At 56.1% G+C, this 226,094-nt stretch carries 218 protein-coding genes, 8 tRNA genes, 1 other RNA gene, 3 pseudogenes and 1 other annotated feature (2 of these 231 cut by a window edge); of the genes and pseudogenes, 124 read left to right on the top strand and 106 right to left on the bottom strand.

Annotated elements, in window-relative coordinates; translation table 11 throughout:
* The 3 genes in view from sdhA to sdhC are tightly spaced (at most 3 nt apart) and all read right to left on the bottom strand, a layout consistent with a single transcriptional unit that may run on beyond the window.
* On the bottom strand, positions 1–1,440 hold the 5' portion of the coding sequence (gene sdhA / locus ACVWZ0_RS07230) for a succinate dehydrogenase flavoprotein subunit (protein WP_253454880.1). 327 nt of this gene lie to the left of the window's left edge; 1,440 of the gene's 1,767 nt are visible here — the first part of the coding sequence; its start codon is at positions 1,438–1,440; its stop codon lies off the left edge, out of view.
* Positions 1,441–1,443: 3 nt separating this feature from the next.
* Positions 1,444–1,791 (bottom strand): succinate dehydrogenase membrane anchor subunit, encoded by a 348-nt coding sequence (gene sdhD / locus ACVWZ0_RS07225; RefSeq protein WP_125288605.1) that lies wholly within the window; start codon positions 1,789–1,791, stop codon positions 1,444–1,446.
* Positions 1,785–2,174: a succinate dehydrogenase cytochrome b556 subunit gene (sdhC, locus tag ACVWZ0_RS07220; RefSeq protein ID WP_253454881.1), complete on the bottom strand. Its 390-nt coding sequence runs from the start codon at positions 2,172–2,174 to the stop codon at positions 1,785–1,787. Before sdhC ends, sdhD begins: the two co-directional genes overlap by 7 nt.
* Before the next feature lie 607 nt (positions 2,175–2,781).
* On the opposite strand from sdhC, the gene ACVWZ0_RS07215 reads away from it, so the two are divergent.
* Positions 2,782–4,062, top strand: coding sequence for a citrate synthase (locus tag ACVWZ0_RS07215; RefSeq protein ID WP_253454882.1), 1,281 nt, complete (start codon positions 2,782–2,784; stop codon positions 4,060–4,062).
* A 42-nt stretch (positions 4,063–4,104) separates the two neighbouring features.
* Here the strand turns inward: ACVWZ0_RS07215 and nei are convergent, their stop codons facing one another.
* From nei to pxpB, 7 genes are all read right to left on the bottom strand, one after another.
* Entirely contained in the window at positions 4,105–4,896 is a 792-nt protein-coding gene (nei, locus tag ACVWZ0_RS07210) for an endonuclease VIII (protein ID WP_253454883.1), read from the bottom strand.
* A gap of 12 nt (positions 4,897–4,908) precedes the next feature.
* Positions 4,909–5,550 (bottom strand): pyroglutamyl-peptidase I, encoded by a 642-nt coding sequence (gene pcp / locus ACVWZ0_RS07205; protein ID WP_253454884.1) that lies wholly within the window; start codon positions 5,548–5,550, stop codon positions 4,909–4,911.
* A gap of 7 nt (positions 5,551–5,557) precedes the next feature.
* Complete coding sequence (locus ACVWZ0_RS07200) at positions 5,558–6,550, bottom strand: DUF979 domain-containing protein (protein ID WP_253461069.1); 993 nt, start codon at positions 6,548–6,550, stop codon at positions 5,558–5,560.
* The gene (locus tag ACVWZ0_RS07195) at positions 6,547–7,275 is read right to left on the bottom strand and encodes a DUF969 domain-containing protein (RefSeq protein WP_253454885.1); all 729 of its coding nucleotides are present in this window, start codon (positions 7,273–7,275) and stop codon (positions 6,547–6,549) included. Before ACVWZ0_RS07195 ends, ACVWZ0_RS07200 begins: the two co-directional genes overlap by 4 nt.
* An 89-nt stretch (positions 7,276–7,364) precedes the next feature.
* The gene (pxpA, locus tag ACVWZ0_RS07190) at positions 7,365–8,102 is read right to left on the bottom strand and encodes a 5-oxoprolinase subunit PxpA (protein WP_253454886.1); all 738 of its coding nucleotides are present in this window, start codon (positions 8,100–8,102) and stop codon (positions 7,365–7,367) included.
* Complete coding sequence (gene pxpC, locus ACVWZ0_RS07185; RefSeq protein ID WP_253454887.1) at positions 8,092–9,024, bottom strand: 5-oxoprolinase subunit PxpC; 933 nt, start codon at positions 9,022–9,024, stop codon at positions 8,092–8,094. The genes pxpA and pxpC overlap by 11 nt, the downstream gene beginning before the upstream one ends.
* Positions 9,018–9,674 (bottom strand): 5-oxoprolinase subunit PxpB, encoded by a 657-nt coding sequence (gene pxpB, locus ACVWZ0_RS07180; protein WP_253454888.1) that lies wholly within the window; start codon positions 9,672–9,674, stop codon positions 9,018–9,020. Before pxpB ends, pxpC begins: the two co-directional genes overlap by 7 nt.
* A gap of 144 nt (positions 9,675–9,818) precedes the next feature.
* On the opposite strand from pxpB, the gene ACVWZ0_RS07175 reads away from it, so the two are divergent.
* Positions 9,819–10,004: a hypothetical protein gene (locus ACVWZ0_RS07175; RefSeq protein WP_253454889.1), complete on the top strand. Its 186-nt coding sequence runs from the start codon at positions 9,819–9,821 to the stop codon at positions 10,002–10,004.
* Positions 10,005–10,051: 47 nt separating this feature from the next.
* Here the strand turns inward: ACVWZ0_RS07175 and ACVWZ0_RS07170 are convergent, their stop codons facing one another.
* The 6 genes from ACVWZ0_RS07170 to seqA all read right to left on the bottom strand — a co-directional run bounded on the left by ACVWZ0_RS07170 (position 10,052) and on the right by seqA (position 16,450).
* A complete protein-coding gene (locus tag ACVWZ0_RS07170; RefSeq protein ID WP_253454890.1) occupies positions 10,052–10,795 on the bottom strand; it encodes a type 2 GTP cyclohydrolase I in 744 nt (247 codons plus the stop codon).
* Positions 10,796–10,859: 64 nt separating this feature from the next.
* A complete protein-coding gene (phrB, locus tag ACVWZ0_RS07165; protein WP_253454891.1) occupies positions 10,860–12,278 on the bottom strand; it encodes a deoxyribodipyrimidine photo-lyase in 1,419 nt (472 codons plus the stop codon).
* Positions 12,279–12,292: 14 nt separating this feature from the next.
* Positions 12,293–13,249: a YbgA family protein gene (locus ACVWZ0_RS07160; protein ID WP_253454892.1), complete on the bottom strand. Its 957-nt coding sequence runs from the start codon at positions 13,247–13,249 to the stop codon at positions 12,293–12,295.
* A gap of 299 nt (positions 13,250–13,548) precedes the next feature.
* Positions 13,549–13,755: a DUF2517 family protein gene (locus ACVWZ0_RS07155; RefSeq protein WP_253454893.1), complete on the bottom strand. Its 207-nt coding sequence runs from the start codon at positions 13,753–13,755 to the stop codon at positions 13,549–13,551.
* Between the two features lie 475 nt (positions 13,756–14,230).
* Positions 14,231–15,871: a phosphoglucomutase (alpha-D-glucose-1,6-bisphosphate-dependent) gene (gene pgm / locus ACVWZ0_RS07150; protein ID WP_253454894.1), complete on the bottom strand. Its 1,641-nt coding sequence runs from the start codon at positions 15,869–15,871 to the stop codon at positions 14,231–14,233.
* 24 nt (positions 15,872–15,895) lie between these two features.
* Positions 15,896–16,450 (bottom strand): replication initiation negative regulator SeqA, encoded by a 555-nt coding sequence (gene seqA, locus ACVWZ0_RS07145; RefSeq protein ID WP_253454895.1) that lies wholly within the window; start codon positions 16,448–16,450, stop codon positions 15,896–15,898.
* Positions 16,451–16,686: 236 nt separating this feature from the next.
* Between seqA and ybfF the strand changes: the two genes are divergently transcribed.
* From ybfF to fur, 4 genes are all read left to right on the top strand, one after another.
* A complete protein-coding gene (gene ybfF, locus ACVWZ0_RS07140) occupies positions 16,687–17,451 on the top strand; it encodes an esterase (RefSeq protein ID WP_253454896.1) in 765 nt (254 codons plus the stop codon).
* A gap of 145 nt (positions 17,452–17,596) precedes the next feature.
* Positions 17,597–17,878 (top strand): LexA regulated protein, encoded by a 282-nt coding sequence (gene ybfE / locus ACVWZ0_RS07135; RefSeq protein WP_125288637.1) that lies wholly within the window; start codon positions 17,597–17,599, stop codon positions 17,876–17,878.
* Between the two features lie 141 nt (positions 17,879–18,019).
* Positions 18,020–18,550 carry a flavodoxin FldA gene (fldA, locus tag ACVWZ0_RS07130; protein WP_125288585.1) on the top strand — a complete coding sequence of 177 codons (531 nt, stop codon included), beginning with the start codon at positions 18,020–18,022 and terminating at the stop codon, positions 18,548–18,550.
* Between the two features lie 348 nt (positions 18,551–18,898).
* Positions 18,899–19,342, top strand: coding sequence for a ferric iron uptake transcriptional regulator (gene fur, locus ACVWZ0_RS07125; protein WP_253454897.1), 444 nt, complete (start codon positions 18,899–18,901; stop codon positions 19,340–19,342).
* A 57-nt stretch (positions 19,343–19,399) separates the two neighbouring features.
* On the opposite strand, the gene ACVWZ0_RS07120 is transcribed toward fur, so the two are convergent.
* From ACVWZ0_RS07120 to nagE, 4 genes are all read right to left on the bottom strand, one after another.
* Positions 19,400–22,057 carry a beta-N-acetylhexosaminidase gene (locus ACVWZ0_RS07120; protein WP_253454898.1) on the bottom strand — a complete coding sequence of 886 codons (2,658 nt, stop codon included), beginning with the start codon at positions 22,055–22,057 and terminating at the stop codon, positions 19,400–19,402.
* Positions 22,058–22,159: 102 nt separating this feature from the next.
* Positions 22,160–23,563, bottom strand: coding sequence for a chitoporin ChiP (gene chiP, locus ACVWZ0_RS07115; protein WP_437177810.1), 1,404 nt, complete (start codon positions 23,561–23,563; stop codon positions 22,160–22,162).
* 255 nt (positions 23,564–23,818) lie between these two features.
* Positions 23,819–25,486 carry a glutamine--tRNA ligase gene (glnS, locus tag ACVWZ0_RS07110; RefSeq protein WP_253454899.1) on the bottom strand — a complete coding sequence of 556 codons (1,668 nt, stop codon included), beginning with the start codon at positions 25,484–25,486 and terminating at the stop codon, positions 23,819–23,821.
* A gap of 141 nt (positions 25,487–25,627) precedes the next feature.
* Positions 25,628–27,574 (bottom strand): PTS N-acetyl glucosamine transporter subunit IIABC, encoded by a 1,947-nt coding sequence (nagE, locus tag ACVWZ0_RS07105; RefSeq protein WP_253454900.1) that lies wholly within the window; start codon positions 27,572–27,574, stop codon positions 25,628–25,630.
* 321 nt (positions 27,575–27,895) lie between these two features.
* Here nagE and nagB point away from each other — a divergent pair, with 321 nt between their 5' ends.
* From nagB to ACVWZ0_RS07045, 12 genes are all read left to right on the top strand, one after another.
* Positions 27,896–28,696 (top strand): glucosamine-6-phosphate deaminase, encoded by an 801-nt coding sequence (gene nagB, locus ACVWZ0_RS07100; protein WP_125288579.1) that lies wholly within the window; start codon positions 27,896–27,898, stop codon positions 28,694–28,696.
* Positions 28,697–28,737: 41 nt separating this feature from the next.
* The gene (gene nagA / locus ACVWZ0_RS07095; protein ID WP_253454903.1) at positions 28,738–29,886 is read left to right on the top strand and encodes an N-acetylglucosamine-6-phosphate deacetylase; all 1,149 of its coding nucleotides are present in this window, start codon (positions 28,738–28,740) and stop codon (positions 29,884–29,886) included.
* A 7-nt stretch (positions 29,887–29,893) separates the two neighbouring features.
* Positions 29,894–31,114 (top strand): DNA-binding transcriptional regulator NagC, encoded by a 1,221-nt coding sequence (gene nagC, locus ACVWZ0_RS07090; RefSeq protein WP_253454904.1) that lies wholly within the window; start codon positions 29,894–29,896, stop codon positions 31,112–31,114.
* Between the two features lie 32 nt (positions 31,115–31,146).
* Positions 31,147–31,899 (top strand): HAD-IIA family hydrolase, encoded by a 753-nt coding sequence (locus ACVWZ0_RS07085; RefSeq protein WP_253461076.1) that lies wholly within the window; start codon positions 31,147–31,149, stop codon positions 31,897–31,899.
* 289 nt (positions 31,900–32,188) lie between these two features.
* On the top strand, positions 32,189–33,856 hold the full coding sequence (asnB, locus tag ACVWZ0_RS07080; protein WP_253454905.1) for an asparagine synthase B: 1,668 nt from the start codon (positions 32,189–32,191) through the stop codon (positions 33,854–33,856).
* Positions 33,857–34,063: 207 nt separating this feature from the next.
* Positions 34,064–34,140: transfer RNA gene (locus ACVWZ0_RS07075), tRNA-Met, on the top strand.
* A 10-nt stretch (positions 34,141–34,150) separates the two neighbouring features.
* Positions 34,151–34,235: transfer RNA gene (locus ACVWZ0_RS07070), tRNA-Leu, on the top strand.
* Positions 34,236–34,254: 19 nt separating this feature from the next.
* Positions 34,255–34,329, top strand: a tRNA-Gln gene (locus tag ACVWZ0_RS07065).
* A gap of 37 nt (positions 34,330–34,366) precedes the next feature.
* Positions 34,367–34,441: transfer RNA gene (locus ACVWZ0_RS07060), tRNA-Gln, on the top strand.
* A gap of 36 nt (positions 34,442–34,477) precedes the next feature.
* Positions 34,478–34,554 (top strand) — tRNA-Met (locus tag ACVWZ0_RS07055).
* 7 nt (positions 34,555–34,561) lie between these two features.
* Positions 34,562–34,636 (top strand) — tRNA-Gln (locus ACVWZ0_RS07050).
* A gap of 41 nt (positions 34,637–34,677) precedes the next feature.
* Positions 34,678–34,752, top strand: a tRNA-Gln gene (locus ACVWZ0_RS07045).
* A gap of 221 nt (positions 34,753–34,973) precedes the next feature.
* Here ACVWZ0_RS07045 and ubiF read toward each other — a convergent pair.
* Positions 34,974–36,152 (bottom strand): 3-demethoxyubiquinol 3-hydroxylase, encoded by a 1,179-nt coding sequence (ubiF, locus tag ACVWZ0_RS07040; RefSeq protein ID WP_253461079.1) that lies wholly within the window; start codon positions 36,150–36,152, stop codon positions 34,974–34,976.
* Positions 36,153–36,315: 163 nt separating this feature from the next.
* Here ubiF and miaB point away from each other — a divergent pair, with 163 nt between their 5' ends.
* The 10 genes from miaB (at position 36,316) to ACVWZ0_RS06990 (ending at position 45,642) form a co-directional block, all read left to right on the top strand.
* Positions 36,316–37,740: a tRNA (N6-isopentenyl adenosine(37)-C2)-methylthiotransferase MiaB gene (gene miaB / locus ACVWZ0_RS07035; protein ID WP_253454906.1), complete on the top strand. Its 1,425-nt coding sequence runs from the start codon at positions 36,316–36,318 to the stop codon at positions 37,738–37,740.
* Positions 37,741–37,952: 212 nt separating this feature from the next.
* Positions 37,953–39,014 carry a PhoH family protein gene (locus tag ACVWZ0_RS07030; protein ID WP_253454907.1) on the top strand — a complete coding sequence of 354 codons (1,062 nt, stop codon included), beginning with the start codon at positions 37,953–37,955 and terminating at the stop codon, positions 39,012–39,014.
* Positions 39,011–39,481, top strand: a complete 471-nt coding sequence (gene ybeY / locus ACVWZ0_RS07025) for an rRNA maturation RNase YbeY (protein ID WP_253454908.1) — start codon at positions 39,011–39,013, stop codon at positions 39,479–39,481. Before ACVWZ0_RS07030 ends, ybeY begins: the two co-directional genes overlap by 4 nt.
* A gap of 67 nt (positions 39,482–39,548) precedes the next feature.
* Positions 39,549–40,427, top strand: a complete 879-nt coding sequence (gene corC, locus ACVWZ0_RS07020) for a CNNM family magnesium/cobalt transport protein CorC (protein ID WP_125288572.1) — start codon at positions 39,549–39,551, stop codon at positions 40,425–40,427.
* A gap of 7 nt (positions 40,428–40,434) precedes the next feature.
* The gene (gene lnt / locus ACVWZ0_RS07015) at positions 40,435–41,967 is read left to right on the top strand and encodes an apolipoprotein N-acyltransferase (protein ID WP_253454909.1); all 1,533 of its coding nucleotides are present in this window, start codon (positions 40,435–40,437) and stop codon (positions 41,965–41,967) included.
* 136 nt (positions 41,968–42,103) lie between these two features.
* Positions 42,104–42,325: a hypothetical protein gene (locus tag ACVWZ0_RS07010; RefSeq protein WP_253454910.1), complete on the top strand. Its 222-nt coding sequence runs from the start codon at positions 42,104–42,106 to the stop codon at positions 42,323–42,325.
* A 79-nt stretch (positions 42,326–42,404) separates the two neighbouring features.
* Positions 42,405–43,307 carry a glutamate/aspartate ABC transporter substrate-binding protein gene (locus tag ACVWZ0_RS07005; RefSeq protein WP_253454912.1) on the top strand — a complete coding sequence of 301 codons (903 nt, stop codon included), beginning with the start codon at positions 42,405–42,407 and terminating at the stop codon, positions 43,305–43,307.
* Between the two features lie 191 nt (positions 43,308–43,498).
* Complete coding sequence (locus ACVWZ0_RS07000) at positions 43,499–44,239, top strand: amino acid ABC transporter permease (RefSeq protein ID WP_253454913.1); 741 nt, start codon at positions 43,499–43,501, stop codon at positions 44,237–44,239.
* On the top strand, positions 44,239–44,916 hold the full coding sequence (gene gltK / locus ACVWZ0_RS06995; protein ID WP_253454914.1) for a glutamate/aspartate ABC transporter permease GltK: 678 nt from the start codon (positions 44,239–44,241) through the stop codon (positions 44,914–44,916). The genes ACVWZ0_RS07000 and gltK overlap by 1 nt, the downstream gene beginning before the upstream one ends.
* Positions 44,917–45,642: an amino acid ABC transporter ATP-binding protein gene (locus ACVWZ0_RS06990; RefSeq protein WP_253454915.1), complete on the top strand. Its 726-nt coding sequence runs from the start codon at positions 44,917–44,919 to the stop codon at positions 45,640–45,642.
* Positions 45,643–45,746: 104 nt separating this feature from the next.
* Here the strand turns inward: ACVWZ0_RS06990 and ACVWZ0_RS06985 are convergent, their stop codons facing one another.
* On the bottom strand, positions 45,747–46,229 hold the full coding sequence (locus tag ACVWZ0_RS06985; RefSeq protein WP_253454916.1) for a zinc ribbon-containing protein: 483 nt from the start codon (positions 46,227–46,229) through the stop codon (positions 45,747–45,749).
* Between the two features lie 241 nt (positions 46,230–46,470).
* Between ACVWZ0_RS06985 and leuS the strand changes: the two genes are divergently transcribed.
* From leuS to lipA, 14 genes are all read left to right on the top strand, one after another.
* Positions 46,471–49,053, top strand: a complete 2,583-nt coding sequence (gene leuS, locus ACVWZ0_RS06980; RefSeq protein ID WP_253454917.1) for a leucine--tRNA ligase — start codon at positions 46,471–46,473, stop codon at positions 49,051–49,053.
* Between the two features lie 14 nt (positions 49,054–49,067).
* Positions 49,068–49,661 carry an LPS assembly lipoprotein LptE gene (lptE, locus tag ACVWZ0_RS06975; protein ID WP_253454918.1) on the top strand — a complete coding sequence of 198 codons (594 nt, stop codon included), beginning with the start codon at positions 49,068–49,070 and terminating at the stop codon, positions 49,659–49,661.
* Positions 49,658–50,689, top strand: coding sequence for a DNA polymerase III subunit delta (holA, locus tag ACVWZ0_RS06970; protein ID WP_253454919.1), 1,032 nt, complete (start codon positions 49,658–49,660; stop codon positions 50,687–50,689). The genes lptE and holA overlap by 4 nt, the downstream gene beginning before the upstream one ends.
* Positions 50,682–51,341, top strand: a complete 660-nt coding sequence (gene nadD / locus ACVWZ0_RS06965; RefSeq protein WP_253454920.1) for a nicotinate-nucleotide adenylyltransferase — start codon at positions 50,682–50,684, stop codon at positions 51,339–51,341. Before holA ends, nadD begins: the two co-directional genes overlap by 8 nt.
* A gap of 161 nt (positions 51,342–51,502) precedes the next feature.
* Positions 51,503–51,652, top strand: a complete 150-nt coding sequence (locus ACVWZ0_RS06960) for a hypothetical protein (protein ID WP_370734487.1) — start codon at positions 51,503–51,505, stop codon at positions 51,650–51,652.
* Between the two features lie 397 nt (positions 51,653–52,049).
* Positions 52,050–52,367, top strand: a complete 318-nt coding sequence (gene rsfS, locus ACVWZ0_RS06955; protein WP_253454921.1) for a ribosome silencing factor — start codon at positions 52,050–52,052, stop codon at positions 52,365–52,367.
* Between the two features lie 3 nt (positions 52,368–52,370).
* Positions 52,371–52,841: a 23S rRNA (pseudouridine(1915)-N(3))-methyltransferase RlmH gene (gene rlmH, locus ACVWZ0_RS06950; protein ID WP_253454922.1), complete on the top strand. Its 471-nt coding sequence runs from the start codon at positions 52,371–52,373 to the stop codon at positions 52,839–52,841.
* Positions 52,842–52,869: 28 nt separating this feature from the next.
* Entirely contained in the window at positions 52,870–54,774 is a 1,905-nt protein-coding gene (mrdA, locus tag ACVWZ0_RS06945; protein ID WP_253454923.1) for a peptidoglycan DD-transpeptidase MrdA, read from the top strand.
* Positions 54,775–54,776: 2 nt separating this feature from the next.
* The gene (gene mrdB / locus ACVWZ0_RS06940) at positions 54,777–55,889 is read left to right on the top strand and encodes a peptidoglycan glycosyltransferase MrdB (RefSeq protein WP_253454924.1); all 1,113 of its coding nucleotides are present in this window, start codon (positions 54,777–54,779) and stop codon (positions 55,887–55,889) included.
* A 9-nt stretch (positions 55,890–55,898) separates the two neighbouring features.
* Positions 55,899–57,038, top strand: coding sequence for an endolytic peptidoglycan transglycosylase RlpA (gene rlpA, locus ACVWZ0_RS06935; RefSeq protein ID WP_253454925.1), 1,140 nt, complete (start codon positions 55,899–55,901; stop codon positions 57,036–57,038).
* Between the two features lie 133 nt (positions 57,039–57,171).
* The gene (dacA, locus tag ACVWZ0_RS06930; RefSeq protein WP_253454926.1) at positions 57,172–58,383 is read left to right on the top strand and encodes a D-alanyl-D-alanine carboxypeptidase DacA; all 1,212 of its coding nucleotides are present in this window, start codon (positions 57,172–57,174) and stop codon (positions 58,381–58,383) included.
* A gap of 109 nt (positions 58,384–58,492) precedes the next feature.
* On the top strand, positions 58,493–58,756 hold the full coding sequence (gene ybeD, locus ACVWZ0_RS06925) for a DUF493 family protein YbeD (protein WP_013201269.1): 264 nt from the start codon (positions 58,493–58,495) through the stop codon (positions 58,754–58,756).
* A 76-nt stretch (positions 58,757–58,832) separates the two neighbouring features.
* Positions 58,833–59,483 carry a lipoyl(octanoyl) transferase LipB gene (gene lipB / locus ACVWZ0_RS06920; protein WP_253454927.1) on the top strand — a complete coding sequence of 217 codons (651 nt, stop codon included), beginning with the start codon at positions 58,833–58,835 and terminating at the stop codon, positions 59,481–59,483.
* A gap of 139 nt (positions 59,484–59,622) precedes the next feature.
* A complete protein-coding gene (gene lipA / locus ACVWZ0_RS06915; RefSeq protein ID WP_253454928.1) occupies positions 59,623–60,588 on the top strand; it encodes a lipoyl synthase in 966 nt (321 codons plus the stop codon).
* Positions 60,589–60,661: 73 nt separating this feature from the next.
* Here lipA and tatE read toward each other — a convergent pair whose 3' ends face one another.
* The 6 genes from tatE to ACVWZ0_RS06885 form a co-directional block, all read right to left on the bottom strand.
* A complete protein-coding gene (gene tatE, locus ACVWZ0_RS06910; protein WP_125288552.1) occupies positions 60,662–60,868 on the bottom strand; it encodes a twin-arginine translocase subunit TatE in 207 nt (68 codons plus the stop codon).
* Positions 60,869–61,148: 280 nt separating this feature from the next.
* Positions 61,149–61,952 (bottom strand): deaminated glutathione amidase, encoded by an 804-nt coding sequence (locus ACVWZ0_RS06905; RefSeq protein WP_253454929.1) that lies wholly within the window; start codon positions 61,950–61,952, stop codon positions 61,149–61,151.
* Complete coding sequence (locus ACVWZ0_RS06900) at positions 61,952–62,407, bottom strand: GNAT family N-acetyltransferase (RefSeq protein ID WP_253454930.1); 456 nt, start codon at positions 62,405–62,407, stop codon at positions 61,952–61,954. Before ACVWZ0_RS06900 ends, ACVWZ0_RS06905 begins: the two co-directional genes overlap by 1 nt.
* Before the next feature lie 673 nt (positions 62,408–63,080).
* Positions 63,081–63,290 (bottom strand): transcription antiterminator/RNA stability regulator CspE, encoded by a 210-nt coding sequence (gene cspE, locus ACVWZ0_RS06895; RefSeq protein WP_004156612.1) that lies wholly within the window; start codon positions 63,288–63,290, stop codon positions 63,081–63,083.
* Between the two features lie 150 nt (positions 63,291–63,440).
* Entirely contained in the window at positions 63,441–64,016 is a 576-nt protein-coding gene (pagP, locus tag ACVWZ0_RS06890) for a lipid IV(A) palmitoyltransferase PagP (RefSeq protein ID WP_253454931.1), read from the bottom strand.
* 806 nt (positions 64,017–64,822) lie between these two features.
* Positions 64,823–64,906 carry a small membrane protein YohP gene (locus ACVWZ0_RS06885; protein ID WP_445084017.1) on the bottom strand — a complete coding sequence of 28 codons (84 nt, stop codon included), beginning with the start codon at positions 64,904–64,906 and terminating at the stop codon, positions 64,823–64,825.
* 426 nt (positions 64,907–65,332) lie between these two features.
* On the opposite strand from ACVWZ0_RS06885, the gene ACVWZ0_RS06880 reads away from it, so the two are divergent.
* Positions 65,333–65,578: a hypothetical protein gene (locus ACVWZ0_RS06880; protein ID WP_253454932.1), complete on the top strand. Its 246-nt coding sequence runs from the start codon at positions 65,333–65,335 to the stop codon at positions 65,576–65,578.
* A 32-nt stretch (positions 65,579–65,610) separates the two neighbouring features.
* Here the strand turns inward: ACVWZ0_RS06880 and ACVWZ0_RS06875 are convergent, their stop codons facing one another.
* On the bottom strand, positions 65,611–66,024 hold the full coding sequence (locus ACVWZ0_RS06875) for a CesT family type III secretion system chaperone (RefSeq protein ID WP_253454933.1): 414 nt from the start codon (positions 66,022–66,024) through the stop codon (positions 65,611–65,613).
* 18 nt (positions 66,025–66,042) lie between these two features.
* Positions 66,043–66,951: a hypothetical protein gene (locus ACVWZ0_RS06870; protein ID WP_253454934.1), complete on the bottom strand. Its 909-nt coding sequence runs from the start codon at positions 66,949–66,951 to the stop codon at positions 66,043–66,045.
* Between the two features lie 131 nt (positions 66,952–67,082).
* Here ACVWZ0_RS06870 and ACVWZ0_RS06865 point away from each other — a divergent pair, with 131 nt between their 5' ends.
* Positions 67,083–68,027, top strand: a complete 945-nt coding sequence (locus ACVWZ0_RS06865) for a lytic transglycosylase domain-containing protein (protein ID WP_253454935.1) — start codon at positions 67,083–67,085, stop codon at positions 68,025–68,027.
* 48 nt (positions 68,028–68,075) lie between these two features.
* Here ACVWZ0_RS06865 and ACVWZ0_RS06860 read toward each other — a convergent pair whose 3' ends face one another.
* The gene (locus ACVWZ0_RS06860; RefSeq protein WP_253454936.1) at positions 68,076–68,708 is read right to left on the bottom strand and encodes a hypothetical protein; all 633 of its coding nucleotides are present in this window, start codon (positions 68,706–68,708) and stop codon (positions 68,076–68,078) included.
* A gap of 404 nt (positions 68,709–69,112) precedes the next feature.
* On the opposite strand from ACVWZ0_RS06860, the gene ACVWZ0_RS06855 reads away from it, so the two are divergent.
* The 11 genes from ACVWZ0_RS06855 to ACVWZ0_RS06805 all read left to right on the top strand — a co-directional run bounded on the left by ACVWZ0_RS06855 (position 69,113) and on the right by ACVWZ0_RS06805 (position 76,097).
* Positions 69,113–70,072, top strand: a complete 960-nt coding sequence (locus ACVWZ0_RS06855; RefSeq protein ID WP_253454937.1) for a sigma 54-interacting transcriptional regulator — start codon at positions 69,113–69,115, stop codon at positions 70,070–70,072.
* Positions 70,073–70,179: 107 nt separating this feature from the next.
* Complete coding sequence (locus ACVWZ0_RS06850) at positions 70,180–70,410, top strand: hypothetical protein (RefSeq protein WP_253454938.1); 231 nt, start codon at positions 70,180–70,182, stop codon at positions 70,408–70,410.
* A 73-nt stretch (positions 70,411–70,483) separates the two neighbouring features.
* Entirely contained in the window at positions 70,484–70,846 is a 363-nt protein-coding gene (locus ACVWZ0_RS06845) for an EscI/YscI/HrpB family type III secretion system inner rod protein (protein WP_253454939.1), read from the top strand.
* A 6-nt stretch (positions 70,847–70,852) separates the two neighbouring features.
* On the top strand, positions 70,853–71,626 hold the full coding sequence (gene sctJ / locus ACVWZ0_RS06840) for a type III secretion system inner membrane ring lipoprotein SctJ (RefSeq protein ID WP_253454940.1): 774 nt from the start codon (positions 70,853–70,855) through the stop codon (positions 71,624–71,626).
* 3 nt (positions 71,627–71,629) lie between these two features.
* Entirely contained in the window at positions 71,630–72,208 is a 579-nt protein-coding gene (locus ACVWZ0_RS06835) for a type III secretion protein HrpD (protein WP_253454941.1), read from the top strand.
* On the top strand, positions 72,195–72,785 hold the full coding sequence (gene sctL, locus ACVWZ0_RS06830; protein ID WP_253454942.1) for a type III secretion system stator protein SctL: 591 nt from the start codon (positions 72,195–72,197) through the stop codon (positions 72,783–72,785). The genes ACVWZ0_RS06835 and sctL overlap by 14 nt, the downstream gene beginning before the upstream one ends.
* A 96-nt stretch (positions 72,786–72,881) precedes the next feature.
* On the top strand, positions 72,882–73,109 hold the full coding sequence (locus ACVWZ0_RS06825; RefSeq protein ID WP_253454943.1) for a type III secretion protein HrpF: 228 nt from the start codon (positions 72,882–72,884) through the stop codon (positions 73,107–73,109).
* A complete protein-coding gene (locus ACVWZ0_RS06820; protein WP_253454944.1) occupies positions 73,096–73,479 on the top strand; it encodes a type III secretion system chaperone in 384 nt (127 codons plus the stop codon). The genes ACVWZ0_RS06825 and ACVWZ0_RS06820 overlap by 14 nt, the downstream gene beginning before the upstream one ends.
* Before the next feature lie 13 nt (positions 73,480–73,492).
* Positions 73,493–75,586 carry a type III secretion system outer membrane ring subunit SctC gene (gene sctC, locus ACVWZ0_RS06815; RefSeq protein WP_253454945.1) on the top strand — a complete coding sequence of 698 codons (2,094 nt, stop codon included), beginning with the start codon at positions 73,493–73,495 and terminating at the stop codon, positions 75,584–75,586.
* Between the two features lie 11 nt (positions 75,587–75,597).
* Complete coding sequence (gene hrpT, locus ACVWZ0_RS06810; RefSeq protein ID WP_125288536.1) at positions 75,598–75,783, top strand: HrpT family type III secretion system protein; 186 nt, start codon at positions 75,598–75,600, stop codon at positions 75,781–75,783.
* Positions 75,780–76,097 (top strand): hypothetical protein, encoded by a 318-nt coding sequence (locus ACVWZ0_RS06805; RefSeq protein WP_253454947.1) that lies wholly within the window; start codon positions 75,780–75,782, stop codon positions 76,095–76,097. Before hrpT ends, ACVWZ0_RS06805 begins: the two co-directional genes overlap by 4 nt.
* 278 nt (positions 76,098–76,375) lie before the next feature.
* Here ACVWZ0_RS06805 and sctU read toward each other — a convergent pair whose 3' ends face one another.
* Positions 76,376–77,461 carry a type III secretion system export apparatus subunit SctU gene (sctU, locus tag ACVWZ0_RS06800; RefSeq protein WP_253454948.1) on the bottom strand — a complete coding sequence of 362 codons (1,086 nt, stop codon included), beginning with the start codon at positions 77,459–77,461 and terminating at the stop codon, positions 76,376–76,378.
* Positions 77,461–78,261, bottom strand: coding sequence for a type III secretion system export apparatus subunit SctT (gene sctT, locus ACVWZ0_RS06795; protein WP_253454949.1), 801 nt, complete (start codon positions 78,259–78,261; stop codon positions 77,461–77,463). The genes sctU and sctT overlap by 1 nt, the downstream gene beginning before the upstream one ends.
* Positions 78,262–78,665: 404 nt before the next feature.
* On the opposite strand from sctT, the gene ACVWZ0_RS06790 reads away from it, so the two are divergent.
* Positions 78,666–80,435, top strand: a complete 1,770-nt coding sequence (locus tag ACVWZ0_RS06790) for a hypothetical protein (RefSeq protein ID WP_253454950.1) — start codon at positions 78,666–78,668, stop codon at positions 80,433–80,435.
* Positions 80,436–80,718: 283 nt separating this feature from the next.
* On the opposite strand, the gene sctS is transcribed toward ACVWZ0_RS06790, so the two are convergent.
* Genes sctS through sctW form a run of 9 tightly spaced genes read right to left on the bottom strand, consistent with a single transcriptional unit; the run spans position 80,719 to position 89,238 of the window.
* Complete coding sequence (sctS, locus tag ACVWZ0_RS06785; RefSeq protein ID WP_253454951.1) at positions 80,719–80,979, bottom strand: type III secretion system export apparatus subunit SctS; 261 nt, start codon at positions 80,977–80,979, stop codon at positions 80,719–80,721.
* Between the two features lie 7 nt (positions 80,980–80,986).
* Positions 80,987–81,640: a type III secretion system export apparatus subunit SctR gene (gene sctR / locus ACVWZ0_RS06780; RefSeq protein WP_125288530.1), complete on the bottom strand. Its 654-nt coding sequence runs from the start codon at positions 81,638–81,640 to the stop codon at positions 80,987–80,989.
* Positions 81,641–81,644: 4 nt separating this feature from the next.
* Positions 81,645–82,664 (bottom strand): FliM/FliN family flagellar motor switch protein, encoded by a 1,020-nt coding sequence (locus ACVWZ0_RS06775; RefSeq protein WP_253454952.1) that lies wholly within the window; start codon positions 82,662–82,664, stop codon positions 81,645–81,647.
* A complete protein-coding gene (locus ACVWZ0_RS06770; protein ID WP_253454953.1) occupies positions 82,661–83,263 on the bottom strand; it encodes a type III secretion system HrpP C-terminal domain-containing protein in 603 nt (200 codons plus the stop codon). The genes ACVWZ0_RS06775 and ACVWZ0_RS06770 overlap by 4 nt, the downstream gene beginning before the upstream one ends.
* The gene (locus ACVWZ0_RS06765; RefSeq protein ID WP_253454954.1) at positions 83,260–83,721 is read right to left on the bottom strand and encodes a type III secretion protein; all 462 of its coding nucleotides are present in this window, start codon (positions 83,719–83,721) and stop codon (positions 83,260–83,262) included. Before ACVWZ0_RS06765 ends, ACVWZ0_RS06770 begins: the two co-directional genes overlap by 4 nt.
* Positions 83,705–85,048 (bottom strand): type III secretion system ATPase SctN, encoded by a 1,344-nt coding sequence (gene sctN, locus ACVWZ0_RS06760; protein ID WP_301289735.1) that lies wholly within the window; start codon positions 85,046–85,048, stop codon positions 83,705–83,707. The genes ACVWZ0_RS06765 and sctN overlap by 17 nt, the downstream gene beginning before the upstream one ends.
* 14 nt (positions 85,049–85,062) lie before the next feature.
* Positions 85,063–85,959: an FHA domain-containing protein gene (locus ACVWZ0_RS06755; RefSeq protein WP_253454956.1), complete on the bottom strand. Its 897-nt coding sequence runs from the start codon at positions 85,957–85,959 to the stop codon at positions 85,063–85,065.
* A gap of 10 nt (positions 85,960–85,969) precedes the next feature.
* The gene (gene sctV, locus ACVWZ0_RS06750) at positions 85,970–88,078 is read right to left on the bottom strand and encodes a type III secretion system export apparatus subunit SctV (RefSeq protein ID WP_253454957.1); all 2,109 of its coding nucleotides are present in this window, start codon (positions 88,076–88,078) and stop codon (positions 85,970–85,972) included.
* Positions 88,075–89,238: a type III secretion system gatekeeper subunit SctW gene (gene sctW, locus ACVWZ0_RS06745; RefSeq protein ID WP_253454958.1), complete on the bottom strand. Its 1,164-nt coding sequence runs from the start codon at positions 89,236–89,238 to the stop codon at positions 88,075–88,077. The genes sctV and sctW overlap by 4 nt, the downstream gene beginning before the upstream one ends.
* Before the next feature lie 281 nt (positions 89,239–89,519).
* Here sctW and ACVWZ0_RS06740 point away from each other — a divergent pair, with 281 nt between their 5' ends.
* From ACVWZ0_RS06740 to ACVWZ0_RS06730, 3 genes are all read left to right on the top strand, one after another.
* The gene (locus tag ACVWZ0_RS06740; RefSeq protein ID WP_253454959.1) at positions 89,520–90,062 is read left to right on the top strand and encodes an RNA polymerase sigma factor; all 543 of its coding nucleotides are present in this window, start codon (positions 89,520–89,522) and stop codon (positions 90,060–90,062) included.
* Between the two features lie 192 nt (positions 90,063–90,254).
* A complete protein-coding gene (locus ACVWZ0_RS06735; RefSeq protein ID WP_253454960.1) occupies positions 90,255–91,745 on the top strand; it encodes a PAS domain-containing sensor histidine kinase in 1,491 nt (496 codons plus the stop codon).
* Positions 91,742–92,383 carry a response regulator gene (locus tag ACVWZ0_RS06730; protein WP_253454961.1) on the top strand — a complete coding sequence of 214 codons (642 nt, stop codon included), beginning with the start codon at positions 91,742–91,744 and terminating at the stop codon, positions 92,381–92,383. Before ACVWZ0_RS06735 ends, ACVWZ0_RS06730 begins: the two co-directional genes overlap by 4 nt.
* Here the strand turns inward: ACVWZ0_RS06730 and ACVWZ0_RS06725 are convergent.
* Positions 92,361–93,482, bottom strand: coding sequence for a hypothetical protein (locus tag ACVWZ0_RS06725; protein ID WP_253454962.1), 1,122 nt, complete (start codon positions 93,480–93,482; stop codon positions 92,361–92,363). The genes ACVWZ0_RS06730 and ACVWZ0_RS06725 overlap by 23 nt on opposite strands.
* Positions 93,483–94,184: 702 nt before the next feature.
* Between ACVWZ0_RS06725 and ACVWZ0_RS06720 the strand changes: the two genes are divergently transcribed.
* Positions 94,185–94,406 carry a hypothetical protein gene (locus tag ACVWZ0_RS06720; RefSeq protein WP_253454964.1) on the top strand — a complete coding sequence of 74 codons (222 nt, stop codon included), beginning with the start codon at positions 94,185–94,187 and terminating at the stop codon, positions 94,404–94,406.
* 777 nt (positions 94,407–95,183) lie between these two features.
* Here the strand turns inward: ACVWZ0_RS06720 and gntT are convergent.
* Positions 95,184–96,503, bottom strand: a complete 1,320-nt coding sequence (gntT, locus tag ACVWZ0_RS06715; protein ID WP_253454965.1) for a gluconate transporter — start codon at positions 96,501–96,503, stop codon at positions 95,184–95,186.
* Between the two features lie 315 nt (positions 96,504–96,818).
* Positions 96,819–97,163, bottom strand: a complete 345-nt coding sequence (locus ACVWZ0_RS06710) for a hypothetical protein (RefSeq protein ID WP_253454966.1) — start codon at positions 97,161–97,163, stop codon at positions 96,819–96,821.
* A 590-nt stretch (positions 97,164–97,753) separates the two neighbouring features.
* Here ACVWZ0_RS06710 and ACVWZ0_RS06705 point away from each other — a divergent pair.
* The 5 genes from ACVWZ0_RS06705 (at position 97,754) to ACVWZ0_RS06685 (ending at position 102,507) form a co-directional block, all read left to right on the top strand.
* The gene (locus ACVWZ0_RS06705; protein WP_125288515.1) at positions 97,754–99,178 is read left to right on the top strand and encodes a cytochrome ubiquinol oxidase subunit I; all 1,425 of its coding nucleotides are present in this window, start codon (positions 97,754–97,756) and stop codon (positions 99,176–99,178) included.
* A gap of 1 nt (position 99,179) precedes the next feature.
* Entirely contained in the window at positions 99,180–100,187 is a 1,008-nt protein-coding gene (gene cydB, locus ACVWZ0_RS06700; protein ID WP_125288514.1) for a cytochrome d ubiquinol oxidase subunit II, read from the top strand.
* A 22-nt stretch (positions 100,188–100,209) separates the two neighbouring features.
* Positions 100,210–100,359: a DUF2474 domain-containing protein gene (locus ACVWZ0_RS06695; protein ID WP_125288513.1), complete on the top strand. Its 150-nt coding sequence runs from the start codon at positions 100,210–100,212 to the stop codon at positions 100,357–100,359.
* A 216-nt stretch (positions 100,360–100,575) separates the two neighbouring features.
* On the top strand, positions 100,576–100,830 hold the full coding sequence (locus ACVWZ0_RS06690) for a CsbD family protein (RefSeq protein WP_125288512.1): 255 nt from the start codon (positions 100,576–100,578) through the stop codon (positions 100,828–100,830).
* A gap of 345 nt (positions 100,831–101,175) precedes the next feature.
* Positions 101,176–102,507, top strand: coding sequence for a carbohydrate porin (locus ACVWZ0_RS06685; protein ID WP_253454967.1), 1,332 nt, complete (start codon positions 101,176–101,178; stop codon positions 102,505–102,507).
* A gap of 85 nt (positions 102,508–102,592) precedes the next feature.
* Here ACVWZ0_RS06685 and ACVWZ0_RS06680 read toward each other — a convergent pair whose 3' ends face one another.
* From ACVWZ0_RS06680 to pqqU, 3 genes are all read right to left on the bottom strand, one after another.
* Positions 102,593–103,696 (bottom strand): ABC transporter substrate-binding protein, encoded by a 1,104-nt coding sequence (locus ACVWZ0_RS06680; RefSeq protein ID WP_253454968.1) that lies wholly within the window; start codon positions 103,694–103,696, stop codon positions 102,593–102,595.
* A gap of 172 nt (positions 103,697–103,868) precedes the next feature.
* On the bottom strand, positions 103,869–106,262 hold the full coding sequence (locus ACVWZ0_RS06675) for a glucose/quinate/shikimate family membrane-bound PQQ-dependent dehydrogenase (RefSeq protein ID WP_253454969.1): 2,394 nt from the start codon (positions 106,260–106,262) through the stop codon (positions 103,869–103,871).
* 148 nt (positions 106,263–106,410) lie between these two features.
* Positions 106,411–108,522 (bottom strand): TonB-dependent receptor PqqU, encoded by a 2,112-nt coding sequence (gene pqqU / locus ACVWZ0_RS06670; protein WP_394148856.1) that lies wholly within the window; start codon positions 108,520–108,522, stop codon positions 106,411–106,413.
* Positions 108,523–108,985: 463 nt separating this feature from the next.
* On the opposite strand from pqqU, the gene ACVWZ0_RS06665 reads away from it, so the two are divergent.
* From ACVWZ0_RS06665 to ACVWZ0_RS06655, 3 genes are all read left to right on the top strand, one after another.
* On the top strand, positions 108,986–109,366 hold the full coding sequence (locus tag ACVWZ0_RS06665; RefSeq protein WP_253454970.1) for a hypothetical protein: 381 nt from the start codon (positions 108,986–108,988) through the stop codon (positions 109,364–109,366).
* A 41-nt stretch (positions 109,367–109,407) separates the two neighbouring features.
* Positions 109,408–110,544: an iron-containing alcohol dehydrogenase gene (locus ACVWZ0_RS06660; RefSeq protein ID WP_253454971.1), complete on the top strand. Its 1,137-nt coding sequence runs from the start codon at positions 109,408–109,410 to the stop codon at positions 110,542–110,544.
* A 305-nt stretch (positions 110,545–110,849) separates the two neighbouring features.
* A complete protein-coding gene (locus ACVWZ0_RS06655) occupies positions 110,850–111,242 on the top strand; it encodes an RcnB family protein (RefSeq protein ID WP_253454972.1) in 393 nt (130 codons plus the stop codon).
* 100 nt (positions 111,243–111,342) lie between these two features.
* Here the strand turns inward: ACVWZ0_RS06655 and ACVWZ0_RS06650 are convergent, their stop codons facing one another.
* The 11 genes from ACVWZ0_RS06650 to ACVWZ0_RS06600 all read right to left on the bottom strand — a co-directional run bounded on the left by ACVWZ0_RS06650 (position 111,343) and on the right by ACVWZ0_RS06600 (position 125,129).
* Positions 111,343–111,540 (bottom strand): hemolysin XhlA, encoded by a 198-nt coding sequence (locus tag ACVWZ0_RS06650; protein ID WP_253454973.1) that lies wholly within the window; start codon positions 111,538–111,540, stop codon positions 111,343–111,345.
* A 365-nt stretch (positions 111,541–111,905) separates the two neighbouring features.
* The gene (locus tag ACVWZ0_RS06645) at positions 111,906–112,349 is read right to left on the bottom strand and encodes an RcnB family protein (RefSeq protein WP_253454974.1); all 444 of its coding nucleotides are present in this window, start codon (positions 112,347–112,349) and stop codon (positions 111,906–111,908) included.
* 188 nt (positions 112,350–112,537) lie between these two features.
* Positions 112,538–112,942 (bottom strand): type III secretion system chaperone, encoded by a 405-nt coding sequence (locus ACVWZ0_RS06640; protein ID WP_253454975.1) that lies wholly within the window; start codon positions 112,940–112,942, stop codon positions 112,538–112,540.
* 11 nt (positions 112,943–112,953) lie between these two features.
* A complete protein-coding gene (locus tag ACVWZ0_RS06635; protein WP_253454976.1) occupies positions 112,954–118,050 on the bottom strand; it encodes an AvrE-family type 3 secretion system effector in 5,097 nt (1,698 codons plus the stop codon).
* Positions 118,051–118,335: 285 nt separating this feature from the next.
* Positions 118,336–119,589 carry a c-type cytochrome gene (locus tag ACVWZ0_RS06630; RefSeq protein ID WP_253454977.1) on the bottom strand — a complete coding sequence of 418 codons (1,254 nt, stop codon included), beginning with the start codon at positions 119,587–119,589 and terminating at the stop codon, positions 118,336–118,338.
* Positions 119,590–119,595: 6 nt separating this feature from the next.
* Positions 119,596–121,365 carry a GMC family oxidoreductase gene (locus tag ACVWZ0_RS06625; protein WP_125288500.1) on the bottom strand — a complete coding sequence of 590 codons (1,770 nt, stop codon included), beginning with the start codon at positions 121,363–121,365 and terminating at the stop codon, positions 119,596–119,598.
* A 34-nt stretch (positions 121,366–121,399) separates the two neighbouring features.
* Positions 121,400–122,125, bottom strand: a complete 726-nt coding sequence (locus tag ACVWZ0_RS06620; protein ID WP_253454978.1) for a gluconate 2-dehydrogenase subunit 3 family protein — start codon at positions 122,123–122,125, stop codon at positions 121,400–121,402.
* A 303-nt stretch (positions 122,126–122,428) separates the two neighbouring features.
* Entirely contained in the window at positions 122,429–122,923 is a 495-nt protein-coding gene (locus ACVWZ0_RS06615; protein WP_253454979.1) for a DUF1198 family protein, read from the bottom strand.
* 98 nt (positions 122,924–123,021) lie between these two features.
* On the bottom strand, positions 123,022–123,288 hold the full coding sequence (locus ACVWZ0_RS06610; RefSeq protein WP_253454980.1) for a hypothetical protein: 267 nt from the start codon (positions 123,286–123,288) through the stop codon (positions 123,022–123,024).
* Between the two features lie 193 nt (positions 123,289–123,481).
* Positions 123,482–124,441, bottom strand: coding sequence for a chemotaxis protein (locus ACVWZ0_RS06605; RefSeq protein WP_253454981.1), 960 nt, complete (start codon positions 124,439–124,441; stop codon positions 123,482–123,484).
* A 322-nt stretch (positions 124,442–124,763) separates the two neighbouring features.
* Positions 124,764–125,129: a helix-turn-helix domain-containing protein gene (locus ACVWZ0_RS06600; protein ID WP_253454982.1), complete on the bottom strand. Its 366-nt coding sequence runs from the start codon at positions 125,127–125,129 to the stop codon at positions 124,764–124,766.
* A 158-nt stretch (positions 125,130–125,287) separates the two neighbouring features.
* Here ACVWZ0_RS06600 and ACVWZ0_RS06595 point away from each other — a divergent pair, with 158 nt between their 5' ends.
* The 5 genes and pseudogenes from ACVWZ0_RS06595 (at position 125,288) to ACVWZ0_RS06575 (ending at position 127,943) form a co-directional block, all read left to right on the top strand.
* On the top strand, positions 125,288–125,416 hold the full coding sequence (locus tag ACVWZ0_RS06595) for a hypothetical protein (protein ID WP_301252397.1): 129 nt from the start codon (positions 125,288–125,290) through the stop codon (positions 125,414–125,416).
* A 346-nt stretch (positions 125,417–125,762) separates the two neighbouring features.
* Positions 125,763–126,545, top strand: coding sequence for an ATP-grasp domain-containing protein (locus tag ACVWZ0_RS06590; RefSeq protein WP_253454983.1), 783 nt, complete (start codon positions 125,763–125,765; stop codon positions 126,543–126,545).
* 26 nt (positions 126,546–126,571) lie between these two features.
* Entirely contained in the window at positions 126,572–126,934 is a 363-nt protein-coding gene (locus ACVWZ0_RS06585) for a tlde1 domain-containing protein (protein ID WP_253454984.1), read from the top strand.
* Positions 126,935–127,399: 465 nt separating this feature from the next.
* Positions 127,400–127,504 (top strand): annotated as a pseudogene (locus ACVWZ0_RS06580) (DUF3289 family protein); the annotation flags it as partial.
* Positions 127,497–127,943 (top strand): DUF943 family protein, encoded by a 447-nt coding sequence (locus ACVWZ0_RS06575; RefSeq protein ID WP_253454985.1) that lies wholly within the window; start codon positions 127,497–127,499, stop codon positions 127,941–127,943. The pseudogene ACVWZ0_RS06580 and the gene ACVWZ0_RS06575, both read left to right, overlap by 8 nt.
* Positions 127,944–128,016: 73 nt before the next feature.
* Here the strand turns inward: ACVWZ0_RS06575 and hxsD are convergent, their stop codons facing one another.
* Complete coding sequence (hxsD, locus tag ACVWZ0_RS06570) at positions 128,017–128,265, bottom strand: His-Xaa-Ser system protein HxsD (RefSeq protein ID WP_301252392.1); 249 nt, start codon at positions 128,263–128,265, stop codon at positions 128,017–128,019.
* A gap of 370 nt (positions 128,266–128,635) precedes the next feature.
* Between hxsD and ACVWZ0_RS06565 the strand changes: the two are divergent.
* Positions 128,636–128,913, top strand: a pseudogene (locus tag ACVWZ0_RS06565) (tyrosine-type recombinase/integrase); the annotation flags it as partial.
* A 15-nt stretch (positions 128,914–128,928) separates the two neighbouring features.
* Here ACVWZ0_RS06565 and ACVWZ0_RS06560 read toward each other — a convergent pair.
* Positions 128,929–129,005 (bottom strand) — tRNA-Arg (locus ACVWZ0_RS06560).
* A gap of 183 nt (positions 129,006–129,188) precedes the next feature.
* Between ACVWZ0_RS06560 and folD the strand changes: the two genes are divergently transcribed.
* Positions 129,189–130,055 carry a bifunctional methylenetetrahydrofolate dehydrogenase/methenyltetrahydrofolate cyclohydrolase FolD gene (folD, locus tag ACVWZ0_RS06555; protein ID WP_253454987.1) on the top strand — a complete coding sequence of 289 codons (867 nt, stop codon included), beginning with the start codon at positions 129,189–129,191 and terminating at the stop codon, positions 130,053–130,055.
* Positions 130,055–130,267: a ribosome-associated protein YbcJ gene (gene ybcJ, locus ACVWZ0_RS06550; RefSeq protein ID WP_253454988.1), complete on the top strand. Its 213-nt coding sequence runs from the start codon at positions 130,055–130,057 to the stop codon at positions 130,265–130,267. Before folD ends, ybcJ begins: the two co-directional genes overlap by 1 nt.
* A 91-nt stretch (positions 130,268–130,358) precedes the next feature.
* On the opposite strand, the gene cysS is transcribed toward ybcJ, so the two are convergent.
* The gene (cysS, locus tag ACVWZ0_RS06545) at positions 130,359–131,747 is read right to left on the bottom strand and encodes a cysteine--tRNA ligase (protein WP_253454989.1); all 1,389 of its coding nucleotides are present in this window, start codon (positions 131,745–131,747) and stop codon (positions 130,359–130,361) included.
* A 231-nt stretch (positions 131,748–131,978) separates the two neighbouring features.
* Here cysS and ppiB point away from each other — a divergent pair, with 231 nt between their 5' ends.
* From ppiB to ACVWZ0_RS06515, 6 genes are all read left to right on the top strand, one after another.
* Entirely contained in the window at positions 131,979–132,473 is a 495-nt protein-coding gene (ppiB, locus tag ACVWZ0_RS06540) for a peptidylprolyl isomerase B (protein ID WP_125288486.1), read from the top strand.
* Positions 132,473–133,198, top strand: coding sequence for a UDP-2,3-diacylglucosamine diphosphatase (gene lpxH, locus ACVWZ0_RS06535; protein ID WP_253454990.1), 726 nt, complete (start codon positions 132,473–132,475; stop codon positions 133,196–133,198). Before ppiB ends, lpxH begins: the two co-directional genes overlap by 1 nt.
* A gap of 266 nt (positions 133,199–133,464) precedes the next feature.
* Positions 133,465–133,974 (top strand): 5-(carboxyamino)imidazole ribonucleotide mutase, encoded by a 510-nt coding sequence (purE, locus tag ACVWZ0_RS06530; RefSeq protein WP_253454991.1) that lies wholly within the window; start codon positions 133,465–133,467, stop codon positions 133,972–133,974.
* Entirely contained in the window at positions 133,971–135,050 is a 1,080-nt protein-coding gene (purK, locus tag ACVWZ0_RS06525; protein WP_253454992.1) for a 5-(carboxyamino)imidazole ribonucleotide synthase, read from the top strand. The genes purE and purK overlap by 4 nt, the downstream gene beginning before the upstream one ends.
* 159 nt (positions 135,051–135,209) lie before the next feature.
* On the top strand, positions 135,210–135,437 hold the full coding sequence (locus ACVWZ0_RS06520) for a hypothetical protein (RefSeq protein ID WP_253454993.1): 228 nt from the start codon (positions 135,210–135,212) through the stop codon (positions 135,435–135,437).
* A gap of 48 nt (positions 135,438–135,485) precedes the next feature.
* On the top strand, positions 135,486–136,229 hold the full coding sequence (locus tag ACVWZ0_RS06515; RefSeq protein WP_125288482.1) for a helix-turn-helix transcriptional regulator: 744 nt from the start codon (positions 135,486–135,488) through the stop codon (positions 136,227–136,229).
* On the opposite strand, the gene ACVWZ0_RS06510 is transcribed toward ACVWZ0_RS06515, so the two are convergent.
* The 3 genes from ACVWZ0_RS06510 to ybbA form a co-directional block, all read right to left on the bottom strand.
* Positions 136,197–136,850 (bottom strand): acyl-homoserine-lactone synthase, encoded by a 654-nt coding sequence (locus ACVWZ0_RS06510; protein ID WP_253454994.1) that lies wholly within the window; start codon positions 136,848–136,850, stop codon positions 136,197–136,199. The two genes, ACVWZ0_RS06515 and ACVWZ0_RS06510, sit on opposite strands and share 33 nt — an antisense overlap.
* 159 nt (positions 136,851–137,009) lie before the next feature.
* Positions 137,010–139,427 (bottom strand): putative ABC transporter permease subunit YbbP, encoded by a 2,418-nt coding sequence (gene ybbP, locus ACVWZ0_RS06505; protein ID WP_253454995.1) that lies wholly within the window; start codon positions 139,425–139,427, stop codon positions 137,010–137,012.
* A complete protein-coding gene (gene ybbA / locus ACVWZ0_RS06500; protein ID WP_125288479.1) occupies positions 139,424–140,110 on the bottom strand; it encodes a putative ABC transporter ATP-binding protein YbbA in 687 nt (228 codons plus the stop codon). The genes ybbP and ybbA overlap by 4 nt, the downstream gene beginning before the upstream one ends.
* Between ybbA and tesA the strand changes: the two genes are divergently transcribed.
* The 5 genes from tesA to ACVWZ0_RS06475 are packed head-to-tail and all read left to right on the top strand — an operon-like array spanning position 140,081 to position 143,883.
* Positions 140,081–140,704, top strand: a complete 624-nt coding sequence (gene tesA / locus ACVWZ0_RS06495; protein WP_253454996.1) for a multifunctional acyl-CoA thioesterase I/protease I/lysophospholipase L1 — start codon at positions 140,081–140,083, stop codon at positions 140,702–140,704. The genes ybbA and tesA overlap by 30 nt on opposite strands.
* A 31-nt stretch (positions 140,705–140,735) precedes the next feature.
* Positions 140,736–141,533 carry an SDR family oxidoreductase gene (locus tag ACVWZ0_RS06490; protein WP_253454997.1) on the top strand — a complete coding sequence of 266 codons (798 nt, stop codon included), beginning with the start codon at positions 140,736–140,738 and terminating at the stop codon, positions 141,531–141,533.
* Positions 141,534–141,587: 54 nt separating this feature from the next.
* A complete protein-coding gene (locus tag ACVWZ0_RS06485; protein ID WP_253454998.1) occupies positions 141,588–142,445 on the top strand; it encodes a co-chaperone YbbN in 858 nt (285 codons plus the stop codon).
* Positions 142,446–142,498: 53 nt separating this feature from the next.
* A complete protein-coding gene (locus ACVWZ0_RS06480; RefSeq protein WP_253454999.1) occupies positions 142,499–143,413 on the top strand; it encodes an SPFH domain-containing protein in 915 nt (304 codons plus the stop codon).
* Positions 143,413–143,883 carry an NfeD family protein gene (locus ACVWZ0_RS06475; protein ID WP_253455000.1) on the top strand — a complete coding sequence of 157 codons (471 nt, stop codon included), beginning with the start codon at positions 143,413–143,415 and terminating at the stop codon, positions 143,881–143,883. Before ACVWZ0_RS06480 ends, ACVWZ0_RS06475 begins: the two co-directional genes overlap by 1 nt.
* A gap of 47 nt (positions 143,884–143,930) precedes the next feature.
* Here the strand turns inward: ACVWZ0_RS06475 and cueR are convergent, their stop codons facing one another.
* The gene (cueR, locus tag ACVWZ0_RS06470) at positions 143,931–144,341 is read right to left on the bottom strand and encodes a Cu(I)-responsive transcriptional regulator (RefSeq protein WP_253455001.1); all 411 of its coding nucleotides are present in this window, start codon (positions 144,339–144,341) and stop codon (positions 143,931–143,933) included.
* A 153-nt stretch (positions 144,342–144,494) separates the two neighbouring features.
* Between cueR and copA the strand changes: the two genes are divergently transcribed.
* The 3 genes from copA to ybaK all read left to right on the top strand — a co-directional run bounded on the left by copA (position 144,495) and on the right by ybaK (position 148,533).
* Complete coding sequence (copA, locus tag ACVWZ0_RS06465; RefSeq protein WP_253455003.1) at positions 144,495–146,996, top strand: copper-exporting P-type ATPase CopA; 2,502 nt, start codon at positions 144,495–144,497, stop codon at positions 146,994–146,996.
* A gap of 87 nt (positions 146,997–147,083) precedes the next feature.
* Entirely contained in the window at positions 147,084–147,884 is an 801-nt protein-coding gene (locus tag ACVWZ0_RS06460; protein ID WP_253455004.1) for a TraB/GumN family protein, read from the top strand.
* Positions 147,885–148,047: 163 nt separating this feature from the next.
* Positions 148,048–148,533: a Cys-tRNA(Pro)/Cys-tRNA(Cys) deacylase YbaK gene (gene ybaK / locus ACVWZ0_RS06455; protein ID WP_125288471.1), complete on the top strand. Its 486-nt coding sequence runs from the start codon at positions 148,048–148,050 to the stop codon at positions 148,531–148,533.
* Here ybaK and ACVWZ0_RS06450 read toward each other — a convergent pair.
* A complete protein-coding gene (locus tag ACVWZ0_RS06450; protein ID WP_253455006.1) occupies positions 148,530–149,396 on the bottom strand; it encodes a LysR family transcriptional regulator in 867 nt (288 codons plus the stop codon). The two genes, ybaK and ACVWZ0_RS06450, sit on opposite strands and share 4 nt — an antisense overlap.
* An 85-nt stretch (positions 149,397–149,481) precedes the next feature.
* Between ACVWZ0_RS06450 and ACVWZ0_RS06445 the strand changes: the two genes are divergently transcribed.
* On the top strand, positions 149,482–149,916 hold the full coding sequence (locus ACVWZ0_RS06445) for a multidrug/biocide efflux PACE transporter (protein ID WP_253455007.1): 435 nt from the start codon (positions 149,482–149,484) through the stop codon (positions 149,914–149,916).
* Here the strand turns inward: ACVWZ0_RS06445 and ushA are convergent.
* Positions 149,905–151,650 carry a bifunctional UDP-sugar hydrolase/5'-nucleotidase UshA gene (gene ushA, locus ACVWZ0_RS06440; protein WP_301289738.1) on the bottom strand — a complete coding sequence of 582 codons (1,746 nt, stop codon included), beginning with the start codon at positions 151,648–151,650 and terminating at the stop codon, positions 149,905–149,907. The genes ACVWZ0_RS06445 and ushA overlap by 12 nt on opposite strands.
* A 434-nt stretch (positions 151,651–152,084) precedes the next feature.
* Here ushA and ybaL point away from each other — a divergent pair, with 434 nt between their 5' ends.
* Positions 152,085–153,770, top strand: a complete 1,686-nt coding sequence (gene ybaL / locus ACVWZ0_RS06435; protein WP_253455010.1) for a YbaL family putative K(+) efflux transporter — start codon at positions 152,085–152,087, stop codon at positions 153,768–153,770.
* Between the two features lie 261 nt (positions 153,771–154,031).
* Here the strand turns inward: ybaL and ACVWZ0_RS06430 are convergent, their stop codons facing one another.
* The 7 genes from ACVWZ0_RS06430 to dnaX form a co-directional block, all read right to left on the bottom strand.
* Positions 154,032–155,336 (bottom strand): inosine/guanosine kinase, encoded by a 1,305-nt coding sequence (locus ACVWZ0_RS06430; RefSeq protein ID WP_125288466.1) that lies wholly within the window; start codon positions 155,334–155,336, stop codon positions 154,032–154,034.
* Positions 155,337–155,411: 75 nt separating this feature from the next.
* Positions 155,412–156,371 (bottom strand): ferrochelatase, encoded by a 960-nt coding sequence (gene hemH, locus ACVWZ0_RS06425; protein WP_253455011.1) that lies wholly within the window; start codon positions 156,369–156,371, stop codon positions 155,412–155,414.
* A gap of 116 nt (positions 156,372–156,487) precedes the next feature.
* On the bottom strand, positions 156,488–157,132 hold the full coding sequence (gene adk, locus ACVWZ0_RS06420) for an adenylate kinase (RefSeq protein ID WP_253455012.1): 645 nt from the start codon (positions 157,130–157,132) through the stop codon (positions 156,488–156,490).
* A gap of 378 nt (positions 157,133–157,510) precedes the next feature.
* Positions 157,511–159,385 (bottom strand): molecular chaperone HtpG, encoded by a 1,875-nt coding sequence (gene htpG, locus ACVWZ0_RS06415; protein ID WP_253455013.1) that lies wholly within the window; start codon positions 159,383–159,385, stop codon positions 157,511–157,513.
* A 96-nt stretch (positions 159,386–159,481) separates the two neighbouring features.
* Positions 159,482–160,087, bottom strand: coding sequence for a recombination mediator RecR (recR, locus tag ACVWZ0_RS06410; RefSeq protein WP_125288462.1), 606 nt, complete (start codon positions 160,085–160,087; stop codon positions 159,482–159,484).
* On the bottom strand, positions 160,087–160,416 hold the full coding sequence (locus tag ACVWZ0_RS06405) for a YbaB/EbfC family nucleoid-associated protein (RefSeq protein ID WP_125288461.1): 330 nt from the start codon (positions 160,414–160,416) through the stop codon (positions 160,087–160,089). Before ACVWZ0_RS06405 ends, recR begins: the two co-directional genes overlap by 1 nt.
* Positions 160,417–160,469: 53 nt before the next feature.
* Positions 160,470–162,419, bottom strand: coding sequence for a DNA polymerase III subunit gamma/tau (gene dnaX, locus ACVWZ0_RS06400; protein WP_253455015.1), 1,950 nt, complete (start codon positions 162,417–162,419; stop codon positions 160,470–160,472).
* Positions 161,064–161,125: a sequence feature (DnaX frameshifting element), on the bottom strand. (Overlaps the previous gene by 62 nt.)
* A 474-nt stretch (positions 162,420–162,893) precedes the next feature.
* On the opposite strand from dnaX, the gene ACVWZ0_RS06395 reads away from it, so the two are divergent.
* Positions 162,894–166,451 carry an autotransporter outer membrane beta-barrel domain-containing protein gene (locus ACVWZ0_RS06395; RefSeq protein WP_253461309.1) on the top strand — a complete coding sequence of 1,186 codons (3,558 nt, stop codon included), beginning with the start codon at positions 162,894–162,896 and terminating at the stop codon, positions 166,449–166,451.
* Positions 166,452–166,497: 46 nt separating this feature from the next.
* On the opposite strand, the gene apt is transcribed toward ACVWZ0_RS06395, so the two are convergent.
* A complete protein-coding gene (gene apt / locus ACVWZ0_RS06390) occupies positions 166,498–167,049 on the bottom strand; it encodes an adenine phosphoribosyltransferase (RefSeq protein WP_253455016.1) in 552 nt (183 codons plus the stop codon).
* Positions 167,050–167,318: 269 nt separating this feature from the next.
* Between apt and priC the strand changes: the two genes are divergently transcribed.
* Genes priC through rsmS form a run of 3 tightly spaced genes read left to right on the top strand, consistent with a single transcriptional unit; the run spans position 167,319 to position 168,328 of the window.
* Positions 167,319–167,852, top strand: a complete 534-nt coding sequence (gene priC, locus ACVWZ0_RS06385) for a primosomal replication protein PriC (RefSeq protein WP_253455017.1) — start codon at positions 167,319–167,321, stop codon at positions 167,850–167,852.
* A 51-nt stretch (positions 167,853–167,903) separates the two neighbouring features.
* Positions 167,904–168,149: a GlsB/YeaQ/YmgE family stress response membrane protein gene (locus ACVWZ0_RS06380; protein ID WP_253455019.1), complete on the top strand. Its 246-nt coding sequence runs from the start codon at positions 167,904–167,906 to the stop codon at positions 168,147–168,149.
* Between the two features lie 14 nt (positions 168,150–168,163).
* Positions 168,164–168,328: a pleiotropic regulatory protein RsmS gene (gene rsmS, locus ACVWZ0_RS06375; protein WP_253455020.1), complete on the top strand. Its 165-nt coding sequence runs from the start codon at positions 168,164–168,166 to the stop codon at positions 168,326–168,328.
* Here rsmS and acrR read toward each other — a convergent pair.
* On the bottom strand, positions 168,325–168,966 hold the full coding sequence (gene acrR / locus ACVWZ0_RS06370; protein ID WP_253455021.1) for a multidrug efflux transporter transcriptional repressor AcrR: 642 nt from the start codon (positions 168,964–168,966) through the stop codon (positions 168,325–168,327). The two genes, rsmS and acrR, sit on opposite strands and share 4 nt — an antisense overlap.
* Positions 168,967–169,108: 142 nt before the next feature.
* On the opposite strand from acrR, the gene ACVWZ0_RS06365 reads away from it, so the two are divergent.
* The 4 genes from ACVWZ0_RS06365 to ykgO all read left to right on the top strand — a co-directional run bounded on the left by ACVWZ0_RS06365 (position 169,109) and on the right by ykgO (position 174,279).
* Complete coding sequence (locus tag ACVWZ0_RS06365) at positions 169,109–170,293, top strand: efflux RND transporter periplasmic adaptor subunit (RefSeq protein WP_253455023.1); 1,185 nt, start codon at positions 169,109–169,111, stop codon at positions 170,291–170,293.
* Positions 170,294–170,310: 17 nt separating this feature from the next.
* On the top strand, positions 170,311–173,457 hold the full coding sequence (gene acrB, locus ACVWZ0_RS06360; RefSeq protein ID WP_253455024.1) for a multidrug efflux RND transporter permease subunit AcrB: 3,147 nt from the start codon (positions 170,311–170,313) through the stop codon (positions 173,455–173,457).
* Between the two features lie 420 nt (positions 173,458–173,877).
* A complete protein-coding gene (locus ACVWZ0_RS06355; protein WP_253455026.1) occupies positions 173,878–174,129 on the top strand; it encodes a type B 50S ribosomal protein L31 in 252 nt (83 codons plus the stop codon).
* Between the two features lie 9 nt (positions 174,130–174,138).
* Entirely contained in the window at positions 174,139–174,279 is a 141-nt protein-coding gene (ykgO, locus tag ACVWZ0_RS06350) for a type B 50S ribosomal protein L36 (RefSeq protein WP_125288450.1), read from the top strand.
* Positions 174,280–174,558: 279 nt separating this feature from the next.
* On the opposite strand, the gene ACVWZ0_RS06345 is transcribed toward ykgO, so the two are convergent.
* From ACVWZ0_RS06345 to ACVWZ0_RS06335, 3 genes are read right to left on the bottom strand one after another with little or no spacing between them, the layout of a single operon-like run.
* Entirely contained in the window at positions 174,559–175,437 is an 879-nt protein-coding gene (locus ACVWZ0_RS06345; protein ID WP_253455028.1) for a metal ABC transporter substrate-binding protein, read from the bottom strand.
* Entirely contained in the window at positions 175,434–176,300 is an 867-nt protein-coding gene (locus ACVWZ0_RS06340) for a metal ABC transporter permease (protein WP_253455030.1), read from the bottom strand. Before ACVWZ0_RS06340 ends, ACVWZ0_RS06345 begins: the two co-directional genes overlap by 4 nt.
* The gene (locus ACVWZ0_RS06335; protein ID WP_253455031.1) at positions 176,297–176,959 is read right to left on the bottom strand and encodes a metal ABC transporter ATP-binding protein; all 663 of its coding nucleotides are present in this window, start codon (positions 176,957–176,959) and stop codon (positions 176,297–176,299) included. Before ACVWZ0_RS06335 ends, ACVWZ0_RS06340 begins: the two co-directional genes overlap by 4 nt.
* A 411-nt stretch (positions 176,960–177,370) precedes the next feature.
* On the opposite strand from ACVWZ0_RS06335, the gene ACVWZ0_RS06330 reads away from it, so the two are divergent.
* The 3 genes from ACVWZ0_RS06330 to ACVWZ0_RS06320 all read left to right on the top strand — a co-directional run bounded on the left by ACVWZ0_RS06330 (position 177,371) and on the right by ACVWZ0_RS06320 (position 178,495).
* Positions 177,371–177,724: a hypothetical protein gene (locus ACVWZ0_RS06330; protein WP_253455033.1), complete on the top strand. Its 354-nt coding sequence runs from the start codon at positions 177,371–177,373 to the stop codon at positions 177,722–177,724.
* Positions 177,725–177,867: 143 nt separating this feature from the next.
* Positions 177,868–178,248: an Hha toxicity modulator TomB gene (gene tomB / locus ACVWZ0_RS06325; RefSeq protein WP_125288630.1), complete on the top strand. Its 381-nt coding sequence runs from the start codon at positions 177,868–177,870 to the stop codon at positions 178,246–178,248.
* Positions 178,249–178,276: 28 nt separating this feature from the next.
* Complete coding sequence (locus ACVWZ0_RS06320) at positions 178,277–178,495, top strand: HHA domain-containing protein (protein WP_125288446.1); 219 nt, start codon at positions 178,277–178,279, stop codon at positions 178,493–178,495.
* A gap of 42 nt (positions 178,496–178,537) precedes the next feature.
* On the opposite strand, the gene ffs is transcribed toward ACVWZ0_RS06320, so the two are convergent.
* Positions 178,538–178,634, bottom strand: an RNA gene (ffs, locus tag ACVWZ0_RS06315) — signal recognition particle sRNA small type.
* Between the two features lie 189 nt (positions 178,635–178,823).
* Between ffs and ACVWZ0_RS06310 the strand changes: the two genes are divergently transcribed.
* Complete coding sequence (locus tag ACVWZ0_RS06310) at positions 178,824–179,135, top strand: MGMT family protein (protein ID WP_253455034.1); 312 nt, start codon at positions 178,824–178,826, stop codon at positions 179,133–179,135.
* A 27-nt stretch (positions 179,136–179,162) separates the two neighbouring features.
* On the opposite strand, the gene ACVWZ0_RS06305 is transcribed toward ACVWZ0_RS06310, so the two are convergent.
* Entirely contained in the window at positions 179,163–179,723 is a 561-nt protein-coding gene (locus ACVWZ0_RS06305; protein WP_253455036.1) for a YbaY family lipoprotein, read from the bottom strand.
* 199 nt (positions 179,724–179,922) lie between these two features.
* Between ACVWZ0_RS06305 and tesB the strand changes: the two genes are divergently transcribed.
* Positions 179,923–180,783: an acyl-CoA thioesterase II gene (tesB, locus tag ACVWZ0_RS06300; protein WP_253455037.1), complete on the top strand. Its 861-nt coding sequence runs from the start codon at positions 179,923–179,925 to the stop codon at positions 180,781–180,783.
* A gap of 59 nt (positions 180,784–180,842) precedes the next feature.
* Here the strand turns inward: tesB and amtB are convergent, their stop codons facing one another.
* From amtB to ACVWZ0_RS06280, 4 genes are all read right to left on the bottom strand, one after another.
* Positions 180,843–182,144 carry an ammonium transporter AmtB gene (gene amtB / locus ACVWZ0_RS06295; RefSeq protein WP_437177811.1) on the bottom strand — a complete coding sequence of 434 codons (1,302 nt, stop codon included), beginning with the start codon at positions 182,142–182,144 and terminating at the stop codon, positions 180,843–180,845.
* Between the two features lie 20 nt (positions 182,145–182,164).
* Complete coding sequence (gene glnK, locus ACVWZ0_RS06290) at positions 182,165–182,503, bottom strand: P-II family nitrogen regulator (RefSeq protein ID WP_125288441.1); 339 nt, start codon at positions 182,501–182,503, stop codon at positions 182,165–182,167.
* Positions 182,504–182,753: 250 nt separating this feature from the next.
* The gene (locus ACVWZ0_RS06285; RefSeq protein ID WP_253455041.1) at positions 182,754–184,508 is read right to left on the bottom strand and encodes a SmdB family multidrug efflux ABC transporter permease/ATP-binding protein; all 1,755 of its coding nucleotides are present in this window, start codon (positions 184,506–184,508) and stop codon (positions 182,754–182,756) included.
* Positions 184,495–186,270, bottom strand: a complete 1,776-nt coding sequence (locus ACVWZ0_RS06280; RefSeq protein WP_253461084.1) for a SmdA family multidrug ABC transporter permease/ATP-binding protein — start codon at positions 186,268–186,270, stop codon at positions 184,495–184,497. The genes ACVWZ0_RS06285 and ACVWZ0_RS06280 overlap by 14 nt, the downstream gene beginning before the upstream one ends.
* A 571-nt stretch (positions 186,271–186,841) precedes the next feature.
* On the opposite strand from ACVWZ0_RS06280, the gene queC reads away from it, so the two are divergent.
* Entirely contained in the window at positions 186,842–187,537 is a 696-nt protein-coding gene (gene queC / locus ACVWZ0_RS06275) for a 7-cyano-7-deazaguanine synthase QueC (RefSeq protein WP_253455042.1), read from the top strand.
* Here the strand turns inward: queC and ACVWZ0_RS06270 are convergent.
* From ACVWZ0_RS06270 to clpX (ACVWZ0_RS06245), 6 genes are all read right to left on the bottom strand, one after another.
* Positions 187,529–187,930, bottom strand: a complete 402-nt coding sequence (locus tag ACVWZ0_RS06270) for an acyl-CoA thioesterase (RefSeq protein ID WP_253455044.1) — start codon at positions 187,928–187,930, stop codon at positions 187,529–187,531. The genes queC and ACVWZ0_RS06270 overlap by 9 nt on opposite strands.
* Positions 187,931–188,033: 103 nt before the next feature.
* A complete protein-coding gene (locus ACVWZ0_RS06265; protein WP_253455045.1) occupies positions 188,034–188,369 on the bottom strand; it encodes a ComEA family DNA-binding protein in 336 nt (111 codons plus the stop codon).
* A 139-nt stretch (positions 188,370–188,508) separates the two neighbouring features.
* A complete protein-coding gene (gene ppiD, locus ACVWZ0_RS06260; protein WP_253455046.1) occupies positions 188,509–190,380 on the bottom strand; it encodes a peptidylprolyl isomerase in 1,872 nt (623 codons plus the stop codon).
* Between the two features lie 200 nt (positions 190,381–190,580).
* Complete coding sequence (gene hupB / locus ACVWZ0_RS06255; protein ID WP_125288435.1) at positions 190,581–190,853, bottom strand: nucleoid-associated protein HU-beta; 273 nt, start codon at positions 190,851–190,853, stop codon at positions 190,581–190,583.
* 211 nt (positions 190,854–191,064) lie between these two features.
* Complete coding sequence (lon, locus tag ACVWZ0_RS06250; RefSeq protein WP_125288434.1) at positions 191,065–193,419, bottom strand: endopeptidase La; 2,355 nt, start codon at positions 193,417–193,419, stop codon at positions 191,065–191,067.
* 187 nt (positions 193,420–193,606) lie between these two features.
* Complete coding sequence (clpX, locus tag ACVWZ0_RS06245; protein WP_253455047.1) at positions 193,607–194,884, bottom strand: ATP-dependent protease ATP-binding subunit ClpX; 1,278 nt, start codon at positions 194,882–194,884, stop codon at positions 193,607–193,609.
* Positions 194,885–195,192: 308 nt separating this feature from the next.
* On the opposite strand from clpX (ACVWZ0_RS06245), the gene ACVWZ0_RS06240 reads away from it, so the two are divergent.
* Both ACVWZ0_RS06240 and ACVWZ0_RS06235 read left to right on the top strand, forming a co-directional pair.
* Positions 195,193–195,777 (top strand): ATP-dependent Clp protease proteolytic subunit, encoded by a 585-nt coding sequence (locus ACVWZ0_RS06240; RefSeq protein WP_253455049.1) that lies wholly within the window; start codon positions 195,193–195,195, stop codon positions 195,775–195,777.
* A 412-nt stretch (positions 195,778–196,189) separates the two neighbouring features.
* Positions 196,190–197,245, top strand: coding sequence for an acyltransferase family protein (locus ACVWZ0_RS06235; RefSeq protein ID WP_253455050.1), 1,056 nt, complete (start codon positions 196,190–196,192; stop codon positions 197,243–197,245).
* A gap of 123 nt (positions 197,246–197,368) precedes the next feature.
* Here ACVWZ0_RS06235 and clpX (ACVWZ0_RS06230) read toward each other — a convergent pair whose 3' ends face one another.
* From clpX (ACVWZ0_RS06230) to bolA, 4 genes are all read right to left on the bottom strand, one after another.
* Positions 197,369–198,643 (bottom strand): ATP-dependent protease ATP-binding subunit ClpX, encoded by a 1,275-nt coding sequence (clpX, locus tag ACVWZ0_RS06230; RefSeq protein ID WP_253455051.1) that lies wholly within the window; start codon positions 198,641–198,643, stop codon positions 197,369–197,371.
* A gap of 88 nt (positions 198,644–198,731) precedes the next feature.
* A complete protein-coding gene (gene clpP, locus ACVWZ0_RS06225; protein WP_125288429.1) occupies positions 198,732–199,355 on the bottom strand; it encodes an ATP-dependent Clp endopeptidase proteolytic subunit ClpP in 624 nt (207 codons plus the stop codon).
* 326 nt (positions 199,356–199,681) lie between these two features.
* Positions 199,682–200,986: a trigger factor gene (gene tig / locus ACVWZ0_RS06220; RefSeq protein ID WP_253455053.1), complete on the bottom strand. Its 1,305-nt coding sequence runs from the start codon at positions 200,984–200,986 to the stop codon at positions 199,682–199,684.
* A gap of 320 nt (positions 200,987–201,306) precedes the next feature.
* Positions 201,307–201,621 (bottom strand): transcriptional regulator BolA, encoded by a 315-nt coding sequence (bolA, locus tag ACVWZ0_RS06215; protein WP_253455054.1) that lies wholly within the window; start codon positions 201,619–201,621, stop codon positions 201,307–201,309.
* A 285-nt stretch (positions 201,622–201,906) separates the two neighbouring features.
* Here bolA and ACVWZ0_RS06210 point away from each other — a divergent pair, with 285 nt between their 5' ends.
* The 8 genes from ACVWZ0_RS06210 (at position 201,907) to ACVWZ0_RS06175 (ending at position 211,039) form a co-directional block, all read left to right on the top strand.
* Positions 201,907–202,485, top strand: coding sequence for a lipoprotein (locus ACVWZ0_RS06210; protein ID WP_253455055.1), 579 nt, complete (start codon positions 201,907–201,909; stop codon positions 202,483–202,485).
* A gap of 44 nt (positions 202,486–202,529) precedes the next feature.
* Positions 202,530–204,005 (top strand): muropeptide MFS transporter AmpG, encoded by a 1,476-nt coding sequence (ampG, locus tag ACVWZ0_RS06205; protein ID WP_253455057.1) that lies wholly within the window; start codon positions 202,530–202,532, stop codon positions 204,003–204,005.
* Positions 204,006–204,788: 783 nt separating this feature from the next.
* Positions 204,789–205,718 carry a cytochrome o ubiquinol oxidase subunit II gene (gene cyoA / locus ACVWZ0_RS06200; RefSeq protein WP_125288424.1) on the top strand — a complete coding sequence of 310 codons (930 nt, stop codon included), beginning with the start codon at positions 204,789–204,791 and terminating at the stop codon, positions 205,716–205,718.
* 4 nt (positions 205,719–205,722) lie between these two features.
* Complete coding sequence (cyoB, locus tag ACVWZ0_RS06195) at positions 205,723–207,714, top strand: cytochrome o ubiquinol oxidase subunit I (RefSeq protein WP_253455059.1); 1,992 nt, start codon at positions 205,723–205,725, stop codon at positions 207,712–207,714.
* On the top strand, positions 207,704–208,318 hold the full coding sequence (locus ACVWZ0_RS06190; RefSeq protein WP_253455061.1) for a cytochrome o ubiquinol oxidase subunit III: 615 nt from the start codon (positions 207,704–207,706) through the stop codon (positions 208,316–208,318). The genes cyoB and ACVWZ0_RS06190 overlap by 11 nt, the downstream gene beginning before the upstream one ends.
* Positions 208,318–208,647, top strand: a complete 330-nt coding sequence (locus tag ACVWZ0_RS06185; RefSeq protein WP_125288421.1) for a cytochrome o ubiquinol oxidase subunit IV — start codon at positions 208,318–208,320, stop codon at positions 208,645–208,647. The genes ACVWZ0_RS06190 and ACVWZ0_RS06185 overlap by 1 nt, the downstream gene beginning before the upstream one ends.
* Positions 208,648–208,660: 13 nt before the next feature.
* Entirely contained in the window at positions 208,661–209,548 is an 888-nt protein-coding gene (cyoE, locus tag ACVWZ0_RS06180; protein ID WP_125288628.1) for a heme o synthase, read from the top strand.
* A 126-nt stretch (positions 209,549–209,674) separates the two neighbouring features.
* Positions 209,675–211,039, top strand: a complete 1,365-nt coding sequence (locus tag ACVWZ0_RS06175) for an MFS transporter (protein ID WP_253455063.1) — start codon at positions 209,675–209,677, stop codon at positions 211,037–211,039.
* A gap of 175 nt (positions 211,040–211,214) precedes the next feature.
* Here ACVWZ0_RS06175 and ACVWZ0_RS06170 read toward each other — a convergent pair whose 3' ends face one another.
* Positions 211,215–211,706 carry a YajQ family cyclic di-GMP-binding protein gene (locus ACVWZ0_RS06170; RefSeq protein WP_253455064.1) on the bottom strand — a complete coding sequence of 164 codons (492 nt, stop codon included), beginning with the start codon at positions 211,704–211,706 and terminating at the stop codon, positions 211,215–211,217.
* Positions 211,707–211,856: 150 nt separating this feature from the next.
* Here ACVWZ0_RS06170 and panE point away from each other — a divergent pair, with 150 nt between their 5' ends.
* Positions 211,857–212,771, top strand: a complete 915-nt coding sequence (gene panE / locus ACVWZ0_RS06165; protein ID WP_253455066.1) for a 2-dehydropantoate 2-reductase — start codon at positions 211,857–211,859, stop codon at positions 212,769–212,771.
* A complete protein-coding gene (yajL, locus tag ACVWZ0_RS06160) occupies positions 212,731–213,330 on the top strand; it encodes a protein deglycase YajL (RefSeq protein ID WP_253455067.1) in 600 nt (199 codons plus the stop codon). Before panE ends, yajL begins: the two co-directional genes overlap by 41 nt.
* Positions 213,331–213,495: 165 nt before the next feature.
* Here yajL and thiI read toward each other — a convergent pair whose 3' ends face one another.
* Positions 213,496–214,944 carry a tRNA uracil 4-sulfurtransferase ThiI gene (gene thiI / locus ACVWZ0_RS06155; RefSeq protein WP_125288416.1) on the bottom strand — a complete coding sequence of 483 codons (1,449 nt, stop codon included), beginning with the start codon at positions 214,942–214,944 and terminating at the stop codon, positions 213,496–213,498.
* A 231-nt stretch (positions 214,945–215,175) separates the two neighbouring features.
* Here thiI and xseB point away from each other — a divergent pair, with 231 nt between their 5' ends.
* The 4 genes from xseB (at position 215,176) to ACVWZ0_RS06135 (ending at position 219,260) form a co-directional block, all read left to right on the top strand.
* The gene (xseB, locus tag ACVWZ0_RS06150; RefSeq protein WP_125288415.1) at positions 215,176–215,418 is read left to right on the top strand and encodes an exodeoxyribonuclease VII small subunit; all 243 of its coding nucleotides are present in this window, start codon (positions 215,176–215,178) and stop codon (positions 215,416–215,418) included.
* Positions 215,418–216,317, top strand: a complete 900-nt coding sequence (gene ispA / locus ACVWZ0_RS06145; RefSeq protein ID WP_253455069.1) for a (2E,6E)-farnesyl diphosphate synthase — start codon at positions 215,418–215,420, stop codon at positions 216,315–216,317. Before xseB ends, ispA begins: the two co-directional genes overlap by 1 nt.
* 19 nt (positions 216,318–216,336) lie before the next feature.
* A complete protein-coding gene (gene dxs, locus ACVWZ0_RS06140; RefSeq protein WP_253455070.1) occupies positions 216,337–218,202 on the top strand; it encodes a 1-deoxy-D-xylulose-5-phosphate synthase in 1,866 nt (621 codons plus the stop codon).
* An 83-nt stretch (positions 218,203–218,285) separates the two neighbouring features.
* Positions 218,286–219,260 carry an aldo/keto reductase gene (locus tag ACVWZ0_RS06135; protein ID WP_253455071.1) on the top strand — a complete coding sequence of 325 codons (975 nt, stop codon included), beginning with the start codon at positions 218,286–218,288 and terminating at the stop codon, positions 219,258–219,260.
* Positions 219,261–219,587: 327 nt separating this feature from the next.
* Here the strand turns inward: ACVWZ0_RS06135 and pgpA are convergent, their stop codons facing one another.
* The 6 genes and pseudogenes from pgpA to nrdR form a co-directional block, all read right to left on the bottom strand.
* Positions 219,588–220,088, bottom strand: coding sequence for a phosphatidylglycerophosphatase A (pgpA, locus tag ACVWZ0_RS06130; RefSeq protein WP_253455072.1), 501 nt, complete (start codon positions 220,086–220,088; stop codon positions 219,588–219,590).
* A pseudogene (thiL, locus tag ACVWZ0_RS06125) lies at positions 220,072–221,044 on the bottom strand (thiamine-phosphate kinase). The gene pgpA and the pseudogene thiL overlap by 17 nt, the downstream one beginning before the upstream one ends.
* 54 nt (positions 221,045–221,098) lie before the next feature.
* A complete protein-coding gene (nusB, locus tag ACVWZ0_RS06120; protein WP_125288408.1) occupies positions 221,099–221,518 on the bottom strand; it encodes a transcription antitermination factor NusB in 420 nt (139 codons plus the stop codon).
* Positions 221,519–221,534: 16 nt separating this feature from the next.
* Positions 221,535–222,005, bottom strand: coding sequence for a 6,7-dimethyl-8-ribityllumazine synthase (gene ribH, locus ACVWZ0_RS06115; protein ID WP_125288407.1), 471 nt, complete (start codon positions 222,003–222,005; stop codon positions 221,535–221,537).
* Between the two features lie 89 nt (positions 222,006–222,094).
* Positions 222,095–223,195, bottom strand: a complete 1,101-nt coding sequence (ribD, locus tag ACVWZ0_RS06110) for a bifunctional diaminohydroxyphosphoribosylaminopyrimidine deaminase/5-amino-6-(5-phosphoribosylamino)uracil reductase RibD (RefSeq protein ID WP_253455074.1) — start codon at positions 223,193–223,195, stop codon at positions 222,095–222,097.
* Between the two features lie 3 nt (positions 223,196–223,198).
* A complete protein-coding gene (gene nrdR, locus ACVWZ0_RS06105; RefSeq protein WP_125288405.1) occupies positions 223,199–223,648 on the bottom strand; it encodes a transcriptional regulator NrdR in 450 nt (149 codons plus the stop codon).
* Positions 223,649–223,841: 193 nt separating this feature from the next.
* Between nrdR and lysM the strand changes: the two genes are divergently transcribed.
* Positions 223,842–224,282, top strand: a complete 441-nt coding sequence (gene lysM, locus ACVWZ0_RS06100; protein WP_125288404.1) for a peptidoglycan-binding protein LysM — start codon at positions 223,842–223,844, stop codon at positions 224,280–224,282.
* A 6-nt stretch (positions 224,283–224,288) separates the two neighbouring features.
* Entirely contained in the window at positions 224,289–224,837 is a 549-nt protein-coding gene (locus ACVWZ0_RS06095; RefSeq protein WP_253455076.1) for a SadB/YajI family lipoprotein, read from the top strand.
* A 45-nt stretch (positions 224,838–224,882) separates the two neighbouring features.
* On the opposite strand, the gene secF is transcribed toward ACVWZ0_RS06095, so the two are convergent.
* A complete protein-coding gene (gene secF, locus ACVWZ0_RS06090) occupies positions 224,883–225,851 on the bottom strand; it encodes a protein translocase subunit SecF (RefSeq protein WP_253455077.1) in 969 nt (322 codons plus the stop codon).
* 10 nt (positions 225,852–225,861) lie between these two features.
* A protein-coding gene (secD, locus tag ACVWZ0_RS06085) for a protein translocase subunit SecD (protein WP_125288401.1) crosses the window boundary here: on the bottom strand, positions 225,862–226,094 show its 3' portion. The gene runs 1,615 nt beyond the window's last position; only the last 233 of its 1,848 coding nucleotides appear in the window; the start codon falls outside the window, past its right edge — the gene reads right to left on this strand; it ends in the stop codon at positions 225,862–225,864.

The following is a 226,094-nucleotide window of genomic DNA, read 5'->3' as shown; positions in this document are numbered from 1 at the left end:
CATCGCGTCGCCTTCGCGGAATACCGAGAAGTTGTTCTGCATGCAGGTTTGCAGCGCTTTACGCAGCTCGGCAGGATCTTCGCCGGTTTCGTTATTGTTCCAGCGGTTCAGGCGCGCCAGCGAGGCGTCGATCTCTTCATCGGTAGCGTCCAGCAGCTCGCCCTGCTCCAGCATCGACTGCTGTAAATGCAGGCCAGCCGCGCGGCCAAATACCACCAGATCCAGCAGCGAGTTGCCGCCGAGACGGTTAGAGCCGTGTACGGATACGCAGGCGATTTCGCCTACGGCAAACAGACCCGGCACCACGACGTCTTCGCCCTGCTCGTTCAGCGTTATCGCCTGGCCGGTCACTTTGGTCGGAATGCCGCCCATCATATAGTGGCAGGTCGGGATAACCGGGATAGGCTCTTTGACCGGATCGACGTGGGCAAAGGTGCGGGAAAGCTCCAGGATACCCGGCAGACGCGCTTCCAGCACATCTTTACCCAGATGGTCGAGCTTCAGCTTGATATGCGGGCCCCACGGGCCTTCGCAGCCGCGGCCTTCGCGGATTTCGATCATCATCGAGCGGGCAACCACGTCGCGTCCGGCCAGATCTTTGGCGTTAGGCGCGTAGCGTTCCATAAAGCGCTCGCCGTGCTTGTTCAGCAGGTAGCCGCCTTCGCCGCGACAGCCTTCCGTCACCAGCACGCCCGCGCCAGCAATGCCGGTCGGGTGGAACTGCCACATTTCCATATCCTGCACCGGCACGCCGGCGCGCAGCGCCATGCCCACGCCGTCACCGGTATTGATGTGTGCGTTGGTGGTGGACTGATAGATACGGCCTGCGCCGCCGGTCGCCAGCACGGTGGCTTTTGCTTTAAAGTAGACGACTTCGCCATCTTCGATATTCAGTGCGGTACAGCCGACCACCGCGCCGTCGGCGTTTTTCACCAGATCCAGCGCATACCACTCGGAGAAGATGGTGGTCTTGTTTTTCAGGTTCTGCTGATAGAGCGTATGCAGCAGCGCGTGGCCGGTACGGTCAGCCGCTGCCGCGGTACGTGCCGCCTGCTCGCCGCCGAAATTTTTCGACTGGCCGCCGAACGGACGCTGATAGATACGGCCATCGTCCAGACGGGAGAACGGCAGGCCCATATGCTCCAGCTCCAGAATCGCTTCCGGGCCGGTTTTGCACATATATTCAATGGCGTCCTGGTCACCGATATAGTCGGAACCTTTCACCGTGTCGTACATATGCCATTCCCAGTTGTCTTCATGACTGTTGCCCAGCGCGACGGTAATACCGCCCTGCGCGGACACGGTGTGGGAACGGGTCGGGAATACTTTAGATAACAGGGCACAGGTCTGGCCCGATTGGGAAATTTGCAGTGCGGCACGCATACCTGCACCACCTGCGCCGACTACGACGGCATCAAATTCTCTGACTGGCAACTTCATTTTTTACACACCCCACACAACGACGGTTCCATAAATCGCATAGACAAACAGCACTACCACAATCGCCATCTGCAACAGCAGACGCGTCGCCAGATGTTTAATGTAGTCTGTCAGCACCTGCCACATCCCTATCCAGCCATGCATCAGAATGGAGAACAGCGTCAGCAGCGTGAACACTTTCGTTACGGAGGAGGCAAAAAAACCGCGCCAGATGTCGTAAGTCAGCGTGTCCGTCATTACGATAAAGCCGAGGATGTAAAGGATGTAGAGCGTCATCACAATAGATGTGGCGCGCACCAGCAGCCAGTCGTGAACGCCGTTGCGTCCTAATGCGGAAGCGTTGCTTAACATACGAGGACTCCAGCCAGAATTGAAAGCACGACGGTGATACCAAAGCAGATTTGCGCCGAACGCGTTCCCACCACCTGCGTCTCTGCCAGGTAGCCAAAATCCATTAACATATGACGTATCCCGCCGACGGTATGGTACGCCAGCGCGGTGAGAATGCCCCACATGATGAATTTAACGAAGAAGCTTTGCATAACGGCAGACGCCTGCAAAAAGCCTTCGGGCGACGACAGCGACAGGCCCAATAACCAAAGCAGTATGCCCAAGGCAACAAACGTAATGACGCCGGACACGCGGTGGAGAATGGACGCGATTGCGGTAACGGGAAACCGGATCGTTGAGAGATCCAGGTTGACAGGTCTTTGTTTTTTCACGGTTTTGCCCACAGAGCCTTTCTTATTTTGCTTCCTCCGGTCCTGAAGGTGACAGCCAAATACATAAGCATTCGGACTGTGAACCGGCACCAAAACAGCAACATCCAGTGTTAATTGTGGCGCTAAAACGCTGGGTGGCTCCTGGTGTCAGGGTATTCCGGAGACCTGGCGGAAGTATAGGTCGATCACAATCTCATTACAATTCCCCTACAAACATCTTGGTGAAAAATAGATGGAACAGTGATCTCACTCACGTTTTTCACAAATTGTACAAATTTAATTATCTGATTTGACAAAACTTCAACATTTTTGTTACAAACTGAGCGCGGAAAGTTCTATGATGCACAAAAGTTATGGGGATACACTTTCCCCTAAGCACAAGTTATGTAACATTGGTGAGCTAAACTTATTAAGCATCAGGTTAACAAGTTACGACCATACCGAATCTTTAACAACTGCTAAACAAAGCCTGATTGTGCCCTTCCGGCCCATAGGCGCCGTCACTCTGTACCCTGCACGTAATAAGATGCCACAGAGTTGATACTGCTTACCCGCAGCGGTGGACATAACGGCGTTTCAGATGTCATAGATTCATCGACAAGGCGCTAAGGAGACTTAAATGGCTGATAAAAAAGCAACGCTTAACCTGCCCGGCGAAGACGCTATCGAACTCGACGTACTGAGCGGCACGCTAGGCCAGGAAGAGATCGATGTCCGTAGCCTCGGTTCTAAAGGTTATTTCACTTTTGACCCGGGCTTTACCTCCACCGCCTCTTGCGAATCCAAAATTACCTATATCGACGGTGACGAAGGCGTTCTGCTGCACCGTGGATACCCTATCGACCAGCTGGCGCTGCACTCTAACTACCTGGAAGTGTGCTATATCCTGCTGAATGGCGAAGCGCCAACCAAAGAGCAGTTTGAAGAGTTCAGCACTATCGTTACCCGCCACACCATGATCCACGAGCAGATCCACCATCTGTTCCGTGGCTTCCGTCGTGATTCCCATCCGATGGCGGTCATGTGCGGCGTAACCGGCGCGCTGGCGGCTTTCTATCACGATGCAATGGACGTGAATATCGAGCGTCACCGCGAAATCGCCGCTTTCCGTCTGCTGTCGAAAATGCCGACTGTGGCCGCCATGTGCTACAAGTATTCCATCGGCCAGCCGTTCGTCTATCCGCGCAACGACCTTTCCTATGCCGGTAACTTCCTGAACATGATGTTCTCTACGCCTTGCGAAGAGTACGTGGTCAACCCGGTGCTGGAACGCGCCATGGATCGTATTCTGATCCTGCACGCGGATCATGAGCAGAACGCCTCCACTTCTACCGTGCGTACAGCTGGTTCTTCCGGCGCTAACCCGTTCGCCTGTATCGCTGCGGGCATCGCTTCCCTGTGGGGACCGGCGCACGGCGGCGCCAACGAAGCCTGCCTGCGTATGCTGGAAGAGATCAAAACGGTTGAGCATATCCCGGAATTCCTGCGTCGTGCGAAAGACAAGAACGACTCTTTCCGCCTGATGGGCTTCGGCCATCGCGTGTATAAGAACTACGATCCGCGCGCCACGGTGATGCGTGAAACCTGTCACGAAGTGCTGAAAGAGCTGGGCATGAAGGACGACCTGCTGGAAGTGGCCATGGAGCTGGAGCATATTGCGCTGAACGACCCGTACTTTATCGAGCGCAAACTCTATCCGAACGTCGATTTCTATTCAGGCCTGATCCTGAAAGCGATGGGTATCCCATCCTCTATGTTTACCGTTATCTTCGCCATGGCGCGTACGGTCGGCTGGATCGCCCACTGGAAAGAGATGCACGACGACGGCATTAAAATTGCCCGTCCGCGTCAGCTTTACACCGGCTACGATCAGCGCGATTTTAACTCGTTGACCAAATAAGGCTAACGTTGCTATGAGAAGCGCCGCAATGCGGCGCTTTTTTTATGTCTGACAGCCCGGACACCAGTAAAAAGGCCGTGAAGAGAGCGAGGTTTTCTCAATGATGCCACCGCAGCGCTCGCACGGTTTGCCCGCCCGATGAAAAACTTTAAAGCTGAACAGCGCGCCATGATGCTTGTTTTCTTTTGCCACGCCACGCGTCTGGTAAGAAAGCCGCGGGATGGCCAGCAGCGCTTCCGCCAGCTTGTCCAGCTGCGCCTCGTCTAAATCCTGTGCCTTATGCTGCGGCGCCAGACCGGCGTGCCAGAGGATCTCTACCCGCAGATAGTTGCCTAAACCCGCCAGGAAAGCCTGATCCAGCAGCAGGCCGCTGAACTGGCGCCGCCGGAAGCGCGGTGACAGCAGGCGCGCCTTGACCTCTTCCACCGTCAGCGTCATATCCAACACGTCCGGGCCGACGCGTAGCAAAAAAGGATGAGCCGCCAGCGTGTCCTGCGTCAGCAGTTCAATATCAGAGGCGCTATACAGCAGCAGCGTTTTATCTTCTGCCGCCAGCCTCACGCGCAGTATCCGATTGCTCTGCGGCTCGGTGCCGCTTTTAATCACGCGCCAGACGCCGTAAAGCTGGTTATGGCTGTAGAGGATCAATCCGTTGGAGAAATGCGTCAGTATCGCTTTGCCGCGCGTTTCGATCGCCTCTACTCTTTCGCCAATCAGCGAGGATTCGTAGGTTTTCAGTTGGGGAAAAGCAAACCAGACGTCGGTGAGCGTCTTGCCCTTAATAGCTTTTTCCAGCTTGTCCGCCGCGCGGCGGATCTCAGGCCCTTCCGGCATGGTGTCTCCTTGTTATTGTGTGGCGCCGCCTTCCAGCTTTTTGTCCTCTTCCACGGTCAGCGCGATGCTCAGCGCCATCTCCAGCGCCAGCACTACCGTCTGGAGCGGCATACTGGCCGCGCCCGGATGCCTCACCGCCTGCTGCGGCAAATACGGCACGTGGATAAACCCACCGCGACCGCCCTGCTGCGCCTGGCGATGCAGCAAACCGTAAAGCACATGATTGCAAACGAAAGTCCCGGCCGTTTGGGATACCGCCGCGGGGATATCCGCCTCGCGGATACCTTCGACGATCGCCTTAATCGGCAGCGTGGCGAAATAAGCGGCCGGGCCGTCCGCAACGATGCGTTCATCAATCGGCTGTCTGCCCGCATTATCGGGAATACGCGCGTCGTCAATATTAATTGCCACGCGCTCGACCGTGATATTGGGCCGGCCGTTCGCCTGGCCGACCACGATCACCAGCTCCGGCTCCAGCTCATCCATCGCGTCGTTTAATACCTGAAGCGATTCACCAAATACGCAAGGCAGCTGTTTCGCCACCACGTGCGCGCCGCAGATCATTCTTTCATGCAGCTGGCTGACCGCTTCCCAGGAGGCGTTGACCAGCTCGCCCTCGAATGGCTCAAACGCCGCCATTAATACTGTTTTCATTGCCGCCTCACCGAAACATCAGAAACCAGAGAAGAAAAATATTGGTTATTAACAATAGCACGCCGGTCGGTATCTGAGCCTTGATCACCGCATTACGATCGGGCAGCTCCAGCAGCCGGGCGGGTACGATATTGAAGTTGGCGGCCATTGGCGTCATCAGCGAGCCGCAATAGCCGGAGAACATGCCGATCGCCGCCATCACGGCCGGGTTGCCGTGGTGCTGCAAGACCAGGATCGGGATGCCGATACCGGCGGTGACGATAGGGAAAGCCGCAAAGGCGTTGCCCATAATCATGGTCAGCAGCGCCATGCCTGTAGCGTAGGCCGCTACGGCGATAAAACGGTTGTCCACGGCAAGGTAAGTTTCCGTCAGATGCGCAATCGCCGTGCCCACCCCGGCGGTAGTAAACAGCAGGCCCAGCGTGGCGAGGATCTGCGGCAGAATAAAGGCCCAGCCGATAGCATCAAGCAGGCGGCGCGCTTCCTGTACGGACTGCGCGGGCGCTTCATGCGTCATTTTCAGCGCGATCAGCCAGCCCACCACGCAGCCAACCATCATAGAGAAAAGCGTGACCAGCGTGGCCTGATTGCCTTCCCCAAACAGCGCCACCCGTGCGCCCGGCAAATTATTAAACAGCAGCACGCCGACAACCGTAACCACCGGGATGGCCAGCGCAGGCATAAACAGCCGGTTGCGCAGGCGTTTGGCGCTCGCCTCGCGCTCCTGATGGCTGCGCTGATGGTAGGAGCCCAGCTTTACGCCGCCCAGACCGGCAATCAGCGCCATAATCACCACCACCACGCCGATAGCAATATGGAGCGAACGCGCGCCGAACCATGCCGATGCCCCGTCGCTGACCAGAAAAACCAGGCCGTAGAGCGCCCAGAACAGGCCGGTAGTCAGACGACGCGGATTAGCTTTGTCTCGCCAGGACATCACGGCGACCACCAGCAGGATCAAACCCGCCAGCCAGTAAAGATACTGTTGCTGAAACATCAGCGCCCTCCTTTGGCTTTCTGCGCCTGCGCATTCAGCGCGGCAAGCTCTGCCGCCAGGGTTTTATCCAGGCGACGCAGGCGAAAGGCGTGGATCAGAAAAGCGCAAACGGCGGTCGGGATGCCCCAGAGCGCTATCTGTAGCGGATCGGTCTGGATGCCCGCCGACTGCTGCATAAAATTATGCATAAAGATGATGGCGCCAAAAGCGACAAAGATATCCTCGCCGAAAAACAGCCCGACGTTATCGGTCGCCGCCGCCATAGCGCGCAGGCGATGACGCACTTCCGGCGGCAGCTCGCCGTAACGATTTTCGGTAGCGCCTTCCGCCATCGGCGCCAGCAGAGGACGCACCATTTGCGGATGGCCGCCCAGGCTGGTCAGCCCCATCGCCGCCGTCAGCTCACGCACCAGCAGGTAGACAATAAGCAATCTTCCCGCCGTAGCGCTTTTGATCTGCGCAATCCAGGCCTGGGCGCGCTCTTTCAGCCCGTGGCGCTCCAGCAGGCCTATCACCACTAAAGGCAACAGCAGGATCAGCGGCAGGTTGCGGGTATTGAGAAAGCCAGAGCCCAGTTTTTCCAGAATATCGCCGATCGGCATTTTTGCCGCCAGCCCGGTGATTAAACCGGCGACCAGCACCACCAGCACCGGGTTAAAGCGCAGTAGAAAACCAACCACGATGGCAGCGATGCCGGCCAGCGGCCAGAGATTAACGACAGGATCCATTTATCCTCCTGATAAAGGCTGAAGCTTCCCGCTGCGTGCAGGAGCAATAAGGGAGACGGCCAGGCAAGTGGGCCGTCCGTAGCGATACGTCAGCCGTAGCTGACTGCAATATCTCGTGCGGCGAACGCCTCACGGAGCTGGCGGGCAAAGGCCAGCGCATGGGCACCGTCGCCGTGCAGGCATACGGTTTCCGCATTGACGCTGACCCATTCGCCGCTGACGGCCCGCACTTTCCCCCGCTGCACCATCGCGAGCGTTTGTGCAATAGCCTGCTCGTCGCTCTCTATCAGCGCGCCGGGCTGCGAGCGAGGCACCAGCGAACCGTCCGCCTGGTAGCCGCGATCGGCAAAAACCTCCTCTCTGGTGGTCAGGCCCGCTGATTTAGCGGCGCGAACAGATTCGCTGCCCGCCAACCCCACCAGGATCAGGTGCGGATCGGCAGCCCTGACCGCCTGCGCGATAGCTTCCGCCAGCGAGGCGTCCTCAGCGGCCTGGTTGTAAAGCATCCCGTGCGGCTTCACATGCGTCACCTTGCCGCCTTCGCTGCGGGCAATAGCCTGGAGCGCGCCAATCTGATAAAGCGTCTGCGCATAAATCGTTTCAGCAGGCAGTGCCATACGCGTGCGGCCAAAGTTTTCGCGATCGGGAAAGCCGGGATGCGCCCCAATCGCCACGCCATACTCCAGCGCCCAGCGCACGCACTGCCGCATGGTTTCCGCGTCGCCCGCGTGAAAACCACAGGCGATATTGGCCGAGGAAACCAGCTGTAATAAGGCGCGATCGTTGCCGCAGCCCTCACCCAAATCGGCGTTTAAATCAATTTTCATGCGCTAATCCCCATGCCATTTGTTCCAGTACCCGATCGCGCTCGCGCTTCGCCTGCAGCGCTTCTTCCAGTGTGCAGTGCACAAAATGGATCGGCTCGCCCAGACGGATCTGCGCCAGATGATAGAGGTCGGCTTCAATCACGCAGGCGATACGCGGGTAGCCGCCGGTGGTTTGCGCATCCGCCATCAGCACAATCGGCTGGCCGTTAGGCGGCACCTGCACCACGCCGGGGATCAGCCCGTGCGACAGCATATCGCGCCCGGCTTCGCGCACCAGCGCGCGGCCCTGTAAGCGATAGCCCATACGGTTGCTCTGCGGGCTGAGCTGCCATCCCGTCCGCCAGAACAGCTCCCGGCTTTCGCGGCTGAATTCGTGGTATTCCGGGCCGGCCATCGCGCGAACGCGGTTACCAAACAGCAGCTGACGCACGCCCGCCGGTTTGCTGAATGTGCGCGCGGGCTCGCCCAGCGGCAGCCTGTCGCCGTCTTCAATCTGCCGTCCCGCAAAGCCGCCCAGGCCCGTTTTCAAATCGGTGCTGCACGAGCCGAGCACGGGCACGGCGGCAAAACCGCCAGCCAGCGCCAGGTAGCTGCGCATCCCGCGCTGCGGCATTTTCAACGTCAGGCGCGATCCTTTGCGTACGGCGAGGCGCCAGCCCGTCCACACCGGTTTGCCGTCCAGCTCGGCGCTACAGCCCGCGCCCGTCAGCGCCATCCAGCCGTCCCGGGTAAACTCCGCGCAGAACTGGCCGAGCGTAATTTCCAGCACCGGGCTGTTTTGCTCATTGCCGACCAGCAGATTGGCCGTCGCCATTGCCGGATAGTCCAGCGCGCCGCCGCTGCTGACGCCGAACTGACGCCAGCCGATACGGCCTGCGTCCTGTAAGGTGGTACTCATGCCAGCCCGAATAATATTCAGCACAGGCCCTCCTTTTGCGGAATAAAGCGTACCTGGTCGCCGGGACGTAAAAGCGTCGGCGGCTGCTGTTCAGGCGTAAACAGAGCGATACTCGTCTGGCCAATTAGCTGCCAGCCGCCCGGCGCGGCAAGCGGATAAACGCCCGTCTGGCTACCGCCGATGCCCACGGATCCGGCCGGCACCTTCAGGCGCGGCTCCGCCCGCCGGGGCGTATGCAGCCGCTCGTCCAGGCCCGCCAGGTAAGGGAAACCGGGCTGGAAGCCGATAAAATAAACGGTATAGCGCCCCGCCGCATGGGCTTCCACCACCTGCTGCGGCGTCAGTCCGCTTTGACGTGCCACCTCGTCCAGATCCGGCCCTGCTGCGCCGCCGTAGATAACGGGAATGGCGATATCCCGCGTTTCCAGCACCAGCGCTTCGCTTGTTTCCCACCAGCCCTGGAGCCACTCGATGGCGTCCAGCGCGTGCTGTTGCGGGTTGCTTAAAATCACCGTGATATTGTTCATGCCGGGAATGACTTCCGTGACTTCCGGCCGGCCGGTCAGGCGCGCTGACAGGCCCCAGATACGCTGCTGGCTGCTGAGAGAGACAGGGGGTTCCAGCTCAAGCACTACCGCGCGCTCACCTGAAAGGTAACAACGTGCTCGTTGCAAAACACTCTCCCGGCCCGTTGATAAGGCCACCGTTTTCCAGAAAGAAGAAATAGTTATGCGGAAATGTCAGAGAAGTGTCAATAATCGATTAGCCAGGCGCGACACAGTGGCTACTATTACGGTTTCTGCATAAAGGAGGTAGCGATGAGCACGACATTCAAAATTCATTACGAACATCAGGCCGAAGGCCATCTGCATTCCGAAGAAGTGCTGTTGGAAAGCGAGGGCGAACCGACAGAGGAAGCCGTACAGGACGCGGTGCGCCAGGATATTGCGAAGCATCACGGCGCGGCAGAGTTTACGGTGATCTCAGTCGCGCCCTACCCTTAAGCGGGCGTTGAGGTTAACAGGCGGCCACCGGGGCCGCCTGTCTGCTGTCAGGCGGGGTTGTCGATATCGATAAAGGTGACGTCCAGGCCATGCTGTGCCGCCAGCCATTCACCCAGCGCCTTGATACCGCCGCGCTCGGTAGCATGATGTCCGGCCGCAAAAAAGTGCAGGCCCTGCTCGCGCGCGCTGTGAATGGTTTGCTCGGAAACCTCGCCGGAGATAAACGCGTCCACGCCGAATGCCGCCGCCGCGTCGATAAAACCCTGGCCGCCGCCGGAGCACCACGCCACTTTGCGGATCAGCACTGGCGCGTTATCGCCGCAGTGCAGCGGGTCGCGATGCAGGGTCTGACCAATGCGTGCGGCAAGCTGCTCGCCCGTCAGCGGCTCCTGCAGCTCGCCCCAGAACACCAGCGGCATCACTTCGCCTTTGACCTCAATCCCAAACAGTTTCGCCAGCTGCGCGTTATTGCCCAGCTCGGGATGCGCGTCCAGCGGCAGATGCCAGCCGTAAAGGTTGATATCGTTCGCCAGCAGCGTTTTCAGCCGGTTGCGCTTCATGCCCTTAATCACCGGCGCTTCGCTTTTCCAGAAATAGCCGTGATGCACCAGCACCGCGTCCGCCTGTAAACGTACGGCCTCATCCAGTAGCGCCTGACAGGCGGTCACGCCGGTAACGATTTTCTGTACCTGCTCGCGCCCTTCTACCTGAAGACCGTTCGGCGCATAGTCGCTGAAGCTCGCGGTATTCAGCTGCTGGTTAACGATGTTTTCTAATTCACTGTTTTGCATAGGGCGTACACTCTTTTGCCGTTCTCAATGCGGCTACTTTAGCAGAGGGCGGCAAAACGCGCGGCTATTTCCTTGCCGCCTCGTAGGCCGCCAGCGCACGTTTGCGGGCCTCTTTGTGGTCAACGATCGGGTGAGGATAATCGAGCTGAACGCCGTTTTTCCGCGCCCATTCATGCGGCTGGTGAATATGCTGAACGGGCACCGCCTTCAGTTCCGGTAGCCATTGCCGAATGAATTCGCCTTTTTTATCAAAACGTTCGCCCTGCGTAGTAGGATTGAAGATGCGAAAGTAAGGCGCCGCGTCGTTGCCGCTGGAAGCGGCCCACTGCCAGCCGCCATTGTTCGCCGCCAGATCGCCGTCGATCAGCTGTGACATAAAATAGCGTTCGCCGATCCGCCAGTCGATCAGCAGATCTTTAATCAGGAAGCTGGCGGTAATCATCCGCAGGCGATTATGCATCCAGCCAAGACTGTTCAGCTGCCGCATAGCGGCATCCACTATCGGATAACCGGTTTTGCCCTGCTGCCAGGCGGCCAGCTGGTCATCATTGCGCTGCCATTGCACCTTTTTTGTCCAGCTGATAAAGGGCTGATGTTTGCAGAGCGCGGGCCAGGCGACAATCAGGTGCCGGTAGAACTCGCGCCAGATAAGCTCGTTAAACCAGCTGAATATTTTGTCGTTTTCTAACGCGTCGGGATGCTCGCGCAGCAGGCGATGCAGGCACTGGCGCGGCGACAGCACCCCGGTAACCAGATAAACGGACAGGCGGCTTGTGCCGTCAATGGCCGGCGTGTCTCGCCTGGCCGCATACTCCGCGACCGGCTGCTGACAGAACTCGCGCAGACGTTGGATAGCCGTTTTCTCCCCTACGGGAAAAAGGTCGGTATTAAAATCTTCCTGCGGATAATCAAATGGTTCCAGAGCGGGTAGTTTTTCCAGCGGCGCCTGAGCGCGCGGTTTGGGCGCGGGCGCGCATTCCGGCATCCCTTCATGCAGTCGGCGAACAAAAGCTTTGCTGAATGGCGTAAAGACTTTAAACATTTCCCGATTGCCTGTCAGCACGCTGCCGGGCGGCAGCAGACCGTCATCGAAGCCCTGCACAACTATATCCAGCTCGCTCAGTTCGCGTTCCGCTTGCGCATCGCGCTGGCGCTCATTGACTTCGTGCTGATAGTTATAAAACAGGCTGTCGACATGATGCTCACGGCAGAAATCTTTCAGCGCTTCAACGGAGGCGGAAAAATCATCGCGCTGTAAATAGTGCAGCGGGATGCCTTTTTCTGCCAAAGCACCCTGGACATCGTGCAGGCTTTGATAAATAAAAGCGGCCTGCTTCGGTGACATATCATGCGATTGCCACTGTTTTGGCGTGGCGATATAGAGAACGAGCACTTCCGCATTGACATCGCTGCAGGCTGCATAAAGCGCGTAGTTATCGTGGATGCGCAGATCGTTGCGCATCCAGACCAGATGGGTGGCCATAGCTTTCCCTGTAATTAATGGCCGTAACGCAGGCGAAGCGCTTCCGGATAAGGCTCAAAATAGCGTTGCTGGGTAAGGTAAGGATCGGGATATTCCGACATATAGTGTTTGAGCAGCGTCATCGGCGCCAGCAGCGGTTGTAAGCCCTGACGATAATGATCGATCAGCGAGGTCAGCTCCTCGCGCTGTTTGGCGTTCAGCTGCGGTCGGAAATAGCCCTGTACGTGCATCATCACATTAGTGTGGTTGCCGCGCGTGGCTTTATGCTTCAGCAGATCCATCAGGCGCTGACGATACTCAAAAGCAAAGGCTTCCAGTGAAGGCCACTGCTCAATAGCCGCCACAAAGCGACCAATCTCGCGATATTCCGGCTGTGAATGCGCCAGCAGCGTTAGCTTATAGCGGCTGTGAAAGGCAATAAGCTTGCCGCGCGTCAGGCCGCTGCGCCACAGCTGGTTAAATTCATGCAGCGTGTAAATGCGCTCAACAAAGTTCTCGCGCAGCACGGGATCGTGCAGCCTGCCGTCTTCTTCGACCGGCAGCCACGGCATTTGCTTCATCAGTTCACGCGTAAAGATGCCAACGCCTTCTTTACGGTTGTTGTTATTTTCTGGCTGGTAGACGCGCACCCGCTCCATGCCGCAGCTGGGCGATTTGGCGCAGACGATGTAGCCGCAAAGGTGATGCAGGCTGGCGATTTTTTTCTCGGAAAAGCTTTGCATTTCCTGGGTCAGCGGATCGCCTTTCCCGTTGCTGAAGCAAAGCTCAACGCTATTTTCGGCCGTTTCGGTCAGGCGCAGGGCCGGACGCGGCGTGGGCAGACCAATCGCCATTTCCGGGCAAACCGGTTCATAACGCATAAAAGGCGCCAGATCTTCGGCGGCAAAGGCGCAACGTTTGTGGCCGCCATCAAAGCGGACACTGTCGCCAAGCAGGCAGGCGCTGATGCCTACCGGAATTTTCTCACTCATACCTTTCTCCCCTTCGCTACTTTCATCATTAAGTGTAGCGGTTAAATCTGTACAAGACAAAATAAGTTGTACAACTTTATGGAAAGAATTGCTACCGGTGATTTATCGAAAAAAGGCCGGCCCACGAAAAACCTTATGGAACAAGGCAAAGCGGCAGGAAGAAAAGAAAAATGCCCCTAAAACGGGGCATTAACAGCGGTCTGAAGGCGGTGGAAAGATAAGAAGCATGCCCCGAAACCGGAGCATTAAGAAAAATCTAAAGCATGAGGATAAGGCGGCGTTAAAGCATGCGGGCGCGATTAATAAAAATCGGCAGCGGCCCTTTCCGCCTGCGCCAGCCACACGGGCTGCGTACTGGTTTTGCACCAGCAGCGATGCAGGTAGCTGTAAAAGCGCGAGCGGTCGCGATAAAAAAGCATAAAAGGCAGCGCGACAACACCGACCGCAAGCGTTGCCAGCCGACGCAGTAGAAGATGAGGCAGCGAGTATTGATGATAGAGATTCATACGCCCTCCGGAAAAGTAAAAGTCTGGCTAAAATAATACCGATCTGGCGATATATTTACCACTCATCCGACCAGATTAAATTAAAAATTATCCAAGTAAAGGCAATAAGTTAAATTAAAGTTAATTTAAATTAAATAAATAACAACTACGTTACATTGCATCTGTTTAAATATGGCCATAACCACCGCCCCGCGCCGTTGCAGCAAGCCTGTAGCCGCATGGCCACTGCCTGAAGGGGTTTAAGCAGTTTTGTACAGGGTAAATGCATTATTGTTCAACTGTTTAAGCTTGATGCTGTTTTATCACTGCGCCCTGTTTGTTCCAGCCACTCCCGGAACAGACGGCTTGGGTATACGAATAAGGGAAGTTCACAGCTTTAAAATCGGCTGAATTATTCGGGACATCCCGAAACAGGCAAAATTGGAATATAAAAAAGGCGCTAATAAATTAGCGCCTTTTATTTTCAGCCCTGATATCAGGCGTTTTTCAGTACTTCGCTAACAATTTCTACCGCTTCTTTCTCAATCTTCTCGCGGTGCTCGGCACCCAGGAAGCTTTCGCAATAGATTTTGTAGGCGTCTTCCGTACCGGACGGACGCGCTGCGAACCAGCCGTTCTCGGTCATCACCTTCAGGCCACCGATTGATGCGCCGTTGCCTGGCGCCGCCGTCAGGCGAGCGGTGATAGGATCGCCCGCCAGCGTATCGGCGCTGACCATTTCCGGCGACAGCTTCGACAGCGCCGCTTTTTGCGCGGAGGTCGCAGAAGCCTGCAGACGGTTATAGCTTGGTGCGCCAAAGCGCTCCGCCAGCTCGTTATAGTGCTGCTGCGGATTTTTACCGGTCACAGCGGTGATCTCGGCGGCCAGCAGGCACATGATGATACCGTCTTTGTCCGTTGACCAAGGCGTACCGTCAAAACGCAGGAAGGAAGCGCCCGCGCTCTCTTCGCCGCCGAAGCCGAAACTGCCGTCGAACAGGCCGTCAACGAACCATTTGAACCCTACCGGCACTTCCACCAGCTTACGGCCGATGTCGTTGACCACGCGGTCGATCATCGCGCTGGAGACCAGCGTTTTGCCGACGGCAACCTCTTTGCCCCACTGCGGACGGTGCTGGAACAGATAGTTAATAGCAACGGCCAGGTAATGGTTAGGGTTCATCAGGCCCGCAGGCGTAACGATGCCGTGGCGGTCATAGTCCGGGTCGTTGGCAAACGCCAGATCGAACTTATCACGCAGCGCCAGCAGGCCCGCCATCGCGCTTTCGGATGAGCAGTCCATACGGATCACGCCGTCTTTATCCAGGTGCATAAAGCGGAACGTCTGGTCGACCGAATCGTTAACGATAGTCAGATCCAGATTGTAATATTCCGCGATACGCTGCCAGTAGGCGATGCCGGAGCCGCCAAGCGGATCGACGCCGATTTTCAGGCCCGCTTTCTGAATAGCCGGAATATCGATGATCTGCGCCAGACCTTCGATATAAGGCTGGATCAGATCTTTTTCCTGCAGATGGCCGCTTGCCCAGGCTTCGTCCAGCGCCATGCGCTTAACATCTTTCAGGCCGTCTTTAATCAGCTGGTTAGCGCGATCTTCCACCACTTTAGTGACGTTAGTATCGGCCGGGCCACCGTTTGGCGGATTGTATTTGATGCCGCCATCTTCCGGCGGGTTGTGCGAAGGCGTGATAACGATGCCGTCAGCCTGCGCGCCGCCCGCCTTGTTATGCTCAAGGATAGCGTTAGAGATGGCAGGCGTCGGCGTGTAGCCGTTGTCCTGCTGTACAATCACATCCACGCCGTTCGCCGCCAGCACTTCCAGTACGGAAATAATCGCCGGTTCGGACAGCGCGTGCGTATCTTTACCCACGTAGCAAGGGCCGGTAACGCCGTTCTTTTTGCGCTCTTCCGCAATCGCCTGCGCGATAGCCAGAATGTGCGTCTCGTTGAAGCTCTGTCGGCCTGCGCTACCGCGATGGCCGGACGTGCCGAATTTCACCGCGTGTTCCGCGTTGCCTGTTTCCGGCTGCAGGACGTAATACTGCGAGGTCAATTGTGCAACGTTAATCAAATCGCTCTGCTGTGCTGGCTGCCCGGCACGGGGGTGACTGGCCATTGGCGCTTCTCCCTGACGCTGTGTTTAGAGTGTGCCGCAAACCTTGTCCGCCAGTTCCGTCGGGAACTGCATGGACGACATGATATGTTCAATCATGCTGCGTTTACGGCCTGTGTTGGTGTTGGTGATCACCCAATACGGCGTGCCGGGAATATGCTGCGGCTTGGTATGGGTGCCGTTCTGTACCAGGGTTTGCTGATTGCCTGCAAAGTAGACGCGCGTACGACCATGCAGTGACTCGGTCGCCGCGGCAAATGCTTTGGGATCCAGATTGTATAAAGTCGACAGGATCAGCATAAAACGGTTTACCGCTTTTTTCTGCTCCGCATACTCGTCCGACAGCAGCAGCTCGCGCACGGCGCGAACGCGATCCTGCGGGCGAGACGTCTCTTTCACCACGGTTTCCTGTACGCTGGCGACAGGCGCGGGCGCAGCCGTAACAGCAGGTGCCTTCGGCGCTGCCTGACCAGCAGAAAATTTCAGCATACGACGTAAAATGTCGGAGGCGCTTTCACCAATATGCTGAGTGTGGCTGGCGATATAACGGTAGAGCTCTTCGTCGACTTCAATAGTTTTCATCTTGATCCAGTACGATTATTGCTGATAAGAGCCGGTTAGCGACCTGTTTTACCCAGGCGCGGACGGACCAGCTCTAACACGAGGATTATAAAGTTAAATCCTGCCGGGTTGTAGCGCCAGCCCCAATTGCGGACAAAAGTCGGAATATGCCGTAAAAAGATCGGGTCTGTCGCGGCGGCAGAAAATCGCTGTTTTATGATAACCTAACCCCTCGTTTCCTCCGTAAGAAGTTTGCCATGAAATTGAATTTCCGCCTGCAATCTGAACAAACGACCGTTTCTGACGCGCCCGTGGTGCTTATTCACGGCCTTTTCGGCAACCTGGATAACCTTGGGGTGCTGGCGCGCGACCTGAAAGCGGATCGCCGCATTATTCAGGTGGACGTCCGAAATCATGGCCTTTCGCCGAGGTCGGATGAAATAAGCTATGCCGCAATGGCGCGCGACGTGCTGGAAACGCTGGATGAGCTTGATGCCGACCGGTTTGATATTATAGGCCATTCCATGGGCGGGAAAATCGCCATGACGCTGGCTTCCCTTGCCCCGGAACGCGTCGGGCAGCTGGTGGTTATCGATATTGCGCCGGTGGCCTACCGGGAACGCCATCACGACGCGATTTTCGCCGCGCTGGCCGCCGTCAGCGAAGCGGGCATTACCCGCCGGAGCGAAGCCGCCGCGCTGATGCGTCAGACCATAGAGGAAGAAGGCGTCATTCAGTTTCTGCTTAAATCGTTTCAGGACGGCGAATGGCGTTTCAACGTGCCGGCGCTCTGGCAGCACTACGATCGGATTATCGGCTGGGAAACGCTGCCCGCCTGGCCACATCCCACGCTGTTTATTCGGGGCGAACATTCGCCTTATCTACAGGAAGCGTATCGTGACGCGCTGCTGGCCCAGTTCCCTGCCGCCCGCGCCCACGTGATTACCGGCGCGGGTCACTGGGCGCATGCCGAGAAACCTGATGCCGTTTTGCGCGCCATCCGCCGTTTTTTTGCCCTGTGAAAACAAATGTTTCAGTAAAAGGCTAAATAATTGTCGTCGCGACTTTCGCTGGGGTATGATGGCGCGCTAAAATTTGTCGACGGCACCGGCCGCAAACGCTAACGGCTCAATCCATCAGAACTCCAGCCTTCAGTATCACGATTCTATGGCAAAAGAAAACACGGACCGCACCACGATCGATCTGTTCGCAGACGAGCGTCGACCGGGACGACCCAAAACCAATCCACTGGCACGTGATGAGCAGTTGCGCATTAACAAACGCAACCAGCTTAAGCGTGATAAAGTGCGCGGGCTGAAGCGCGTAGAACTGAAAATGAACAGTGACGCAGTTGACGCCCTGAACCAGCTCGCCGAGCAGCGTAATATGAGCCGCAGCGAACTGATAGAAGAGATGGTCATGGCGCAGTTAGCCAGGCCTGAGCGCTGAAGCACGCGCTACGGTAAAGCACAAAGCGACAAATACAGGCGGATTAGCCGTTTATCCCCCTGTTGCTGTCTGCTATTATTGCCCTTAACATTTTCAGGCTAGCCGCCGCATATCATTAAGTTTCAAGAGGTTATTAAACTCATGGCAATCGTAGGCATTTTCTTTGGCAGCGATACGGGCAATACGGAAAACATTGCAAAAATGATCCAGAAGCAGCTCGGTAAAGAGGTGGCTGAAGTTCATGATATCGCTAAAAGCAGCAAAGAAGACCTTGAAGCCTTTGATATTTTGCTGCTGGGCATCCCGACCTGGTACTACGGTGAAGCGCAGTGCGACTGGGATGATTTCTTCCCTACGCTGGAAGAGATCGACTTCAACGGCAAGCTGGTCGCGCTGTTTGGCTGCGGCGATCAGGAAGATTACGCGGAATATTTCTGCGACGCGATGGGCACCATTCGCGACATTATCGAGCCTAACGGCGCGGTGATCGTCGGCCACTGGCCGACAGAAGGCTATGATTTCGAGGCCTCTAAAGGCCTGGCGGACGATACCCATTTCCTTGGCCTGGCCATTGATGAAGATCGCCAGCCGGAGCTGACCAACGAACGCGTTGAAAAGTGGGTCAAACAGATTTCTGACGAGCTTCAGCTCCAGGATATTCTCGAAGCGTGATAGCATTGGCCCGCTGTACGAATCCACAGCGGGCCAATGGTTTTTCCTATAGAAGTGATAGATACATATTTGTAACTTTTACCGTCAAAACGGTAGAATAGCACTGCTCCGCCTCCGCTTCTGCGGCGCCGAAAACCAGGCAGAGCGAACTGACAACCCAGCGTAAATGGGTGCTTGCTTTTCCGGACGTAACGACTTCTTATCCTTACATCCCCTGATGGTTTTGCATCTCCGCTGTGGTTTCTTCAAGGCATCGGTTCTATAATGAGACGCTCAGCTTTTGCGTCGACCGATGCTCACGGCTTCTCAGCCACTTAGTGACCAGCAAAGTAACAGGACAATATCCGCATGACTGACAATAACACCGCATTAAAGAAGGCCGGCCTGAAAGTCACGCTTCCTCGACTGAAAATTCTGGAAGTGCTTCAGGAACCAGAGTGCCATCACGTCAGTGCGGAAGATTTGTATAAACGCCTGATCGACATGGGCGAAGAGATTGGCCTGGCGACGGTTTACCGCGTTCTGAACCAGTTTGACGATGCGGGGATCGTGACCCGTCATAACTTCGAAGGCGGCAAGTCCGTGTTTGAACTGACCCAGCAGCAGCATCACGATCACCTGATCTGCCTGGACTGCGGCAAAGTAATCGAATTCAGCGACGAGTCTATTGAATCCCGCCAGCGTGATATTGCGACGAAGCACGGTATCAAACTCAGCAACCACAGCCTCTATCTTTACGGCCACTGCGCCACCGGCGACTGCCGTGAAGACGACACGCTGCACGATAAGTAATCGATTTCAATAAAAAACCGGCGATCGCTCGCCGGTTTTTTTTTGCCTGCGCCCCGCCTATTTCAGGCTTTCCACGCGGCTGAAGCGCTTGCCGTCGCTACTGACGGCGCGGATCAACACCTCGCCGGAAACCGACGGACGGGCGCTGTCATGATAGCGCTGCCAGCTGTTGCCACCGTCCAGCGAGTAGTCAATAGCCACGCCCGGCAGGGCGATATTGGCTGCCAGCTTGCCCGCGACAAGACGTGCGCCCGGCTGCGGCAGACGATAGTGGATCCCGGCTTTATCCATTTTCGGCAGCTCGCGCTGGCCCAGCAGGTTTGCATAACGCTGCCAGTCCTTATGCAACGCCGCCCGATCGACATGCCGCGTTTCGCCGCCTTTATACTCACGTCCGGCCTGGTAAGTCTGCTCCCAGGCAGCACGATGCCAGCCGCGCTCCGCCACGGCCAGCGCGCGTGGGAAAATCATCCATTCCATCTGCTCGTCGGTACGTACGGTTTCGCTCCAGAGCTGGGCTGAAATCCCATACACGCCCGGCCAGGGCTTATCGGATTTAGCATCAAAGAAGTTACCGTCGCGATCCACCGATGTCTCTGCATTCTGCGGCATATTGTCCGGCGCGAAGCTGAACATTTTGCGCTCGTCGTTGAAGCGGGTGCCCCAGTAATAGCCTCTTTCCAGCGGATTGACCTCGTACGGGAAATCCATATAAAGGTAATCCGGGTTGGAGACGGTGACTTCGTAGCCTTTGTTAGCCCAGTCGTTAATGCTGTCAAAGCCGCCCCAGAAAAGCGTATCCCAGAAATTAACGCCGATGCGTTTGGTCGCAAAGTCTTTAGGGCCCTTCGCATCCTTCAGGCCATCCTGCCACGCCTGCATCTTTTCAATACCGTGCGCGTTTACCCGCTCGCTGACCTTTTTGCCAAAGTAGCTGGGCAGATGATCCATATCCGCGACCTTGCCCGATTTCACCAGTGCCTGACAAACCTGCGATTTCGCCCAGGGTTTATCTTCCTTGCTCAAATCGACCCTGCCCTTGCCTGCTTCGGGACTGGCCGCATCGGTATAGCCAACGCCCAGGCGGATGTTTTTCGCCTCGTCGCCGCCAAAGTGCCAGGTGGTTAACGGCGTGCCAGCCGCCTGATGCATCGCCTGGATTTCGCTAATCACCTTATCAACAAAACGCATGGAGGAATCCAGGCAGGGATTCAGATAGCTGGTGCGATCGTAAAACTGTACGGAGGTGGTGTTCGAAGTATCGGTTGGATCGACCAGGCGATACTCGTTTGCCTCTTTGGTCTTACCCTCTTTCATCAGCCGGTTGTAGCGGGCTTCCATAGAAATCACCGCCGCCCTGGCATGAGCAGGCATATCGATTTCCGGGATGACTTCGATGCCGCGCGCTTTGGCATAGCGCAGGATAGCAATGTAGTCGTCGCGGGTCAGATAGCCATTGCCCTGCGTGTCGGCGAAAGGCCCGGATCCCAGCTGCGGCAGCAGACAGCGCTGCTCCGTGAGATCGTGGCAGCGTCTGGCACCAATATCAGTCAGCTCCGGCAGGCCGGGGATCTCAATACGCCAGCCTTCATCATCGCTCAGATGAAAATGGAATTTATTGAGTTTAACCGCCGCCATCTGATCCAGCAGGCGCAGCACCGCCTCTTTGCTGTGGAAGTTACGGCCGATATCGAGAAAAATACCGCGATAGGCCATGCGGGGCGCATCGGTGACGTCCAGGGTAGCGATCTTTTGTTCGCCGCTGGCCGGCAGCAGCGACAGGATGGACATCATGCCGTAGTAGATGCCCGCCTCGTCAAAACCTTCTACCTGCGCTTCCTGCGCGCGGACGCTCAGCCTGTAGGCGCCGGAAACCGCCTCGTTGCCCGTGAAAGCGGCGGGTGCAAGCCTGCTTTTAATCACGTAGCCCTGCCCATTTTCTGCCAGACCCAGCAGCGCAAAACGATCCCTTACCGCTTCTGCAGAATCGGCGTTAAGCCCGGTCAGCTCGAATTGCACGCCCCGGCTTAAATCGGCATCTTCTGCATGAAGGGTAGTATGCAGCGGCGTCGGCAGGATCTGTCCGCGCAGCGCTTCGCCAGCGAGCTGCGCCGTATCACTGTTTTTTTCAAAGCGGCTGACAGGCGTCATCAACACGTTGCGATCGTCGGCCGTCCGCTTCCAGTAGTTATCCATTGGCGAGACAAACGAGGTCAGATCTTCCGTATCGGTGCTGGCAATGATTTTAGGCTGGGCGTTTTCAGAAGTAACGTACCAGCGCGGCATCACGTCCGTGATAAACAGCTGCCAGTATTCGTTAACAATGGGAATATCCACCGATTCACCGGCGGCGAAACCCTTGAATTTTTCGGTTGGCTCCAGCCGCGTCAGATCGCCTACCACGTGCACCATGCGGAACTGGTCGTTGTCCACCCGCAGCGTCTGACGAATATTGGGCAGCCAGATAACCCAGTCTTTACTGGTTAGCGCTTCGCCGGGGTTAGTTAAGGTAATCGTTGCCCGATTGCAGGAGGCCCAGTCGGCCCCCAGCGCGGCACAATCAACGCCGTGCAGCGCGGCATGGTTATCGTTAACGGTATACTTTACGCCAAACTGGCTGATTTGATCGACGACGCGTTGATCCGCAACGGCGCTGCCGCTGGCCATCGCCATCATCAGCGCTGTCGCCACCAGTGTTAATCTCACTTTTTTCATCTCTTTCCTCATCCGCTAGTTAAATTTTTTGCCGTTAGCGGAAAAGCGCTTATTCCCCGTCTGATGCGCTTTTGCCGCGGCCGGGTCTGGCAGCATGGGGCATCAGAACACGGTGAAAGGCGCGATCACGGTCAGCCTCACGTCCTTCTCATCCTGGAACATATTGCCGTAGCCGTTGCTGAAGCTCGGGATATCAGAGTGGTTTTTGTAACGGGTATAGTGCAGGTTGACCTGCGTATCTTTGGCGCGACCATGCTGTACCGTGTAGCGCAGATCCATGTTCCAGGCGGATTCGCGGCGGCGCATGCTTTGATCGTAAATCGGATCCGTGGACGGACGGGCATCCCAGCCGTAAGCGTAAGAAGTACCTACCGCCCAGCCCGGCATTTGCCAGCCTTTCAGGTCATACATCACTCCTCCATACAGCGCCTTCTGCCCGTTGGCGTTAAAGTCGCTGCGGGAATCCCACCAGACGTCGTTACGTCCGTTGGAGGTCGCCCCTACCGGCGTCATGCGCGCCAGAAAAAAGCCCTGGTTGCCATGGGCTTTTACCATGGTGCCCTCAACGCGAAAATCGAACGGGCCGGTTTTGTAGTTCAGCGTCACGGCCTGGAGCCAGGCCAGGCCATCATAAACATTATTGATATTGTTTACGCCGCCCTGTTCCTTATTACGCGCGCCGTAAAATTGCCAGCTGGTATGCAGATCGTTGCCGGCAACAGGAAACGCCCACGACACTTTGCTAAAATACTGCTCCATATAATTTTCGGCCTGGCCCAGCGCCCCTTCCAGCACCAGTTTGTTTTTAAAATCGTACTTTATGCCGATGGAATGAAGATATTTTATTTCAGTTTTTAAATCAGGTTTACGAAAATTATACATTTTACGATACCAGGGCGCTTTATATTCATCCGTCCACATATAGGAGAGGGAAAGCGCGCCCGCATTGTCAAAATCATAAACCGAGCCGACTTCAAATCCGCGATAGGTGCCGGGTACAAACCCCCATTGCGGCGCGATTAATGTTTGTCCCTGCGGCTGAATATAACCGGCTCTTAACCAATAATTATCATGCTTCAGCTTAATAGCGGCTTTATAAAAGGAAGCACCGTCGGCGTCGCCATCAAATCTTTCGTCCCAGCGGCTTTTTGCGTTGCTGAAAGCAATTTCATTCGGCGCGGCAGGCCCGGTTCCCGCCAGCTGTAGCGAACCATTCACGCCCAGCTCTATACCAATAAAATCGGCCGCATAGCCTGAAGAGAAATCGAGGCTGCCGTTAAAAGTTGAATGGTGAAGATTTCCTGTGTACTGGCCATACTTATTATGAACCGGATCCATCTCTTTTCTGTCGCGTTGCCGCTGCCAGTAATAAATACCGCCCGTCAGCGTCGAGTCATCAATAAACCCGGCGGCGGAAGCAGCAGGAACATAAAAGTTTCCGGCAAGAGCAGATCCGCAGGCGACAGCCATCGCCAGCGCTTTTCGCGCTAAATTAACAGAGTGCATTGAGAAATCCTTCTCGAAAGAAATATAAACAATAAATAAATAATCGTAAAATATAAAAAATAACAAACAGTAATTAACCGACTGCGCGCTGATTATATTTACTGGTGAGGCAGCTGGCAATTAATAACAATTATTGTCGTTGTAAACTATGATGCAAAACAGGTTGTATTATATTTGTTTTTTAGCCGTTAAGCAGATTAATATATTATCCAAAAAAAAAGCAGCCTGAAGGCTGCTTTTTTATTAAATTATGACTTATTCACCGCTTTTAGCCCAGGTATCGCGCAGGCCTACCGTGCGGTTAAACACCAGATGGCTGCTGCTGGAGTAAACGCTGTCCGCGCAGAAATAGCCTTCACGCTCAAACTGGAACGGACTGGACGCTTCGGCAGCCTTCAGGCCAGGCTCGACAAAGCCCTGACGGATAACCAGCGAGTCCGGGTTGATCGTGGTCAGGAAATCCTCGGCGCCGCCAGGATTCGGCACGCTGAACAGACGATCGTAAAGACGAAACTCGGCCGGCAGCGCATGCTCGGCGGATACCCAATGGATAACGCCTTTCACCTTACGGCCGTCAGCCGGATCTTTACTCAGCGTATCGACGTCGCAGGTGCAGAACAGGCAGGTGATGTTGCCTGCTTCATCTTTAGCCACGCGCTCGGCTTTGATAACGTAAGCGTTACGCAGACGAACTTCTTTACCCAGCACCAGACGCTTGTAGTGCTTATTGGCTTCCTCACGGAAATCCGCACGATCGATATAAATCTCACGGCTGAACGGCACTTCACGCGTTCCCATCTCCGGCTTGTTCGGATGGTTCGGCATGGTGATGATTTCTTCATAGTTGGCCGGCAGATTCTCGATCACCAGCTTAACCGGATCGAGAACGGCCATAGCACGCGGCGCGTTTTCATTGAGATCGTCGCGGATACAGGATTCCAGCGAGGCCATCTCAACAATGTTGTCCTGCTTGGTGATACCAATGCGACGGCAGAACTCGCGGATCGAGGCGGCCGAATAGCCGCGACGACGCAAACCGGAAACGGTCAGCATGCGCGGATCGTCCCAGCCTTCCACGATTTTTTCGGTTACCAGCAGGTTCAGCTTGCGCTTGGACATGATGGCGTATTCAAGATTCAGGCGCGAAAACTCGTACTGGCGCGGATGCGTCGGGATGGTGATATTGTCCAGCACCCAATCGTACAGGCGACGGTTGTCCTGGAATTCCAGCGTACAAAGCGAATGCGTAATGCCTTCCAGCGCGTCGGAAATGCAGTGGGTAAAGTCATACATCGGGTAGATGCACCACTTGTTGCCGGTCTGATGATGTTCGGCAAACTTGATGCGATAAAGCACCGGATCGCGCATGACGATAAAGTTAGAGGCCATATCGATTTTGGCACGCAGGCAGGCGCTGCCCTCGGCGAATTCGCCGTTGCGCATTTTCTCAAACAGCGCCAGGTTCTCTTCTACGCTGCGATCGCGGTACGGGCTGTTTTTACCCGGCGAGGTCAGGGTGCCGCGATACTCACGGATCTGCTCCGGCGACAGCTCGTCTACATAGGCCAGGCCTTTATTAATCAACTCAACGGCATAGTGATGCAGCTGGTCAAAATAGTCAGAGGAATAACGGACCTTGCCGCTCCATTCGAAGCCCAGCCACTGTACGTCACGCTTGATTGATTCGACATACTCCAGGTCTTCTTTGACCGGGTTAGTATCGTCAAAACGCAAATTACACTCGCCCTGGTAATCCTGAGCGATGCCAAAGTTCAGGCAGATTGATTTGGCGTGACCAATGTGCAGATAGCCGTTCGGCTCCGGCGGGAAGCGAGTATGCACGCTGGTGTGCTTACCGTTCGCCAGATCTTCGTCGATGATCTGACGAATAAAGTTAGTTGGGCGGGCTTCAGCCTCACTCATCTTAATATCCTCTGGAATACTTTAGTGCGTGAAATAACGGAGTATGATCCACAAAGCCGTTCAGGGAAACAACCGTTTGTTAGCGTATCGCATAAAAAAGGGCGGGAATCGCTTCCCGCCCTCGTTTTTTTACCGCTGCCGTCAGCCGGTAATTTCGCAAAGTGGACTTTCGCCCGCAATGACGGTATCGCCCGCAACCAGCCTGATACCGCTAAAATCTTCAATATTGGTGACCACGACCGGACTGATCATCGATTTCGCATGGCTGTTAAGCCAGGCCAGATCCATCTCCAGAATTGGTTCACCCGCTTTAACCTGCGCGCCCTCTTCTACCAGCCGCGTAAAGCCCTTTCCTTCCAGCGCGACGGTGTCGATGCCCATATGCACCACCACTTCCAGGCCTTTTTCCGTTTCCAGACAGAAAGCATGGTTGGTGTTGAAGATTTTCAGGATGGTGCCGCTGGCAGGCGAAACCACCGTACTGCCGGTTGGCCTGATGGCTACGCCCTCGCCGACCGCCTTGCTGGCGAAAGCCTCATCCGGCACCTGCTCCAGCGCCACAACTTCTCCACTTACCGGCGCCAGCAGCGTTTCAAGCACGCCCTTTGCAGCAGCAGCCGGTGCAGGCGACGTGGTTGGCGCGACGGTCGCGGCGACGGTGCTGACCGCAACTGGCGCAACCGGCCCTTTGGCAATGATTTTTTTCATCGTCTCCGCTACGGATTCCGCTTTGGCACCGATAATAACCTGAATGGTTTGCTTGTTCAGCTTCACCACGCCCGAAGCGCCCAGACGCTTACAGGCCGCATCGTTTACCTGCGCGGCATCTTTTACGGAAAGACGCAGGCGGGTGATACAGGCATCAATAACGTTCAGGTTTTCCGACCCGCCGACGGCGGCAATATAGTGGCGGGAAAGCTGTTCCAGACCCTCTTCCGTGTTGCTGTTAGCCTCTTCCTCCGGCTGCACGGTCGCATCCTCACGGCCCGGCGTTTTCAGATTCATCATGCGGATAACCGCGCTGAACAGCGCAAAGTAAACCACAAATGCGATAGCGCCCATCACCAGCAGCACCCAGACATTGCTGCTGGCCGCCGGCAGGTTATACATCAGCACATAGTCGATTGCGCCCGCAGAGAAAGAGAAACCGGCATGGATACCCAGCGCCGTCGCTATATAAAGGCTAATGCCCGTCAGGATGGCGTGGATCAGATAAAGCATCGGCGCCAGGAACATAAACAGGAATTCCAGCGGCTCCGTCACGCCGGTCAGGAAAGCGGTAACCGCCACCGAAAGCAGCATACCGCCAACCATAGGACGACGCGCTTTCGGCGCGGCCATATACATGGCCAGCGCAGCGCCGGGCAGGCCAAACATCATGATTGGGAAGAAGCCGGACATAAACATGCCCGCCGTGCCGTCGCCCGCATAGAAACGGTTGATATCGCCATGGAAAACGGCGCCAGCGGCGTTGGTGAAATCGCCGATCTGGAACCAGGCGATGGTATTCAGTACCTGATGTAAACCCGTTGGGATCAGCAGGCGGTTAACGAAACCGAAGACGCCTGCGCCAAACGCGCCAGCCGAGACAATCCACTCGCCGCCCGCATGAATGGCGTTTTGCACTGGCGGCCAGACGTAGCCAAACACAGCAGCCAGGATCAGACAGAAGAAGCCGGTTGCGATAGGAACGAAACGCTTGCCGCCGAAAAAGCTGAGAAAATCAGGCAGCTTGATATCCGCCCAGCGGTTATAGGTGGCGCCCGCTACCAGGCCAGTCACGATCCCCGCCAGCACGCCCATATTGATCGCCGGATTAATGGTGATCATCGCTTTGGTCAGAATAAAGTAGCCCACGGCGCCTGCCAGCGCGGCGGCGCCTGCGTTATCTTTAGACCATGTAGAAGCCACCCCGATAGCAAAGATTAATGCCAGATTGTCAAAAATCGCCCCGCCAGCCTGCGCGATAAACGGCATATTCAACAGATCGGGCTGACCAAAGCGCAACATCAGCGCCGCCACTGGTAATACGGCTATCGGTAGCTGTAAAGAGCGCCCCAGCCTTTGAAAGAACCCTAAAATATTCACTATTCCCCCTATGAGAGCCGCCAGGCGCCCGTTGTGCAGTTTTTATTGAGCGGACTGCTCTGAATGCCACCAATCATTAGTCGACGCAGTGTAAGGAAAAATTAATTCGCTGCGCAAATTAAAACCATAGCATTTGTGATATTTATCACCAAAGAAGCTATTTTAACGCGGTTTATGCTGGCGAACCCCGCCCACTTATTTTATGATGAAAAAAATGATCGTGGTGCTGTTTCGCGCCCGTTACTGATTATGCAGATTACGCTTACTACAGTGAAACCGGTGTAAAATATTTCCTTAAATTGCTTATAACGAGGTAAAAAAATGAGATTGATCCCTCTTGCGACGCCAAACCAGGTCGGTAAATGGGCCGCCCGCCATATTGTAAACCGTATCAACGCGTTTCAACCTACCGCAGAGCGTCCGTTTGTGCTGGGTTTACCCACGGGCGGCACGCCGCTGGAAGCCTATCGTCATCTCATTGAAATGCATAAAGCGGGCCAGGTCAGCTTTAAACACGTCGTTACGTTCAATATGGACGAATATGTCGGCCTGCCGAAAGAGCATCCGGAAAGCTATCACAGCTTTATGTACCGCAACTTTTTCAATCACGTTGATATTCAAAGTGAAAATATCAATCTTCTTAATGGCAACGCGCCTGATATTGACGCAGAATGTCGCCAGTATGAAGAGAAAATCCGCGCTTACGGTAAAATTCACCTGTTTATGGGCGGCGTAGGTAACGACGGACATATCGCTTTTAATGAACCCGCTTCATCGCTGGCTTCCCGTACCCGTATCAAGACGCTGACGCACGATACGCGCCTGGCGAATTCCCGCTTTTTTGACGGCGACGTCAGCCAGGTACCGAAATATGCGCTGACCGTTGGCGTGGGCACGCTGCTGGACGCGGAGGAAGTGATGATTCTGGTGACGGGACACCTGAAAGCGCAGGCGCTGCAGGCAGCCGTCGAAGGCAACGTTAATCATATGTGGACCATCAGCTGCCTGCAGCTGCATGCCAAATCGATCGTGGTTTGCGACGAGCCCGCGACGATGGAACTGAAAGTGAAAACGGTTAAATATTTCCGCGAAATGGAAGCGGAAAATATGGAAAATCTGTAACTCATCTGCACAAGGCTATCGGCGCTGGCCGGGAGAAAATTATGTATGCTTTAACCCATGGCCGTATCTTTACCGGCTACGAAGTACTGGATAATCACGCCGTCGTCATCGCCAACGGCCTGATTGACCGTGTTTGCAGGCTGGAAGAGCTGCCTGCGGATATCACCCGGCGTGATGTAAACGGCGCGCTGATTGCTCCCGGCTTTATCGATTTGCAGCTTAACGGCTGCGGCGGCGTGCAGTTTAATGATGATATCGCCGCTATCAGCGTTGAAACGCTGGCGATTATGCAAAAAGCTAACGAGAAGTCGGGCTGTACCAGCTTCCTGCCGACGCTAATCACCAGCAGCGACGAGCTGATGAAACGCGCGGTGGAAGTGATGCGCGCTTACCTGGCGCAAAACGCTAACCAGGCGCTCGGCCTGCATCTGGAAGGCCCCTGGCTGAATCCACTCAAAAAAGGCACGCATAATCCGGCGCTGATCCGTCCCCCGGAAAAAGCGATGGTCGATTATCTGTGTGAAAACAGCGATGTGATTGCCAAAATCACCCTGGCACCGGAACAGGTTGATTCTGCCGTGATCCGCCAGCTGCATCAGGCGGGCATCGTGGTTTCCGCTGGCCATTCCTATGCCACCAGCGAAGAGGCGCGCCAGGGCATTGCCGCCGGCATCAGTTTTGCCACCCATCTGTATAATGCTATGCCGCCGTTGACCGGCCGTGAGCCAGGCTTAATCGGTACGCTTTTTGACTCGCCCAACGTCTACTGCGGCATCATCGCCGACGGTTTACACGTCAACTACGTTAATATTCGTAATGCAAAACGCCTCAAAGGCGACAGGCTAATCCTGGTCACCGATGCCACCGCGCCGGCGGGCGCGCAGATTGACCAGTTCATTTTTGCAGGAAAAACAATATACTATCGGGATGGACTCTGCGTTGACGAAAACGGCACGCTCAGCGGCTCTGCGCTGACCATGATTGAAGCTGTCGCGAACAGCGTCGAACATGTCGGCATTGCGCTGGATGAGGCGATCAGGATGGCAACGCTGTACCCAGCCCGGGCTATGGGTGTGGAGGATAAGTTAGGTTCCGTCGAAGCCGGAAAAGTCGCGAACCTGACGGTGTTCACCCGTGACTATCAAATAATCCAGACTGTCGTTAATGGTGACGAAGTCTTAAGCGAGTAGAAACTGAATGACCACTGGCGGCCAGGCTCAAATAGGAAATGTCGATCTTGTTAAGCAACTCAATAGCGCGGCCGTTTACCGGCTTATCGATCGGCAAGGCCCTATATCGCGCATTCAGATTGCCGAACATAGCCAGCTAGCGCCCGCCAGCGTCACCAAAATCACTCGCCAGATGATAGAGCGCGGCCTGATCAAAGAAGTGGATCAGCAGGCCTCTACCGGCGGCCGCCGCGCTATCTCTATCGTCACCGAAACCCGCGGCTTCAATACTATCGGCATCCGTCTGGGCCGCAATGACGCCACGCTTACCCTGTTCGATCTGAGTGGAAAAGTGCTGGCGCAGGAGGACTACGCGCTGCCGGAACGCACCCAGGAAACGCTGGAACATGCGCTGTTCAACGCTATCGCCAGTTTCTGCGAGCAGTATCAGCGCAAGCTGCGCGAGCTGATCGCCATCGCCGTTATCCTCCCAGGTCTGGTCGATCCTAATAACGGCGTTATCCGCTATATGCCACATATCGCGGTTCATCACTGGCCGCTGGTCGCCAATCTGCAAAAGCGTTTCAACGTCACCAGCTTTGTAGGTCACGATATCCGAAGCCTGGCGCTTGCCGAGCACTATTTTGGTGCGTCTCGCGACTGTGCTGACTCGATTCTGGTGCGAGTCCATCGCGGTACAGGCGCAGGCATCATCACCAATGGTCATATCTTTTTAGGCAGTAACGGCAACGTGGGCGAACTGGGCCATATCCAGGTCGATCCTTTGGGCGAGCGCTGCCACTGCGGTAATTTCGGCTGTCTGGAAACCCTGGCGGCCAACAGCGCGATAGAAAATCGCGTCCGTCATCTGCTTACCCAGGGTTATCCAAGCACGCTGACGCTGGATGATTGTCTGATGCCGAAAATTTGCAAGGCCGCCAACCGCGGCGACGCGCTGGCAGCCGAAGTGATAGAATCCGTCGGACGCCACTTAGGCAAGGCGATCGCTATCGCCATTAATCTGTTCAACCCGCAAAAAGTAGTGATTGCGGGCGAGATCACTGAAGCAGATAAAATCCTGCTGCCCGCTATTGAAGGCTGTATCAACACTCAGGCGCTGAAAGCTTTCCGCCAGAATTTACCGGTGGTGCGTTCTGAGCTCGATCATCGTTCTGCCATAGGCGCTTTCGCGCTGGCAAAGCGTGCCATGCTTAACGGCATCCTGTTACAACATTTAATGGAAAGTTGATGAGCGCTCTAACCCTGAACGACAGCGAAAAAATAGCTATCAAAAACGTCATCTGCGATATCGACGGCGTTTTGATGCACGATAATACCGCCGTACCCGGCGCTAACGATTTCCTGCAGCGCATCCTGGCTAAAGGGATGCCGCTGGTGGTGCTGACCAACTACCCTTCGCAAACCGCGCTGGATCTGGCTAACCGCTTCTCTTCGGCGGGCATCGATCTGCCGGAAAGCGTGTTTTATACCTCAGCGATGGCTACCGCCGATTTTTTACGCCGTCAGGAAGGCAAGAAAGCCTATGTGGTTGGCGAAGGGGCGCTGGTGCATGAGCTGTATAAAGCCGGTTTTACCATTACCGACATCAATCCCGATTTTGTTATCGTGGGCGAAACGCGCTCGTTTAACTGGGATATGATGCATAAGGCCGCCTATTTCGTGGCGAACGGCGCGCGCTTTATCGCAACTAACCCCGATACGCACGCCCGTGGCTTTGTACCGGCGTGTGGCGCGCTGTGCGCGGGGATTGAGAAAATATCCGGCCGGACGCCTTTTTACGTGGGTAAACCCAGCCCGTGGATTATGCGCGCGGCGCTGAACAAGATGCAGGCGCACTCCGAAGAGACGGTGATCGTCGGCGATAATCTGCGCACCGACATTCTGGCTGGTTTCCAGGCCGGTCTGGAAACTATTCTGGTGCTGTCCGGCGTTTCCACTCTGAGCGATATTGACGCCATGCCTTTCCGACCCAGTTGGGTATTCCCGTCGGTCGCGGACATCGACATTCTCTGAATCGCCAGCCCGGCCCGGCCAACGCGCCGGGCTTTTTTATCCGCCTCGACTGCCTGTTTTTTGACCGTTTTTTGATGTTTATTATCGATTCCACAAAAAATAGCGCTATATATTGAATAATCATCAAACTTAAGCGCGATGCAACAGGCCATTTATCAGAAAACAGCTAAAAGGCTTGCACACTCTCTCAATCTGGCGCATTTTCTTATCTATCGGGCGAAGAAGTCGCCGTTAACTATGCCTTTTTTCATCAATATCACCGTTGCGGTTTGTCGTTAGGGAGTTAGCTATGTGTTCTATTTTTGGCGTGTTGGATCTCAAAAGCGATCCGGTTGAACTGCGTAAGAAAGCGCTGGAGCTTTCTCGTCTTATGCGTCATCGCGGCCCGGACTGGTCAGGCGTTTATGCAGGTGACAACGCGATTCTGGCCCATGAGCGTCTCTCTATTGTGGACGTCAACAACGGCGCGCAGCCTCTCTACAACGCAGCCCACACCCACGTGCTGGCGGTAAACGGTGAGATCTATAACCATCAGGCGCTGCGTGCAGAGCTGAGTGACCGCTACGAGTTTCAGACCGAATCGGATTGTGAAGTTATTCTTGCGCTTTATCAGGAAAAAGGCGTCGATTTTCTGGACGACCTGCAGGGCATGTTCGCCTTTATCCTCTATGACAGCGTAAAAAACACTTACCTGGTTGGCCGCGATCATATCGGCATCATTCCGCTGTATATGGGTAACGACGAACACGGCAACCTGTTTGTTGCTTCAGAAATGAAGGCGCTGGTGCCGGTCTGTAAATCAATTAAAGAATTCCCACCGGGAAGCTACCTTTCCAGCACCGATGGCGAGATCCGCCGCTACTGGCAGCGCGACTGGTTCAGCTATGAGGCGGTAGAGCACAACAAAACTGACGCGACGGCGCTGAAAGATGCGCTGGAAGAGGCCGTGAAAAGCCATCTGATGTCCGATGTGCCTTATGGCGTGCTGCTTTCCGGCGGCCTGGACTCCTCTATTATTTCCGCCGTGACCAAAAAATTCGCGGCCAAGCGTATCGAAGATCAGGACAAGAGCGAAGCCTGGTGGCCACAGCTGCACTCTTTCGCGGTAGGTCTGGAAGGATCGCCGGATCTGAAAGCGGCGAAATCCGTCGCCGACCATCTGGGTACGGTACACCATGAGATCCACTTTACCGTGCAGGAAGGCCTGGATGCGATCCGCGACGTTATCTATCACATCGAAACTTATGATGTGACTACTATTCGCGCCTCCACGCCGATGTATCTGATGTCGCGTAAAATTAAAGCGATGGGCATTAAGATGGTGCTGTCCGGCGAAGGCGCCGATGAAGTCTTTGGCGGCTATCTTTATTTCCATAAGGCCCCCAACGCTAAAGAGTTTCACGAAGAGAACGTGCGTAAGCTGCTGGCGCTGCATATGTTCGACTGCGCTCGCGCCAACAAGGCGATGTCGGCATGGGGCGTGGAGGCACGCGTGCCTTTCCTGGATAAAAAATTCCTCGACGTGGCGATGCGCATTAACCCGGCGGACAAAATGTGCGGCACCAACGGCAAAATGGAAAAGCATATCCTGCGTGAATGCTTCTCTTCTTATCTGCCGGAAAGCGTGGCGTGGCGTCAAAAAGAGCAGTTCTCCGACGGCGTAGGCTACAGCTGGATTGATACGCTGAAAGAAGTCGCGGCGAAACAGGTCAGCGACCAGCAGCTGCAAACGGCGCATTTCCGCTTCCCGTACAACACGCCGACCTCAAAAGAAGGCTATCTGTATCGGGAAATTTTTGAAGAGCTGTTTCCGGTTCCCAGCGCGGCTGAATGCGTGCCGGGCGGTCCATCCGTCGCCTGTTCTTCGGCAAAAGCCATTGAATGGGACGAAGCGTTCAAAACCATGGACGATCCTTCCGGTCGTGCGGTAGGTGTTCATCAGTCCGCCTATAAATAACTTACGGCTTTTATTCACAAAACGGGCCGCCAGCGGCCCGTAATTGTTTAAAAAAACGCTGGCTTTGCTGAATTAGTCGCCATACTGGTTATAAGCCAGACAAACGAATCATTTCAGCGAAAAAACGGGAAAAAACTTGTTGACGCTTTCAGGCCAACTTAGCATAATGCGCCCCGCAACGCCGATGAAGGTAACGCGAAAAAAGATGGCTACTTAGCTCAGCTGGTTAGAGCACAGCACTCATAATGCTGGGGTCACAGGTTCGATTCCCGTAGTAGCCACCATCTTTTTTTAGCGGGAGTGGCGAAATTGGTAGACGCACCAGATTTAGGTTCTGGCGCCGCAAGGTGTGCGAGTTCAAGTCTCGCCTCCCGCACCATTTCGAAGCATTGCACGGATGGGGTATCGCCAAGCGGTAAGGCACCGGTTTTTGATACCGGCATTCCCTGGTTCGAATCCAGGTACCCCAGCCAGTTTGTTCTGATGGTTTTGTGACTTGTGTACGGACATTGGGATATCGCCAAGCGGTAAGGCACCGGTTTTTGATACCGGCATTCCCTGGTTCGAATCCAGGTATCCCAGCCAGTCAGAATGTAGTATAGTTGTAACGCAGTAAAATTAGGCTACTTAGCTCAGCTGGTTAGAGCACAGCACTCATAATGCTGGGGTCACAGGTTCGATTCCCGTAGTAGCCACCAATTTTATTGGGGTGTCGCCAAGCGGTAAGGCACTGGTTTCTGATACCAGCATTCCGGGGTTCGAATCCCTGCACCCCAGCCATAAAAAAGACGATCTGCCCAAGCGGATCGCACCCAAAAAATTGGGGTGTCGCCAAGCGGTAAGGCACTGGTTTCTGATACCAGCATTCCGGGGTTCGAATCCCTGCACCCCAGCCAATAAGTAAAGAAGCCCGCGCAAGCGGGCTTTTTTACGTCTGCGATCTTTCCTCACAACCGCTTTGCGATGCGCATACAACGCGTAAATCGCTCTTTATCCGCAGCAACAGCTAAAAAAGCCGCCGAACGCCGCAAATAATAAGGTCCTGTCGGACCTTAAGCTCAAAGAAACCTCTTGCGCTTCATACCCGTGCGCTGCGTCTGAAGCTGCGTCTTAAAACCTATAATCCCAACGCGTAGCGCAACGCCTGCCGCTTCAGCACGCCCGACCTCTCCGCCGCCATCAGGCCCAGATTACGCAAAATACGTAGAGGCGCCGCCTGCGTACTGAAGGCGAAATAGAAGAGATCCATGCCGCTCTGCATCAGCAGATTATCCGTATGGCGTGAGCGCTGGTAGCGCAGCAGTACTCTTTCCGACGCCCAGTCTTCGGCCCGCTCACGTGAGGCGGTCAGCGTATCAATCAGCGCGTCCACGTCGCGATAGCCTAAATTCACGCCCTGCCCCGCCAGCGGATTAATGGTGTGTGCAGCGTCGCCTACCAGTGCCAGCCCCGGCAGCACGTAGCGGGTAGCATGTCGGCGTACCAGCGGAAAGGATCCTGCCGCTACCGGCGTCACTTTGCCTAACCGCGCCGGGAAATGCGTTTTGATCTCCTCCGCCAGCTGCGCCATGCTCATAGCCTGTAGCTGACGAATCCTCGCCGGGCTGTCGTACCACACCAGCGACGCCCAGCCGTTAAACAGCGGCAAGAAAGCTCTTGGCCCCGTTGGCGTAAAGTGTTGCCAGGTACAGTCGCCAGCGTCGTGCTCGCAGCGCACGCTGATCAGCATACAGGCCTGCGCATAGTTCCAGCCGCGAATGCCAATGCCTGCCAGCTGGCGTACCTGTGAACTGGCGCCGTCGGCGCCCACTACCAGCCTGGCGTGAAGCTTTTCGCCGTCCGCCAGCGTCAATGCCCAGCCGCCGTTACAGGCCTGCAGCGTTTGCAGCCGCGCAGGCGTTTTCAACGCGACTTCCTGCTGCTGGAGCCGCTGCCAGAGCGCCCGTTGCAGTACGCTGTTCTCCACCATAAAACCCAGCTCCGGCAGGCCCAGCGAAGCGGCGTCAAAACCAACCTGCGCCGTCTGCCACTCCCATGTCTCCAGCTTGCGGTAAGGCGCGCTGCGCATTGCCTGAACGCGAGGCCAGACCTCCAGCTGCTTCAACAGGTCAACCGAAGAGGCGCCCAGCGCGGAAATGCGGATATCCGGATCGCTCTCGGCCACGAATTCAGCCGGCTCCTGCTTTTCCAATACCGTTACCTGAAAGCCCTGCACCGCCAGTCCGCTGGCCAGCGCCGCGCCTACCATCCCGCCGCCCACGATAGCGACATCCCATTTTTGCGTTGTTTCTGTCATCATATTTTCCTGTCCAGTGGACGTCCGACGGGCTAATTCTGTTACCCTAAGTGTACCGGATTTTTAGCGGCTGTTGAGAAAACGGCGCGGTGCTGGTCACCACAGCAGCAAAGCTTTACAATACGCGCCCTGCATTCTCTCCTGCATGATAAATGGCAACCAGATGACGAAAAAACTTTATATCAAAACCTGGGGCTGTCAGATGAATGAGTATGACTCATCCAAAATGGCTGACCTGTTAAACAGCACCCACGGCTATTCCCTGACGGAAGTGGCGGAAGAGGCGGATGTGCTGCTGCTCAACACCTGTTCCATTCGTGAAAAGGCCCAGGAAAAAGTTTTCCATCAGCTTGGGCGTTGGAAAACGCTGAAGGATCGCAATCCCGATGTGGTCATCGGCGTGGGCGGCTGCGTGGCGTCGCAGGAAGGCGAACATATTCGCCAGCGTGCGCATTTCGTCGATATTGTTTTCGGCCCGCAGACGCTGCATCGCCTGCCGGAAATGATCAATACCGTGCGCGGCTCCAAAAGCCCGATTGTTGATATCAGCTTCCCGGAGATTGAAAAATTTGACCGCCTGCCGGAACCCAAAGCAGACGGCCCGACGGCCTTCGTTTCTATTATGGAAGGCTGCAATAAATATTGTACTTTCTGCGTGGTGCCTTATACCCGCGGTGAGGAAGTCAGCCGTCCATGCGACGATATTCTGTTTGAAATCGCCCAGCTGGCGGCGCAGGGCGTGCGTGAAGTCAATCTGCTGGGTCAGAACGTCAACGCCTATCGCGGCGAAACCTTTGACGGCGAAGTCTGCACCTTTGCCGACCTGCTGCGTCTGGTGGCGGCGATTGACGGCATCGACCGCATTCGCTTCACCACCAGCCATCCGATTGAGTTCACGGACGACATCATTGAAGTCTACCGCGACACGCCGGAGCTGGTCAGCTTCCTGCATCTGCCCGTCCAGAGCGGCGCAGACCGTATTCTGACGCTGATGAAGCGCGCCCATACCGCGCTGGAATATAAAGCGATTATTCGCAAGCTGCGCGCGGCGCGACCGGACATTCAGATCAGCTCGGATTTCATCATCGGCTTCCCTGGCGAAACCCAGCAGGATTTCGAGCAGACCATGAAGCTGATCGGCGAGGTCAATTTCGACACCAGCTACAGCTTTATCTATTCTGCCCGTCCGGGTACGCCTGCCGCCGATCTGCCGGACGACGTGCCGGAAGAAGAGAAGAAGCAGCGTTTGTGGATCCTCCAGGATCGCATTAACCAGCAGGCGATGGCATGGAGCCGCCGGATGCTGGGCACCGTTCAGCGTATCCTGGTGGAAGGCACCTCGCGTAAGAACGTGATGGAGCTGTCCGGCCGCACGGAAAACAACCGCGTGGTAAACTTTGAAGGCACGCCAGAGATGATCGGCAAGTTTGTGGATGTTGAGATCGTCGATGTCTATACCAACTCGCTGCGCGGCAAAGTCGTGCGCACCGAAGAGGAAATGGGCCTGCGCACTATTGAATCCCCGGCTTCCGTGATTGCGCGCACGCGCAAGGAAAACGAGCTGGGCGTTGGCCTGTTCCAGCCCTGATCCCACCGAATTTTTGCGGCGAATCTCACAGGTTCGCCGCCTGAAAACGCGTACGCGGCTTGCTTTCTGCGCACTGTGCCCAAATATCTTCACCTGCGCTTGCGCATTAGGGCGCAGCCATAAATAATTCCCTTATGGTCACGGCGTTACCGGCGTGACCAGCCTGTAAAAAGCCATCCTCAACCTGGCCCTGAGCGACCCAAAGGATTAGTTTGAATATTGAAACACGCGAAATCACTTTAGATCCTGCTGATAATCATCGTCTGCTGAGCCTGTGCGGCCCGTTCGACGACAATATCAAGCAGCTGGAACGCCGGTTAGGCATTGAGATTAATCGTCGCGATAACGCCTTTAAGCTGACGGGCAAATCACTGATTGTCGACGCCGCCGTTCGTATTCTGCGCGACCTTTATGTCGATACGGCTCCCGTACGCGGCAATATCCCGGATATCGATCCCGAGCAGATCCATCTGGCGATCAAAGAGAGCCGGGTGCTGGAACAGTCGGCGGAGAGCGTGCCGGAATATGGCAAAGCGGTCACCATCAAGACCAAACGCGGCGTCATCAAACCGCGTACGCCTAACCAGGCGCAGTACGTGGCAAATATGCTCGATCACGATATCACTTTTGGTGTTGGCCCGGCCGGTACCGGGAAAACTTACCTGGCGGTAGCCGCGGCGGTAGACGCGCTGGAGCGTCAGGAAGTGCGCCGTATCCTGCTGACGCGTCCGGCGGTGGAAGCCGGCGAAAAGCTGGGCTTTCTGCCCGGCGATCTGAGCCAGAAGGTCGATCCTTACCTGCGTCCGCTGTATGACGCCCTGTTTGAAATGCTGGGCTTCGAGCGCGTGGAAAAGCTGATTGAGCGCAACGTGATTGAAGTCGCGCCGCTGGCCTATATGCGCGGCCGCACGCTGAACGACGCCTTTATCATTCTGGATGAAAGTCAGAACACCACCATCGAACAGATGAAGATGTTCCTGACCCGCATCGGCTTCAACTCCAAAGCGGTCATCACCGGCGACGTCACGCAGATTGACCTGCCGCGCAACCTGAAATCGGGCCTGCGTCACGCGATTGAAGTGCTGGCCGACGTGGAAGAGATCAGCTTTAACTTCTTCCACAGCGAGGACGTTGTGCGTCACCCGGTGGTCGCCCGCGTGGTTATCGCCTATGAAGCCTGGGAAGCCGCCGACCAGAAGCGCCGTGACGCGCTGGCCGAAGAACGTAAACGCGAGGCGCTGGCGCTGCAGCAGGCCGCGCAGGAGCAGAAATGAGTACCGTAATACTGGATTTACAGCTGGCGTGCAAACAGCCGGAAGGTTTACCGGCCGAAGCGGATTTTCAGCGCTGGCTGGAAGCGGTGCTGCCGCAGTTTCAGGAAGAAAGCGAAGTAACGATCCGCGTGGTGGATGAGGCAGAAAGCCGCGAGCTGAACCACACCTATCGCAGCAAGGACAAACCCACTAACGTGCTGTCGTTTCCTTTTGAAGCGCCGCCGGGCATTGAGCTGCCGCTGCTGGGCGACCTGATCATCTGTCGCCAGGTGGTGGAGCAGGAAGCGGCAGAGCAGGAAAAACCGCTGCTGGCGCACTGGGCGCATATGGTCATTCACGGCAGCCTGCATCTGCTGGGCTATGATCATATCGAAGATGACGAAGCCGAAGAGATGGAGGCGATCGAGACCGAGATAATGCTTGCTCTTGGTTATGCCGACCCGTACATTTCGGAGAAAGAGTTCTAAACCGCGTCCCTTCCCCACCGGAAGGGACACCCTTAATCTCAGCAAGAGTGACAGAAACAAAAACGCCATGAGCGATGACCATTCACAGAACAACGACAGTCCCAGTAGCAAAAAGGGATTTTTCACCCTTATCCTCAACCAGCTGTTTCACGGTGAGCCTAAAAACCGCGACGATCTGCTGGAGCTAATCCGCGATTCCGAGCAGAACGAGCTGATAGACCAGGATACCCGCGACATGCTCGAAGGGGTCATGGATATCGCTGAACAGCGCGTGCGTGACATTATGATCCCGCGCTCGCAGATGGTGACGCTGAAGCGTAACCAGTCGCTCGACGAGTGCCTGGATACCATTATCGAATCCGCCCACTCGCGCTTTCCGGTTATCAGCGAAGATAAGGATCATGTCGAAGGCATTCTGATGGCGAAAGATTTGCTGCCTTTTATGAGCAGCGAATCCGCCCCGTTCAGCATTGAAAAAGTGCTGCGTCCGGCTGTAGTGGTGCCGGAGAGCAAGCGCGTCGACCGGATGCTGAAAGAGTTTCGCTCGCAGCGCTACCATATGGCGATTGTGATTGATGAGTTCGGCGGCGTATCCGGTCTGGTCACCATTGAAGATATTCTGGAGCTGATCGTCGGCGAAATCGAAGACGAATATGACGACGAGGAAGATCGTGATATTCGTCAGCTGAGCCGTCATACCTACACCATCCGCGCCCTGACGCCGATTGAAGATTTCAACGAGGTCTTTGAAACGCACTTCAGCGATGAGGAAGTGGATACTATCGGCGGGCTGGTGATGCAGGCGTTCGGGCATCTGCCCGCGCGCGGCGAAAGCATCGAAATTGAAGGCTATCAGTTCAAGGTCGCCATGGCCGACAGCCGCCGTATTATTCAGGTGCACGTCAAAATTCCGGAAAACGCGACGCAACCGATACTGGAAGAATAATTTCCCTATGGCTATTGCCTCTTTATACCAGCGCCAGCGGGTTCGCCTGCTTTTAGCGCTGCTGACGGGTGCCGCTGGCACCCTGGCGTTTTCGCCTTATGATTTCTGGCCCGCCGCGCTGGTTTCGCTTTGCGGCCTGCTGGCGCTGACCCTTAACCGCTCGACGCGCCAGGCAACCGCTATCGGTTTCGTCTGGGGTTTCGGCCTGTTCGGCAGCGGCGTTAACTGGGTCTATGTCAGTATCGCCACGTTTGGCGGCATGCCTGGCCCGGTCAACGTTTTTCTGGTGATCCTGCTGGCGGCTTACCTTGCGCTCTACACCATGCTGTTTGCCGCTCTGCTGAACCGGCTGTTCCCCAAAACCTCGCTGACGCGGCTGGCGCTGGCCGCGCCCGTACTGTGGCAAATCACCGAGTTTCTGCGCGGCTGGGTGCTCACTGGCTTCCCGTGGCTGCAATTTGGCTACAGCCAGATTGACGGGCCGCTAAAAGGGCTGGGGCCGCTGACGGGCGTGGAGGGCATTACCTTTGTCCTGACCATCGTCGCCGGGCTGGTGGTCTTTGCTGCGGCAAAACGCAGCTGGATAGCGGCCGTCGGCGCGCTGGCGCTGCTGCTGCTGCCCTGGCCGCTGCGCATGATTAGCTGGTATCAGCCGCAGCCCGGACGCACGGTAAATGTCGCGCTGGTGCAGGGCAACATTCCTCAGTCGCTGAAATGGGATCCCAACCAGCTTATCAACACGCTGAAAACCTATACAGCGCTGACGCGGCCTTACGTTAATAAGACGCCGCTGATTATCTGGCCGGAGTCGGCTATTCCCGATCTGGAAACCAATCAGCAGCCTTTCCTGCAAACCATAGACCGCGAGCTGCGTTCCCAGGGCAGCAGCCTGATCACCGGTATTGTCGATTCGCGACTGGAAAATAATCGCTATCACGATTACAACTCGATCATTGTGCTGGGTGATAAACAGCCCTACAGCTACGAAAGCGGCAGCCGCTACCAGAAAAACCATCTGGTGCCATTTGGCGAATTCGTGCCGCTGGAGGCGTTATTGCGTCCGCTGGCGCCCTTTTTCGATCTGCCAATGTCTTCGTTTAGCCGTGGCGCCTATCGCCAGCCGCAGCTCCAGGCGGGCGGCTATAAGCTGACGGCGGCAATCTGCTATGAAATCGTGCTGGGCCAGCAGCTGCGGGATAATTTCCGTCCCGATACCGATTTTCTGCTGACTATCTCTAACGATGCCTGGTTCGGTCATTCCATTGGGCCGTGGCAGCATTTCCAGATGGCGCGGATGCGCGCGCTGGAGCTGGGCCGACCGCTGCTGCGCGATACCAACAACGGCGTGACGGCGGTAATTGATGCGGACGGCAGCGCGGAAGAGATGATCCCGCAATTTGTTCCGGATGTACTGGCAACCGGCGTTACGCCAACCCGTGGACTTACGCCGTACGCGCGTTTCGGCAACTGGACGGTATGGATTGTGACAGCGCTGTTTGCTGCGGCCGCCCTGTTTACCGGCCGGCGGAACAGACGCTGATAGTTAAAGCGCAGGGCGTTTTGCCGGCTCCCTGCGCTTTATTTCCTCCATGCCTTTCACATCCCGTTTTTCTGCTTTCTTCCGAACCTTTCCCGCGTAAAAACCACTCACAACAAAGCCATACGGAAAATCTGGCATGGCGATTGCAATTTATTTCCCGACTACGCTGAAAACGTCAGCGACAGCGACCGGCTGGCCGGAAATGCACCATAACTGCTCGTCCTCTGCGCCACCAGCGGGCAGCCCTTCAGGCAATGCATTATTTTGGTGCGGCACGCTTCGCAAAACCGAAACTTTATTGTTTCATACCGTTAACATTCAGCTATGTTATGGCTATCCGGCGCGGCCCTGGCGCTGAAAATACAACAATAAACGGTTACAAACACAACATCACAATCGGCGCACCGTTATGGCGCTTTACAACGAAGGAGTTGGAGATGAAATTTCGGAAAACTGGGCTGTGCCTGCTGGCACTGGCTGGCCTGTCCTCCGCCGTGGCTCACGCAGCTGATGCCCCGCAAAGCACGCTGGACAAAATTGCCAAAAACGGCGTTATCGTCGTCGGCCATCGTGAGTCTTCCGTTCCTTTTTCTTACTATGACAACCAGCAAAAAGTCGTCGGCTATTCGCAGGATTATTCCAACGCCATCGTGGCGGCGATCAAAGCCAAACTGAACAAGCCCGATCTGCAGGTGAAAATGCTGCCGATCACCTCGCAAAACCGTATCCCGCTGCTGCAAAACGGCACCTATGATTTTGAGTGCGGCTCTACCACTAATAACGCGGAACGTCAGCAACAGGCGGCCTTCTCCAATACCGTCTTTGTTATCGGCACCCGTTTGCTGGTGAAAAAAGGCAGTCCGATTAAGGATTTCCCGGATTTGAAAGGCAAAACCGTGGTGGTCACTTCCGGCACTACATCTGAGATCCTGCTGCACAAGCTGAACGACGAGAAGAAGCTGGAGATGCGTATCATCAGCGCTAAAGATCACGGCGACTCGTTCCGTACGCTGGAAAGCGGCCGTGCCGTCGCCTTTATGATGGACGATGCGCTGCTGGCAGGCGAACGCGCCAAGGCCAAAAAACCGGATAACTGGGAAATCGTAGGCACGCCGCAGTCGAAAGAAGCCTACGGCTGTATGTTGCGCAAAGGCGATACCGCCTTTAAACAGCTGATGGATGAAACCATCGCTAAAGCGCAGACGTCAGGCGAGGCGACAAAATGGTTCGACAAATGGTTTACCCAGCCTATTCCGCCTAAAAACCTGAATATGAACTTCGCGCTTTCTGAAGATATGAAAGCCACGTTCAAAACACCGAATGATAAGGCGCTGAATTAATAACAAAAATAAGGGCGGCGTGCCGCCTTTGATTGTTGAACACGGGCAAGGACAGACAGCGGCCTGAAAAGTTCGGCACCAACAAGCCGACAGTCAGGCTGACGTTTGCCGCGGTCGTTCCCCACGGTAAACACGCCTCTCATCAATCTTCAGGGTAGCGCTGCTACCCTTTTTTTCTACCGGAGTGACTTATGTCTATTGATTGGAACTGGGGTATTTTCCTGCAGCAGGCCCCGTTCGGTAATACCACCTATCTGGGATGGCTGTGGTCCGGCTTTCAGGTCACCATCGCCGTCTCCGTCTGCGCCTGGATCATCGCCCTCTGTGTCGGATCGCTGTTCGGTATTTTGCGTACCGTACCCAACCGCTGGCTTTCCGCTCTTGGCACCTGCTACGTGGAGCTGTTCCGCAACGTACCGCTGATCGTACAGTTTTTTATCTGGTATCTGGTGGTGCCGGAGCTGCTGCCGGAAAGCGTCGGCATGTGGTTTAAGTCAGAGCTGGATCCCAATATTCAGTTTTTCACCTGTTCTGTACTCTGCCTGGGCCTGTTCACCGCCGCTCGCGTCTGCGAACAGGTGCGCGCTGCCATTCAGTCGCTGCCGCGCGGTCAGAAGAATGCCGGCCTGGCAATGGGATTGACGCTGCCGCAAACCTACCGCTACGTGCTGCTGCCCAACGCCTACCGGGTAATTGTGCCGCCGATGACCTCGGAAATGCTGAACCTGGTAAAAAACTCCGCTATCGCCTCAACCATCGGGCTGGTCGATATGGCGGCACAGGCGGGTAAACTGCTGGATTATTCCGCGCACGCTTATGAATCCTTTACCGCAATCACCGTGGCCTACATCGCCATTAACGTCGTAATCATGCTGCTGATGAGCCTGGTCGAACGCAAAGTGCGCCTGCCCGGCGGCATGGGAGGCAAATAATGTACGAGTTTGACTGGAGCACCATTGTTCCCAATCTGCCCTACCTGATTAACGGCATGATTATCACGCTGAAAATCACCGCTATCGCCGTAGTGTTCGGCATTATCTGGGGCACGCTGCTGGCCGTGATGCGGCTGTCGAGATTTAAGCTCGTCAGCTGGTTCGCCAAACTGTACGTTAACCTGTTCCGCTCCGTCCCGCTGGTGATGGTGCTGCTCTGGTTTTACCTGGTGGTGCCCAGCTTTTTACAGCAGGTGCTGGGGATCTCCCCTAAAACCGATATCCGGCTGATCTCCGCAATGGTCGCCTTCGCCTTGTTTGAAGCCGCCTACTATTCGGAAATTATCCGCGCGGGCATTTTGAGTATCGCGGGCGGTCAGGGCAAGGCCGCGCTGGCGCTGGGCATGACGCAGTGGCAGGCGATGCAGCTGATTATTCTGCCGCAGGCGTTTCGCGCCATGGTGCCGCTGCTGCTGACTCAGGGCATCGTGCTGTTTCAGGATACTTCGCTGGTGTACGTCCTCAGCCTTGCCGACTTCTTCCGCACCGCCGACACTATCGGCATCAATAACGGCACCGAGATCGAGATGGTGCTGTTTGCCGGCGCGGTTTACTTTGTTATCAGCCTTAGCGCTTCGCTTTTGGTCAGCTATCTGAAGAAAAAAAGGACGGTTTAAATGATTACCCTGAAAAACGTTTCTAAGTGGTATGGTCACTTTCAGGTACTGACCGACTGCTCTACCGAAGTTAAAAAAGGTGAAGTGGTCGTGGTCTGCGGCCCTTCCGGCTCCGGCAAATCGACGCTGATCAAAACGGTCAACGGTCTTGAACCCGTTCAGCAAGGCAGCATCGCCGTCAACGGCACGGCGGTGACGGAGAAGAAAACTAATCTGGCGCAGCTGCGCGCGAAGGTCGGCATGGTTTTCCAGCATTTTGAGCTTTTCCCGCATCTGACGATTGTAGAAAACCTGACGCTGGCGCAGGTTAAAGTGCTCAGGCGTAATAAAGAAGAGGCGCGTCAGAAAGGCCTGAAGCTGCTGGAGCGCGTAGGGCTGTCTGCGCACGCCAATAAACATCCCGGTCAGCTTTCCGGCGGTCAGCAGCAGCGCGTGGCTATCGCCCGGGCGCTCTGTATGGATCCCGTCGCGATGCTGTTTGATGAACCCACTTCCGCGCTGGATCCGGAAATGATCAACGAAGTGTTGGATGTAATGGTGGAGCTGGCGAACGAAGGCATGACCATGATGGTGGTGACGCACGAGATGGGCTTTGCCCGCAAAGTGGCGAACCGGGTGATCTTTATGGATGAGGGCAAAATTATTGAGGATTCGCCGAAAGACGATTTCTTTAATAATCCCAGCTCCGATCGTGCGAAAGATTTCTTAGCCAAAATTCTGCACTAGTCCCTGAGCCAGCGCGGGCAGTAAAAAGGCCCGGCGCTTTAAATGGAATTCGACCCAGGATCTGCCGCGCGGGCAGTAAAGCAGCCCGCGCGTTTACCTGCTGCTCAGGGTTCAAAAGCCTGACGCTGAAACTGATCGTTGCCGCATTCCGGACAGCGCGTCAGCGTTTCCGGCGTATAGATAGCTCGGGTAAACTGGCATTTTTCGCAGACCAGATTGCCCAACCCGACCACCTCGCCGCTCTGATAAACGCCGTGATGATTTAAATCCTGGAAAACCTCGCGCCACTCCAGCTGGCTCTTGTCGGTGATATCCGCCAGTTCTTTCCAGACGCTTTCCCGAATAACCCGCATAAAAACGCTGTCGCCGCTGTCCGCCTGATTTTCCGTATAGCTGCGGGCGAACTCTTCCAGATCGCGGCGCACGGCGCGGGTAACGTCGTCAATCTGACTGCGCGTCAGTTCGCCGCGATTATTCATGCGCTGCCGGGCGGCCTCCACCAAAGCATCAATATCATGCTCGCCTTTATTAATTCTCTCGGTCAGAGAGGAAACCAGTTCACGATAATACTGAGCAACCTTGTTCATTTTATCTCCTGAGCGTGCCGATATATGCTTCATTCAGTTTAGCGCTAAACGGATTATTGCAGCGGGACGGCGGTGAAATTTGCCTGCCATCTTCCAGCTTGCAGAGAAATGCCCGTTGTCGGGGCGGTTACTGTTGTTGCGCCGGGGGCGGATCAGCTATGCTATGCGGATCTGAACGAACATTAAGCCCGGCGCGACTCACCAGGTGCCCGGCGCTATTTACAAAGGACCACTGGCTGCCATGCAAGAGCAATATCGCCCGGAAGAGATAGAATCCCGTGTTCAACAGCACTGGGACGAGAAGCAAACCTTTAAAGTCACCGAAGAGGAAGGCAAAGAGAAGTACTACTGCCTCTCCATGCTGCCCTATCCTTCTGGCCGCCTACATATGGGCCACGTGCGTAACTACACCATCGGCGACGTGATCTCCCGCTATCAGCGCATGTTGGGCAAAAACGTGCTGCAGCCTATCGGCTGGGATGCGTTTGGCCTGCCTGCCGAAGGCGCCGCGGTAAAAAACAACACCGCGCCAGCGCCGTGGACCTACGACAATATCGCCTATATGAAGAACCAGCTTAAGCTGCTGGGCTTTGGCTATGACTGGAGCCGCGAACTGGCAACCTGCCAGCCGGAATACTATCGCTGGGAGCAGTGGTTCTTCACCAAACTGTATGAAAAAGGCCTGGTCTACAAAAAGACCTCCGCCGTTAACTGGTGCCCGAACGACCAGACCGTGCTGGCTAACGAACAGGTTATCGACGGCTGCTGCTGGCGCTGCGACAGCAAGGTCGAGCGTAAAGAGATCCCGCAGTGGTTTATCAAAATCACCGCCTATGCCGACGAGCTGTTAAACGATCTGGACACGCTGGAAAGCTGGCCTGAGCAGGTCAAAACCATGCAGCGCAACTGGATTGGCCGCTCCGAAGGCGTGGAAATCACCTTTGACGTCAAAGACAGTGAAGAGAAGCTGACCGTCTATACCACGCGTCCGGATACCTTTATGGGCGTGACCTATCTGGGTGTTGCTGCCGGTCATCCGCTGGCCATCCAGGCCGCAATGAACAACCCCGTGCTGGCGGATTTCATCGCTGAATGCCGCAACACCAAAGTCGCCGAAGCAGAAATGGCGACAATGGAGAAAAAAGGCATGGCGACCGGTCTGTTCGCCACGCATCCGCTGACCGGCGAACAGCTGCCGGTGTGGGTCGCCAACTTCGTGCTGATGGAATACGGCACCGGCGCAGTGATGGCCGTTCCGGGCCACGATCAGCGTGACTGGGAGTTTGCCACCAAATACGATCTGCCGGTGAAGCCGGTTATCCTCAATGCGGACGGCAGCGAGCCGGATCTGAGCGCGGCAGCAATGACCGAAAAAGGCACGCTGTTCAACTCCGGCGAATTCGACGGCCTCTCCTATGAAGAAGGCTTTAACGCCATCGCCGCCCGCCTGGCAGAGAAAGGCGTGGGCGAGCGCAAGGTCAATTATCGCCTGCGCGACTGGGGCGTTTCCCGTCAGCGCTACTGGGGCGCGCCAATCCCTATGGTAACGCTGGAGGACGGCACGGTTATGCCGACGCCGGAAGATCAGCTGCCGGTGATCCTGCCGGAAGATGTCACCATGGACGGCATCACCAGCCCGATTAAAGCCGATCCCGAGTGGGCAAAAACCACCGTCAACGGCCGGCCAGCGCTGCGTGAAACCGACACCTTCGACACCTTCATGGAGTCATCCTGGTACTACGCGCGCTATACCTGCCCGGATTTCGACAAAGGGATGCTGGATCCGGCTGCGGCCAACTACTGGCTGCCGGTCGATCAGTATGTAGGCGGCATCGAACACGCGATCATGCACCTTCTTTACTTCCGCTTCTTCCACAAGCTGCTGCGCGACGCCGGTCTGGTCAGCTCCAATGAGCCAGCCAAACGCCTGCTCTGCCAGGGCATGGTGCTGGCTGACGCCTTCTACTGGCTGGGCGCCAACGGCGAGCGCAACTGGGTATCGCCGGTTGACGTAACCGTCGAGCGCGACGAAAAAGGCCGCATCGTGAAGGCCACCGACGAAGCGGGCCACGAGCTGGTGTACGCGGGCATGAGCAAAATGTCCAAGTCGAAAAACAACGGCATCGATCCACAGGTCATGGTCGAGCGCTACGGCGCGGATACCGTGCGTCTGTTTATGATGTTCGCCTCTCCGGCCGAAATGACGCTGGAATGGCAGGAGTCCGGCGTGGAAGGTGCTAACCGCTTCCTGAAGCGCGTGTGGAAGCTGGTCTTTGAACATACTGCGAAAGGCCCGGCTGGCGCGCTCGACCTGAACAGCCTTAATGAAGATCAGAAGTCGCTGCGTCGCGATCTGCACAAAACCATCGCTAAAGTCTCGGACGATATTGGCCGTCGCCAGACCTTTAACACCGCCATCGCCGCCATTATGGAGCTGATGAACAAACTGGCGCGCGCGCCGCAGGAAGAGCCGCAGGATCGGGCGCTGATGCATGAAGCGCTGCTGGCCGTCGTGCGTATGCTCTATCCTTTCACCCCGCACGCCTGCTTCACCCTGTGGGAAGCGCTGGGCGGCGAAGGCGAAGTGGATAATGCGCCGTGGCCGCAGGCTGACGACGCCGCAATGGTAGAGGATTCTCTGCTGGTGGTGGTGCAGGTAAATGGCAAGGTTCGCGGCAAGATCACCGTTCCGGCGGATGCGACTCAGGAGCAGGTGCAGGCGCGTGCCGCACAGGAGCATCTGGTCGCAAAATATCTTGATGGCGTAACTATCCGTAAAGTGATTTACGTTCAGGGCAAGCTGCTTAACCTGGTCGTGGGTTAATGTCAGGAGGAAGCGTGCGACAGATTATCTCTATGCTTATCGCCGGGCTGGTGTTGCTTACCGCCGGCTGTGGCTATCACCTGCGCGGAACCACGTCGGTTCCGCACGAAATGAAAACCATGATCGTGGATACGGGCGATCCGTACGGGCCGCTGGCGCGTGCCGTTCGTGAGCAGCTGCGTCTTAACAACGTAACCGTGCTGGAAAAACCGGGCCTGCGCAAAGACGTGCCGTCGCTGCGTCTGGGGACGGAAACTCAGGGACGCGACACCGCGTCTATTTTCCAGGATGGTAAAACCGCCGAGTACTCGCTGGTGATGACCGTTAACGCGCAGGTATTGATCCCGAATAAAGGCATCTATCCGCTGAGCGCCACGGTTTATCGCTCCTTCTTTGATAACCCGCTGGCGGCGCTGGCGAAAGATTCCGAGCAGGACATCATCATCAGTGAAATGCGCGTGCAGGCTGCCCAGCAGCTGGTGCGTAAGCTGCTGACCGTCCACGCGGCGGAAAACGACAGCTCCGTCAATACGCTGGGGAATTCACCGCCTGCGATTGACCAGACTTCATCGCGCGCTGTTTTACCAGATAGCTCTTACGCCAGATGATCAGGATCTATCCTGAACAGCTTGTCGCGCAGCTCCGTGAGGGGCTGCGCGCCTGCTATATTCTGAGCGGTAATGAACCGCTGCTGCTGCAGGAGGCGCAGGATGCCGTACGAGCCAGCGCCCAGCAGCAGGGCTTCACCGAACATTTCAGCGTCGCGGTCGATCAACAGACCGACTGGGACGCCATCTATTCAACCTGTCAGGCGCTCAGCCTGTTCGCCAGCCGCCAGACGCTGCTTTTATCGCTGCCGGAAAACGGCCCGAATGCCGCGATAGCGGAAAAGCTGCTGACGCTGTCCACGCTGCTGCACGAGGATATTCTGCTGCTGCTGCGCGCGCCTAAACTGACCAAAGCTCAGGAAAACAGCGCGTGGTTTAAAGCGCTCAGCGTCAACGCGGTTATCGTGCCCTGTCAGACGCCCGAGCAGGCTCAGCTGCCTCGCTGGGTAAACGCGCGCGCGAAAAGCATGCGGCTGACGGTGGACGATGCAGCCGTGCAGCTGCTCTGCTACTGCTACGAAGGCAATCTGCTGGCGCTGTCGCAGGCGCTGGAACGCCTTTCGCTGCTCTGGCCGGACGGCAAATTAACGCTGCCCAGAGTGGAACAGGCGGTTAATGACGCCGCCCATTTTACGCCCTTTCACTGGGTGGATGCGCTGCTGGCCGGCAAAAGCAAGCGGGCGCAGCATATTTTGCGCCAGCTGAAAGCGGAAGAGAGCGAGCCGGTGATCCTGCTGCGCACGCTGCAAAGAGAGCTGCTGACATTGCTGACGCTACAGCGGCAAATGCAGCAGGCGCCGCTGCGCACGCTGTTTGACCAGCATCGCGTCTGGCAGAACCGTCGCCCGCTGTTTACGGAGGCCCTGCAGCGGCTGACGGCGAAACAGCTGGCGCAGGCGGTGAGGCTGCTGACGCGTATCGAACTGACGATCAAGCAGGATTATGGTCAGGCTGTCTGGCGCGAACTGGAAACGCTGTCGCTGCTGCTCTGCACCACTGCTTTTCCCGAGACCTTCTGCGATGACTGAACCGGCCACGCTCCAGGCGCTGTTTGGCGGCACCTTCGATCCTGTCCACTACGGCCATCTTCGCCCGGTGGAAACGCTGGCCGCCCGGCTTGGCCTGCAAAAGATTACCCTGTTGCCCAACAACGTGCCGCCCCATCGCCCTCAGCCGGAAGCCTCTCCGGCCCAGCGCGTAAAAATGCTTTCTCTGGCTATCGCTAATAATTCACTTTTTGATATCGACCAGCGCGAATTACAGCGTCAGACTCCCTCGTGGACGATTGATACATTAATTGAGCTTCGCCGGGAGCGTGGAGAACAGCAGCCGCTGGGGTTTATTATCGGTCAGGATTCCCTGCTGACGCTGCATAAATGGCATCGCTGGCAGGAGCTGCTGGATTATTGCCATCTGCTGGTTTGTAAACGTCCCGGCTATGCCGAAAACATGGCCACGCCGGAACAGCAGCACTGGCTTGACACGCACCGCACAGAAGATATTTCGCGGCTGCATCATTTTCCCGCCGGATCGGTTTTTCTTGCTGATACGTTGCTGCTGCCGATTTCCGCTACCGAGATCCGGCAACGCCGCCGCGCCGGCCTTTCCTGCGACGGGATGCTGCCAGAGGCAGTGATTAACTGGATAAACCAGCAAAATCTTTATCCGGCACAAAAATAATTATTTCGTTCATAACGCTGCTTTATATCCCTTAAATAAAGCAGCGGATTTTGTACGAAGCTGATTCAGCCTTTTTACAGAATGCCTTTCCTTTTTTATCAAGCCTTTACTTTTAGCAAAACTTGTCCTTCTTATAAGCGCATTGGATTAAAGCGGCTGGCATGGTGCCTGGTTTCGGCGTAACGGCGCAGGTCATCAACGGTCGTGTCGAGTGCGGCGGCAGCGCCCTGCCCATCTACCGGGAAATGAACTGGGATTACAACGCAAAAAATCCGGGCGGCAAAAGCTACGCCTGTAAGCGGGTAGGTTAGCAAACGCCTTATAGCGCCTTCAAAAAAGGCGACTATACCGAATGCGTTAAAACGCATTTTCCCGCCCTGGTGATAACCGACAAATAACCGTTAACGGCATAAAGCTACAACTTCGTTAACACAGGCGGAAGAGCCGTTGCGCGCTTGCGCTTTTTTCTTTCTGTCGACGGCCGTACCTCTGCGGCCGTCATCTCTTCTCCGGGGCAACTATCGGCCCGGCAGCCATTGACTCTCAGCCGGGGGCTGTTATTCTCCGCTGCCATGTTTTTTACCCGGCGGCTACACAAGCTCACAATTATTCGACTCAGGAACGTGGATCTTCCGCGCCGACGTGGGATAATAGCGCTTCCGCCTGGCGGATTTACATCTCATTCAACCGTATTCAGAGGGGAACCTTTTGCAAGGTCAAGCACTCCAGGAATTCGTCATCGATAAAATTGACGATTTGAAAGGCCAGGATATTGTCACTGTTAACGTACAGGGCAAATCCAGTATCACCGACTGCATGATTATCTGTACCGGTACCTCAACGCGCCATGTCGCCTCTATCGCCGATCACGTGGTGCAGGAATCGCGCGCGGCGGGGCTGAAGCCGCTGGGCGTTGACGGCAAAGCCGCCGCCGAGTGGGTGGTGGTCGATCTGGGCGATGTGATCGTCCACGTGATGCAGGAAGAGAGCCGTCGTCTCTACGAACTCGAAAAGCTCTGGAGCTAATCCGTGAAGCTGCAGCTGGTTGCCGTCGGCACGAAAATGCCTGACTGGGTGCAAACCGGATTTATGGAATACCTGCGCCGTTTTCCCAAGGATATGCCGTTTGAGCTGACTGAAGTGCCGGCCGGCAAACGCGGGAAGAACGCCGACATCAAACGCATTCTGGAAAAGGAAGGCGAAATGATGCTGGCGGCGGTGGGCAAAGGCAACCGCATCGTGACGCTGGATATTCCGGGGCAGCCGTGGGAAACGCCGCAGCTGGCGACGCAGCTGGAGCGCTGGAAGCAGGACGGCCGCGACGTCAGCCTGCTGATCGGCGGCCCGGAAGGCCTGGCGCCCGCCTGCAAGGCTGCCGCCGAGCAGAGCTGGTCGCTCTCCACGCTGACGCTGCCTCACCCTTTGGTGCGCGTGCTGGTGGCGGAAAGCCTTTATCGGGCATGGAGTATTACCACTAATCACCCTTACCATCGCGAATAGCCCTTAACTGGACAGATTAACGCAGCGGATGAAATTACAACGTAACGCCTTTCGTGACTATACCGCCGAGCAGACGCTGTTTGTTCGGCGGGCAATGATCGCTTTTTTCGGCATCTTACTGCTTTCCGGCATCCTGGTAGCTAATCTCTATCATCTGCAAATTATCCGCTACACCGATTACAGTACCCGCTCCAACGAAAACCGCATCAAGCTGGTGCCTGTCGCGCCAAGCCGCGGCATTATTTACGATCGTAACGGTACGCCGCTGGCGCTGAACCGCACTATCTATCAGATTGAGCTGGTGCCCGAGAAGGTCGAAAACCTCGAAAAAACGCTGCTGGCGCTGCGCCCGGTGGTCGACCTGACCGATGAAGATATCGTCGCCTTTGAAAAAGAGCGCAAGCGTTCGCGCCGCTTTACCTCTATTCCGGTAAAAACCGGGCTGAATGAGGTGCAGGTCGCACGTTTCGCGGTGAATCAATACGCTTTTCCCGGCGTGGAAGTCAAAGGCTACCAGCGCCGCTACTATCCTTACGGCTCAGCCCTCACCCACGTGCTGGGCTATGTTTCCAAGATCAACGATCGCGACGTTGAGCGACTGGATAAAGAAGGCAAATGGCCTAACTACGCGGCCACGCACGATATCGGCAAGCTGGGCATAGAGCGCTACTACGAGGATATGCTGCACGGCAAAACCGGCTATGAAGAGGTCGAGGTCAATAACCGTGGCCGCGTGATCCGCCAGCTACACGAACAGTCGCCGCAGGCGGGTCAGGATATCTGGCTGACTATCGATCTCAAGCTGCAACAGTATATCGAAACGCTGCTGGCGGGCAGCCGCGCCGCCGTGGTGGTAACCGATCCGCGCAGCGGCGAAATCCTGGCGATGGTTTCCATGCCCAGCTACGATCCGAACCTGTTTGTCGACGGCATCAGCAGCAAAGATTACAACAAGCTGCTGAAGGATCCGAACCGCCCGTTGATTAACCGTACGACTCAGGGCGCCTATCCGCCAGCCTCCACGGTAAAACCCTATATTGCCGTTTCGGCGCTTTCCGCCGGCGTAATCAATAAAAACACCAGCCTGTTCGATCCGGGATGGTGGCAGCTGCCCGGCTCTGAAAAACGCTTCCGCGACTGGAAGCACTGGGGCCACGGCCACCTTAACGTCACCAAATCGCTGGAAGAATCCGCCGATACCTTCTTCTATCAGGTCGCCTACGATATGGGCATCGACCGGCTTTCCGAATGGATGGGTAAATTTGGCTACGGCCATCTTTCCGGTATCGATCTGGTGGAAGAAACCGCCGGCAACATGCCGACCCGCGAATGGAAAATGAAGCGCTTTAAAAAACCCTGGTATCAGGGCGACACCATTCCGGTAGGTATCGGCCAGGGCTACTGGACGGCCACGCCGGTGCAGATGAACAAAGCGATGATGATCCTGATTAACGACGGCATCGTGCGTACGCCGCATCTGATGATGGCCAACAAGGTGAATAACGTTACCGTGCCGTGGAAGCAGCCGGCGATCCCGCCGGTCGCCGATATTCATTCCGGCTACTGGGAAATCGCCAAGGACGGCATGTATGGCGTAGCCAACCGACCTAACGGCACGGCGCGCAAAAGTTTTTCCGACGCGCCTTATAAAATCGCTGCCAAGTCAGGAACGGCGCAGGTATTCGGCCTGAAAGAGAACGAAACCTATAACGCCCATAAAATTTCCGAACTGCTGCGCGACCATAAGCTGATGACCGCTTTTGCGCCTTACGATCATCCTCGGGTAGCGGTGGCGATGATCCTGGAAAACGGCGGCGCGGGGCCAGCGGTCGGCACCATTATGCGGCAAATTCTCGACCATATTATGCTCGGGGACAACAATACCAACCTGCCAGACGCCGCTCCGGTGCCGTCTGGCTATGAAGGCGAATAACCATGAACGATCGGCACCAGAAAAGCACTATCTGGACGAGGATCCACGTCGACCCGACCTTTTTTATTCTGATTTCCGCCCTGCTGGTTTACAGCGCGCTGGTTATCTGGAGCGCCAGCGGCCAGGATCCGGGCATGATGGAGCGCAAGCTGGGCCAGATTGCGATGGGCGTGGTGATCATGCTGGTCATGGCGCAGATCCCGCCGCGCGTTTACGAAGGCTGGGCGCCCTATCTTTACATCCTTTGCGTGATCCTGCTGATAGCCGTGGACGCTTTCGGCCATATCAGTAAAGGCGCGCAGCGCTGGCTGGATCTGGGCGTGGTGCGCTTTCAGCCCTCGGAAATAGCCAAAATAGCCGTGCCGCTAATGGTGGCGCGCTTTATCAACCGCGACGTCTGTCCGCCCACGCTTAAAAACACCGCGATTGCGCTGGTGCTGATCTTTATGCCCACGCTGCTGGTGGCGGCGCAGCCCGATCTGGGAACGGCTATCCTGATCGCCTCCTCCGGCCTGTTTGTGCTGTTTTTATCAGGCATGAGCTGGAAGCTGATCCTCGTGGCCGTGATGCTGGTCGCCGCCTTCATTCCGGTGCTCTGGTTCTTCCTGATGCACGACTACCAGCGCGACCGCGTCATGATGCTGCTGGATCCGGAAAGCGATCCGCTGGGCGCGGGCTACCATATTATTCAGTCCAAAATCGCTATCGGCTCCGGCGGGCTGCGCGGCAAAGGCTGGCTGCACGGCACCCAGTCGCAGCTGGAGTTTTTACCCGAGCGTCACACCGACTTTATCTTTGCCGTGCTGGCCGAAGAGCTGGGCCTGGTCGGCGTGCTGGTGCTGCTGGTGCTCTATATTCTGGTGATCATGCGCGGCCTGCTGATGGCGGCCAGAGCGCAAACCACCTTTGGCCGCGTGATGGCAGGCGGCCTGATGCTGATCTTCTTTGTTTATGTCTTTGTGAATATTGGCATGGTCAGCGGTATATTACCCGTGGTCGGCGTCCCGCTGCCGCTGGTAAGCTACGGCGGCTCCGCCCTGATTGTTCTGATGGCCGGGTTTGGCATTATTATGTCGATCCATACCCACCGTAAACTGTTGTCGAAAAGCGTTTAAGAGGCTTATATGCGTAAGGATTGGCTCTGGATTAGTCTGGCAGCGGCGCTGCTGGCAGGCTGTGTTACTGAACAACAGCAGGCACCGGTTACACAGCAACAGCAAACCTATAACGGCCCGGTCGTTGAAATCGGCGGCGTCGAGCCGCGCTACGAGCCGTTAAGCCCCAATGCCAACCAGGATTATCGGGTCAACGGCCAGAACTACCGCATCGTCACCGATCCGTCTAATTTCAGCGAAACCGGGCTGGCCAGCTGGTATAGCGAATCGGCCGACGGCAGCCGCACGGCGATTGGCGAGCAGTACGATCCGCAGGCGCTGACGGCGGCGCACCCTACTCTGCCGCTGCCGTCCTATGTGCGCGTCACCAACCTGGCGAACGGACGACAAATCGTGGTGCGGGTCAACGATCGCGGGCCTTACAAGCCGGGCCGCATTATCGATCTGTCCAAAGCGGCGGGCGATCGCCTGAATATTTCCAATAACTCCCGCGTGAAGGTGGACTTTATTAAGGTCGCGCCGGACGGCTCGGTTTCCGGCCCCGGCACCATCGGCACCACGGTCGCGAAACAAAGCTACGCGCTGCCGCCTCGCCCGGATCTCAGCGGCGGCATGGTGGTAATGGGCGGCGCGGCGGCGGCACAGGGCATGACAAGCGCGCAGGAAAGCACCGGCGCCTCGTCTTCTGAACAAACACCGCCTGACGTCCGGCCCGTGGATAACAGCACGCTCAGCAGCGACGACAACCTGGGCGCGCCGGTACGCAGCAGCGGCTTTTTAGGCGCGCCGCAGCCGTTGGCCAATGGCGTCCTGGAAGGCAGCGAGCCTGCACCAGCGGAACCGGCACCGGTGCCGACTCAGCCAGCCCCTGTCTCGGCGCCAGCCGCAGCGACTTCGGCACCGGCCGCAGCCGGAACGGCCTTTACGGTGCAGGCGGGCGCGCTGAAAGATGGCGCACGCGCACAGCAGCTGGCGGCCTCGCTGAGCAAACAATTTGGCGTGCCGGGCAGCGTTGACGCGCGCGGCGGCGTTTATCGCGTGCAGCTGGGGCATTTTACCTCGCGTCAGCAGGCGGCAGCGCTGCAGCAACGGCTTGCCAGCGAAGCCAACCTCACCTCTTTCGTGACCACGGCAGCTGGCAAAATGTGATAACGATCCGGCAATCCATCTTTACCTGGCGTTACGCTGTATGAGCCAGGTAAAGACGGATGCCGCTCCGAAATGCATTTGCTATAGTGAGTCACTTTTTTTTAACTTAGCCATGGATGTTGTTGTCCCCGACATGAATACTCTGACCTCTTCCCAACTGTTCAAACGCCTGACGGCAGGTTCGCTGATCGCCCTCAGCCTTACCGCCTTCGCCCACGCTGAAGACGTGAACATCAAAACCATGATCCCGGGCGTGCCGGATATTGATGCCGAAGCCTATGTGCTGATCGATTACAACTCTGGCAAAGTGCTGGCGGAGAAAAACGCCGACGCGCGCCGCGATCCGGCCAGCCTGACAAAAATGATGACCAGCTACGTGATTGGCCAGGCGGTCAAAGCGGGCAAAATTCATCAGGACGATATGGTCACCGTGGGTAAAGATGCCTGGGCGACCGGCAACCCGGTGTTTAAAGGCTCTTCGCTGATGTTCCTGAAGCCGGGCGATCGCGTGCCGGTTTCGCAGCTGACTCGCGGTATCGTGCTTCAGTCCGGCAACGACGCCTGTGTGGCGATGGCCGACTATGTCGCAGGCAGTCAGGACACCTTTGTCGGCCTGATGAATAACTACGTTAAGGCGCTGGGTCTGCAAAATACCCATTTCCAGACCGTACACGGCCTGGACGCCGAAGGTCAGTACAGCTCGGCGCGCGATATGGCGCTGATCGGCCAGGCGCTGATCCGTGACGTGCCGGATGAGTACTCGGTCTATAAAGAAAAAGATTTCACCTTTAACAATATCCGCCAGACCAACCGCAACGGCCTGCTGTGGGATACCAGCCTGAACGTTGACGGCATCAAAACCGGCCACACCAATGCGGCAGGCTATAACATCGTCGCTTCCGCGACCGAAGGCCAGATGCGTCTGATTTCGGCCGTGCTGGGTGGACGTACCTTTAAAGGCCGCGAAGTAGAGAGCAAAAAGCTGCTGACCTGGGGCTTCCGCTTCTTTGAAACCGTGGCGCCACTGAAAGCCGGTAAAGAGTTCGCCTCCGAGCCGGTGTGGTTCGGCAACAGCGACCGCGTGCAGCTGGGCGTGCAGAAAGACGTTTACCTGACTATCCCTCGCGGCCGCATGAAGGATCTGAAAGCCAGCTACACGCTGAGCAACACCGAACTGCACGCGCCGCTGGCGAAAAACCAGGTGGTCGGCACCATCAACTTCCAGCTGGACGGCAAAACCATTGAGCAGCATCCGCTGGTGGTGCTGAACGATATGCCGGAAGGCGGATTCTTCGGCCGTATCGTTGACTACATCAAGCTGATGTTCCATCACTGGTTTGGCTAAATCTGTCGCGTTCCGCGCTTGATTTCGGCCTGAATGGCCCGCATATTGATATTATCTGTAGGCTCCCGCTGTTGGCGGGAGTCTTTGTTTTAGCGTTACCGGAGCCCCTATGAAAACCAATCTTAAAGAACTGCTCGAATTTCCTACCCCGTTCACCTATAAAGTGATGGGTCTGGCGCAGCCGGAGCTGGTTGATCAAGTAGTTGAAGTCGTACAGCGCCATGCGCCTGGCGATTACTCTCCGGATGTAAAACCCAGCAGCAAAGGCAACTATCACTCGGTTTCTATTACCATTACGGCGACCCATATCGAGCAGGTGGAAACGCTGTATGACGAGCTGGGCAAAATAGAAATCGTGCGGATGGTGCTGTAGCCATCACCGATCGGGGGCTGACCACGGCCCTCGTTCGGCGTTATACTCCCTTCTTTACTCCCTGACCGGACTCTCCATGCATCAGGATACCCTACTCGTTCGTCAGCTCGGTTTGCAGCCCTGGGCGCCCGTCTCTCAGGCCATGCACGATTTTACCAATCAGCGCGGCGCGGAAACGCCTGACGAAATCTGGCTGGTGGAACACCCGCCGGTATTTACTCAAGGCCAGGCCGGTAAAGCGGAGCATCTGCTGATGCCGGGCGATATCCCGGTTATGCAGAGCGATCGCGGCGGACAGGTCACCTATCACGGGCCAGGTCAGCAGGTCATGTACGTGCTGATAAACCTGAAACGGCGCAAAACCGGCGTGCGGGAGCTGGTTACCGCCATTGAGCAAACGGTGATTGCCACGCTGGCGCACTACGATATCGAGGCCGCTGCCCGGCCGGATGCGCCCGGCGTTTACGTCGAGGGCAAAAAAATTTGCTCGCTGGGCCTGCGCATCCGCAACGGCAGCTCTTTTCACGGGCTGGCTTTGAACGTGGATATGGATCTTGCGCCTTTTCTGCGCATCAATCCCTGCGGCTACGCCGGGCTGGAGATGACACAAATCAGCGCCTATAAAAAGGGCGTGACGCTGGCCGACGTGCAGCCGTTGTTAATCAAGCATTTTGCCCGCGAGCTGGCGATAGCGGACGTAAAGTGGCTGGACGAGCGAACGCCATAAATTTACAATTCCGTCACATTTTCTCCTCTGCCCTGGCTGAAACCCGCGCCGCGAGGTGATATAATTTTTGCGCTTTTCTCAAAAAAATTTGAACGTCACGCGGCTGATTAGCGCATGCCAACCTGGAAACAGCAAGATTATGAGTAAACCTATTCAGATGGAACGCGGCGTTAAGTACCGCGACGCAGATAAGATGGCGCTGATCCCGGTCAAAACCGTGGTCACCGAACGCACAGAGATTTTACGTAAGCCGGAGTGGATGAAAATCAAACTCCCTGCCGACTCCAGCCGCATTCAGGGCATTAAAGCCGCCATGCGTAAAAACGGTCTGCACTCCGTCTGTGAAGAGGCTTCCTGCCCTAACCTTGCAGAATGTTTTAACCACGGCACCGCCACCTTTATGATCCTGGGCGCGATTTGTACCCGCCGCTGTCCTTTCTGCGACGTGGCGCATGGGCGTCCCGTGCAGCCCGACGCCAACGAGCCGGAAAAGCTGGCGCAGACCATCGCCGATATGGGCCTGCGCTACGTGGTGATCACTTCCGTTGACCGCGATGACCTGCGCGACGGCGGCGCTCAGCACTTTGCCGACTGCATCACTGCTATCCGCGCTAAAAATCCGACCATTAAAATCGAAACGCTGGTGCCGGACTTCCGTGGCCGTATGGATCGCGCGCTGGATATTCTGAACGCCACGCCGCCGGACGTGTTTAACCACAACCTTGAGAACGTGCCGCGCGTATACCGCCAGGTTCGTCCCGGCGCCAACTATGAGTGGTCGCTGAAGCTGCTGGAGCGCTTTAAAGAAGCGCATCCTGAGATCCCGACCAAATCAGGCCTGATGGTGGGTCTGGGCGAAACCAATGCCGAGATCGTGGAAGTGATGCGCGATTTACGCCGTCACGGTGTGACCATGCTGACGCTGGGGCAGTATCTTCAGCCAAGCCGCCACCATTTACCGGTACAGCGCTACGTCAGTCCGGCGGAATTTGACGAAATGAAAGAGGCGGCGATGGAAATGGGCTTTACCCACGCGGCCTGCGGCCCGTTCGTGCGTTCTTCCTACCATGCGGATATGCAGGCGAAAGGCCTGGAAGTGAAATAACTCTTTACATATTTGCAACAAAAACAAAAACGGATGACCCTGTCATCCGTTTTTTTATCGCTTAACGCGGGCGTTACTCTTTATGAGCAACCTGTTCAGCCGCTTTTTCTTCAGCGACAGGCGCTTTCTTCGCGGAGGTGTCATCGTCGCTCATCGCCTTTTTAAAGCCTTTGATCGCCGAACCCAGATCGCCGCCCAGCGAGCGTAACTTGTTGGTTCCAAAAAGCAATACAATCAGAGCGCCAATAATCAGCAGTTTGGCAATACTGATACCTTCCATACACACCTTCTTTATTTAACCGGACCGGTAAAGGTCAATAAGCATAAAGTGTATTAACGCGCAGATTGTCGGTCAATACAAACTGCCATCTGTAACAGAGTAATATCTGCACAGCGGCCTGCGAAATGATATCAGATAAAGCGGCTCAGGAAAGCCTGAAATCGCGGATGTTGGGGGCTGGTGTACCACAACGCGTTATCAATGCCACACCATTGTTCCATAGCGGTATGGTGATATCACCCGTTGCCCTCTCACTCCGAAGCGTTCCTTACCCAATATTTCAAAGCTTCCGCGAGCTGATAAGTTCAGGGCGAGCGAAACGGCGATTCTCCAGCACCGGCAGCACGCTACGCGCATGAGCGATACGGGCGGGATCCAAATCAGCAAAAAGCAATATCGGCGCTTCAGCCGCCCTGGCTATCGCCACGCCCAGCGGATCGACCGTCAGGCTGCAACCAATATTACGCGGGCCGCAGTCGCCGACGGCCACCATATAACAGGTGTTTTCCAGCGCACGCGCCGTTACCAGCACCTCCCAGTGCATCTCCTTCAGCGGCCCTCTCACCCAGGCGGCTGGCAGCACCAGCACTTCCACGCCGTCCAGCGCCAGACGACGAGCCTGTTCAGGAAAACGCACGTCGTAACAGGTCATCAGACCCACTTGCATACCGGCAACTTCCACCAGCGGCGGCACCTCGTCACCGGCGGTGACATTGCGGGATTCCTGCATGGTAAAAGCGTCATAAAGATGCAGCTTGTCGTAGCGGGCAAGGATTTCGCCATTGCGAATGACGATAAGCACATTCAGCGCTTTGCCGTTATCGGTCGGCACGTGTACGGTCATTATTGTGGTTAAGCCGTTGCCGCGACTGGCTGCACGGATTTCGTTTAAAAATGGCCCGTCCAGCGGCTGAGCGGCTTTCAGCACCAAATCCGGATCGGCGATATCACGAGCCAGCACGGCTTCCGGTAAAACGAGCAGATCGGCATCGCCGGCCAGCGCCCTGGTCATTAAGTCCGTACAGGTTGCCGCATTCTCCTGCCAGCTGCGGCTGACCGCAAACTGTCCTGAAGCCACTTTCATTATGTCTCTCCGTGGGGATAAAAAGCGTGCGCATCGAGATTTTTAATCAGGTAGCGGGGAGCCTCGCTATAGCCTTCCCGGCTATAAAAGGCGTTAGCCTTGGTGCGCTGCTCATGGCAGTGGACTTCCATCCGATCGCAGCCGTGGGCTTTTGCCAGCTTCTCGGCGTGGCTTAACAGTTGATGTCCGACGCCTTCGCTACGCTTGCCGTCCGCGATACAAAAATAGCTGATGCGCGCGAAATCCCCCGCCAGCGCCAGCTGCGGAATAAAATGTAGCGAGAGAAAGCCTAATACGGTGCTGCCCTGCTCGGCAATCAGCAGCTGTTCTGCCCTGTCGTCGATCAGCTGCGCCAGACGACGCTCAATAAAGACTTCGGTGTTGGCATAGCCCAGTTCGGTTAACAGCGCGCTCAGGGCAAAACCGTCGTGCGTATTCGCCAGTCGGATCCTCATTCTCTCTCCTGTTAATTGCGGCCCGCTCAGGGCGTCAGCGCTTTTCTTCTACAGGTTATATAGCCTGACTGACACGATAAGCAACCCGACCGACGCCGACGCCTGTTACAGAATAAGCCGCGTTTGGGCTTCACAGACCGCAAAACAGGCATCTGCACCCGGCGCAGTTAACGATGACTGTTTCGTTTATCACGTTTTGGCACAATCTTTACGCAAGCAAGAAGAAGCGCTAACAGGGCAGGATCTTTGCGCACGCAAGCAGAGAGCAGGACTCGCAGGCGGAAATCTGTGCGGCACGCATGCACTGAGCATTAAGGGAACCTACGCGGCACGCCAGCAAAGGGCGGTACTTACAGACGGTAACCTGCACGACACGCAAGCACAGAGCATTAAAGGAACCTGCGCGGCAGGCCAACAGAGGGCGGAACTTACAGGCGGCAATCAGCGCGACACGCATGCACAGAGCATTAAGGGAACCTTTGCAACACGCAGGCAAAGAGCGGTACTTACGGCGGGAACCTGCGCAATATGCAGGCACAGAGCAGTACGGGAACTTTAGCAACAGCTATCCGGCTTACAGGCTCACCTGGCCGGGCATTCCATGGAGACGAGGCATCACTCAGGCGAAAAAAAACCCGCCATAAGGCGGGTTTTTAAAATTCTGTCTGATAACTTAAATAGCGGCAACGTTAGCAGCAGATGGGCCTTTGGCACCGTTGGTGATTTCGAACTCTACGCGCTGACCTTCAGCCAGAGTTTTGAAACCGTTGCTCTGGATGGCAGAGAAGTGAACGAACACGTCTTTGCTACCATCTTCAGGAGTAATGAAACCGAATCCTTTGGACTCATTAAACCACTTAACGCTACCTTTGATCTTAGACATCTATATTACCTTTACATGAAAAATGGACACTAAACTGTGTCGACGGTTAGTACAGCAATTGCTGAGCCTTTTGTCCAGTGGCCTTTCACGAAAAAGTGATAAATATCGCTTTTTTTACGCATCAATTTTAATTTTAGCGTGCGCCTGTTGTTAAAACTGCCAGCGCAGCCAGGCAAAATAGACGTTGCCGTTGTTGTAAGTCCCCGGAATATAAGTCATCTGGAAGGTGGCATCACGAAAACCTATTGAAGCAAGCGGCAAAACCGCCGGAACCGGGATATATTTCCAGTTGTCTCTTGCCGTTACCCCAGCCGTATAGCCCAACCCCAGCCGAAAATCTTTATTGCGCAGCGGCTGCCAGATTTTTTCCCAGCCGTAGCCGCCGAAGGGTTCCCATTTGTTAAAGGAGTCCTTGAAGGCCATCACGTACAGGCCGTTCCAGTTGCCTTTTTCGTCATAGCGCGACATGCCGCCGCCTGCACCCCAGGGGCGCTCGTTGTATTTATCAATATGCGCCTGGTCGTAAGTCCAGCGGTTGTGCCAGGTGATAGCCGGCACGTAAAGGTCGTAATGCTGCGGCTCGTTCCAGGTCGTGCTGACGCCGTCGCTAAAATTTTGCCAGCCGCCGGAGATCGCGGCGCCCAGTGTTTGTGCCTGAGCTGTAGCGGACAGGCTTCCTGCGCCTGCCAGGCTCAGGAAAAGAAGAAAAAAGCGAAAAAATGTCATTTTAATCTACCGCTCACCCGTGGTGCTGTTAAAAAATCTCTGCCGTTGCTGATTAAAAACGGCAGGCCTGGTCATATTGTTAATCCGGCCCCTATTGTAATTACCGCCATTAAACGGTTCATGAATGCACAGCGAACAAATTTTCAACTGTGCAAATTTTTTTAAAGTTGAGCCGGTCGACATTGCGGTTATGCAAAGTTCTCTTTTTTTTCTGATTAAAAACGGGACGAAATAATGCGCTAATGGGGTCAGTTACAATCATGAATTGTTTTAATGGAGTTTGATCTGGATCATTTATTTAGCGCAATTAATGCTTATTTAACCAAAAAAAGAAATAAAAGCGCCCAAAGTAACAATATTCATCGTCTCCCTATTGTAAATAAAAGGAAAGAACTGGGTTATCTCTTTTGAATCATGTTGTTATGGGTTAATATCATTTCACGAAACTGATAAATATTATTTATCGATCTATACGCGTTTTTTGGTAAAATTAATCCTGGTTAACACAGAAATTTAAGGAGCCGACGTGAGAATACGATGCGGGAGATGTGGGCACGCAGAGCTCATTTTCACGACTCGCGGCGACCGCTTTGGCGATCATCACGGGGCGATATGTGCGTATTGTTGGAAACCCATCACCCTAAAAGATTGCCTGTTTCGTCAGGCTATCGCGGTAACAGAGCAGGATGAAGCCGACATATTCCATCAGTTACCGGATAAAAAGGAAAAAATGACCGCGGCGTCCGCTCTGGCGAAACCGGCGGGCAAAAGGTGACAATACGCGCGTATTGCCACCTGATGACTAATCAGAAAAGTACTTTAAAGACGCCGGTTAACGTCAGCAGGCCGACAATAAAAATAATCGCAATAATCCAGAGAATAATCTTCATTCCATTTTCCTCAGCCAGATAAAAAAATTACTACTGTGTAGCCACTTGATTATAGAAGAAGATTTCCGTCCTGCCGTTTTCGCCGTCCGTTTTTTCCGGCCGCCGCCCGTGGTAAAACAGCCTGCGTCGCTTTTCATGATGACCTTTTACCGCTTCGTTCGCAGACGTTCCTGACCTCTGCCAGCAATTTAGTACCATTTTTCGCCTTTTATCCTTAAATCATTGTGATTTCAGGCACCTTCACGGTGTTTAAATAAAAATAGTTAAAAATCAATGAATTAAATAAATATCCAGCCATGCATTTTTTAAGCGACAGCGATCGCACTTTGCGCTTTCTTTACAGAGGAATCTTAGGCGCGCAGGCAGGCGCTGGCTAGACTTAACAGGGCTTGCGATACCAATCCCTGACGGTAATAAGGAGATCTTATGAGCACTCTGGACAGCAGCCTGGGTCGATACAGCCTGAAGGCAAAAAACGAGGGCGATCATATCCACGGCTCAATTGCCATTAATGATGAAGGCGGCTCGCCGCTGACGCTGCAGGAGTTCGATGAGCATTATCTGGATGATGTGATCAATAACGTTATCTATCCTGTCACCGGCGGCAACCGTGCCATTACCAACGCCTTCAAAGAAGAGCTGGTGAAGGCCGGGTTTAAACAGCCGCACTGACAGCGTAAGGGCCAACTTTCGTGGCCCTTTTTTTATGACGAGCCTGTGGTCGGCAGGGTCAAAAAGCGCTGCATGCTTTCCGCCTGTGCGATAAAGCGTTCAAACAGCGCCAGCAGCTGGTGCGGCTCCAGTAAAATAAAAGGCTCGCGGGTCCACAGCAGCACGCTTTGCTGCTCCGGCAGCGTGGCGGTCAGCACCGGCGGATGCGCCAGCCCCAGCAGATTGCACTGCAACAGCATGTTCAACGTGGCGGGATCGGCAAAATCACTTTCGCGCATCGGCAACTGACAGCTTAGCGTCAGGTAATCTCGCGGGCTCTCCTCCCACAGCAGCGCGATGCCCTGCGCTTCCATTACGTAGCTTCCGCTCTCTTCCAGCTGCGCCTCATCAATGCGCAACTGACGCAGCAGCGGAGCCAGTAGCGTTTTCAGTCGACTGATAGCCATAATTTTCCTGTTAAGCGTTTACACGCCGCGGTTAATGTTGCGCATCAGCTCCGCCACCTCTGTACGGGTCGCATCATCCTGACGACGGCGCCGGGATTCATACACGGATCGCTTCATCTCTGGTTTTAGCTCGGTGGCATCGCCGCCGCTTTCGGTTTGATAGTACACATTGATATTTTTCGAGGCCTGATATTGCTGATACAGCCCGCCACCGTGGCGCCGGGCAATCTGTTTCAACGAGCTGAGATCCTTACTGTCGATAGGCTGCCCCTCCCGCCGCATCTCGCGCTGGTAAAGCGCATTGACTTCCTCGCGGCTGGCCTTGTCGCCATGCACTAATCGCTCCCGCACCTCGGGATTAGCGGCCTGCGGCGCGTACTCTTTCACGATGCGATAGCGTTTGGACAGGTCGTAGTTCTGCTCTTTGTCGGCACGGCCATAGAGCGGCCAGGCATCGGAATAGATGCGCTCGCCGTTGATGCGCCTGTCGCCTACCATCACAAAGGCGTGATCGCCATCCAGCGCGCTGCAAACGGCTACCGGCTCGCTGATGCCGGAGGAGGCCAGCAGCAGGCCGTTTACCGCCGCCATTTCGCCGCAGTTTCCGGCCCGAAAGCGGGCGGCGCGCCATGGGCGGTTATCCTCAGAGCTGTTTTCGGCCCGGCAGGCGACCGTACGTTTTACCACGCCGCCGCGCGTGTGCAGGATGTCGTGGATCTGGTTAGCAGACCCCTTATCTAATGTTTTCCAGGTGTCTTCGATCGAGCGATTCGCTTTTTTCAGGATCTGCTGCTGGCTTTCCGTCACGGTGATGATGCGGCCATTGCGCGTCCCTTCCAGGCCCGGCTTGCCCGGCAGCATTACTTTCGCGTCATGACGGGTGCGGTGGCTGGCGCCAGAAGAGGTACCAAAAAGATTAAAGGGCATAAATTTTCCATCTGGTAAAAATCCGTAGCAGTAAGTGGCGTGACAAAACGGGAAGTTCCCCTCAGGCGGAACCCATACCGCCTCCGGGCCACTAATCATCACTCTTCCCTGGTCTACGCTTAAGGAAATTCATGATGACCCCAATTTCTTCCGCTAACGCTTTGCCGCCGACTATCCCCGGCCTGGATAGTTTGTTGTCGCCCGGCGAAGATTTACTTAGTCCGCTTAATGAAAAACACCAGGCCTCGATTAATTTCGCGCAGTCAGGCAGCCAGGGCACCTCGCTGGAAAGCCTGCTTGATAATAACGGCAACGACACGCAGCAAAACAGCGACCTGTCGCAGCAGGTATCGCAGCTGATATCGGAAATCATGAAGGCCGTGCTGCCGCTGATCCAGCAGCTGCTTCAGGGCCAGCAGGCCAGCAGCGGCGAAAGCGGCGCTACCGGTTCAGGCAGCACCACCGCGCCAGTAACGTTCAAAAACAGCGGTAACCCAGCGGAAAACGGCGGAGCGCAAACCGCTGCCCCAGCGCTGTCCGCAGCCCAGACGAGCGCGACGTCAGGCAGCTCTCCGGCCCTCTCTCTCGGCAACAGCGATCTTCATCTGCCCGACTCGCTCAAGCCTTTTGAGGCCGACATTCAGGATGCGGCGCAGGCTACCGGCGTGCCTGCTAACGTGCTTGCCGCGCAAATCTGGCAGGAGTCCCGCAGCAATCTGGGCGCGGCGACGGTCAACGGCGGCAACGGGCTACAGGATGCCGGTCTGATGCAGGTCAACAGCAATACCTTTGCCGATCTGCAAAGTAAAAATCCGGATTTGCTGGGCGCCAACGCCAGCCCTGATAACGCGCATGACAATATCATGGCGGGCGCGCTCTACATGAAAGAGCAGCTCGGCGCATTTGATGGCAGTATGGGCGCAGCTCTGCGCGCCTATAATTCCGGGCCAAACAACGTCAACACCGCTGATTTAAGTGATATTTCCAAAACGGGCACGGGCGACGCGACCTATGTCGATAAGGTGATGGATTTTGCCAATACCATTGCTACCGGTAAAGGCACGCTGCCAGCCTGATAAAAAAAGGGCGATCGACGATCGCCCTGAAAAGGTATGCCGGAAAACCTATTTGCTTTCGCCGCCGCCCTGCGCACCAGCGCCGCCGGAAAGGGCTGAAAGAATGGCGCCCAGGCCCAGCATCTGCAGGGCACCGCCCAGCTTAGCAGCCAGCCCGCTGCTGCCCTGCTCGTCTTCGGCTCCCTTACCACCCTGCGTTGCGCCGCCCGAGCCGCCTGAGCCACCCTGGCCGGATGCGTTGGCGCCTTCAGATGACTGCCCCAGCATCTTTTTAATCATCTCCATCAGCTGGGTCATGATATCGCCGCTGCCAGCGGCTTCCTGAGCGCCGGACGTTCCGTTGCCAGAGCCCGAAGAGCCAGAGCCGTTTTTATAGCTGTTCGCCTCGCTGCCTTTCAACAGCTCCAGAATGGCGTTCAGCAATTGCGTAATACTACTTTCGTTGCCTGTCGACTGGCTGCTGCCGTTACTGCCGTTCTGGGCAGGCGCCTCTTTGCTGCCAAACTGCACGCCCTGGCCGCCGCCGCTATTTGACGCCGAAGTAGCAAAATTCAGGATATTACCCAGTCCCGGGCTGCCCTGACCGTTATTTTGCTTGTTGCTGAGTGGTAGCTCCAGACCCGCATCGCCACCCGTTTTGCCGCCGCCAATCGCGCCGTTTACACCGCCGCCTATTTTCATGCCGCTTCCTCTGTTCAGTGAAATGATCGTCACGAGTCCACCCGTCAAGGCTTCGTCTCCGTGTTGGGTGGCGATCGGGCCGGGCATGTTCCATTGGCGCTGGTAAAGTCTTAATTACGGTAAATTAAATTACACATTCTTAACGTTTTGTAATCTAAATAATGCGCTTGTTTACATCAGCTTACCGCTGCGCTGCGAAATTTGTGTAGGGATTTCCCTACCTTGCCCCACGGAGATCCCCACAACAACTTCAGAGGAAACTGATAGCCTCTCAAGGCCGCGCTAGTAAATAGTAAGCGAATATTGAGTGTTACCCCGAGCAGCCCGCCGCTGATCCCGTGTTGTTTTCGCTTAAGTTGCAGCAGATTGCTAACTGCATAGTCCGAGGGTAGACAGGAGAAAATATGGTAACGGGTAGTGAGAAACAATCAGGCAGTATCCGTCACGATAAAGTCACGGCTTTCCTTACCGAGCCTGGCGCAGCCAGAACGGATATCCACGCCAGCCTGCATCCGCTGATCGACAACCTTGCGCCGCTGAAAGTCGATCTGCTGCTGGAAGGCGAAACCGGGACGGGCAAAGATACGCTGACCCGCCGCATCTACCAGCTTTCGGGCGCGAAAGGGCCGCTGATTTCCGTGAACTGCGCGGCTATCCCGGAAAACCTGGCGGAAAGCGAACTGTTCGGCGTGATCGCCGGCGCCTACACCGGCGCCACGCATTCCCGGCCGGGCTACATTGAAGCCTCTGACAAAGGCATTCTGTTTCTGGATGAAATAGACAGCATGCCGCTGATATTACAGGCGAAGCTGCTGCGCGTGCTGGAAACCCGCGCCATTCACCGGCTGGGTTCCACGCAGCCCGTGCCGCTGGATCTACGCGTGATCGCCGCTTCCCAGACGCCGCTGATTGAGCTGGTGGACGCAGGACGTTTTCGCCGCGACCTCTATTTTCGGCTTTCCACCATCAAGCTGGAGACGCCGACGGTGCGTTCCCATGCCGAACTGATTATCCCGCTGTTTCGCCGCTTTACCCAGGAAGCGGCCATGCGGCTACAGCAGCCTATTCCGCCGCGTTCGCTGGCGCTGGACGAAGCCCTGCTGCTGCACAGCTGGCCCGGCAATATTCGCGAGCTGAAAGCCGCGGCGGAACGCCACGTGCTGCATCTGCCGCCGCTGTGTAATATCACGCCGGGCGAAGGCGAAGCGACATTATTAAAAGATCGCCTGCGTCGCATTGAGCGCAGCCTGATTAAAGAGTGTCTGCATCGCCACGGCCATAAGATTGATGACGTGGTGCATGAATTAGGTATTCCGCGCCGCACCCTTTATCACCGTATCAAATTGTTGAATATTGTTGCCTGATGCGTTTATAAAAATAATTTATTTTCTTTGGAACCCTTTTTGCGCCACACCCACTTAATTAACGAATATGCTAACAACCACCCCTTAATATAATCAGGAGCCACACTATGTCTTCAGTATCCTCAGGTATCTCTACTGCAGCTACAGCGGCAACAAGAGTTGAAAGCGCAACTGATGGCGCAAGCTTTATGTCACAGATGCAGGATGTTCAGGGCCAGATGCAGCAGGATATGGTCGATAAAGCCAAGCTTGATGCACAGAACAACAAAATGAACGGCGTTGCAGACAGTGCCAGTAAGGCGGGTTCTGCTGCCGCTCAGGTAAAAATCCAGTACTAGTTTCGCCTGCTGGTGCGGGTCTGCGCCCCTGACCCGCACCGCTTTTCGTTCTGTTATCCAGCGCGAGATCGTTATGAAAATAAATTCCTCCCCGGCAGATTTAACCGAGCTTCCGCAAATAAAAACCACGGCGGAGCCGCAGCAAAGCGACGTCGATTTTTTTTCGGCCCAGCTTAAAGAACCGCAGGTTGAAAAAGTTTCCGCCCCTGCCGAAGTCACGAATTTTCTTTCCGGCATTGCCAGTTCATTAAGTAATAATGAACACCAGAGAAAAGAAGCCTATCAGGATTTACAAAAAGCTTCCCGCTCGTCCAATTTATTAGAATTTAGTCATGCTAATGCCGCCTTATCTAATTACTATATTGAAAATTTAATGAATGCAAAAATCGTCGCCAAAGGCGTTCAGAGCATTGATAAACTGACCAACCTACAGTAAGCCCCTATGAAACTTTTGCTGAAATGGCTAATGATTAGCTCGCTGGCGCTTTTTCTGGTCGGCTGCGGCGATAAAACCGTGCTGTACAGCGGGCTGGCGGAAAGCGACGCCAACGATATCATCGCCGAACTGAATCAGCATCAAATTGCCGCGCAAAAGCTGATTGAAAAAGCGGGCATTTCCGTGTCGGTCGATGCGGAAAATATCGAGCGCAGCGTAAAAATCCTTGACTCCGCCGGGCTGCCGCACAAGGCGCGCACCAATCTTGGCGAGGTGTTCCAGAAAAGCGGCGTGATTTCCAGCCCGATGGAGGAGCGCGCCCGCTATATCTATGCGCTTTCGCAGGAGGTGGAATCGACGCTGGCGCAGATCGACGGTGTGGTGGTGGCGCGCGTGCACGTAGTGCTGCCGGAAAGGCTGGCGCCCGGCGAGCCGGTACAGCCCGCTTCCGCCTCGGTGTTTATCAAATACCATAACACCCTGGATCCGGACAGCATTGAGCCGCGCATCCGCCAGATGGTTTCCACCAGCATTCCGGGCCTGGCGGGCAAAAGCGATAAGGATTTAGCGATCGTTTTTGTGCCGGCGCAGACCTATGAAGACAAGATTGAAGTGGTACAGATGGGGCCGTTTCAGCTTTCGCCGGATGAGTACGGCACGGTGAAATGGGTATTCGCGCTGTTCGCCATCGTGCTGCTGATCGCCTTCGCTTTGCTGCTGTTCAAACCCGGCCGGAAAAAAGAAAAACCGGCCAGCGCCGCTGCGGCGACAGGAAAATAAGCCGTGGAGCAGGCTTCCATCGCGGACTGGCTGCACTGGTGGCAGCAGGGCTGGTGGCAACAGGCGGAGGCGGGCTGGACATCCGACTTTTTCGCTCTGCCGCCGGCGGCGCAGCAGGCATTGAGCTGGCAGCAGCCGCAGGCCGTCGCGGCCAGCTTCGGCATCTCCCCCGCCCTGCCGCCGGAACCGTCAGCGCGGATGCTGGCGCTGATCGCGTTCGACGACGAGCGCTGGCAGCGTCTACTGGCGCTGCTGGCCGCCACCTGCGCCCCACAGGCCACGCCGTCCGGGATGGCGGGCAGCGATTTGATCTGGTGTCGGCGCTTAAGCAAAGGCCTGCGCTGCGACAGCTGGCTGGATGCCGCCTGCTTTCATCCCTGGCCCATCGGCGGCCTGCTGCTGCTGCGCGCGCTACATCCGGAAAGCTGGCCTCGTTTACGGCTGCGTTTTCCCCCTGAATGGGCCGCACAGCTGGAAGAATATCCCACGTTAACGCTGCCGCACGCCAGGCTGGCGGCGCTTTACGACGCGGCCATCTGGCAGTGTCAGCAATCAGGAACCGAGCCGCATGTGGATCACTAAAAAACTTGCCGTGCTGGCGATGCCTGCGGGGCCGCTGCTGAGCCGCGAAGCGCTGGTTGACCATCAGCAGGCGCTGAGCCTGCTGCAAACGGCGGAACAACAGGCGCAGCAGCGGCTGGCCCGTGCCGAAGAAGAAGCCGATCGGCTGCTGGAAGAAGCCAGAACGCGCGCGGACGCGGCCGTTGCCGTTCGACAGCAGGCTTTTGTCGCGCAGGCGGAGCAGTTTTTCGCCGACTGGCAGCAGCAGCAGCAGCAGTGGCAGGAGGCGCTGATCCCCCAGGCCGAGGCGCTGCTGAAACAGGCAATGAATCAGCTGCTGGCGGCGCTGCCCGCCGATGACCGCCTGACCGCCATGCTGCGGCAGCTGCAACAGGCGCAGGGCCGTCAGGCTGCCGCTACGCTAAGCTGCGCGCCCGTCCGACAGGATGAAGCTGCCGCCTGGCTGAAGCAGCATCCGCTCGACTGGCAGCTGGTCAGCGACAGTTCGCTGGATGCCGACACGCTGCGGCTGACCACCGACAACGGCGAGCTGAGCCTGAGCTGGACTCAGGTTTGCGCGGCGCTGATCCCCGACTAGCGCCCTTCTTTTCTGCCACAACAATTTTTTCGCCTCGTCGGAACCCGCTCGCGTTCTCCGCCACTTAATGGCACCCCCCAACCGGAGACTGAAACGATGAGCTATGAAGATTCGATCCAGCGTCGCCTGACCAGTCAGGTCGCGCACGCGCAAAAAGATATGTATCAGTTCGCGCAAGAGAGTCAGGACCAGCCGTTTAACGTCAGTGATATGTACGCCTTCCAGAACGAGATGCTCGACGTCTCCAACGCCAACTGGGCCAGCTCGCAGTACACCCAGTACAAGCATGGTATCCGCAAGGCCATCATTGATGCCATCAACTGATGTCGCCGATCTGATTGAAGCCTGTCTGGATAAAACCAACGGCGAGCTGGCGCTGTGGATTGACGAGATGCCGATCACGCTACAGCGCCTGCCCGGCGGCTGGTTTTTTTTTGCCGAGCTACAGCTGCCTGTGCCTGTTAATGATGCGCTGATGCAGCGGGCGCTGCGGCTGACCGACCCGGCGCTGCATCACTTCGGCGACCTTACCGCCGCGCTTTGCCTGCATCCGCAGCGCGAAACGCTTTGTCTGCTGGCGCGGTTAAAAAGCGACGCAAAAGAGGCCGCCGTCGCGCTGTTAGAAAGTCTTTGTAATCAATGTGAAATCTGGCAGGACACCCTGCTGATGCTAATGCGGCCAACGAGCCTGTAACAAGGAGAGAAGCGTGCCTACGCCGTCTGCTTTTTTACCCTTTCGCCCTTTGCTGCTGGCTTTGGCGATCGGGCTTTCTGTCTCACACAGCTACGCCACTACACCGGAAGAATGGCGCGAAGGCGCCTACGCCTATTCCGCTGACAATACGCCGCTCAGCGTGATCCTGCAGGATTTCGCCGGCAGCCACGGCGTGGATGCCAACGTCACCGGCCTGCCCGATACCTTTGTCACCGCGCGCCTGCGCTCCGACAATGCCGAGGCCTTTCTGAACAGGCTGGCGCTGGAGTATCGCTTTCAGTGGTTCGTCTATAACAACACGCTTTATGTCAGCCCACAGTCGCAGCAGACCTCGCGTCGTCTGAAGATCAGCCCGGATGCCGCGCCCGATATTAAACAGGCGCTACAGGGCGTCGGCCTGCTGGAGCCGCGATTCGGCTGGGGCGAGCTGCCCGACGACGGCGTGGTGCTGGTCACCGGGCCGCCCAAATATGTCGATCTGATTGCGGATTTCAGCAAAAAATCCGAGCCGGAAACCAGCGAAGACAAGCAAATGATGGCGTTTCCGCTGAAATATGCTGACGTGGCGGATCGCACTATCAAATATCGCAACCAGACGCTGGTGGTGCCCGGCGTGGCCACCATGCTTAACGAACTGCTGGGGCAAAACAGCAACGGTTCGGCCAACGGCGCCACCACCACGCAGAACGGTCGCGGCGGCAGCGACAGCCCCTACCAGGCGATGCAGAACGAAAGCCGCAGCATCATGGAACAGATGATTGGCCGCAATACCCGGCTTGGCCGCAGCAACGAGCAGCAGCCGGGCAAAACGCTGCAGGGGAAAGTCTCCGCCGACGTACGCAACAACACGCTGCTGGTGCGCGACAACAAAAAGCTGCGCTCGGAGTATCAGGAGCTGGTCAGAATGATCGACGTGCCGCAGAAGCTGATTGAAATCGATGCGGTCATCGTGGATATCGACCGCAACGAGCTGGCCCGTCTTTCCACCAACTGGTCCGGGCAGTTCGGCAACGTAACCGCCGGCGCGTCGATGCTGAACGGCGCCAGTACCCTGTTCGTTACCGATTTTAACCGCTTCTTCGCCGATATTCAGGCGCTGGAAGGCGAAGGCACCGCGTCGATTATCGCCAATCCGTCGGTGTTGACGCTGGAAAACCAGCCTGCGGTGATCGACTTCAGCAATACCGCCTTTATCACCGCCATCGGCGAGCGGGTTGCGGACATTCGGGAAGTAACGGCGGGCACCAGCCTGCGCGTCACGCCGCGTTCAATCGGTGATAACCCGGAAAAAGCCGCCGTGCAGCTGGTGGTGGATGTGGAAGACGGCAAGCTGGACAAAAACGAGGACGGCAGCGCGCAGGGTACGGAAAACGGCGTGATCAGCACTCAGGCACTGGTGCAGGAAAAACGGTCGCTGGTGATGGGCGGTTTCCACACCAAGCAGAGCGGCGATGACGAAGAGCGCGTGCCGATCCTCGGCAAAATTCCGCTGCTGGGCAAGCTGTTTACCTCCAACAACCGCACCACTTCTCAGCGCGAGCGGCTGTTTATTATTACGCCGCACCTGATTGGCGACCAGGTCGATCCTTCCCGCTACGTTGATGCGCAAAACAGCGCGCAGATTAACGATGCGCTGCGGGATATCAACCGACGCCATCAGTTCGGCGACATGAAGCGCACCATCGAAAATGCGATGCAGGATCTGGCCGAAAGCCGTCAGCCGGGCGGTTTACAGCCCAGCCAGACGGGGCTGCCGCTCGGCTCACTCTGTTCGGTGCCGCTGACCTTCCGCGCCAGCGCTCGCCAGCAGTGGTACGGCAACGACGCGATGCAGATTTCGGTAGGCGTGATCACCAACACCAGCGGAAAAGAGGCGCGTTTTGACGAGGCATCCTGCCGGGGCGATCGCACGCTGGCCGTGGCCGCCTGGCCGCATACCCGCCTGCAACCGGGCGAATCCACCGAGGTGTACGTGGCTTACGATACGCAGGCGCCGGCCAGACCTGGCCGCGTGTCGCTGCTGCAATCGGCGCCGGTGTCGCTGTCCACCAGCGGCGTAAAAACGACGCGCCTGCTGTCGCGCTAATGAGGCTGATAATGAAAAAACCTGTTCTGATCCTGCTGATGGCGATGCTGCTTACCGCCTGTGCAAAGCCTAAGTTCGCGGGCTGTAGCGAGATGTCTTGCCGCCCGGTGTCGGACGATCGGGCGGTCACCATCTGGTGGCAGCCGGATATGCGCAACGGGCCTTTTGACTATTCACAGGCTTCGGTTAATCAGTGATCCGCGTCGATTCCCATCGCGCCTTTCTGGCTGCATGGCAGCGTGGTGAGGCGTGCTGCTGGTGCGATCCCGTCGGACACGAGCTGCGTTTTTATGCGCAACCCGTGCCGACGCTCCAGCTGCTGCCCGCTCCTTTTTCCCCTTTCCGGCTGCGTGAGGCGCTGATGCGCCGCTTTCTCGCGCCCGGCCGTTACGAAGGCTGTTATCTTTCCGCTACGCCCGAAGGCGCGCCGCTGCTGATGCTCCAACTCACCGGCAGCGAAGTGCCGCAGGATGCGATCGGCACGCTGTATTCGCTGGCGGATATGACGTAGCCAGCAGGCCCCGACATAAAACGGGGAAACGTATAATATAAAAAAGCGTATTCCCGTTAAGGCTACGGATTATCTGGCACTAAATTTCCTTAAGCAGTTTCCGTAGCGGAAAGGTTTCCGTATTCCGGGAAATAAGCCGTAAACGGCCATCTTCAAATGGAAGCTTCACCATTAATATATTGATTTAAATGATATAAATTCAATCAGCCAACTTTGAACTGACTAAAAATGACATCACACCCGTGCTCAGTAAAGCGGCCCTGGCATTGCACGCTCTGTTACTCTTCGATTTCCAGCACTTCATCCAGCTGCTGATCCTCCAGCTCTTTCAGCAGGCGATAGACCTGGGCGACGGCCTTCAGCGTTTCTCGCGGGATATAGTCGCCTTCATTCACCGTTCTGAACAGCGTGCGGGTCAGCCAGACGAAACGGATCACCGGCATCTGCCGTTTTTTGGCTTCCTCAATAATATCCTGCGCATCTAAGCCTTCCGCCTTAAACAGCAGGCGCGGCAGCGGCGTTTCACCAGCGCGGTAATAAAGCCCGACGGCAAAGTGCGTAGGGTTGACCAGCACCATATCCGCCTCTTCCACCGCCACTTCTCTTCTGGGCCTGGGCTCTTCGTTAAGGATCTGATGCGACAGCGATTTGCGATGCCCTTTCATGTGTGGATCGCCTTCGCTCTGCTTGAACTCGTTGCGGATATCGTCATGGCTCATGCGCTGCTGTTTGAGGAAGAAATATTTTTGCAGGCCGAAATCGAACGCGCTCAGCACCAGCAGCAACGCCAGCGTTTCCCGCACGATTTTTATAAACAGCGCCAGCACCGCCTGCCAGAAGCCGTTGAGATCCTCGCCGTAGGCCAGCTGCGCCAGCGGCCCCAGGTCGGGTTCGATCGCCAGGTAAAAAATAACGCCGATGGCGACCGCCTTCAGCACGCTGGTCAGCAGCGTGCTCAGTTGTTTGCCGGAAAACATATTCTTCAGGTGGCCGACCGGATTGATGGCGTCGAACTTTGGCGCCAGCGCCTCGGTAGAAAACAGCGGGCCGAACTGTAGCCAGCCGCCGATAATGCGCAGCAGAAAAATCAGCGCGCAGACGATGCCGCAGAAATAGCAAAGCACCATCACCCCGTCCAGCATCACTTCCTGCATGGCATGGCCGAAAGGATCGTTCAGGCGGGCAAGCGGCAGCATAATCATCGCCTCCAGCCGCTGCATGCCGCCGCCGACCAGCGCGAAAATCGTCTCCATCACGCCTACGCAAATCAGCAGTTTGGGAATATCCGGCGTCTGGGCGACCTGACCCTTTTTGCGCGACTCCTTGAGCTTTTGGGGCGTGGCGTCTTCGGTTTTTTCCGCCATCAGCGCACCCCTTTAAACATGTCCGCCAGCTGCGGCACCAGATCTTTTAAATCGAACAGCCGCTCGCCCGCAACGTAATTCAGGATCGGCAAATAGAGCACAAAGAACAGCATGCCCAACAGGCATTTGGCGGGCATCGCCAGCACGGTAGCCTGGAGCTGCGGGCTGTAGATGCTGAGGATGCCGACGCTAAAATCCACCAGCAGCAGCAGCGCCACCAGCGGCCCGGCGTAAAGCACCATATGCGTGAAGATACCACCCAGCAGCTCCAGATAGACCTTCAGCCCGGCTTCGCCCGGCAGCGGCAGCCACTGCATCGGCGGCCAGAGGCTATAGCTATCCCAGATAATCTGCGTAATGGTCGACAGGCCCAGCCCGACTACCAGCAGCAGGATAATCGACTGCTGCATCAAAAAGCCGAGCGGCGTGGCGTCCGGCCCGAGCTGCGGGTTGAGCTGGCCGCCCGTCAGCGCGCCACGCTGGTTATCAAACAACGCGCCCACCGACTCGAACAGCCAGAACGGCATCGCCATCAGCAGGCCGATCGCCACGCCGATAATCACCTCTTTCAGCGCCAGCGCCGCCAGCAGAAACAGCGAGGGATCGTCCGCCGCCAGCTGCTGCTGGATCATCGGTGCGGGAAACAGCGCCAGCGCCAGCACGATGCCGGAGCGCAGGCCGCCTTTAATGGCGTTGAACGAGAACACCGGCGACAGCAGCAGGCAGGGGAAAATGCGCGCCATCGCCAGCGTCAGCGCCAGGATAAAGTGGTAGCCATCAAAAAGGACATTGTTCCACATATTGTTAAATCTTTCGGGTTGCCGTTTATAGCTGAGTGGCAGAAAACCACAGAAAGTTCACTAAAAAAGCTATACGGATGTACGGATTACTTAAAGATGGTAAGCGCCTGCTTACGTTCATTGCGGGCAAGATTATTCTTACAAGATATTTTAAGAAAAACCCCCATCACAAGCCCCTTGCAAAAAAATAAAAAAAGGTAAATCGCGCCCTGAAAAATAATATTAACGATCATCGTAAAAAAATCATATTCGTAACGAATTTCCCATGTTAAAAAATAAAACAGGCGCAGTTAAGACCCTTACAAGGTTGCATAATATTAAATGAAACCGGATATTTAAGATTAAATATCCAATGGGTTAACTCGCCTGGTTAATTAAAAATTATTTTTTCATTGGAGAAAAAAATGCCCACTACTACTGTTAATGACGTACATACGAAAAGCGTTGCCACTTTTAACGATCTGCGCAAGCTTGCCCCTGCCTATGAAGGCGAAAGCGTGCTGCTTCGCTGTCACACCGCCCCTGGTGAGGCCATTTATAAAGGCACCGGCGGCGGCTGGTTTGTCGGCTCGCTGACGGCAGCAACGGACGATGGCGGCACCATTGCCAATACCGCCGGCAACGCCTACCACTGGCGTCGACAAATCAATAACCTGGCAGATTTAAACATTGGCGACTTTGGCGCCGTACCGGATGGTAAAACGGACGCTATCGCCGCGATCAAAGCCATGTATAACTTCACGTTTAAGCATTCAGGCGAGGCATATAAAGCCTGGATTACTTTTCCTGAAGGTAATTATGCCGTATCCAGCCTGAATATTTCTTCTGTTTACCTGCGTATGCTGAGAATTAATGGGCCTACCGTTGCTTACGGCTACTCGCCTGTGGCAAAGCTCACGCTTATAGGCGATGAAGGCAGTTTTGTTTTTAATACCAATGCTCGCCGCACGGAAGTTTCCTGCCTCGAAATTTATGGTCAGTACGATTTAGCAAAAAATACGCGCGGCTTTATGACGAATAAATGCGCCGAAGGACAGTACTATCAGTGCGACAGGCTTAATATTAGCCAAACGGGCGGCATCGTATTTAATATGATCGATACGCTGGATACGAAGTTCAACAGCTTTTACACCAGCAATACTTACGACTCTATTTTGAAAGGCCGTCCGTCTTATCAAAATTCATGGAATCATCTTACCGCTATCGAACTCAGCAACTTTAACGTGCAGGAAAGCCACTCTACTACGCCGGCCTTTGATTTACCGCGCGCCACCCAGTGCTGTATCTACAACGGCTGGATGGAGAAATGTAACTACCCGATGGATATCAGTAACGGCGAGTGGACCATTGACGTGTTCAGTATGGAAGGCGCAACGGTGCCTGCCGATATCACCTTTACAAAAGCTATTTTGCGCCATATCAATTTGCAAAACGCCGCGTTTAACCGTAATAACGCCACGGTAGTGCGCTATCTCGGCGGTTACGATATGGGCTACCGTCGTGAAGAATCTTTTGGCACCACGCTGGCCGGATCCATGGCGGCTAACTGGTACAGCTCCAATCTGCGCTTTAACAACACCACCGAAGCGCCGGTATGGGTTTACGTTGGCGACTATGTCACCACGGCCGAAAGCGATCAGGTTACCGTGCGCTTTTTAGGCGCCCGTTCTGAGAGCCCGGCAGCAAGCGGCGCCATTAATAATCTGACCAATAACTTTGGCGGCGGGGAAGCTATCCTGCGTATGCGCCGGGCGAAAGGCGACGATACGGTTAAAGCAGTGGGCGCGGTGGAAGTCAGGGGATCGAGCCCGGTAACCGATATCCGGCTAAACCGGCCCTATGCGAATAATGTGAGCATCTATGTGAAGCTGCCCGCCAACAGCGGCTACGTTCACGTACAGGTTGAAAGCACTACCGACAGCCGTTTTCATGGCGGCAAGTGCTTCCTGTGGACACCGCGTGGCGAGGTCGTGGCAGATACGGTAGTCAGCAAGCTGAGCTCTCCGTGGACACCGGTTGATGCCGCTGCTTTTGGTACGCTTAGCGGGCACGGCATCGCTTTTGATACCGACGGCACGCTGGTGCTGACCACGAAAGCACTGCCGAAAGACAACAAGCTGCGCGTGCGCATCAACGGTATTAACTATCGTATTCCGTTGGAAATCGATTCCTGACTATCAGCCGGTTTTTATGACCGGCCAACATTAATGGCACGACGGTCAAAAGGCAGCGGCAGTAAAATTTATGTTGATGGCGAGCTGCAACAGGCACTTACGAACACCTCGTTTCCTGGCGGCGAAGCTGTCGCGGCACGCAAAATAACGGCTATGAAGTCGCTGACAGAGAAATTTACAGCGCCTGATTGCCAGAGCAGTCGCGTGAATAAACCTGTCCTTTACCCTGTAATAACAACCCGCCGATCCGGCGGGTTTATTTTTTTATAAAGCTAACTTCTGGTTAGTACTTCACGTTAGGCATCATGGCAAAGGCGCTTTGCGTGAGTTCGGTCAGCTCCACGCCGATCCAGCGGCCGGTCAGCGCCAGCGCGACGCCCACCGCCACCAGCTTAATGGCGAAAGGCAGCGTCTGATCCTGAAGCTGCATCACCGCCTGCAGCAGCGAGACGATGACGCCGACGATTACCGCCACGATCAGCGGCGGCGCGGAAAGGATCACCACCAGCAGCATCGCCTGGCGAAAAAGGGTCAGGATATCCATTTTTCCCTCACAGATAGCTGTAAAACAGGCCGTCGAGCAGCCGCGTCCAGCCGCTGACCAGCACGAACAGCAGAATTTTCAGCGGCAGCGAAATGGTCATGGGCGACACCATCTGCATCCCCAGCGCCAGCAGCACGTTGGAGACGATCAGATCCACCACGATAAAGGGGATAAAAATCAGAAAGCCGATCTTGAAGCCGTTTTGCAGCTCCGACAAAACAAACGAGGGGATCAGCAGCAGCGGGCTGTCGTGAGATACCGTGGCCGACATCTCTTTTGGCCACATGCGCTGCGCGTTTTCCTGTAGGTGGATCAAGATATCCGGGTCGGTATTCTTCACCATAAAACGCTTCAGCGGCTCCGCGCCGTTGCTGACCGTATAGTCGAGCCGCTCCGCGGACTGGGTGTCAATCGGCACCGTTTTTACCCGCTGGCTGATTTCGTTGAAAACCGGCGCCATCACAAACAGCGAGGCGGCCAGCGCAATGCCGTAAATCGCCATGTTGGGCGGCACCTGCTGCACGCCCATCGCGTTGCGGGTCAGCATCAGCACCATAGAGATTTTTAAAAAGCAGGTGCAGACAATCATTAAAATCGGCACCAGCGACAGCGCGCCAAGAAACAGCGCCAGCGTCATCGGGTTCAGCGATAAAGCATCCATGCGTCTACCGCGCCAGCGGGTTGTGGCCCGGCAGCATCTGGGTGATTTGCAGGCCAAGGCGGCCCTCCACGTCGACCAGCTCGCCTTTCGCTACCGCATAGTCGCCGTGGCAGAGCAGCGCTTCGCCGGGCGTCACGTTATCGATCATCACCGTCGCGCCCGGAGCGAGGGCAGAGAGTTCTCCCAGCGTCAGCTGCAGCTGGCCGCAGCGTACCGACAGCGCCAGCGGCAGTACGGAGAAATCCGTGGCTTCCGTCGTCGATCCCTCGTCCCACTGGGGATCGGGAGTGATCGGCTGCTCAAACTCGTCAGGGGGCAAAGTCACGTCATCGTTCTCCATCTCGCTAAGATAAAAATGAGCCGTCGTACCGGGCGTTATCCGCAACTCTCCGTGCAGCAAACGCCCGGCGCAACGGATCGTTCCACGCCCGTCCGGGGCAAAAAAAGGCTGCGGCGGCAGCACCACATCACCGCGCTTCAGCGCGCCTGGCGACAGCTCGACTTCGCCGATAATCAGCGGCAAAGCCAGTGGTAAATCGGGCGGTAGCGGCATGGCTTCTCGCTGCCAGCCGGGTTTGCTCAGAAGACGCGACAGGGTGTCGGCTGAAAGCGCCAGCAGACTGCGCGCCTCTCTGTCTCCCCATGCCAGCGTCATCACCAGCAGAAATTCGCCCGCTGCTTTTTCTTCCGTTACAGCTATGTGGCCGAACAACGCCAGAAGTTCGCCAGAAAGTTGACTTTGCCACCACGGCCAGTACCAGCTTTGTTCCGGCGCGGTCGCAGGCAGGGCAAAAGTAGGCGTGGCAGCCATCAGCGACAGCACCGCCTGCGCGTCGGTAAATGCCAGCGTGCCCGCTTCGCACTGCCAGACGCTCATTTCGCCGGGCTGATAGCCGTCAGCCAGCGCCAGACGCAGCACGCCCGGTTCACCGGCCAGCTGCCAGGGATAAAAACAGCCCGCGCCGATTTGCCCGCGCAGCCGCGCGGCCTGTTTACTGAGTTTTTTTAGCGACAGCCTGTTCATGCTTCCTGCTCCGACGAGCGTCGTTCGAAACGCAGCCGTACCTGGCAGGCCATGCGCTGACGCAGCGACAGACGACAGCGCTCCTGATGCGGCAGCAGGACGCGCCAGGCGGCGGGCTGCAGCTGCAGGGCGATATCCCAACCGCCTGCGGCCAGCGCGGAAAAGCGGGCGTCGACGTGGCCCAGCTTCGGCAAGAGCAGCGTCAGCGTCATCTCAGCGGGCGGGCGCTGCTCCGTGGCAGCGAGCAGATCCGTTTCGATTTCCTGCCACATCGCCATCGCGGGCGGCGCGCCGTAAGCGCTGCTTTCATCCAGCTGCGCAAAGCCCTGCTGCTGAGAATCGGACTGGCTGAAAGGCGGTGGCGTAAACGGCCTCTCGCCCTCTTCCAGCAGTTCGCTGAACAATGCATCTTCTTCACGCGCGGGCTTGCGCGGCTCGCGGCGTAGCGCAACCTTTTCACCGTCGTCGGCAGGCTTCTCTTTACGCTGCGCGATGCGCGCTTCGCCGCGCTGCTCCCTGTGGCGTTCCGTTGTCTGGCGCTGGAGATCGTGCTGCTGTTGCAGCCGCGCCGCCTGTCTCTGTGCGGAAAGGGTAATCATTCGCTTACCTCCTGCTGTAGTAAAAATTCCAGTTTCTCCACATCGCGCTGTCGCTGCCGCGTCTCCTGACGCGCCGCCTCGACGCGCTGCTGCTGATCATGCTGAGCCTGGGTCAGTTCGTGCAGCTTCAGCTGTCCGCTGTGCACCTTTTTCAGCGCCTGCTGCTCCTGTTCGAGGGCGCGCTCCAGCAGATAGCTGGCCTGACGCACGCCGCAGTTTTGCGCCGCGAAACCCGCTCTCAGCTGCTGATAGCCCTGCCGCCGCTCGTTCAGCTGTTCGCCAGCACGATCTGTTTGCGCCTCCAGCTGGCGCAGCGTCTGCTCCTGCTCACGCTGCTGTCTTTCGCTGCGGTTCAGCCGCTGACGACGGATCGGCAGCAGCAGATCCAGCGTGCGCCGCAGCTCAACGGCGGCGACGTCGGCAACCGGCTCCGGTTCCGGATTAACGTGACGGCGCATAGCGGCTCACCTCTGACAGCTGAAAACAGGTCTGCTCGAAGCCGGACGGCGCGCGCATCGCCTGTTGCAGATAGCCGTTGATGGCGTCCTGCGCCTCTACCGCCGCATCCGTCAGGCTGTCGTTGCCCGGCTGGTATTCGCCCAGCCGGATCAGCATTTCCACCTGCTGCCAGGCCGCCATCAGCTGGCGCACGGAGGTCGCCTCTTTAATCTGCTGGCGCGCCACCACGTTGCTCATGGTGCGGCTGAGGCTGGCAAGAATGTCGATAGCCGGATAATGACCGCGCTCCGCCAGCTTGCGCGTCAGCACGATATGGCCGTCAATCAGCGAGCGCACCTCGTCCGCGACCGGATCGTTCATCGAATCCTGTTCAATCAGCACCGAATAGAGCGCGGTGATCGCGCCGGTAGTGGTTTGTCCGGCGCGTTCAAGCAGGGTTGGCAGCAGCGTATAGACCGAGGGCGGCAGGCCGCCACGTCCCGGCGGTTCGCCGAGCGCCAGGCCGATTTCACGCTGCGCGCGGGCAAAACGGGTCAGGGAGTCCAGGATCAGCAGCACGCTTTTGCCCTGGTCGCGAAAGGCTTCGGCGATGGCGGTGGCGGTAAAAGCCGCGCGGGCGCGCTCCATGCTGCTGCGATCGGACGTGGCGCACAGCAGCACCGTACGGCTGCGCAGCTCGCTATCCAGCTCATGGTCAAGAAACTCACGCAGTTCGCGGCCGCGCTCGCCTATCAGACCAAACACAATCACGTCGCACGGCGTATTGCGCGCCAGTTCGGCCAGCAGCGTGGTTTTGCCGCAGCCTGCACCCGCAAAAATACCCACGCGCTGGCCGACGCCCAGCGTCAGCAGCCCGTCGATGGCGCGCATCCCGGTCGGCAACGGCGTGTCGATCCTGGGTCGGGCCGTTGGCGGCGGCGCATCGCCCAGCACCGGTTTGACATTGTCCGCTTCGCCCGGCAACGCAAACGCGCTGACGCTGCCCGCTTCAATCGGGCGACCAAAGCCGTCCAGCACGCTGCCCAGCAACTGCTCCGACACGCGGATGCTGTGCGGCAGAAACAGCGGCGTCACGCGGGCGCCCTGGGCGATGCCGTCCAGCTGGCCTAAGGCGGAAAGCAGCGTGTGCTGAGGGTTGAATCCCACCACTTCCGCCAGCACCCGCGTGTTGTTTTTGCCCTCAATCTGGCAGAGATCGCCAATGCGGGCGCCCGGCAGGCTGCTCTCCAGCAGAATGCCGCTGATGCCGGTAATGCGCCCGTAAATAGCCACCGGCGAGAAGCGCGCCAGCCGCTGCTGATGGGCGGTAAACCAGTCGTCAAGCAGAGGAAAATCAGACTTCACCAGTTCACCTTTATCTGTTCCCGACCGGCGAATTCAACTTCGCTGGAGGTGATCGCCACCAGCCGCAAATCGCCAACCTGATCGCCGACAAACAGCCGCTCGCCGGCGTCCGTCACCACGTTAGCCCGCTTGCCGGTGGTGATCTGCACGATGCGGAAAGGCAGCTTCGCGCTGCGCAGTCGCGTATGGTTAACCAGCTGCGGCAGCACGTTATACTGCGCCTGAAAGCGCGTCAGCATCCTGTCGAGGATCTGTAACCGCTCTTTGCTCAGCTCGCCGTTCAGGATCAGTCGCCCTTTATCCATATCGATTTTCACCCCCGGCGTCAGGCCTCGCTCCCGCAGCATCGCCAGCAGCGGCGGCCGCACCTCCTGTAAGGTTTCCAGCATTTTGCGGCTGGAAGGCGTGGTGGCGGTCTGCGCCACGGTGGGCTGAAGGATCCAGCTGATAATCGTGAAGCTCAGCAGCAGGATCAGACTGACCGACAGCACCTGAATACCGCGAGAAAAAAGGCGCGAAGGCGCGGGCGCGGAGGCAGCAACCGGTGCGGCGACGGCCGCAGGTGCAACGGGCAGCGGCGCCGCGCGCATCGCTTCCCAGGGCTGCTCCGCCGGCGCCAGACAGAGCCAGACCTCGCCCAGCGCAAAAGGCGTATCGGGCGACAGCGGATCCAGCAGCGTCAGCGGCTCGCCCTCCGCCTGACGCACCTGGCCTTCAATGCCGTGCAGCTGCCAGCGCTCGTCTTCAAAACACAGCGCGGCGTGCTGAGAAGCCACGCCGTCGTCAGTTAATTGCAGATCGGCCTCTTCGCTGTGGCCCAGCGTCCAGCGCCCGCCGCTGACCGGCAATGCCGCTCCCTGATGGCGGCCCGTGAGTACGCGTAGCTCAAACATAATCCGCTCCTCAGGCATCGAAAGCGTCGATGCCCTCCTCCAGTTCAAGACGACCGACAACGTTAATCGCCAGGTTGGTTTGCAGCTCGGCAAACGACAGCACCGGCACCTGATGGAACTCATCCTGAATCAAACCGCGCAGCGGACTGCGCAGATCCTGTGCCACCAGCAGCACCGCCAACGCCGACTGTTCCGGCATAAAGGCGCTGCGCAACTGGGTCAGGATGGCCATCGTTTGTTCCTGGGTCAGCGCAAAAAAGACCTCGTTCTGCGTCTGGCGCAGCGCGTCGCGCAGCTGCTCTTCCATCTCCGGCGTCAGCAGCCAGACGTGCAGGCCATCATCCTGCGCGTACTGATAACAGATGTGTTCTTTCAGCGAGATACGCACCAGATCGGTCAGCAGACTGATATCCCGCTCGTGCTGACCGTGTTCGATCAGCGCTTCGGCAATGGCGCGCACCGAGCGCAGCGGGATGCGTTCCGCCACCAGGTTTTGCAGCACGTTAGAGAAACGCGCGATCGGCATCACCCGCTGGAGCTCCTGCGCCAGCTCGGGCTGTTCGCTCTCCAGCCAGCCCATCAGCGCGCGCGTCTCCTGCAGACCGATAAAGTTAGGCGCGCTGGCGTGGATGGCGTTTTCCATCCTTTTCATCAGCAGTTCGTGAAAACCCCAGCGCGGCACGTTTTCGTCCTGGAGCACCGCGTGATCGGCGGGCAGCCACAGCAGCGTCGTTTCTCTTCTGGCTTCCGTGCCGGGCTGCACGCCCTCCTGCGCCGCCAACGCTTCATGTTCGTGGCGGCTGACGGCAGGCGTCGTTACGCCAAAGGTGCCGATAACGCGCGGGATCTCGTAGACCGAATAGCGAAACTCATCGGCGGGCTGCTGCTCCTGAAACTCGATATCAAAAGCGGGCAGCGTAAAGCCGTAGTTATAAACGATGCTGTTGCGCAGGCGACGGATAGCCTGCACCAGCTCCAGCGTTTCCGCCGTGCCGCGCGCGTTGGCCGGAAATTGCAGCAGATAGGGCCGCGTGGGGTTGAACTGGCGTAAATCTTCCGTGCCGTTCAGCTCGGGCGGGATCACCTCGTTTTCCATCTGCGGCTGGCTGGCTACCAGCTCTCTTTTTGTGCGCCACACCTGAAAACTGCCCGAGGCCAGCGTCAGCAGCGCCAGCACCACAAAGACGCCGGTCGGCATCCCCGGCAGCAGCGCAAAGCCGAACATGCCGATGGAGGAAAAAATCCAGGCTTTAGGCTGGCTGGTGAGCTGCTCCGCAATTTCCCGACCGATATTGTTATCCATGCTGCTGTCGCCGTCGGACGAAACGCGGGTGATAATCATCCCGGCCGTCAGCGAGATCAGCAGCGCCGGGATCTGCGCAATCAGGCCGTCGCCGATAGTCAGCACCGAATAGGTGTGCATCGCATCGCCTGCCGGCATTCCCAGCTGCATTACGCCGATGCTGAAACCGCCGATCAGGTTAATAAAGAGGATAACTAACCCGGCGATCGCATCGCCTTTTACAAACTTCATTGCGCCATCCATTGCGCCGAACAGCTGGCTCTCTTTCGCCAGATCGACACGTTTACGTTTGGCGGTATTCACATCGATGATGCCCGCGCGCAAATCGCTGTCGATCGACATCTGCTTGCCCGGCATCGCGTCCAGCGTAAAGCGTGCGGCCACCTCCGCCACCCTTTCCGACCCTTTGGTGATCACCAGGAAGTTCACCACGGTCAGGATCAGGAACATCACCATCCCCACCGCAAGGTTGCCGCCGACCACGAAGGTGCCGAAAGCGGCCACGATATGGCCCGCGTCCTGCTGTACCAGGATCTGTCGCGTGGTGGAAATCGACAGCGCCAGCCGGAACATGGTGGTCAGCAGCAGCACCGCCGGAAAGCTGGAAAACGCCAGCGGCTTGGGCAGATACATCGCCAGCACCACCAGCAGCGAAGAGAGACAGATATTGACGGCAATCAGCGCATCGATCAGCCCCAGCGGCAGCGGAATAATCAGCATAAACACGATCGCCAGCGCAAACATCGCGCCGATGATCTCGGAGCGCTGCATGGCCGCCAGCGCGATGCGGTTGAGGATCAAAAACAGGTTGTTCATACCGCTCCCTGACTTCCCGCGCGGTTCTGGTCATTGATAAGTTTGGTGATGGTAGCGCGCAGCAGCGTCGCTGCTTCCGGCTGATTTTTCTGGTCCCGCCACAGCTTCGGCGGCATATCGTTGACCAGCGGCAGCAGCCCGTTCAGAAAGCGCATCCGCGCCTGCGGCTGTTCGACCTCAAACTCTTTCACGATGGCGGTTATATCGCGCGGCTGTAGCCCCATCTCCGCGATGCCCAGCAGACGTCGGGTCATCGCCAGGCCGTCGAGCGCAGAGAGCGGAATTTTCCCGCCGCTGCGTAGCCGGTTAAGCAGTTTGTCGCTGTGAGCGATCATTTGCGTCAGCTGCCCCGCCTCGCTCAGGGCAACGTGGATTTTGTGCAGCGAGCGCGAAGAGAGCGAAGGCGTCAGCGAGGCAATATCCTCCGCCAGCGCGCGCTGTAGAGTACGCAGTCCTGGTACAAACTGCTCGCGGCCAAAACGCTCCAGCAGGCTGTCCAGCATTACCGCCGCCGACTGATGCTTAACGATGCCGTGATAGTAGAGATGACGTATCGCCTGCTTTTCCGTGGGATCGGTGGTAAAGCTGGCGATGGCCGAGGCCGTATTCAGCCCGGCCCTTACGCTTTCGCCGTACTGCTCGTCGAGTTTGTTCAGCGCCTCGCCAGCGGCGTTGGCGGTCGCAATATCGCCGCTGCGATCGGCTTCGCGCAGCGTCATCCGCAGCAGCAGATCGCAGCGCGCCGGATCGTCGTCCACAGAGGCCACCAGCTGCTCCGCATCCGGCTCCCGCCCCAGCACCCCTTTCAGGGCACCAAGCCGCGCCTCCAGCTTCTCCTGCTGTTCGTCGTCCAACATCTGGTAGAGTTCGCCAAGCCGCTCGATGCGCTCTACCGCGCCGCGATTGCTGCGTAGATGCTGGGTATTGATCTGCCGACGGTTCAGTCCCTTAGTTTTTTTTTCTACCTTTTCGCTGAACATCATGCCGATCTCTTCCAGCGAATCGGTCAGCGAGGCTGCCGCCAGAGGGGTGTTTACCGGTCTTGCCCGAACCTCCGGGCCAGTGCCCGTGCCCGTTGCTGCCGGACGCGGTATATCCTGCTTTAACACCGTTTTGGCCAGCGCCTGTTGATACTGAAGAGAAGATTGGACTTTTATCATCCCGGCCCCAAAGGTTGATTTCGCGATGGGATTAAGTGGTAAAAAAACGAAGCCGGTTCCCCAATAAATAAAAGTAAAAAAAACACGACCAGCTGAAACTTTCAACCTCCGTTATTAGTGTAAAAACTTGCACAACTCTTTTTGCTTTTTTGTCGCTATTTGTCTCAGATGATTCTTAGTTAATTCAGAACAACCGCGCTATGACTGCTATTTCATCTTTTTTCTGGCCTGGCACACCCTTTGCAATAACAACGTATCTGAATAATGCCAGGAGCAAAAAAATGTTAACTGCCACGCCAATTGAAATGTCTTTTACCCCTGAAGCCCCGGTCGCCGTTTTATGGCAGGAAATTCTTTGCCAGCAAAATCGCAAGCTGCATAATTTTATTCGTAAGCGTGTTTCAAATCGGGAAGACGTGGAGGACATTGCGCAAATGACCTGTGTGGAAGTGCTGCGCAACAGCCATAAATTTTTAGGCGCGTCGCGGCCGGAAACCTGGCTTTTTGGCATCGCCGCCAATCTCATCCGCAACTACTACAAAACGCATCAGAACCGTTTCCTCTTTGACAGCATCAACGAAGACAACGTGCTGGAGCTGATTCAGGAATGCGATCCCAGCGATATTATCGCTAACGATCAGCTACTCAGCGTAATGGCCGCGTCGATCGATCGCCTGCCGGAAGAGACGCGGCGGATGCTGACGATCCTGGTGGAGCGCAACGGGAGCTACCAGGACGTGGCGACCTCGCTGAATATCCCTTTAGGCACGGTAAAATCGCGCCTGTCGCGCGTGCGTGAATCGCTGAAAAGCACGATAAGCTGAGGAACAGGATTTTTGCAGGCTGATGCGCGTAATAATTAATTATTTGCGATCCGTCACCATTTTCAGAGTCAGGTTAATGGCCTCCTGACAAAATATTTGCTGTACTGAGTCAGTTAAAAAATTTTTCTGAGCTGCACGATAAGCTGTAATAATTTATGCTTATTATCCCTTTTTCATTAAACAGAGAGAGAAATGCTTTCGTCTGAGATATTTAGCCTTAACGTCAGTAAAGAGCCTTATAATGGCCGCGCCATTCTGCCCGACTTCGCGCTTGACCGCGTTAACGACGCCATCTATTTGGTGCGTCAGGATGCCCAACTGGCTTATATCAATAATAAAGCCTGCGAAATGCTCGGTTATAATTACCAGGCGCTTATTCGATTAAGCTATTCCGATATTGAAGGCGAACTGCAGGATCCCGACGTCGCCGCGCTGTGGTGGAAACTGAGCCTGCGGCCGGAGGGGATCCGCTTTACCTCGCAGCACCGTATGCATAACGGCGAAATCATCCCGGTCGAGGTTAACTCCAGCGCCTGGGAGCACGAGGGCGAAATGCTGGTGCTGTGCGTGGTGCGCGACGTGCGCGAGCTGAAGCAGCGCACGGAGCGCTATTTGCAGCAGGAGCAGCAGTTTCGCTCGCTGGTGGAAAACTCGCCGGATCTGATAGCCCGCTTCGATACCGATCTGCGCTGCCTCTATGCTAATCCGCGCGTGCTTGATTTAATCGGCTGTAGCGAAGAGAAGGCGCGCGGCTGGCGGCTTACCGACAGCATTCCGTTTGATGAGCCTGGTATGCAGCTGTTTCGCCTGGTTTCCAATACGCTGGCAAGCGGCGAAAAGAGCGAATCGGAACTGGAGGCGCGCTTTGGCGAACGCGCGATGGTGCTGCACGTGCGCTGCGTACCGGAATACGATTTGAAAGGCGAAGTGGTGACAATCCTGGCCGTGGGTCGCGATATCACGCGCCTGCGGGAAGTGGAAAACGAAGTGCGCGCCGCGCATCATCAGCTGCGCCTTCTTGCCAGTAATCAGCAGGAGCGCACCGAGCAGGAGCGCAAGCATATCGCGCGGGAGATCCATGACGAGCTGGGCCAGCATTTAACCAGCCTGCGCGCCGGGCTGTCGGTTATCGGCATGCAAAGCAAAAATCCCGCTCGCGTTTCCAGCCAGGTGGATTACCTGATGACGCTGATCGACAGCACCATCCAGGTGGTGCGCGACGTCTCCACGCGGCTGCGCCCCAATATGCTGAACATGGGGCTGATGCCCGCGCTGGAGTGGCTGCGCGACGAGTTTGTCAAAAACGGCGGCTGTAGCTGTATGCTGATCGTCCCGGAAGGCAAGCCGGTAGCGCTCTCCGACCAGGTGGTGACCACGGTGTTCCGCATCGTGCAGGAGTCGCTTACCAATATTTCCCGTCACGCCCGCGCCAGTAAGGTATCTATTATCGTCCAGACCACCCGCGACGCGCTGGTGATCCAGGTACGTGATAACGGCCGCGGTTTCCAGATGCACTCCGTGCGTCACGACGCCTTCGGGCTTTTAGGGATTAAAGAGCGTGTGGATATGCTGAATGGTCAGGTGACCATCACCAGCCGTCCCGGCGAAGGCACGCAGCTGGAACTGACCCTTCCTTTAAAAAACCAGGCCTATTTTCCGTCAGCAACCAGGGATGCAGGATGAATGATGTCATAAGATTAGTGATCGCCGACGATCACGCCCTGATGCGTGAAGGGCTGAAACAGATATTTGCGCTCGACGACCATATCACCGTCGTGGGCGAGGCTGGCGACGGCGGTCAGGTACTGGAAAGGCTGCGTCTTGGCGGCCTCGATCTGCTGCTGCTGGATATCTCTATGCCCGGCATCAGCGGCGAAGATTTAATTAACCGTATCCGCTCGCAGTATGAAGATCTGCCTATTCTTGTGCTGAGCATGTTTAACGAACCGCAGATCGCCCGTCGCGTGCTGAACTGCGGCGCGGGAGGCTACATCACCAAGGACAAGAATCCGGATGCGCTGCTGGCGGCGATCCGCAGCGTGGCGCGCGGATCGCGCTATATCGACCATGATCTGGCGCAGGAAATCGTCTTTGCCGAATACCAGAACGGCAACCGCGCGCTGCACGAAACGCTGACGACCCGCGAACGCCAGATCCTGCTGATGCTGGCGCACGGCGAAACCATCAACGCCATTGCCGAAGCCCTGGCAATCAGTAATAAAACCGTCAGCACCTATAAGTCGCGCATGATGGAGAAAATGCAGTTCAGCAGCAACGCCGATATCGTCAGATACGCGATCAGCCACCGCCTGGTGCAGTAGCTTCAGGCGTTTTGACCTCCGTTTCTTCCACGGGCGGCGTCTCTGCCGCCTGTGGTTTCTCCGGCTGCCAGGCGCGGTGGTGGCGCTTGCTGACCAGGAAAATCGGCGTGGCGATAAACAGCAGCAGGCTGCCCGCCATGCCGCAAACCAGCAGGCTGATGCCGCCCGGCCAGCCCGCGCCGGAGGTTAATCCGGCCACGACCAATGCCAGGATAAAGAAGAAGGAAAGCGTCAGGCTGACCGGCCAGATATTGGTAATATCCATATCGCTGAGCGCCATTTTCACCGGTTTCACCGCGCGCTTCTCGGCCTCTTTCTCTGCCCGGATCCTGCCTTTTACCGCTTCCAGATCGATACCCGGCGCAATAAAATCGCCCAGCTGCTGCGGATGATGCAGCTCGTCAAAGACGCGCGCGACGGGCGGGAAAGTCAGCGGCCAGCTGGCGCTGTGCACGCCGTAGGCGGTCAGCGCGGGCAAGGTAATGCGCGGCAGCTGCACGGGTTGCAGATAGCGGTTGTTGTAAACCACCCAGCTCTGGCGCGTTTCACCCCGCATAACGTGATAAAGCCGAAAGCGATCCGCTGGCGGGTAATGCAGATGACTGACGCGCGCGCGTATCGAAGGAATATGGTGATAGCGGCAGTAGTTGACCCGACCCTGTCCCTGCGCGGCCAGCAGCACGCCCAGCGCAGGTAAAAAATACCAGGAGGTACCATCCGCCGCGAACGGGCCATTAAGATGCTCAAGAAACCTTGCTTCGCTGCTGCCGTTCAGATGTTCAGGCCACCAGCGCCAGCTGCGGCCAATTACGCGTTCGGTCGGCACGTTAAATACGCCCATCGGCTCCGTTTCCGCAGGCAGAATGGCAAAAGGAAAAATCTTGCTGAAAAAGGTCAGCGCGTCATCCGCCCCATCCCATTCACCGCCTGCTTCCAGGCCATGCAGATTCGAGGTCAGCTCCGCCCAGCCGTTTTTACCCAGCAAATCGACCTGATATTTGGTATCCGCCAGCCTTTTACCCAGCCGCAGAATCGACGACGGAATGCCGTCCAGCGGCAGATCGGGCACCTGGAAAGCGATGTCTGTTTGTTCTTCCATACTGTAATAATCCCCAAAGGCGAGCGCCCGCCCATTCGGTCAGATAATAAAAAGAAGCCGCAAGGCTGAATATAAAAAGCTGCGCCAGCGGCCGACGGCAGCCACGCCAAAAAATTTGGCTTAAGTTAAAAAGTTGCGACAATTCAAAAGATTATACGTACCAGCCTTGTTATCTGGCAACCAATGAGATAACCCGCGACAAGAAAAAGGATGAGGTTCGCCGCGCCAGGAAAATAGTCGTTAAAAAAGAAAAGGTAAGCATAGACGGTTAATCCACAATTAAAGTAGAAGAATAATGAAAGGGAGCGATTCGGCAGAATAACTACGCTTAAGTTAAATTGGCGGTAACAATAACTTTTGTTTTTTTGCCACGTCGGCCGATGCTTTCTGATAGCCAGACGAGCTGATGCGGCTCGCAAATCACGCCAGCCTTGTTTCATGCATTTTCATTATTTTATGCGCCGTTATCCAAAACTAAAAAGCGATACCCTTCTGCGGCCAAAAAGCGCCTGTTCGTTATTGACGGAAAAAATGAGAGGCATAAAGTTGATCCGCACCGCAGCAAAACGGCACTGGCCTGAAACATCAGCGCGGCAGCACTCAGGAGAAGCAAAACGACAAGATGAGGCAGCATGGTAAACGCGAATTATCCCAGCTCGCGGGCCGGTCGTTTCAGCAGGAAGCAAAGCAAAAGGAGAAGGCATGCAAGTCAAAATCGCAAAACTTGAATCTGACGTGGATAACATCAAAAACCATATCAGCGATATCAGAACGGACCTGCGGGAGATGCGTTACGATATCGACAAATTAAACATCAATCTGCGTCTGGAAATGAAATCCGACTTTCGGCTGATGTTTGCTGCGCTTATTACCTCGGTGCTGGGGCTGGCGGCGCTGATGGCGAAAGGGTTTTACTGGTTTTAAACCGGCATAGGGCAAACCGGCGCAGCCGTTGCGCTTACGTTAGGCCTACCGCAACCCTACGTACAGCATCACAACCTTTATCGCTCTGCTTCAGGCTGGCCGCCACTCTCTTACCGCAATGCCACAGCCAGAGGGCAGAAAGGGCTGAGCGGATAAGCGGACCGTTTGGCGCATGGACGCGCCAACCGAGCCTCCAGGGAAGGATTCACGGCATGTCCGTGTTCCGATCTGCCCTTTCTGCCTTACATCAGGCTGGCCGCCACTCTCTTACCGCAATGCCACAGCCAGAGGGCAGAAAGGGCTGAGCGGATAAGCGGGCCGTTTGGCGCATGGACGCGCCAATCGAGCCTCCAGGGAAGGATTCACGGCGTGTCCGTGTTCCGATCTGCCCTTTCTGCCTTACATCAGGCTTGCCACCACTCTCTTACCGCAATGCCACAGTCAGAGGGCAGAAAGGGCTGAGCGGATAAGCGGACCGTTTGGCGCATGGACGCGCCAACCGAGCCTCCAGGGAAGGATTCACGGCGTGTCCGTGTTCCGATCTGCCCTTGCTGCTTTACATCAGGCTGGCCGCCACTCTCTTACCGCAATGCCACAGTCAGAGGGCAGAAAGGGCTGAGCGGATAAGCGGACCGTTTGGCGCATGGACGCGCCAACCGAGCCTCCAGGGAAGGATTCACGGCGTGTCCGTGTTCCGATCTGCCCTTGCTGCCTTACCTCAGGCTGGCCGCGACTTTGACTCCAGCATCACTGCCTTGCGCCAGCTCCGCCGCGACATTACCCCAGCGCCATCTGTAACAGCAGGCAGCCTGCCAGCCCACATACCGCAATAATTGTTTCCAGCACTGACCAGGAGCGCAGCGTCTCCCCGATGCTCAGGTTAAAGTACTCTTTAAACAGCCAGAAACCCGGGTCGTTAACGTGCGAGAAAATCACGCTGCCGGATCCCACCGCAATCACCATCAGCTCCGGGCTGACGCCCGTGGTGACAATAATCGGCGCCACAATCCCGCCTGCGGTGATCGCCGCAACCGTGGCCGACCCCAGCGCCAGACGCAGCGCGGCGGCAATAGACCATGCCATCAAAATAGGCGATACCGAACTGCCCTCCATCAGGCTGGCGATATATTTATCCACGCCGCTGTCGACCAGAACCTGCTTAAAGGCACCGCCGCCGCCGATAATCAGCAGCATCATGGCGATGATTTTAATGGAATCGCCCAGCGTGTCCGTAATTTGCTCCATGGTGCGGCCACGATTCAGCCCAAACGTAAAGATGGCAATCAGCACCGCAATCAGGGTGGCCATAATCGGATCGCCGAAAAACTCCGCGTACGGCAGCAATATATGCCCTTTTGGCAGCACCATCTCCGCCACCGCGCGCACCGCCATCAGCACTACCGGCACCAGCGCCGTCCAGACGCTGACTGCAAACGTCGGCATCTCCGCTTCGCTAAAGCTCTTCGGGTTATACAACCCCTGCGGCACCGGCTTATCAATGCCTTTTAAAAAGCGTGCAAATACCGGCCCGGCCAGGATTACCGTCGGGATCCCCAGCAGCGTGCCGTACAGCAGCGTTTTACCCATATCGGCATGAAACAGCGTTGCTATAGCCGTGGGGCCTGGGTGCGGCGGCAGAAACCCGTGCGTCACCGAAAGCGAGGCCGCCATCGGCACGCCAACAAACAGCAACGGCACGCGGGCCGCCGCCGCGATCGACAATACCAGCGGCAGCAGCAGCACAAAGCCAACTTCGTAAAACAGCGCGAAGCCGACGGTAAAACCAGTCAGCACCACCGCCCACTGAATGTGATCCTTGCCAAACTTATTGATAAGCGTAGTGGCGATGCGCTGCGCGCCACCGCAGTCCGCCAGCAGCTTCCCCAGCATTGCGCCAAATCCCATAATCAGCGCCAGGCTGCCCAGCGTACCGCCAACGCCGGCTTTTATTGAGGTAATAACTTTATTGACGGGCATTCCCTGCATAACGCCCACCGCCAGCGCCACGAGGATCAGGGCGATAAAACCGTTCAGCTTAAAACGAACCATCAGCAACAGCAGCAGCGCTACGCCGATGACGACAAAGAGTATTGGCATGATGTTTCTCCGGCAGCCTGTGGGCCGCTTCTGTTTTTCTGCCAGATGCGGCAGGCATAAGTAGGGAACAACAGACAGGTAGTGACCTGCTGCTGGCATGTTAACGGTAACATGGCGCAACTAAAATGGGCTGCCGCAGAGGAATTTACAATTTGAGATGAAGATCAAACTTTTGTTACTACCGTTTTTTACGTAACAATAACAACTTTGAGAAGAAACGAGCCTGACCGCAAGGCCAACCCTGTTTTAAACAGCGGTCTGCCTTTTAATCAACAAGCCAATACCGGCAGCGCCAAAAAGAGCGTAAAAGCTGCCTCAATCAGACGCCGCACACAGGTAAGTTTGGGCGGCTATAGCGGTTTGGAAAAGCGGCGTATAGCTGCCGAATACCGCCCGGCACGGAAAGCCACTCATAACGTCAGCAGCTAAAGCCAGCGAGGGCCGCCTGCCCTGCCGTATCGCCACGCTCATCATGGCCAGATTGTCTGGGCCGACGCTAAGGAAGCCAGATACATCGGTAATAATGTTAACAATATGGCCGTCATCCTCCTGTCCCTGTGGCAAATCCATACACATACTTTTTAGTCCGCCGACTTGACCTGCAACAAGCAAATTTGACTTAAAGCCAAAGATAATGTAACAAAATAATTCTTTATGCATCGAAATGCGTTTTTCTGGTTTAACATTTACATTGCTTTGCGTAACGATGATTGCTTTCGGGAACTATCAGCCCGGTGGTAACAATCATTCACGCAATTTTTAAACCTCAGAAATCCTAATGGCAACATAAAGATAACATTAGCTTCTGTAGGGGCGTTAATCGGCAGTTTAATTTCCAATTTGTGCGCTTATTCGCAGGATTGATATTCTGTTAAGTTTCTGTGCTACGAGCTATTATAAAAAAAAGATAAGTTTCTTTTTTTATTGGCTCACCCGTCCACAGGCGTCAAAACGCAATGAAAACGTTTTCACGCGCTGAAAAGCACATTATTTTTACACAAATGTAGCAAGAGGTAATTATAGTTTAACAATAGGAGTCAATAATTTAACGCAGCGGTGAAACAATTCATCGCAAAGATCTATGCTGTTATATCTGAGATTCCTATTACTGTTGCTACTCCTTCTCCCGATTTGGTCTCAGGATCAAACTTCGTTGAAATAACCGCATAAACAGGGACTGCACTGCAGCTCTATTGTTAACGTGCGGTAAATAAAAAAGAAAGGCAGTTTATGTTAGATCGAGGTCAGCAATGTTTGGATTAGATGCGTTCCACCTGGCGAGGATACAGTTCGCGTTTACCGTTTCCTTCCATATTATCTTCCCGGCTATCACCATCGGGCTCGCCAGCTTCCTGGCGGTGCTGGAAGGTCTGTGGCTGAAAACGAAAAACGAAGATTATCGCGACCTGTACCACTTCTGGTCGAAAATCTTCGCCGTCAACTTTGGTATGGGCGTGGTGTCCGGCCTGGTGATGGCGTATCAGTTCGGCACCAACTGGAGCGGCTTCTCGCAGTTTGCGGGCAGCATCACCGGTCCGCTGCTGACCTACGAAGTGCTTACCGCATTCTTCCTGGAAGCCGGCTTCCTGGGCGTGATGCTGTTTGGCTGGAACCGCGTGGGGCCGGGCCTGCACTTCTTCGCGACCTGCATGGTAGCGCTGGGCACCATCATCTCTACTTTCTGGATCCTCGCCTCTAACAGCTGGATGCAGACGCCGCAGGGCTATGCTATTCAGGATGGGCTGGTGGTGCCGGTAGACTGGTTTAAGATTGTCTTTAACCCGTCCTTCCCGTTCCGCCTGCTGCATATGTCCACCGCGGCTTTCCTGGCGAGCGCCTTCTTTGTTGGCTCTTCCGCTGCCTGGCATCTGCTGCGCAAAAACGACACGCCGGCAATTCGCAAAATGCTCTCTATGGCATTGTGGATGGCGCTGATCGTATCGCCAATCCAGGCGGTGCTGGGCGATGCCCACGGTTTGAATACGCTTGAGCATCAGCCGGCGAAAATCGCGGCGATTGAAGGCCACTGGGAAAACCCGCCGGGCGAACCTACCCCGCTGATCCTGTTCGGTATCCCGGATATGGAGCAGGAAAAAACCAAATACGCGCTGGAAATTCCTTACCTGGGCAGCCTGATCCTGACGCACAGCCTGGACAAGCAGGTGCCGGCGCTGAAGACTTTCCCGAAAGAGGATCGTCCTGACTCGCTGATCGTGTTCTGGTCATTCCGCGTGATGGCCGGCCTGGGCATGCTGATGATTACCCTGGGCGTGGTCAGCCTGTGGCTGCGTTATCGCAAACGCCTGTACACCTCGCGTCCTTTCCTGTGGTTCGCGCTGCTGATGGGCCCTTCCGGTCTGATCGCGCTGCTGGCGGGCTGGTTCACCACCGAGATTGGTCGTCAGCCGTGGGTGGTTTATGGCCTGCTGCGTACCAAAGACGCGGTATCGGCGCACGGCGAGATGCATATGAGCATCAGCCTGCTCGCCTTTATCCTGGTCTATATGTCGGTGTTCGGCGTGGGCTATATCTACCTGTTTAACCTGATCAAAAAAGGACCGAAACAGGGCGAAGGCCACGATGAACCTGAAGGCGGCCCTGGCACACGTCATACTCAGGCGCGTCCTCTGTCTGCCGTGAAAGAAAAGTTAAACGCGCCGGAAAAGGATAAATAACGTGGGCATTGATACTTCTATTATCTGGTTCACCATCATCGTCTTCTCGACGCTGATGTACATCGTGATGGACGGATTCGATCTGGGTATCGGTATTCTTTTTCCGTTCAATAAAGATGCCGCCGAGCGCGACATGATGGTCAATACCGTCGCGCCAGTGTGGGACGGCAACGAAACCTGGCTGGTACTGGGCGGCGCGGCGCTGTATGGCGCCTTCCCGCTGGCCTATGCGGTGATCCTGGATGCGCTTTCCGTGCCGCTGACCCTGATGCTGATTGGCCTGATCTTCCGCGGCGTGGCGTTTGAGTTCCGCTTTAAGGCAACCGAAGTGCACCGTCCGTTCTGGGACAAGTCTTTTATTGTGGGCTCGTTCCTGGCGACCTTCAGCCAGGGCGTGGTGCTGGGCACCTTTATCAACGGTTTTGAAGTAACTAACCGTGCCTACAGCGGCCCTGAGCTGCTGTGGCTGACGCCATTCTCGCTGTTCTGTGGTCTGGGTCTGGTCGTGGCGTACGCGCTGCTGGGCAGCACCTGGCTGATTATGAAAACCGAGAACGAGCTGCATCGCAAAATGACCGCGATCACTAAGCCCCTGCTGCTGGTGCTGCTGGCGATTATCGCTATCGTCAGCGTCTGGACGCCGCTGGAGCACGCCGACATTATGCATCGTTGGTTTACGCTGCCTAACCTGTTCTGGTTCCTGCCGGTACCGGTACTGGTGCTGCTGGCTTCCATCGCGCTGTTGCGCGCGCTGAAGCGTCATGCGCACTACTCGCCGTTCCTGCTGACGCTGGCGCTGGTTTTCCTGGGCTTTACCGGTCTGGGCATCAGCGTGTGGCCAAACATTATTCCGCCACACATCACCATCTGGATGGCGGCGTCGCCACCGCAGAGCCAGGGCTTTATGCTGGTTGGCGGGCTGCTGATTATCCCGGTTATTCTGTTCTACACCTTCTGGAGCTACTACGTGTTCCGCGGGAAGATCAAACCGGACGAGCATTACCATTAATTACGGCTTATCGGAGGATAGTATGGTTGAAACTCAGCAGGCGCCTAAGCTTCCGGTGTGGAAACGCATCCTGTGGCTGGCCGTCATTTATGCAGGCAGCGTGCTGGCGCTTGGCGTTGTCGCGACACTGTTTCGCTTTATGATGACCGCAGCTGGCATGAAGTCTCACTGATACTCTGATTGCCGGTTGTTTGCAAGCCCACGTCCGCGTGGGCTTTTTTTATGCCTGGCGTACTTAAAGCGCGTAAGGCCAGGAACTATCCGAGCCTTTTACCGCTTTTTCTTTACATCATTCATAAATTTACACACAACCGCAGCGGCAAGCCTTCACTGATGGTCTATGCTTTAATTTCTCATGAGGAAATCATGTCATCAAGAAGGAGGCACTATGAGTCTACTAGATAAAGCTAACGATAAAGCCGAAGAAGCGCTGGGCAAAGGCCAGGAGCAGTTTGGTAAGGCCGCCGAGTCTCCGGAGCATGAGTTCAAAGGCAAGGTTCGTCAGGGCGCAGCCAAAGCTTCTTATGCCGTTGACGATGCGCTGGACTGCGTGAAGACCAAAACGCAGGATTCCCCTTTCGTTTCGCTGGCGATTGCCGCGGGCGTGGGCTTCCTTGCCGCGAAGATTTTCGGTCGCCGCTAGTCGCGTAACGTTACTGCATCAGGGCCGGTTATCCGGCCCTTTTTTTTGCCCGTCATTCGTCGTTTCGTCCGTTTTTCCCCCGCCCTCGCCCGCACAGGCCCTGCAAACCGTGATCCATGCCGCTTTTTTGGCAAAACCCGGACTTATTCAGCACTATTTATAACAATAAAATTCCGAATTAGTGCTTTCATTCTGCCGCACAGGCCATCGCTCCCGCCTTTAGTCAGCCGTTTCCTCCTTACAGTACGCATTGTGCCGGAGATAATGCTGATAAAAGCATGATGGCCGCGACAGCGTTTCCGCTTGTGGAAGCGCAGCGCTATCACTAAAACAGGGTTTCCCAATATGAAAAGCGAATCCACCTTGAAAAGAACAGTGGCGTTCTGTGGTGTTGGATTACTGCTGGCCTCCGGCCAGGCGTTGGCGGACTACGCGCCGCTCAGCATCGACTCGCCTTACGCCTTTGGCGACTGGGGCGGCAACCGTAGCCAGCTTGAGCAGGACGGCGTGCAGTTTCAGGTGAACTACACCATGGAATCCGCCAGCAATTTCTCCGGCGGCTATAACCAGTCCACGTCAGCACGCTATACCGATCAGTGGGGCTTTGGCACCACGCTGGATCTGGAAAAGCTGCTGAACTGGACCGATACCCAATTTCAGGCAACCGTTACCAGCCGTAACGGCCAGAACCTGACGGATTATATCAACGATCCGCGCTCCGGCGGTCTGTCATCGGTGCAGGAAGTCTGGGGACGTGGACAAACCTGGCGTCTGACGCAGTTCTGGATCAACAAAGGCTTCTTTGACCACACGGTGGAAGTGAAAGCGGGTCGCGTAACCGTGGGTGAAGACTTCGACAGCTGGCCAAGCAAGTTCCAGAACCTGGCGTTCGGCGGCGGTCAGGCGGGCAACTGGCGTGGCGATCGCTGGTATAACTGGCCGGTTTCCCAGTGGGGCGGCCGCGTGAAGTTCAACTTTACGCCGGAAGTCTTCCTGCAGGTCGGCTTCTATAACCAGACGCCTTCCAACTACGACACCGGCAACGGCTTCCGCCTTGACGGCAGCCCTACCGAAGGCAATCTGGTACCGGTCGAGCTGGGCTGGCAGCCGACGCTGGGCGCGGATAAGCTGCAGGGCAACTACCGCGCGGGCTTCTACTACTCTTCGGTAAAAGGCGACAACTACAGCTCTTACAGCAACGGTCAATACGGCGAGGATAACCACTCTTACGGCGGCTACCTGCTGTTACAACAGCAGCTGTTCGCGATGGGCGGCGATAACAAGCGCGGCCTGAGCATTGTGGCCCAGGGCGTAATGAACGATCACAAGACCTCGAAAACCGACAATTACCAGTCGCTGGCGCTGGTCTGGACCGGGCCGTTTGACTCCCGTACGGAAGATGAAATCGGTATCGGCGCGGCGCGTATTCACGTCAATGACGACTACAGCAAAATGCTGCGTCAGACCAACCGGGAAAACGGCGTGAACGATTACGATAATCCAACTTATCTGCCGATCCAGAGCGGTTCGGAATATAACTACGAGATTTATTACAACGCGCACGTCACTAACTGGATGAACCTGCGTCCTAACCTGCAATACGTTGCTTCGCCGGGTGCAGTCAGTGAAGTGAAAGACGCCTTTGTTGGCGGCATTACCGCAACCATCAACTTCTGATGGTGTTCAGGCGGGCTTTACGGCCCGCTTTTTTCTCCCGCAATGCCTCTTCCCTTACGTTATCAATCCACACAAACGCCGTCGTTTACTGCTGCGCATAGCTGAGCGTGACGGGCGCATCAGGCAATTTAGTAAAGCGGGTAATAATCTGGTGGAAATCGGCGGTGGGATCCAGCTTGCTGAACGTTTGTGGATAAAGATCGCGCGCCAGAATTTCCATCCCGATAATGTTATACGGGTGATTGTAGAAATGATGGTAAATCCCGTACACCCTGCCCTGCTGCACCGGCGTAATCTGCTGAAGTCCGCTGCGGTTGACCAGCGTGGTAAAGGTCGTTTTTACCTCCTGCGGCAACACGTTATAGCCAAACGGCAGCACGTTTTTATTCGGCCGTTTCGAGCCTGTCATAATATAAACGTCCGGTTTCATGGCGATAATTTTCTCCAGCGCGACGAAGCCTGAAGCCCCGGGCAGCAGCGCCGAGCCGATGTTTTTACCGCCAACGGCTTCTACCAGACCGCCCCAGCCGTTATGGCCGTGCGTAAAGCAGCAGCTGTCCGAGTTGCCCGCTATCGGTTCAATAAAGACCGTAGGTTTTTTAGCGATCTGCCCAATGGTTTGCTGCATGGCATCAAAACGCTGGTTATAAAAATCCGTATAAGCCTTCGCGCGCGGCTCCTGGTTCAGCACCTTGCCCAGCAGCGTGATGCTGTTGGCAGTGTTCTGCGCCGGGTGCAGTTCATAATCGATAAACATGACCGGGATATGCAGGCGCTGCAGCGTATCCAACACGCCAGTTTGCTTTAATGCCGCTTTGGCGCGCAGCTGAGCGATCATCAGATCCGGCTGCTGTGCCACCACGCTTTCCAGATTCACCTGTCCCTGGTCATTAAAGCCCATATCAATGATCTTAGCTGCTTCCGGCCAGGTTTTACTGAGCAGTGCCCAGGTCTGCGGATCCTGCTTTTTCGGCAAATTATTCCAGGCTACGACGCGATGAAAAGGGTTCTCCCGATCAAGCAAGGCCAGCGCCATGATGTCACGACCGTCCTGCAGGATGACATGCTGCGGTTCTTTGGCCAGGGTAATGTTTTGATTATCCATATCGGTAATCTGTAGCGGATAGGTAGTCGCGGCGGCGCCCGCAGACACAGCCAGGGAAGCCAGTAACAGCCAGCGGCGGATCATTGCATCTCTCCTTTAAAAATAAGCGAGGCTGACTATACCGATAATCATTCTGCATTGCTTCTCTTTCGGCGGCGCTCCTGTTGGGCAGGCTTTGCGCCCTGTCGCCAGCCTATAAAAAAAGGGCAGCCCGAAGGCCGCCCTTGTTATCCGTCAGAAGCCAGCGGCTTCGGACTTATTTTTTCGCATCGTCCGGCAGCGCATAGGCAACGATATAGTCGCCCAGCTTGGTGCCGAAGGAGCCGTGACCACCTGCCGCGATCAGCACGTACTGCTTGCCGTTCACTTCATAGGTCATTGGGGTTGCCTGGCCGCCAGCTGGCAGACGCGCTTCCCACAGTTTTTCGCCGTTGGTGACGTTGAACGCACGCAGATAGTTATCCGCCGTTGCGCCGATAAACATCACGTTACCCGCCGTAGAGATTGGGCCGCCCAGCATAGGCATACCCATTTTGAACGGCAGCGGCACCGGCGAGCTGTCACGAACGGTACCGATGCGTTTTTTCCACACGATATCGTTAGTTTTCAGGTCAACCGCAGAGATGTAGCCCCATGCTGGCTGCTTACAAGGGAAGCCCAGCGGAGACAGGAACGGGTTCAGGGTCACGCCGTACGGCACGCCGTACTGCGGCTGAACGCCAGTCTCGCTGCCGCTACCGCCTTTGTCGTTCTCATCCGGCCACATTGGGTTGTTTGGACCACGTGGGATCAGACGGGAAACGAACGGCAGCGCCATTGGGTTGGTAATGGCAATCTGACGATCGGTATTAACTGAAATACCGCCCCACTCGAACATGCCCAGGTTACCCGGGAATACCAGGGTGCCCTGCTCTGACGGTGGCGTGAACGGGCCTTCATAACGCAGGCTGTGGAACATCACGCGGCAGATCAGCTGATCGTAAATCGTCGCGCCCCACATGTCCGCGCCGGACAGCTTGTCTTTTGGACGGTAGGTCAGCTCAGAGAAGTGCTGAGTAGGAGACAGACGGTCGCCTTTTGCCGGGCCCTGAGGCACTGGCGTTTCTGGCGCAGGAACGACTTCTTTACCGCTACGACGATCCAGAACGAAGATATCGCCGGTTTTGGTTGGTACATAGATAACCGGAACGGTGCTGCCGTCTTTAACGGTAATGTCCGCCAGCGTCGGCTGGGCCGGCACATCCATATCCCACAGATCGTGGTGAACGGTCTGGTAGAACCAGGCCACTTTACCGGTGGTCGCATTCAGCGCCAGCATACCCGTCGCGTAACGCTCCATTTCTGGCGTGCGGTTACCGCCCCAGATATCCGGCGTAGCTACGCCAATTGGCAGGTAAACCAGATCCAGTTTGGCATCGTAAGCAGCAGGCGCCCACGAGTTAGGTGAGTTAGCCACATAGTGCTGCTCGCCTTCCGGCACCACGTTCGGATCTTTCGCGCCCGGATCGAATGCCCACAGCAGTTTACCCGTGTTGACATCGAAACCACGCACCACGCCAGAAGGCTCTTTGGTGGAGTAGTTATCGGTTACCGCACCGGCCACAACGATAGTGGTATCGGTAACGATTGGCGGAGAAGTCGGTTCGTAAGCACCAGCACGCGCGTTAGGCATGTTCTGCTGCAGGTTCAGCTTGCCGTTTTCACCGAATTCCGGGCACAGCGCGCCGGTTTCCGCATCCAGTGCGTACAGGTGACCATCGTTCACCGGCAGGATAATGCGACGTGCGCACAGCGCAGGCTTGCCGCCAGCCGGCACATCGGCCGCCGCCGGGGTTTCATGATAGGAAACGCCACGGCAGGTTACGTGCTGGAAGGAAGGATCGGTTTTCAGCTGCGGATCGAATTTCCACTTCTCTTTACCGGTAGCCGCATCCAGCGCAAACAGGATCTGGTGAGGCGTACACAGGTACAGGGAATCACCGATTTTAATCGGGGTGACTTCGTCAGTCATTTCGCCCGGATCGGTTGGGCGCTTCATATCGCCGGTACGGAAGGTCCACGCTTCTTTCAGCTGGCCAACGTTTTTATCGTTGATCTGCGTCAGCGGCGAATAGCGAGTGCCGGCCTGGGTACGACCGTAAGCAGGCCAGTCGCCGGCAGCGATGCCGTCAGCCGATTTTTCAGCGTTCGCGGCCTGTTCCGTGCTGAGCGAGCCGTTGATTTCCTGCGGATCGTTGAACACCGCGTAAGCCAGGGCGATAACCGTAACCGCCAGCACCGCGCTCAGCGCGCCGCGTGCCGCTTTGCCCTGAGACAATCCACGGTAAACGAAAGGCAGCACCAGCCACAGGCCGAGGAAGAAGGTCACGTCCAGACGCGGCGTCAGCGCCCAGAAGTCTGAGCCTACTTCCCACAACGACCAGATAAGCGTTGCCAGCAGGAATACCGCATACAGCATCAGCGCTGAAGAACGGCGACGGAACAGCAGCCAGGCGACAACCAGTTCAACCACACCCGCGATGATGTAGTAGAACGAGCCGCCGAGTTTGGCCAGCCAGATACCGCCAATCAGCAGGTATAACCCGCTGAGTGCGGCAAATACAGCCGTAAGGATCACGAGAGTCCGTGATAACGGTGCTTTACTTTGCATAGTATGGACCTTACCAAAATTTAACGTCTTCGATTAGGCAGCAGCCCAATCGTAAAAAAAACACCCGGTTACATACAGCTTATCCATCCCGGTGCTTTGAACCTGCCGCCAGGCTTACGCCCGACGGCTGGCTGTTCTGGATTAGAGTTTACATAAAGGTATAAGTGAGCGTTGCGCCGACGCCGTAATTCCGTCCCGGCGCCGGTTCGTAGTAGCGTCCGTTGCCTTCGTTAACGATGACCGATCCGACGTACTCTTTGTCAAACAGGTTATCGACGCGGGCAAAGGTATCGAGCGACCACTTATCCCAGTTAAAACGATAGCCGCTATTCAGGCTGGCAACGGTATAGGATGGCGCCTTAGCGTCATTTTCATCGTCGGCCTGAATGCTGCCCATATAGCGGACTTCCGCGCCCGCGTGCCAGCCCTCTTCCGGCAGCCAGCCTAAAGAAGCGTAGCCCATATTCTTCGCCACACCCGGCAGGCGATTGCCGGAAGGCGTACAGCTGCCAGCGCTATCGCAGGTTTCGTTGCGGTAGGTAGCGTCCAGCAGCGTCCAGGCCATTTTCAGCTGCCAGTTTTCGGCGAACTGTTGATCGAGCGCCAGCTCCAGGCCGCGACGCCGGGTTTTACCCGCGTTTTTATACACGGAGCGGCCGTTGCTGCTTTGCGCCACCACCAGCTCGTTATCGGTATTGGTCTGGAACAGCGCGGCGGTAAATAAACCGTAGCCGATACGGGTTTTGCTGCCCAGCTCGAAGGTGTCGCTGGTTGACGGCTTCAGGCCCAGGTTCAGCCCGGTCTGGCTGCCGCTGATGGAGCGGTAGGAAAGCTCGTTAATCGTCGGCGTTTCAAAACCGCGACCGGCAGAGAAGTAAAGATTGGAGGCGTCGGTCAGCGCATAATTCAGCGAGCCCATCGGCAACAGCTTGTGATAGCGCTTGCTACCGCTATCGTCACCGTTGCCGGCGGTCATATAATAGTCGGTGGAATCAAAGCTGACGGTGCTGTAGCGCAGCCCGGCATCCAGCGTCCATTTTGAGGTCAGGTTCCAGCTGGTTTGCAGATAAGGATCGAGATTCCACATCACGTTCTTTTCGTTGCGGCGCTGGCTGCCCTTCTCGCCCAACAGCGTGCTGCCGTTATCGATACGGTAATTTTCAAATCCCTGACGACGTTCGGTCAGGGTTTCATAGTCCAGGCCGCCGATCAGGCTGAACGGCACGGAACCGAGCCGATCGTCGTGCTGCCAGCGCGTATCCACGCCGGAATATTTACGCTCCAGCACGATCACGCCGCCCGGATAAGCCGGGTTTTTCTGTACGGCGACGGGGATCGACTGATACTGCGTGGTGTGACGCTCGCCGTGCCAGGCCGTCAGCGTAAGCCGATCGTTATCGCTCATTTCGCGCTGATAGCGCAGGCCCAGCTGGGTCTGGTCAAGACTCTTGCGAGTATTGTAGGCCTCACCGCGCGGCGACTGGCGAGGGTTCGCTTTCCACTCGTCGCGGGTCAGGCCGCCCGGATCGTTGGCATCCACCGAAACGCTGTTAAACATCAGCGTCAGCGTGCTGACATCATCGATACGCACGCCGAATTTGCCGTTGCCCAGGCTTTTTTGCGTGCCGCTCTGGTCGCGGAAACCGTGCGTGGTGAAACGCGACCCGGAAATCATATAGTTTACGTCGCCCGCATGCGTACCGTCGCCGGTGGCGCCGCTCGCTTTAACGCTGTTGCGCCAGCTGCCGTAGCTGCCGTAATAAGTGCCTGCGGTTAAGGTGGTCGGCTGGCTGCCGGTTTCGCTGTCGATATTTACCACGCCGCCGGAAGCGTTGCCGTAAAGGGCGGAGTAAGGGCCGCGCAGCACTTCAACCTTATCAACCGAATTGATATCTATATTAGACGTCTGGCCCTGCCCGTCCGGCATGGTGGACGGGATGCCGTCAACATAGACGCGCACGCCGCGCACGCCGTACATGGAACGGCTGCCAAAGCCGCGAACGGAGAGCTGGAGATCCTGTGCGTAGTTCTGTCGATTCTGAATTTGCAGGCCGGGCACGCTGCCCAGCGTTTCTGACAGATTCACCTGTGGCGCGCTGTTGCGCAGCTGCTGACCGCTGACCACGCTGACGGCGGCTGGCGTATCCAGTTCAGAAAGCCCGCTGCGCTGTTTGATGACCATCAGCGAGCTCTCCGGCGTGGAGGCGGCATCCTTCTGCGCGGCGGCAGACTGTGCATGGCTGGTCGCAGGCTGAAGCAGGACCAGCGGCGTCAATAAAAGAGCAGATTTTTTATTCACAGGATTGGTTCGGTTGATCAATTCGTTGCCAGAATGCGTGCAGCCTGACGCCCGATAAAGCTTCTCTGCTGTCGATAAAATCGCCAGCGCAGAAAAAGTATACAAGCTGTTTTGAAACTTGCCTGCTAATCCCCTGCAAAATAAGGGTAATTGCGCTTTCCGCCCGTGCAAACGCCTGTGCGCAGGCTGAGAATAAGATGAAAGTATCAAAAACGTCCGGATTGTAGCACTCAATAACCTGTTTGCAACCGTTGTTAAAGATTTGGCTGAACTGATTCAGCAATAAGCCACAAAATGATAATAGGTTCGTTACATCCCCGCGCGGCGCGGCTTGACCCCGCTTTTTGTGCGGTTTTACGCTTTTACAGGGCGGATCCAGAGCGAAGGCTATACTTAGGCCATTATCCGTTGTTAAGGGAATATCATGCGCTGGCTGGATCCACTAAAACTCTCCGACCTTTTCCCCACGACGGCTTTACTGATTGCGGCCCCGCTGCTGCTGTCTGCCTGTTCCTCCGGCAATAGCGGTATGGTTTGCGAAGGTAAAGTCGAAACGCTGAGCGGCCAGGTTCTGGGCAATACCGAAGGTAAAATTATCGACCGCTTTACCTCTTTTCACGTCACTATGGACAAGCTGAAGCTGGAAAGCGGCGAGCTTTACTCCAGCAACCCGCAGCAATATATTCCTTCTGCCGTGACCAGAGAGGGCTGGCTGGCGCAGCGGCTTTCCGATACCCGCTTTAGCGTGATCAACGCGCAGCAGGACAGGATGATTACCTTCAGCTGCCCTGCGCGCGCCATCTGAGTGCGCAAACCTGTTTTTATTTTAAGTGCCGAGGGACAGAAATGATCGTCAGTCAGATAGCAAACCGACAAACCTTTTTTGGCCGTGGCAGCCTGAACAAGCTGGTGCCATTGCTAAGCGAAGATCCGCAGCCGACGCTGCTGTTTTGCGCCAACTCGTTTTTACAGAGCGAAGCCTGGCAAAAAATAAAAGCCGAGCTGGAGCCGCTGCTGATCGGGATTGAAGTGGTGCGCCACGAAGCATCGCCTGAAGAAATCGACGGCTTGGTGGCACGCTGGCGCGATCGGGCCGCGCGCGTGGTGGCAATTGGCGGCGGCAGCGTGCTGGACGCCGCTAAAGCCTTTGCCGCCGTAAGTCAGCATCCGTTAAATACTCTGCGCTATCTGGAAAAGGTGGGCGATACGCCGATAAGCGGCAACACGCTGCCCGTGATTGCGGTACCAACCACGGCCGGAACCGGCAGCGAGGCGACGCAAAACGCGGTGGTAACAGATAAAGCCGACATCAAAGTGAAGGCTTCGCTGCGTCACGCCCATTTTGTGCCGCACGTTGCGATCCTCGATCCCGATCTGCTGCGCGGCGCGCCAGACCACGTGCTGGCCTGCTGCGCTATCGACGCTTTCACCCATCTTTTTGAAGCTTATCTGTCTGCCAAAGGCAATCTGTTCAGCCGTCACGCTGCCCTTAGCGGCCTGCGCGCTTTTCTCAGCGCGTGGCCTTATCTGAACGATCCTGGCGAACAGGGCGATTTGGCACGCGAACAGATGATGATTGCTTCCTGGCAGGGCGGGCTGAGCCTGAGCATGGCCGGGCTGGGCGTAATCCACGGTATTGCAGGCGAGCTGGGCGCGATTAAAGATTATCACCACGGCGAAGTGTGCGGGCGTCTGCTGCTGCCGTTCTTACAGCTGCTGAACGACAGTGAAAATGCGCAACAGCAAAAGCTGATGGACGAGCTGGCCGTCGCGCTTTTCCCCGGTTTTACGCTGCCGCCCGCGCGTATGCTGGCCTCATGGCTACAGGATAAAGCCATCACGCCTTTCTGGCAGGATCCGCCGCCGCTCACGCAGGCCGAGGCCGACTGGATCCTGACACGCGCCAACAGCAAGAACGCGTTGATCGAGTACAGCGAGGCGCAGCTGCGCTTTATGCTGGAGCAGGCGTTCCATATCGCCTGATATTTGCCGTAATCCCGCTTTACCGCCGCGCCCGACAAGCGCGGCGAACTTTGCCTCACCTTTTGCGAAAACGGGCTTTGCCGCTCGTGCCTGACAGAAGCGGCGAACTTTGCCTTACCTTTTGCGACAACAGGCTTTACCGCCGCGCCCGACAGAAGCGGCGAAGCCTGTCAGCTTTCTGCCAGCAAAGCGTAAATTAACCGTTAAACCTCTGCTTCTTAAGAATAATGATATTGTTAAGCGCCCGCCTGCCCCCCAGATTAACGCCATCGACCAGAAAAAATCAGACCTGCAAGGAAATGAAAATGAAAAAGTCAGGCGCTATTGCCCTCTCCGCGCTTTTATTCGCCACCAGCCTGAGCGCGTTTGCCGAGGGGCCACGGCAGGACGGCCAGCCGCCGGTTAAGCATGAGCAGCAGCACGGCAATCCATCGCACGGCAATTCACAACCAGAACAGCACCGCGACCCCCGGCACAACGCGCATCCGGCAGAGCGCCGTCAGGCAGCGCATCCGGAATTCCGCAAGGGCCGCCCGCTGCCGGAAAAATATCGCGGCGAAGGCTATCAGGTAAATGACTGGCATAAACGCGGCCTGAAAGCGCCACCGGCGGGCCATCGCTGGCAGAACATTGATGGTAACTATGTGCTGATTGCCATCGCGACCGGCGCAATCGTCTCGGTGATCGCGCATCACTAACGGCAGTTAATCTGCCTTACCAGACCGATCGGGGGGCTGTCCTTTTTGAACAGCCCTTTTTTATCCCTGTTGAGATGGTCAGGAAAACAGGGGCATTCGTTTAAAAAATCAGCCTGGCCACGCCCAGCCCAACGCCCAGCACCACAAACAGCGCGGCGATTAGCCAGATGGTTTGCGTGTTGAGCGAGGAATGTAGCTCTTTTCTGACGCTTTCTATATCGACTTTCGTGGCGTAGTTCGCTTTGATAACGGCAACGTCAATCAGCAGCTTCTCGACCTTTCCTTCCAGTAGCTTCATCTTTTGCTCCATTTTTTTCTCCCTTTAGCCTAAGCCAGCCTTGATGCGATCATAGGATATGAACAAAAAAACACCAGCGTTTTTTTGCGAGGAAAATGCGGCAATCCTCTGAAATATTGATGAAAATTACTGCAACAAAGAAAAAGAATTTCATTAGTCGGATAGCGGGATTTGGGCAGCGGTCTGCTTTGGTGAAAGGGGCAAAAAAGCCAACGGGTGAAATGCGTGAAATGCGTGAAATGCGTGAAATGCGTGAAATGCGTGAAATGCGTGAAATGCGTGAAATGCGTGAAATGCGTGAAATGCGTGAAATGCGTGAAATGCGTGAAAATATGCCGACATCCTGCGATGTCGGCAAGTGGCTTTTAGTGAAAAGCGTTGTTCAGCAGAATAGAGGTAATGACGCCTGTCGCAGCGGCAATCAGCACATAGTTACCGTCGATAGAGGCCCAGCGCTCGCCGCGCGGTGGCTCGTGCAGGCCGCGAGCATGCCAGTCGTTTACCCGGTAATCGTTACCCCGGAAGCGAGGCGGCAACGGCTGGCCGCGATGGAATTCATGCCCCTGCCAGGCAAAACGGTCGCGCTCTTCAAAATGGCGATCGGGGCCATGACCTCTGTGACTATCGAAATCGGGGCCGCGATCCGGGCCACGTCCAGGCCTGTCACGATCGCCCGGGCCGCCGTGTCCTTCATGTCCGCCCTGATGATGCCACGCCTGTCCCGGAGGGCCGTCGGCCTGCGTAACGGTTGAAAAGAGCGAGCTTGCTGAAAATACGGCAATCAACAGCGCCAGGGTCGTTTTTTTCATGGTTATATCCTCGATTTGCTCACGGCTTTTGTCGCACCGTTGAACGACACTATCGTCTAACCCTGGCCTTAAAAATATCGCTAACTGTCTTAAAACCTCTTTAATTACCGTACTTTACCTCGCCCTGACCCTTTCTTAACACTGTGAATGAATTGTGGATCCGCTGCCCGGCAATAATTTGCGTTAAGTCAGGCGGCGCGGTGATTTTCGGCCAGAAATTCGCCGACTTCGTCTGCCTGCACGATAAACGCATTCAGCGCTGCGCTAAAGCCTGTGGCATCCAGAGAGGCCAGCGGCTGTTGGCTGCAAAGCCGCAGAACGTCGTCGCCATCCATCGCCAGCCAGCAGCCGCGCATCGCATTCATCTCAAAATTCAGCGCCAATAGCGTGCGCAAGTGACTTTCCGCAGCGCTTTGCAGATCCTCCAGCCTGCGGTGGAAAATCACGCAGTCGCTGTCCGGCGGCAGTTCGATAATGGCAACCTCGTGCCGGTTGCGCATCAGCGCGCACACGCCGTTTTTCAGGCTCAGGCTAAGATTGAGGCGGCGGCCATACCCGGCCAGGAAGTGATTAAGCTGCTCTGTTGCGTTCATGCCTGTCTCCGTTAGCTTTTAAGCACAAAGTGTTGTTCCTGCCCCTGGCGCAGCGCGCCGGCAAGTTCCGTCGTGGCTTTGGCGATACGCCCTTCCAGCGCATAATTGACCGGTTTATCCTGATCTTCGCCGTAGCTGAAGTTGATTTTTCCCAGGTTACGCTTCATGGAAACCGAAGCGCTGTTGGCGCCGCCAAGCAGAAAAGCGGGCGTGGCGAAGCCGTCCGTTTTTACCTGCGACTTGGTGAAGGCGATGGATTTAAGCCGCAGATTATCGCGGTTGGTCAGCTCGGCCTGCATCTCTTCCGGGCTGTTGCCCTGCTCCAACCAGCGCTGCTCTAATCTCTCCCGTACCTCGTCCTTCAGCTCCAGCGTGACGGTCGCCTCGGTGCTGACGTTGTCCTGTAGCGCTGCAATCAGGGTTTGCAGCTGGTGGTCGTCCTTCATCAGCTCGCGCATTTTGTTGGCGTTGCTGGCATTCAGGCTGCCGTCGAGCAGATGCGAAAGCTGATGCCACAGCCCGTTGCTGTCGACCTTGCTCAGGTTGGCGTAGGTTGTCTGATATTCGCCGCCCTGCAACAGTTTTTGCCCCCGCTCCGCCGCGCTTTGCTGACGCAGATGCTTATCAAGATCGCGCAACGCGGCCTGCTGTTCGTTGCTTTTTTCGCGGAGATCGCGCGGCGAAAAATGCGCGTCCAGCTTGTCCAGCTTCTGCCTGGGCGTCAGCGGCGTTTCATCGTCTTTATCCTTCAGCGACGCGATAAGCGCCGCCGTAGCCGGATCGCTGAATTTTTTCCCCAGCGTTTCGGTCAGCTTGTCGATATGCACTTCTGCCAGCGGCCGGGCCGTTTTGGTTTCTATCGCCAGGCTCTGCTTTGTCCTGTTATCTATCGAAAGCTGCACGCTGGCGGCCGGCCCGGCGAACATCGGCGTCCGTCCCGTTTCGCCCTTAATCAGCACGCCGGTCGGCAACGCAAAGTTCACGCCCACGCTGGCTTTGTTCAGACCGCGCGGACGGTTATTGCTGCGGCTGATGGCGCTGCTGCTTTCTTTGGTGGTGGCGCCTCTTTCCCGTGTGCCGGAAAGCACGTTAACGCCTGCATAAGCGCCGCCGCCCACGCGGAAGCTGGCAGGCGTATCCTTTTCATGTTTGTTGGTCAACGGCACGCCCGCCGAAGCCAGCGCGGCGGCATTCGCGTCCAGGCTGACGTTCAGCACCTCGCCATGCTTCACGCTGTGATTTATTCCACGGTTGAGCAGCGCCAGCGGATCGAGCGTGCCCTGCGTCAGCCCTTCGATAAAAGCGGGCAGTTCCGCTTCGGTAATCTCGAAGCTGACGCTGTTTTGCTTTTTTAGATCCAGCGGCGTGACAGAGAAGACCCCGCCCAGCCGAACGGCAGGCGCCAGATTGCGCTGCTGATCGACGGCGACATCGTGCGCCGGATCTTTCATATAGCCGGTCAGCAGGTTGTAGCCCAGGCCGGTAAAGGCGGTTAACGCGCCGCCGCCGTCGCGCCCGAAGCTGACGGTCACGCCGCCTTCGCCTCGCGTCAGGCTCATGCTGTAGCCGCGATCCAGACTGCCTCTGCCGCCTACGCCCGCAATGACCTGTGAACCCGGCAGCGCGCTGATGGTGGTTGCTGCGCCGTAAGCCCGGCTGAAAGAGAGGCTTTCGCCCTTATCCATGTCCAGCACCGTGGTTTCCAGCCTGCGGGCAAGCAGCTGCTGATCCTCGGCCTGCATCACGGTGCGGGTGGTGACGTTCATCGCGTGGTTCGTTTTGCTGAACGCTTTGGTCATGGATTTGATGGCGTCGTAGTTGGCCTCCAGCCTGTCGTTCCCGGTAAATCCCTGGCCGGTGAGCTGTTTAAGCGGATTATTTTCCCACTCGTCATCCCGCAGCTCGCGGAACTCTCTCCCCAGCGCCTGCAACGCTTTTTCACGGGGTTCTCCCTGTAAATCCAGCGCGCGCGTCAGGCGCGTCGTTAAATCGTGCATTTTGACGTTGGTCAGGCCGTCGAGGATCAGGCGGGATTTCGTCAGCCCCATCGGATCGTGCTTGTCGCGATTTATCCCTGCCGGGATCGCCTCCGTGGGCTTTTGCCAGGAAAGCGTGACGTTGCTCTCGCGCATCGCCGCCAGGGAGAGCTGCGCGTGATTGCCTTTACCGCTGGGATGCAAGGCGTAAAGCTGTTGCAGCTTGTTCAACAGATCGTCGCCCTGGCTGCTGGCCGGATTCAGGCTGCCGGTCAGCTTATCAAGCTGCCTACCTGCGCCGCTCTGCGCGCCATAATGCTGCTGAAGCAGACCGGCCTGATGCGCGGCGCTGTCTGCCAGCACCGTATTGAATTTTTGCATTTCGCCGAACCAGCCGGGCAAATCTTCCCGCGCGGCCAGCGTTTTCAGCTTCAGGCTGAGCGGCTCTTCCGCCCTGCCTTTTGGCTGACGTTTAAGATGCTGCGTCAGCGCCGCTATCTGCTGCGACTGCTGCTGATAGATCGCCGTCAGGCCCTGACGACCGCCGTGCGCGTGCTGCACAAGATTGCCCAGGTTTTTTAGCGGGCGCGGCGTCTCCAGCGTGGGACGGAATACAAAGGTGCTGAGCCGCGTGCGGAAAGGCGTATGGACTTTGTGTCCGTCGTGACCGGACTGCCCGAAGGTGTTGACCTCGCGCTTGTAGGTAAGACCGGTTTTACTCAATTTGGCATCGCGCGTGGCGGCGCTCAGTCGTTCAAAATGCCGATCGGCCTGATTTTCCGTATCGTGCACGCCCGCAGAAATATCGGCGGAAACCGGATGCCAGTCGTGCTCGTCTCGCGTCAGTACCTGTTTATTATCCCTCTCCAGCAGCAGCGTGCCTTTCTGGTTGCCATAAAATTTAACCGGCAGCGCCTCGGCGGCTTCGCCAAGTTCATCTTTCAGCGGCGCAGGCAGCCGCTCCGCCTGCATGTCGGTAACTTTTCCTTGCTGCCAGCTCTCGGCAGGCAGGCTGAAAACTTTGCCTTTATCGCTCAATATAAACAGGCGGTTTTCCGGGCCAAGCACTATGTCTTTGGCTTTATGCTCAAGCCGATCCTCAGGAAGACGGCTCAGTACCGCACCGGCCTGATTCATCGCCTGGCTCAGCGCCTGACGCGAAAGCGTCTGCGGCAGCCGCTTGTTACGGCGGCTTTCCGTATCAACGTGATGAAAATGGATATCGCCCTGCTCTTCCAGCGTGACGAAACGCCCGTCGTCCAGCGCGCTGGCCGCGACGGTTTTCTGTTTTTTATCCAGACCGGGCATCGCCAGCTCTTCACTGACGCTTTTTTTCACCTGGTGCAGCGCAAAGGTATTCTGCTGAAAATTGATTTTGTTGCTGGCTACGTTGACCTTCAGCCTTTTCAGCTGGTTATCTTTCAGCGCCCAGGCCTGGCCGTCCTGCCCGGCGCGCAGCTGGTCGGCTTTGACCTCTGTCGCTTCCCAGCTGCTGGTTAGCTCGTTAAAGAAGCGCACCTTGCCGTCGTGCAGCGCCAGCTTGCCGTTGGCGCCAATGGAAACGATATCGGTACGGGCCGGCGTGGGTTTTGGCAGGCCTTTCTGGTAATCCATCACCAGGCTGTCGCTGAGGTTCCAGCCGGAGGCCATCTGCGGCCTGTCTGCATGAGGGTTCAGCGCGATAGCGTGCTGCCTGTCCATGCTGTCTTTTACCACCGCATGCAGCTGGCCGTTTTCGCCGCACAGCAGGCTCTGTACGTGAAAGCGGTCGCCGATAGCGTCGGCGATTTGCTGATGCAGCGCGTCGCGCAGGCTCAGGCTTTGCGCGTCGCCAAAATTAAGCTCGTTCGCCTCGCCGGGGCGATTCGCCACCAGCAGACGGCCCTGATGATCGGCGGCGATAACCAGGCTGTCGGTCTGCGCTACCGCCGCCAGCGAAGTTTTAGCCGGTATTGGCTGTAGCGTACGGTGTTGCGCTTCCGGGCTGTCGATGCGCGGCAGCAGCTTAATGCTTTGCTGCTTGCTCTCTTCGCTGGCAAGCAGCACGATTGCCTGACCATCCGCCGCCACAGAGGCGCCGCTGATTTTATCGGCAAAGCGCGCGCTCTGCGTTTGCGTCGATAAATGATGCAGATGGCGATCGTCATGGATCAGATAGAGCGAGTTGTCGCCCTGACGTGACAGCTTCGACTGGTCTTTGTCGTCGCCGAAAAGGTCGACCTTCTGCCAGCCTTCTTCATGCGAAGCCAGCTGATAAAGTTTGTTGTCGCTGAGGCAAAATGCGCGGCCCCCGTCGGGCGTCGCCTGATGATGCACGCCGGTAAGCTGGCTGAGTACGGCGGCATCCGGCAGCTTTACCTCGGCTGCTCGTCCGCCGGGCGCATCGCTACGGCGAATTTGCACGCTGCCGCCGTCCTCGCTGAACGTCAGCTGGTGGTCAACGACCTCTGCCGCTTTACGCCGGGGAAATGCGCTGCCCGGCGTCTCTTCTCTTGCCCAGGCCGGTTTGCTGTGGGCCACGCCGACCAGCGTATCCCGCGATGAGTGCAGCGACAGCAGTTTACCTTCGTCGCTCAGCAACGCGTGCTGCTGGCCGTTTTTATTGGCCGCCACGCTTTGATAGTGCATTTTGGGATGGCCAATGGTCTGCTTAAGCAGCGCGCGCTGAGCGTCACGGCCCGCTGGCGCGGCGATAGCGGCGTTGCGCTTTGCGGTCAGCTGCACGCCCAGCGAGCCTTTCTCCTCCGGCTGATGCGCCAGCCGGTCGGCCAGCGTTGTCATAATCTCCTGCTCCAGCGCGCCTTCGGCTATAGAGGGAATGGCAACGTCCAGCTGGTTTAGCGGGCGCAGCGGATGGCTTTCCGGGTTGGCTATCGTCGCGCGGGCGTGGTTTTTCTTAAACAGCGGAAGATGGCTAAAGGCACGAAAACGTCCCTGGCCGGGCGCACGCGCTGCGCTGCCCTGCTGCAAACCCGCGGTGTCTGGCGGCTCGCTGCTCTGTAGTGTGCCGCCACCGCGTTGGCTGGGCGAAGCGTCCTGCTGCCGGAGCATGTCATGACGGGTTTGCGATGAAGTGGTGCGCTGTGCGCTGCTTGATGCTGATGCGAAAGCGGTTCTGATCCCCGATAGCACGGTATATCTCCTTAGCCGGAACGTCTGATTAGCCGGAACGTCTGATACCTGAGCTAAGTGGCGGAAAATACAGTGGAGTTCCGCTGTCACTGATTATTCATATTGATAGGCGATGCAAACGACGCAGCCTGGCGATCCTTGATAACCGTTTGATATATAGGTTAAAGGCGTAAAGCTGGCTAAATACACAGAAGTGGCCCGCATAACGTTGGATTTTTTTCTGATATAACGGGAAAGGCAGTTCAGGCATAAAAAAGGAGAGGCGTTGCGCCTCTCCTGTTACCGCTAGTGCTTCAGCGTTTCGCGCACTTTTTTCACGTCGTCGGCTTTCACCGCAGCGGCTTTATTGCTCCAGCCCTGACGGATAAAGGTAGCCAGCTGCGCGACCTCCTCGTCGTTCAGGCGGGCAGCAAAGCCCGGCATCGCCAGCGTGGAAGGCGCTTTCGCCGTTGAAGGCTGCTGTGCGCCGGCCAGAATGGTATGGATAAGCCCCGTCGGATCGCCTGCGTTAACGATAGTGGCCTGATCCAGCTGCGGGAAGACGCCAGGCGCGCCCTTGCCCGTCACAAAATGGCAGGCGCCGCAGTTATCCAGATAGAGACGCTCGCCGGTGGTCAGGTTTTTGGCCGCCGTCAGCTTAGCCTCCGTCGCGCTGGCCGCTTTGTCGTCACCGGCAGGCAGTGAAGGATTGCCGCCCAGGAACTTCAGATAGGCCGTGATCGCTTTCAGATCTGCCTCGCTCATATAAGAGGTGCTGTGCTCCACCACCGAGGTCATCTCGCCGCCTACCGCTGCCTTATCGTTGCGGCCCGTCGCCAGGTAATCGATGGTTTCCTGCTCCGTCCAGCGCGGTAAGCCGCGCAGCGAAGGCACTTCCCAGTCGTTCAGGCTGCCGCCGGCAAGGAAATCCTTGTCGCCACTGTCGAGCGCTTTTTCGTTCATGCCCAGTCCGCGAGGCGTGTGGCAGCTGCCGCAGTGACCCAGGCTTTCGACGATATAGGCGCCGCGATTAACCTCGGCCGAAGCGCCGCCAATCGGCCGGAAAGGCTTATCGGAAGCAAAGGCCCAGTTCCAGAAGCGCATGCCCCAACGCTGGCTGAACGGAAAGCTCAGATCGGTTTCCGGCGGCTGTTCCGCGCTCGGCTTCACGCCCTGCATAAAATAGACGTAAAGCGCGTGCATATCCTCGTCGCTGATTTTAGCGTAATCAGGATAAGGCATAGCCGGATACAGCCGTTTGCCGTCAGGCAGCACGCCTTTACGTACCGCGTCGGAAAACTGCTGTTCGCTGTAATTACCGATGCCATGCTCTTTATCCGGCGTGATATTGGTCGAATAAATGGTGCCCAGGTTTGACTCGATCGCCAGGCCGCCGGAAAAAGCCGGTTTGCCGGGCAGCGAGTGGCAGGCGCTGCAGTCGCCCAGGCGTGAAAGATACTCGCCCTGTTTAATCAGTTCGCCGTTGTCTGCCGGAGCCGCCAGCGCCGAACCTGCACTGAGCAGCACGGCATTGGCGAGTAAAAAATGTTTAATCTTCATCGTCGCTTACGCCTGTACCATTGGACCGGGATTTTTCAGATAGATATCTTTGATTGCCTGCGCCGCCATCAGCGTCAGCGCGCCGATGGTATCGGTCGGGTTCGCCTGGAAGTTTTGCGGGAAAGCGTTGCCGCCCGGCACAAAGACGTTATGCACATCCCAGCTTTGCAGATACTTGTTCAGCGCCGAGGTTTTAGGGTTATCGCCCATTACTGCACCGCCCACGTTATGGGTCGAGACGTATTTGGTCAGGTCAAAATGCGCGTCCATCGGCAGGAAGCTTTCGCTGTAGCTGTCCGGGTTCAGCTCTTTGGTGATGTTGCTGACCACGCCTTTCAGATACTGCTGCAGCTTCAGCTCATTCTGTTTCCAGTCGAAGGTCATACGCAGCAGCGGATAGCCGTATTCATCCTTGTAGTTCGGATCCAGATCGAGATAGATATCGCGATAGGACTGGCAGGTGGTGGTAATGCTGATTTTCATCGAATGGCCGTACCACTCTTCCAGCCCCTCTTTCCAGCCGGTTCCCCACGACGGCGTGCCTTTTGGCAGCGCGGTGCTGATTGGCGTGCCGGTAGCCTGCGAACTGTGAATTTTCGCGCCGCCGATAAAGCCCAGCGACGGGCCGTCAAAGTTGCCCGGCGAAATATCGTTAATCATCTGGCCGGTAGCGCCAGCCGTAGCGAACGGATTAAAGTTTTTGTCTTTGAAGAACAGCGTGGCGCCGCCGTTGCTCAGGAAAGCGTAGTTACGACCAATCACGCCCTCTTCGGTGATAGGGTTGTAAGGTTGACCGATGCCGGACAGCAGCATCAGGCGAACGTTACAGAACTGGAAGCTGCTCAATACCACGATTTTCGCGGGCTGGAAGCACTCGTTGCCCTGCGCATCGATATAAATCACGCCCTTAGCCGTTTTCTTATCGTCATGCAGCACCACTTTCATCACGTTGGCGTGCACTTCATAAGAGAAGTTATCCATACGCTTAAGCGCATCCATAACGGCGGTCTGCGGCGAGGCTTTGGAGTAGTTCAGGCACGGATATTTACTGCAGTAGCCGCAGTAGTTACAGGGCGCGATCTGGTTGCCGTAAGGGTTGGTCCAGGCACGGGAAACGCAGGCGGACGGGTTAGGGAACGGGTGATAGCCGAGCTTTTTCGCCGCTTTCGCAAACATGCTGGTATTAAGCGTATCTTCCAGAGGCGGCAGCGGGTAAGGCTCTGAGCGCGGCCCTTCAAACGGGTCGCCGCCTTCCAGGATCTGCCCGCGCAGGTTGCCGGTATTGCCGGACTGGCCGCAGATATTTTCAAATTTGGTGTAATACGGCTCGATTTCATCCCAGGTGAACGGGAAATCCATGATGCGCATATCTTCCTGCAGGATGCCTGGCTTGTAGGCCTGATCCGCATAGGTTTTCAGCTTCAGATCGGTTGGCGTTGGACGGATCAGCACCGCCGTCCAGTGCAGGCCGGAACCGCCCACGCCCGTACCTGGCGCAAAAGCGCCCCATTTACGCGTCGGCAGCGCCGTCTGGCTCATGTTGTAACGCACGGTCACCGCCGCTTCCGCCGGGGTCGCCATCACTTTATTACGCACGGCGTAGGCGTATTCATCGGCCGGTTTAGGATAGGCGAACTCTTCATATCCCCGATCGCCGCCGCGTTCCAGCGCGCGCACTTTTAATCCGGCCATCGCCAGCTCGATGCTCATCAGCGAGCCAGCCCAGCCCAGGCCGACGACTACAACGTCGACTTCTTCTTTATTGATTGTTGCCATTTTTAATCCTGCCAGTCTGTAATCAGAGAAAAACTCAGGCTCGCTCGCCTTTAATGCTTATCGGGCCCAGCGGATACGGCACGTTGTGCTGCTTCACCCATTCCATATAGCTGGCGCGCGCGCCGGGGAAGCCGATGGCAATCCAGGCTTTCATCCCTTTATTGCCGCCATACATCGGATCGGAGAGGTAGCCATGCTTGGTATTGGAGAGTAATTCGCTGAAGAATTGCGATCCCTGCAGGGCGCTTTCGCCCAGGTCGGCAAAGACGATCTGGTTTTTCTGCACCTGAGTCAGTACGGCTTCACGATCGGCTATTTCCAGCTCGTGGAACGCCTTCTGATGCTGCTGCTGGCACCAGCTGTTGACCAGCCGAATACCGGTTTGCAGGATTTGCTGCGGACGGAACGGGATTTGATACCCCATGGTGGCCGGCGCATGAGGGTTGAACGGCCCCTGCATATAGATTTCGCTGCCCATATCGCCATGCATTTGCTGATCGATAAAAATCGGCACGTTGGTTTCCAGCGCGCCTGGCGCCTTGCCTTTGCCACCGGCCGGGATCAGGCGATCGCAGGCGGCCATCACGAATTGCCATTCGTCGGCAGAAAAAAAGATGGGTTTATAATCGAGCAGCTCGGGTGCGGCCATTTCAGCAGCCTGCGCCGCCGTTAATCCTTTAAAGACCAGCTCGCCGAGCGGTAATGCTAACAGCGACCCCAGTAAAAACTTGCGCCGGGTAGTTTCTTTTTGTAGCAACATAACATTACGACTCTCACATGATAATAAAATGTAATTTGAGTTAATAGATTTTGTTATCGACCAGAAAAAAAGTAATGTTATGGATAAAATTATTTCTAAATGTAAAAATTAAACTCTAATTATTTTTAGTTAAGCTTTATAACTTTGTTATAAAACTGCAATAGAATTGATACCCGAGTGTTGTGTACAAAAAAGCGCTTCGCCATTACTTTCCTGCCCGATTAAGGCACTATTTCCTTATAACCGCTTAAAAATAATTCAGATAAGTGATAATGCCCACACTGAACAGACGGAAAAAATTATTCAGTGGTGATGAGAATGAGAATGAATCGATACCACATTATTGCTTCCGTTCTCCACCGTATTGCTATCGGGTGCGAACCGGGCGTTATAGCGCAGGCGAAATGCGTGCATTTCCTGCGCGTCCGGCTCCAGCTCGCGTAAAAATTTCAGCGCCAGCCGAACGTGTTCACTGGAAAGCTCGGTCGGCAGCCAGGCTTCGCGCAGTACGCCACGCCAGAAAGCGATATTTTCTTCCGATTCATCCACCAGGCAAAGCTGCCAGATTAGCAGCACGCTTGCCGCATTGCTTAAATGCGCCTCGTTATCGCGAGAAAGATAGGCGACAAACTCTTCTCCGGCCGTTCGCCCCATCAGGCTGAGCAATGATTCAACGTAGACCGGATCGATATTCAGCCGCTTCGTCAGCGCGCTGGTCGCGCGGCGGGATCGTGAATTCAGCACGCGAAAGCCAATAATAAAAACTACCACCAAAGTCAGAAGCATCAGCCAGATCATTTTTTTACCGGGAATTGCGGGCACAGGGGGCGTCAGAGTAACAGCAGCAATGTGGCGAGGCAACCGCGTAGAAAAGCTGCCCGCAGGCAGCTTAAGCGCTACTTTTGCCAGCTGGCGCGATGGTCGACGCAGGCCGCGACCGCCAGCCTTAACGCCGCTTCGGGCGTTTCCTCCGCCAGCGGCACGCTCAGCTCGTCTACTTTCGTCCAGACGGCCCAGGACAGCTGCCCGATTTGGTGCTGCAATGAGATATGCACCAGAACCAGCGCGGCGCGTCCGGTTTGATCGGCCAGAATAGCGTATTTGAGAAATTCGCCCTGTTCATCATTAAGATAAAGAACTTTTATTTGTTCCAGCATTGTCATCCTGATCTCCTTATGGTCTGACAGCGGCTGAATAATAAATGACTTCCTCTTCTTTACCTATAGATAACGTTCTGGCGCATCGTCAGGCATTTACTGACATTAATATGAACTTTAAAGAAGCAGTATTTTTTTATTTCGCCTTATCAGCACATCATTGTTATCAGGCGGCCTGTTAACCGCCGATAATAACAAATCAGTTACCGGCTTCTTCCAGCACTTTGTGGATCACGGCGGAAAGCTCGTTGATCTCAAATTTAGCCACGTAGCCGTTGGCGCCGACTTTACGCACGTGGTCTTCGTTAGCGCTGCCCGAAAGCGAAGAGTGGATCACTACCGGGATATTTTTCAGGCCCAGATCGCTCTTGATATTGCGCGTTAAGGTAAAACCGTCCATTTCCGGCATTTCAAGGTCGGTTAATACCATCGCGATTTTGTCGTGAATGGAAACGCCTTCCGTTATCGCCTGCTGCGCCATCAGCTTGATTTTTTCCCAGGCTTCGAGGCCCGTGGTGTGCATAACGGCAGGGATGCCCATCACCTTCAGACCCTGCTCCAGCATCTGGCGCGCGACCTTAGAGTCTTCCGCTACGATAGCGACCGATCCGGGCCTGATATTAAACTCTTTCACCTTAACGTCTTCTGCTTTTACGTCCCGCACGGAAGGAATAACGTCATGCAGGATCTGCTCTACGTCCAGCACCATCGCCATGCTGTTGGTTTTGTCATCCAGGCAGGCAATGCTGGTGATATTGCGGCTGCTGATACCGGACTCCGCCGTATGGATCTGGCTCCAGTTCAGGCGCACGATATCGTCCACGGATTCCACGGCGAAAGCCTGCGTGCTGCGGGCATATTCGGTAACCAGCAGCAGGTTTAAGCCTGTTTCCGGTGTGCAGCCTGCAACGGCCGGCAGATCGATAACCGGGATAAACTGGCCGCGAATGTTCGCCATGCCCAGCAGAGGTGATTTCATACCCGCCGCTTTGGTAATAGTCGGCATAGGGACGATTTCGCGCAGCTTAAACACGTTAATACCGAAAAGTTCGGATTTCGCATCGTTCTGATCTGAGCCTAAACGGAATAACAGAAGCTCAAACTTGTTGGATAAGGCGAGATTCGCTCTCTCATCAATCTCTTTCTGGAAATTATCCATTACTACCTCTGGGTTGCCTGACTGTTTGTACGCTGGTAAGCGGCGCACAACGGCACGCGGCTTATCACTCTGTGAGTGTTATCGGCACCGGTGAAGAAAAGTACAGGGCAACAAAGAAAGGGTGAACCGAATTAATTACTAAGCGTTAAAGCCAGACAGCCGCAGCGCAGGGAATCAACGCCGGGCCTTACCGGCTCACGGGTTGACTGACTGAACGACTGACAATAACTGCTGACAATGACTGAATGAATGACGGCGGCTGGCCGAGTGATTCTGTGTCGTGACGATTATGTATAAGGTACTGGCTTGATAACGTCTTTAACTAACGGTTAGTTCGACAGCAGTCCGGGCCGTTTTTTAACGCATTGTATTTTCTGAAGGCGGCTGGCGGCTTATGGTATTTTTTAGCAAAAATGCGGGTAAAGGTCTGCTGAGATTCATAGCCGTATTTTTGTGAGATAGTCATCACCGTTTCGGTGGTTTTGATTAAGTCCCCTGCCGCCAGCGCCAGTTTGGTGTCGCGAATGTAGTTGCCCAGATTTTTGCCCATCACGCGCTGAAACATTCTCTGCAAATGCCATTTTGAATAGCCTGCTTTTTCCGCCACGTCGTCGATTTTTAACGGCCGATGAATGTTGGCGTCTATCCAGGCCGCCAGCTCATAAATGATGATCTGCTCTCGCTGCATTGTCTTTTCTCTTCTACCGCTATAGTCTTTAGTATGTTGTAATTAAATAAAGCTACATGTCGGTTTTAGCTTGCTCAGGGCTTATATAGCCATAGCGTGAGGAAGCATAGCAGCTAAGGTTCAGGACATTTATAGGCCATATGGAGTTAAAGCTATGAATGCTGCTCATTAATCGGCAGATTGCTGATGGTGGCTATGTTTCCCCTGCCGCCGATAAACAATTTGCCTCAGCCATTTTCTTTCCCGCCTGCCACTTAGCACACGCCCTGCTTACCCAATATTTCTGAGTACGGTTCATTTTGACAGGGTAAAAAATGCCGCTACAGCGTTAAGTGCTTTTGCCGCTGGCCGATGCCGCTTTGCTTATCGTCAAAACAGCGTTATAAATATTGCTACCTTGAGCGGCCTGATAAATAGCTGCCAGCATACTCATCTCAGGAGCTTCCGTGCCTTATTTAATACTCGGTTTCCCTTTCTGGCTGTTGGGCTGGTATTAGTTTATTCAGGCCGGAGGAAAAAAGAGAAAAATTACTTTTTTCCCGCTTTTGTGATGCCGATCGCCGTTTTTGTCAATATCGTTATCGGGCTGGGTATGGGCTAAAGGACTGCTTGTGCAAAGAAAAGGAGAATTCGATGCAAATTATCTATCCCAGCGAGTTATTTCAACCAAAACGTCCTGATGAAGCCTTTGCGCAAGAGTATTATTGCGCGCGTGAAAAAGGTCTGCATTGCCTGCTCCTGTCGTCAGATGCGGCGGCTATGGGCGATTATCGTTTTTCCTCGCCTTTTCTGTCCGACCACGTGATTTGGCGCGGCTGGATGATGTCGGCACCGGAATATCGGCAGCTGCATCATGCCGTAACCGTGCGTGGGGCCGCGATGATGACGTCGCCAGAAGACTATCTTCGCTGCCATCATTTGCCGGGCTGGTATAATCTTTGCCGCGATTTCACGCCGGAAACGAGAGTTGTTCATCCCGATGTAGATTTTGATGCCCTGCTGGCTGAGCTACAGTGGCCCGTCTGTTTTGTCAAAGACTACGTAAAATCTTTAACCACGTCCCGAGGATCGGTTGCGCATAACGCCAATGAGATCCGCGAGATTGTTCAGCTGCTGAAAAAATTTCGTGGCGAAATCGAAGGCGGTATTTGCCTGCGTCGTTTTGAATCTTTTAAACCTCACAGTGAAAAGCGCTATTTTGTGCTGAACAAACAGGTTTACGCCGCCGACGGCGATGTATCGACAAGCGTAAGAGAGATAGCCAGCCGGATAGACAGCTCGTTTTTTACGATAGATATGATTGAGAATACGCTCGGAGAACCACGGCTGGTGGAAATTGGCGACGGGCAGGTTTCAGATCTTAAGGGGTGGCCGGTCACGCGGTTTGTAGAGATGCTGGCGAAGCAGATGGAATAAATTTAATAATATAAGGATATAGAATTATGGCCTGGATCTACAATGTAATAACTAAAAAATTCTCCCGCAATGGCGACTATAAATTTAGCGCTGAGTATGCGGGATCGTCGGGTTACAAAGACAACCCTGATGATGAGTGCGTTAAGAATAAAGGGCTGCTGCCGCGCGGCAATTATCATATAAATGGCCCGATTGCAGTTCACCCTACGGCAGGAAGATATGTTATCAGGCTTACGCCACACAGCGGGAACAGCATGTGCGGGCGTGAGGGGTTTTTGATTCATGGTGGTAATGGCAGAGGAACCGCATCCAATGGCTGTATTATTTTGATGCGGGGATACAGGGAAAAGATAATAGAAACCGGCGATAAGGAGCTGATTGTACAATGAAAAAATTCACAACCGCTCTTCTTATATTGCTGCTCAGCGCTTGCGCATTAAATAGCTCAGAGGATAAGCTTTACAGAAAGGTGTTAATGGCCATTAATGAGCAGAAAACCGAAAAATTCTCTGATACGGATTACGAGAACATATTAGAGTACTTATCTAAAGGACAGGATCGCTGGATAAATCTTTACCCTGCGCTCGACAAAGAACCCTTTTTAAGCATCACTTATTTTCAGGAAGGATTACATATTTCGATGGCTGAAGCATTGATAAACAATACCACAGGAACATTACAATATCTCAACAAAGACAATATCGAGCATATTTGCGGAATTCCCTTTATTGAACCAACAGTTGAAGAAATAGATGTATATTACATTAAAGCACGAGCGGCGCTGAAAGCAGCTTCTGCTAAAAGCGGTTGGAAGGAACTTTGTATTTTACAACTTGAAAATTCATACTCTGGATTTCAGAATATGGTTCGTCCTACAGAGGGCAAAGCATTTTGCTCAAAAGCCATTTTTTACAAATTTTGAAGCAACCATAACATTGACAGGAGAAAACAATGTTTAAATATAAAAGGATTGGAGCAATTTTAGTTTTTTTAATATCAGCATATTGCATATGGATTGCTGCAAGGCCAACCAAAATAGTCAGAGTAGATAATGGTGCTGTTTTTGTAGAGCACTTACCAATGACTACTGAAGGAAAAATAAAATGGTGGTTAAAAAAAAGAGAATTACTTCAGAATAAATATCAAATTATTAATACTCCTGATAACTTCACAGTTATCGTCATGAATTTCAATGGTTACGAGAAACTTCCCAAAGGCACCAGAGATGGTTCAATAGATGACTATACCTGCTTTGATGATACGAATGGCGAGCATAATAATTGTGTGTATAACAGCATAGCATTTGTTGTTAGAGGAAGCATAGATGGAAAAGCATTTATAAATATAGGTGATAAAACGTATATCCAGAGCTCTGATGGCAAGGTATCCTTAAAATAACAAAACAGGATACTTTGCATAAAAATACATTATAGTTTAGATAATCTACCTTAACAGTTGAATAGTATCGGATTCATTGAGCAAGTCTCAAATTGATGCTCCTCAGAACATTGTCGATGATCAAAGTTCTAACTTCTCCAGTGTGTACCTGAAGCTTCTCCCTGAACCTGGAGTCATTCAAGATCTGCTCAAACTCTAATTTAACCTCGTCATTAAACGTCTCAAACGATACCAGCCAATTCTGCTCGTCTTCCTTGAGCTTCCAGCTAATAATAGTACTCATCCAATAAAGTCCATTTCTGATTACCCATTCAGAAACCATTTTTCTATGTTTTTTTTCACAACATTACCATCCCGAAAGTAATGCGACAAAAAGGAGAAACTTAACTTACTAGTTTCAAATCATAAAATCGCTCAGTAAATTAAATTTAAACATCAAAAAAAACAATCTGTTGTTAAATATAAGATTTCATATAAAAATTTGACGGTGGTTTTTATTGCCTATATTCGGATCCACTTTTATTAATATTTTTTTCGAAAGCCTCACAGAAAACAAAAATAAGATTATACAGTTTATTGTTTTGCGCGTAGATGTGCAACCGTGATACCCATTTAAGGTATGAGATGAGAAAATGATTAAGAGGAGTGATTTATTGACTGAAATTCAGCAAGAATATGTGCCTCCGGTCAAAAACACTGCATGGCGGGCAGCGTTAATCAGGAAGGCATTAAGGATTTCCGCTTTCAAGATTTGCAACACACCTGGGCGAGCTGGCTCATTCAGGCCGGAGTGCCGCTTTCTGCCTTACAGGAAATGGGTGGCTGGGAGTCGATAGAAATGGTGCGCCGGTATGCGCATCTGGCACCGAACCATCTGACCGAGCATGCGCGTAAAATTGACTCACTTTTGGGGAGTGACGACACAAATACGACACAAGGAGGAAATCAGGTGGGATTGAAACTAGCGTAAGCTATTGAAAAGTAATGGTACGCCCTACAGGATTCGAACCTGTGACCTACGGCTTAGAAGGCCGGTGCTCTATCCAACTGAGCTAAGGGCGCATGGGGAACAGGGTCGGATTATACGGCGCGAAGCCGTCGAGTCAACGATTTTGCTTACTAAGCCAATCTGTTGCTGCACTATTGAACAGCCCGCTCCGAATCTGTGCCTGACAGCGGCGCGCGCTTCTGCCAGAATAGGCGCCATCTCCCGTTTCAACTCAACACAGATGGATCCTCTCTCTGATGGCAGCAAAGATTATTGACGGTAAAACGATTGCGCAGCAGGTGCGCCTTGAGGTTGCAGAAAAAGTGCAGCAGCGTCTGGCCGCGGGTAAACGCGCGCCTGGCCTGGCGGTGGTACTGGTAGGTGAGAACCCGGCTTCACAAATCTACGTGGGCAGCAAACGCCGTGCCTGTGAAGAAGTGGGCTTTATCTCCCGCTCTTACGATTTGCCGGCCTCCACCAGCGAAGCGGAGCTGCTGGCGCTGATCGATAAGTTGAACAACGATAGCGAAATTGACGGCATTCTGGTGCAGCTGCCGCTCCCGGCAGGCATTGATAACGTAAAGGTGCTGGAGCGCATCTCGCCGTCAAAAGACGTCGATGGATTCCATCCTTATAACGTTGGTCGCCTGTGCCAGCGCGCGCCTAAGCTGCGTCCCTGTACGCCGCGCGGCATCGTCACGCTGCTAGAGCGTTATAACATTGACACCTTTGGCCTGAACGCCGTGGTGGTTGGCGCGTCCAATATCGTTGGTCGTCCAATGAGCATGGAGCTGCTGCTGGCAGGCTGCACCACTACCGTTACCCATCGCTTTACCAAAAACCTTCGTCACCATATCGAACATGCCGATCTGTTGGTGGTGGCCGTAGGTAAACCAAACTTTATTCCTGGCGACTGGATCAAGCCTGGCGCGATCGTGATTGACGTGGGCATTAATCGTCTGGAAAGCGGCAAAGTGGTTGGTGACGTAGATTTTGCTGCAGCTTCCGAGCGGGCAGCTTATATTACGCCGGTTCCAGGCGGTGTTGGCCCAATGACCGTGGCAACGCTGATTCAGAATACCCTGCAAGCCTGCGAAGAATTTCATGATGGAGCAGTACAATAATGGCAACTTTTTCTCTGGGTAAACATGCCCACGTCGATTTATGCGATCTGCTGAAGCTGGAAGGTTGGGTGGAAAGCGGCGGTGCGGCAAAAGACGTAATCGCGGACGGCCAGGTTACGGTAGATGGCAAAACAGAAACCCGTAAACGCTGTAAAATCGTTGCGGGCCAGACCGTCAGCTTTAACGGCAACAGCATCACCGTCGCTGAGTAAAGTCAGCTGCAGGCTGCATTTTAAAAGCTGAGCGGTCGGTGAAGAAAGTAAAAACCATTCAGGAGCCAATTGGCTCCTGAACTTTTTTAGCTTATTTACGACGCCAGCTGGTTCCCTGCGGGCCGTCTTCCAGCACGATCCCCATTTCGACCAGCTTGTCACGCGCCAGGTCAGCCTGCGCCCAGTTTTTCTCTTTACGTGCATCCAGGCGCATTTTGATCAGCGCTTCGATCTCGGCGACCTCATCGTCGTTACTTTGCGCACCGCTCTGCAAAAAGACTTCAGGATCCTGTTCCAGCAGGCCCAGCACGCCAGCCAGCTGACGCAGTTTTGCCGCCAGCCCGTTTGCGGCCGCCCTGTCTTCGGTTTTCAGGCGGTTAACGTCGCGCGCCATATCAAAGAGCACGGAATAGGCTTCCGGCGTGTTGAAATCGTCGTCCATCGCCTCGCGGAAACGGGCTTCAAAAGCCTCGCCGCCCACGGCTTCAGCCTGCGGATCGGTGTTGCGCAGCGCGGTATAAAGCCTTTCCAGCGCCGCGCGCGCCTGCTTCAGGTTATCCTCGCCGTAATTCAGCTGGCTGCGATAGTGGCCCGACATCAGGAAGTAGCGCACGGTCTCGGCATCGAAATAGCCCAGCACGTCGCGCACGGTAAAGAAGTTGTTCAGCGACTTGGACATCTTTTCACGGTCAACCATCACCATGCCGGAATGCATCCAGTAGTTGACGTAGGGGCCGTCATGCGCGCAGGTAGACTGGGCGATTTCGTTTTCATGATGCGGGAACATCAGGTCGGAACCGCCGCCGTGAATATCGAAGTGCTCGCCAAGCTGCTTGCAGTTCATGGCGGAACATTCAATATGCCAGCCCGGACGCCCCTCGCCCCACGGCGAAGGCCAGCCCGGCTCATTGGCCTTGGACATTTTCCACAGCACAAAATCCATAGGATTACGTTTAACGTCGGCGGCCACCTCAACGCGCGCGCCGGCCTGGAGCTGTTCCAGATCCTGACGCGACAGCAGGCCGTAATCGGCGTCGCTGGCAACAGAGAACATCACGTCGCCGTTGCTGGCGACGTAAGCATGGTCGCGCTCAATAAGCTTGCTGACCAGTTCAATGATGTCGGCGATATGGTGCGTAGCGCGAGGTTCCAGATCCGGCGGCAGAATATTCAGCGCGGCGAAGTCAGCGTGCATTTCCGCGATCATCCGATCGGTCAGCACGTCGATAGTTTCGCCGTTTTCGTTGGCGCGCTTGATGATTTTGTCATCAATATCGGTGATGTTACGCACGTACTTCAGCGAGTAGCCTAAATAGCGCAGATAGCGGGCGACCACGTCAAAGGCAATAAAGGTGCGCCCGTGACCAATATGACACAGGTCATAGACGGTGATGCCGCACACGTACATGCCGATTTGACCGGCATGAATAGGCTTAAATTCCTCTTTTTGACGACTCAGGGTGTTGAAAATCTTTAGCATTGAGACATTCCGTTTTTAACGTGTGCGATCGTGATAGTAACAGGCATATTCTGCCGTATTGTTAACGCAAGCGCCACGCAAAGCAAGGTTCGGCACGCTTCCGTTTATGCGGCGGTGCTGACTCGTCATCACATTTTGTGATATAAGAGCCCTCTATTTTATCGCCTGTCAGCCTGATTATTCCGCTGACGGCAGCTAAATCCACCCCTTCAACCTTTACAGGATGAGAATATGGTCACTTTCCAGACTAACCATGGCGATATCGTTATCAAAACCTTTGACGATAAAGCGCCTGAAACTGTTAAAAACTTCCTGGATTACTGCCGTGAAGGTTTTTACGACAACACCATTTTCCACCGTGTTATCAACGGCTTTATGATCCAGGGCGGCGGTTTTGAGCCTGGCATGCAGCAGAAAGCCACCAAAGCGGAAATCCGTAACGAAGCCAACAACGGCCTGAAAAACACCAAAGGCACGCTGGCGATGGCCCGTACCCAGGCGCCACACTCCGCGACCGCGCAGTTCTTCATTAACGTGGCGGACAATGACTTCCTGAACTTCCGTGACGAAAGTCTGCAGGGCTGGGGCTACTGCGTCTTTGCTGAAGTTGTGGAAGGCATGGACGTGGTTGAGAAAATCAAAGCCGTTTCTACCGGCCGCAGCGGAATGCATCAGGACGTGCCAAAAGAAGACGTCGTGATCCAGAAAGTCACCGTTAGCGAATAATGTCGCATACGCTGTTTATCGCAGATTTACATCTGTGTGAAGAAGAACCGGCAATCACTGCCGGTTTTCTTGCTTTTTTGCGGCGTGACGCGCGTCAGGCCGATGCACTGTACATCCTCGGCGACCTGTTTGAGGCCTGGATTGGCGATGACGATCCCAATCCGCTTCACGCCAAAGTCGCCGCCGCGCTTGATGAATTAAGGCTGGCGGGCGTTCCCTGCTACTTTATTCACGGCAACCGCGATTTCCTGCTCGGTCAGCGCTTTGCAAAATCATGCGGTATGCGGCTGCTGCCGGAAGCGCAACGGCTGGAGCTGTATGGTCGGCCGCTGCTGATTATGCATGGCGACACGCTGTGTACTGATGACGAAGGCTATCAGCGCTTTCGCCGCAAGGTCCATCAGCGCTGGCTGCAAAAGCTTTTCCTGTCGCTGCCGCTGTCGCTGCGTCAGCGTATCGCTCAGAAAATGCGTGCTGGCAGCAAGCAGGCCAACAGCAGCAAAACGATGGCGATTATGGACGTCAATAACGAAGCCGTTACCTATACGATGAGCCGCTATCAGGTGCAGTGCCTTATTCATGGCCATACGCACCGCCCCGCCGTTCATACGCTCACCGTTAACGGTCTGCCCGCCGAACGCGTGGTGCTGGGCGCCTGGCACACGGAAGGATCGATGATCCGTGTGACCTCATCCGGAACGGAACTGATCGCTTTTCCCCTGTAAATTCTTCCCATATTACCGTCGACCAAAACGCTTGCTGTCTGAGCTACGCCAAAAGCCTCCCGGCTTAACGTTCCGGCATCTGATGCAGTGGCTTTAAGCCTGCTGCTGGTCAGCTGACAGGCGCGAAGTTCCCCATTCCGTGATGCGATTGAACCGACGCAACCGTTTTCCTGCCCGGTGAGTCATGCTATTCTCTCAGCCCTTCCTGTCTGGCTGACCGACCAGCTTTCAGACACTGTTTGTATAATCACAGGAGTCACACCCGCATGTCTTCTACTGCCGCACCGGCCCGCATCGCCATTGTAATGGGTTCTAAAAGTGACTGGGCAACCATGCAATTCGCCGCGGACATTCTCACCAGCCTGGCCGTTCCTTTTCATTGTGAAGTGGTTTCAGCGCACCGTACGCCGGACAAGCTGTTCAGCTTTGCCGAACAGGCCGCAGAGAACGGTATTCAGGTTATTATCGCCGGCGCTGGCGGCGCGGCGCACCTGCCCGGCATGCTGGCGGCGAAAACGCTGGTGCCCGTGCTGGGCGTACCGGTGCAGAGCGCGGCGCTGAGCGGCGTTGACAGCCTTTACTCCATTGTCCAGATGCCGCGCGGCATCCCGGTCGGCACGCTGGCTATCGGTAAAGCAGGCGCGGCTAATGCGGCGCTGCTGGCCGCACAAATCCTGGCGCTACACGATGCAGAGTTAAACCAGCGTCTGTCCGCCTGGCGTCAAAGCCAGACTGACGAAGTTCTGAATAACCCGGATCCGCGGGAGGAAGCATGAAGCCAGTCTGCGTATTAGGAAATGGTCAGCTGGGGCGGATGCTACGCCAGGCTGGTGAACCGTTGGGAATAGCCGTTTATCCTGTCGGGCTGGATGCGGAACCGGAAGCGCTGCCTATCCAACAAAGCGTGATCACGGCGGAAATCGAACGCTGGCCGGAAACGGCGCTGACGCGTGAACTCTCGCATCATAATGCCTTTGTAAACCGCGATATTTTTCCGCTGCTGGCCGATCGTCTGACGCAAAAACAGCTGCTGGATCGGCTGAACCTGGCTACCGCGCCCTGGCAGCTGCTGAGCGATGCCGCGCAGTGGCCCGATGTTTTCGCCAGGCTGGGCGAGCTGGCTATCGTTAAGCGCCGTACGGGCGGCTACGATGGTCGCGGCCAGTGGCGTTTACGGCAGAACGATGTCGCTTCCCTGCCTGCGGATTGCTACGGCGAGTGCATTGTGGAACAGGGCATTAATTTTTCCGGCGAGGTGTCTCTGGTTGGCGCTCGCGCTCATGACGGCCGCACGGTTTTCTATCCCCTCACCCACAATCTGCATCAGGACGGTATTCTGCGCGCCAGCGTGGCGTTACCGACGCCGGATGCGGAACGTCAACAGCAGGCTGAAAGTATGCTGGCCGCTATTATGAACGAGCTGGACTATGTAGGCGTTATGGCCATGGAATGCTTTGTGGTGCCGGAAGGACTGCTGATTAACGAGCTGGCGCCCCGCGTGCACAACAGCGGCCACTGGACGCAGAACGGCGCTTCCATCAGCCAGTTCGAGCTGCATCTGCGCGCCATTCTGGATCTGCCTTTGCCTGCGCCCGTCGTCAGCACGCCGTCGGTTATGATTAACCTGATCGGCACGGCAGTTAACCTTGCGTGGCTGGAGCAACCGCTGGTTCGCCTGCACTGGTATGAAAAAGAAGTGCGTTCGGGACGCAAGGTAGGACACCTGAACCTTTGCGATACCAGCCGTGAATCGCTTCAGCAGGCACTGAGCGCGCTGGCGCAGGATTTACCTGCCGATTATGCTGAAGGCATTGCCTGGGCAAACACCCATCTGAAAAAAGACAGTGCTTAACTGTACTTAAGTATGGCTATTAATTTGTTGGTGAAAGTCGTATTGTATTGGCGAACAAAACAATAAATACATAATACTATTAAGTAATTAGAAGTTTTTTTTGCCAACACCAAGGGAACCACTCTCAGATTTTCTGGATAAACACGTAAATTTTGCTTCATGATTGACGTGTCAGGGTCTGGTTTGGTTCTCCTCCCTCGCTTCTCTCATCAAATTGTGCCCTTACGTCAACACCCTGTTTCTTCAGCTTCCATAAAAAGTTACTATGATTTTTCGGCTGCGCCGGACGTGCTGAACATTATTCCGCCATTTACTTTAACGCCGCTCATCTACGGCAGCCTGTCTGAGCAGGGTGCATCGTTAGGTCTGGCTTTAAAAACATGGTAAAGTCGGCTATTGACGATGGAAGCCCCACTTTCTCAGGGAGATAATTACATGTCTAAATCATATTTTAGTAATCAGGTTATCAATTCCTCCATAAAAGATTACCTTGAGAGGAAACTGACTCAGTTCAGTAACGTTAAGTATGCCTATGCGATTATGAGTAAACGCAACCCTGCGGATTTCTCTATAATTTCTAACAGGCCGGAATGGTTTCAGGTTTATGTCGAAAACAACTTTCAGTTTATCGATCCCGTTCTGATCACGGCGCTTTACCGTGTTTCGCCCTTCTCATGGGACGAAAACATTATGCTGAACAAGGGCGTCAAGGTTCCTAAGCTTTTTGATATGGCGCGTAACCACAATATCATCAACGGCTATACGTTTGTTCTTCACGACCACAATAACAATCTTGTCGTGCTCTCAATCATGCTGGACGAGCACTGTGACGATAATATTGAAGAAGTGATCCAGACGAATAAAAGCAAATTGCAAATGCTGCTGATTAACGCCCATGAAAAGCTGACGGAGCTGTATCAGGAGCAGGCAAGAAAAACTGATTTTGATGAAATGAACACGCGGGAAATATTCTCTAAAAGAGAGAATGAGATTATTTACTGGGCCAGCGTGGGCAAATCCTACCAGGAAATCGCGTTAATTCTGGGCATCAAGCTCACCACGGTTAAATATCATATTGGTAACGCGGTGAAAAAGTTGGGCGTTACCAATATGAAACATGCCATCAGATTAAGCATTGAGCTGCAGCTAATCAGGCCGGTGCTGACTGACGGGGAATGAGAGCGGCCAGGCATCCAGGGCCATTGTTAACTCGGGTGCCTTAGATTTTACCAGGTCAATCAATATACGCTGGTTATCATCATCTACAGGCATAAAGATCAGAAATATCTTTTCTTTTTTCTCGGAAAGACTTTGTGCCTCTACCGAAACCTTCCAGCCAGAACGCTTAAAAATGAGATACATAGGATGGCTGACGATGGCGTATATGCCGTCATATTTATAGTGACGTGCATAATTAATCATCGATAAAAAAAGCAGCGCGCTGACGGGTTTCTCACGCAGCTTTAACATCGTCATCCGCTCTTTATCGATAAACAGACGGCTGGCCTCTACGTAGTTCCCTTCGGGAAGCGTAAAATCTTTAAACCATGACCGGAACGTGCCGGTAATCATATTCGGGTGTTGGGTTTCTATAAAGCGAAGGCTGCAAACGCAGGTATCCTGGTGGACGCCAAAAACATAAGTGGTTTGTTCATTATCATATTCATCGAACTCCATCTCATCCTGGCTGTTGACCATCCAGTTGAGTCTGTCTTTAAATACTCTTTTTCTTAAACCAAATAGCTCAGTTGACTTCATTTCAGAGAGATGACGATATTTTATATCCAGCAGATCCAACATTTCAGCTATTTCCCTATTCCACTATCTACGTTATTTATGACCTTTATCACAGCCCGCAGGAAAGCAAAACCGGTCAGGCGAAACGATTCAGAGGTTCCCGGCCGCCTCAGAATACGAAAGAAAATAAATGATAAAGGCCGATACATATCGGCCTTTATTCTACGCTGCGTTATACCCTCTGAACAATGCCTTTCCTTTAAGTAACCTTATGCCTAACCAGCCGCCGCACAGCGACAGTAAACAGGTGCCGGCCAGAGGCAACGTTACCCACAGGAGATAGTCGGGCTGCCACGGGAAATCAAACACCTTACGCTGCAGGCCCCACAGCGCCGCCTCGGCGCCCAGCGTGGCGGCGATGCCGGAGACGCAGCCCAGCAGCGCAAACTCGCACCACAGCGTGTGCCTCAGCAGCTTTTTACCGGCGCCCAGCGTTCGATATACCACCAGCTCCTGCCTGCGCTGACGCATCCCGACCTGTATCTGCGCCAGCAGCAGTAAAATACCGCAGGCGGTGACCAGCACGACCATGATCTCCAGCGCCTGGCTCACCTGCGCCAGCACCTGCCCTATTTGCCGCAGGATAGTGCCGATATCCAGCAGGCTGAGTGTAGGAAAGGCACGATTCAGCTGCGCCAGCAGCGCATTATCATGATCAAGCCGAAAGCTGGTCAGCCAGGTTTGCGGCTGTCCATCCAACGCGCCGGGCGGAAAGATAAAGAAAAAGTTGGGCTTGAGGCTTTCCCAGTCCACTTTGCGCAGGCTGGTAATTTTTGCAGAGAAGGTTTGCGTATCGCCGGTGAAGGTCAGCGTATCGCCAGGCTTAACGCCCAGCCTCTCCGCCAGCGCTTCTTCTATCGAGACTTCGCCCGCCCGGGGCGGCCAGCTACCGGCAACCAGCGGATTATGGTCGGGCAGCTTTTCAAGCCAGGTCAGGTTAAGCTCGCGGTTCAGCGCGTTATCCAGCGACGGATCGGCAGGCTGCTGATTAATCGAGGTTAGCCGCGCTCTGACAATCGGATAAAAAGTCTGTGGCTGGATATGATGTTGCTCCAGGAAAGCACGCACCGGCGAGATTTGCTCCCCGGTTAAATTAAGCAGGAAATAATTAGGGCTGTCGGGCGGGAGCTGCTGCTGCCAGCGATCGAGCAGATCGCCGCGCATAACCAGCAGCAGAGCCAGCAGCATAAAAGAAAGCGAAAAAGCGGCCAGCTGGCTGAAGGTCGCCGAGGGCTGACGCAGCAGTCGGTTAACCGCCAGCCGGAAAGCCAGGTTACGCACGCGCAGCCGCCGCAGCAGCAACAACGCGCCCCACCCCAGCCCGCCCAGCAGCAGCGTCAGTAGCAGGATGCCGGCGATCAGCGCCCAGAGCAGCCTGCTGCCGCCGACCAGCAGTGCAAGCAGAACCACTATCGTCAGCGCCATTATCGGAAGATAAAATTTCAGCGGCCAGACGGAAGCGATGACATCGCGCCGCAGCACCCGCAGCGGCTGGGTAGCCAGCAACAGCCGATAGGGCCGCAGGCCAACCAGCAGGGAAATGGCAAACAGCGATCCCGTTGCCCACAGCCAGGGCCAGAAACTGGCCGCAGGCAGTTCGCCCGGCAATACCGGCCGCAGCATTTGCAGCAGCAGCGCCTCAAAGCCTTTTCCCACGATGCCGCCGCAAAGCGCCGCCAGCAGCAGCACGGCCAGCCACTGACCGACAATCAGTTTGCGCAGGGCCGCTCTGTTGGCGCCCAGCGTCTTCAGCACGGCAACCAGATCGTAACGGCTGCGGCAGTAGTGGTTCATGGCGACAACCACGGCGGCAATCGCCAGCATCAGCGTCAGCAGCGCTGAAAGCAGTAAAAATTGCTGCGCGCGCTGCATCGATTTGCCGAGGGCGTCCTCTGAGTTTTCCACGCTGATCCAGCGCTGTTCGGGCTGAATACGCGCCGCGATAAAGCGGTCGTAGTTCGCCAGCTGCGAAGCCGTCCCGGCAAATTTATAACGCCATGTCACCCGGCTTCCCGGCTGAATGGCGCCGGTCTTTGCCACATCCGCCAGGTTCATTAACAGACGCGGCGCGGTCTGAAAGGGGTTAAATCCCGCGTCGGGTTCCTGAATGACCTCTCCGGCTACGTGCAGCGTGGCATCGCCCACATCCAGCTTGCTGCCCGCCTTCACGTCCAGCAGCGCCAGCAGCCGAGGCGCGGCCAGCACGGTGCCCGCCACGGGACGCAGCCCGGCGGGTTCGGTAGCAAGCTGGCCGAACATCGGATAACGGTCGTCCACGGCTTTTACGGCAGCCAGCTGCGGCGTGTCGCTGGCGAAGGTCATGGTCATAAACGTCAGCTGACGGCCCACCTGCAACCCTTCGCGGCGCGCCTCATCCAGCCAGGCTTGCGGCACCTCGCGCGAGCTTTGCAGCGTGCGGTCGCCCGCCATATAATCGCGGCTTTGCTGGGTCAGCCCTTTTTCCATCCTGTCGCTGAGCGATCCCAGCGCCAGCACGCAGGCCACCGCCAGCGTTAGCGCCAGCCAGACAATCAGCAGCGAAGGCGATTTCCATTCCCGCCAGAACCAGCGCCAGATCATACTTCCTCCTGAAGTTTGCCATCGCGCATTCTTAAGCGGCGATCGCAGCGGGCGGCCAGCTGCTCGTCATGAGTCACCAGGATCAGCGTGGTGGCAAAATCGCGGTTCAGTGAAAACAGCTGCTCGACGATCCGTTCGCCCGTCTGGCGATCGAGATTACCGGTCGGCTCATCGGCGAACAGCAGCGCCGGACGCCCGCTAAAGGCACGCGCTAACGCCACGCGCTGCTGCTCGCCTCCGGAAAGCTGCGACGGCAGATGGGTCAGGCGCGCCGACAGCCCCAGCTGGCCCAGCAGGTTTTTCGCCTGTTCGCGGCTTTGCGCATCGCTTTCGCCGCGCAGCAGCGCTGGCAGCTGCACGTTTTCCAGCGCGTTCAGCGTCGGCACCAGCATAAAAGACTGAAACACAAAGCCGACGCTTTTAGCACGCAGCGCTGCCCGCTGTTCCTCATCCATCTGATGTAAAGGCGACCCCAGCAGAAAAACTTCGCCTTCGCTGCCGTCGTCCAGACCGGCCAGGATCCCTAACAGCGTCGACTTCCCGGAACCGGACTCGCCGATTAGCGCGATGGTCTCGGCCGGTTTGACAACCAGCTCAACTCCGGTAAGGATGGAAAGCTGATGCTCACCCTGACCGACGGACTTACTAAGACGATGAACTTCAAGAATGTTTTCCGCTGGCATTACCTTATCCTGTTATTTTTGGCTCTGACGACGCTGCGTGCGGCGGCGGCGGACAAATTGCTGGTGCTGGGCGACAGCCTGAGCGCGGGCTATCGCATGTCCGCCAGCGCCGCGTGGCCAGCGTTACTCAATGATAAATGGCAGAAATCTCCCGTCATTATTAACGGTAGCATAAGCGGCGATACGGCGGCGCAGGGTCTGGCCCGCCTGCCCGCTTTGCTGCAGCAGCATCAGCCTCGCTGGGTGCTGATTGAGCTGGGCGGCAACGACGGGCTGCGCGGTTTTCCTCCTCAGCAGCTGGAGCAGGAACTGCGGCAAATTATTCGCCTGGTGAAAACGGCTGGCGCACAGCCGCTGCTGATGCAGGTTCGCCTGCCGCCTAACTATGGCCGTCGCTATACCGAAGCATTCAGCGCCGTTTACCCCAGACTGGCGAAAGAGTTTTCTCTGCCGCTGCTGCCCTTTTTTATGGAGCGGGTCTATCTGAAGCCAGAATGGATGCAGCAGGACGGCATTCACCCGAATCCTGATGCGCAGCCCTTTATTGCCGATCAGATGGCAAAAGCGCTGGCTCCGCTAGTTAACCATGAGTAACCGAGATTGCAGATCGCCTACAGGTAAAGTTATGCAAAAAACAGTTGTTATCACCGGCTGCTCCAGCGGGATCGGCCTGGTCGCCGCCAACGATCTGCTGCGACGCGGCTACCGTATTCTGGCCGTCTGCCGTAAACCGGAAGACGTGCAGCGCATGGACGAGCTGGGTTTTACCGGCGTCGAAATGGATCTGAACAGCAGCGAAAGCGTTATCCGCGCGGCAGAGCAGATCCTTGCTTTAAGCGATAACCGGATTTTCGCGCTGTTTAATAACGGCGGCTATGGCGTTTACGGCCCGCTTACCGCAATTAGCCGTCAACAGATGGAACAGCAGTTCGCCACCAACTTTTTCGGCACGCATCAGCTGACGATGCTGCTGCTGCCGGCTTTACGCGCCAGCGGCGACGCGCGCGTTATCAATACCAGCTCGGTAATGGGCCTGATCGCCACGCCGGGACGCGGCGCCTACGCGGCCAGCAAATATGCGCTGGAAGCCTGGTCCGACACGCTGCGCATGGAGCTGCACGGCAGTGGCGTACAGGTCAGCCTGATTGAGCCAGGCCCGATCAAAACCCGTTTTACCGACAATGTGAATCAGGCCGAACGGGAGAAACCGGTAGAAAATCCCGGTATCGCCGCCCGCTTTACGCTGCCGCCGGAGGCGATCCTGCCGAAGCTGCGCCACGCGCTGGAGAGCCCGCGACCTCGCTTACGCTATCCTGTAACGATGGTCGCTCACGCCATCACGCTGCTGCGGCGTATTTTGCCGGGCCGGATGCTGGATCGCATTTTGCGCGGTAAACCGGCGCAGACGCCAACAAAACCTTGAAGCCAAAGCATCCGCCCCAATAAAGTAAGAAACCCGGAATAAAGAGACGAATTCATGTCATCACAAGCTGCTATTGTCACCATTAACGAAAGCAACCTGCATCAGACGCTTGAACAGTCGATGCAGATCCCCGTGCTGTTTTACTTCTGGTCTGCGCGCAGCCAGCACTGTCAGGAGCTGACGCCGCTGCTGGAGCGCCTGGCGCAGGAGTATGCCGGTCAGTTTATCCTTGCCGAGCTGGACTGCGATGCGGAGCCTGCCGTTGCCCAGCAGTTTGGCCTGCGCGCCATTCCTACCGTTTATCTGTTCCAGAACGGTCAGCCGGTAGACGGTTTCCAGGGCCCGCAGCCGGAAGAAGCCGTGCGCGCGCTGCTGCACAAGGTGCTGCCGAAAGAAGAAGAGCTGAAGGCGCAGCAGGCCATGCAGCTGGTGGAGGAAGGTAAGCCGCTGGAAGCGCTGCCGCTGCTGAAAGAAGCCTGGCAGTTAAGCAACCAAAACAGCGAAATGGGCTTTCTGCTGGCCGAGGTGTTAATTAGCCTGAACCGCAGCGATGAAGCGCAGGCGGTGCTGGACGTGGTGCCGTTACAGGATAAAGATACACGCTATCAGGGGCTGATCGCCCAAATCGACCTGCTGAAGCAGGCGGCCGATACGCCGGAAATTCAGCAGCTGCAGCAGCAAATTGATGCCGATCCTGACAACCCTGAACTGGCGACCAGGCTGGCCGTTCAGCTGCATCAGGTCGGCCGCAACGAAGAGGCGCTGGCGCTGCTGTTCGGCCATTTGCAAAAAGATTTAGGCGCGGCGGACGGCCATGCGCGCAAGATCCTGCAGGAGATCCTGGCGGCGCTGGGCACGGGCGATGCGCTGGCCGCAAAATACCGTCGCCAGCTCTATTCCCTGCTTTACTAACAAAGCATCCGGGCTGAATGGATCAGCCCGTTTTTCAACAACCCGGAGGTTATATGTTGACTGTTATTCCCGTTATTATTCTTGTCGCGCTGGTGCTTGTCTGGTCCGGCATCAAAATTGTGCCGCAGGGCTACCAATGGACGGTCGAACGTTTTGGCCGCTACACCAAAACGCTGCAGCCCGGCCTTAACCTTCTGGTGCCCTTTATGGATCGCGTTGGTCGCAAGATCAACATGATGGAACAGGTGCTGGATATCCCCTCGCAGGAAATCATCTCGAAAGATAACGCCAGCGTGACTATCGATGCCGTCTGCTTTATTCAGGTAATCGACTCGCCACGCGCGGCCTACGAGGTCAGCAACCTTGAGCTGGCTATCGTGAATTTAACCATGACCAATATGCGTACCGTACTGGGCTCGATGGAGCTGGACGAGATGCTGTCGCAGCGCGATAACATCAACACCCGGCTGCTGCGTATCGTGGATGAAGCGACCAACCCGTGGGGCGTCAAAATTACCCGCATTGAAATTCGCGACGTGCGGCCACCGGCCGAGCTGATTGCCTCTATGAACGCGCAGATGAAGGCGGAACGTACCAAGCGCGCCGATATTCTGGAAGCGGAAGGCGTCCGCCAGGCCGCGATCCTGCGTGCGGAAGGCGAGAAGCAGTCACAGATCCTGAAAGCGGAGGGCGAGCGCCAGTCAGCTTTCCTCCAGGCCGAGGCGAGGGAACGCGGCGCAGAAGCCGAAGCACGCGCCACCAAAATGGTTTCAGAAGCCATCGCCGCCGGGGATATTCAGGCCATCAACTACTTCGTGGCGCAGAAATACACCGATGCGCTGCAGAAGATTGGCACCTCACAAAGCAGCAAAATGATTATGATGCCGCTGGAATCGTCAAGCCTGATCGGTTCGGTCGCTGGCATCGCCGAGCTGCTGAAGGAAACCAAAAAAGACAGGCAAAGCTGATGGCGAGCGAACTGTTCGCCAATCCTGCCTGGCTGTGGCTGACGCTGGGCGGCATCCTGCTTGCGGCAGAAATGCTGGGCGCCAGCGGCTATCTGCTCTGGAGCGGCGTCGCTGCCGTGCTGGTCAGCCTGCTGGTCTGGCTGGTGCCGCTGCCCTGGGAGTGGCAGGGTTTATGCTTTGCCATCCTGACCATCCTTTCCGCGCTGTGGTGGTATAGCTGGCTGCGCGGCCGGGATCGTAAGCAGCCGCCCTCCTCGCTTAACCAGCGCGGCAGCCAGCTGATTGGCTCTGCGCTACGGCTGGAGGAAGCGCTGCACGACGGTATAGGGCATATTCGCGTTGGCGACAGCAGCTGGCGCGTCCAGGCTACGGAAAACCTTCCTGCCGGTACGCCGGTTACGGTGGTGGCGGTGGAAGGGATTACGCTGCGGATCGTCAGGCGAGATCCCAACAACGAGCAATCGGCGTAGCCCTTTCGATTTTTACGGGCCGTAAAGATGCCTTAGCGAGCGCCCGCTTAACGCCCCTTGCTCTCGTGGCAGCATCCCGCCAGGTTATCAATAATAGGGCAATCGGCGCCCTCATCGCCCGGACAGCTGGCCGCCAGCGCCAGCAGCCGCTCGCGCATCAGGTTCAGTTCGCTGATATGCGCTTCGATTTCCGCCACTTTATTCAGCGTTCTGGCTTTTACCTCGGCGCTATGGCGCTGCGGATTGTGGAAGAGCAGCAGCATTTCACGGCACTCTTCCAGGCTGAACCCCACCTGGCGCGACTGGCGTAGCAGCGTCAGCTCCTCCAGATGCTTTGTCGTGTAGTGGCGATAGCCGTTCTCGCCGCGCGAAGGCGCGGTCAACAACCCTTTTTCCTCATAAAATCGGATGGCCTTGCTGGTCAGCCCGGTTTTTTTAGCTACGTCGCTAATGTTCATATAGGGATCCGCCTGTCTGCTATCGCTTAATTTTAACACTCTTCACGGCGGGACTAAAATTGTCTGTGCCGGCCAGAGACAAGCTTGACCCTCCCCTTGATGGAAGGTTTATCCTTAATCCTGACAGTGTTCCGACTAAGCAAAGGAGTTTTTATGTCACAAACAACGGTATTAAAACTGGATGGCCTTTCCTGCGGTCATTGCATAAAAAGAGTCAAAGAAACGCTGGAGAAACGGGATGATGTGGATCAGGCCGAGGTATCTCTGGATGAAGCCCGCGTAACCGGCGACGCTGCACCGCAGGCGCTTATCGCGGTGGTAGAAGAGGCAGGCTATCAGGCCGCGCTGGCGGACGACGCGCGCCCAAAGCCTGAACCGCTGACAGTATCAGATCCCCAGCCGGAAGCGCTGACAGCGGCCCCTTCTCAGCTTCCGGCAACCGATGACAGCTTTCATCTGTTAATTGGCGGCATGAGCTGCGCCAGCTGCGTCAGTCGCGTTGAGCACGCGCTGCAGCAGGTGCCTGGCACGCATCAGGCGCGGGTAAATCTTGCCGAACGCAGCGCGCTGGTGATGGGCGACGTTTCGCCCGATGCGCTGATTCAGGCGGTGCGCAACGCGGGCTACGATGCCGAAATTATCGAAGATGAAAGCGAGCGCCGCGAAAAACAGCAGCAAACGGCGCTTAAAGCGATGCGTCGTTTTCGCTGGCAGGCGCTGCTGGCGCTGGCGTTTGGTCTGCCCCTGATGGGCTGGGGCATGCTCGGCGACAACATGATGTTAACCGCCGATAACCGCGTCACCTGGCTGACACTGGGCGCCGTGACGCTGGTAATTATGGTCGTTGCGGGCGGCCATTTTTATCGTAGCGCCTGGCGCAGCCTGCTGAACGGCAGCGCGACGATGGATACGCTGGTCGCGCTCGGCACGGCGGCGGCCTGGCTCTATTCCAGCGCGGTCACCCTGTGGCCCGCTGCTTTTCCTTCAGAAGCGCGCCACCTTTACTACGAAGCCAGCGTAATGATTATTGGCCTGATTAACCTTGGCCATATGCTTGAACAGCGCGCGCGCCAGCGATCTTCTCAGGCGCTGGAGCGATTATTGGATCTCACCCCGCCTTCCGCCCGTGTGGTTATCGCCGGTGAAGAGAAAGCGATGCCGCTCAGCGAAGTGACGCCCGGCATGACGCTGCGCCTGACCACGGGCGATCGCGTGCCCGTTGATGGCGTCATCGTCCAGGGCCAGGCCTGGCTGGATGAGGCGATGCTGACCGGCGAAGCGCTGCCGCAGGAGAAAAGCGCGGGCGACAAGGTTCACGCGGGCACGGTAATGCAGGACGGCAGCGTGCTGTTCACCGCCAGCGCGGTCGGAAAAAATACCACGCTGTCGCGCATTGTGAATCTGGTTCGCCAGGCGCAAAGCAGCAAGCCCGAGCTCAGTCGCCTGGTAGATAAAATTTCTGCGATTTTCGTGCCCGCCGTGGTCGCTATCGCGCTGCTGAGCGCGGCCGTCTGGTATTTTATCGGGCCTGCGCCGCAGCTGGTTTATACGCTGGTTATTGCCACGACGGTGCTGATCATCGCCTGTCCCTGCGCGCTTGGGTTAGCCACGCCGATGTCGCTTACCGCCGGGATGGGCCGCGCCGCCGAGTTTGGCGTGCTGGTGCGGGACGCGGACGCGCTGCAGCGCGCCAGCACGCTGAATACGCTGGTTTTTGATAAAACCGGTACGCTGACGGAAGGCAAACCGCAGGTGGCGGCCATCCGGGTGTTTAACGGTGCCGACGAGCAGCAGGCGCTCTCGCTGGCGGCCGCGCTGGAGCAAGGTTCGCAGCATCCGTTGGCCCGCGCCATTATCGGGCGCGCCGGTCAGGCTGCTTTGCCCGAGGTCACCGGCTTTCGCACGCTGGGCGGCCTGGGCGTCAGCGGGCAGATCCAGGACGAAACCTGGCGGCTGGGCAACCGTACGCTGATGGCGCAACACAATGTGGTTGAGGAGGAAATGGACAAGGCGATCGCCTCTCAGGCCGCGAAAGGCATGACGCCGGTGCTGCTGGCAGCGGGCAATCAGCTTAAAGCTATCTTTTTCCTGCGCGATGCCCTGCGTCAGGAAAGCGTCGCCACGCTGCAGCAGCTGCGCGAGCAGGGTTATCGTTTAGTGATGCTGACGGGCGACAATGAAATCACCGCGCAGGCTATTGCCAGCGAAGCCGGCATCGATGACGTTATTGCCGGGGTCTTGCCGGACGGGAAAGCAGAAGCGATTAAAAAACTACAGCAGCAGGGAGCCAGCGTGGCGATGATTGGCGACGGCATTAATGATGCACCGGCGCTGGCGCAGGCGGATGTGGGTATCGCTATCAGCAGCGGCAGCGACGTGGCGATTGAGACGGCAGGCATCACGCTGATGCGTCACGATCTGCACGCCGTGGTGGACGCGCTGGCCGTGGCAAAAGCGACGCTGCGCAATATGAAGCAGAACCTGCTGGGAGCGTTTATCTATAACGCCTGCGGCATCCCGATTGCGGCTGGCGTGCTCTATCCGTTAACCGGCACCCTGCTCAGCCCGGTCGTAGCCGGTGCCGCGATGGCGCTCTCTTCGGTAACCGTCGTCAGCAACGCCAACCGACTGCTTCGCTATCAGCCGCCAAAGTGACGCACAGTCTTGTCTGAAAGCCCGGTCTCCGTCTGTCCTTCGGTGGGCTAAACCGTTAGCATAAGGGAAACTAACGGAGCGGAGCCTATGGGAAAATTACTGCAAAAGGCTGTCGCGCTGTGGCGCAAACTCTCGCCCATTAGCTATGCCTATCCGGCGCAGGATATGGCGCTCGGCGCCCGCCATCTGCATCTGGTGGGCAGTATTCATATGGGCACGCAAACCATGATGCCGCTTCCGGCGGCGCTGCAAAAAAAACTGGCGCGGGCCGATGCGCTGATTGTGGAGGCGGATATCACCTCCGGCGCCTCGCCTTTTAGCGCCAGTGAAATCTGCCCGCCGCTGGCGGAGCGTCTGAGCGAGCGGGAGCTGGAGGAATTGCAGCGTGTCTGCCGCGAGGTCGCTATTGACGCAGAAGTTATCGATCGGCTGCCCGCCTGGCAGATAGCCTTAATGCTGCAGGCGCAGCAGGCCCAGCGTCTTGGGCTGCGGACGGATTACGGTATCGATTTCCAGCTGCTCAGCGCCGCCAAAGCGCAGGGGAAAAAAATCATCGAGCTGGAAGGGCCGCAGGCGCAGCTGGATCTGTTGAAAGCGCTGCCCGATAACGGTCTGTCGCTGCTGCAGGATACGCTGCAGCACTGGCACACCAACGCGCGCCTGCTGCAAACCATGATTGGCTGGTGGCTGGAAACGCCGCCTGCGGACAGCCGACCGGCCCTGCCCGGTACCTTTAACAGCGCGTTAAACGAGGTGCTGATGCTGCAACGCAATCAGCGCTGGCGGCAGGATCTGACGGCGTTGCCGCCAGGGGAGTATGTGGTGGCCGTGGGCGCGCTGCACCTGTATGGCGAAGGCAATTTGCCGGACCTGCTGAAAAAAGGCTAAAAAAAAAGGCCAATATCGCTACCGGCCATGAATAAGATCTGTTTTATGATTTTAGTTCGCCTTCGACAAAGGCCGAAGGGGCAAAGATTGTCGCCTGGATCCCACATTTTCGCCAGTACTTTTTTTCGCCAGTTGTTCCATGCGCCACCTGAGGAGAAGCGTCGTGACGCCAGCCGTAAAACTGCTTGAAAAGCAAAAAATAAAATTTCAGCTGCACAGCTATGAGCACGACAGCAGCGAAACCCACTTTGGCGATGAAGCCGTACGGATGCTGAACCAGGATCCCGATCGGGTGTTTAAAACGCTGTTGGTTTCGCTGAACGGCGAGGCGAACACGCTGGCGGTAGCCGTCACGCCCGTTGCCGGCCAGCTGGATTTAAAAAGCGTCGCCAAAGCGCTGGGCGTAAAGAAAGTCGAAATGGCCGATCCGCAGATCGCCCAGCGAATCACGGGCTATCAGCTGGGCGGCATCAGTCCGCTGGGGCAAAAAAAACGTTTGCCCGTAGTGGTGGATACGCTGGCGCAGCAGTTTCCCACCGTGTTTGTTTCCGGCGGACGACGCGGGCTTGAGATAGAGCTGGCTCCGCAGGATCTGGCGCGGCAGCTCAACGCCAGCTTTGCCGCTATCGCGAAGCGCGACCGCAGCTAGTTGGTCTGCGCCAGCAGCCGATCGATCATCCAGCGCCCGGCCGGGCCGGGCGGCGACAGCCGCGACCAGGCGACATCCACCGAAAGATTCTGCGGCCAGCCGGCGATCGGCAGCTCGCGCAGCACCTGATGGCCGAACTGCTCCACCAGCCAGCGCGGCAGTATCGTCCAGCCAAAGCCCTGTTCCGCCATCTCCAGCAGCAGCAGATAAGAAGGCGCAGACCAGACGCCGTTGCCCGGCCGGGGCCGCCCCTTCTCTACCCACGTGTTCAGACAGAGCTGCCGCTCGCTTTTTAACGCTTCGCTGCTGACGACAGCCTGCCGCGTCAGCGGATGATCCTGATGCAGATAAATAGCCATCTGCGCTTTAACCTGAAGCCTTGCAGTGGCGATATCAGCCGGGTAATGCGGCTGCACGCGGATCACCCCAATATGCGCCCTTCCGGCCTGGATCAGATCGATAACGTCGGCATCTTCGGCAATCATGCATTCAAATTCAATCTGCGGATAGCGATCGGCAAAGCGTCTCAGCAGCGATTCATGGTAATCCGCCTGCCAGAAATCGGAGATCGCCATGCTCAGGCAGGGTTCCACATCGCCAGTCAGGCGGATAGCTAGCTCATCCAGCCGCTCGCTGGCCGCCAGTATTTCCCGCACCTGTGCCAGCGCCCGCTGCCCGTTCTCTGTCAGCACCGGCGAGCGCCCGTCGCGGCTGAACAAGGCGAACCCCAAATCTGTTTCCAGGTTGGCCACGGCAGCGCTGACGGTGGACTGGCTTTTACGCAGCGCTCTGGCAGCGGCAGAAAAGGAGCCGCTTTCCACCGTCTGTACAAACGCCTGTAACGATTCCGGTGAATATCGCATTTAAGTATCGCTTTTTCCGATGGGTAATCATTTTATCTTAGCAAACCGGGCAGGCAAAATACCGGTCTGATTTTAAGGAGAACCAATGAGCCGTACACTGAAAGAACGTTTTTTCCACGCCCTGGGTTTTGAAGCATTGGCAGTGACGATAGTTTCGCCGCTGGCCGCGTGGGCAATGGATAAACCGCTGTTCCAGATGGGCGCGCTGGCTATTATGCTGTCGACCGTCGCCATGCTCTGGAACATGGTTTACAACGCCGGTTTCGACCGTCTATTCCCGAACGGCCGTCAGAGCTGGCTGCTGCGTATCGTGCACGCGCTGGCTTTTGAAGGCGGGTTTATTCTGATTGGTTTGCCAATCGCCGCCTGGATGCTGGGCGTTTCGCTGTGGCAGGCGCTGCTGCTGGAAATCGGCTTTTTCCTTTTCTTCCTGCCCTATACGGTGGTCTATAACTGGTTATACGACACGCTTCGCGCCAAATGGCAGCGCAAAGCGCATCCTGTGTCTTCAGAACAGTGACGACCAGACCTGGCGCATAGCCAGTTCAATACGCGGCAGCCGCCATTTTTTCGGCGGCTCGTCGGCTTTTTGTTCCGTCACGGCGGCCTTCTGCTGATAAAGAATTTCGTCGTGCGGTGCAAAAGCGCTGGCTTTCAGCGGCGAGTGCTTCTCAATATACTGTTTCAGCACCTCGGCATCGACAAAGCCGGTGTTTACGTAGCCCGGCATAGAGGTGATAACAGGATAGCCGTCGCCGCCGGTGGCGTTGAAGCTGAGCGTCGCCATGCGGTAGGTTTTGTCCGCCTGGAGCGGTTCGCCTTTGATTTTTACGTCATGAACGCTGCTGCCATCGGCCGTCAGGCTAACGTTGGCCAGCTGCGCGTAGGCGCCGGAATCGACCTGTTTATTCGCCACTACCGCCAGATATTTTTCAACTTCGCTGCCCTTCATATCGACATAGACGACCGTGTTGCCGAAAGGCTGCACCTTCAGCACATCCTTGTAGGTGATGTCGCCGGGTTCGATGGAGTCCCGCACGCCACCGCCGCTCATTACCGCGAAATCAGCGCCGGTTCGCTCTGCCTGCGCGCTCAGGAGCACACGGGCAAGGTTGGTCTGCACAAAGCGCACCTTGCTGCGATCCCCTTCCAGATGGCCGTCTACGCTGCCGATTTTGACGTTAAGCTGCGCTTCTCCCTTTTTCTGGAAAGGCGTCAGCAGCTTCATCATCGCCGGATTTTTGGCGATTTCCTGGGTGTAATTCACCCAGCTGACGCTGCCGTCGGCATTGGTCACCTTATGCCGCAGATTGATCGGCACCAGTTCGTAATGTTCCAGCGTCAGCTTGCCGTTCAGGAAGGTAAAATCGGCCCGGCCGATATATTTTCCCCATTCGTGCGCCTGAACAATCCAGGTGCCGTTTTGCCGATCCGGCTGGCACGGCGTGCCCGGCACGTAATCCGCCTGCTTAACGTTTTCCTTCGCCATACAGACCGGATCCTGAGAATGGCCGCCCACGATCATATCCAGATAGCCTGCCGGCAGCGCCCGAGCCATCTCCACGTCGCCCGGCGCGTTGGAGCCGTGATTGCCGTTATCGTAGTGTCCCATATGCGTCGCCGCGATAATCACGTCCGGCTTCTCCTGCTGGCGCAGCGCTTCCACCACCGCCTTCGCTTCCGTCGCCGGTTTATGAAAAACGATGTCGGTAAAATTCTCCGGGTTGCCGATTTTAGCCGTGTCGTCAGTGGTCAGTCCGATCACCGCGATTTTCAGTCCCATCCGATTAAACAACGCATAGGGCTGGAACAGGCGCTGTCCGGTGCTTTTCTGATAAATGTTGGCGGAAAGCAGCGGGAATTTCGCCCATTTTTGCTGCTGACGCAGCACGGAAAGCGGGTTATCAAACTCGTGATTGCCGATCGCCATCGCATCGTAGCCAATCAGGTTCATGCCGCGAAAGTCGGGCTCGGCATCCTGTAAGTCCGATTCTGGCACGCCGGTATTGATATCGCCGCCGGAGAGGATCAACACCGCGCCGCCGTGCGCCTGCACGTCGTAGCGGATCTGATCCATCATGGTTTTTTGCGCCGCCAGCCCGTACTCGTCATGCTCGTTTTGCCAGAAGCGGCCGTGATGATCGTTGGTATGCAGCACGGTGAATTTATAAACCCGGTCTTTAACCCAGGCCTGCGCGGCAAGCGGCGCGCTGAGTAAAGCCAGCGCCAATAGCGTCAGCGAGTTTTTTTTCAGTGAAAGCACAACGGATCTCCTTGTTGAAGCACTTATAAGGCTGGCGTAACCAGCAATCTACTACAGGCGCGGCGAATGGCAAGCGGTGCCGGTTTTCGGCAGCGCGTCGCGGGCCCTTAAAACAAGCGCGACGGCAAGATGAGTGCTAAATCTGCGGCCTTGCTGCATACGCATCCTCTTTAGTGCGGTTGTTTGCAGCTGTGTCGCAAAAAAGCGGCCTGCGTTTTGAAAGATAACTGCATAATCTTTATTATCAGAGCAGTCATTATTCAGCTCTCCAGCCACTTAACACATTAAAATCACGCGATCCCGTGTGTTTTTGCTGCCAGCGCTTTTTTTCACATTTTTACCTGAATAAGGCAGGCAGACTAGCCGGATATACCATACACTTTAAGCTTACATTCGGATACATTTGCACATACAAGGAGAGAAGCATGCACCACACTACCCCGCTTATCACCACCATTGTCGGCGGGCTTGTTCTCGCTTTTCTCTTGGGTATGCTGGCCAATCGGCTGCGGGTTTCGCCGCTGGTTGGCTATTTGCTGGCTGGCGTGCTGGCCGGCCCGTTCACACCCGGGTTTGTCGCCGATACCAATCTGGCGCCCGAGCTGGCGGAGCTGGGCGTCGTGCTGCTGATGTTTGGCGTTGGCCTGCATTTCTCGCTAAAGGATCTGATGGCGGTTAAAGCGATCGCCATCCCCGGCGCCGTGGCGCAGATTGCCGTCGCCACGCTGTTGGGTATGGGGCTGTCTTCGCTGCTGGGCTGGCCGTGGATGACCGGGCTGGTGTTCGGCCTTTGCCTTTCCACCGCCAGTACCGTGGTGCTGCTGCGCGCGCTGGAAGACAGGCAGCTTCTCGACAGTAAGCGTGGGCAGATCGCTATCGGCTGGCTGATTGTGGAAGATCTGGTAATGGTGCTGGCGCTGGTGCTGCTTCCGGCTATCGCAGGTATGTTTGAGCAAGGCAACGCCAGCGTAAGTATGCTGCTGATCGATCTGCTGATTACTATCGGCAAGGTGGTGGCCTTTATGGTGCTGATGATGGTGGTTGGTCGACGCGCGGTGCCCTGGATCCTCGCCCGCAGCGCCGCGACCGGCTCCAGAGAGCTGTTTACCCTGGCGGTACTGGCGCTGGCGCTGGGCATCGCTTTTGGCGCGGTAGAGTTTTTTGACGTTTCCTTTGCGCTGGGCGCCTTCTTTGCGGGCATGGTGCTGAACGAGTCCGAGCTGAGCCATCGCGCCGCGCACGATACTTTGCCGCTGCGCGACGCCTTTGCGGTGCTGTTTTTCGTCTCCGTCGGGATGCTGTTCGACCCGATGATCCTGCTGGAACAGCCGCTGGCGGTTGCGGGCGTGCTGGCTATTATCGTGCTGGGCAAATCGCTGGCCGCGCTGCTGCTGGTGCTGCTGTTCGGCCATTCCCGCCGTACCGCGCTGACCATTTCGGTGAGCCTGGCGCAGATCGGCGAGTTCGCCTTTATTCTCGCCGGACTGGGGATCTCGCTAAAGCTGCTGCCTGATGAAGGCCGCAATCTGGTGCTGGCAGGCGCCATCCTTTCCATCATGCTTAATCCGCTGCTTTTCGCGCTGCTGCAGCGCTATCTCGGTAAAAAAGAGGCCGAGGAAGAGCAGCAGCAGGCCGCAATAATGGAAGAGGAAAACCCGATCCCGGTTAATCTCTGTAACCACGCCATCATCGTCGGTTTTGGCCGCGTCGGCAGCCTGCTGGGCAGGAAACTGATAGAAAATGGCGTGCCGATTGTGGTGGTTGAGAACAGCCGGACGCGGGTGGATGCCTTAAGGGCGGAAGGGATCAGCGCTGTGTTGGGCAACGCTGCCCGCACGGAGACGATGGATCTGGCGCGTCTGGACTGCGCGCGCTGGCTGCTGCTCACTATCCCTAATGGTTTTGAAGCGGGCGAAATCGTCATCGCCGCACGAGAGAAGCGCCCGTCGATTGAGATCCTCGCGCGGGCGCATCATGACGAAGAGGTGCACTACATTACCGAGCGCGGCGCAAATCAGGTGGTGATGGGCGAGCGGGAGATTGCCAACAGCATGCTGAATATTATGCTCGCCAATGAAAAGGCAAGCGCGCCGCAACCCAGCCCGATCTGAAAAGGCGAGTTTGATGACAAACTTAAAAGCCTGCGGCTTACACTGCCATTTTTACAGCGATCCAACCGCTTCACAGCGGCGGAGGCTGAGCGGATAAGCGGACCGTTTTCGCGCATGGACGCGCGAAACGAGCCTACATGGACGTGCGCGTCCGTGTTCCGCTCTGCCTCTGCGGCTATTTACCAGACTGATAGCCAACTGATGGCTGAGCATAGCTTTGTTAACAGTCTCAGGCGGTCTCTGGAAGAGGCCGCGCTCGTCTTATCTTTCCCAGTAGGACTCTTCCAGGCTGTCTTCGCGCTCCGGCAGCCCTCGGGTCAGGCGCGGCGAGTGCTGATTCAGCACCTGATAGCTGACGCGGTTGGCGTATTTACAAACCTGCGCCAGCGAGGAATAGGTCAGGTAGCGACGACCGTGTTTGCTGGAGTTCGGCACGTTCAGACGATGATAGTCGTTAGCGGTGATATCGTGCAGCACCGCCGCCAGCGCGCCGTCGCCCGCGCCGTTGGTGTTCATGATCTTCTCCGGGCCGCCCATATAAGGCGCGATATGCGAGAAAATGCGCAGCGGCTGCTCGCAGTCCTGGTGGCGCATCGCGCGGCTGAACTCATACTGGTTGAACTCCGGGATCGCGCCTGGCAGCAGCGGATGCTGCGTTTTGCGCTTGCCCTCTTCCTCAGTGTAGCCCGCCATATACAGACCGTTCGGCCCGGCGGTGCACAGCACCAGATCCACCCAGTCCAGCGCCATATTCGCCGCCTGTAGCGGATCGCTGAAGCCGGTCAGCGCCTCGCCCTCTTCCTCGTTCATCGCCACCACGGAAACGTGATCGCGCAGGAAATCGCGCCAGAACTGCGGATTGTCGCCAATCACGTATTTCGTGCCCAGCGTCAGCACCACCGGTACGTTATGCTTTTTCGCCCAGGCGATGGCCTGCATCGTTGCTTCCGCCATCGGTTCGCCCGGCTTGCAGCGCAGCAGATAAGAGGTCAGCAGCAGCGCGGACGCGCCCGCTACCACCTCTTCAGGAATGCTTTCCTTGCTCAGCTGGTTCATCATGCCCGGACTGATGGCAAAGGTACGCTCGCCGTGTTCGCCAATCAGCGTAAAGCAGCGGCCGATAGCGCCGTCGACGCCCTGCAAATAGTTCAGATCGGTACGGCTGGAGGTATTGCACAGGTAGCGATAGGCGTAGCTCCCGATCTGCACGTTGCTGCACATCACGCCCAGCAGCACCGAGCGGTCGTCGGCCAGCACCGAGTAGTTGTGCAGCGTGTTGCCGATGGTACCGCCCGCAAACTGATGGGTGATCAGGTTGTTTTGCGTCAGCTCTGCATACAGCGCTTCGGCAACCTCGTCTTCAATCACCAGCGAGTGGCCCGCACTCAGGCCGTAGCGCGCCACAAAAGCGTCATCCACCTTCGCTTCGATATCCACCAGGATCTGATCGATACCCGCTATCCAGCTGGTCGCGGTTTCGCTTTCCGGCTGCACGGGCTGGAGCAGTGGGTCGCGCGCGCTGACGGGAAAGTAGTGTTTGGATTTACGCTGGCCGGGAAATTTCATATTGCTGACTTCTGGAAAGAATAGGAAGCAGCCAATGATAACAGGGATGCGGCTAAGTGCCCACACCCCTCTGTTTTAGCGCTGGCTGTTGACCAGCTCAACCATCATATCGATATGCAGTTCATCGTCGTTCAGCGCCGGGATATATTCAAACTTGGTACCGCCCGCGTGCATAAAGAATTCGCAGTTCTGCTCGCTGATCTCTTCCAGCGTTTCCAGACAGTCGGCGGAGAAGCCAGGGCTCATGACCTGTACATGCTTCACGCCCTTTGCCGGCAGCGACTGCATCGTTTCGTCAGTATAGGGCGTCAGCCACGGCTCGCGGCCAAAGCGCGACTGGAAAGTCAGCATCGCTTCGTGTTCGGCCAGGCCCAGCGCGGCAATCAGCGCCTCGCTGGTTTCCCGACAGCGCAGCGGATAATCGTCGCCCTGATCGGCAAAACGCTGCGGAATGCCGTGGAAAGACATCACCAGCAGATCCGGCTTGCCATGTTTAGCAAACGACCGTTCGACCGACGCCTTCAGCGCGGCAATATAGGCCGGATGCGTGGCGTAATCGCGGATAAACTGCACCGAAGGCAGGCTGCGATAACCGGCAAAGACCTCGGTGATGCCGTCCCAGACCGCCGCCACGGTAGAGCAGGAAAACTGCGGGTACAGCGGCAGCACGATCAGGCGGGTTACGCCCTGCGCCATCAGGCTGTCAAGCGCGCTTTTCAGGCTCGGATTGCCGTAGCTCATGCCCAGTTCCACAGGCATAGGTAGCCGGGCCGCCAGCGCTTCGCGCTGCCGTTTGCTGTAGACCATCAGCGGCGAGCCGTCTTCCATCCAGACCGATGCGTAAAGTTTTGCAACGCGCGGCGAACGGATCGGCAGGATCACGCCGTTCAGGATTGGCCACCACAGCCAGCGCGGCGTATCGACCACGCGCTTGTCGCTGAGGAACTGTTTCAGGTAGCGTTTAACAGCAGGCGTGGTTGGCGCGTCAGGTGTACCTAGGTTCACCAGCAGCACGCCGGGTTTATCTTGCCTCATTGTTATTCCTTCTCTGGGCATGTCAGGTGATGAAAACGAGAATCATTCTAGCGGAAAATCAGGAAGGGGTAACCAATTGCTGTAGTAGGGCCAGCTTTTGCTGGCCCCGGAAGGTATTAACCGAAGATTTTTTCCAGTTCGGCGCTGACTTCAGACACTTTACGGGTGCCGTCAATTTTGTGGTAAGCGGTGTGGCCCGCTTCCGCTTCTTTGCTGTAGTAGGCAATCAGCGGCGCGGTCATCTGATGATATTCCACCAGGCGCTTACGCACGGTTTCTTCCTGATCGTCTTTACGCGTGGTCAGCTCTTCACCGGTCACGTCGTCTTTGCCTTCCACCTTAGGCGGGTTGAAGGTTACATGGTAAACGCGGCCGGATGGCGCATGAACGCGACGACCCACAATACGTTCAACAATCAGCTCGTCCGGTACGGCGAACTCCAGCACGTTGTCGATTTTGATGCCCGCTTCCTTCATGGCGTCAGCCTGAGGGATAGTGCGCGGGAAGCCATCAAGCAGGAAACCGTTACGGCAATCTTCCTGCGCGATGCGCTCTTTAACCAGGGCAATAACCAGTTCATCAGTGACCAGTTTGCCTGCATCCATCAGTTCTTTGGCCTGTTGACCCAGCTCGCTGCCGGCTTTAACCGCTGCGCGCAGCATGTCGCCCGTGGAGATCTGCGGAATGCCGTATTTCTCCATAATAAACTGAGCCTGTGTCCCCTTACCTGCACCCGGAGCACCGAGCAGAATAATACGCATTGCGTAAATCCCCTTGCGAATCGCTTTAATCAAGTTATGTAGGGCATGAACATACCATCATGCCCCTGTATCCACAAGGAACGCGGCCGTTAAGCTGGGTTATCGCCCGGTAAAGTTACCGGTAACGCCAGGGGGTTTCGGCATTATTGACGCCGCTTTAGCGCTTTACGGGCGCCGTCGTGCCGAAAGCCTTGTTTTCAGACAATTTCACCTTTTCGCCAGCAGGATCGCTACCGGTATAGTCCCTTGAGAGACGCGGTTTTCGGCAGGATCGCGCTTGCGGGAAAGCGTCGGGATGATAGGGAGTTGAGTTAAGAACCAGGCAGGAGGGAAACCAAACAGAAAGGCAGAGGGCGTTGCCCCCTGCCTTTGACCGATTTAGCCCAGCAGCAGCTGGTTCATGCGGCGGATAAACTGGTTAGGATCTTCCAGCGTGCCGCGCTCGGCAAACATCGCCTGATCGAGCAGCAGCTCAATCCACTCGCCGAAGCGGGCTTCATCCTGCGTATCCGCAGCGCGTTTAACCAGCGCGTGCTCCGGGTTCAGCTCAAACAGGTACTTCACTTCCGGCACCGGCTGGCCCGCAGCGGCGAACAGCTTCGCCATCTGGGTGCTCATGTCGTTGGCGTCGGTGGTGACGATAGCAGGCGTGTCGGTCAGGCGGTGCGTCAGACGCACATCCTTCACGCGCTCGCCCAGCAGCGTTTTCACGCGGTCGACAAACGGCTCCAGCGCTTTTTCCGCTTCTTTCTGCTCTTCGCTTTCTTCGTCTGCCAGCTTGCTCAGCGCTTCGTCCGCCTTGCTGACGCTCTGGAAGGTTTTGCCATCGAACTCGGTCAGATAGCTCATCATCCATTCGTCGATACGATCGGAGAGCAGCAGCACCTCGATGCCTTTCTTACGGAACAGCTCCAGATGCGGGCTGCTTTTCGCGGCGGCATAGCTGTCGGCGGTGATGTAGTAAATCTTCTCCTGCCCTTCCACCATGCGGCTGACGTAGTCTTCCAGCGACACGGTCTGCGCGGAGCCTTCGCTGCTGGTAGAGGCAAAACGCAGCAGTTTGGCGATGGTTTCTTTGTTGGCGCTGTCTTCAGCCGGGCCTTCTTTCAGCACCAGACCGAACTGCTGCCAGAATTTCTGATACTGCTCTTCGTCATCCTTCGCCACTTTCTCCAGCATTTGCAGCGCGCGCTTGCTCAGGGCGTTACGCAGATTCTGGGTAATGCGGCTGTCCTGCAGGATTTCACGCGAGACGTTCAGCGGCAGATCGCTGGAATCTATCAGGCCGCGCACGAAGCGCAGGTAGTTCGGCATAAACTGCTCGGCGTCGTCCATGATAAACACGCGCTGCACGTAGAGCTTCAGCCCGTGCTTGTGATCGCGGTTCCACATGTCCCACGGCGCCTGCGAAGGGATATACAGCAGGCTGGTGTACTCCTGCTTGCCTTCTACGCGGTTGTGGCTCCAGGTCAGCGGATCGGCAAAATCGTGCGAAACGTGTTTGTAGAACTCTTTGTACTCGTCGTCGCTGATCTCAGACTTGTTGCGCGTCCACAGCGCCTGCGCCTTGTTGATTTTTTCCCAGCTGGAGGTTTTCTCTTCTTCGTTATGCTCTTCGATCTCTACCGGCAGCGCGATGTGATCGGAATATTTGCTGATGATGCTGCGCACGCGCCACGCGTCCAGGAACTCGTCTTCGCCTTCGCGCAGATGCAGCGTAATCTCCGTACCACGATCTTCTTTCGTGATATCGGCAATGGTGTACTCGCCTTCGCCTGCGGATTCCCAGAACACGCCTTCATCCGCAGCGGCGCCGGCAGCGCGGGTGCGCACGGAAACCTTGTCCGCCACGATAAAGGCGGAATAGAAGCCGACGCCGAACTGGCCGATTAGCTGGCTGTCCTTCGCCTGATCGGATCCTAATGATTCCAGGAAGGATTTGGTGCCCGATTTGGCAATGGTGCCCAGATTCTCAATGACTTCGTCTCGCGTCATCCCGATGCCGTTATCGCTCAGCGTCAGGGTACGATTTTCCTTATCAACAGAAACACGCACGCGCAGATCGCCGTCGCCCGCGTAAAGTTCCGGCGAAGAAAGCGCGCGGAAGCGCAGCTTGTCGGCCGCATCGGAGGCGTTGGAGATCAGCTCACGCAGGAAGATTTCTTTGTTTGAATAGAGGGAATGGATCATCAGGTGCAGAAGCTGTTTTACCTCTGACTGGAAGCCACGCGTCTCTTGTCCTTTCATGGTCATTGCTACCTCAGTTAACTTGGCGGTTTACATTGAGAAGTAGAATGGGGACGACTGACGGGTTTTCAAGACGGCACGACGCATCGTGCCGTTAAATGACTAAAATTTAATCTTGTGGCGCCCGGCCAAAGAGTGGGACAGCGTGGTGCCGTCCACCATCTCCAGCTCGCCGCCAACCGGCACGCCGTGGGCGATGCGGCTGGCGTCAACGCCATACTGACCGCACAGCTCGGCAATGTAGTTGGCGGTCGCCTCGCCTTCAACCGTAGGGTTAGTGGCCAGGATCACCTCCTGAATCGCCTCTTTTTCCAGCCGTTGTTCCAGCCGGTCAAGACCGATATCGTTCGGGCCAATGCCATCCAGCGGCGAAAGGTGCCCCATCAGCACAAAGTAGCGGCCGGCGAACTGCCCGGTCTGCTCAATGGCGTGAATGTCGGCCGGGCTTTCTACCACGCAGATAAGACCCGTCTGCTGACGACGAGTATTCGCGCAGATGGTGCAGATTTCCTGCTCGGTAAAGGTGCGGCAATCTGCACAGTGTCCAATTTCCGACATGGCGCGCGTCAGCGCCTGCGCCAGACGCATTCCGCCGCTGCGATCGCGCTGCAGCAGCTGGAACGCCATACGCTGGGCCGATTTCGGCCCCACGCCGGGCAGACAGCGCAGCGACTCCATCAGGCTTTCAAGGAGCGGGCTGGTCTGCATCAGAACGGCATCTTGAAGCCAGGCGGCAGCTGCATCCCGCTGGATACCGCAGACATTTTCTCTTTCTGCGCTTCCGCTACGCGACGGGCGGCATCGTTAAATGCGGCAGCGACCAGATCTTCCAGCATATCTTTGTCGTCTTCCAGCAGGCTTGGATCAACCTCTACGCGACGGCAGTTGTGTGCGCCGTTGATGGTGACCTTCACCAGTCCCGCGCCCGATTCGCCCGTTACTTCCATGGCCGCGATCTCTTCCTGCACCTGCGCCATTTTGTCCTGCATTTGCTGGGCCTGCTTCATCAGGTTACCCAGTCCGCCTTTTCCAAACATAATTTTCTCTCTTAAGAAGGGCCGTACTCATGCCGCAGCACGGGAACAGCGTTTCAAAGGGGGCGAATACTCTCTTCATCCACGTCCGCATCAAAAAAGCGACACAGCGTCTGAATATGATTATCCGCGATAATTGACTGACGCGCCTGCGCCAGTTTCTCTTCGTAGATTTTTTGTCGCCACTCCAGCGGCGTCAGCACCGTCGGATTATCGTCTTCAATCAGCGTCAGTTCAACCGGCTTGCCTGCCGCCGCGCTCAGCGCCTCGCTCAGCGCTTTCTGTGCCGACGGCGAGTTCAGGTGACGCTGGCTGGAACGCAGGTGCAGACAGATCCCGTCTGCCGTCTGCTCTTTCCAGGCGTTCAGCGCCAGCTGCTGCACCAGCTTCGGCAGCGTCAGCCCGGCGATTTCCGCCGCCCAGGCGTCGCGCTGCTGCGATTCCGTGGTCAGCTTCGCCATCAGCTCCGGGGTTTTCTCATGTTCTAACGCCGTGCGCAAGGCTTTGGGCGTGGCCACCGGTTCTGGCTTCGCCTCGACGGTTTGCGCTTTCCAGCGATAGGCCTCCGGCTTTACCGGTTCAGTCGCGATAACGGCGCTTTGCCGCTTCTGACCACGCTCGGTCGCGGCAGCCAGCCGCTCCAGCGCCGAGCCTGCCGGCCGCGCATTGGGCGCTGCCGGCTCACTCTTTTTTAGTTTGGTCGCTCCCTGCTGGCGCATCAATTGCGTTCGCGCCTGCAACAGCTGGCTGGTGGTATCAGGCAGCGGCGCGCTGGCCTGCACGGTATGCGTCGGCGCCGGGCCTGCCGGCGGCTGGCTCTGCGCTGCGGACGGCGACGGGATCGTTTCCTGTTGGCCCGGCGCTGAAGGCTGAGCCTGCGGCACCATCGCAGGACGCGCGACCGGCTCTGCAATCACCTGTTTAGGATGAAAAGCCAGCGCGCGCAGCAGCGCCATCTCTACGCCCATGCGGCGATCGGGTGCCAGCGGCAGCTCTTTGCGGCCGACCAACAGCGTTTGATAATAAAGCTGTACGTCGGCAGGCGGCAGAACGCGCGCCAGCTCGCGCAGGCGCTGCTCGGCAGTGGCGAACTCTTCGCCCAGCGCGGAGGGCAGCAGCTGTATCATCGCCACGCGGTGCAGCAGCGTCAGCATTTCTACCAGCAGCGCTTCCCACTCGACGCCGCGTGAAGCGGCCTGGTCCAGCAAAGACATGACCTGCTCGCCTTCGGCGTTCACCAGCGCTTCGATCAGCGCCAGCGGCTGCTCATCGTCCAGCGTGCCAAGCATAGTGCTGACCGTCGCCGTGGTGATCTGCCCCTGCCCCATGGCGATAGCCTGGTCGGTCAGGCTTAACGCGTCGCGCATACTGCCATCGGCGGCTCTTGCCAACAGCTGTAACGCGCGCGCTTCGGAGGCGATCTGCTCCGCTTCCAGCACGTGCTCAAGCTGGCCACGGATCTGGCCAACGTCCAGCGCCTTCAGATGGAATTGCAGGCAGCGCGATAAAATAGTGACCGGCAGCTTTTGCGGATCGGTAGTAGCAAGCAAAAACTTCACGTGCTCGGGCGGCTCTTCCAGCGTTTTCAACAGCGCGTTAAAGCTGTGCCGCGAAAGCATATGCACTTCATCGATCAGATAAACTTTAAAGCGGCCGCGCGCGGGCGCGTACTGCACGTTATCCAGCAGATCGCGGGTATCCTCGACCTTGGTGCGCGAGGCGGCGTCGATCTCAATTAAGTCGACAAAGCGGCCCTGTTCGATTTCGCGACAGTTGTCGCATTTTCCACAGGGCGTAGCGGTAATGCCGGTTTCACAGTTAAGGCCTTTTGCCAGAAGACGGGCAATAGTGGTTTTTCCCACGCCCCTGGTGCCGGAAAAAAGATAAGCGTGATGGATGCGGCCAAGCGACAGGCCGTTCGCCAGCGCGGTCAGCACGTGCTCCTGACCGACGACATCACTGAACGCCTGGGGACGCCACTTGCGGGCCAGTACCTGGTAGCTCATTCGTGATTCATCATTGATTTATAGAGAATAATTCATCTAAACACCGTTAACCCGTGTTTTAGCCTCGTTGCTGATTGCCGCTACAGTGTACCAGTACGGCCTGGGTCATTCCTATCACTTTGCGTAAAACCAGCGGCTAAATCCGCTTGTGGCCAGCACCAGTAAAAACGCCGTTCAGATAATGATAAAAAAAGAATAGCGTGAAGTTGGGCAGAAAATTACCTGTTGCAGCCAGAAAACCGCACAACCCGAAACCCAGTCACTTTTCCTAAAATGACAAAACAGATTTACCCTCCAAAAATTAACGTATTTAATAACGACAACCTAAAAAATAGCTTTATTAAACAATAGCTGGAGGAGCTGGAGTTATTTAAGAGTGAATCAAATTACATTATATTTAACCAATTGAAAATAAGCGATTTTATAAGAAAAATTTATACAATCCTTGTCAAATAAAACTAATGGACTGGTAAAATGGAAAATAAGAAAAGGACATTTCATCCTGAAAAGCCGGGTAGGCAGAATAAAAAAAGATGGCTCGGCGCTTTTAACGCGCTGGCGATCTTTATCTCGCCCGGCACCGTTTTTATTCATTCTGCCCAAGCGGAAGATAATATTACCGTCGGCGCCCAGGGCGGCAATGGCGGCAGCGGCAGCACCGCCAGCCTGCCGGGTGAAGCAGGCAACGGCGGCAACGGTGCTAACGCGGCGGGAAACGGCAACGGCGGCAGCGGCAGCGACGGCGTGTCGGGCAGCAACGGCGCCAACGGTACGCCGGGCGTCGACGGCGCGATCGGCACCAGAGGCTCCGACGCGACTGGCTCATTGCATAATGTGAAAGGACAGCTGGGCATACTGCAAATTGGCGGCGGCGGCGGCCATGGCGGTCTGGCGGGCGAAGCCTCAGCCGGTGCCGGCGGCGGCGCGGCAGGAAAAGGCGGAAACGGCGGCAGCGGCGGTAATGCAGGCATGGGCGGCGATGGCGGTAACGGTGGCGACGGCGGCAGCGGGGGTCATGGCGCGAACGGCGGCAGCGGCGGCGTCGCGGCGACAGGCGGAAACGGCACGCTGACTATTAATCAAAGCGCTTTTACCAGCACGGTTCTGGCCGTCGGCGGTGATGGCGGCGCCGCCAGTGCGGGAGGAAACGGTCAGCCCGGCGGCGGCGGCGGTGCCGGAAAAAGCGGCGGCGAGGCGGGCGTCCCCGGTTTGCAGGCTGCCGGTGGGATGCCGGGCAACGGCGGCAGCGGTGGCGCGGGCGGCAAAGGCGGCAGCGGCGGCAACGGAGCCGATGGCGGTAACGGCGGCAGCGGCGTATTGACCCTCAACGGCACTACGGTAACGGTCAGAAGTACGCTGGCCGTCGGCGGCGCAGCCGGTGACGGATCGGACGGCGGCGATGGCGCAAACGGCGGCAACGGCGGCGATGCGGGACACACTGCCGATCCCTATATCGAAACCAACGTCACAGGCGAAACGGGCGACAGCGGCAACGGCGGCGGCGGCGCTAAAGGCGGAAACGGCGGGCGCGGCGCTAACGGCGGCAACGGTGGCGAAGGCAGGCTGTTGCTTAACAACAGCACCGTAAACGCGCAGGCGCTGAAGGTTGGCGCTAACGGTGGGAAAGGCGCTAACGGCGGCAACAGCGGCAGCAACGGCCAGGCAGGCGCGGCGGATAGCGTTGCGGCAGCCGGAAAAGGCGCAGCTGGCGGTCAGGGCGGTTTGGGCGGCAACGCCGGACAGGCCGGCACCGGCACGCTGACGGTGGAAGGCAGCAAGCTGACCGTGACCTCCGGCATCTCTCTTGGCGGCGACGGCGGCAGCGGCGGCAACGGCGGTGCGTTACAGGGCAGCGCCGCCGCCGGTAGTGGCGGCAATGCTTCCAACGGCGCGGCCGGTACGCTGTGGTTTAACAGCGGTACGCTCAACAACGGCGGCACGCTACAGCTGGGCGGCCAGGGAGGCGATGCGGGCGATGGCGGCAGCAACAACGGTGCCAAAGGTCGCTCGGGCAACGGCGGCAAAGCGGGTAACGGCGGCAACGGTATCGCCATCTTCACCAGCGGCAGCGGCCAAATCGGTACAACCGTTCAGCTCGGCGGGGCCAGCGGCAGTCACAACGGCCTATTAAACAGCAGCGCCTGGGCGCAGACAGCTGGCGCTGGCGGCACGGGCCAGCTGGAACTGCGCGGCGGCACCTTTACCGCCGGCACGCTGGCTATCGGCACCGCCACGGTCTGGAACGCGCTGACCGGCGTCACCTCAACGGCAGACGGGCGCTATTTGCAAAGCGGCGGGACTTTCCGGGTCAATAATACGGAACTGAACAACGGCAGCCTGATCGTCAGCGGCGGCACCTTTACCAGTAAAACGCTGGAGGCGACGCAGGGAACGCTGACCGTCAGCGGCGACGGCTCGATCGTTTTTGGCTCTACGGAGCTGAACGCGCATCACTGGCAGGAAAGCGTGGCGCAGCTTCAGCAAGCGCTGCAAACAAGCTGGAACGGCAAGCTGATCCTGAGCGGCGACGGCACGATCGATTTCGCCAGCAACGAGCTCGCCTGGCGGATCGGCGGCGATGAGGCAACGCAGGGATTAGGATCCTCTTCGCTAACGGTGATCCATGCCCGATCCTACATAGACTCCGGCAAAGTCGCGCTGGCGCTGGGCAATGCGCAGATTGACAATAAAGCCAGCCTGCTGGTGCTGACGGATGATGGCGTAGCCGCCGGTGAAAGTTTTACGATAGCAACAGGAGCAAACCCCCTGACGACGCCCGGCTGGCAGCAGGCGAACATTAATACCACCAGCCGTCTGATAATGGCGACCTCATCGACCAATGCAGAAGGAACGCTGCTTACGCTCGGCAATGCCGATTACAGCGCTGCCTTGCCGAAGCTCTCTGCCGGCTCGGTAAAGCTGCTTAAGGCGATGACTGCTGAAGTTGGGGTAAACACGGCTTCCGACAATGCTGCTCAGCAGTTCCTTTCACAAACGATGGACGTGCGCTACGTCAGCGATGCCGCGACCGCTGCACGCCTGGTGGAATCCGCCATTAACTTCGCCTCCGTGGCTAACGTTGCAGGCGCCAGCTATCAGACGATGTCTGCCGCGACCCGCGCCCTCGCCCGCCATCTTTCCCAAAGCGAACATCTTTTTGACGGTACGCCGCCGGAAGAAGGCTTTAATCTGTGGACATCGCTGTTCTACGATAACGCCCGTCTGAAAGGCTATAGCGCTGGCGGTTTTGACAGTAAAAGTAAAACCAGTATGGGCGGCGCTTTTATCGGCGCTGAAGATACGTTGATTACGCAACAGGGCGCGATCCTGAAAACCGGCGTCGCACTGCATACCGGCCGGGGAAAAAGCAGGACGAGCGGTAATCTCTATCCGGTGAAAAACGACCTGGATTTCTGGGGCGGCTCCCTGTACGGCAGCTGGTTGAACAATAACTGGGATCTGGTGGCTGACGTAGACTACTCGCGGGTGAGCCATGATATGAAGATGTCGCTTCCGGCTACCGGCTATCCAACCCTCTCAAGCGAAGCGAAATCAACCATCATAAGCGCCGGGCTGACGGCGGAGTATCTGTTCAACCTGGACTATCTGGATGTGATACCGCATATCGGCCTGCGCTACACCCGGCTGAAAACCAATAGCTTTACGGCGAAAAGCAGCGGTAAATCCTTGTTCAATAACGCTGCCGCTTCGGCCTCGCTCTGGTCGGTGCCGCTGGGAGTCAGCCTGGCTCGCGAATTTCAGTACGAATCGGGCTATACGCTGAAGCCCAGAGTGGATCTTTCATTTATCGCCACCACCGGCGATACCACTCACGGTACCCGCGTCAGCATGGCCGACGTTAGCGGCACGGGCTGGAGCGAGTCCCGGCTTGCCGACGGTTCGGCTTTCAGCTTCAGCACGGGCGCGGTGCTGCAAAAAGGCGATCTGACCTATGGGTTGCATTACGACCTGCAAAAATCGTCGCACGAAACTGCTCAGGCGGTTTCGGCCTCCTTCAACATAAAATTTTAAATAAAAAAAGGCTGGCAAGCGCCAGCCTTTTTTTTTCTGCAACGGCTTAGTGACCGGGGAAGTTCACCAGGCTGAAGCACTCCAGCCCCATCGCCTTCAGGCGCGCTTCGCCACTCAAATCAAACAGATTGATGATAAACGCCGCGTCTTTTACCTCGCCGCCTGCGCGACGGATCAGTTTGACGGTCGCTTCAATCGTGCCGCCCGTAGCCAGCAGATCGTCTACCACCAGCACTTTGTCGCCCGGTCCGATGGCATCGCAATGCAGTTCCAGACAGTCCGTGCCGTATTCCAGCTCGTAGGTTTCAGCGAAGGTTTTACGCGGCAGCTTGCCCGGCTTGCGTACGGGCACAAAGCCTACGCCAAGTGCCAGAGCCACCGGCGCGCCAAACAGGAAGCCGCGCGCTTCGGTACCTACAACTTTAGTAATACCTGCATCACGATAGCGTTCAACCAACAGTTCAATGCTGAGTGCATAGGCTTTTGGATCTTCCAGCAGGCTGGTGACGTCACGGAACAGAATGCCTGGCTTAGGATAATCCTCAATGCTTTTGATACTGTTTTTAAGAAATTCAAGCTGCTGCGCAGTCGCGGTCATAGTGTTATGCCTGGTAAATACAAATCTGACTCGCGCAGCTTCGTTGCTCTGGCGAGGAAGTCGCAGAGCAAGACGGGAGTGTCCGGGGGAAGCCACGCACGAAAACGACCAAATCTATGCAAATCGTCCGACAATTGCAACCGTCGGAAGCAAAATCCACGTATTTGTTGCCCTTAATCAACCTGAGTCGCTCAGGAAAAAGCAGACCAGCGCACAGATCGATCAAATTAAGCGTATTATAGGCGCGGCTCACCAGGGGAGAGAGAAAAATGAAAAGCGCCCATTTGCTTGAGCAGCTGGAAGCAAAGCTGGAAGAACTGGCGCAGACCATTGCGCCTCACGCTAACCAACGCACCGCGAAAGCGCGTTTTGACAGCCAGCTGTTTCACTGCCACGGTACGCGGCTTGCCGACTATCTACAGGAAGCGCGGCAAAGTATGGCCTTACTCAGGCAAAGCGTAAACGGCCACCGCACGGAGCGCGTTGCCTGGATGGCCGAACGCGTGGTGCTGCAGATAAGCGCGCTACAGCGCGAGCTGGCTACGCTAAAGCTGCGCAACAGCGAAACCAGACCGGAGCCAGAGCCGGAGAATCTTTACGAGAAGCTGGCGAAACATCAGGATTACGAGCGCCGCCTGCGCGCAATGGTCGCCGATCGGGAAAGCCAGCTTGCTCATCAGGAAACGCTGGCGCAGCAGCGGAAGCTGCAGCAGGAAATCGCGGCGCTGGAGGGGCGGTTACAGCGTTGTCTGCTGGCATTAAAAAAAATCGAGCGCGCGATTGAAAACCGCGACCGACAATGAGTACGCAGCGGCGTTGCTATACTTTTTGAAAAAGCTGACTGGAGATCGCAAATGGGACTTCTCTCCTGGATAATCATCGGGCTATCGGTAGGATTCGTTACCCGCTATGTCTTTCCTGGCCGCCCCGGCGGCCTGATAGCGACGCTGGCGCTGGCCATCATCGGCTCGCTGGTCGGCGGCTACATCGGGGTCTTTTTTAATTATGGCAGCCTGGCCGTAGCGGAACCCAGAGCGCAGCTGATTGCGCTGGCTGGCGCGCTGCTGATGGTGCTGGTTGCTAAAAAACTCCGTATTTAAATCGGGAGAAGAATATGTCGCTGGAAAGCGCGCCAGAAGAAGTAAAGCTGGCTGTTGATTTGATTATGCTGCTTGAGGAGAACCAGATCGCGCCGCAAACGGTACTGGCTGCTTTAGCTATCGTGCAACGAGATTTTGAGAAAAAGGCGCGCGGCGAAAATCCAGGCGCCCTTCCCTAGCAGGCGGCCTTGCGGAGCGCCGGGCTGTGCATGACGGTATCAAGTAGCACCTCTACCAGCTGCGGCGCATCCGAAGCCAGATCGAAGCTTTCCGGCATAAACAGCCAGTTTTCCATAATACCGGTTATATAGCCGCGCATGACCACGGCCGTTCGCCGCGTATCCAGCTCGCCCGGCAGCTGCTGCTGCGTCATGCACTGCCGCAATACATCTTCAATTTTGTCGTAACATTCCAGATATAACGTTTGCTGCATCATTTGCAACGTGGTCATTTCGCCGACAAATTCGCATTTATGAAAGATAATTTCCATCAACGCCCGCCTGCGCGTATCCCTTACCGTAGCTTCAAGGACATAAGTCAGCATGGAGCGTAAAACAGAGAGTGGATCGGATGGGTATTTTAATTGATACTCAAGCTCTATATTCTCCAGTCCGGTCTCGGACTGCGCCCATATTTCATTGAGCAAATCGGTTTTGTTTTTGAAGTGCCAGTAAATTGCGCCACGCGTTACGCCGGCAGCGGCGGCGATGTCGGCCAGAGAAGTTTTCGCTACACCATGCTCGGAAAACCTGGCGATAGCTGCGTCAAGGATATGATTTCGTGTTTCTAACGCCTGCTGTTTGGTTTTTCGTGCCATAGGGGGATGTTAACAACCAGGGTGCACTTACATACATTTGCGAATGTATGTACCATAGCACGACCATAATTTAAACGCAGCAATGGGTTTATGGATTTTGTGATCCATTGAACAATCGATATCGGACACTCGAGGTTTATTTATGAACAAAAACAGGGGGTTAACGCCTCTGGCGGCCGTTCTGATGCTTTCAGGCAGCCTGGTGCTAACGGGATGTGATAACAAAGACGCACAACAGGGCGGTCAGCAAAAAGCGCCGGAAGTGGGCGTACTTACCCTGAAAAGCGCACCGCTAACCATTACGACCGATCTTCCGGGTCGTACTTCCTCGTTCCGTGTTGCAGAAGTTCGCCCTCAGGTTTCGGGCATCATTCTCAAGCGTAATTTTGTGGAAGGCAGCGATGTAAAAGCCGGTCAGTCACTTTATCAGATTGACCCGGCGCCTTATCAGGCGACCTACGACAGTGCGAAAGGGGATTTAGCTCAGGCTCAGGCCAACGCGCAAATCGCCGCGCTGACCGTTAAACGCTATAAGCCGCTGATGGGTACCAAATATATCAGTCAGCAGGACTACGATAACGCCGTATCGACGCAGAGCCAGACCGCCGCAGCCGTACAGGTGGCAAAAGCCAGCGTAGAGACTGCCCGCATCAATCTGGCCTACACCAAAGTGATTTCGCCTATCAGCGGTCGCATTGGTAAATCTGCCGTGACCGAAGGCGCGCTGGTTCAGAGCGGCCAGACCACTGCTCTCGCCACAGTTCAGCAGCTTGATCCTATTTACGTCGACGTCACGCAATCGAGCGAAGATTTCATGCGTCTGCGTCAGGAGCTGAACTCTGGCAAGCTGCAGCAGGCCGACGGTAAGGCAAAAGTGAAACTGTTATTACCGGATGGTAGCGAATTCGCGCAAAGCGGAACATTGGAATTCTCCGATGTGACGGTGGACGAAACGACCGGTTCCATTACGCTGCGCGCCGTGTTCCCTAATCCGGATCATTCGCTGCTGCCCGGTATGTTTGTGCGCGCTCGCCTGGAAGAAGGCACCAATCCTTCCGCGCTGTTAGTGCCGCAGCAGGCCGTTACCCGCACGCCAACCGGCCAGGCTACGGCGATGGTCGTGGGCGCGGACAATAAAGTGGAATCCCGTAATTTGACCACGGAACAGGCAGTTGGCGACAAGTGGCTGGTTACGGCAGGTCTGAAAGAGGGCGACCGTGTCATCACCACCGGTGTACAGCGAGCCAAAGCGGGCGCCACTGTGACTCCGCAGGAAGTGAGTGCAGACGACGTGACCAAAACGCAGTCTGACCAACCGAAGTCTTAAACAGGAGCCGCTGATACATGGCTAAGTTCTTTATCGATCGCCCCATCTTCGCATGGGTCATCGCCATCATTATTATGCTGGTGGGCGTGCTGTCGATTCTAAAACTGCCGATTGAGCAATATCCTAATGTTGCGCCACCGGCCGTACAGATTCGCGCCACCTATCCGGGTGCCGATGCTAAAACGCTGCAGGACTCGGTAACGCAGGTTATCGAGCAGAACATGAACGGGATTGACGGCCTGATGTATATGTCGTCAAACAGCGATTCATCGGGCACGCTGCAGCTGACCCTGACCTTTGAGTCAGGTACCGATCCGGATATCGCGCAGGTTCAGGTGCAGAACAAACTGCAGCTGGCCACGCCGCTACTGCCGCAGGAAGTTCAGCAGCAGGGTATCCAGGTACAAAAATCCTCCAGCAGCTTCCTGATGGTGGCAGGTTTCGTCAACGAAGACGGCACCATGACGCAGAATGATATTGCGGACTACGTGGCGTCAAATATCAAGGATCCTATCAGCCGTACTACCGGCGTAGGCGATACCCAGATATTTGGTGCTCAGTATGCGATGCGTATCTGGATGGACCCGCACAAGCTGAATAACTATCAGCTGACGCCGGTTGACGTCATCAGCGCTATCACCGCGCAGAATGCCCAAGTGGCCGCCGGTCAGCTTGGCGGTTCGCCGCCGGTGCCGGGCCAGCAGCTTAACGCCTCTATCATTGCGCAGACCCGTCTGACCTCTACCGACGAGTTCGGCAAAATCCTGTTGAAAGTCAACACGGATGGTTCTCGCGTGCTGTTAAAAGACGTGGCGAAAATCGAGCTGGGCGGTGAAAACTACGAGGTTGTCGCGCGTTATAACGGCAAACCGGCCTCCGGTATCGGTATCAAACTGGCTACCGGCGCGAACGCGCTGGACACGGCGGCAGCGGTCAAAGCGGAGCTGGGCAAGCTGGAACCGTTCTTCCCGGCCGGTCTGAAAGTGGTTTATCCGTACGATACTACACCGTTCGTTAAAATCTCCATCATGGAGGTGGTAAAAACCCTGATCGAAGCGATCGTGCTGGTCTTTATCGTCATGTATCTGTTCCTGCAGAACTTCCGCGCCACGCTGATCCCGACGATCGCCGTGCCGGTCGTATTGTTGGGGACCTTTGCCATTATCAGCGCCTTCGGCTATTCGATAAACACGCTAACGATGTTCGGGATGGTGCTCGCCATCGGCCTGCTGGTGGATGACGCCATCGTGGTGGTGGAGAACGTCGAACGCGTGATGGCGGAAGAAGGTCTGCCGCCTAAAGAGGCTACCCGCAAGTCCATGGGGCAGATCCAGGGCGCGCTGGTCGGTATTGCGCTGGTGCTTTCGGCAGTATTTATTCCGATGGCCTTCTTCGGCGGCTCTACCGGCGTTATCTATCGCCAGTTCTCCATCACGATTGTTTCCGCGATGGTGCTGTCGGTTATCGTAGCGCTGATCCTGACGCCTGCGCTGTGCGCAACGTTACTCAAGCCGATCAAGAAAGGCGACCACGGTAAAACCACCGGCTTTTTCGGCTGGTTTAACCGCATGTTCGACAAAAGTACCAACCACTATACCGACAGCGTTGGCCATATCATTCGCAGCACCGGCCGCTATCTGCTGATCTATCTGGTGATTGTGGTCGGCATGGCTTATATGTTCGTGAAGCTGCCAAGCGCCTTCCTGCCGGAAGAGGATCAGGGGCTGCTGCTGGCTCAGGCTTCGCTGCCTGCCGGCGCGACTCAGGGCCGTACGCAGAAGGTGCTGGACCAGGTAACGGACTACTTCCTGACCAAAGAGAAGGATAACGTGCGTTCGGTGTTTACCGTTAACGGCTTCGGTTTTGCAGGACGCGGCCAGAACACCGGTATCGCCTTCGTCAGCCTGAAGCCGTGGGACGAGCGCAGCGGGTCGGAAAACAAAGTGGAAGGCATTGCCGGTCGTGCCATGCAGGCTTTCGGCGCCATCAAAGATGCGATGGTGATCCCGTTTAACCTGCCGGCGATTATCGAACTCGGTAACGCCACCGGCTTTGACTTTGAGCTGATTGACCAGGGCAACCTGGGCCATGAAGCCCTGACCAATGCCCGTAACCAGCTGCTCGGCATGGCTGCCCAGCATCCGGATACGCTGGTAGGTATGCGTCCAAACGGTCTGGAAGATACGCCGCAGTACAAGCTGACTATCGACCAGGAGAAAGCGGAAGCGCTGGGCGTGTCTATTTCTGATATCAACACCACGCTGGGTGCGGCCTGGGGCGGCTCTTACGTCAATGACTTCATCGATCGCGGTCGTGTGAAGAAAGTTTACGTGATGGGACAAGCCGATGCTCGTATGCTGCCTGGCGATATCGATAAATGGTACGTGCGCGCCTCAAATGGCGAAATGGTGCCGTTCTCGTCCTTCGCCAGCGCGAAATGGCAGTACGGTTCACCACGTCTGGAACGCTATAACGGTCTGCCTTCTATGGAGATCCTGGGTCAGGCTGCGCCAGGCAAAAGTTCGGGCGACGCCATGAACCTGATGGAAGAGCTGGCCTCGAAGCTGCCGAAGGGCATTGGCTACGAGTGGACGGGCATGTCCTATCAGGAACGTCTCTCGGGTAACCAGGCGCCAGCGCTCTATGCTATCTCGCTGATCGTCGTGTTCCTGTGTCTGGCAGCGCTGTATGAGAGCTGGTCGATTCCGTTCTCGGTTATGCTGGTTGTGCCGCTGGGCGTTATCGGCGCCCTGCTGTTCACCACTATGCGCGGCCTGAGCAACGACGTGTACTTTGTGGTAGGCCTGTTGACCACCATTGGGCTGTCGGCGAAGAACGCCATTCTAATCGTCGAGTTCGCCAAAGATTTGATGGAGAAAGAAGGCAAAGGTCTGATAGAAGCGACGCTGGAAGCGGTACGTATGCGTCTTCGTCCTATTCTGATGACCTCGCTGGCCTTTATCCTGGGCGTACTGCCGCTGACCATCAGTACCGGCGCAGGCTCCGGTGCGCAGAACGCGGTAGGTACCGGCGTAATGGGCGGTATGGTAACGGCAACTATTCTGGCTATCTTCTTCGTGCCTGTGTTCTTCGTGGTGGTTCGCCGCCGCTTCAGCAAGCATAAAGAGGATCTGGAACCGCATCATACGGACCGTCCTCACTAAGGCATCCCGCTTGATCTTTAAGAGGCCGCTTTTGCGGCCTCTTTTTTCTTCAGGTGCCGGTAATGCCTGTTTTTGTGACCGTCTCTGGCAGCGCACGCGTCTTCTTCTTCCAATCATCTTCCCGCCATACTTTTTTGTTCTCTGTTTTCGTACCCTGCTACCTTGTTCCCTTATTCCCCTGCTCGCCTGCTCGCCTGCTCCCTTGCTCCCTTGCTCCCTTGCTCCTTTGCTCCCTTGCTCCCCTGTTCCCCTGCTCTCCTGCTCTCCTGCTCCCCTGTTCCAATGTTTTTCTGCTCCGGGGCTCTCTGTTTCTGTGTTCCGTTATCGTTGCTGGTCTGCGTGCCTCCTTTACGCTTGCATTTTAAAATCACGGCGCGCATAATTATTGTTATGTTATAACATATAAAATCAGGGGATTTTATGAAACAAGCAATCCATCCGGCTTACCGCACTGTCGCTTTTCACGACACCAGCGCCGACACCTTTTTTGTCGTCGGCTCTACCATTAAAACCGACCGCACAATCGAGCTGGACGGTAAAACGCTGCCTTATGTAACGCTGGACGTCTCTTCGGCTTCCCATGCTTACTACACCGGCAAACAAAAAGAGTTTGCCAAAGAAGGCAGCGCGCACCGCTTTAACCAGCGCTTTGGCCGCTTTTTTAGTAAGTAAGGAGTGAAAATGCAGGTGCTTAACTCGCTGGCTTCGGCCAGAAAACGCCATAAAGACTGCAAGATCGTGCGTCGTCACGGCCGGGTTTTTGTGATTTGCAAAAGCAATCCGCGCTTTAAAGCGGTTCAGGGCAAAAAGAAAAAGCGCTGAGGATATGCAAGCGGCATCAAAGCCGCTTTTGCCATAAAGAATATCGTGCGCGTTCTCTTCCGGTACCGTATCCACCACGTACTCTATTTCTGTCGATTAAATGCCGGGAAAAAGCAACCGGCATGAAGTCTGCTTTTGCCATAAAAAGCGTCTGAAGAATGCGATCCGCCAGAAGGCTGCTTATGCAATAAAAAGCGCTGAGGAATGCAGTCCACAAGAAGGCTACTTTTATCTGGTCAGGAGTATTTATTCAGGCGGGCCGGTTATCGGCCCGCTTTTTTATTTCATGCTGGCCAGCATCGCCGTTACGTTATGACGAAAAGCCGCTTCCAGAGAATCAGCCGCGCCACCTTTTTCCGTCAGCGCTTCCGGGTAGAGCTCGCCGCCGGGCCGGGCGCCGGTTGCCGAAGCGATCTGCTGCACCAGGCGAGGATCGGTCTGGTTTTCAATAAAGTAGCTGTGGATATGCTCCTTTTTCAGCTGGGTAATCAGCCCCGCCACGTCGGCAGCGTTGGCCTCAGATTCCGTAGAGAAGCCGACTGGCGACATAAAGGTTACGCCATAGCGCTGGCCAAAATAGCCGAAGGCATCGTGGCTGGTCAGCACCTTACGCTTCGCCGCCGGGATGGCCGCAAACTGGTCAGCGGCCCATTCGTCCAGCTTTTGCAGTCGGGCAATATAGGCCGCGCCGCGCTGGCGGAAGTCGTTTGCATCCTGCGGATCGGCAGCAATCAATGCGTTCATCACGTTGCTGGCATAGATTTCGCCATTTTTCATGCTGTTCCAGGCATGCGGATCGGTAACCGTTTTCCCCTCCTCCTCCATAGTGCGCGTCGTAATGCCTGCTGAAGCGACAACGACATGGCCTTTGTATTCCGAGGCTGAGATCAGGCGGTCCATCCAGCCTTCCAGCCCCAGGCCGCTGACGAACACCACATCCGCTTTAGCCAGCGCCTGGCTGTCCTGCGGCGTCGGCTCAAAGCTGTGCGGATCGCCATTCGGCCCGACAAGGCTTTTTACCTCTACATGCTCGCCGCCGACCTGCTTAACGATATCGGCCAACACCGTGAAGCTGGCTACCGTCTCCAGCGTTTTCGCCATCGCCAGCGGCGTGGCACACAGGGCGGCCAGCGCCAGCACAAGGGGTAACTTTTTCATCTTTTTTCCTTATCAACAGTAAAAAAACGCGCGCGCAATATTCCGCCGCATGGCCCTACTAAAATCGAGATAAAGAACAGCAGCGCGGCACAGAGCACCACGGCGGGCCCGGCAGGCAGCGCCAGGTAGAATGAGGCCGACAGACCGCTGAAGCTGGCGATCAGCCCCAGTATCATGGCGGTGCCAATCATGCCGGGCAGTTCTTTACGCCAGAAGCGGGATGCCGCTGCGGGCAGCATCATCAGCCCCACGCACATCAGCGTGCCGAGAACCTGAAAGCCTGCCACCAGGTTGGTCACAACCAGTATCAGAAAAAGCGCGTGTACCAGCGGTGCAGCCCAGCGGCTCTGCGCGCGTAAAAAAGCAGGGTCGAAGGCATCGATCACCAGCGGACGATAAATCAACGCCAGCGCCAGCAGCGTCACCGACGCTATCGCGCTGACCAGCAGAAGCGAGGGATTATCAACGGCCAGCAACGAGCCGAACAGTACATGCAGCAGATCGACGTTGGAGCCGCGCAGTGAAACCAGCGTCACGCCCAGCGCCAGCGAGCCGAGATAAAAACCGGCAAAACTGGCGTCTTCACGCAGCGGCGTATAGCGGCTGACCGCGCCCGACAGCAGCGCTACCGACAGCCCGGCGATAATGCCGCCAATGCCCATTGCGACCAGCGAAAGGCCGGAAATCAAATAGCCGATAGCCGCGCCGGGCAGCACCGCATGGGAAAGCGCGTCGCCGACCAGGCTCATGCGACGCAGCAGCAAAAAGACGCCCAGCGGCGTGGCGCTGAGCGAAAGCGCAACGCAGGCAACCAGCGCGCGGCGCATAAAGGCGAATTCGATAAAAGGCTGTAAAAGCGTCATGCTGACTCCAACACGATCGGTTCCGGCGATTGCGTGATCCATTCCGCCTGAGTGGAGTCCAGCCGCAGGATCTGCGGGAAGGATCGCGTAACCATCGTCATATCGTGCAGCACCACGATCAGCGTGCAGCCAGCCCGATGCCGCGCCTGCAGCAGCGCCAGCAGCAGACTGGTCGTTGCCGTATCGATGCCGGTAAAAGGTTCATCAAGCAGCAGTAGCGAAGCATCCTGTACCAGTAGCCTGGCAAAAAGCACACGCTGCAGCTGTCCGCCAGAAAGCGTGCCGGGCTGCGCGGCGGCGAATTCAGCCATATTGACCTCTTCCAGCGCCGCCATAATCCGCTGCCTTTCAGGTCGACCGATAGCCCCAAACCAGCCGCAGCGTCGCCAGCAGCCCATCGCCACCAGATCGGCTACGCTGACAGGGAAATTTCTCTCAATTTCGGATTGCTGCGGTAACCATGCTGTATCCTGCGTCAGGCAGCTGAGTTGACCACTTACGGGCGGCAGCAGGCCCGCGAAGGTTTTTAGCAACGTGGATTTTCCACAGCCGTTTGCCCCCACCAGCGCGGTCATTGATCCCGGCTGGAACGTCCCGTTAAGGGACGGGGTAATGGCGCTCCCGCGATAGCCGACCCGGAGATCTGTTAGCGTAATCATGGGGATACCGCCCATCCGCTCAGCGCCAGCAAAGCCAGCACGGCGATCAGAGCAAAAAGTAAACGTGCTCGGGCTGATTGCATCAGTAATGTGGGACGAGAAGAAGCAGTAAAACTTAACATGGCAGCACTATAGTTACGTTATAACATAACAATAGCATATTACGATGATGGAAAGCGCGCTGAACTAAAATGTATCTTTTTATTTCCACAAAAAGTAATAAAAAGAGATGCGGTTATATAAAATTTCTTCACCTTAATCGGGTTTTTCTATCGCAGAAAGCGGGATCCTCTACTAAAATAATTAACAGTCAAATCATCAAGATAGTTTTTTCTCTTTTTAAGCGGCTTGATTATTTTAAAGCTAACAACAATTATCTGTATAAGCGTTTATTAACTCTGTGGAGAAAAAATGCGCAAACGTATTCCTGTCTCTTCAGCGCCTGATGAAGAAAATGAGTCCGAATGGATTAGCCTTATTCAGCGGATTATTCCCAAAATAGAAACCGAGTTAACTGGCTCACTGTTATGGTATTCACAAAATGCGCAATATGTTCCGGGAAGTGTGAAAATTATTTCAGTTGAACAAACGGCGCCGTCGGGTTACAAAATGACTTACAGTTTCTGCTGGAACGTTTTCAACGCCTGTCTTGATATCGATGCAGATGAAACGACCACCCAGTCAGTAAATTTTGAAAGCCAGCCCGATGCGCTGATATTTGATTTTATTGATACGGAACGCGCCGCAGCCGCGGATGAATTGTAATTTTTAGTAATAGTACTCAAAATACAATTTAAGAGAGTTATATTTATTAAAGTACTCGCACGAGATTCAATATCGCTTCCTGGCACCCCGCTCGCAGAAAGCCTGCGGTATACCATTTTTCACTGGCTATGGAGGGGAAAAAGATGGACGAATACTCACCGAAAAGGCATGATATTGCCCAGCTGAAATTTTTGTGTGAAAACCTGTATGATGAAAGTCTGGCCACGTTAGGCGATAGCCATCACGGCTGGGTTAACGATCCAACTTCAGCAATTAACCTGCAGCTTAATGACCTGATTGAGCATATTGCCGGGTTTACCATGAATTACAAAATTAAGCATATTGAAGACAGCGAGTTGATTAGTCAGATTGATGAATATCTTGACGATACCTTTATGCTTTTCAGCAACTACGGTATTAATGGCCAGGATCTTCAGCGCTGGCAGAAATCAGCGAAACGGCTGTTCAACGTTTTTACAGAGGAATGTGCTGTCGTTACCGCACAGACAAGCCATTCATTTTAGTAACCTTTATTTTTTCAATGGTTTAATAATGACAGATAAACTACTTACGAAAACTGATTATCTGATGCGTTTAAGACGATGCCGTTCAATTGACACGCTCGAACGCGTTATCGAAAAAAACAAATACGAATTATCTGATAATGAGCTGGCCGTATTTTATTCAGCGGCGGATCATCGGCTTGCCGAACTGACCATGAATAAGCTTTACGATAAAGTGCCGGTTTCTGTCTGGAAGTTTGTACGATAAGAGATGAAGCGGTGAGGGTTCCCCGGAGGAATTGGGTGGGGGCCCTGCCAGCTACATCCCGGCACACGCGTCACCTGCTGCGGCTGCTTCCTTCCGGATCTGACCGAGTTCACAAGTTAGCGTTGCGGGAGAACCAACCGGGCCCCCATTGATTGCCCCATGTAATGGAGCGAGGGCATTATCAATGAACCCCTGGGCAATTGCAAGCCCGCGCCCGACGACCGTTGTTTTCTTGCACAACATTGCCCTTTCCCCTGCTATTATCCGCCACATCCCTTCAGCTTAAGACCGCTTTCGATTACTTTATTTGCAGTAACGGGGAGCAGAGATGACTGAACAAGACACTTTTCCACGCCGTATCTGGCAAATTGTTGCCGCTATTCCCTACGGTAAGGTAACCACCTATGGCGATATTGCCCGGCTGGCGGGTTCGCCGCGCGCCGCGCGTCAGGTTGGCGGCGTATTAAAACGGCTACCGGCAGGCAGCAAGCTTCCATGGCACAGAGTCATTAACCGGTTGGGTGAGATTTCGTTGACGGGCGCCGATCTCGATCGCCAACGCCAGGCTTTATTGGCAGAGGGCGTAGAAGTGGATCATAACGGAAAAATCGCGCTGGAGCGCTACCGCTGGCAGGGATGAACCGCCCCTGTAAAGGGGCGGAAACCATTACAGTGAAGTTGGCGCAGGCACGGTTGAGGTCGGCGTCACCAGCGTAGGTGAAGTCGAGGGTACCGCCACAGGCGCGCGTTGAGCCGTCGGTAGGGCTTTCGCCGGCACGGCCTTCAGGTTAAGCGTCTGGTCTTTTGTACCGCCGCCGTTAATAACCGGCTTAATAGAATCGGCTATTAATACGACGTTGCGATCGACAATTACCGCTGCACTCAGCAGGATCCTGGCGTTAGGCTGAATGTCCGCCGGATTGAAAGGCAGGATAAATTTGAACGGCGCCTGTTTGCCATCGGTCAGCACTACGCGCTGTGAAATCACTTTTGCCGGTGCGTCTGACAGGGAAGCATCAGAAAGCATCACGGTTAATGAAGCATCAGGCGGCAGGCGCACGTTGGCCGGAAGCGTAATGGTTCCGCTAACGTGCGGCTGGCGCAGCGTATCTGCTTCCCCCGCGACTTTGGAAGCCAGCGTCGGCGTGGGGACATCTCTACCTTTATCAGCACATCCGGAAAGTGCGACCGCCAAAGCGGCGCCGGTCAATACAGGCCAAAGTTTCATTGATTTATTCTCCTTGCGATCAATGCGGGACATAAGGGACAGCAAGCCTGCCCCGTAAGCCTTAATTCTGGCACAGGTTATTGATTTTCGCCTGTAAGCCAAATAAGGAACGCGTGCGGAAGAATATTTTTCCCCGACGTTGACGGCAGCGGGTTCGGTTTCGCAAACTGAAAGGGAACCGACTATTGAGGAAGCCGCCATGAGTCAGGCACTGCACGAACTGTTAAATTTAATGAACCTGGAAAAGCTGGAAGAGGGCCTGTTTCGCGGCCAGAGCGAGGATCTCGGCCTGCGTCAGGTTTTTGGCGGTCAGGTGGTCGGCCAGGCGCTTTATGCCGCCAAGCAGACGGTCCCGGCGGAGCGCATTATCCATTCGTTCCACAGCTACTTTTTGCGGCCCGGCGACAGCCAGAAAGCCATTATTTACGACGTAGAAACCCTGCGCGACGGGCACAGCTTCAGCGCCCGCCGGGTCAGCGCCATCCAGAACGGCCAGCCTATTTTTTATATGACCGCCTCTTTCCAGGCGCCGGAGACGGGTTTTGAGCATCAGAAACCGATGCCGGATGTTGCCGGCCCGGAGTCCCTGACGACGGAAGGCGAAATCGCCAGACAGCTGTCGCATTTTATCCCTGAAAAGGCGCGTGAAAAGTTCCTGTCAGAAAAACCGTTTGAAATTCGCCCGGTTAAGTTTCACAACCCGCTGAAAGGCCACGTTGATGAACCGGTGCGCCATGTCTGGCTGCGGGCTAACGGCCCCATGCCGGACGACAGGCGTATACACCAATACCTGCTGGGCTACGCCTCGGACTTTAACTTCCTGCCGGTCGCACTCCAGCCGCACGGCAAAGGATTTCTGGAACCGGGAATGCAGGTCGCCACTATCGATCACTCGATGTGGTTTCACCGCCCTTTCGACCTGAATCAGTGGCTGCTTTATAGCGTGGAGAGCACGTCGGCATCCGGTGCCAGAGGCTTCGTACGCGGTGAGTTCTTTACTCAGGATGGGATACTGGTCGCTTCAACGGTGCAGGAAGGCGTGATGCGCCTGCGTCAGTAGCTGAAATAACAAACCCCGCAGAGCGCGGGGTTTGATAGCGAGAGCGGCTGCGAGTCGGCTTACTGGTTATAAGCGTTTTCGCCGTGGCTGTTCACATCCAGACCTTCACGTTCGTGATCTTCGGTCACGCGCAGGCCGACTGTCATATCCGCAACCTTAAAGGCGATAAAGGCGACCACGCCGGTCCAGACCACCGTAATGCCTACGCTATAGAGCTGCACCCAAATCTGATGCCCCATCGTTACGCCAGAGGCATAGCCGACGCCGCCCAGTGAAGAAGAAGCGAATACACCGGTCAGGATGCAGCCTACAATACCGCACACGCCGTGCACGCCGAACACGTCACAGGGATCGTCAACGCGCAGCCATCTTTTCAGCACGGTGACGCCCCACAGGCCTGCCAGGCCGCCGATAATACCGATAACCAACGCGCCGCCAACGCCAACGTAGCCACAGGCTGGCGTAATCGCCACCAGACCCGCGATCGCACCGGAGCAGACGCCCAGCAGCGAAGGCTTGCCGCGCAGCGCCCACTCGCCAAACGTCCAGCTCAGCATCGCGCCTGCGGTCGCCATAACGGTGTTCAGGAATGCCAGCGCCGCGATTTCGTTAGCCGCGCTCGCCGAACCGGCGTTAAAGCCGAACCAGCCGACATACAGGATCGCTGTGCCGGTGAAAACCATCGGCAGGTTATGCGGTTTAAAGGCTTCTTTGCCAAAGCCCGCACGCTTGCCGACCAGGTAAGCGCCGACCAGACCGGCAACGGCGGCGTTGATATGCACCACGGTGCCGCCGGCAAAGTCCAGCGCGCCGTCCTGCGCCAGCAGTCCACCGGACCAGACCATGTGCGCGATGGGCAGATAGGAGAAAGTGACCCAGATAGCCACAAAGATCAGCACCGCAGAGAAACGAATACGCTCGGCCAGCGCGCCAACGATCAGGCCGACGGTAATACAGGCAAATGAAGCCTGGAACGAAACGTGAATATACTGGTAGAAGGTTCCAACCAGCGCCGTCAGCTGAATGTTTTTCAACATCGCCATGCTGAAGTCGCCAAAGAAAGCGTTGCCCGTGCTGAAGGCCAGCGAATAGCCGTAGAGCATCCAGATAACGCACACCATCGCAAAGGTCACGGAAACCTGAGTCAGCATGGACAGGACGTTTTTAGCCCGGATGAGGCCGCCGTAGAAAAGCGCAATGCCGGGTATCGTCATAAACAGCACCAGCGCGGTGCAAATCATCATAAAGGCGTTATCGGCCTTGTCCGCCACGGCTGGCGGTGCCGCCATCGCAAGCGAGGGCAACAGGCTGAGGCTGGCGAGGCCGAAGGTAGTCATTTTTCTCATTTTATCCCATCCCATCACAATTCTTAGCCCCGAGATCAGAGTGCGGCTTCGTCCGCTTCGCCGGTGCGAATACGGATAACCCGCTGTAGTTCAGCGACAAAAATCTTGCCGTCGCCAATTTTGCCGGTGTAGGCGGCCTTGCTGATAACGTCGACAACCTCGTCCAGCTGGTCGTCCGCTATCGCCACATCGATTTTAACTTTTGGCAGGAAGTTCACGCTGTATTCAGCGCCGCGATAAAGCTCGGCATGGCCTTTCTGGCGACCAAATCCCTTGACTTCGGTGACGGTCAGGCCCTGAATGCCAATGGCAGAAAGCGCCTCACGCACGTCTTCTAATTTAAACGGTTTGATTACCACGGTAACCAGCTTCATACGATCCCCTCCAGCTAAAGAAAACGGTGATTCCGCCCTGCGTTAACCAAAGCAAAGGCTGTGCCATAAATCAGAAACGTGCGTTTTAAAAGGCGCGGCGGCAGATATTGCGTACGCGTGGCGGCCTGATGATGACATTAAGCATAGAGGGAAAAAGAAAACGCACCATTAAGGTGCGTTACGCGTCGAAATTGTGCATCGCCGCTGTTTTATCAGCTCGGCCGCCTGCTTTTAGTGCAGCGAAGCGGTATTACGTTTCTTCCAGCTCTTCGCCCGCCAGCTGGAGCTGATACATCTGCCAGTAACGGCCCTGTTTCGCCAACAGCTGCTGATGGTTGCCCTGCTCTACCGCATGGCCTCTGTGCAGCACCAGAATGGTATCCGCATCGATAATAGTAGAGAGTCGGTGAGCGATAACCACCAGCGTGGTTTGCTGACGAACGGCCTTAAGCGCTTTCTGGATCGCCTGCTCCGTGCCGGAATCAATATTCGCCGTCGCTTCATCCAGGATCAGAATTTGCGGCGAGGCGACCAGCACGCGCGCCATCGCCAGCAGCTGCTTCTGACCCACGGAAAGATTGTTACCCTGTTCGCCCAGCCGCGTATAGATACCGTCGGAGAGCGAGCGCGCCAGTTCGGCAAGCTGAACGGTTTCCAGCGCGTGCCAGACCGCCTCTTCGCTTATCGAACGCCCCAGCGCCACGTTAGCGAAAAAGGTGTCGGCCAGCACCACCGGATCCTGCTGCACCATCGCCACGCCTTCGCGCAGCACGCCGTGGCTGAGCCCGGTCAGCGGCCTGCCGTCCAGGCGAATTTCACCCTGCTTCACCGGGTAGTAGCCCATCAGCAAGTTAGCGAGCGTGCTTTTCCCGCTGCCGGTATGGCCGACCAGCGCCACAAAGCTGCGCGAAGGCACGCTGAGGTTGATATCGTTGAGCACGTTGCGATCGTCGCGATAGGCGAAGCTCAGATGTTCAATCTCAATGCGCCCCGAGGCCAGCGGCCGACTATCCTGACCATAGTGCTGGCGAGGCGCGTCCATCAGTTCAAAAATGCGCTCGCCGGCCACTACCGCCTGTTGCAGCATCGACTGCTGGGTGGTCAGCTCAATCAGCGGCTCGTTTAGCCTGCCCAGGTAGTTAATAAACGCGTAAAGCACGCCAACCTCGAAGCTGCCGCTGGAGGAGAAGCCAAACAGCAGCATCAGCCCGCACAGGATCATGGCGGAAAACAGGCTGAGCAGCGGCCGGAGCAGAAAGCCATCCAGCCGTAGCGTTTCCATTCTCGCCAGATAGTGCGAGCGGCTCGCTTCGCTCATCCGCTCACCAAAGCGCGCCTGCTGACGAAACTGCTGGATCACGCTCATGCCGCTGATCACTTCATTAAAGCCGTTGTTAATATCGGCCAGATAGCTACGCACTCGCCGTACGATAGGCGTACTGTAGCGCTGATAAATCAGCATCACGGTCAGTACGGCCGGAAAAATCATTATCGCCACCAGCGCCATGCGCCAGTCGAGACTGAACATCGCCACCAGCATGGCACCGATCAGCGCCGCGCTGCGCAGCACGGTGGCTACCACGGTGACGTAGAGATCGCGCACGACTTCGGTGTCATTGGTCACGCGTGAAATAATCTGGCCAACGGGCTGGGTATCAAAAGCGCTCAGCGGCTGGCGCAGCGCGGCGTCCATGACGTCCGTACGCAGCCGCTGCACTACGCCTACCGCCGCCTCGTTAAACAGCAGCGACTGCCAGTAGTGCAGCGCGGCGGCCAGGATTTGCAGCAGGAGAAAGCTGACGGCCAGCCCGGTGACCAGACCCAGCGGCATGGAATGCTTCGCCACCATGTTATCGATAAAATAGCTGACCAGCACCGGGCCGAGCACTTCCGCCACCGCCGCTATCCACAGCAATACTATCGCCAGGCCAAGCGATTTCCGCCACGGCGAACCGTAGCGCAGCAGGCGTTTCAGCGTGGGCCAGAGCTGATTAAGATTCGCCATGCGGTACCCCTTTCGCGATTTCGTCCTCGTCCAGCGCCGCTTCCAGCTGCTGATAACGATACATATCCTGATACCAGCCGTCCTGGGCAATCAACGCCTCATGCTGCCCGCGCTGGGCCACCGTGCCCTGCTGCATCACCAGGATTTCACTGGCTTCCGTCAGGGCGGACAAACGGTGCGCGCTGATAATCACGGTTCTTCCTGCGCCCCATTTTCTTAAATTATGCAGTATCTGGTGTTCGGTACGGCCGTCGACCGCCGACAGCGCATCGTCCAGGATCAGGATTTCCGCGTTCAGCAGCAACGCCCTGGCAATAGATATACGCTGTTTCTGTCCCCCGGAAAGCATCACCCCGCGCTCGCCGACTTCGGTATCGTAGCCCTGGGGCAGCCGCAGAATATCTTCATGTACGCAGGCAAGCCGCGCGGCGCGCTCAATATCGCTTTGCTGCGCCGTAGGTCGACCCAATGCGATATTGTTGGCGATGGTGTCGGAAAAAAGAAACGGCGTCTGGCTGACGACCGCCATGCGGCTTCGCCAGCTGTCCAGACGCAGCTGCGGCAGCGGAATACCGTGATAGCGGATGTCGCCCTGCGCAATATCGAAGTGCCGCTGGATCAGGCTTAACAGCGTGCTTTTCCCGGCACCTGTCGGCCCGCACAGCCCCAGCATCTGGCCGGGCTTAAGGTTAACGTTGATATGGCGCAGCGAGGGCTGCTGCGCGCCAGGATAGCAAAATTCCCTGATAGCGATTTGCAGCTGGCCGCGATCTTCCGGCAGCGTTTTACTGCCGTCCTCTACCGCCGGCGCCTCTGCCAGCAGCGAGCGAATGCGGCTCCAGGCCGCGCTGCCGCGCTCGACGATATTGAACATCCAGGCCAGCGCCAGCATTGGCCAGATCATCAGGCCAAGGTACATGACAAAGCTGGTCAGCTGGCCCAGCGTCATCTGACCGTGCCAGACCAGCCAGCTGCCGCCGCCGATCGCCAGCAGGTTCGACAGTCCGATGGCAATATAAATAGTGGGATCGAAGCGGGCGTCAATCCGCGCCACGCGCAGGTTTTTTTGGCCCGTGTCGCGGGCGATATCGGCGAACTGTCCGGACTGATGGTCTTCCAGCCCAAAGGCTTTGATCATACGAATGCTGGTCAGGCTCTCCTGCGTTCTGTCGTTAAGCGACGAAAAGGCGGCCTGAGCATGCTTAAAACGATGATGGAGCTGGTCGCCGTAGCGTTTGATCACTATCGCCATGACCGGCATCGGCAGCAGCGCCAGCAGGGTCAGCTGCCAGCTAATCTGCGTGCTCATCACCACCAGCACCGCCAGCCCCATCACCAGCGAGTCAACCAGCGTCAGCACGCCTTCTCCGGCGGCAAACACCACGCGATCCACATCGTTGGTGGCGCGGGCGATCAAATCACCGGTACGGTGACGCAGGTAAAATTCGGGATGCTGACGGCTAAGCTGACGATAGAAGTCCTGCCGCAGCTCGACGGCAAGCTGATAGGAGGCGCCGAAAAGCAGCACGCGCCAGACGTAGCGCAGCAGATAGACCACAATAGCCGTGAGCAGCATCACGCCCACCCACATCAGCAGGCGCGAAGCACTCATCTGCTGATGGGAGACGCCGTCCACGATAGTACCGACAAGCTTCGGCGGCAGCAGCTGCAGCAGCGCAATGATAATCAGCAGAAAAACGGCGCCAAGATAGCGGCGCCATTCACGCATAAAGTACCAGCTCAACTGGCTGAAAAGTCGCACAATAAACGTCCTGGTCAGGTTCGGGCGAGCGCCGTGGTTCAGCGGCAGCGCCAATGTGTATTTATTTCTCTGGACCGCCGCCATCAGCGCGACCCGGCCGCGAATATAGCCTTCCTGTTCCGGCCATTTCAAGCGTTTCCGGCATGTCGGAGTAATGAGAGACGCGGCATCCGCCATAATTTACGGTGGCCTTGTTCCGCTATCGGGTGCCGTAAAAACAGCCTGGACCCTGTTTTATCTTTTGTATGCGCCTGCAGAAGAATAAATCTCCGTTGCCCCTGTAGTTTACAGGGAATAGCGTAAATGATTTTCCCGTAAATGCGTTACGTTCAGCCTGTTGTTACCTGAAGAAACAGCGTTTTGTTCACGAACCATTGGCACGCATGACCGTAACGACCCGAGCCGCCAGGGCGTTGCCGTCAGGTTTATAGCCATGTTGTCAGCTTCCGCGCGGGCAACACAACGCCGTGCCGGGCTTCGCCTGGCTAACCAACATGCGCGGCTCCTGCCCCTGTTTTTATGCCACGTCAGGCAGTACCATACGCCCCAACAGATTAATGAGGTAAAAAGTATGAAACGTGCAGTAGTGGTATTCAGCGGCGGACAGGATTCAACCACCTGTTTGATCCAGGCTTTGCAGCAGTATGACGAAGTGCACTGCCTGACCTTTGACTATGGTCAGCGGCATCGTGCAGAGATCGATATCGCTCGCGAGCTGGCGCAGTCGCTGGGCGCAAGAGCGCACAAAGTGCTGGACGTCACGCTGCTTAACGAGCTGGCCGTCAGTAGCCTGACCCGCGACAGCATCCCCGTTCCGGCCTGGGATCCCGACGCCAGCGGCCTGCCAAGCACTTTTGTGCCGGGACGTAATATCCTGTTCCTGACGCTGGCCTCGATTTATGCTTACCAGGTTGAGGCCGAAGCGGTAATTACCGGCGTTTGCGAAACCGACTTTTCTGGTTACCCGGACTGCCGCGACGAATTTGTTAAGGCGCTGAACCATGCCGTGGAGCTGGGTATGACGCGTCTGGTTCGCTTTGAAACGCCTCTGATGTGGCTGAACAAAGCCGAAACCTGGGCGCTGGCGGACTACTGGCAGCAGCTGGCGCTGGTGCGCAACGACACGCTTACCTGCTATAACGGCATCAAGGGCGACGGCTGCGGCGAATGCGCTGCCTGCCATCTGCGCGCCAACGGCCTGCGCGATTACCAGATTAACAGCGCTACGGTGATGCAGGAGATGCAGCGCAAAACCGGGCTACGCTGACAGCATCTCTTCCAGCCGCTGCTTCAGCTCGCCGACGATCGGCTGCGCTTTTTGCGTGCGCAGATCGATGCAGACAAAGGTCAGCGTCGCATCGGCTATTGCTTCCCCCTCCGGCAGCAGCGTGATGGTCTGGCCGATAACGCCACTTTTCCCGCCCAGCTGCACCAGATGGCTGGCAATCGCCAGCTCGTCGCCCAGCACCGCCGGGCGACGGTAGTTAATGTTAATATTGACTAAGATAAAAGCCAGCCGGTTATCATTCATCCAGCGAAAGGCGGCCAGTTTTTCCAGCCAGGCCCAGCGCGCCTCTTCCAGAAATTCTAAATAGCGCGCGTTGTTGACGTGTTGGTAAACATCCAAATGATAACCGCGAACCTTAATCGTAATCTGCATAATCTTCTCCCAAAAAAGGCCATACCGACTGGTATGACCTCTTTCAGCGTAGCAGCCCGTACGCCACGATGCGTGGGGCCGCAGCGACAAGTCGAGAAAGCGATCACAGTTTCAGTTTGGTCAGGTTCCTCTCTACCAGCGCATTACCAATACCGGGCACTTCTTTTAGCTGCTCTATCTGCGTAAAAGGGCCGTATTGCTCGCGATAGCTGATAATAGCCTGCGCCTTTTTTAGCCCTACGCCGTTCATTACGGCGCTCAGCTCTTCGGCCGTGGCGTGATTAATACTGACCGATTCGCTTTGCGGCGGTTTCTTTTCCTCGCTCGGCTGCGCGCTGGCCTGCGGCGCGCTGACGTTATCGATGGCCGGCCCGGCGTACAGCGGCGAAGCGCCGCCCAGCAGCAGGGTAAAACATAAAGCCTGTAAGGTTGTTTTCATGCTGTTCTCCTCCATGTGTTTGACAGCAACGTCAGGCTACGCCCAACCAACCGGCGCCACAAACGGCAGATGACAGAAATGGAAAAGGCCGCATAAGCGGCCTTTGGGTTTGCAATAATTTGCAGGATTTTTGCGAGGCTTATTGCGCCTGCGCGGCTGCGCCGTACTTGATCTTGCCTTCTTTGCGCAGGTTGCTCAGCAGCGCTTCGAAGGCGATCTGCGCATTGTTCTGCGTGATGCCCTGCACCATCGCTTTCTTCTGCGCTTCCGGCAGCGTGCCGCTGCGTACCTGATCCAGCGCCAGCAGCACAACGTTGCCCTGCCCGTCCTCGCTGATGCCGTACACAGGCTTGTCTTTGGTCGGCTGCGCCAGCGCGAAGGCGGACTGCGTTATCGCATCCTGACCGCTGCGCGTCAGCGTTTTCTGCTCGCTAAAGCTAAGATTAGCCGCCTTCATGGCATCCATACCCTTGCCCGCCTGCAGATCGGCCAGCAGTTTTTCCGCCTGGGCCTTCGCTTCCGCCTGCGCCTTCTGGTTTTTCAGCGTGGCTACGATTTCGGCACTGACCTCGGCCAGCGGCTTAACCGCTTCCGGCTTGTGGGCGGCGATACGCAGCACAAAAGCACGATCGCCATCAACCGTGATGATATCGGAGTTGCTGCCCGGCGCGCCGTTATCCCCCAGCAGACCACCGTTAAAGATCGCCTGCTCTACCGCTCTGAAATTCAGCTCGGCCGGTGGATTGTCGTGGCTGAACCAGTCCGTTTCCACCGCTTTTACGCCTGCCGCTTCTTCCGCGCTCGCCAGCGACTCGTTGTCGTTGCTGGCCGCGTCGCTCACTTTCTGCTGCAGCTTGTAATAAGCGTCGACGGCCGTTTCGTGTTTCACCTTAGCGGCGATGTCGTCGTGTACGGCCGCCAGCGGTTTGATCTGCTGCGGCTGAACGTCATCAAGACGAGCAACGATAAAGCCGACGGAGGATTTGATCACGCCCGACAGCTGACCTTTCTGCGTCAGGTTAGCGCTTTTCAGCTCGTCCGGCGTGGTATCCGGCTCCAGCCAGCCCATATCGCCGCCTTTACGGGCAGAGATAGGATCGATGGATTTCTCTTTCGCCAGCGCGGCAAAATCGCCACCTTTTTTCAGCGCGTCCAGAACCGCCTGCGCATCGGCTTCGGTTTTGGTTTGGATCACGCTGAAACGGCTGCGCTGCGGCTGGGTATAGTCCTGCTGATGGCTGTCGTACCAGCTTTGAATATCGCTTTCGCTCGGTGCTTTCTGCAACGAGGCCGCATCCAGCTTGATATAGCTGACGCGGAACTGCTCCGGCGCCATAAAGCTGTTTTTATTCTGCTCGTAGTAGTTTTTGACTTCTTCGTCGCTGACGTTCTGCTTCGCTGCCAGCGCCGCGACGTTAATAGTCGCTTCACGCACCAGGCGCTCCTGAGAAACCAGCGCGGCCAGCGATTCAGTTTCGCCCGGCAGCATAAAGTCTGTGCGGGTCACCGCCGCAATCAGCTGCTGCGTGGTCAGCTGCTTGCGCAGCGCCTGAGCGTACTGATCGGCAGTGAGATTCATCTGGTTAATAATCGCCAGATAACGGGCGTTATCGAATTTGCCGTTAGTCTGGAAGGCCGGCTGGTTGAAAATAGCCTGCTTGATCTGATCGTCGCTAACCGCCAGCTGCAGATCTTTCGCATACTGATCCAGCAGCGCTTCATCTACCAGCTGAGAAAGCGCCTGCTGGCGGATCTGCTGAAGATAAGCGGGATTGCTGGCCAGCTGTGAGAACTGCTCGCCCAGCATTTCCTGCTGACGTGAACGTTCGTTGCTGAACGCTCTTTCCAACTGGGCGCGACTGATTTCCTGGCCATTGACCTTAGCTGCATAATCTCCATTGCCGCCGATCAGGTAGTTGCCCACCCCGGTCAGAACAAAAGAGAGGATGATCAGACCCAGTATAATTTTGAGCACGACATGGTTCGACGCCGCGCGTAAATTGTCCATCATGGTGTGACAACACTCCGCTGTATTATGAATGTAAACCCTTGCGCTTGCTTCCCACGTTCCCGGGGCGCTCCACGCCGCTGCGTATCAGGCTCTTGCGACCGTTGAAACAAAAAAGGCACATCATAGTGTGATGTGCCTCGTATGGTACATGAGAACGTCAGGACAGTCCTCATTCCACCGAAGAAATTGCTTGCCTGACGTTAATTAACCGCGTCTTTCAGCGCCTTACCGGCGCGGAATCCCGGGACTTTGCCCGCAGGAATAGTAATTTCTTTACCGGTTTGCGGGTTGCGTCCGGTACGCTCTGCGCGCTCACGCACGGAAAATGTGCCAAACCCTACCAGCGCCACTTCGTCGCCCGCTTTAAGAGAGTCGGTTACCGCTTCCATAAAAGCATCCAGCACGCGTCCCGCCGCTGCTTTAGAGATATCAGCGTTTGCAGCAATGTTGTCGATCAACTGTGACTTATTCACTCAATCATCCCCTCTTTATTATTTACTTCGCAAACGGGCTTCCCCCCGTTACGAGCACGCATCAATTATCGTTGTTTGTCGAGTCGTAAAAGCAGGGCCTGTTCAGACCTTCACCGGCTTAACAGCCCCCTAAATTAACGGCACAAAAAAAAGCTGGCAAGTACGAATTCGTCTGCCAGCTCTGGATTTAGGGTCTTTTTGTCTTATATCACTATTTCGCCGTGGCAACCTGCATGCCGTATGGGGCATTTTGCAGGGCCAGGGTCAGCACTTCTTCGATACGCTTCACCGGGTGGATATCCAGATCGGCAATTACGTTGTCCGGAATTTCTTCCAGATCGCGCTTGTTTTCATCCGGGATCAGCACGGTTTTGATGCCGCCGCGATGCGCTGCCAGCAGCTTCTCTTTCAGGCCGCCGATAGGCAGAACCTGGCCGCGAAGCGTGATCTCGCCGGTCATCGCCACGTCGGCGCGCACCGGGTTACCGGTCAGACAGGAAACCAGCGCCGTACACATAGCGATACCCGCGCTTGGGCCATCTTTCGGCGTGGCGCCTTCCGGCACGTGCACGTGGATGTCGCGTTTTTCGTAGAAGTCGCCGTTAATGCCCAGCTTCTCTGCACGCGCGCGTACCACGGTCAGTGCCGCCTGGATGGACTCCTGCATCACCTCGCCCAGCGAGCCGGTATAGGTCAGCTTGCCTTTGCCCGGCACGCACGCGGTTTCGATGGTCAGCAGATCGCCGCCCACTTCCGTCCATGCCAGACCCGTAACCTGTCCTACGCGGTTTTCGCTGTCGGCGCGGCCATAGTCGAAACGCTGCACGCCCAGGAAATCCTTCAGGTTATCGGCATTGATTTCGATATGGGTAACGCTCTTATCCATCAGCAGCGTTTTCACTGCTTTACGGCACAGCTTAGACAGCTCACGCTCAAGGCTACGCACGCCCGCTTCACGGGTGTAATAACGAATGATACCCACGATGGCGCTGTCGTCTACGGTCAGCTCGCTCGCTTTCAGGGCGTTACGCTCAATCTGCTTCGGCAGCAGGTGCTGTTTGGCAATATTAAGCTTTTCGTCCTCGGTATAGCCCGACAGACGGATCACTTCCATACGGTCCAGCAGCGGTGCCGGAATGTTCATGGAGTTAGACGTCGCTACAAACATCACGTCGGAAAGGTCGTAATCGACTTCCAGATAGTGATCGTTAAAAGCGATGTTCTGCTCGGGATCCAATACCTCCAGCAGGGCCGATGCCGGGTCGCCGCGCATGTCCGAGGACATTTTATCGATCTCATCCAGCAGGAACAGCGGGTTCTTCACGCCAACCTTCGCCATTTTCTGGATCAGCTTGCCCGGCATAGAACCAATATAGGTACGACGGTGCCCACGGATTTCCGCTTCGTCGCGCACGCCGCCCAGCGCCATACGGACATATTTACGGCCGGTCGCCTTAGCGATCGACTGGCCCAGCGAGGTTTTACCCACGCCCGGCGGTCCCACCAGGCACAGGATCGGCCCTTTGATTTTGCTGACGCGGCTCTGCACCGCTAAATATTCCAGGATACGGTCTTTCACGCGCTCCAGGCCAAAGTGATCGGTATCCAGCGTTTCCTGCGCCTTCACCAGATCTTTCTTCACCTTGCTGCGCGCGTTCCACGGCACCTGGACCATCCAGTCGATATAGCCGCGCACCACCGTTGCTTCCGCCGACATTGGCGACATCATCTTCAGCTTCTGCAGCTCGGCTTCGGTTTTATCGCGCGCCTCTTTTGGCATTTTCGCCGCGTCGATTTTGCGCTTCAGCGCTTCGTTTTCGTCCGGCGCGTCGTCCATTTCGCCCAGTTCTTTCTGAATCGCCTTCATCTGCTCATTCAGATAGTACTCGCGCTGGCTCTTTTCCATCTGCTTTTTCACGCGGTTACGAATGCGTTTTTCCACCTGCAGCAGATCGATTTCCGACTCCATCATCGCCATCAGATATTCCAGACGTTCATTGACGTCGGACATCTCCAGCACGGACTGTTTGTCGGCCAGCTTCAGCGGCATATGGGCGGCGACGGTATCCGCAAGACGCGCGGCGTCTTCAATGCTGTTCAGCGAGGTCAGCACTTCCGGCGGGATTTTCTTGTTCAGTTTGATATAGCCTTCAAACTGGTTAATCGCCGTGCGGACCAGCACTTCCTGCTCGCGTTCGTCAATTTCAGGCGAAACCAGATATTCCGCCTGAGCCGTAAAATGGTCACCGTTATCGGCGAGCGTAGTGATATGCGCGCGCTGCAGCCCTTCGACCAGCACTTTTACCGTGCCGTCAGGCAGCTTCAGCATCTGTAAAATTGACGCTACGGTCCCTACAGAGAAGAGATCGTTAATGCCAGGTTCATCCGTTGAAGCCTCTTTCTGTGCGACCAGCATGATCTTTTTGTCATGATCCATGGCGGCTTCAAGGCAGCGAATCGATTTTTCACGGCCTACAAACAACGGAATTACCATGTGCGGATAAACCACTACGTCACGCAACGGCAACACAGGGATTTCAATGCGTTCAGAACGCTCAGGATTCATAGAGCTCTCTCTTAGTTTAATTTCCGCCAGGGTGAGGGGAACCGCAATCGTCAGGCATGCAGTTTTACCCACAGGTAGTTGAGTATATGGGGATGAATGTAAGACATTCAACGTTATGTGCGAGAGAAAAGTAAATGGGGGAAAAATTTCCCCCATTTGCGCTAACCGGTTGGAAAGATGTGGTTATTTATTCGCCAGATGCCTGCTGCGCCTCGCCCTTGCCGTAAATCAGCATCGGATCCGATTCGCCCGCGATAACCGACTCGTCGATCACCACTTTTTCCACGTCGTCCATCGACGGCAGGTCGTACATCGTGTCCAGCAGCGCGCCCTCCACGATTGAGCGCAGCCCGCGCGCCCCGGTTTTGCGCGACATCGCCTTGCCCGCTATCGCCTTCAGCGCCTCTTCGCGGAACTCCAGCTCCACCCCTTCCAGGCTGAACAGCGCCTGATACTGCTTGGTCAGCGCGTTCTTCGGCTCGCACAGGATCTGGATCAGCGCTTCCTCGCTCAGCTCGGTCAGCGTCGCCACCACCGGCAGACGGCCGATAAACTCCGGGATCAGACCGAACTTAATCAGGTCCTCCGGCTCCACCTGCGCCAGCAGCTCGCCCTCCGTCGCCTTCTCCGCCTTGCCTTTTACCGTCGCGCCGAAGCCGATGCCCGAGCCGGTATCCACGCGCTGCGAGATCACCTTGTCCAGCCCGGCAAACGCGCCGCCGCAGATAAACAGGATTTTCGAGGTGTCCACCTGCAGAAACTCCTGCTGCGGATGCTTGCGCCCGCCCTGCGGCGGCACCGCGGCGACCGTGCCCTCAATCAGCTTCAGCAGCGCCTGCTGCACGCCCTCGCCCGACACGTCGCGCGTGATGGACGGGTTGTCCGACTTGCGGGAAATCTTGTCGATTTCATCGATGTAAACGATGCCGCGCTGCGCTTTCTGCACGTCGTAGTCGCACTTCTGCAGCAGCTTCTGGATGATGTTTTCCACGTCCTCGCCCACGTAGCCCGCTTCGGTCAGCGTGGTGGCGTCGGCCATGGTAAACGGCACGTCCAGCAGGCGCGCCAGCGTCTCCGCCAGCAGCGTCTTGCCGCTGCCGGTCGGGCCAATCAGCAGGATGTTGCTTTTGCCCAGCTCGATGCCGTTGCTGGTGTCGCCGTTGCGCAGGCGCTTGTAGTGGTTGTAGACCGCCACCGCCAGCACCTTCTTCGCCCGCTCCTGGCCGATAACGTAGTCGTCCAGATGCTCGCGGATTTCGTGCGGCGTCGGCAGCGAACTGCGCTCGCGGTGATGGGGCGCAACTTCTTTGATCTCTTCGCGAATAATGTCGTTACATAAATCGACGCATTCGTCGCAGATATAGACTGACGGGCCGGCAATCAGCTTGCGGACTTCATGCTGGCTTTTGCCGCAAAAAGAGCAGTACAGCAGCTTCCCTGAACCGTCTTTGCGCTTATCTGTCATCAGTTAACCTCATGGCTTATCAGCGGCCCTTACAGGCTGTGTTCATTAATGGACCAGATCCTAATATAGCGCATTTCAGGGGCGTTTTGGCAGCAAAACCGGGACGCGCTGCGCCTGTCAGCCGCCGTGATTTTTTATCAGTATCCGGTAAGGCAGCGGGCGCCAGGTGATGAAAAGTAACGGGAACGGCTAATAAGCCGCTGTTTTGGCAGGCAATCATTCAGCGCCGCCACAGTTGATTTAGCTGTTGAATGGATTATGCTAAACTCTTGTCACTTATACAGATCGTTTCCTATGGAGTCTAAATAATGTCTCAGGAGCCAAAGAAAGAGAGCCCGGAAGAGAAATCCTCTCTGGCGCTTAACAAGTTACTGCAAGCCCGATCTGTGATCATTTCTGGCGAAATCGATCAGGCGCTGGCGGAGAAAGTTACCGCCCAGTTGCTGATCCTGCAGGAAATGGGCGATGAGCCGATCAAGCTGTTTATCAACAGTCAGGGCGGCCACGTCGAAGCTGGCGATACCATTCACGATATGATCAAGTTCGTGAAGCCGAAGGTACAGGTTATCGGCACCGGCTGGGTAGCCAGCGCGGGCATCACCATTTTCCTGGCGGCGGAGAAAGAAGATCGCTATACGCTGCCTAATACCCGCTTTATGATCCACCAGCCGCTGGGCGGCGTGCGCGGCAAGGTTTCCGATATCGAAATCGAAGCCAACGAGCTGCTGCGCGCGCGTGACCGTATCAACCGGCTGATCAGCAAAGCAACCGGCCAGCCGCTGGAAAAAGTGGAACAGGATACGGACAGCAACTACTGGATGGGTCCACAGCAGGCGATTGAATACGGCATCGCCAGCCATCTGATCACCCACTGGGACGAGCTGAAAGGTTAATCCCTTTTCCTTCCTTCTGAAGCCTCCTTAACCGGAGGCTGAGGTTGCTGACAAACTCCTGCCCTTTCATTAAGTCGCGTTCGGGCCGGAGAATAACACCATAGGCAGATCGGAACACGGATACGCCGCAGATCTGTCCGTGGAGGCTCGGTTGGCGCGTCCATGCGCCAAACGGTCCGTTTATCCGCTCAGCCTCTGCTGTACGAAGCTGATGTTTCGCTGTAAAAAACCAGTTCGTACAGACCCTTTAATTTTCAGCAGCCTGAAGCCTCCTTAACCGGAGGCTTTTTTTATTCTGCCTCGCTGCCAAATCATAAGTAAAACTAAGCATTATCCGAATCTCCCGCCCAGGAATATGTACCAGCCATAACTCCGTGTATATTCCTTGCCGTTTATGGTTAAGGAAAAGAAAATGATCCGTAAAGAAATCTACAATCTGCAGATTGTCAGGGGGCTGGCCGCGCTGTGCGTGGTGCTGGAGCATCTCTCACCCCGCGCCGTTGCTCACTTCTTCAGTGCAGGACAGGTTGGCGTATCGATGTTCTTCTTCCTGAGCGGCTATATTATGATGCACACCTTCAGAGAGGATCAGTCAGCGGGCGCCTTTATTAAAAACAGAATAAAAAGGATCTATCCCGCCTACCTCATCCTCTCCATTCCCCTTATCTTATATACGCTCCACAAGACCGGCTCATTAACTTATCTTCTGCATAATCTCTTTCTCATCCCCTGGACGGAGTGGGACAGAGAGGCGTTGCCCTATAACTGGTCGGAATCGATGGCGAATCCGGCGGCCTGGACGCTGGTCTACGAGTTCTATTTTTATCTGCTGCTTTGCGTAGGCAAAACGTTGCTGAATAAAAAAGCCTTTGTTTTCTCCTTTACCACCGTAGCGATGCTCGCCATTCTTATTGCGACCAACATGACCTGGGGTAATGACGGCTATCTGGGCTGGCACGGCGTTACGTTCAAATCCGTGGCGGGCAACCTTGCGCTGCTGTCGTTTATCGTCGGCATGTGCGGACGGCAGCTGGGTTTCCATCACGTGAAAAAAAATCCCGCCGTATTTTTGCTGATCCCTGTCGCTATGCTGCTGCTGTGGCTGATGGCCAGACAGGGCGTAACCAATCTGCAAATCCGCGATCTGCTGGGGTCATGCCTGCCTTCCTGGACCTTTGTGCTGCTGATGGCCAACATGGAGGATTTTAAAGGCTTTGCCTACGATAAACTTCACGCTATCGGCATGTACTCTTATTCGCTCTATCTTTTCCATGCCAACTTTTATACCGCGAAGTGGATTGTCTTTAATAATCTTGCCCGTGTCGGCCTGGACTCTTCCCCGATCAAGGTGGCGGTTCTGCTGCTGTTTATCGCGCTGTCGCTGTTTATTTCAAAACATCTCTACCATTTGATTGAAAGAGGCGGCGCGTGGAAGATGCTGCGGGGCCGTAGCGTCAGAGCAGGCTGAGGGCACGACAGGCAGCAGGCTCCACGTCTGGCTTTTCAGGCGGTCAATGGCTGAAAGATCGGGCCGATAAAAAAAAGAGAGCCGGAAGGCTCTCTTTTTCAGGGGGACAGGTCGTACAGAGAACTATTCGCCGGACGCCTGCTGCGCCTCGCCCTTGCCGTAGATCAGCATCGGATCCGATTCGCCCGCGATAACCGACTCGTCGATCACCACTTTTTCCACGTCGTCCATCGACGGCAGGTCGTACATCGTGTCCAGCAGCGCGCCCTCCACGATTGAGCGCAGCCCGCGCGCGCCGGTTTTGCGCGACATCGCCTTGCCCGCTATCGCCTTCAGCGCCTCTTCGCGGAACTCCAGCTCCACCCCTTCCAGGCTGAACAGCGCCTGATACTGCTTGGTCAGCGCGTTCTTCGGCTCGCACAGGATCTGGATCAGCGCTTCCTCGCTCAGCTCGGTCAGCGTCGCCACCACCGGCAGACGGCCGATAAACTCCGGGATCAGACCGAACTTAATCAGGTCCTCCGGCTCCACCTGCGCCAGCAGCTCGCCCTCCGTCGCCTTCTCCGCCTTGCCTTTTACCGTCGCGCCAAAGCCGATGCCCGAGCCGGTATCCACGCGCTGCGAGATCACCTTATCCAGCCCGGCAAACGCGCCGCCGCAGATAAACAGGATTTTCGAGGTGTCCACCTGCAGAAACTCCTGCTGCGGATGCTTGCGCCCGCCCTGCGGCGGCACCGCGGCGACCGTACCCTCAATCAGCTTCAGCAGCGCCTGCTGCACGCCCTCGCCCGACACGTCGCGCGTGATGGACGGGTTGTCCGACTTGCGGGAAATCTTGTCTATTTCATCGATGTAAACGATGCCGCGCTGCGCTTTCTGCACGTCGTAGTCGCACTTCTGCAGCAGCTTCTGGATGATGTTTTCCACGTCCTCGCCCACGTAGCCCGCTTCGGTCAACGTGGTGGCGTCGGCCATGGTAAACGGCACGTCCAGCAGGCGCGCCAGCGTCTCCGCCAGCAGCGTCTTGCCGCTGCCGGTCGGGCCAATCAGCAGGATGTTGCTTTTGCCCAGCTCGATGCCGTTGCTGGTGTCGCCGTTGCGCAGGCGCTTGTAGTGGTTGTAGACCGCCACCGCCAGCACCTTCTTCGCCCGCTCCTGGCCGATAACGTAGTCGTCCAGATGCTCGCGGATTTCGTGCGGCGTCGGCAGCGAACTGCGCTCGCGGTGGGGCGCGACTTCTTTGATCTCTTCGCGAATGATGTCGTTACATAAATCGACGCATTCGTCGCAGACATACACTGACGGGCCGGCAATCAGCTTGCGGACTTCATGCTGGCTCTTGCCGCAAAAAGAGCAGTACAGCAGCTTCCCTGAACCGTCTTTGCGCTTATCTGTCATTAACTTGCCCCTCTTGTTTAACGCTGACGGCCCGGGCCGTCAGTCTGCCTTTATGACGGCAGCAATCTCTTTTACCAACCAGCGCCGCTTAACCGCGCTGGTTCAAAATGGCGTCGACCAGACCGTACTCCACCGACTCGCTGGCAGAAAGGAAACGATCGCGCTGGGTGTCGCGCTCGATGGTTTCGACGCTCTGACCGGTATGTTTGGCCATCAGCTCATTCATCATCTGCTTGGTTTTGATAATTTCACGCGCGTGAATATCGATATCCGACGCCTGACCCTGGAAGCCACCCAGCGGCTGGTGGATCATCACGCGGGAATGCGGCAGGCAGTAGCGTTTGCCTTTCGCGCCGGCGGTCAACAGGAAAGAACCCATTGAGCAGGCCTGGCCCATACAGATGGTGCTGACGTCAGGTTTGATAAATTGCATGGTGTCGTAAATAGACATGCCCGCGGTAATTACGCCACCAGGAGAGTTAATATAAAGGTGGATATCTTTTTCCGGGTTTTCTGCTTCCAGAAACAGCATCTGCGCGACGATCAGGTTCGCCATATGATCCTCGACCTGGCCGGTCAGGAAGATAATGCGCTCCTTCAGCAGGCGGGAAAAGATGTCGTAAGAACGCTCTCCGCGAGAAGTTTGTTCAACCACCATTGGCACTAAAGCCATATGAGGTGCTGTTTGTTCACGTTCGCCACTGTATGACATTACCGTCTCCTGGATTTTTCATTTGGCCACACTACCAATTCTACTTGAGAGCGTTCCGGAACACTATGTCCCCAACTTTATTCACCCGAAAGCTATCGGCGATCCTAAAGCCTTACCGTAACTTTACTATCTGGGGATACACCCCCGCTAATTCAAGCATAACAACGTTTTCAGGCGGCTGCTAACCAGGAAAAGTAGCATAGTCGATAATTTGCCGCTTTAATGAGCGAATAAGGCCCATAATGTCACGCCATCCGGCGGATAAAAGAAAAAAGCCCGCGGTCATGATGACCGCGGGCTTTAATTTATCCTGAAAAATCAGACGATCAGGCCGTTTGGGTCTGGTTCATCAGTTCCTGGAAGTTTGTCGCTTTTTCGGTCACTTTGGCTTTTTCCAGCACGGCTTCCACCGCCTGTTCTTCCAGCGCGACGTTGCGCATGTTGTTCATCAGCTCGTTATTTTTGCTGTAGAACTCGATCACTTCAGCCGGATCTTCGTAGGCAGACGCCATCTCTTCGATCAGGGTCTTCACGCGATCTTCATCCGCTTTCAGCTCGTGGCTGCGGATAACTTCGCCCAGCAGCAGACCAACCACCACGCGGCGCTTAGCCTGCTCTTCGAACAGTTCGCGAGGCAGCTCAAGAGCCTGCTTCTCGTTACCGCCGAAGCGCTGTGCAGCCTGACGCTTCAGCACGTCGATTTCGCTGTCGATCAGGGCAGCCGGCACCTCGATGTCGTTAGCGCTGACCAGGCCGTCGATAGCCTGAGTCTTCACACGGTTACGCACGGCGCCTTTCAGCTCGCGCTCCATGTTTTTACGCACTTCGGTACGCAGGCCCGCTACGGAGCCATCTTCCACGCCGAAACGCTTGATGAACTCTTCGGTGAATTCCGGCAGCTCGCGCTCTTCAACTTTCTTCAGCACGATCTCGAACTTCGCCGCTTTCCCTTTCAGGTTTTCAGCGTGGTAGTCTTCCGGGAAGTTCACGTCGATAGTGAAGGTTTCGCCCGCTTTGTGGCCAACCACACCGTCTTCAAAGCCTGGGATCATACGACCCTGGCCCATCGCCAGTACGAAGTCGGACGCTTTGCCGCCTTCGAACTCTTCGCCGTCTACAGAGCCGGAGAAGTCGATGGTCACGCGATCTTCAGCTGCCGCTGCGCGATCGGTTTCCTTCCAGGTCGCCTGCTGCTTGCGCAGGGTATCCAGCATGGCATCGACGTCTTCGTCGGTCACGGAAACAACCGGTTTTTCAACTTCGATTGCTTCCAGGCCTTTCAGCTCGACTTCCGGATAGACTTCGAACTCTACGGAGAAAGTGAAGTCTTCGCCGGTTTTGTATTCGCCCGGCACGTAATTTGGCGCGCCAGCCGGATTGATTTTCTCTTTGATGATCGCATCAACAAAGTTGCGCTGCATCAGATCGCCCAGCACGTCCTGACGAACAGACGCGCCGTAACGCTGTGCAACCACGGTCATCGGCACTTTCCCTTTACGGAAACCGTCGATACGCACTTTTTTCGCTACGCTGACCAGCTCATTTTTCACCGCGTTTTCGATCACATCTTTAGCAACGGTAATCGTAACGCGACGGCCCAGGCCCTGAGTTGTTTCTACTGAAACTTGCATCTTATTACCTCAAAAAATCACGTGCTCGGTCAACTTCAGACTCGCTCTACCCGTCAGGGCAAAGTAAGACTAAGAACCGGGACGGCCTCTGATGTCAGAACCGCATTCCCTGTTGTCAGAAGCGTCCCGAAGACATTCGGAAAAACAGACGCAGCATTATAGCGGCAACGGCAAAGCGAGTCGAGGCTGCAACGCGCCGCCATTTTGTTAAGGTTCACGCTTTTTGCATCTGAAAGGAGTAAAAGAAAGGGTTAACGCGGTTTTTTCGACCAGAAACAACAAAGCGGCCCGCAGGCCGCTTCAGATTTTCAGAGATTGCCTCAGGCCAGCGTACCGGCACCGCGACAGTTGGGCGAAGCCGGAACCGTGTCCTGTAACCCTACCCACTCTTTTTCGGTATAGGTATGCAGCGCCAGCGCGTGAACGCTTCCCGCCAGCTCGTCGGCCAGCACGCCATAAATGGCGCGATGCCGCATCAGAAAGCGCTGGTTAAGAAAGCTGTCGCTGACGATAACTATCTTGAAGTGACTTTCCGCCCCTGCAGGCACATTGTGACGATAGCTTTCGTCATGAACCTCCAGGTGCACGGGTGTAAATGCCGTTCTCAACTTTTCTTCTATTTGTTCGCGGATCATAACCACACTCCTCTACGACCTGATGCGCCCCATCTTATTCAATATTAGCCGGATTTCGCCGCCTGCCGATCCGTTTACGGAAAAATATCCGCCGTTCAGGCGCGCTACTGTGCATTTTCCCGCTGGCGGCTGCAACTGTCCGCGCCCAGAAAGCGCGTCCGACCGCCTGGGTGAAAAGATAAGGTAATGAATTTGCGCGTCGCCGGGGCTTCCTCTTGCTACAGGCAATGTTATGATGACCTCGGTTTTGTCCGGACTACACCCCATAAAATCGAGAACATAAGCATGCTAAAAAAATTATTCTTCCCTCTGCTGGCGGTATTTATGCTGGCCGGCTGCGCCACCAACAGCACCACGCTGAACGTTTCGCCAGTCATCAAACTGCCGCAGCAGGATCCGAGCCTGATGGGCGTCACCGTCAGCATTAACGGTGCCGATCAGCGCAGTGATAAAGCGCTCGCCAAAGTGAACCGCGACGGCCAGCTGGTCACGCTGACCCCGTCCCGCGATCTGCGTTTCCTGCTTCAGGAAGTGCTGGAGAAACAAATGGGCGCGCGCGGCTATATGATCGGCCCGAACGGCGCGGTTGATTTGCAGATCGTGGTGAACAACCTTTATTCAGACGTTACCCAGGGCAACGTGCGCTACAGCATTACCACCAAGGCCGATATCTCTATTATTGCTACCGCAAAAAACGGCAACAAGCAGGTGAAAAACTACCGTCAGACCTACAGCGTCGAAGGCGCGTTTAACGCCACCAACGATAAGATCACCAACGCGGTCAACGCGACGCTGGGCGACGTCATCGACGATATGGCGCAGGACACCAGCATTCACGAGTTTATCAAGCAAAACGCCCGTTAATATAGCCTTGCCCGCCGCGCTGGCGGGCACTGTTTAAGGTTTGTATGCCCAGTCACTATCTGCAAATTTTCACCCGTCGTAACGCCGCCCTTCTGCTCCTGCTCGGTTTCTCTTCCGGTTTGCCGCTGGCGCTGACGTCCGGCACGTTACAGGCCTGGATGGCCGTAGAAAATGTCGACATTAAAACCATCGGCTTTTTTTCACTGGTTGGGCAGGCGTACGTCTTTAAGTTTCTCTGGTCGCCGCTGATGGACCGCTATACGCCGCCGTTTTTAGGACGTCGGCGCGGCTGGCTGTTGGTGACCCAGCTGCTGCTGATCGTCGCTATTGCGCTGATGGGCTTTATGCAGCCGTCACGCGATCTGACGCTGCTCGCCTCGCTGGCGGTGCTGGTCGCCTTCTGTTCCGCCTCGCAGGATATTGTTTTTGACGCCTGGAAAACGGATATCCTGCCTGCCGAAGAGCGCGGCAGCGGCGCGGCAATCAGCGTGTTCGGCTACCGGCTGGCGATGCTGGTTTCCGGCGGGCTGGCGCTCTGGCTGGCCGACCGTTATCTGGGCTGGCAGGCCATCTGGTGGCTGATGGCCGCGATGATGGTGCCGGGCGTGATCGCCACGCTACTGGCGAAGGAACCGGATGAGGCAATAGTGCAGCCGCGCTCGCTGGAAGAAGCGGTGATTGCGCCGCTGCGCGATTTTTTCACCCGTAATAACGCCTGGCTGATCCTGTCGTTGATTGTCCTTTATAAGCTTGGCGACGCCTTTGCCGCCAGCCTGACCACTATCTTCCTTATTCGCGGCGTGGGCTTTGACGCAGGCGACGTGGGGCTGGTGAACAAAACGCTTGGTCTGTTCGCCACGATTATCGGCGCGCTGTTCGGCGGCGTACTGATGCAGCGGCTGAGCCTTTATCGCGCGCTGATGCTGTTTGGCATCCTACAGGCGCTGTCAAACCTGGCTTACTGGCTGCTATCGGTGACCGACAAACACCTTTACAGCATGGCGGCGGCCGTCTTTGCAGAGAATCTGTGCGGCGGTATGGGCACGGCGGCCTTTGTGGCGCTGCTGATGACGCTGTGCAACAAGTCGTTTTCCGCCACGCAGTTCGCGCTGCTTTCTGCCCTGTCCGCCGTCGGTCGCGTCTATGTCGGGCCGGTCGCGGGCTGGTTTGTGGCAGGCTGGGGCTGGCCCGCGTTTTACGCCTTTTCCGTCGCGGCGGCGCTGCCGGGGATGGTGCTGCTGGCGGGCTGTAAGCGCACGCTGGACAGGGCAGAGAAAACGCGCGAGTTCGCTCCCCGCGATCGTTGGCCACAGGCCTACCGCTGGGCTATCCGTCTGCTGCTGTTGGGCTGCGCGCTGGCGGGGATTGCGCTGGCGCTGCTGGCACTGGATGCCCTGGGCGTGGCGCATATCGACCATTTACTCGCAACGCTGTTTGGCGGCGCGGCGCTGCTGGGGTTGGCGGGCGTGATGCTGGGTTCGCTGCTCGATTATCTGGCGCAGCGCAGCGCGCAGGACTAAGGTCATTTGCCGTCCGGCAATCGGACGGCGGTTCCCGTTGTCACCCGTCTGGCCGGGCCGGGCTTCACTCATTGATGTGCGTTTGCCATTGTCAACAACAATTGATAACCAGAGTGAATAGTGTGATAAACCTCACGTAACAAGCTCGCTCACCCGAGAAAGCGGATGCAGACCACCCCGGATTTAAGGCAAACTCAGTGCCGTCTGATTACATCGGGTTAGCATTGAAGAAGCCGGAATACATTAGCAGCGCTGTTCTGTGCACCCTTAACGGCTATTATTTATTGCCCATAGCAGAAAATAAGCTAACAGCAACGTAACAAACGCCCTTTTTTTTCGCTGTAAATAGCGGCAGTGGTGTAGGTAATTTAATCATTTTTTAACAATTCCACCGCTGCGCTTATTTTGCCTCGTCCGTTATTTCCTAAAGATTCTCGTCTTTACATTTACAATAAAACGAGAAAACACAACCGCTGCGAAACTATTTTTGTTTATTTGACATAGATCAAATGCTACGGCTATGTTAAATAATTGAGTACCAATTTCGCTGTTTATAGCGACCCTGATTTCTGAAGGGGATTTTCCATCTGTTTTTGTTATATCACCCCCAAAGCCCTGCTATTATTCATATTTTGTCACCCTCCGAAACATGTGTGACAGTGTTTGCAAAAGGTGTCAACACCTCGCTGACACAAGCTGTTGCTGGTTTACAGTACTGAAACGTTCCCGTAAAATGCCGCCACACTTAAACGACAATAGAGCCCTTGTCATTGAGGTCGTTAAATGAGACTCAGGAAATACAATAAAAGTTTGGGGATTCTGTCATTAATCGCAGGCACTGTATTGTTAAGTGGCTGTGATAGTGCATTGTTGAGTCCCAAAGGACAGGTTGCAATGGAGCAACGTTCGCTGATACTGACAGCCTTCGGCTTGATGATGATCGTCGTTATTCCCGCAGTCCTGATGGCCGTGGTGTTCGCCTGGAAATATCGGGCATCGAATACCGAAGCAAAATACAGTCCAAACTGGTCACACTCGAATAAAGTGGAAGCCGTGGTATGGACTGTGCCCATCCTTATCATTCTCTTCCTTGGCGTCCTGACGTGGAAATCAACCCACGCGCTGGAACCAAGTAAACCGTTGGCTTCCAATGTGAAACCCATTGAGATTGATGTGGTGGCGCTGGACTGGAAATGGCTGTTTATCTACCCTGAACAGGGTATTGCAACCGTTAACCAGATTGCTTTCCCGGCCAACACGCCAGTGACCTTTAAGATCACTTCGAACTCCGTGATGAACTCCTTCTTCATTCCTACCCTCGGTAGCCAGATTTACGCTATGGCGGGTATGCAGACTCAGCTGAACCTGATCGCGAATGAGGCCGGCACGTTTGACGGTATCTCCTCTAACTTCAGCGGTCGCGGCTTCTCCGGCATGAAGTTCAAAGCTATCGCCACACCTGATAATGCAGCATTCGATCAGTGGGTAGCGAAAGCGAAAGAGTCTTCTAACCAGCTGATGACCATGGATGATTTCGAGAAACTGGCTGCGCCAAGCGAAAACCATCCGGTGGAGTTCTTCTCTACGGCGAATCCTGATTTGTTCAAGCAGGTTATTGGCAAATTCAAGATGAACCACGGGAATATGGCTATGTCCTCTGAGCATGAAGGCATGGACATGAACGACGCCTCTCACGCGGGAGCCGAGGAATAATACGATGTTGGGAAAATTAACCCTTGATGCTGTTCCGTACCATGAGCCGATTATCATGGTTACGGTTGCCGCCATCATTCTTGGTGGTCTGGCTGTTGCTGGAGCAATCACTTACTTCGGTAAGTGGCAATACCTGTGGACTGAATGGCTGACGTCAGTCGACCATAAAAAACTGGGTATCATGTATATCATCGTGGCTTTCGTCATGTTGCTGCGCGGCTTTGCCGATGCGGTCATGATGCGTAGCCAGCAGGTGATGGCCTCGATGGGCGATCCAGGCTTCCTGCCGCCTCATCACTACGACCAGATCTTCACCGCTCACGGCGTGATCATGATCTTCTTCGTAGCAATGCCGTTCGTTATCGGTCTGATGAACATTGCTGTTCCTTTGCAGATCGGCGCGCGCGACGTGGCCTTCCCGTTCCTGAACAACCTGAGCTTCTGGTTCACGGCTGTGGGCGTGGTGCTGGTTAACCTGTCACTGGGTGTGGGCGAGTTTGCTCAGACCGGCTGGCTGGCTTATCCACCGCTTTCCGGCGCGGAATACAGTCCGGGGGTCGGGGTCGACTACTGGATCTGGAGTCTGCAGCTCTCCGGTATCGGGACGACATTAACAGGTATTAACTTCTTCGTTACTATCCTGAGAATGCGCGCACCGGGCATGACCATGTTCAAAATGCCTGTTTTCACCTGGGCATCCCTGTGTACTAACGTACTGATCATCGTCTCCTTCCCGGTTCTGACCGTGACGCTGGCGCTGCTGACCCTTGACCGTTATCTGGGCTTCCATTTCTTTACCAACGAAATGGGCGGCAACATGATGATGTACGTTAACCTGATTTGGGTCTGGGGACATCCGGAAGTTTATATCCTGGTTCTGCCTGTCTTCGGCGTGTTCTCCGAAGTGGTTGCAACCTTCTCGAAAAAACGCCTGTTTGGTTACACCTCGCTGGTTTGGGCAACGGTTGTTATCACCGTCCTTTCCTTCATCGTGTGGCTGCACCACTTCTTTACGATGGGTGCCGGTGCGAACGTTAATGCCTTCTTCGGTATCATGACGATGATTATCGCCATCCCGACCGGTGTTAAGATCTTCAACTGGCTGTTCACCATGTACCAGGGCCGCATTCAGATGCACTCTGCCATGCTGTGGACCGTAGGCTTCCTGGTCACCTTCTCTGTTGGTGGTATGACCGGTGTTCTGCTGGCGGTGCCGGGTGCTGACTTCGTTCTGCACAACAGTCTGTTCCTGATTGCCCACTTCCATAACGTTATTATCGGTGGTGTGGTATTCGGTTGCTTTGCTGGCGTGACTTACTGGTTCCCGAAAGCGTTCGGCTTCTGCCTGAACGAAAAATGGGGTATCCGCGCCTTCTGGTTCTGGATCATTGGTTTCTTTGTTGCCTTTATGCCGCTGTACGCGCTGGGCTTCATGGGTATGACCCGTCGTCTGAGCCAGAATATCGATCCTCAGTTCCACACTCTGCTGGTGGTTGCGGCAGTCGGTGCTGCGCTGATCGCTTGTGGCGTCCTGTGCCAGCTTACCCAGTTCTGGGTATCTGTACGTGACCGCGAGCAGCTGCGCGACCTGACCGGTGACCCGTGGGGCGGTCGTACGCTGGAGTGGGCAACCTCTTCACCACCACCGTTCTACAACTTTGCTGAAGTGCCTGTTATCCACGAGCGCGATGCGTTCTGGGAAATGAAAGAGAAAGGCGAAGCGTACAAACGTCCTGCTAAGTATGAAGAGATCCACATGCCGAAAAACAGCGGCGCGGGTCTGGTCATCGGTCTGTTCAGCATGGTGTTTGGTTTTGCCGCTATCTGGCACATCTGGTGGCTGGCTGGTCTCACCTTCCTCGGCATGATCCTTACCTGGATTATCAAGAGCTTCGACGATGACGTGGATTACTACGTTCCCGTTGCCGAGATCGAAAAAATCGAGAATCAGCACTTTGACGAAATTAGCAAAGCAGGTCTGAAAAATGTCAACTGAAACTCTGACTAAGCACCACGACGCCCATGCGGAGCATGGGCATCACGATGCAGGAGCCAATAAGCTGTTTGGCTTCTGGATCTACCTGATGAGCGACTGCATCATCTTCGCCACGCTGTTCGCGACCTATGCTGTTATGGTCAACAACACCGCTGGCGGCCCGTCAGGGAAAGATATTTTTGAATTACCGTTTGTTCTGGTTGAAACCGCCCTGCTGCTGTTCAGCTCCATTACCTACGGCTTTGCCGTTATCAGCATGGAAAAAGGGACTAAGTCTGCCGTTCTCGGCTGGCTGGGCCTGACCTTCCTGTTTGGTCTTGGCTTTATCGGGATGGAAATCTATGAGTTCCATCACCTGATTACCGAAGGCTTTGGTCCGCAGCGCAGCGGCTTCCTGTCGGCGTTCTTCACGCTGGTAGGTACGCACGGTCTGCACGTGACGTCAGGTCTGATCTGGATGCTGGTGCTGATGTATCAGGTTGCCACTAAGGGCCTGACCTCCACCAACCACACCCGCGTGATGTGCCTGAGCATGTTCTGGCACTTCCTGGACGTTGTCTGGATCTGCGTATTTACCATTGTTTATCTGCTGGGGGCCATGTAATGAGCAAGACATTAAGCGATCATGGTACCTCTCACGGTAACGTGAAGACTTATATGATCGGCTTTATTCTGTCGATCATCCTGACTGCGATTCCATTCTGGATCGTCATGGAAGGCGGCGCGTCTAAAACGACGATGCTGGCCGTGGTGGTGATTGCAGCCGTGGTACAGGTGCTGGTGCATCTTTATTACTTCCTGCACCTCAGCACGTCTACCGATCAGCGTTGGAATCTGGTGGCGATAGTGTTTTCCGCCGTCATCATTCTGATTGTCGTAGTGGGCTCTATATGGATTATGTGGAACCTCAATTACAACATGATGGTCCGTTAAAGAGTCGCCTGTGATGATTAAGCAATACCTGCAAGTAACGAAACCAGGAATTATTTTCGGGAATTTAATTTCTGTCATCGGGGGATTTCTGCTGGCTTCTAAAGGCAGCATCGACTATTCCCTGTTTCTCACCACCTTAGTCGGCGTCTCGCTGGTGGTCGCATCGGGTTGTGTTTATAACAACTTTATTGACCGCGACATCGACGTAAAAATGGAGAGAACCAGAAACCGTGTGCTGGTAAAAGGCCTCATTTCTCCGACAGTCTCTCTGGTTTATGCAACCGTTCTGGGTATTGCTGGATTCGCGTTGCTGTATCTCGGAGCAAACCCGCTGGCCATGTGGCTGGCGGTGATGGGCTTTGTGGTTTACGTCGGTATTTACAGCCTCTATATGAAGCGTAAATCCGTCTACGGCACGCTGATTGGTAGCCTTTCCGGCGCTGCGCCGCCGGTTATCGGCTACTGTGCCGTCAGCAACCAGTTCGACGCTGGCGCGCTGATCCTGCTGGCTATCTTTAGCCTGTGGCAGATGCCGCATTCCTATGCGATTGCTATCTTCCGCTTTAAAGATTACCAGGCAGCGAATATCCCGGTTCTGCCGGTGGTAAAAGGCATCTCCGTGGCGAAAAACCATATCACGCTGTATATCCTGGCGTTTATGGTTGCGACACTGATGCTGACGCTGGTGGGCTACGCGGGCTACAAATATCTGGTGGTCGCCGCCGCCGTGAGCGTATGGTGGCTGGGAATGGCGCTTTCGGGCTATAAGACGCAGAACGATCGCGTCTGGGCACGCAAGCTGTTCGTTTTCTCCATCGTCGCCATCACCGCGCTAAGCGTGATGATGTCGGTTGACTTTATGACGCCGGCCTCAAAGGATTTACTGACTTACGTCTGGTAACTTCCACCTCCTCCGAAGGGCGCGATTATCGCGCCCTTTCTTTTTGTTACCACTTCTCGTTAATAATAATTTTACCCACCTTTCCCAACGCCTTAAAATATGCTCACCAGATAAACTGAGGTAGTAATGAACGATAATAAAATGACTCCGGTCGAACTGCGTGCGACATGGGGTTTGGGAACGGTATTCTCCCTGCGTATGCTGGGCATGTTTATGGTTCTGCCCGTCCTGACCACTTACGGCATGGCATTACAGGGAGCCAGCGAAGCGCTGATAGGTCTTGCTATCGGCATCTACGGTTTGGCACAGGCCGTGTTTCAAATTCCTTTTGGTCTGCTTTCCGACCGTATCGGCCGCAAGCCGCTGATTGTCGGCGGACTACTGATTTTCGTGCTCGGCAGCGTGATTGCCGCCAGCACCAACTCTATTTGGGGTGTGATCCTGGGCCGCGCTTTACAGGGTTCCGGCGCGATTGCGGCGGCGGTAATGGCTCTGCTTTCCGACCTGACGCGCGAGCAGAACCGCACCAAAGCAATGGCCTTTATCGGTATCAGCTTCGGCGTTACCTTTGCGATTGCGATGGTGCTTGGGCCGATTGTGACCCATGCGCTTGGTCTGCATGCGCTGTTCTGGATGATTGCGCTGCTGGCGTCCAGCGGCATTGTGATCACGCTGCTGGTGGTGCCTTCTGCCTCTAACCATATGCTTAACCGCGAATCCGGCATTGTTAAGGGCAGCTTCCGCGCGGTGCTGGCCAACAGCCGCCTGGTCAAGCTGAACTTCGGCATTATGTGCCTGCATATTCTGCTGATGTCCAGCTTCGTGGCGCTGCCCGGCGAGTTCGAGCAGGCTGGCTTCCCGGCGGAGCAGCACTGGAAAGTCTATCTGGTCACCATGCTGATCGCTTTCTGCGGCGTGATCCCGTTTATTATCTATGCGGAAGTGAAGCGCCAGATGAAGCGGGTATTTATCGCCTGCGTGGCGATTATCCTGATCGCAGAAATCGTGCTCTGGGGCGCGGGCAACCACTTCTGGACGCAGGTCTTAGGCGTGCAGCTGTTCTTTATCGGCTTTAACCTGATGGAGGCGATTTTGCCTTCGCTGGTCAGTAAAGAATCGCCACCGGGCTATAAGGGCACCGCGATGGGCGTCTACTCCACCAGCCAGTTTATTGGCGTGGCGATCGGCGGTAGCCTGGGCGGCTGGCTGTATGGCCACTTCGATGCCTCCACCGTCTTTGTGGTCGGCGCTTTTATCGCCGTAGTCTGGCTGCTGGTGAGCTGCACCATGCAGGAGCCGCCGTACGTCAGCAGCCTGCGTATCGTGCTGCACGATGATATTACCGACACCGCCGCGCTGGAAAAACGCCTGAGGGCGCAGCCTGGCGTCGCCGCCGTCTTTATCGTGCCGGAAGAGCGAAGCGCCTACGTGAAGATTGACAGCAAAGTCACCAATCGCCCCGAGCTGGAAGCGCTGGTCGGCAGCTGCTGATTATCTGTTAATGGGGCCTGTCGCCCCATTATTTCCGGCCTCGCTCCCCGCCCTCCCCTCTTTGTCGCGCTGCGTAATGCCGTGATAACGCCTTTACGATGACAAAGTCTGGCGGAAGCGGTGGAATTCAGGCGGGGAAAACTGAATAAAAGGGCGATGCATCGCCCTTTTATCATTAATCGCGGAAGTTTTTAAACTGGAAAGGCTGCCCCAGGTCGCCGCCGCGCACCAGCGCCATCGCGCCCTGAAGATCGTCACGGGACTTACCGGTCACGCGCACTTCTTCACCCTGCACCTGAGACTGCACTTTCAGCTTGCTGTCTTTGATCAGCTTGACGATTTTTTTCGCCACGTCAGACGAGATGCCTTTTTTCAGTTTGACTTCCACGCTCCAGCTTTTGCCGCTGTGCTCAATCTCTTCCGGCACTTCCAGCGCGCCGCCTTCAATGCTGCGCTTGAGCAGTTTCTCGCGCAGAATATCGACCAGCTGCTTCACCTGAAAATCAGACTCGCTCAGCACCTTGATCGTTTCGTTTTTCTCGTTCAGCTCATAACTGGCCGTCACGTTGCGAAAATCGAAGCGGGTGGAAATTTCACGGTTGGCGTTTTCAACGGCGTTGCGCACTTCCTGCAGGTCGATTTCAGATACGATATCGAATGATGGCATGATTTTTTCTCCTGATTCTGTTGTGACAGGCATAATACCCACTTAGCATCAGTAAAAAAACCATCGGCATGGAAAGCTATAATAAGAACAGCTCTGCCAGCGCGGCCTTCGGCCCGGCAGAATTAATCCAACCCGCTGCGGAGAGGAAGAATGAAGATTACCGTATTGGGATGCGGCGCTTTAGGGCAGATCTGGCTGGCTGCGCTGGACGCTCAGGGCAATGAGGTGCAGGGGTGGCTACGCGTACCGCAGCCTTATTGCTCGGTCAACGTGGTGGATCTTGAGGGCAACATAAGTAACAAAACCTTTATTGCCAACGACCCTGCTTTTTTAGCGGAAAGCGACCTGCTGCTGGTAACGCTGAAAGCGTGGCAGGTATCCGAAGCGGTAAAAAATTTGCGGTTTATTCTGCGTGAAGACTGCCCGATCCTGCTGCTGCATAATGGCATGGGCACGCTTGACGAGCTTAAAATGCTCACGCAGCCGCTGCTGCGCGGGATCACGACCCATGCGGCAAAGCGCGACGGCACCATGGTTATCCATGTTGCTTCCGGCATTACCCACATCGGCCCGACTTCTCCGGACGGCGCCATGCTCAGCAGGCTGGCAGAAACGTTGCAACAGGCGCTGCCGGACGTCGCCTGGCATAACAATGTCTCCTCCGCCGCCTGGCAAAAGCTGGCCGTAAACTGCGTGATCAATCCGCTGACGGTTCAGTATGACTGCACCAACGGCGAGCTGCTTAACCATCCGCAGGAGGTAGCCCTGCTCTGCGATGAAGTGGCGATGGTTATGGAGCGTGAAGGTGAACATACCTCTCGCGAGGCGCTGCTGGACTACGTGAAAGAGATTATTATCGCGACCGCCGCCAATACCTCTTCCATGCTGCAGGATATCCGCGCGCAGCGGCGTACGGAGATTGACTATATTACCGGCTACGTTATCCGTCGTGCGCGGGCGCAGGGGCTGACCACGCCGGAAAACAGCCGACTTTATGAAATGATTAAGCGTAAGGAACAAGATTATGAGCGCGAGCGTACTGGTTTGCCTGGCACCTGGCAGTGAAGAAACCGAAGCCGTTACCACTATCGATCTGCTGGTGCGCGCGGGCTTCACGGTCACTACCGCTAGCGTAACGGATGACGGCAGCAAAGAAATCCGCTGTTCGCGCGGCGTACGGCTGTTAACCGATGCCACGCTGGTTGAGGTAGCCGACAACGATTTTGCCGCTATCGTGCTGCCCGGCGGCCTGAAAGGCGCGGAAGCCTTTCGCGACAGCCCGCTGCTGGTGGAAACGGTGCGGCAGTTTCACCAGTCTGGCCGTATTGTCGCGGCGATCTGCGCAGCGGCCGGCACGGTGCTGGTGCCGCATAAGCTGTTTCCGATTGCCAATATGACCGGCTTTCCCGGCCTGAAGGAGACTATTCCCGAAAGCCAGTGGATGGATAAACGTGTGGTTTGGGATCGCCGCTTCAATCTGCTCACCAGCCAGGCGCCCGGCACCGCGATCGACTTTGCCCTGAAGCTGATCGATCTGTTGGCAGGTAAAGAGAAAGCGCATGAGGTGGCGCAGCAGCTGGTGCCGGCGGCGGGTATTTTTGACTATCGGGAATGGGTGGAATAGATCCGGCCTGCGCGACTACCCGTTTGAGCGGCGTCGCTGACGGGCAAAGGCCTGCTGGCGACAGAGAAGCAGCCAGGCCAGCGCTTTAGCCGGTAACCTGTTGCGAGCAAAAGCGGAGTTAAGAGATAAAAAAGGCGCTGAAGCCAGCGCCTTTTACCTTTCCGCTTACGGACGGTAAACCTTAACGTTTTTAAAGCCCTGCTCGTGTAAATAGAGCGCCTGCAAACGGCTCATTACGCCCCGATCGCAGTAAAGCAGCCAGGTTTTGCTCTGATCCAGATCGCCGAACTGGGTGCTGAGTTTATAGAACGGCATGCCTTTTACCTCAACGCCTTCCAGCTCCAGCGGCTTGTCATCCTGCTCGTCAGGCGAGCGGATATCCAGCACCACGTCGTTGTCGCCAAACGACACCACGGTTTCGACTTCCACCACTTCCTGCTCGGTCTCTTCCGCAATCTGACGGATATCGACATTGGTGGCTTCTTCGATAGCTTTCTCCAGCACGGCAAAATCAAAGTTCTGCTCTTCCGCTTCGATTTTCGCCTTTACCGCTTTTACCGTTGGGCTTTTCGAGATCACGCCGCAATACTCCGGCATGGTGCGGGCAAAATCTTCCGTGCCGATATGGCGCGCCAGCTTGATGATGTGCTCTTTGTCATGCGAAATCAGCGGGCGCAGGATCAGCGTATCGGAAGCGTTGTCGATCAGCCGCAGGTTAGTCAGCGTCTGGCTGGAGACCTGGCCCAGCGCTTCGCCGGTCACCAGCGCCTGCACGCCGTAGCGCTCGGCGATAGTCGAGGCCGCACGCACCATCATGCGTTTCAGCACCACGCCCATCTGGCCGTCGTCCACTTTTTCCAGAATCTCGCCAACCACCGGCTCGAAGTTGATAGCCACGAAGCGCACCTTGTGCGAGCGGCCAAAACGGTTCCACAGATAATGCGCCACCTGACGCACGCCGATTTCATGCGCCGCGCCGCCAAGGTTAAAGAAGCAGTAGTGCACGCGGCAGCCGCGACGCATCAGCATATAGCTGGACACGCCGGAGTCGAAGCCGCCGGAGATCAGCGACAGCACGTCTTCCTGGCTGCCGATAGGGAAACCGCCGATGCCTTCATAGCGTCCGGTGATCAGCAGCAGGCGATCGTCTTCGATCTCCAGGTTGACCGTGACCTGCGGATGGTTCAGCTTGACCTGCGCGCTCTGGACGTGCTGATTCAGCCCGCCGCCTACATAGCGCTCAACGTCCTGCGAGCTGAACTCATGCTTGCCGCGACGCTTGACGCGTACGGAGAAGGTTTTGCCTTCGATACGCTCGCGGTTCATCGCCAGCGTCTGCTCAAAAATGTTGTGCAGATCGGTATAGCCGCGCTCTTCGACTTCCAGCACGTGATGAATACCGGGAATGCGCGACAGTTCGTCAATAATATAGCCGCGCTGGCTTTCGTTTTTGGAACGGACTTCGATATGGTCCCAGTGGCGCACCACGGCCAGCGTCTCGTCGCACTGTTTCAATACGTTACGAATGTTCGTCGTTAACATTTTGATAAAACGCAGGCGAACGGACTGGCTTTTAATGGTGATTTCAGGGAATAATTTAATGATAAACTTCATGGTGGCACGGGCTCAACGGGCAATTAAGTGCTGAAATGGAGCGCACTTAGCTGGTAAAATCAGAGAATTGCAAAGTAGCTTACGCCCTTCACATCCAGGGGAGATGAGTGTATCACATCTGCCCGGCGACTGCTTCTTCAACAGCGCCCGGAATCATTATTTTGCTAATCAATTTGAGTCGGCTACCATGAGTGACCTGACAGACTAAAACATCACCGAGCAACCGTTATTATGCCGAAAAAAGCCGAACAGCCCGCCAGTTTTGAAACCTCGCTTGCCCAGCTGGAGCAAATTGTCTCCCGTCTTGAAAGCGGCGAGCTGCCGCTGGAAGAGGCGCTCAACGAATTTGAACGCGGCGTGCAGCTGGCGCGAGCGGGCCAGCAGAAACTGCAGCAGGCGGAACAGCGTGTGCAAATCCTGCTTAACGACGACAAAAATGGCGACCTTCAGCCCTTCACGCCGGAAAACGACTGATGGATTTTAGCGCTCTTCTTACCGCGCATCACGCGCGCGTCAACCTGGCTTTACAACGCTTTATTACCGCGCTGCCCTTTCAGCAGTCTCCGCTGGTGAATGCCATGGAGTACGGCGCGCTGCTCGGCGGCAAGCGCCTGCGCCCGTTTCTGGTGTATGCTACCGGCAAAATGCTTCATGCTGACGATGCCGCGCTGGATGCGCCCGCTGCGGCGGTCGAGTGCATTCATGCCTACTCGCTGATCCATGACGATCTGCCTGCGATGGACGATGACAGCCTGCGTCGCGGCCAGCCGACCTGCCATATTAAATTCAGCGAAGATACGGCTATTTTGGCCGGTGACGCGCTACAAACGCTGGCCTTCACTATACTTGCCGATACGCCTTTGCCTGGCGTAACGGCAGAGTACCGTATTGCGATGATTTCCGAGCTGGCGCAGGCCAGCGGCGTTGCGGGCATGTGCGGCGGCCAGGCGCTGGATCTGGCGGCGGAAGGCCAGCAGGTCGGTCTGCGCGAGCTTGAGCAAATTCACCGTTATAAAACCGGCGCGCTGATCCGTTGCGCGGTTCGCCTGGGCGCTTTGACCGCCGGCGACAGAGGACGCGACGCGCTGCCCGCGCTCGATCGCTATGCCGAAGCCATCGGCCTGGCGTTTCAGGTGCAGGACGATATTCTGGATGTGGTGGGCGACACCGCCATCATCGGCAAACGGCAGGGAGCCGATCAGCAGTTAGGAAAAAGTACCTACCCGGCGTTGATGGGACTTGAGCGCGCGCGGGCAAAAGCGTGGGAGCTCTGTCAGGAGTCGCTCAGCGCACTGGAAATACTTGCCGCGCAAGGCTTTGACACAGCATCACTACAGCTGCTTGCAAGTTACATAATTGAACGCAATAAATAACTTTCACAATGAGTCTCTGATGAGTTTTGATACTGCAAAATATCCAACGCTGGCGCAGGCCGCTTCGGTACAAGAACTACGTTCGCTTCCTAAAGAGAGCCTGCCAAAACTCTGTGATGAGCTACGACAGTATTTACTCGACAGCGTCAGCCGCTCCAGCGGCCACTTTGCCTCCGGACTGGGCGTGGTAGAGCTGACCGTTGCCCTGCACTATGTCTATAACACGCCTTTTGATCATTTGATTTGGGACGTGGGTCACCAGGCCTATCCGCATAAAATTCTGACCGGCCGCCGCGATCGTATTGGCACTATCCGTCAGAAAAACGGCCTGCATCCGTTCCCATGGCGCGACGAAAGCGAATATGACGTGCTGAACGTCGGCCACTCCAGTACCTCGATCAGCGCCGGACTGGGCATGGCCGTCGCCGCAGAGAAAGAAGGCAAAGGCCGCCGCACCGCCTGCGTGATCGGCGACGGCGCCATCACGGCGGGCATGGCGTTCGAGGCGATGAACCACGCGGGCGATATCAAATCCGATCTGCTGGTCGTGCTGAACGACAACGAGATGTCGATTTCGGAAAACGTCGGCGCGCTGAACAACCGCCTGGCGCAAATCCTTTCCGGTAAAACCTACTCGAAGCTGCGCGAAGGCGGCAAAAAAGTGCTGACCGGCCTGCCGCCGATCAAAGAGCTGGTCAGACGCACCGAAGAGCATCTGAAAGGTATGGTGGTGCCCGGCACGCTGTTTGAAGAGCTGGGCTTTAACTATATTGGCCCGGTCGACGGCCACGACGTGCTGACGCTGGTGCAGACGCTGAAAAACATGCGCGATCTGAAAGGCCCGCAGTTCCTGCATATCATGACCAAAAAAGGCAAAGGCTACGCCCCGGCGGAGAAAGATCCGATCAGCTGGCACGCCGTACCGAAATTCGATCCGGCCAGCGGCCTGCTGCCGAAAGCGATCGAAGGTCTGCCGAGCTACTCGAAGATTTTCGGCCAGTGGCTGAGCGAAACCGCCGCCGATGACAACAAGCTGATGGCCGTTACGCCTGCCATGCGTGAAGGCTCCGGCATGGTCAGCTTTTCGCGCGACTATCCGGCGCAATATTTTGACGTGGCGATTGCCGAACAGCACGCCGTCACCTTTGCCGCCGGACTGGCGATTGGCGGCTATAAGCCCGTGGTCGCCATTTACTCGACGTTTTTGCAGCGCGCCTACGATCAGCTGATCCACGACGTAGCGATCCAGAAGCTGCCGGTGCTGTTTGCTATCGATCGCGGCGGCATCGTTGGCGCGGACGGTCAGACGCACCAGGGCGCTTTTGATATCTCGTTCCTGCGCTGCATTCCGAATATGGTGATCATGACGCCAAGCGACGAGAACGAATGCCGTCAGATGCTCTATACCGGCTATCACTATAGCGCTGGCCCAAGCGCGGTACGCTATCCTCGCGGCACCGGAACCGGCGCGGAGCTGCAGCCGTTGCAGTCGCTGCCGCTGGGCAAAGGCGTGGTGAAACGCGAAGGCGAGAAGCTGGCAATCCTGAACTTCGGCACGCTGCTGCCGGAAGCCGCCGCCGTCGCGGAATCGCTGAACGCCACGCTGGTGGATATGCGCTTTGTGAAACCGCTGGACGAGGCGCTGATCGTTGAGCTGGCCGCCAGCCACGAGGCGCTGATCACGCTGGAAGAAGGCGCGATTAAAGGCGGCGCGGGCAGCGGCGTGATTGAAGCGCTGATGGCGAAACGCGTGCTGGTGCCGGTGCTGAATATCGGCCTGCCGGATGAGTTTATTCCGCAGGGCACCCAGGAAGAGATCCGCCACGATTATCAGCTGGACGCCGAAGGCATCGAACAGCAGATTAAGCGCTGGCTGGCGCTGTAATACCGCACGAGGCTCCCCTTCCGGGGAGCCTGTACCTGCTATGCTTAGGCCTTTGCGCCTTTTTAACATCAGCAGGAGCACGCATGAAAACCCTTCCGTTAGGCAATACCGATCTCACCGTTTCCCGTTTGTGCCTGGGCTGTATGACCTATGGCGAACCCCAACGCGGCCGCCACGCCTGGACACTGCCTGAAGAGAGCAGCCGTCCGCTGATCAAACAGGCGCTGGACGCGGGCATTAACTTCTTCGATACCGCCAACAGCTATTCCGACGGCAGCAGTGAAGAAATCGTGGGACGTGCATTGAAAGACTACGCGCGCCGCGAAGATATCGTGCTGGCGACCAAAGTTTACTTTCCGATGAGTAATCTTGCCGGCGGCCTTTCACGCGCCAGCATTATGCAGTCCATTGATGACAGTCTGACGCGCCTGGGCACCGACTACGTGGATTTATTGCAGATCCACCGCTGGGATTACAACACGCCGCTGGAAGAGACGCTGGAGGCGCTGCACGACGTGGTGAAGGCCGGGAAAGCGCGCTATATCGGCGCGTCTTCTATGTATGCCTGGCAGTTCGCCAAGGCGCTCTACACGGCGGATCGTCACGGCTGGACAAGGTTTGTCAGCATGCAGGATCAGTACAATCTGATCCAACGTGAGGAGGAGCGCGAAATGCACCCGCTCTGCCAGGCAGAAAATATCGCCGTGCTGCCGTGGAGCCCGCTGGCGCGCGGTCGCCTGACCCGTCCGTGGGGTGAAACCACCGCGCGCACCGCTTCCGACGAATACGGCAGCACGCTGTATGCCAGAAGCGAAGAGAACGACGGCGCGATTGCGCAGCGCGTGGCGGCTATTGCCGAAGCTCGCGGTGTGAGCCGTGCGCAGATAGCGCTGGCATGGCTGTTGGCAAAACCGGTGGTCACGTCGCCGATTATCGGCGCTTCACGCGCAGAGCAGCTGGCCGATCTGGTAAAAGCAGTGGATATTGAGCTGACGCAGGAAGAGATCGCGGAACTGGAAAGCGTTTATCAGCCGCATCACGTGGTGGGATTTGAATAAGCCGCGCCGCTGTTGCGCCAGGACTAAAGCATAAAGCAAAGAGGCCAGCTATGCTGGCCTCAGACTGCTACAAACCTAAATAGCGGATGCATCCTGGTGTTTCTTACAGCAATCCAGCTGTTTCACGGCGGCAGAGGCTGAGCGGATAAGCGGACCGTTTTGGCGCATGGACGCGCCAAACGAGCCTACAGGGACGTATCTACGGCGTGTCCGTGTTCCGATCTGCCTCTGCAGCTTTTCACCAATCTGCAAGCGACCTGTTAGTTAAGGATGAGTTTGTTAACAACCTCAGGCCAGCTATGCTGGCCTCTCTTTTTACACGGCTCGCTACAGCGCCAGATGGTGCCCGGCATAATAGAGAATACCGGCGGAAATAATGCCGGCGACAATATCATCTATCATAATGCCCATGCCGCCGTGGACGTTGCGGTCAAACCAGCGGATCGGCCACGGCTTCCACATATCCAGGATGCGGAAAATCACGAATCCGGCCAGCACCCACTGCCAGCTGTTCACCGGGATCGCCATCAGCGTGATCCACATACCGATAAACTCGTCCCAGACGATGCTGCCGTGGTCGTGCAGGCCCATATCTTTCGCGGTGCGATGGCAGAGATAAACGCCGATGCAGATGCCGAACATCACCAGCAGAGAGTAGATATCCGGCGGCAGAAACGACATCAGATACCAGAAAGGAATAGCCGCCAGCGATCCCATGGTGCCGGGCACCACCGGACTTAATCCGCTGCCAAAACCGGTTGCCAGCAGGTGCCAGGGATTGCTCATCTTCAGGCGTTTTTTCGCCTCGTGCTTATCCAAAGTGATCAAATCCTTTCATTTTGCGCTCGACGGGCCGGTTGTTTTCCAGCAGTACCAGCCCTTCTGACTGCGGCGCCAGCTGGCCTACACAGGTAAAAGGCACGCCATAATGCCCCAGCGCCACGTCCAGCGCGCCGCGATTGATTTCCGGGACGGTAAAGCAGAGTTCGTAGTCTTCACCGCCGCTCAGCGCCCAGCTGATTGCCTGCTCCGGGTCAAAATGGCTTTTCATCACCCCAGAAAGCGGCAGCGCATCCAGATGCAGACGAGCGCCGCAGCCGCTGGCTTTCAGGATATGCCCCAAATCGGAGATCAGCCCGTCGGAGATATCGATAGCGGCGCTGGCCAGGTCGCGCAGCGCCTGCCCTTGCAGAATGCGCGGCATCGGGCGCAAGTGGCGTTTTGATTAAGGCTTCATGCGCGGCGGGATCGTTAATTTTGATATGGTGCTGCAACAGCGCCAGGCCTGCCGCGCTGTCGCCCAGCGTGCCGGTAACGTAAATCCAGTCGCCGGGCTTTGCGCCAGACCGCTTCAACGCCCTGCCCTGCGGCACCAGGCCGTGAATGCTTAGCGTCATGCTCAGCGGGCCGCGCGTGGTATCGCCGCCGATCAGCTGCATATTGTAATAATCCAGCAGTTCGAACAGGCTGTCGCTGAACTCTTTCAGCCAGGCTTCGTTTACCTCGGGCAGCGTCAGCGCCAGCGTCAGCCAGGCGGGATCGGCGCCCATTGCCGCCAAATCGCTGAGATTGACCGCCAGCGCTTTATAACCGAGATCGGCGGGATGGATGTCACGCAAAAAGTGTACGCCCGCTACCAGCGTATCGGTGCTGATCGCCAGCGTCTGTTTTTCGGGCAGGTTAAGCAGGGCGCAGTCATCGCCAATGCCTTTTTCCACATCACGACGAGAGCTAGTTATGCGATCAAAATAGCGCGTGATAAGTTCAAATTCGCCACATGCCATAATGCTTTCCAGCAGAAAAAAGGAAGAAGGCCGGATAAGACCGGCCTGAGAGGATTACTTCTTGTTGGGGCGGATATGCGGAGCGGCTTTATCCAGCACGCCGTTAACGAACTTGTGGCTGTCTTCAGCGCCAAACACTTTCGCCAGCTCAATCCCCTCGTTAATAGCCACTTTGTAGGGAACGTCGGAGCGCTTGCTCAGCTCGTACAGCGAAATGCGCAGAATCGCCTTCTCCACCTGACCCAGCTCTTCCAGCTGGCGGGAAAGGTAAGGCTTCATCAGGCCGTCAAGGTACGCGCTGTTGGTCGCAACGCCGCCCAGCAGCTCGCGGAAATAGCTGATATCAACGTCTTTGACGTCTTGCTCCGCCAGAAACTGGTATTCGACATCAGAGATGTCGTTCTTTGACAACTGCCAGGAGTAAAGCGCCTGGACAGCACATTCACGGGCGCGGCGACGAGCAGCAGGTTTCACAAAATTCCCCTTAAAATCAGGCTTTGATGGCTTTCAATACGTTAATCATTTCAAGTGCGGTCAGAGCGGCTTCCGCCCCTTTGTTACCCGCTTTGGTTCCGGCGCGCTCAATGGCCTGCTCGATGTTTTCCGTCGTCAGAACACCAAAGGCAACCGGAATATCGCTGTTCATAGCGACGCTGGCCAGGCCAGAACTGGCTTCGCCAGCAACATATTCGAAGTGGGCGGTGCCACCGCGGATCACGGTGCCCAGTGCCACAACCGCGTCGTATTTGCCGGCGTTCGCCAGCGCACGCGCCGTCATTGGCATTTCATAGGCGCCCGGCACCCAGATAACGGTGATGTTTTCATCTTTTACCTGGCCGATACGCTTCAGCGCATCAAGGGCACCGCTCAGCAGGCTGTCGTTGATAAAATTGTTGAAACGCGCAATAACAATGGCCACGCGCGCGTCAGGAGTAGCAACAGCAGCTTCAATAACGTTCATAATCTTCCTTTCAGGGTTTGTTATGGCCCCGCAGGGGGGCGGATTCTATCACACTCTTTAACGCTCTGCTTCCGCTTTTCTGCAGAGCGCTATCGCGGCGTCAGCGTCAGGCGCAAATCTGGCCCAACCTGACGACTATCGCTGAATATAAACGTCGGCGCTTCAGCAAGTTGTGCTAAAGCGGGCAGATGGCACAAACCGCGTGCCGCATCGCCCAATAATTTCGGCGCAAGATAAACGATCAGCTCATCAACCACGCCCGCGCTCAGCAGCGCACCGGAAAGCGCAGCGCCTGCTTCTACCCAGACGCTGTTGATCTGGCGGCGTCCCAGCAGCATCAGCAGGGAAACCAGATCGGTTTGCCCATTGAGGCGCGGCACGCAAAATTGTTGCACGTTATCCGGCCAGCTTAGCCCGTCGGGCTGCTGACGCGCCAGCCAGGTTTCCCCCGGCTGGGAAATCAGCCGATGCTGCGGCGTAACGCGATTGTGGCTGTCGATAACCACTCTGACCGGCTGGCGTAAATCCTGCTGCGCATAGATTGCGCGCACGTCCTGGTTCAGCTCGTCCCAGCGCACGGTCAGCGAGGGATCGTCCGCCCGCACCGTCGCGCTGGTGGTCAGGATCGCGGCGCTTTGCGCCCGCAGGCGCTGCACGTCGCGTCGCGCCTCTGGCGAGGTGATCCACTGGCTTTCGCCGCTTGCCATTGCCGTACGGCCATCCAGCGACGCGCCCAGCTTCAGCTGCACCCAGGGAAAGCCGGTGCGCATCCGCTTCAGAAAGCCGCGATTCAGCGCTTCCGCTTCCTGCATCATCAGCCCGTGGCTGACCTCGATACCGGCCTGCTGCAAGCGGTAAAGGCCGCGCCCCGCCACTTCCGGGTTGGGATCCTGCATGGCGGCGACGACTCGGGCTACGCCTGCGGCAATCAACGCCTCGCAGCATGGCGGCGTGCGGCCATGGTGGCTACAGGGCTCCAGCGTGACGTAAGCCGTCGCGCCGCGCGCCTTTTCGCCAGCCATACGCAGAGCGTGAACTTCAGCATGGGGTTCGCCTGCGCGAAAATGGTAGCCTTCGCCGACAATCTCCCCGTCGCGTACAATAACGCAGCCTACGTTCGGATTGGGCGTTGTGGTAAAGCGTCCGCGCCTGGCCAGTTCAAGCGCGCGGGCCATATAGATTTCATCCATGCCTTAATCCTGTAAGCGGGCGATCTCTTCGCCGAATTCGCGGATATCTTCAAAGCTGCGGTAAACCGAGGCGAAGCGAATATAGGCCACCTTATCCAGCTTTTTCAGCTCGTCCATCACCAGATTGCCGATCATCTTGCTGGGTACTTCCCGTTCGCCGGTGGAGCGCAGCTTGCTTTTGATATGGCTGACGGCGTTTTCAACGTCGTCCGAGCTGACCGGCCGCTTCTCCAGCGCCTTCATGATGCCGCTGCACAGCTTGTCTTCATTGAAGGGCTCACGGATATCATTGCTTTTCACCACGCGCGGCATCACCAGCTCGGCCACTTCAAAAGTGGTGAAGCGTTCATGGCACACCAGGCACTGACGGCGACGGCGCACCGAGGTTCCTTCCCCCACAAGGCGGGAATCGATAACTTTGGTATCCACAGCAGAACAGAACGGGCAATGCATGATAATTCCTGGATCCTGGAAAAGTGAACACAGTGTAGCGCGAAGTGGCGAGCAACAAAATATCGGGTTGTCCTTCTTTCCCCCGCCGTATCGCTTTGTCTGGCATCTGACCAGGTATCTCCTCGTTCTTCCGCTATAATGAGAGAACGCTCAGGCGTAACTTTTTTAAAAACAAGGATTAGCCGGAGGAAATATGGGTTTATTTAACTTTGTAAAAGAAGCTGGCGAGAAGCTGTGGGATTCCGTAAGCGGCGCTGGCGAAGACCAGAGCGCGAAGCTGAAAGAATATATCCACAAGCTGGGCCTGCCGGGCAGCGACAAGGTGGACGTTAAGGTGGATGGCGATAAGGCCAGCATCAGCGGCGACAGCATTTCGCAAGAGCTGAAGGAAAAAATCCTGGTAGCGGCCGGTAACGTAGCCGGTATCACCCACGTTGAGGATAATGTGAAGGTGGCTGAAACCGCGACCGAAGCAAAATTCTATACGGTGAAGAAAGGCGACACGCTGAGCGCTATCTCGAAAGAAGTGTATGGCGATCCGAACAAGTACAATCAAATCTTTGAGGCTAACAAGCCGATGCTCTCCGATCCGAACAAGATCTATCCGGGTCAGACCTTACGCATTCCTCAGTAGGCAACTATGGCCGGATACCTGAAAAAGGCCTCGCTGCTGCCGCTGGTTGTTTTGCTGGCAAGCTGCGCCTCACCGCAGCAGCCGCAGATCAACAAGCTGCATAACCAGGTGGGCAAGCTCAACAATGAGATGCAGCAGCTTACCGAGCAGGCAACGGCGCTGACGCGGCAGAATATGCTTAACGGCAATTCTACCCAGGGCGCCTGGCTGCTGCCGGCCACCAATACGGCCGTGCCGCTGCAAAGCCAGCTGGGCGAGGTGAAGCTGTCGCTGAGCCATATAGAAAATGAAGCCAACGGCACGCGGGCGATGCTGCATATTCGCTCTGCCGGCGACAACAATCTGCCTGCGTTCAGCGCAACGGTAGAATGGGGCGAGCTGGATCCGACTACCGGCAAACCGCTACAGGTAAACAGCCAGAGCCAGACCTTCAGCGTGGCGGCCTCGTTGCTGCCTCGTAGCGAAGTCACGGTGCCGCTGCGCCTGAGCAATCTGCCGCCGGAACAGCTGGGCTATGTCCGGGTTCATGACGTTGTGGCCCAGACGAAACCATAAAAAAAGCGCCGCAGATGCGGCGCTTTTTATTTAACAGCGGAAAGCTTAAGGCAGAATCGAAGGCTGATCGGCGCCCTCTTTCTCCACTTTCTGCTGCAGCAGATGCTCGCGTTTCATCCCCAGTTTCAGCGCCAGCGCCGAAGCCACGTAGATAGATGAAATTGTCCCGATGGACACGCCGATTAGCATGGTCAGCGAGAAGCCTTCCAGCAGCGCGCCGCCAAAGATAAACAGCATCAGCACCACCACCAGCGTGGTGGCGGAGGTCATAATGGTACGGCTCAGCGTCTGCGTCAGCGAGACGTTGAAGATTTCGTAAGGCGTACCGCGACGGATCTTGCGGAAGTTCTCACGAATACGGTCCGATACCACGATGCTGTCGTTCAGCGAGTAACCGATAACCGACATCAGCGACGCAATAATGGTCAAATCAATCTCAATATGGAACAGAGAAAGAATGCCCATGGTGATAATCACGTCATGCGCCAGCGCCAGCACGGCGCCTAACGCCAGTCGCCACTCGAAGCGGAAACCGACGTAAACCAGGATGGCTATCAGCGCCACCAGCAGCGCCATGCCGCCGGTCTGCGCCAGATCGCTGCCCACGCTTGGGCCAACAAACTCAATGCGCTTCACGGTGCCGTTTTGCGCCGTCGCCTGATTGATAATGCTGACGACCTTGTTGCCCAGCTCCTGGCCCGCGTTGCCTTCGTGCGGCGACATACGCACCAGCACGTCGCGGCTGCTGCCGAAGTTCTGCACCTGCGGATCGGTAAAGCCCGCTTTCTCCAGCGCGCCGCGCAGGTTATCCAGCTCGGCCGGTTTCTCCAGGGTAATTTCAATCACCGTACCGCCGGTGAAATCCAGACCCCAGTTAAACCCTTTCAGGCCCATGATCGCAAATGAGGCGATCAGCAGCAGGCCGGAAAGAGTAAAGGCCAGCTTGTCCCAGCGCATAAAGTCATGGACTTTACGGCCGTAGTTCAGTTGTTCAACGCTATAGTCCTGTGCCACAACGCACTCCTCAAATAGACAGCTTGTTGATGCGTTTACCGCCGTACAGCAGGTTGACGATGGCGCGGGTACCGACAATAGCGGTAAACATAGAGGTCACTACACCGATAGCCGTGGTGATAGCGAAGCCTTTAATGGATCCCGTACCGACAGCATAAAGGATAATAGCCGTGATCAGCGTGGTGACGTTGGCGTCGATAATACTGGAGAACGCGCCGCTGTAGCCTTCATGGATCGCCTGCT

The organism is Erwinia sp. TECH1 (genome assembly GCF_054057575.1).
This window is presented reverse-complemented; position numbering and strand designations above follow the sequence as displayed.

Coding starts and splice junctions, on each gene's coding strand:
- ACVWZ0_RS06985 (WP_253454916.1), bottom strand. CDS start 46,229: ATGAACAAGGTTGCTCAGTATTATCGTGAACTGGTTTCCTCTCTGACC.
- ACVWZ0_RS06485 (WP_253454998.1), top strand. CDS start 141,588: ATGTCATCACAAGCTGCTATTGTCACCATTAACGAAAGCAACCTGCAT.
- ACVWZ0_RS06460 (WP_253455004.1), top strand. CDS start 147,084: ATGGGAAAATTACTGCAAAAGGCTGTCGCGCTGTGGCGCAAACTCTCG.
- ACVWZ0_RS06475 (WP_253455000.1), top strand. CDS start 143,413: ATGGCGAGCGAACTGTTCGCCAATCCTGCCTGGCTGTGGCTGACGCTG.
- ACVWZ0_RS06615 (WP_253454979.1), bottom strand. CDS start 122,923: ATGATCTGGCTGATGCTTCTGACTTTGGTGGTAGTTTTTATTATTGGC.
- ybeY (WP_253454908.1), top strand. CDS start 39,011: ATGAGTACCGTAATACTGGATTTACAGCTGGCGTGCAAACAGCCGGAA.
- ACVWZ0_RS07215 (WP_253454882.1), top strand. CDS start 2,782: ATGGCTGATAAAAAAGCAACGCTTAACCTGCCCGGCGAAGACGCTATC.
- ACVWZ0_RS06660 (WP_253454971.1), top strand. CDS start 109,408: ATGATCGTCAGTCAGATAGCAAACCGACAAACCTTTTTTGGCCGTGGC.
- ACVWZ0_RS07120 (WP_253454898.1), bottom strand. CDS start 22,057: ATGAAAAAAGTGAGATTAACACTGGTGGCGACAGCGCTGATGATGGCG.
- ACVWZ0_RS06900 (WP_253454930.1), bottom strand. CDS start 62,407: ATGAGGATCCGACTGGCGAATACGCACGACGGTTTTGCCCTGAGCGCG.
- ACVWZ0_RS06695 (WP_125288513.1), top strand. CDS start 100,210: ATGGTTGAAACTCAGCAGGCGCCTAAGCTTCCGGTGTGGAAACGCATC.
- cysS (WP_253454989.1), bottom strand. CDS start 131,747: ATGCTAAAGATTTTCAACACCCTGAGTCGTCAAAAAGAGGAATTTAAG.
- ACVWZ0_RS06170 (WP_253455064.1), bottom strand. CDS start 211,706: ATGCCATCATTCGATATCGTATCTGAAATCGACCTGCAGGAAGTGCGC.
- ampG (WP_253455057.1), top strand. CDS start 202,530: ATGCCCAGTCACTATCTGCAAATTTTCACCCGTCGTAACGCCGCCCTT.
- ACVWZ0_RS06235 (WP_253455050.1), top strand. CDS start 196,190: ATGATCCGTAAAGAAATCTACAATCTGCAGATTGTCAGGGGGCTGGCC.
- ACVWZ0_RS06775 (WP_253454952.1), bottom strand. CDS start 82,664: ATGAACAGGCTGTCGCTAAAAAAACTCAGTAAACAGGCCGCGCGGCTG.
- dxs (WP_253455070.1), top strand. CDS start 216,337: ATGAGTTTTGATACTGCAAAATATCCAACGCTGGCGCAGGCCGCTTCG.
- pagP (WP_253454931.1), bottom strand. CDS start 64,016: ATGACATTTTTTCGCTTTTTTCTTCTTTTCCTGAGCCTGGCAGGCGCA.
- ACVWZ0_RS06690 (WP_125288512.1), top strand. CDS start 100,576: ATGAGTCTACTAGATAAAGCTAACGATAAAGCCGAAGAAGCGCTGGGC.
- mrdB (WP_253454924.1), top strand. CDS start 54,777: ATGAACGATCGGCACCAGAAAAGCACTATCTGGACGAGGATCCACGTC.
- seqA (WP_253454895.1), bottom strand. CDS start 16,450: ATGAAAACTATTGAAGTCGACGAAGAGCTCTACCGTTATATCGCCAGC.
- htpG (WP_253455013.1), bottom strand. CDS start 159,385: ATGACCATGAAAGGACAAGAGACGCGTGGCTTCCAGTCAGAGGTAAAA.
- ribH (WP_125288407.1), bottom strand. CDS start 222,005: ATGAACGTTATTGAAGCTGCTGTTGCTACTCCTGACGCGCGCGTGGCC.
- ACVWZ0_RS06520 (WP_253454993.1), top strand. CDS start 135,210: ATGATTGACGTGTCAGGGTCTGGTTTGGTTCTCCTCCCTCGCTTCTCT.
- ACVWZ0_RS06730 (WP_253454961.1), top strand. CDS start 91,742: ATGAATGATGTCATAAGATTAGTGATCGCCGACGATCACGCCCTGATG.
- ACVWZ0_RS06450 (WP_253455006.1), bottom strand. CDS start 149,396: ATGCGATATTCACCGGAATCGTTACAGGCGTTTGTACAGACGGTGGAA.
- sctS (WP_253454951.1), bottom strand. CDS start 80,979: ATGGATATCCTGACCCTTTTTCGCCAGGCGATGCTGCTGGTGGTGATC.
- ppiB (WP_125288486.1), top strand. CDS start 131,979: ATGGTCACTTTCCAGACTAACCATGGCGATATCGTTATCAAAACCTTT.
- ACVWZ0_RS06305 (WP_253455036.1), bottom strand. CDS start 179,723: ATGAAACTTTGGCCTGTATTGACCGGCGCCGCTTTGGCGGTCGCACTT.
- tig (WP_253455053.1), bottom strand. CDS start 200,986: ATGCAAGTTTCAGTAGAAACAACTCAGGGCCTGGGCCGTCGCGTTACG.
- gltK (WP_253454914.1), top strand. CDS start 44,239: ATGTACGAGTTTGACTGGAGCACCATTGTTCCCAATCTGCCCTACCTG.
- ACVWZ0_RS06320 (WP_125288446.1), top strand. CDS start 178,277: ATGACAGATAAACTACTTACGAAAACTGATTATCTGATGCGTTTAAGA.
- nei (WP_253454883.1), bottom strand. CDS start 4,896: ATGCCGGAAGGGCCTGAGATCCGCCGCGCGGCGGACAAGCTGGAAAAA.
- ACVWZ0_RS06445 (WP_253455007.1), top strand. CDS start 149,482: ATGAGCCGTACACTGAAAGAACGTTTTTTCCACGCCCTGGGTTTTGAA.
- ACVWZ0_RS06820 (WP_253454944.1), top strand. CDS start 73,096: ATGCCATCAACTGATGTCGCCGATCTGATTGAAGCCTGTCTGGATAAA.
- ACVWZ0_RS07000 (WP_253454913.1), top strand. CDS start 43,499: ATGTCTATTGATTGGAACTGGGGTATTTTCCTGCAGCAGGCCCCGTTC.
- ACVWZ0_RS06755 (WP_253454956.1), bottom strand. CDS start 85,959: ATGTTTGAGCTACGCGTACTCACGGGCCGCCATCAGGGAGCGGCATTG.
- acrB (WP_253455024.1), top strand. CDS start 170,311: ATGGCTAAGTTCTTTATCGATCGCCCCATCTTCGCATGGGTCATCGCC.
- nrdR (WP_125288405.1), bottom strand. CDS start 223,648: ATGCATTGCCCGTTCTGTTCTGCTGTGGATACCAAAGTTATCGATTCC.
- ACVWZ0_RS06240 (WP_253455049.1), top strand. CDS start 195,193: ATGTCTCAGGAGCCAAAGAAAGAGAGCCCGGAAGAGAAATCCTCTCTG.
- thiI (WP_125288416.1), bottom strand. CDS start 214,944: ATGAAGTTTATCATTAAATTATTCCCTGAAATCACCATTAAAAGCCAG.
- ACVWZ0_RS06310 (WP_253455034.1), top strand. CDS start 178,824: ATGACTGAACAAGACACTTTTCCACGCCGTATCTGGCAAATTGTTGCC.
- ACVWZ0_RS06865 (WP_253454935.1), top strand. CDS start 67,083: ATGATGACCCCAATTTCTTCCGCTAACGCTTTGCCGCCGACTATCCCC.
- xseB (WP_125288415.1), top strand. CDS start 215,176: ATGCCGAAAAAAGCCGAACAGCCCGCCAGTTTTGAAACCTCGCTTGCC.
- ACVWZ0_RS06790 (WP_253454950.1), top strand. CDS start 78,666: ATGCCCACTACTACTGTTAATGACGTACATACGAAAAGCGTTGCCACT.
- clpX (WP_253455047.1), bottom strand. CDS start 194,884: ATGACAGATAAGCGCAAAGACGGTTCAGGGAAGCTGCTGTACTGCTCT.
- acrR (WP_253455021.1), bottom strand. CDS start 168,966: ATGGCACGAAAAACCAAACAGCAGGCGTTAGAAACACGAAATCATATC.
- amtB (WP_437177811.1), bottom strand. CDS start 182,144: ATGGGATGGGATAAAATGAGAAAAATGACTACCTTCGGCCTCGCCAGC.
- hxsD (WP_301252392.1), bottom strand. CDS start 128,265: ATGGTTTCTGAATGGGTAATCAGAAATGGACTTTATTGGATGAGTACT.
- ACVWZ0_RS06905 (WP_253454929.1), bottom strand. CDS start 61,952: ATGAAAGTGGCTTCAGGACAGTTTGCGGTCAGCCGCAGCTGGCAGGAG.
- ACVWZ0_RS06855 (WP_253454937.1), top strand. CDS start 69,113: ATGGTAACGGGTAGTGAGAAACAATCAGGCAGTATCCGTCACGATAAA.
- ACVWZ0_RS06870 (WP_253454934.1), bottom strand. CDS start 66,951: ATGCCCTTTAATCTTTTTGGTACCTCTTCTGGCGCCAGCCACCGCACC.
- ACVWZ0_RS07160 (WP_253454892.1), bottom strand. CDS start 13,249: ATGAGTGAGAAAATTCCGGTAGGCATCAGCGCCTGCCTGCTTGGCGAC.
- recR (WP_125288462.1), bottom strand. CDS start 160,087: ATGCAGACCAGCCCGCTCCTTGAAAGCCTGATGGAGTCGCTGCGCTGT.
- ACVWZ0_RS06175 (WP_253455063.1), top strand. CDS start 209,675: ATGAACGATAATAAAATGACTCCGGTCGAACTGCGTGCGACATGGGGT.
- chiP (WP_437177810.1), bottom strand. CDS start 23,563: ATGCACTCTGTTAATTTAGCGCGAAAAGCGCTGGCGATGGCTGTCGCC.
- ACVWZ0_RS06645 (WP_253454974.1), bottom strand. CDS start 112,349: ATGAAAAAAACGACCCTGGCGCTGTTGATTGCCGTATTTTCAGCAAGC.
- ACVWZ0_RS06875 (WP_253454933.1), bottom strand. CDS start 66,024: ATGGCTATCAGTCGACTGAAAACGCTACTGGCTCCGCTGCTGCGTCAG.
- ybbA (WP_125288479.1), bottom strand. CDS start 140,110: ATGCCAGCGGAAAACATTCTTGAAGTTCATCGTCTTAGTAAGTCCGTC.
- miaB (WP_253454906.1), top strand. CDS start 36,316: ATGACGAAAAAACTTTATATCAAAACCTGGGGCTGTCAGATGAATGAG.
- ACVWZ0_RS06590 (WP_253454983.1), top strand. CDS start 125,763: ATGCAAATTATCTATCCCAGCGAGTTATTTCAACCAAAACGTCCTGAT.
- ppiD (WP_253455046.1), bottom strand. CDS start 190,380: ATGATGGACAATTTACGCGCGGCGTCGAACCATGTCGTGCTCAAAATT.
- ACVWZ0_RS06960 (WP_370734487.1), top strand. CDS start 51,503: ATGGTGCCTGGTTTCGGCGTAACGGCGCAGGTCATCAACGGTCGTGTC.
- yajL (WP_253455067.1), top strand. CDS start 212,731: ATGAGCGCGAGCGTACTGGTTTGCCTGGCACCTGGCAGTGAAGAAACC.
- lpxH (WP_253454990.1), top strand. CDS start 132,473: ATGTCGCATACGCTGTTTATCGCAGATTTACATCTGTGTGAAGAAGAA.
- hemH (WP_253455011.1), bottom strand. CDS start 156,371: ATGAGGCAAGATAAACCCGGCGTGCTGCTGGTGAACCTAGGTACACCT.
- ACVWZ0_RS06330 (WP_253455033.1), top strand. CDS start 177,371: ATGCGCAAACGTATTCCTGTCTCTTCAGCGCCTGATGAAGAAAATGAG.
- ybaL (WP_253455010.1), top strand. CDS start 152,085: ATGCACCACACTACCCCGCTTATCACCACCATTGTCGGCGGGCTTGTT.
- tomB (WP_125288630.1), top strand. CDS start 177,868: ATGGACGAATACTCACCGAAAAGGCATGATATTGCCCAGCTGAAATTT.
- ybfE (WP_125288637.1), top strand. CDS start 17,597: ATGGCAAAAGAAAACACGGACCGCACCACGATCGATCTGTTCGCAGAC.
- priC (WP_253455017.1), top strand. CDS start 167,319: ATGAAAAGCGCCCATTTGCTTGAGCAGCTGGAAGCAAAGCTGGAAGAA.
- hrpT (WP_125288536.1), top strand. CDS start 75,598: ATGAAAAAACCTGTTCTGATCCTGCTGATGGCGATGCTGCTTACCGCC.
- sdhD (WP_125288605.1), bottom strand. CDS start 1,791: ATGTTAAGCAACGCTTCCGCATTAGGACGCAACGGCGTTCACGACTGG.
- tesB (WP_253455037.1), top strand. CDS start 179,923: ATGAGTCAGGCACTGCACGAACTGTTAAATTTAATGAACCTGGAAAAG.
- ribD (WP_253455074.1), bottom strand. CDS start 223,195: ATGGATGAAATCTATATGGCCCGCGCGCTTGAACTGGCCAGGCGCGGA.
- purE (WP_253454991.1), top strand. CDS start 133,465: ATGTCTTCTACTGCCGCACCGGCCCGCATCGCCATTGTAATGGGTTCT.
- sctV (WP_253454957.1), bottom strand. CDS start 88,078: ATGAACAACCTGTTTTTGATCCTCAACCGCATCGCGCTGGCGGCCATG.
- ACVWZ0_RS06510 (WP_253454994.1), bottom strand. CDS start 136,850: ATGTTGGATCTGCTGGATATAAAATATCGTCATCTCTCTGAAATGAAG.
- sctL (WP_253454942.1), top strand. CDS start 72,195: ATGTGGATCACTAAAAAACTTGCCGTGCTGGCGATGCCTGCGGGGCCG.
- ACVWZ0_RS06710 (WP_253454966.1), bottom strand. CDS start 97,163: ATGCATAAAGAATTATTTTGTTACATTATCTTTGGCTTTAAGTCAAAT.
- tatE (WP_125288552.1), bottom strand. CDS start 60,868: ATGGAAGGTATCAGTATTGCCAAACTGCTGATTATTGGCGCTCTGATT.
- folD (WP_253454987.1), top strand. CDS start 129,189: ATGGCAGCAAAGATTATTGACGGTAAAACGATTGCGCAGCAGGTGCGC.
- ACVWZ0_RS07175 (WP_253454889.1), top strand. CDS start 9,819: ATGAGCACGACATTCAAAATTCATTACGAACATCAGGCCGAAGGCCAT.
- ACVWZ0_RS07005 (WP_253454912.1), top strand. CDS start 42,405: ATGAAATTTCGGAAAACTGGGCTGTGCCTGCTGGCACTGGCTGGCCTG.
- phrB (WP_253454891.1), bottom strand. CDS start 12,278: ATGGCCACCCATCTGGTCTGGATGCGCAACGATCTGCGCATCCACGAT.
- ybfF (WP_253454896.1), top strand. CDS start 16,687: ATGAAATTGAATTTCCGCCTGCAATCTGAACAAACGACCGTTTCTGAC.
- ACVWZ0_RS06480 (WP_253454999.1), top strand. CDS start 142,499: ATGTTGACTGTTATTCCCGTTATTATTCTTGTCGCGCTGGTGCTTGTC.
- ACVWZ0_RS06430 (WP_125288466.1), bottom strand. CDS start 155,336: ATGAAATTTCCCGGCCAGCGTAAATCCAAACACTACTTTCCCGTCAGC.
- ACVWZ0_RS06405 (WP_125288461.1), bottom strand. CDS start 160,416: ATGTTTGGAAAAGGCGGACTGGGTAACCTGATGAAGCAGGCCCAGCAA.
- nagB (WP_125288579.1), top strand. CDS start 27,896: ATGAGATTGATCCCTCTTGCGACGCCAAACCAGGTCGGTAAATGGGCC.
- ACVWZ0_RS06705 (WP_125288515.1), top strand. CDS start 97,754: ATGTTTGGATTAGATGCGTTCCACCTGGCGAGGATACAGTTCGCGTTT.
- asnB (WP_253454905.1), top strand. CDS start 32,189: ATGTGTTCTATTTTTGGCGTGTTGGATCTCAAAAGCGATCCGGTTGAA.
- ACVWZ0_RS06770 (WP_253454953.1), bottom strand. CDS start 83,263: ATGATTACCCTTTCCGCACAGAGACAGGCGGCGCGGCTGCAACAGCAG.
- ACVWZ0_RS06395 (WP_253461309.1), top strand. CDS start 162,894: ATGGAAAATAAGAAAAGGACATTTCATCCTGAAAAGCCGGGTAGGCAG.
- lnt (WP_253454909.1), top strand. CDS start 40,435: ATGGCTATTGCCTCTTTATACCAGCGCCAGCGGGTTCGCCTGCTTTTA.
- ACVWZ0_RS06685 (WP_253454967.1), top strand. CDS start 101,176: ATGAAAAGCGAATCCACCTTGAAAAGAACAGTGGCGTTCTGTGGTGTT.
- adk (WP_253455012.1), bottom strand. CDS start 157,132: ATGCGTATTATTCTGCTCGGTGCTCCGGGTGCAGGTAAGGGGACACAG.
- leuS (WP_253454917.1), top strand. CDS start 46,471: ATGCAAGAGCAATATCGCCCGGAAGAGATAGAATCCCGTGTTCAACAG.
- sctW (WP_253454958.1), bottom strand. CDS start 89,238: ATGATAAAAGTCCAATCTTCTCTTCAGTATCAACAGGCGCTGGCCAAA.
- corC (WP_125288572.1), top strand. CDS start 39,549: ATGAGCGATGACCATTCACAGAACAACGACAGTCCCAGTAGCAAAAAG.
- rsmS (WP_253455020.1), top strand. CDS start 168,164: ATGTCGCTGGAAAGCGCGCCAGAAGAAGTAAAGCTGGCTGTTGATTTG.
- pxpA (WP_253454886.1), bottom strand. CDS start 8,102: ATGAAAATTGATTTAAACGCCGATTTGGGTGAGGGCTGCGGCAACGAT.
- ACVWZ0_RS06355 (WP_253455026.1), top strand. CDS start 173,878: ATGAAACAAGCAATCCATCCGGCTTACCGCACTGTCGCTTTTCACGAC.
- ACVWZ0_RS06825 (WP_253454943.1), top strand. CDS start 72,882: ATGAGCTATGAAGATTCGATCCAGCGTCGCCTGACCAGTCAGGTCGCG.
- ACVWZ0_RS06610 (WP_253454980.1), bottom strand. CDS start 123,288: ATGACAATGCTGGAACAAATAAAAGTTCTTTATCTTAATGATGAACAG.
- ispA (WP_253455069.1), top strand. CDS start 215,418: ATGGATTTTAGCGCTCTTCTTACCGCGCATCACGCGCGCGTCAACCTG.
- ACVWZ0_RS06135 (WP_253455071.1), top strand. CDS start 218,286: ATGAAAACCCTTCCGTTAGGCAATACCGATCTCACCGTTTCCCGTTTG.
- ybcJ (WP_253454988.1), top strand. CDS start 130,055: ATGGCAACTTTTTCTCTGGGTAAACATGCCCACGTCGATTTATGCGAT.
- ACVWZ0_RS07195 (WP_253454885.1), bottom strand. CDS start 7,275: ATGGATCCTGTCGTTAATCTCTGGCCGCTGGCCGGCATCGCTGCCATC.
- tesA (WP_253454996.1), top strand. CDS start 140,081: ATGAACTTCAAGAATGTTTTCCGCTGGCATTACCTTATCCTGTTATTT.
- dnaX (WP_253455015.1), bottom strand. CDS start 162,419: ATGAGCTACCAGGTACTGGCCCGCAAGTGGCGTCCCCAGGCGTTCAGT.
- ACVWZ0_RS06845 (WP_253454939.1), top strand. CDS start 70,484: ATGAAAATAAATTCCTCCCCGGCAGATTTAACCGAGCTTCCGCAAATA.
- ACVWZ0_RS07010 (WP_253454910.1), top strand. CDS start 42,104: ATGGCGATTGCAATTTATTTCCCGACTACGCTGAAAACGTCAGCGACA.
- lysM (WP_125288404.1), top strand. CDS start 223,842: ATGGGTTTATTTAACTTTGTAAAAGAAGCTGGCGAGAAGCTGTGGGAT.
- lipB (WP_253454927.1), top strand. CDS start 58,833: ATGCATCAGGATACCCTACTCGTTCGTCAGCTCGGTTTGCAGCCCTGG.
- ykgO (WP_125288450.1), top strand. CDS start 174,139: ATGCAGGTGCTTAACTCGCTGGCTTCGGCCAGAAAACGCCATAAAGAC.
- cyoA (WP_125288424.1), top strand. CDS start 204,789: ATGAGACTCAGGAAATACAATAAAAGTTTGGGGATTCTGTCATTAATC.
- glnS (WP_253454899.1), bottom strand. CDS start 25,486: ATGAGTGAGGCTGAAGCCCGCCCAACTAACTTTATTCGTCAGATCATC.
- ACVWZ0_RS06675 (WP_253454969.1), bottom strand. CDS start 106,262: ATGCAAAGTAAAGCACCGTTATCACGGACTCTCGTGATCCTTACGGCT.
- cyoB (WP_253455059.1), top strand. CDS start 205,723: ATGTTGGGAAAATTAACCCTTGATGCTGTTCCGTACCATGAGCCGATT.
- sctU (WP_253454948.1), bottom strand. CDS start 77,461: ATGGCGGAAAAAACCGAAGACGCCACGCCCCAAAAGCTCAAGGAGTCG.
- holA (WP_253454919.1), top strand. CDS start 49,658: ATGATCAGGATCTATCCTGAACAGCTTGTCGCGCAGCTCCGTGAGGGG.
- ACVWZ0_RS06490 (WP_253454997.1), top strand. CDS start 140,736: ATGCAAAAAACAGTTGTTATCACCGGCTGCTCCAGCGGGATCGGCCTG.
- nagA (WP_253454903.1), top strand. CDS start 28,738: ATGTATGCTTTAACCCATGGCCGTATCTTTACCGGCTACGAAGTACTG.
- panE (WP_253455066.1), top strand. CDS start 211,857: ATGAAGATTACCGTATTGGGATGCGGCGCTTTAGGGCAGATCTGGCTG.
- cspE (WP_004156612.1), bottom strand. CDS start 63,290: ATGTCTAAGATCAAAGGTAGCGTTAAGTGGTTTAATGAGTCCAAAGGA.
- ACVWZ0_RS06640 (WP_253454975.1), bottom strand. CDS start 112,942: ATGAACGCAACAGAGCAGCTTAATCACTTCCTGGCCGGGTATGGCCGC.
- dacA (WP_253454926.1), top strand. CDS start 57,172: ATGAATACTCTGACCTCTTCCCAACTGTTCAAACGCCTGACGGCAGGT.
- ACVWZ0_RS06340 (WP_253455030.1), bottom strand. CDS start 176,300: ATGACGCTTTTACAGCCTTTTATCGAATTCGCCTTTATGCGCCGCGCG.
- nagC (WP_253454904.1), top strand. CDS start 29,894: ATGACCACTGGCGGCCAGGCTCAAATAGGAAATGTCGATCTTGTTAAG.
- gntT (WP_253454965.1), bottom strand. CDS start 96,503: ATGCCAATACTCTTTGTCGTCATCGGCGTAGCGCTGCTGCTGTTGCTG.
- rlpA (WP_253454925.1), top strand. CDS start 55,899: ATGCGTAAGGATTGGCTCTGGATTAGTCTGGCAGCGGCGCTGCTGGCA.
- ACVWZ0_RS06365 (WP_253455023.1), top strand. CDS start 169,109: ATGAACAAAAACAGGGGGTTAACGCCTCTGGCGGCCGTTCTGATGCTT.
- mrdA (WP_253454923.1), top strand. CDS start 52,870: ATGAAATTACAACGTAACGCCTTTCGTGACTATACCGCCGAGCAGACG.
- clpP (WP_125288429.1), bottom strand. CDS start 199,355: ATGTCATACAGTGGCGAACGTGAACAAACAGCACCTCATATGGCTTTA.
- ACVWZ0_RS06665 (WP_253454970.1), top strand. CDS start 108,986: ATGCGCTGGCTGGATCCACTAAAACTCTCCGACCTTTTCCCCACGACG.
- ACVWZ0_RS06620 (WP_253454978.1), bottom strand. CDS start 122,125: ATGTTGCTACAAAAAGAAACTACCCGGCGCAAGTTTTTACTGGGGTCG.
- ACVWZ0_RS07170 (WP_253454890.1), bottom strand. CDS start 10,795: ATGCAAAACAGTGAATTAGAAAACATCGTTAACCAGCAGCTGAATACC.
- pcp (WP_253454884.1), bottom strand. CDS start 5,550: ATGAAAACAGTATTAATGGCGGCGTTTGAGCCATTCGAGGGCGAGCTG.
- ACVWZ0_RS06270 (WP_253455044.1), bottom strand. CDS start 187,930: ATGCAGATTACGATTAAGGTTCGCGGTTATCATTTGGATGTTTACCAA.
- queC (WP_253455042.1), top strand. CDS start 186,842: ATGAAACGTGCAGTAGTGGTATTCAGCGGCGGACAGGATTCAACCACC.
- ACVWZ0_RS06625 (WP_125288500.1), bottom strand. CDS start 121,365: ATGGCAACAATCAATAAAGAAGAAGTCGACGTTGTAGTCGTCGGCCTG.
- ACVWZ0_RS06190 (WP_253455061.1), top strand. CDS start 207,704: ATGTCAACTGAAACTCTGACTAAGCACCACGACGCCCATGCGGAGCAT.
- ACVWZ0_RS06655 (WP_253454972.1), top strand. CDS start 110,850: ATGAAAAAGTCAGGCGCTATTGCCCTCTCCGCGCTTTTATTCGCCACC.
- ACVWZ0_RS06720 (WP_253454964.1), top strand. CDS start 94,185: ATGCAAGTCAAAATCGCAAAACTTGAATCTGACGTGGATAACATCAAA.
- ACVWZ0_RS06885 (WP_445084017.1), bottom strand. CDS start 64,906: ATGAAGATTATTCTCTGGATTATTGCGATTATTTTTATTGTCGGCCTG.
- copA (WP_253455003.1), top strand. CDS start 144,495: ATGTCACAAACAACGGTATTAAAACTGGATGGCCTTTCCTGCGGTCAT.
- ACVWZ0_RS06600 (WP_253454982.1), bottom strand. CDS start 125,129: ATGCAGCGAGAGCAGATCATCATTTATGAGCTGGCGGCCTGGATAGAC.
- ACVWZ0_RS06740 (WP_253454959.1), top strand. CDS start 89,520: ATGTTAACTGCCACGCCAATTGAAATGTCTTTTACCCCTGAAGCCCCG.
- ybeD (WP_013201269.1), top strand. CDS start 58,493: ATGAAAACCAATCTTAAAGAACTGCTCGAATTTCCTACCCCGTTCACC.
- sctT (WP_253454949.1), bottom strand. CDS start 78,261: ATGTGGAACAATGTCCTTTTTGATGGCTACCACTTTATCCTGGCGCTG.
- bolA (WP_253455054.1), bottom strand. CDS start 201,621: ATGATCCGCGAACAAATAGAAGAAAAGTTGAGAACGGCATTTACACCC.
- ACVWZ0_RS06680 (WP_253454968.1), bottom strand. CDS start 103,696: ATGATCCGCCGCTGGCTGTTACTGGCTTCCCTGGCTGTGTCTGCGGGC.
- ubiF (WP_253461079.1), bottom strand. CDS start 36,152: ATGACAGAAACAACGCAAAAATGGGATGTCGCTATCGTGGGCGGCGGG.
- sctJ (WP_253454940.1), top strand. CDS start 70,853: ATGAAACTTTTGCTGAAATGGCTAATGATTAGCTCGCTGGCGCTTTTT.
- lipA (WP_253454928.1), top strand. CDS start 59,623: ATGAGTAAACCTATTCAGATGGAACGCGGCGTTAAGTACCGCGACGCA.
- ACVWZ0_RS06630 (WP_253454977.1), bottom strand. CDS start 119,589: ATGAAGATTAAACATTTTTTACTCGCCAATGCCGTGCTGCTCAGTGCA.
- ACVWZ0_RS06515 (WP_125288482.1), top strand. CDS start 135,486: ATGTCTAAATCATATTTTAGTAATCAGGTTATCAATTCCTCCATAAAA.
- ACVWZ0_RS06990 (WP_253454915.1), top strand. CDS start 44,917: ATGATTACCCTGAAAAACGTTTCTAAGTGGTATGGTCACTTTCAGGTA.
- fldA (WP_125288585.1), top strand. CDS start 18,020: ATGGCAATCGTAGGCATTTTCTTTGGCAGCGATACGGGCAATACGGAA.
- ACVWZ0_RS06575 (WP_253454985.1), top strand. CDS start 127,497: ATGTTTAAATATAAAAGGATTGGAGCAATTTTAGTTTTTTTAATATCA.
- ACVWZ0_RS06595 (WP_301252397.1), top strand. CDS start 125,288: ATGCTGCTCATTAATCGGCAGATTGCTGATGGTGGCTATGTTTCCCCT.
- ACVWZ0_RS06185 (WP_125288421.1), top strand. CDS start 208,318: ATGAGCAAGACATTAAGCGATCATGGTACCTCTCACGGTAACGTGAAG.
- cueR (WP_253455001.1), bottom strand. CDS start 144,341: ATGAACATTAGCGACGTAGCTAAAAAAACCGGGCTGACCAGCAAGGCC.
- ACVWZ0_RS06725 (WP_253454962.1), bottom strand. CDS start 93,482: ATGGAAGAACAAACAGACATCGCTTTCCAGGTGCCCGATCTGCCGCTG.
- ACVWZ0_RS06210 (WP_253455055.1), top strand. CDS start 201,907: ATGCTAAAAAAATTATTCTTCCCTCTGCTGGCGGTATTTATGCTGGCC.
- ACVWZ0_RS06735 (WP_253454960.1), top strand. CDS start 90,255: ATGCTTTCGTCTGAGATATTTAGCCTTAACGTCAGTAAAGAGCCTTAT.
- cyoE (WP_125288628.1), top strand. CDS start 208,661: ATGATTAAGCAATACCTGCAAGTAACGAAACCAGGAATTATTTTCGGG.
- lon (WP_125288434.1), bottom strand. CDS start 193,419: ATGAATCCTGAGCGTTCTGAACGCATTGAAATCCCTGTGTTGCCGTTG.
- pgm (WP_253454894.1), bottom strand. CDS start 15,871: ATGGCCAGTCACCCCCGTGCCGGGCAGCCAGCACAGCAGAGCGATTTG.
- clpX (WP_253455051.1), bottom strand. CDS start 198,643: ATGACAGATAAGCGCAAAGACGGTTCAGGGAAGCTGCTGTACTGCTCT.
- purK (WP_253454992.1), top strand. CDS start 133,971: ATGAAGCCAGTCTGCGTATTAGGAAATGGTCAGCTGGGGCGGATGCTA.
- ACVWZ0_RS06380 (WP_253455019.1), top strand. CDS start 167,904: ATGGGACTTCTCTCCTGGATAATCATCGGGCTATCGGTAGGATTCGTT.
- ACVWZ0_RS06345 (WP_253455028.1), bottom strand. CDS start 175,437: ATGAAAAAGTTACCCCTTGTGCTGGCGCTGGCCGCCCTGTGTGCCACG.
- ACVWZ0_RS06285 (WP_253455041.1), bottom strand. CDS start 184,508: ATGGCGAATCTTAATCAGCTCTGGCCCACGCTGAAACGCCTGCTGCGC.
- ACVWZ0_RS06765 (WP_253454954.1), bottom strand. CDS start 83,721: ATGCGCCGTCACGTTAATCCGGAACCGGAGCCGGTTGCCGACGTCGCC.
- ACVWZ0_RS06585 (WP_253454984.1), top strand. CDS start 126,572: ATGGCCTGGATCTACAATGTAATAACTAAAAAATTCTCCCGCAATGGC.
- ACVWZ0_RS06880 (WP_253454932.1), top strand. CDS start 65,333: ATGAGCACTCTGGACAGCAGCCTGGGTCGATACAGCCTGAAGGCAAAA.
- ACVWZ0_RS06095 (WP_253455076.1), top strand. CDS start 224,289: ATGGCCGGATACCTGAAAAAGGCCTCGCTGCTGCCGCTGGTTGTTTTG.
- sctR (WP_125288530.1), bottom strand. CDS start 81,640: ATGGATGCTTTATCGCTGAACCCGATGACGCTGGCGCTGTTTCTTGGC.
- nadD (WP_253454920.1), top strand. CDS start 50,682: ATGACTGAACCGGCCACGCTCCAGGCGCTGTTTGGCGGCACCTTCGAT.
- ACVWZ0_RS06860 (WP_253454936.1), bottom strand. CDS start 68,708: ATGAAAATAGGCGGCGGTGTAAACGGCGCGATTGGCGGCGGCAAAACG.
- ACVWZ0_RS07155 (WP_253454893.1), bottom strand. CDS start 13,755: ATGAATCTCTATCATCAATACTCGCTGCCTCATCTTCTACTGCGTCGG.
- ACVWZ0_RS06650 (WP_253454973.1), bottom strand. CDS start 111,540: ATGAAGCTACTGGAAGGAAAGGTCGAGAAGCTGCTGATTGACGTTGCC.
- ACVWZ0_RS06335 (WP_253455031.1), bottom strand. CDS start 176,959: ATGATTACGCTAACAGATCTCCGGGTCGGCTATCGCGGGAGCGCCATT.
- apt (WP_253455016.1), bottom strand. CDS start 167,049: ATGACCGCGACTGCGCAGCAGCTTGAATTTCTTAAAAACAGTATCAAA.
- glnK (WP_125288441.1), bottom strand. CDS start 182,503: ATGAAGCTGGTTACCGTGGTAATCAAACCGTTTAAATTAGAAGACGTG.
- ACVWZ0_RS06850 (WP_253454938.1), top strand. CDS start 70,180: ATGTCTTCAGTATCCTCAGGTATCTCTACTGCAGCTACAGCGGCAACA.
- ACVWZ0_RS06265 (WP_253455045.1), bottom strand. CDS start 188,369: ATGAAAACAACCTTACAGGCTTTATGTTTTACCCTGCTGCTGGGCGGC.
- ACVWZ0_RS06605 (WP_253454981.1), bottom strand. CDS start 124,441: ATGGATAATTTCCAGAAAGAGATTGATGAGAGAGCGAATCTCGCCTTA.
- ybbP (WP_253454995.1), bottom strand. CDS start 139,427: ATGATCTGGCGCTGGTTCTGGCGGGAATGGAAATCGCCTTCGCTGCTG.
- fur (WP_253454897.1), top strand. CDS start 18,899: ATGACTGACAATAACACCGCATTAAAGAAGGCCGGCCTGAAAGTCACG.